Annotated in this window: 176 protein-coding genes, 4 tRNA genes and 3 pseudogenes (1 of these 183 running past the window's edge); 86 read left to right on the forward strand and 97 right to left on the reverse strand. The window is 49.5% G+C overall.

What is annotated here, in order from left to right; translation table 11 throughout:
* Positions 1-2,200 carry the end of a protein kinase domain-containing protein gene (locus ACGHM3_RS14280; protein WP_345415124.1) on the forward strand. The gene continues 3,062 nt to the left of window position 1, outside the view, so 2,200 of the gene's 5,262 nt are visible here — the last part of the coding sequence; its start codon lies beyond the left edge, outside the window; its stop codon occupies positions 2,198-2,200.
* Positions 2,201-2,405: 205 nt separating this feature from the next.
* Complete coding sequence (locus tag ACGHM3_RS14285; RefSeq protein WP_345415121.1) at positions 2,406-3,353, forward strand: 2-phospho-L-lactate transferase; 948 nt, start codon at positions 2,406-2,408, stop codon at positions 3,351-3,353.
* A 447-nt stretch (positions 3,354-3,800) separates the two neighbouring features.
* Here ACGHM3_RS14285 and ACGHM3_RS14290 read toward each other — a convergent pair.
* From ACGHM3_RS14290 to gltX, 11 genes and pseudogenes are all read right to left on the reverse strand, one after another.
* Positions 3,801-4,840, reverse strand: a pseudogene (locus tag ACGHM3_RS14290) (IS481 family transposase).
* A 183-nt stretch (positions 4,841-5,023) separates the two neighbouring features.
* Positions 5,024-5,986: a serine protease gene (locus tag ACGHM3_RS14295; protein WP_345415119.1), complete on the reverse strand. Its 963-nt coding sequence runs from the start codon at positions 5,984-5,986 to the stop codon at positions 5,024-5,026.
* 518 nt (positions 5,987-6,504) lie between these two features.
* Positions 6,505-7,557, reverse strand: a pseudogene (locus ACGHM3_RS14300) (IS3 family transposase).
* A 285-nt stretch (positions 7,558-7,842) separates the two neighbouring features.
* Positions 7,843-9,573, reverse strand: a complete 1,731-nt coding sequence (locus tag ACGHM3_RS14305; protein WP_345415117.1) for a hypothetical protein — start codon at positions 9,571-9,573, stop codon at positions 7,843-7,845.
* Positions 9,574-10,821: 1,248 nt separating this feature from the next.
* The gene (locus ACGHM3_RS14310; protein WP_345415115.1) at positions 10,822-11,670 is read right to left on the reverse strand and encodes a hypothetical protein; all 849 of its coding nucleotides are present in this window, start codon (positions 11,668-11,670) and stop codon (positions 10,822-10,824) included.
* Positions 11,671-12,707: 1,037 nt separating this feature from the next.
* On the reverse strand, positions 12,708-13,028 hold the full coding sequence (locus ACGHM3_RS14315; protein WP_345415113.1) for a hypothetical protein: 321 nt from the start codon (positions 13,026-13,028) through the stop codon (positions 12,708-12,710).
* Between the two features lie 30 nt (positions 13,029-13,058).
* Entirely contained in the window at positions 13,059-13,511 is a 453-nt protein-coding gene (locus ACGHM3_RS14320; RefSeq protein ID WP_345415110.1) for a hypothetical protein, read from the reverse strand.
* An 854-nt stretch (positions 13,512-14,365) separates the two neighbouring features.
* Positions 14,366-16,297: a hypothetical protein gene (locus ACGHM3_RS14325; protein WP_345415107.1), complete on the reverse strand. Its 1,932-nt coding sequence runs from the start codon at positions 16,295-16,297 to the stop codon at positions 14,366-14,368.
* Between the two features lie 1,248 nt (positions 16,298-17,545).
* Positions 17,546-17,621 (reverse strand) — tRNA-Ala (locus tag ACGHM3_RS14330).
* Positions 17,622-17,799: 178 nt separating this feature from the next.
* Positions 17,800-19,995 carry a hypothetical protein gene (locus tag ACGHM3_RS14335; RefSeq protein ID WP_345415104.1) on the reverse strand — a complete coding sequence of 732 codons (2,196 nt, stop codon included), beginning with the start codon at positions 19,993-19,995 and terminating at the stop codon, positions 17,800-17,802.
* 354 nt (positions 19,996-20,349) lie between these two features.
* A complete protein-coding gene (gene gltX / locus ACGHM3_RS14340; protein WP_345415101.1) occupies positions 20,350-21,840 on the reverse strand; it encodes a glutamate--tRNA ligase in 1,491 nt (496 codons plus the stop codon).
* A 285-nt stretch (positions 21,841-22,125) separates the two neighbouring features.
* Here gltX and ACGHM3_RS14345 point away from each other — a divergent pair, with 285 nt between their 5' ends.
* Complete coding sequence (locus ACGHM3_RS14345; protein ID WP_345415098.1) at positions 22,126-24,087, forward strand: VacB/RNase II family 3'-5' exoribonuclease; 1,962 nt, start codon at positions 22,126-22,128, stop codon at positions 24,085-24,087.
* A 90-nt stretch (positions 24,088-24,177) separates the two neighbouring features.
* Positions 24,178-24,606, forward strand: coding sequence for a hypothetical protein (locus tag ACGHM3_RS14350; RefSeq protein ID WP_345415095.1), 429 nt, complete (start codon positions 24,178-24,180; stop codon positions 24,604-24,606).
* Positions 24,607-25,847: 1,241 nt separating this feature from the next.
* Here ACGHM3_RS14350 and ACGHM3_RS14355 read toward each other — a convergent pair.
* Positions 25,848-25,924: transfer RNA gene (locus tag ACGHM3_RS14355), tRNA-Arg, on the reverse strand.
* Between the two features lie 80 nt (positions 25,925-26,004).
* Positions 26,005-26,838: an RNA methyltransferase gene (locus tag ACGHM3_RS14360; protein ID WP_345426484.1), complete on the reverse strand. Its 834-nt coding sequence runs from the start codon at positions 26,836-26,838 to the stop codon at positions 26,005-26,007.
* Between the two features lie 177 nt (positions 26,839-27,015).
* Between ACGHM3_RS14360 and ACGHM3_RS14365 the strand changes: the two genes are divergently transcribed.
* Both ACGHM3_RS14365 and ACGHM3_RS14370 read left to right on the forward strand, forming a co-directional pair.
* Entirely contained in the window at positions 27,016-27,816 is an 801-nt protein-coding gene (locus tag ACGHM3_RS14365; RefSeq protein ID WP_345426482.1) for an inositol monophosphatase family protein, read from the forward strand.
* Positions 27,817-27,985: 169 nt separating this feature from the next.
* Positions 27,986-29,041, forward strand: coding sequence for a PQQ-dependent sugar dehydrogenase (locus ACGHM3_RS14370; RefSeq protein WP_345426480.1), 1,056 nt, complete (start codon positions 27,986-27,988; stop codon positions 29,039-29,041).
* Positions 29,042-29,161: 120 nt separating this feature from the next.
* On the opposite strand, the gene ACGHM3_RS14375 is transcribed toward ACGHM3_RS14370, so the two are convergent.
* From ACGHM3_RS14375 to queA, 6 genes are all read right to left on the reverse strand, one after another.
* Positions 29,162-31,267 (reverse strand): PAS domain-containing protein, encoded by a 2,106-nt coding sequence (locus ACGHM3_RS14375; protein WP_345426478.1) that lies wholly within the window; start codon positions 31,265-31,267, stop codon positions 29,162-29,164.
* A gap of 28 nt (positions 31,268-31,295) precedes the next feature.
* Positions 31,296-33,308, reverse strand: coding sequence for an ATP-binding protein (locus ACGHM3_RS14380; protein WP_345426475.1), 2,013 nt, complete (start codon positions 33,306-33,308; stop codon positions 31,296-31,298).
* Between the two features lie 186 nt (positions 33,309-33,494).
* Positions 33,495-34,475, reverse strand: a complete 981-nt coding sequence (gene secF / locus ACGHM3_RS14385; RefSeq protein WP_345426473.1) for a protein translocase subunit SecF — start codon at positions 34,473-34,475, stop codon at positions 33,495-33,497.
* A 20-nt stretch (positions 34,476-34,495) separates the two neighbouring features.
* Entirely contained in the window at positions 34,496-36,373 is a 1,878-nt protein-coding gene (gene secD, locus ACGHM3_RS14390; protein ID WP_345426471.1) for a protein translocase subunit SecD, read from the reverse strand.
* A gap of 230 nt (positions 36,374-36,603) precedes the next feature.
* Positions 36,604-37,737, reverse strand: a complete 1,134-nt coding sequence (gene tgt / locus ACGHM3_RS14395) for a tRNA guanosine(34) transglycosylase Tgt (RefSeq protein WP_345426469.1) — start codon at positions 37,735-37,737, stop codon at positions 36,604-36,606.
* A 2-nt stretch (positions 37,738-37,739) separates the two neighbouring features.
* Entirely contained in the window at positions 37,740-38,816 is a 1,077-nt protein-coding gene (queA, locus tag ACGHM3_RS14400) for a tRNA preQ1(34) S-adenosylmethionine ribosyltransferase-isomerase QueA (protein ID WP_345426467.1), read from the reverse strand.
* 450 nt (positions 38,817-39,266) lie between these two features.
* Between queA and ACGHM3_RS14405 the strand changes: the two genes are divergently transcribed.
* Positions 39,267-39,353: transfer RNA gene (locus ACGHM3_RS14405), tRNA-Leu, on the forward strand.
* A 76-nt stretch (positions 39,354-39,429) separates the two neighbouring features.
* On the opposite strand, the gene ACGHM3_RS14410 is transcribed toward ACGHM3_RS14405, so the two are convergent.
* The 9 genes from ACGHM3_RS14410 to ACGHM3_RS14450 all read right to left on the reverse strand — a co-directional run bounded on the left by ACGHM3_RS14410 (position 39,430) and on the right by ACGHM3_RS14450 (position 51,651).
* On the reverse strand, positions 39,430-40,050 hold the full coding sequence (locus ACGHM3_RS14410) for a histidine phosphatase family protein (RefSeq protein WP_345426465.1): 621 nt from the start codon (positions 40,048-40,050) through the stop codon (positions 39,430-39,432).
* 68 nt (positions 40,051-40,118) lie between these two features.
* Positions 40,119-40,871: a hypothetical protein gene (locus tag ACGHM3_RS14415; protein WP_345426463.1), complete on the reverse strand. Its 753-nt coding sequence runs from the start codon at positions 40,869-40,871 to the stop codon at positions 40,119-40,121.
* Between the two features lie 291 nt (positions 40,872-41,162).
* Positions 41,163-42,605, reverse strand: a complete 1,443-nt coding sequence (locus tag ACGHM3_RS14420; RefSeq protein WP_345426461.1) for a DUF1996 domain-containing protein — start codon at positions 42,603-42,605, stop codon at positions 41,163-41,165.
* Between the two features lie 855 nt (positions 42,606-43,460).
* A complete protein-coding gene (gene lysS, locus ACGHM3_RS14425) occupies positions 43,461-44,978 on the reverse strand; it encodes a lysine--tRNA ligase (protein WP_345426458.1) in 1,518 nt (505 codons plus the stop codon).
* 61 nt (positions 44,979-45,039) lie between these two features.
* Positions 45,040-46,135, reverse strand: a protein-coding gene (prfB, locus tag ACGHM3_RS14430) for a peptide chain release factor 2 (RefSeq protein WP_345426456.1) whose coding sequence is annotated in 2 segments (ribosomal slippage) — positions 45,040-46,062 and positions 46,064-46,135 — 1,095 coding nt in all. Because the reading frame shifts where the segments join, the coding sequence is not laid out codon by codon here.
* A 113-nt stretch (positions 46,136-46,248) separates the two neighbouring features.
* Positions 46,249-47,154, reverse strand: coding sequence for an AEC family transporter (locus tag ACGHM3_RS14435; protein WP_345426454.1), 906 nt, complete (start codon positions 47,152-47,154; stop codon positions 46,249-46,251).
* Positions 47,155-47,375: 221 nt separating this feature from the next.
* Positions 47,376-47,978, reverse strand: a complete 603-nt coding sequence (locus tag ACGHM3_RS14440) for an isochorismatase family protein (RefSeq protein ID WP_345426452.1) — start codon at positions 47,976-47,978, stop codon at positions 47,376-47,378.
* A gap of 18 nt (positions 47,979-47,996) precedes the next feature.
* Positions 47,997-49,871 (reverse strand): hydantoinase B/oxoprolinase family protein, encoded by a 1,875-nt coding sequence (locus ACGHM3_RS14445; protein ID WP_345426450.1) that lies wholly within the window; start codon positions 49,869-49,871, stop codon positions 47,997-47,999.
* A 4-nt stretch (positions 49,872-49,875) separates the two neighbouring features.
* Complete coding sequence (locus tag ACGHM3_RS14450) at positions 49,876-51,651, reverse strand: hydantoinase/oxoprolinase family protein (protein WP_390517128.1); 1,776 nt, start codon at positions 51,649-51,651, stop codon at positions 49,876-49,878.
* Here ACGHM3_RS14450 and ACGHM3_RS14455 point away from each other — a divergent pair.
* Positions 51,632-52,657: an IS630 family transposase gene (locus tag ACGHM3_RS14455; protein ID WP_390517130.1), complete on the forward strand. Its 1,026-nt coding sequence runs from the start codon at positions 51,632-51,634 to the stop codon at positions 52,655-52,657. The genes ACGHM3_RS14450 and ACGHM3_RS14455 overlap by 20 nt on opposite strands.
* On the opposite strand, the gene ACGHM3_RS14460 is transcribed toward ACGHM3_RS14455, so the two are convergent.
* The 3 genes from ACGHM3_RS14460 to ACGHM3_RS14470 form a co-directional block, all read right to left on the reverse strand.
* Positions 52,641-53,033: a hydantoinase/oxoprolinase N-terminal domain-containing protein gene (locus ACGHM3_RS14460; RefSeq protein ID WP_345422504.1), complete on the reverse strand. Its 393-nt coding sequence runs from the start codon at positions 53,031-53,033 to the stop codon at positions 52,641-52,643. The two genes, ACGHM3_RS14455 and ACGHM3_RS14460, sit on opposite strands and share 17 nt — an antisense overlap.
* 194 nt (positions 53,034-53,227) lie before the next feature.
* The gene (locus tag ACGHM3_RS14465) at positions 53,228-54,118 is read right to left on the reverse strand and encodes a sugar phosphate isomerase/epimerase family protein (RefSeq protein ID WP_390518255.1); all 891 of its coding nucleotides are present in this window, start codon (positions 54,116-54,118) and stop codon (positions 53,228-53,230) included.
* Between the two features lie 176 nt (positions 54,119-54,294).
* On the reverse strand, positions 54,295-55,305 hold the full coding sequence (locus tag ACGHM3_RS14470; RefSeq protein WP_345422510.1) for a LacI family DNA-binding transcriptional regulator: 1,011 nt from the start codon (positions 55,303-55,305) through the stop codon (positions 54,295-54,297).
* A 459-nt stretch (positions 55,306-55,764) separates the two neighbouring features.
* Between ACGHM3_RS14470 and ACGHM3_RS14475 the strand changes: the two genes are divergently transcribed.
* Positions 55,765-56,301 carry a hypothetical protein gene (locus ACGHM3_RS14475; protein WP_345422513.1) on the forward strand — a complete coding sequence of 179 codons (537 nt, stop codon included), beginning with the start codon at positions 55,765-55,767 and terminating at the stop codon, positions 56,299-56,301.
* The gene (locus ACGHM3_RS14480) at positions 56,298-57,977 is read left to right on the forward strand and encodes a GMC family oxidoreductase (RefSeq protein WP_345422516.1); all 1,680 of its coding nucleotides are present in this window, start codon (positions 56,298-56,300) and stop codon (positions 57,975-57,977) included. Before ACGHM3_RS14475 ends, ACGHM3_RS14480 begins: the two co-directional genes overlap by 4 nt.
* A 228-nt stretch (positions 57,978-58,205) precedes the next feature.
* Here the strand turns inward: ACGHM3_RS14480 and ACGHM3_RS14485 are convergent, their stop codons facing one another.
* The 4 genes from ACGHM3_RS14485 to ACGHM3_RS14500 form a co-directional block, all read right to left on the reverse strand.
* The gene (locus ACGHM3_RS14485; protein ID WP_345422519.1) at positions 58,206-60,314 is read right to left on the reverse strand and encodes a TonB-dependent receptor domain-containing protein; all 2,109 of its coding nucleotides are present in this window, start codon (positions 60,312-60,314) and stop codon (positions 58,206-58,208) included.
* A gap of 363 nt (positions 60,315-60,677) precedes the next feature.
* Positions 60,678-63,197, reverse strand: coding sequence for an ATP-dependent helicase HrpB (gene hrpB, locus ACGHM3_RS14490; protein WP_345422523.1), 2,520 nt, complete (start codon positions 63,195-63,197; stop codon positions 60,678-60,680).
* Between the two features lie 70 nt (positions 63,198-63,267).
* Positions 63,268-64,038: a methyltransferase gene (locus ACGHM3_RS14495; RefSeq protein WP_345422526.1), complete on the reverse strand. Its 771-nt coding sequence runs from the start codon at positions 64,036-64,038 to the stop codon at positions 63,268-63,270.
* Between the two features lie 72 nt (positions 64,039-64,110).
* Complete coding sequence (locus ACGHM3_RS14500; protein WP_345422529.1) at positions 64,111-65,262, reverse strand: permease; 1,152 nt, start codon at positions 65,260-65,262, stop codon at positions 64,111-64,113.
* 960 nt (positions 65,263-66,222) lie between these two features.
* Here ACGHM3_RS14500 and ACGHM3_RS14505 point away from each other — a divergent pair.
* The gene (locus tag ACGHM3_RS14505) at positions 66,223-67,626 is read left to right on the forward strand and encodes a PhoH family protein (RefSeq protein ID WP_345422532.1); all 1,404 of its coding nucleotides are present in this window, start codon (positions 66,223-66,225) and stop codon (positions 67,624-67,626) included.
* A 54-nt stretch (positions 67,627-67,680) separates the two neighbouring features.
* Here the strand turns inward: ACGHM3_RS14505 and ACGHM3_RS14510 are convergent, their stop codons facing one another.
* The 3 genes from ACGHM3_RS14510 to ACGHM3_RS14520 form a co-directional block, all read right to left on the reverse strand.
* The gene (locus ACGHM3_RS14510; RefSeq protein WP_345422536.1) at positions 67,681-69,543 is read right to left on the reverse strand and encodes an ABC transporter ATP-binding protein; all 1,863 of its coding nucleotides are present in this window, start codon (positions 69,541-69,543) and stop codon (positions 67,681-67,683) included.
* A 318-nt stretch (positions 69,544-69,861) separates the two neighbouring features.
* Complete coding sequence (locus ACGHM3_RS14515; RefSeq protein ID WP_345422539.1) at positions 69,862-70,680, reverse strand: tRNA isopentenyl-2-thiomethyl-A-37 hydroxylase MiaE; 819 nt, start codon at positions 70,678-70,680, stop codon at positions 69,862-69,864.
* 12 nt (positions 70,681-70,692) lie between these two features.
* A complete protein-coding gene (locus ACGHM3_RS14520) occupies positions 70,693-71,163 on the reverse strand; it encodes a DUF1289 domain-containing protein (RefSeq protein WP_345422542.1) in 471 nt (156 codons plus the stop codon).
* 430 nt (positions 71,164-71,593) lie between these two features.
* Between ACGHM3_RS14520 and acnB the strand changes: the two genes are divergently transcribed.
* Positions 71,594-74,218, forward strand: a complete 2,625-nt coding sequence (gene acnB, locus ACGHM3_RS14525; RefSeq protein WP_345422545.1) for a bifunctional aconitate hydratase 2/2-methylisocitrate dehydratase — start codon at positions 71,594-71,596, stop codon at positions 74,216-74,218.
* Positions 74,219-74,620: 402 nt separating this feature from the next.
* Positions 74,621-75,493, forward strand: a complete 873-nt coding sequence (locus ACGHM3_RS14530; protein ID WP_345422548.1) for a LysR substrate-binding domain-containing protein — start codon at positions 74,621-74,623, stop codon at positions 75,491-75,493.
* Between the two features lie 67 nt (positions 75,494-75,560).
* On the opposite strand, the gene yfbR is transcribed toward ACGHM3_RS14530, so the two are convergent.
* Positions 75,561-76,229 carry a 5'-deoxynucleotidase gene (gene yfbR, locus ACGHM3_RS14535; protein WP_345422550.1) on the reverse strand — a complete coding sequence of 223 codons (669 nt, stop codon included), beginning with the start codon at positions 76,227-76,229 and terminating at the stop codon, positions 75,561-75,563.
* Positions 76,230-76,490: 261 nt separating this feature from the next.
* On the opposite strand from yfbR, the gene ACGHM3_RS14540 reads away from it, so the two are divergent.
* Together ACGHM3_RS14540 and ACGHM3_RS14545 are read left to right on the forward strand one after the other, a co-directional pair.
* Positions 76,491-77,381, forward strand: coding sequence for a WYL domain-containing protein (locus ACGHM3_RS14540; RefSeq protein WP_345422554.1), 891 nt, complete (start codon positions 76,491-76,493; stop codon positions 77,379-77,381).
* Between the two features lie 274 nt (positions 77,382-77,655).
* Positions 77,656-78,408 (forward strand): MauE/DoxX family redox-associated membrane protein, encoded by a 753-nt coding sequence (locus ACGHM3_RS14545; RefSeq protein WP_345422557.1) that lies wholly within the window; start codon positions 77,656-77,658, stop codon positions 78,406-78,408.
* On the opposite strand, the gene ACGHM3_RS14550 is transcribed toward ACGHM3_RS14545, so the two are convergent.
* Positions 78,405-78,842: an ion channel gene (locus ACGHM3_RS14550; RefSeq protein ID WP_345422559.1), complete on the reverse strand. Its 438-nt coding sequence runs from the start codon at positions 78,840-78,842 to the stop codon at positions 78,405-78,407. The two genes, ACGHM3_RS14545 and ACGHM3_RS14550, sit on opposite strands and share 4 nt — an antisense overlap.
* 277 nt (positions 78,843-79,119) lie before the next feature.
* Between ACGHM3_RS14550 and ACGHM3_RS14555 the strand changes: the two genes are divergently transcribed.
* The 5 genes from ACGHM3_RS14555 (at position 79,120) to ACGHM3_RS14575 (ending at position 86,731) form a co-directional block, all read left to right on the forward strand.
* Entirely contained in the window at positions 79,120-80,193 is a 1,074-nt protein-coding gene (locus ACGHM3_RS14555; protein ID WP_345422562.1) for an efflux RND transporter periplasmic adaptor subunit, read from the forward strand.
* A gap of 56 nt (positions 80,194-80,249) precedes the next feature.
* Positions 80,250-83,315, forward strand: coding sequence for an efflux RND transporter permease subunit (locus ACGHM3_RS14560; protein ID WP_345422564.1), 3,066 nt, complete (start codon positions 80,250-80,252; stop codon positions 83,313-83,315).
* 101 nt (positions 83,316-83,416) lie between these two features.
* Positions 83,417-84,733 (forward strand): efflux transporter outer membrane subunit, encoded by a 1,317-nt coding sequence (locus ACGHM3_RS14565; protein ID WP_345422566.1) that lies wholly within the window; start codon positions 83,417-83,419, stop codon positions 84,731-84,733.
* A 31-nt stretch (positions 84,734-84,764) separates the two neighbouring features.
* Entirely contained in the window at positions 84,765-85,400 is a 636-nt protein-coding gene (locus tag ACGHM3_RS14570; protein WP_345422569.1) for a DUF3313 family protein, read from the forward strand.
* 332 nt (positions 85,401-85,732) lie between these two features.
* On the forward strand, positions 85,733-86,731 hold the full coding sequence (locus ACGHM3_RS14575; protein ID WP_345422573.1) for a lipid A deacylase LpxR family protein: 999 nt from the start codon (positions 85,733-85,735) through the stop codon (positions 86,729-86,731).
* 478 nt (positions 86,732-87,209) lie between these two features.
* On the opposite strand, the gene ACGHM3_RS14580 is transcribed toward ACGHM3_RS14575, so the two are convergent.
* Genes ACGHM3_RS14580 through ACGHM3_RS14590 form a run of 3 tightly spaced genes read right to left on the reverse strand, consistent with a single transcriptional unit; the run spans position 87,210 to position 90,536 of the window.
* Entirely contained in the window at positions 87,210-87,779 is a 570-nt protein-coding gene (locus ACGHM3_RS14580; RefSeq protein ID WP_345422576.1) for an ABC-type transport auxiliary lipoprotein family protein, read from the reverse strand.
* Complete coding sequence (gene pqiB, locus ACGHM3_RS14585; protein ID WP_345422578.1) at positions 87,776-89,425, reverse strand: intermembrane transport protein PqiB; 1,650 nt, start codon at positions 89,423-89,425, stop codon at positions 87,776-87,778. Before pqiB ends, ACGHM3_RS14580 begins: the two co-directional genes overlap by 4 nt.
* Positions 89,409-90,536: a paraquat-inducible protein A gene (locus ACGHM3_RS14590; RefSeq protein WP_345422581.1), complete on the reverse strand. Its 1,128-nt coding sequence runs from the start codon at positions 90,534-90,536 to the stop codon at positions 89,409-89,411. The genes pqiB and ACGHM3_RS14590 overlap by 17 nt, the downstream gene beginning before the upstream one ends.
* 439 nt (positions 90,537-90,975) lie before the next feature.
* Here ACGHM3_RS14590 and gltS point away from each other — a divergent pair, with 439 nt between their 5' ends.
* Positions 90,976-92,172 (forward strand): sodium/glutamate symporter, encoded by a 1,197-nt coding sequence (gene gltS / locus ACGHM3_RS14595; protein WP_345422584.1) that lies wholly within the window; start codon positions 90,976-90,978, stop codon positions 92,170-92,172.
* 95 nt (positions 92,173-92,267) lie between these two features.
* Here gltS and ACGHM3_RS14600 read toward each other — a convergent pair whose 3' ends face one another.
* Positions 92,268-93,011, reverse strand: a complete 744-nt coding sequence (locus tag ACGHM3_RS14600) for an HAD family hydrolase (RefSeq protein ID WP_345422587.1) — start codon at positions 93,009-93,011, stop codon at positions 92,268-92,270.
* A 343-nt stretch (positions 93,012-93,354) separates the two neighbouring features.
* Between ACGHM3_RS14600 and ACGHM3_RS14605 the strand changes: the two genes are divergently transcribed.
* Genes ACGHM3_RS14605 through ACGHM3_RS14635 form a run of 7 tightly spaced genes read left to right on the forward strand, consistent with a single transcriptional unit; the run spans position 93,355 to position 101,228 of the window.
* A complete protein-coding gene (locus tag ACGHM3_RS14605) occupies positions 93,355-94,200 on the forward strand; it encodes a hypothetical protein (protein ID WP_345422590.1) in 846 nt (281 codons plus the stop codon).
* A gap of 24 nt (positions 94,201-94,224) precedes the next feature.
* Positions 94,225-94,905 (forward strand): RDD family protein, encoded by a 681-nt coding sequence (locus tag ACGHM3_RS14610; protein WP_345422593.1) that lies wholly within the window; start codon positions 94,225-94,227, stop codon positions 94,903-94,905.
* A complete protein-coding gene (locus ACGHM3_RS14615) occupies positions 94,902-95,858 on the forward strand; it encodes a stage II sporulation protein M (RefSeq protein ID WP_345422596.1) in 957 nt (318 codons plus the stop codon). Before ACGHM3_RS14610 ends, ACGHM3_RS14615 begins: the two co-directional genes overlap by 4 nt.
* A complete protein-coding gene (locus ACGHM3_RS14620) occupies positions 95,845-97,497 on the forward strand; it encodes a DUF4129 domain-containing protein (protein ID WP_345422599.1) in 1,653 nt (550 codons plus the stop codon). Before ACGHM3_RS14615 ends, ACGHM3_RS14620 begins: the two co-directional genes overlap by 14 nt.
* Positions 97,494-98,927 (forward strand): DUF4350 domain-containing protein, encoded by a 1,434-nt coding sequence (locus ACGHM3_RS14625; protein WP_345422602.1) that lies wholly within the window; start codon positions 97,494-97,496, stop codon positions 98,925-98,927. Before ACGHM3_RS14620 ends, ACGHM3_RS14625 begins: the two co-directional genes overlap by 4 nt.
* 19 nt (positions 98,928-98,946) lie before the next feature.
* Positions 98,947-99,906, forward strand: coding sequence for a MoxR family ATPase (locus tag ACGHM3_RS14630; RefSeq protein WP_345422605.1), 960 nt, complete (start codon positions 98,947-98,949; stop codon positions 99,904-99,906).
* Positions 99,903-101,228, forward strand: a complete 1,326-nt coding sequence (locus ACGHM3_RS14635) for a DUF58 domain-containing protein (RefSeq protein WP_345422607.1) — start codon at positions 99,903-99,905, stop codon at positions 101,226-101,228. Before ACGHM3_RS14630 ends, ACGHM3_RS14635 begins: the two co-directional genes overlap by 4 nt.
* A 108-nt stretch (positions 101,229-101,336) precedes the next feature.
* Here ACGHM3_RS14635 and ACGHM3_RS14640 read toward each other — a convergent pair whose 3' ends face one another.
* Complete coding sequence (locus ACGHM3_RS14640) at positions 101,337-101,867, reverse strand: hypothetical protein (RefSeq protein ID WP_345422610.1); 531 nt, start codon at positions 101,865-101,867, stop codon at positions 101,337-101,339.
* A gap of 588 nt (positions 101,868-102,455) precedes the next feature.
* Between ACGHM3_RS14640 and ACGHM3_RS14645 the strand changes: the two genes are divergently transcribed.
* Positions 102,456-103,343: a hypothetical protein gene (locus tag ACGHM3_RS14645; RefSeq protein ID WP_345422613.1), complete on the forward strand. Its 888-nt coding sequence runs from the start codon at positions 102,456-102,458 to the stop codon at positions 103,341-103,343.
* 103 nt (positions 103,344-103,446) lie between these two features.
* On the opposite strand, the gene ACGHM3_RS14650 is transcribed toward ACGHM3_RS14645, so the two are convergent.
* The 3 genes from ACGHM3_RS14650 to pdsR form a co-directional block, all read right to left on the reverse strand.
* Positions 103,447-105,948, reverse strand: a complete 2,502-nt coding sequence (locus ACGHM3_RS14650; RefSeq protein WP_345422616.1) for an ExeM/NucH family extracellular endonuclease — start codon at positions 105,946-105,948, stop codon at positions 103,447-103,449.
* A 252-nt stretch (positions 105,949-106,200) separates the two neighbouring features.
* Positions 106,201-108,291 (reverse strand): ATP-binding protein, encoded by a 2,091-nt coding sequence (locus ACGHM3_RS14655; RefSeq protein WP_345422620.1) that lies wholly within the window; start codon positions 108,289-108,291, stop codon positions 106,201-106,203.
* A gap of 9 nt (positions 108,292-108,300) precedes the next feature.
* Entirely contained in the window at positions 108,301-108,996 is a 696-nt protein-coding gene (gene pdsR / locus ACGHM3_RS14660; RefSeq protein WP_345422623.1) for a proteobacterial dedicated sortase system response regulator, read from the reverse strand.
* Positions 108,997-109,173: 177 nt separating this feature from the next.
* Between pdsR and ACGHM3_RS14665 the strand changes: the two genes are divergently transcribed.
* The 3 genes from ACGHM3_RS14665 (at position 109,174) to ACGHM3_RS14675 (ending at position 113,065) form a co-directional block, all read left to right on the forward strand.
* The gene (locus ACGHM3_RS14665) at positions 109,174-111,360 is read left to right on the forward strand and encodes a marine proteobacterial sortase target protein (protein WP_345422626.1); all 2,187 of its coding nucleotides are present in this window, start codon (positions 109,174-109,176) and stop codon (positions 111,358-111,360) included.
* 4 nt (positions 111,361-111,364) lie between these two features.
* Complete coding sequence (locus ACGHM3_RS14670; protein WP_345423079.1) at positions 111,365-112,027, forward strand: sortase domain-bontaining protein; 663 nt, start codon at positions 111,365-111,367, stop codon at positions 112,025-112,027.
* A 201-nt stretch (positions 112,028-112,228) separates the two neighbouring features.
* Positions 112,229-113,065, forward strand: coding sequence for a universal stress protein (locus ACGHM3_RS14675; RefSeq protein ID WP_345422629.1), 837 nt, complete (start codon positions 112,229-112,231; stop codon positions 113,063-113,065).
* A gap of 221 nt (positions 113,066-113,286) precedes the next feature.
* Here the strand turns inward: ACGHM3_RS14675 and ACGHM3_RS14680 are convergent, their stop codons facing one another.
* The 4 genes from ACGHM3_RS14680 to rnr all read right to left on the reverse strand — a co-directional run bounded on the left by ACGHM3_RS14680 (position 113,287) and on the right by rnr (position 121,506).
* On the reverse strand, positions 113,287-116,484 hold the full coding sequence (locus tag ACGHM3_RS14680; protein WP_345422632.1) for an efflux RND transporter permease subunit: 3,198 nt from the start codon (positions 116,482-116,484) through the stop codon (positions 113,287-113,289).
* 8 nt (positions 116,485-116,492) lie between these two features.
* Positions 116,493-117,668, reverse strand: a complete 1,176-nt coding sequence (locus ACGHM3_RS14685) for an efflux RND transporter periplasmic adaptor subunit (protein WP_345422635.1) — start codon at positions 117,666-117,668, stop codon at positions 116,493-116,495.
* 428 nt (positions 117,669-118,096) lie between these two features.
* Positions 118,097-118,834 carry a 23S rRNA (guanosine(2251)-2'-O)-methyltransferase RlmB gene (rlmB, locus tag ACGHM3_RS14690; protein WP_345422638.1) on the reverse strand — a complete coding sequence of 246 codons (738 nt, stop codon included), beginning with the start codon at positions 118,832-118,834 and terminating at the stop codon, positions 118,097-118,099.
* Between the two features lie 2 nt (positions 118,835-118,836).
* Positions 118,837-121,506, reverse strand: a complete 2,670-nt coding sequence (rnr, locus tag ACGHM3_RS14695) for a ribonuclease R (RefSeq protein WP_345422641.1) — start codon at positions 121,504-121,506, stop codon at positions 118,837-118,839.
* Between the two features lie 395 nt (positions 121,507-121,901).
* On the opposite strand from rnr, the gene ACGHM3_RS14700 reads away from it, so the two are divergent.
* Positions 121,902-123,023 carry an extracellular solute-binding protein gene (locus ACGHM3_RS14700; protein ID WP_345422645.1) on the forward strand — a complete coding sequence of 374 codons (1,122 nt, stop codon included), beginning with the start codon at positions 121,902-121,904 and terminating at the stop codon, positions 123,021-123,023.
* A 70-nt stretch (positions 123,024-123,093) separates the two neighbouring features.
* Here the strand turns inward: ACGHM3_RS14700 and ACGHM3_RS14705 are convergent, their stop codons facing one another.
* Positions 123,094-125,088: a glycoside hydrolase family 3 N-terminal domain-containing protein gene (locus ACGHM3_RS14705; RefSeq protein WP_345422648.1), complete on the reverse strand. Its 1,995-nt coding sequence runs from the start codon at positions 125,086-125,088 to the stop codon at positions 123,094-123,096.
* A 372-nt stretch (positions 125,089-125,460) separates the two neighbouring features.
* A complete protein-coding gene (locus ACGHM3_RS14710) occupies positions 125,461-127,788 on the reverse strand; it encodes a TonB-dependent receptor (RefSeq protein ID WP_345422651.1) in 2,328 nt (775 codons plus the stop codon).
* Between the two features lie 229 nt (positions 127,789-128,017).
* On the opposite strand from ACGHM3_RS14710, the gene ACGHM3_RS14715 reads away from it, so the two are divergent.
* The 8 genes from ACGHM3_RS14715 to ACGHM3_RS14750 all read left to right on the forward strand — a co-directional run bounded on the left by ACGHM3_RS14715 (position 128,018) and on the right by ACGHM3_RS14750 (position 133,244).
* On the forward strand, positions 128,018-129,151 hold the full coding sequence (locus ACGHM3_RS14715; RefSeq protein ID WP_345422654.1) for a helix-turn-helix domain-containing protein: 1,134 nt from the start codon (positions 128,018-128,020) through the stop codon (positions 129,149-129,151).
* Positions 129,152-129,370: 219 nt separating this feature from the next.
* Positions 129,371-129,457 (forward strand) — tRNA-Leu (locus tag ACGHM3_RS14720).
* A 527-nt stretch (positions 129,458-129,984) separates the two neighbouring features.
* Positions 129,985-131,022, forward strand: a complete 1,038-nt coding sequence (locus tag ACGHM3_RS14725) for a hypothetical protein (RefSeq protein ID WP_345422657.1) — start codon at positions 129,985-129,987, stop codon at positions 131,020-131,022.
* Positions 131,019-131,390, forward strand: coding sequence for a hypothetical protein (locus ACGHM3_RS14730; protein ID WP_345422660.1), 372 nt, complete (start codon positions 131,019-131,021; stop codon positions 131,388-131,390). Before ACGHM3_RS14725 ends, ACGHM3_RS14730 begins: the two co-directional genes overlap by 4 nt.
* Before the next feature lie 30 nt (positions 131,391-131,420).
* A complete protein-coding gene (locus ACGHM3_RS14735; protein WP_345422663.1) occupies positions 131,421-131,690 on the forward strand; it encodes a DUF1488 domain-containing protein in 270 nt (89 codons plus the stop codon).
* Positions 131,691-132,165: 475 nt separating this feature from the next.
* Positions 132,166-132,354 carry an IS3 family transposase gene (locus ACGHM3_RS14740; protein WP_390517147.1) on the forward strand — a complete coding sequence of 63 codons (189 nt, stop codon included), beginning with the start codon at positions 132,166-132,168 and terminating at the stop codon, positions 132,352-132,354.
* Between the two features lie 45 nt (positions 132,355-132,399).
* The gene (locus tag ACGHM3_RS14745) at positions 132,400-132,768 is read left to right on the forward strand and encodes a DUF2513 domain-containing protein (RefSeq protein WP_345422666.1); all 369 of its coding nucleotides are present in this window, start codon (positions 132,400-132,402) and stop codon (positions 132,766-132,768) included.
* Between the two features lie 128 nt (positions 132,769-132,896).
* Positions 132,897-133,244: a hypothetical protein gene (locus ACGHM3_RS14750; RefSeq protein ID WP_345422670.1), complete on the forward strand. Its 348-nt coding sequence runs from the start codon at positions 132,897-132,899 to the stop codon at positions 133,242-133,244.
* Between the two features lie 1,498 nt (positions 133,245-134,742).
* Here the strand turns inward: ACGHM3_RS14750 and ACGHM3_RS14755 are convergent.
* Positions 134,743-135,726 (reverse strand): transposase, encoded by a 984-nt coding sequence (locus tag ACGHM3_RS14755; protein WP_345422673.1) that lies wholly within the window; start codon positions 135,724-135,726, stop codon positions 134,743-134,745.
* 401 nt (positions 135,727-136,127) lie between these two features.
* Here ACGHM3_RS14755 and ACGHM3_RS14760 point away from each other — a divergent pair, with 401 nt between their 5' ends.
* From ACGHM3_RS14760 to ACGHM3_RS14785, 6 genes and pseudogenes are all read left to right on the forward strand, one after another.
* Entirely contained in the window at positions 136,128-137,657 is a 1,530-nt protein-coding gene (locus ACGHM3_RS14760; protein ID WP_345422676.1) for a hypothetical protein, read from the forward strand.
* Positions 137,658-138,308: 651 nt separating this feature from the next.
* Entirely contained in the window at positions 138,309-139,490 is a 1,182-nt protein-coding gene (locus ACGHM3_RS14765) for a lactonase family protein (protein WP_345422679.1), read from the forward strand.
* Between the two features lie 471 nt (positions 139,491-139,961).
* Positions 139,962-141,113: pseudogene (locus tag ACGHM3_RS14770) on the forward strand (IS4 family transposase).
* Positions 141,114-141,398: 285 nt separating this feature from the next.
* The gene (locus ACGHM3_RS14775; RefSeq protein WP_345422682.1) at positions 141,399-142,070 is read left to right on the forward strand and encodes a 2Fe-2S iron-sulfur cluster-binding protein; all 672 of its coding nucleotides are present in this window, start codon (positions 141,399-141,401) and stop codon (positions 142,068-142,070) included.
* Positions 142,057-143,007 carry a xanthine dehydrogenase family protein subunit M gene (locus ACGHM3_RS14780; protein ID WP_345422685.1) on the forward strand — a complete coding sequence of 317 codons (951 nt, stop codon included), beginning with the start codon at positions 142,057-142,059 and terminating at the stop codon, positions 143,005-143,007. The genes ACGHM3_RS14775 and ACGHM3_RS14780 overlap by 14 nt, the downstream gene beginning before the upstream one ends.
* Positions 143,008-143,009: 2 nt before the next feature.
* Complete coding sequence (locus ACGHM3_RS14785) at positions 143,010-145,211, forward strand: xanthine dehydrogenase family protein molybdopterin-binding subunit (protein WP_345422687.1); 2,202 nt, start codon at positions 143,010-143,012, stop codon at positions 145,209-145,211.
* A gap of 248 nt (positions 145,212-145,459) precedes the next feature.
* Here ACGHM3_RS14785 and ACGHM3_RS14790 read toward each other — a convergent pair whose 3' ends face one another.
* The 3 genes from ACGHM3_RS14790 to ACGHM3_RS14800 all read right to left on the reverse strand — a co-directional run bounded on the left by ACGHM3_RS14790 (position 145,460) and on the right by ACGHM3_RS14800 (position 149,779).
* Positions 145,460-146,995 (reverse strand): PepSY domain-containing protein, encoded by a 1,536-nt coding sequence (locus ACGHM3_RS14790; protein ID WP_345422690.1) that lies wholly within the window; start codon positions 146,993-146,995, stop codon positions 145,460-145,462.
* A 36-nt stretch (positions 146,996-147,031) separates the two neighbouring features.
* Entirely contained in the window at positions 147,032-149,161 is a 2,130-nt protein-coding gene (locus ACGHM3_RS14795) for a TonB-dependent receptor (protein ID WP_345422693.1), read from the reverse strand.
* 96 nt (positions 149,162-149,257) lie between these two features.
* The gene (locus ACGHM3_RS14800; protein ID WP_345422698.1) at positions 149,258-149,779 is read right to left on the reverse strand and encodes a hypothetical protein; all 522 of its coding nucleotides are present in this window, start codon (positions 149,777-149,779) and stop codon (positions 149,258-149,260) included.
* A gap of 787 nt (positions 149,780-150,566) precedes the next feature.
* On the opposite strand from ACGHM3_RS14800, the gene sdhC reads away from it, so the two are divergent.
* Entirely contained in the window at positions 150,567-150,947 is a 381-nt protein-coding gene (gene sdhC, locus ACGHM3_RS14805) for a succinate dehydrogenase, cytochrome b556 subunit (protein ID WP_345422701.1), read from the forward strand.
* Positions 150,947-151,267 (forward strand): succinate dehydrogenase, hydrophobic membrane anchor protein, encoded by a 321-nt coding sequence (gene sdhD, locus ACGHM3_RS14810; RefSeq protein WP_345422704.1) that lies wholly within the window; start codon positions 150,947-150,949, stop codon positions 151,265-151,267. The genes sdhC and sdhD overlap by 1 nt, the downstream gene beginning before the upstream one ends.
* Before the next feature lie 75 nt (positions 151,268-151,342).
* On the opposite strand, the gene ACGHM3_RS14815 is transcribed toward sdhD, so the two are convergent.
* Together ACGHM3_RS14815 and ACGHM3_RS14820 are read right to left on the reverse strand one after the other, a co-directional pair.
* Complete coding sequence (locus ACGHM3_RS14815; protein ID WP_345422706.1) at positions 151,343-151,555, reverse strand: hypothetical protein; 213 nt, start codon at positions 151,553-151,555, stop codon at positions 151,343-151,345.
* A 280-nt stretch (positions 151,556-151,835) separates the two neighbouring features.
* Entirely contained in the window at positions 151,836-152,708 is an 873-nt protein-coding gene (locus ACGHM3_RS14820) for a LysR substrate-binding domain-containing protein (RefSeq protein ID WP_345422709.1), read from the reverse strand.
* A gap of 155 nt (positions 152,709-152,863) precedes the next feature.
* Between ACGHM3_RS14820 and ACGHM3_RS14825 the strand changes: the two genes are divergently transcribed.
* Genes ACGHM3_RS14825 through ACGHM3_RS14840 form a run of 4 tightly spaced genes read left to right on the forward strand, consistent with a single transcriptional unit; the run spans position 152,864 to position 157,762 of the window.
* Entirely contained in the window at positions 152,864-154,060 is a 1,197-nt protein-coding gene (locus ACGHM3_RS14825) for a CoA transferase (protein WP_345422711.1), read from the forward strand.
* 30 nt (positions 154,061-154,090) lie between these two features.
* Positions 154,091-155,452 carry a serine hydrolase domain-containing protein gene (locus ACGHM3_RS14830; RefSeq protein WP_345422714.1) on the forward strand — a complete coding sequence of 454 codons (1,362 nt, stop codon included), beginning with the start codon at positions 154,091-154,093 and terminating at the stop codon, positions 155,450-155,452.
* Between the two features lie 44 nt (positions 155,453-155,496).
* Positions 155,497-156,831 carry a citrate:proton symporter gene (locus ACGHM3_RS14835; protein WP_345422717.1) on the forward strand — a complete coding sequence of 445 codons (1,335 nt, stop codon included), beginning with the start codon at positions 155,497-155,499 and terminating at the stop codon, positions 156,829-156,831.
* A 28-nt stretch (positions 156,832-156,859) separates the two neighbouring features.
* A complete protein-coding gene (locus ACGHM3_RS14840) occupies positions 156,860-157,762 on the forward strand; it encodes a hydroxymethylglutaryl-CoA lyase (RefSeq protein ID WP_345422720.1) in 903 nt (300 codons plus the stop codon).
* Positions 157,763-157,819: 57 nt separating this feature from the next.
* Here the strand turns inward: ACGHM3_RS14840 and ACGHM3_RS14845 are convergent, their stop codons facing one another.
* Positions 157,820-159,388, reverse strand: coding sequence for a carboxylesterase family protein (locus ACGHM3_RS14845; protein ID WP_345422723.1), 1,569 nt, complete (start codon positions 159,386-159,388; stop codon positions 157,820-157,822).
* A gap of 263 nt (positions 159,389-159,651) precedes the next feature.
* Here ACGHM3_RS14845 and ACGHM3_RS14850 point away from each other — a divergent pair, with 263 nt between their 5' ends.
* The 3 genes from ACGHM3_RS14850 (at position 159,652) to ACGHM3_RS14860 (ending at position 161,949) form a co-directional block, all read left to right on the forward strand.
* Entirely contained in the window at positions 159,652-160,581 is a 930-nt protein-coding gene (locus tag ACGHM3_RS14850; RefSeq protein ID WP_345422726.1) for an AraC family transcriptional regulator, read from the forward strand.
* Between the two features lie 143 nt (positions 160,582-160,724).
* Positions 160,725-161,246, forward strand: a complete 522-nt coding sequence (locus ACGHM3_RS14855) for a hypothetical protein (protein WP_345422728.1) — start codon at positions 160,725-160,727, stop codon at positions 161,244-161,246.
* Between the two features lie 181 nt (positions 161,247-161,427).
* On the forward strand, positions 161,428-161,949 hold the full coding sequence (locus tag ACGHM3_RS14860; protein ID WP_345422731.1) for a DUF1993 domain-containing protein: 522 nt from the start codon (positions 161,428-161,430) through the stop codon (positions 161,947-161,949).
* A 101-nt stretch (positions 161,950-162,050) separates the two neighbouring features.
* Here ACGHM3_RS14860 and ACGHM3_RS14865 read toward each other — a convergent pair whose 3' ends face one another.
* From ACGHM3_RS14865 to ACGHM3_RS14895, 7 genes are all read right to left on the reverse strand, one after another.
* Positions 162,051-163,382: an amidohydrolase family protein gene (locus ACGHM3_RS14865; RefSeq protein ID WP_345422734.1), complete on the reverse strand. Its 1,332-nt coding sequence runs from the start codon at positions 163,380-163,382 to the stop codon at positions 162,051-162,053.
* A 110-nt stretch (positions 163,383-163,492) separates the two neighbouring features.
* Positions 163,493-164,206, reverse strand: a complete 714-nt coding sequence (locus tag ACGHM3_RS14870; RefSeq protein ID WP_345422737.1) for a hypothetical protein — start codon at positions 164,204-164,206, stop codon at positions 163,493-163,495.
* Between the two features lie 2 nt (positions 164,207-164,208).
* Positions 164,209-165,390, reverse strand: a complete 1,182-nt coding sequence (locus tag ACGHM3_RS14875; RefSeq protein ID WP_345422740.1) for a thiolase family protein — start codon at positions 165,388-165,390, stop codon at positions 164,209-164,211.
* 1 nt (position 165,391) lies between these two features.
* Positions 165,392-165,793, reverse strand: a complete 402-nt coding sequence (locus tag ACGHM3_RS14880) for an OB-fold domain-containing protein (protein WP_345422743.1) — start codon at positions 165,791-165,793, stop codon at positions 165,392-165,394.
* Positions 165,794-165,796: 3 nt separating this feature from the next.
* Complete coding sequence (locus ACGHM3_RS14885) at positions 165,797-167,050, reverse strand: cytochrome P450 (protein WP_345422746.1); 1,254 nt, start codon at positions 167,048-167,050, stop codon at positions 165,797-165,799.
* Positions 167,051-167,153: 103 nt separating this feature from the next.
* Positions 167,154-167,969 carry a coniferyl-alcohol dehydrogenase gene (locus tag ACGHM3_RS14890; RefSeq protein WP_345422749.1) on the reverse strand — a complete coding sequence of 272 codons (816 nt, stop codon included), beginning with the start codon at positions 167,967-167,969 and terminating at the stop codon, positions 167,154-167,156.
* 137 nt (positions 167,970-168,106) lie between these two features.
* Positions 168,107-168,301, reverse strand: a complete 195-nt coding sequence (locus tag ACGHM3_RS14895; RefSeq protein ID WP_345422752.1) for a ferredoxin — start codon at positions 168,299-168,301, stop codon at positions 168,107-168,109.
* A gap of 296 nt (positions 168,302-168,597) precedes the next feature.
* On the opposite strand from ACGHM3_RS14895, the gene ACGHM3_RS14900 reads away from it, so the two are divergent.
* The 11 genes from ACGHM3_RS14900 (at position 168,598) to cofE (ending at position 181,620) form a co-directional block, all read left to right on the forward strand.
* On the forward strand, positions 168,598-169,362 hold the full coding sequence (locus ACGHM3_RS14900; protein ID WP_345422755.1) for a hypothetical protein: 765 nt from the start codon (positions 168,598-168,600) through the stop codon (positions 169,360-169,362).
* 15 nt (positions 169,363-169,377) lie between these two features.
* The gene (locus ACGHM3_RS14905) at positions 169,378-170,112 is read left to right on the forward strand and encodes an SDR family oxidoreductase (protein ID WP_345422758.1); all 735 of its coding nucleotides are present in this window, start codon (positions 169,378-169,380) and stop codon (positions 170,110-170,112) included.
* Between the two features lie 138 nt (positions 170,113-170,250).
* Positions 170,251-171,945 carry an FAD-dependent oxidoreductase gene (locus tag ACGHM3_RS14910; protein ID WP_345422761.1) on the forward strand — a complete coding sequence of 565 codons (1,695 nt, stop codon included), beginning with the start codon at positions 170,251-170,253 and terminating at the stop codon, positions 171,943-171,945.
* Positions 171,946-171,980: 35 nt separating this feature from the next.
* A complete protein-coding gene (locus tag ACGHM3_RS14915; RefSeq protein ID WP_345422764.1) occupies positions 171,981-173,447 on the forward strand; it encodes an aldehyde dehydrogenase family protein in 1,467 nt (488 codons plus the stop codon).
* 332 nt (positions 173,448-173,779) lie between these two features.
* Positions 173,780-174,913: a sulfotransferase gene (locus ACGHM3_RS14920; protein WP_345422767.1), complete on the forward strand. Its 1,134-nt coding sequence runs from the start codon at positions 173,780-173,782 to the stop codon at positions 174,911-174,913.
* 15 nt (positions 174,914-174,928) lie between these two features.
* On the forward strand, positions 174,929-175,810 hold the full coding sequence (locus tag ACGHM3_RS14925; RefSeq protein WP_345422770.1) for an SDR family oxidoreductase: 882 nt from the start codon (positions 174,929-174,931) through the stop codon (positions 175,808-175,810).
* A gap of 17 nt (positions 175,811-175,827) precedes the next feature.
* A complete protein-coding gene (locus tag ACGHM3_RS14930) occupies positions 175,828-176,754 on the forward strand; it encodes a TIGR03619 family F420-dependent LLM class oxidoreductase (RefSeq protein ID WP_345422773.1) in 927 nt (308 codons plus the stop codon).
* Positions 176,751-177,764, forward strand: a complete 1,014-nt coding sequence (gene fgd, locus ACGHM3_RS14935) for a glucose-6-phosphate dehydrogenase (coenzyme-F420) (protein ID WP_345422776.1) — start codon at positions 176,751-176,753, stop codon at positions 177,762-177,764. Before ACGHM3_RS14930 ends, fgd begins: the two co-directional genes overlap by 4 nt.
* 3 nt (positions 177,765-177,767) lie before the next feature.
* Positions 177,768-178,397, forward strand: coding sequence for a 2-phospho-L-lactate guanylyltransferase (gene cofC, locus ACGHM3_RS14940; protein ID WP_345422779.1), 630 nt, complete (start codon positions 177,768-177,770; stop codon positions 178,395-178,397).
* The gene (cofH, locus tag ACGHM3_RS14945) at positions 178,397-180,856 is read left to right on the forward strand and encodes a 5-amino-6-(D-ribitylamino)uracil--L-tyrosine 4-hydroxyphenyl transferase CofH (protein ID WP_345422783.1); all 2,460 of its coding nucleotides are present in this window, start codon (positions 178,397-178,399) and stop codon (positions 180,854-180,856) included. Before cofC ends, cofH begins: the two co-directional genes overlap by 1 nt.
* The gene (cofE, locus tag ACGHM3_RS14950) at positions 180,853-181,620 is read left to right on the forward strand and encodes a coenzyme F420-0:L-glutamate ligase (protein WP_345422786.1); all 768 of its coding nucleotides are present in this window, start codon (positions 180,853-180,855) and stop codon (positions 181,618-181,620) included. Before cofH ends, cofE begins: the two co-directional genes overlap by 4 nt.
* 97 nt (positions 181,621-181,717) lie before the next feature.
* Here cofE and ACGHM3_RS14955 read toward each other — a convergent pair whose 3' ends face one another.
* The 12 genes from ACGHM3_RS14955 to ACGHM3_RS15010 all read right to left on the reverse strand — a co-directional run bounded on the left by ACGHM3_RS14955 (position 181,718) and on the right by ACGHM3_RS15010 (position 194,653).
* Complete coding sequence (locus ACGHM3_RS14955; RefSeq protein ID WP_345422789.1) at positions 181,718-182,797, reverse strand: Gfo/Idh/MocA family oxidoreductase; 1,080 nt, start codon at positions 182,795-182,797, stop codon at positions 181,718-181,720.
* Between the two features lie 92 nt (positions 182,798-182,889).
* Positions 182,890-183,285 carry a hypothetical protein gene (locus ACGHM3_RS14960; protein WP_345422792.1) on the reverse strand — a complete coding sequence of 132 codons (396 nt, stop codon included), beginning with the start codon at positions 183,283-183,285 and terminating at the stop codon, positions 182,890-182,892.
* Positions 183,286-183,405: 120 nt separating this feature from the next.
* Complete coding sequence (locus ACGHM3_RS14965; protein ID WP_345422795.1) at positions 183,406-184,074, reverse strand: TetR/AcrR family transcriptional regulator; 669 nt, start codon at positions 184,072-184,074, stop codon at positions 183,406-183,408.
* A 360-nt stretch (positions 184,075-184,434) separates the two neighbouring features.
* Entirely contained in the window at positions 184,435-185,379 is a 945-nt protein-coding gene (locus ACGHM3_RS14970; protein WP_345422798.1) for an enoyl-CoA hydratase/isomerase family protein, read from the reverse strand.
* A 100-nt stretch (positions 185,380-185,479) separates the two neighbouring features.
* Entirely contained in the window at positions 185,480-186,919 is a 1,440-nt protein-coding gene (locus ACGHM3_RS14975) for an amidohydrolase family protein (protein WP_345422801.1), read from the reverse strand.
* Between the two features lie 8 nt (positions 186,920-186,927).
* Positions 186,928-188,280: a CoA transferase gene (locus tag ACGHM3_RS14980; RefSeq protein WP_345422804.1), complete on the reverse strand. Its 1,353-nt coding sequence runs from the start codon at positions 188,278-188,280 to the stop codon at positions 186,928-186,930.
* 112 nt (positions 188,281-188,392) lie between these two features.
* Positions 188,393-188,713, reverse strand: a complete 321-nt coding sequence (locus ACGHM3_RS14985) for a 2Fe-2S iron-sulfur cluster-binding protein (RefSeq protein ID WP_345422807.1) — start codon at positions 188,711-188,713, stop codon at positions 188,393-188,395.
* Positions 188,714-188,749: 36 nt separating this feature from the next.
* Positions 188,750-189,430: an SDR family oxidoreductase gene (locus ACGHM3_RS14990; protein WP_345422810.1), complete on the reverse strand. Its 681-nt coding sequence runs from the start codon at positions 189,428-189,430 to the stop codon at positions 188,750-188,752.
* Positions 189,431-189,711: 281 nt separating this feature from the next.
* Complete coding sequence (locus tag ACGHM3_RS14995) at positions 189,712-189,942, reverse strand: lipoyl domain-containing protein (RefSeq protein ID WP_345422812.1); 231 nt, start codon at positions 189,940-189,942, stop codon at positions 189,712-189,714.
* Between the two features lie 19 nt (positions 189,943-189,961).
* Positions 189,962-191,983: a thiamine pyrophosphate-dependent enzyme gene (locus tag ACGHM3_RS15000; RefSeq protein ID WP_345422815.1), complete on the reverse strand. Its 2,022-nt coding sequence runs from the start codon at positions 191,981-191,983 to the stop codon at positions 189,962-189,964.
* Between the two features lie 625 nt (positions 191,984-192,608).
* A complete protein-coding gene (locus ACGHM3_RS15005; RefSeq protein WP_345422817.1) occupies positions 192,609-193,580 on the reverse strand; it encodes an LLM class flavin-dependent oxidoreductase in 972 nt (323 codons plus the stop codon).
* A 56-nt stretch (positions 193,581-193,636) separates the two neighbouring features.
* Positions 193,637-194,653: an NAD(P)-dependent alcohol dehydrogenase gene (locus tag ACGHM3_RS15010; RefSeq protein ID WP_345422820.1), complete on the reverse strand. Its 1,017-nt coding sequence runs from the start codon at positions 194,651-194,653 to the stop codon at positions 193,637-193,639.
* A 563-nt stretch (positions 194,654-195,216) separates the two neighbouring features.
* Here ACGHM3_RS15010 and ACGHM3_RS15015 point away from each other — a divergent pair.
* From ACGHM3_RS15015 to ACGHM3_RS15025, 3 genes are all read left to right on the forward strand, one after another.
* Positions 195,217-195,981: a 3-oxoacyl-ACP reductase FabG gene (locus tag ACGHM3_RS15015; protein WP_345422823.1), complete on the forward strand. Its 765-nt coding sequence runs from the start codon at positions 195,217-195,219 to the stop codon at positions 195,979-195,981.
* Between the two features lie 128 nt (positions 195,982-196,109).
* A complete protein-coding gene (locus tag ACGHM3_RS15020; protein WP_345422826.1) occupies positions 196,110-197,117 on the forward strand; it encodes an NAD(P)-dependent alcohol dehydrogenase in 1,008 nt (335 codons plus the stop codon).
* A gap of 148 nt (positions 197,118-197,265) precedes the next feature.
* Entirely contained in the window at positions 197,266-197,538 is a 273-nt protein-coding gene (locus ACGHM3_RS15025) for a nuclear transport factor 2 family protein (RefSeq protein ID WP_345422829.1), read from the forward strand.
* A gap of 527 nt (positions 197,539-198,065) precedes the next feature.
* Here the strand turns inward: ACGHM3_RS15025 and ACGHM3_RS15030 are convergent.
* Positions 198,066-198,566, reverse strand: a complete 501-nt coding sequence (locus ACGHM3_RS15030) for a MarR family transcriptional regulator (protein WP_345422831.1) — start codon at positions 198,564-198,566, stop codon at positions 198,066-198,068.
* 138 nt (positions 198,567-198,704) lie between these two features.
* On the opposite strand from ACGHM3_RS15030, the gene ACGHM3_RS15035 reads away from it, so the two are divergent.
* Genes ACGHM3_RS15035 through ACGHM3_RS15045 form a run of 3 tightly spaced genes read left to right on the forward strand, consistent with a single transcriptional unit; the run spans position 198,705 to position 200,849 of the window.
* Positions 198,705-199,508, forward strand: coding sequence for an SDR family oxidoreductase (locus ACGHM3_RS15035; protein ID WP_345422834.1), 804 nt, complete (start codon positions 198,705-198,707; stop codon positions 199,506-199,508).
* Positions 199,509-199,537: 29 nt separating this feature from the next.
* Complete coding sequence (locus ACGHM3_RS15040; protein ID WP_345422837.1) at positions 199,538-200,299, forward strand: SDR family oxidoreductase; 762 nt, start codon at positions 199,538-199,540, stop codon at positions 200,297-200,299.
* A 31-nt stretch (positions 200,300-200,330) separates the two neighbouring features.
* The gene (locus ACGHM3_RS15045) at positions 200,331-200,849 is read left to right on the forward strand and encodes a nuclear transport factor 2 family protein (protein ID WP_345422840.1); all 519 of its coding nucleotides are present in this window, start codon (positions 200,331-200,333) and stop codon (positions 200,847-200,849) included.
* Here the strand turns inward: ACGHM3_RS15045 and ACGHM3_RS15050 are convergent.
* The 7 genes from ACGHM3_RS15050 to ACGHM3_RS15080 form a co-directional block, all read right to left on the reverse strand.
* Positions 200,846-201,745 carry an SDR family NAD(P)-dependent oxidoreductase gene (locus ACGHM3_RS15050; protein ID WP_345422843.1) on the reverse strand — a complete coding sequence of 300 codons (900 nt, stop codon included), beginning with the start codon at positions 201,743-201,745 and terminating at the stop codon, positions 200,846-200,848. The two genes, ACGHM3_RS15045 and ACGHM3_RS15050, sit on opposite strands and share 4 nt — an antisense overlap.
* A 9-nt stretch (positions 201,746-201,754) precedes the next feature.
* A complete protein-coding gene (locus tag ACGHM3_RS15055; RefSeq protein WP_345422846.1) occupies positions 201,755-202,549 on the reverse strand; it encodes an alpha/beta hydrolase in 795 nt (264 codons plus the stop codon).
* A 3-nt stretch (positions 202,550-202,552) separates the two neighbouring features.
* A complete protein-coding gene (locus ACGHM3_RS15060; protein WP_345422849.1) occupies positions 202,553-203,314 on the reverse strand; it encodes an SDR family oxidoreductase in 762 nt (253 codons plus the stop codon).
* Between the two features lie 55 nt (positions 203,315-203,369).
* Complete coding sequence (locus ACGHM3_RS15065) at positions 203,370-203,798, reverse strand: nuclear transport factor 2 family protein (RefSeq protein ID WP_345422852.1); 429 nt, start codon at positions 203,796-203,798, stop codon at positions 203,370-203,372.
* A 22-nt stretch (positions 203,799-203,820) separates the two neighbouring features.
* Entirely contained in the window at positions 203,821-204,651 is an 831-nt protein-coding gene (locus ACGHM3_RS15070; protein ID WP_345422856.1) for an SDR family oxidoreductase, read from the reverse strand.
* 87 nt (positions 204,652-204,738) lie between these two features.
* Positions 204,739-205,896 (reverse strand): sulfotransferase, encoded by a 1,158-nt coding sequence (locus ACGHM3_RS15075; RefSeq protein ID WP_345422859.1) that lies wholly within the window; start codon positions 205,894-205,896, stop codon positions 204,739-204,741.
* A 240-nt stretch (positions 205,897-206,136) separates the two neighbouring features.
* On the reverse strand, positions 206,137-207,006 hold the full coding sequence (locus ACGHM3_RS15080; RefSeq protein WP_345422862.1) for an AraC family transcriptional regulator: 870 nt from the start codon (positions 207,004-207,006) through the stop codon (positions 206,137-206,139).
* A 357-nt stretch (positions 207,007-207,363) separates the two neighbouring features.
* On the opposite strand from ACGHM3_RS15080, the gene ACGHM3_RS15085 reads away from it, so the two are divergent.
* The 3 genes from ACGHM3_RS15085 to ACGHM3_RS15095 all read left to right on the forward strand — a co-directional run bounded on the left by ACGHM3_RS15085 (position 207,364) and on the right by ACGHM3_RS15095 (position 210,499).
* Complete coding sequence (locus tag ACGHM3_RS15085) at positions 207,364-208,149, forward strand: SDR family oxidoreductase (protein WP_345422865.1); 786 nt, start codon at positions 207,364-207,366, stop codon at positions 208,147-208,149.
* A gap of 110 nt (positions 208,150-208,259) precedes the next feature.
* A complete protein-coding gene (locus ACGHM3_RS15090; protein WP_345422868.1) occupies positions 208,260-209,267 on the forward strand; it encodes an alcohol dehydrogenase catalytic domain-containing protein in 1,008 nt (335 codons plus the stop codon).
* Positions 209,268-209,269: 2 nt separating this feature from the next.
* Positions 209,270-210,499, forward strand: a complete 1,230-nt coding sequence (locus tag ACGHM3_RS15095) for an MBL fold metallo-hydrolase (RefSeq protein WP_345422871.1) — start codon at positions 209,270-209,272, stop codon at positions 210,497-210,499.
* Positions 210,500-210,618: 119 nt separating this feature from the next.
* Here ACGHM3_RS15095 and ACGHM3_RS15100 read toward each other — a convergent pair whose 3' ends face one another.
* Complete coding sequence (locus ACGHM3_RS15100) at positions 210,619-211,398, reverse strand: SDR family NAD(P)-dependent oxidoreductase (protein ID WP_345422874.1); 780 nt, start codon at positions 211,396-211,398, stop codon at positions 210,619-210,621.
* A 253-nt stretch (positions 211,399-211,651) separates the two neighbouring features.
* Here ACGHM3_RS15100 and ACGHM3_RS15105 point away from each other — a divergent pair, with 253 nt between their 5' ends.
* The 3 genes from ACGHM3_RS15105 (at position 211,652) to ACGHM3_RS15115 (ending at position 214,827) form a co-directional block, all read left to right on the forward strand.
* Positions 211,652-212,881: a CoA transferase gene (locus ACGHM3_RS15105; protein ID WP_345422877.1), complete on the forward strand. Its 1,230-nt coding sequence runs from the start codon at positions 211,652-211,654 to the stop codon at positions 212,879-212,881.
* Between the two features lie 45 nt (positions 212,882-212,926).
* The gene (locus ACGHM3_RS15110) at positions 212,927-213,217 is read left to right on the forward strand and encodes a hypothetical protein (RefSeq protein WP_345422880.1); all 291 of its coding nucleotides are present in this window, start codon (positions 212,927-212,929) and stop codon (positions 213,215-213,217) included.
* Positions 213,218-213,336: 119 nt separating this feature from the next.
* Positions 213,337-214,827 carry a class I adenylate-forming enzyme family protein gene (locus ACGHM3_RS15115; protein ID WP_345422883.1) on the forward strand — a complete coding sequence of 497 codons (1,491 nt, stop codon included), beginning with the start codon at positions 213,337-213,339 and terminating at the stop codon, positions 214,825-214,827.
* 167 nt (positions 214,828-214,994) lie between these two features.
* On the opposite strand, the gene ACGHM3_RS15120 is transcribed toward ACGHM3_RS15115, so the two are convergent.
* Positions 214,995-215,327: a hypothetical protein gene (locus ACGHM3_RS15120; protein ID WP_345422886.1), complete on the reverse strand. Its 333-nt coding sequence runs from the start codon at positions 215,325-215,327 to the stop codon at positions 214,995-214,997.
* A 355-nt stretch (positions 215,328-215,682) separates the two neighbouring features.
* Between ACGHM3_RS15120 and pqqA the strand changes: the two genes are divergently transcribed.
* The 5 genes from pqqA (at position 215,683) to pqqE (ending at position 218,972) form a co-directional block, all read left to right on the forward strand.
* Positions 215,683-215,754, forward strand: coding sequence for a pyrroloquinoline quinone precursor peptide PqqA (gene pqqA, locus ACGHM3_RS15125; RefSeq protein WP_003243383.1), 72 nt, complete (start codon positions 215,683-215,685; stop codon positions 215,752-215,754).
* Positions 215,755-215,830: 76 nt separating this feature from the next.
* Positions 215,831-216,742, forward strand: a complete 912-nt coding sequence (pqqB, locus tag ACGHM3_RS15130) for a pyrroloquinoline quinone biosynthesis protein PqqB (RefSeq protein ID WP_345422889.1) — start codon at positions 215,831-215,833, stop codon at positions 216,740-216,742.
* A gap of 28 nt (positions 216,743-216,770) precedes the next feature.
* Positions 216,771-217,526 (forward strand): pyrroloquinoline-quinone synthase PqqC, encoded by a 756-nt coding sequence (gene pqqC, locus ACGHM3_RS15135; RefSeq protein WP_345422892.1) that lies wholly within the window; start codon positions 216,771-216,773, stop codon positions 217,524-217,526.
* Positions 217,523-217,798 (forward strand): pyrroloquinoline quinone biosynthesis peptide chaperone PqqD, encoded by a 276-nt coding sequence (pqqD, locus tag ACGHM3_RS15140; RefSeq protein WP_345422895.1) that lies wholly within the window; start codon positions 217,523-217,525, stop codon positions 217,796-217,798. Before pqqC ends, pqqD begins: the two co-directional genes overlap by 4 nt.
* Entirely contained in the window at positions 217,791-218,972 is a 1,182-nt protein-coding gene (gene pqqE / locus ACGHM3_RS15145) for a pyrroloquinoline quinone biosynthesis protein PqqE (RefSeq protein ID WP_345422898.1), read from the forward strand. Before pqqD ends, pqqE begins: the two co-directional genes overlap by 8 nt.
* Before the next feature lie 159 nt (positions 218,973-219,131).
* Here pqqE and ACGHM3_RS15150 read toward each other — a convergent pair whose 3' ends face one another.
* The 3 genes from ACGHM3_RS15150 to ACGHM3_RS15160 all read right to left on the reverse strand — a co-directional run bounded on the left by ACGHM3_RS15150 (position 219,132) and on the right by ACGHM3_RS15160 (position 222,125).
* Complete coding sequence (locus ACGHM3_RS15150) at positions 219,132-219,875, reverse strand: 2-oxo acid dehydrogenase subunit E2 (protein ID WP_345422901.1); 744 nt, start codon at positions 219,873-219,875, stop codon at positions 219,132-219,134.
* Positions 219,875-220,546, reverse strand: a complete 672-nt coding sequence (locus ACGHM3_RS15155) for a TetR/AcrR family transcriptional regulator (protein ID WP_345422904.1) — start codon at positions 220,544-220,546, stop codon at positions 219,875-219,877. Before ACGHM3_RS15155 ends, ACGHM3_RS15150 begins: the two co-directional genes overlap by 1 nt.
* A 325-nt stretch (positions 220,547-220,871) precedes the next feature.
* Positions 220,872-222,125 (reverse strand): acetyl-CoA C-acetyltransferase, encoded by a 1,254-nt coding sequence (locus ACGHM3_RS15160; RefSeq protein WP_345422907.1) that lies wholly within the window; start codon positions 222,123-222,125, stop codon positions 220,872-220,874.
* Positions 222,126-222,274: 149 nt separating this feature from the next.
* Between ACGHM3_RS15160 and ACGHM3_RS15165 the strand changes: the two genes are divergently transcribed.
* The gene (locus tag ACGHM3_RS15165) at positions 222,275-222,499 is read left to right on the forward strand and encodes a hypothetical protein (RefSeq protein ID WP_345422910.1); all 225 of its coding nucleotides are present in this window, start codon (positions 222,275-222,277) and stop codon (positions 222,497-222,499) included.
* 576 nt (positions 222,500-223,075) lie between these two features.
* Positions 223,076-225,781 (forward strand): TonB-dependent receptor, encoded by a 2,706-nt coding sequence (locus tag ACGHM3_RS15170; protein ID WP_345422913.1) that lies wholly within the window; start codon positions 223,076-223,078, stop codon positions 225,779-225,781.
* A gap of 63 nt (positions 225,782-225,844) precedes the next feature.
* Here the strand turns inward: ACGHM3_RS15170 and ACGHM3_RS15175 are convergent, their stop codons facing one another.
* The 4 genes from ACGHM3_RS15175 to ACGHM3_RS15190 form a co-directional block, all read right to left on the reverse strand.
* Positions 225,845-226,840, reverse strand: a complete 996-nt coding sequence (locus tag ACGHM3_RS15175; RefSeq protein WP_345422916.1) for a pectinesterase family protein — start codon at positions 226,838-226,840, stop codon at positions 225,845-225,847.
* A 199-nt stretch (positions 226,841-227,039) separates the two neighbouring features.
* Complete coding sequence (locus ACGHM3_RS15180) at positions 227,040-228,026, reverse strand: MDR family oxidoreductase (RefSeq protein WP_345422919.1); 987 nt, start codon at positions 228,024-228,026, stop codon at positions 227,040-227,042.
* A gap of 98 nt (positions 228,027-228,124) precedes the next feature.
* Entirely contained in the window at positions 228,125-229,189 is a 1,065-nt protein-coding gene (locus ACGHM3_RS15185; protein ID WP_345422922.1) for an acyl-CoA dehydrogenase family protein, read from the reverse strand.
* Positions 229,189-230,388: an acyl-CoA dehydrogenase family protein gene (locus ACGHM3_RS15190; protein ID WP_345422925.1), complete on the reverse strand. Its 1,200-nt coding sequence runs from the start codon at positions 230,386-230,388 to the stop codon at positions 229,189-229,191. The genes ACGHM3_RS15185 and ACGHM3_RS15190 overlap by 1 nt, the downstream gene beginning before the upstream one ends.
* Between the last annotated feature and the right edge of the window lie 298 nt (positions 230,389-230,686).

A 230,686-nucleotide genomic window follows, 5' to 3' on the forward strand; every position in this document is an offset into this window, starting at 1 on the left:
CCTAACCCAAATTAGCTTATCCGCGCTGGTTAGCGGCATTAAATTGGATACGATTGCGCCTAAAATGATTCAGTCGGTACAGACGATGAAGCATTTTAAGATGGAAAACACCTATAATAGGGTCGCCATCTGCATACAATCCGTAACAAATATTATGGGTAAGGCAAGGGATCCCAAAAAGTTGATGGGCACCTTTTTTGACGAAAATCTAATTCGTATCCAGCATAAAGACAGCGATAGGATTCTGTGTTTTTACCGAAGTTTTTACACCGCCTACATCAACCACCTATTGGGCGATTATTCCGAAGCGGCAGCTTTGTTAGAGCAAGCCAATGAAAATCACCACTCGGTGGATACCATGTATTTAGGCAGTGCCTTTGCCTTTTACGAGAGCCTTATTCTTTTAGCAAACCACGGTCACAATAAAACACAGCTCAATTCAAGCGAAAGCGAGAAATTACACGCCAATCTAAGCCAGCTTCAACTTTGGTCTAATTTTTGCCCATCGAATTTTAAACACAAAGCACTTTTAGTCGAAGCCATGCTGGCTGATGTAGAGCAGCGCCCCGAGCAAGTACAATCGTTATTTGAAAAGGCAATCATAGCAGCGGGCAAGTCTTCAATACTCAGCGAAATCGCTATAGCCTACGAAGAAGCTGCCAAGTATTATAAACGCTGTGGATTAGAGAACTTCTATCAACTTTACTATAAAAAAGCCCATCAGTTTTACTCCCGCTGGGGTGCGGTAGTAAAAACCACGAACATGGAGCTATGTGCGCCGCTAGTCTTTAGACATAGAGAAGGCAGCGGCAGCAATACACTGCAAAGCGGCACGCAAACCCAAGCGGGCAATGGTGGTGCGCTGTTGGACATCAATAGCGTTATGAAGGCCTCGCAGGCTGTTTCTAGCGCTATCGTTCTGGACGATTTGCTTAAAAACCTAATGCAGATTGTGATCGAGAGCGCTGCCGCCGACCGAGGTATTCTCATACTATTAGAGGAAGGAAACTGGTTAATTCAGGCGGAGCGGAGCTTCGCCGACAACGACTCTAAAGTGTTACAAGGCCTCCCCATGGCCGAGCACAAGGAGATTCCATTAAGTGTTCTGCAATACGTCTCTCGTACGGGCAATAGAATAGTATTGGCCAATGCCGCCTGCCATGGCAACTATGTCAATGACGACTACATTGTGAGCACCAGCGCAAAATCCATACTCGCCATTCCACTTCGCTTAAAAAATGAACTTACCGGCATACTCTATCTTGAAAACCGATTGACCGAAGACGTTTTCACATCCGAACGCATACAACTACTGGAAGTACTTAGTAGCCAGATCGTTATTTCCATCGAAAACGCCAAGCTCTACCATAACCTAGAGAGAAAAGTAGAAGAGCGCACGTCCGAACTGAATCAATCGTTAGAAAAGCTACAACAAACCCAAGAGCATTTAGTGGAAAACGAAAAAATGGCATCCTTGGGGAGACTCGTCGCAGGTGTAGCCCACGAGCTAAATACTCCTATCGGAGTTTGCGTAACGGCAACCAGCCACCTAGGCGACGAATCGAAATTTACCCAAGAGAGTCTCAACGATACCTCAATCACCAAGGACGAACTGGAAGAATTCCTAGAATCCTGCGTGGAAGTCACAGGCGTTGTCAGTTCAAACCTGGCCAGAGCATCTGACTTAATCAGCAGCTTTAAGAAAATCAGCGTCGATATATCGACGGATTCTTTCCGAACGTTTAATCTGTACGAATACCTACAAGATGTACTGCAAAGCCTCTCGCCTGAGATTAAAAAAGCAGAAGCCAAAACAGAATTGGTTTGTGAAGAAACCATCGAGTTCACCAGCAACCCGAGCGCGTTAACGCAGATCATAACCAATTTAATTATGAATGCATTAATACACGCATTCTATCCTGGGGAAGAAGGCAACATCACAATCAGCGCTTCAGAAACCCAAGACGGCATCGAAATGATTTTCCAAGATAACGGCGCTGGTATGGATGACGAAACCCAGAGAAAGATTTTCGAGCCTTTCTTCACAACCAATCGCTCAAGCGGCGGTACCGGCCTAGGAATGTCGATTCTGTACAATCTGGTAACCCACCAAATGCGAGGCTCTATATCTTGTAATAGTTCGCCTGGTAAAGGCACCAGCTTCCATATGACCTTCCCCAACCAAGAAGCCAACAGCTAGCCTCAACATCGTGAAAAACCCACCGACGCTAAAGAGCCTGCCACAAGCCATCGCCTTGGTATTGGTAGGCTCAGTTGTCCGCACATAAAGCAGATGCACTTGATTTCTGACTCCCATGCCCTAACACTGTTTGCTTCTTAGCTGCAGTAAGCAGCACGGCTATTGAAGCTGCCAACGAAAACTAATAATAAAAAGGTGTTTGGAATTGGCTAACGATAAACACTACTTGGCCCTTTGTGGCGGCGTCGGAGGCGCCAAGCTCGCGCTTGGCCTAGCGCATTGTTTGCCTCCGCAGTCCCTGACCATTGCCGTCAATATCGGCGATAACTTTGAACACCTTGGGCTGCCCATTTGGCCGGATATCGACACTGTGAGCTACACCTTGGCAGGCTTGGCTAACCCAGAGCAGGGCTGGGGACGCCAAGCTGAAACCTGGCAAGTGATGGATGAATTGAAGCGGCTGGGCGCGCCGGATTGGTTCGCTTTGGGCGACAAGGATATTGCCCTGCACCTACACCGCAAGCACCTGCTGGAACAAGGTAACACCGCCGCAGAAGCTACTCAGCTAATCAACCAAGCGCTGGGCGTTACGCACACCGTGCTGCCCATCAGTAATCAAACTATCTCCACCAAAGTACATACCGATATAGGCACTTTAGAGTTTCAAGAGTACTTTGTTAAAGAAAGAGCCCAGCCTAAACTATTGGGCCTAGACTACGTAGGTGCAAAGTCTGCTCAACTTCTGCCTCAGGTAGAATCCTTACTGGGCGACCCCTCGTTGACCGGCATCATCATTTGCCCATCTAATCCTTACCTAAGCATAGGGCCAATGCTGGCTATATCTGGCCTAAAAGCCAAGCTGGCCCGCTCAAACGCCCCTGTGCTGGCCGTATCGCCGATTATCGGCGGCCAAGCCATAAAGGGCCCCACCGCTAAAATAATGACAGAACTCAAGGTCACCCCTTGCGCGACCTTAATAGCGGATCTCTACGCTGGTTTTGTCGATATCACCATTATCGACGAGACAGACCGCGCTCTGGTAAGCATAAAGCCGTTGATAAAAGCAACGCCTACGTTGATGATGAATTTATTTGAAAAGAAGCGCTTAGCTGTTGAGTGTATAAAGACGCTGGACGGTTTTAGAGATGAGTGAGCACGCAATCTTCGTTAGCGTTAACCACCCTGAGTAACTAGGTCTAAACTAGGTCTCATAGATAGTGCCTGCGTGGTTATGGGGTTGGAGTATTCACTGGCTCTTCATCATTGCCGGGGCACAAACAAAAAAAACCACTCGCGCACGAGGGTTTTGTATTTGGTGGAGCCTTGACGGTAGCGAACGGGGCGGCCCTCCGTCGCTGACCTCAACACTCCAGAATTGAGCCTAAAAAAACCTAGGCCATTGATTTAATTGAATGTTTAAAGTTTTCTGGCGATCACAAAATACCCCAAAACACTACAATCCATCACATTTCAAACGAGAAAACCATGGGTCTTAAAATTACTGCCTGTAGACAATGGTCTGGTCTATTTTAAGCTGTTAAGTCTGTAGTAGCTCAGACTTGATCTGACAGTTACCCGTTTTCAAAAGGTGCCTGTCAGTTTAGATCTGAGCTAAATTCTTCTCAGCCCAGATCGCTTTACCATCGATTAAAGTTTCCAACGGCGTTCTACCGCAACACATTTTTCCCTGATGCGTGCGTTCATTGTTATAGTAATCCATCCACTCGTCCAGATCTTTTTGTAGTTCCTCCAGTGAGGAATACAGTCTCTTGCGAAACGCGACCTGGTAAAATTCATTAAGAATTGTTTTATGGAAGCGTTCGCAGATACCGTTCGTTTGCGGTGACATAGCTTTAGTCTTAGTGTGATCGATATCGTTGATAGCTAGATAGAGTTGGTAGTCATGCTGATCAACTCGGCCGCAGTACTCTGTTCCGCGATCAGTCAGGATACGCAGCATGGGGAGTTCGTGAGACTCAAAGAATGGCAATACCTTGTCATTCAACGCATCAGCCGCGGTGATAGGTGTTTTGGTAGTGTAGAGCTTGCAAAATGCCACCTTGCTGTAGGTATCGACAAAAGTCTGTTGATAGATTCGCCCTACACCATTTAAGTTTCCAACGTAGAACGTGTCCTGAGAGCCTAGATATCCGGGGTGTGCAGTCTCGATCTCACCGCAAGCCTCATCGTCATTTTTCTTTTTCTCTAGCGCAGCCACCTGAGCCTCGCTTAGGATAATGCCGTCGTTGGCTACCTTATTTTCTAAGGCAGCTAGTCGCTTTTTGAAGTTCTCGAGATTGTGCCTCACCCAAATGGATCGAACACCGCTACCAGAGACGAAGACACCGGCTTTACGTAATTCATTGCTGGTCCGATGTTGGCCATGTGCAGGCTGCTCTAAGGCGTAGTCAATAACTGCTCGCTCAGTGCTTCATCAACCCGATTCTTTGTATTCGGGGCTCGCCGGCTTTTGTTAATCAGGTTGTCGACGCCACCTTCCTCTACAAGCTCTCGATATCGATAGAAGGTGTCACGTGATACACCCATCACTTTACAGGCCTTGGCCACATTACCCAGCTCTTCGGCTAAATTCAGCAAACCTGCCTTGTGTTTAATGATGGGGTTGTTAGTATGGATCATGAGAGTTACCTTTTTGTTTTGACTTAAGATTCGACACCTTTATCAAAACGGGTAACTCTCTCTTTTTCAAGAGGATGTGTCAGATTAGGTCTAAACTTCTACACCTCTCTTTATTACACTTAGGATCAACATTAAAGCAATGCCCACCTCACAAACTATAGACATACAATAGACAAGGGTCTTTTATGGATCTTGAGAAATTGCGTGGCTCACTAGATTCGTAAGCCATCGACCTCCAGAACACCAATTGTTGTCCTGATCTTGAGCAGAAACTACAGCTACAACAAAAGGTCCTTCATCCCAAAAGCCAAACATCGGACCTCCCGAATTACCCGGAGTTAAATCCGCTAACGTCTTCATAGAGCGCGCTGGACCCGAGTCGTACCAAGGTTCATCAAGAGCCTTATCACGTTGGAAAGTAGGACGAATACCTCCCCCTCTAGCACCAGGATAACCGATATTCCACCAATACGGTTCATCGTCCCAGCCGCTATCATACGTTCGGGTGCCCATCCATCCAAATAAGTCGCCTATCCTCTGATCTGTAACGAGCACTGCATAATCTTCGTCAAGTTCGCTCCAGTTTATCCTTCCTGATATTCGCGTGTAGTACCAAACATTAGTTATAGCTGCAGTCGCTCTGGTAAATCCACCAGCTCGATGAACTTCCACTGTACCCGCCCCGCCGGACGTCCAATCCACCACGTGACTCGCAGTTAAAACGTGTCTTGGCCCTACAATGACTCCTGATCCAGCTCCCGCCGAAGTCGCTACCCGGCATATACTTCCCCATGGGTAACTCGTGTCATTATATATTTGACGGTCGTCGGCACCAAACACGGTTAAAGGCTGCAAGTCCTTTCCGTTTAATAAAACTCGGGCTGGTTTAGGTAATTTTGATTTCAGAGGTGAATCTGTAACATCAAACCAATCTGGAAGCATCGGTTTGATTGGATTAGTTTCATTTGCTAATTTCTTATCCAGTTTGTTGGGATCAATCTCGGTAAGCTTATAAGGCTTAGGTTCTGGATTAAGTATGGAACGGAGCTCCCTCGGTATCTTCGCTTTCGCCTTTATATTAAACTTTTGTTTACTTTGGCAATGTGTTAATGGAGCGTTTTCATCTCTAATGCATTCATCTGCCATAGTATGTTCCTCAATTCAAGGTGAAAGTTATTAGGAAAATTCTTTAAGAAATTTATATTGGCTTGTGCTTCCTGTTTTGTAGTGCAATTTCGCCAACGAATATCCCATTACTTTACTTATTCTTCTGTAGCAATTTTCCAGAACCATAAAAATCTCGTAACTTAGAACGATTTTGGAATAAATCCAACATTGACCGTACAACACTAGGTAAGGATGAATCGAGAAAATATGCAACACTTTATTAAAATTCGAGTTGAAATCTTTATAATTCTTATATAGTCTTTTCCTTAGCAGGCATACCAGAACAAAAAGAAATACTTACTGACTATAAATTATATTGTCTCGTCACTATTTTATTTTCATCTATATAAAACTAAAGATCTTATTTTCTCGACACAAAGTGGGCAACGACGAGCATTCTTTTACCACAAATTTAAAGCCAGGCTAAAAAACTAACCAACTTACAACTGACCTTTCCCCTAAGTTAGTACCACTCATTCGATGAAATTTTTTATATATCATGCCGCCTGCCTCGCGTAGGCAACAGGCGTCATGTAATTTAATGAGCTGTGTGGTCGTTCATGGTTATGGTGTGCTCGCCATTGATCTATTTCGTAGCGGGCTTCCTCTATTGTTCGGAACCAGTGCAGATTCAGACAGGTGTCTCTAAACTTACCATTTAGGCTTTCGACGAAGTCGTTTTGTGTTGGTTTGCCAGGCTGAATAAAGTTGAGTTTGACTTGATTTTCTTTGCTCCAGAAGAACATGGCTTTGCTGGTATAATCAGTGCCGTTGTCACAAGTGGTACCCTCAGGCTTGCTACGGGTCTCGATTAGTTGATCTAAGAAACGAGCTACGCGGTTTCCACTAATAGAGAACTCTGCCAGCTATCCGACCAATTCACGACTGTAGTCATCAACTACGTTTAGTATTCGGAAGCGTCTGCCGTTACTCAATTGATCCGATACAAAGTCCACAGACCAGCGCTCGTTGATTTGCGTGGGTAATTCCATAACCGGCACAGGGCGCGTCAGCTTTTTGCGCTTTTTGGTACGAATCTGCAGTCCTTCCTCTGTGTAAACTCGGTAGTTTCACTTTTTATTGATCACTAAACCTTCGGCTTTAAGTAACCCGTGTAGCAAGAGATAGCCATACCGACTGTAATGCGCTGCTAGTTCTTTCAACCGCCTCCGAAGAGCCTCGTCGCCGTAGCACTTGGCCTGATAGCGATAGCCAGTAAGCACGGCGCTGGCTCAAGCCAAACGTATCGACCAAATAACTGGCGACGGGCTTTCGCTCAGCTGGCTTTACCACTTTTTTGACAAGACATCCTTCATGGCCTCCATTTCAAGAAACTTTTCCGCAAGAAGCTTCTTCAGCTTGGCATTCTCCGCCTCCATGTCCTTCATTCGCTTAGCTTCATTGACCTCCATGCCAGCATACTTTGAGCGCCAATTGTAGAAGGTGCCTTCAGATATCCCAAGCTCGCGACAAATATCAGGCACTTTGGTACCCGCTTCATGCTGCTTGATCGCTTTGATGATTTGCTCTTCGGTGTATCGCTTTTTCATGATAATGAGATCCCCTTGGGAGTAGATAAACTGGAAATCTCATCGAGATCATGGTTCTATTTTTTGGGGAAAGGTCAAGCTTAGCAAGTTATAGCGACTCCGTTAAAAAAGCTAAATAATCCATTCAGAAAAAAATCCGCCCTGTTTGTTTCAGGGCGGCTCAGGGAAATTAATATTGATGATCTTATGTTTCAGAGAATTCATTATCCAGAAGAGTAATGATGTTCTCGGGCAGGTAATCCTTAGGATTGTCTTGGACGATGACTTAACAACTACTCGTAGAAATTATTCATCGCGTCCTATTTGCTTACCCATATTTGGTAACCTGTTTCTCAATTCAACGCCCGTATCAATACTCTGGCCGGGCAACATGGGCGCACCGCACCCGGGGGCATCGACTTGGCACAAACCAGCGAGAACAGAGCCAAAGGGCAAAAGGGCATCATATTTGCCGGCCACGCCGGAACCTGGCGCCGGCGTGCATTGACTCTGAAGCTCGTTAGGTCGACACGTAGTCATACAATTGCCCTCGTTATCAGTTTTGCATCCCCAATCGCTTCCAGGTTTAGACCGGCACTCTATCATGTCGCCTCCTGCTTTCCCGGGCACGGTTCGACATTGCCCTGCCGTGGCAAGGCTTGCTGGATCAGAGCGCGCCAGACATATATCATCTGGCTCCATTGGAGAGCAACCTTGCGCCATTTTATCCTCGGCAGAAAGCCGCTGTTGACCCATACATCTGGAATCAGATGGTGGCGCCACACCACCACCATCAGGTAGAGGCTCGTTGTTATTGGGCCGACTATCGATCTGCGCCCGCTCACGCGCTTGTTCGTTAATCAATGTAGAGGCTGTCGGTAAAGTTCGCCCTTCCTCTCGCAAAAAACGTAGAACTGAAGCTGCTGTTGATTTTATCTCTACCGTAAAACGCCAATCTCCGATTGTACGCCCGAGCGAATTCATGGCCTCGCTCAAACCTTGGCCAAACCCTCCACCCCCCGTTGAATCGGGGTCAGTTCCGTCGCCGGCCGCAAAACGTAGATTCTCGCGGAGTTGGCTTTCCTCTTCCTCCACGACCTCTCGCACTGCTTGAGCAGTACTCCTATTCAACTCATCAATTGACAGAGTTGGGGCTTGATCCGACTCGTCATCTTGTGTCCCCGAACCCTGTTCCGATGGTAGTGGGGGTTTGTCCTCGTCCTCGCCATCATTCATCACTCGCCCCTCGGGATCATCAGAATTACATCTAGGCGGTCCAAGATATCCTTTCCCGGGGAGAGCACCAAAAAACGAAATGGACGAACCCGATCCACCACTACGTCTTGAAGCGTCTACGAGCCCACCGGGCCCACCGGGACACGCCGCAGAGTCGACTAGAGGTCCCGCAGCAATCATTGTCTTCAGGCGCTCAGTAGTTATATTTTCATTAGTGATGAAACATTGGAGAGCTTGATCACCCAACGCATTGCTGATTATCCAATCACGTGACCATCTCCAATCCGGAGCGTTAACCCCTCCAATCATTAAATCTATGGAACCATCGTTATTGACGTCTAGTGAAAAATAATCTTCTACTAAATCACCAGACCCACGAATACCAAATACCGCAGGCATCCTCACCTCACCTCCACGACTAATATCAATGGGTATGATGAATCCCCCACTGCCATCATCATAAACTTTTCTATCACCGATGTTTTCGCTTACAAGGGTATTCAGATCTCTGGCAAAAAGAGCTCCGCGAAGTCGCTTATTCTCAATGAGGCTGATCGATAAATCTGAACTGGATCGGCGTCTATCGAACACGCGAAACTGATAATTATTGGAGGCGGCTGAGATACCACGTTCGAGCTTCTTTATTTCGCTCTTTGAAAGAGCATTAATATTAGAACTCTGTAGACTTTTTTTTAATTCATATGATCTGCGTTCAACGGGTTCTGCAATGGACAAACTAAATGAAGTAATTAATAAAACAAATCCAGCCATCAAATGGCTACTATGATTACCTAGATTCATAATGCACCTTCCATTTTTTCATCACTGAGCGCCTTTCGTGGCTGACTCAATCTTGGATTTGATTTTCCACGAGCTCAGATTGCTATATCAGATATGAACAGTGTAAACAGACCTATCTAATTTACCTTAGTGGTGCGAGATAGATCCTTTAAACGATTAGCAATGTGGTCGCCGTTCTTTGATATCGTCGAATATTAACTTTGAGACAAAAGCGCAAATGTTGTCTTCCGAATTGATCTTAGTACTTTATCGTATAGTTTGTGTAATCGACGCAAAGCTCCAGGGATCTCGCCAAAAACTGAGCTGCGACTTTATAGTCGAACACACTATTTGTATGCTACTTGTAAAAATTAATATTAACGCTGTACCCAGGAAATTAAACGTATATGAATATAAACGTAGAGAGCTAAACCCAAACATAGGCAAATCCCTGTTTCATCAATTGATCTTTGAATTACTGTATGTAGTGAATTTATCTTAAGACTAATCCCATCGTTCGACTGGGTTATGCAGAAAAAAAACTGTTCGTAGATTTCCTCGCAATGGACAAAACGTTGCAATTAACTTCAACAATCATGAATAATATTTATGGCCTTTAAAATCAACAGCGAGTGCAAAGTGAGTGTTTGCCGGCGCTGAATACAACAGGAAAATTATAGGATCATGTCTACTATTGCAAACTAGAAAGAATATTCTACGCCAACAGATAAAGCATTCTGTTCTGTTCTTTTCAGAGCAACTGAGCTAAATGATCGAGCTCTTGAAGATATAGACGCGTTGCCCCAAGAAAATTAGATCACGACTAGCATGCACTTTGTTTGGCTCTACTTTTAGTCACGGACTCAGCAATATTTTCAAACCTCCTAAATAACAGGAGTGTACAAAATTTCAGCAAGCGTTAGAGCGGTTAAAAAATTATCTCTGCATATAATTAGCATTATTAGCGGTCAACAAAGGCCATACTCGGCAGTATCATCCAACGGTATGAGTCTACGTGTACAAGCTCAAACCAATACTCACCTTATAGGATATTATAAAAATTCAATGACATATAATTTATAACCTACAACCCCACCAAAATACCAAATTTCGTTAACCGCAGAATTTAGGAGTGTGATTACTCAAGAGAGGCTTAATCATTAGTATCAAATAAGGGTTCTCAATAATTAAACTAAGCTAAAAATAAATCAAACTCTCTCCCCAATTACACCACTTAGGAAATTCTCGGTCGTGTTTTTAACGGTAGTATTAATCCTGAGGCTCGAAAAAGAGAAGTAGCCTAACTTCTCTTAATCGAGTGTAACAGTCCTGTGTATAATCTTCCAAAGCGACATCCAACCTAGGAAAAAGCGTTAATCCCCAAAGAAAAGGTGCCTCAGGTGAAAAAGATTGGAGCGTTCGGTTTATACTATCCAGCATATTCTCATTTAATGTAAGTAAAAGCACATCTGAGGTACCTGAAGCATTAGTCACAAATACATCGTCACTATCGTTGAGAAGAATAAACTCTTCTGTTGAATAGTGAGTGTCGTCTATATCTATCCCACTCGATTGAAAAGTTCTTGGCGGTGGATGGTCAAGATTATCAATGGGTATTATGCCGTTAAGATTGTTTAAACTGCCTGTCGTGGCACCGAAGATGTAACGTCCCAATTCACTCTCTCGGCATCCAAGATTCGGGTCAACCATAGTTTGTGGTGCATCCTCTTGCTGCCCCATGATGATCGCTCCTACTACATGACCATTCCCGATATCATCTCTTGCGTGTCGCGCTGGCGCAAAGGGCCCAAGATCAAAAATCATATGACCGAATTGATTAATTGCGACCTTATCCCGGCAGATGGGACGATCATCACTAGCATAATGAGAAGTTCCAATAACAAGATCATCACCATTTAGTTCATCATCATAATATTTGGGAGAAGTTCGAACCCCGGTTGTTGACACTCCACAAATAAACCCTGGAGGATCGTTTTCCAATGAGGTCTGTACCACGGCTCGCGAAACAGGTGCTAGAGAGACTGAAGATCTCGGTGTAATTTCGCAGGCCACGAGAATTGGAATAATGAACAGCAGTAAAAAACCTCTAAAGAGCATACCATTTTTCCTCTATTTTAAATTTTTTATGAACATGTTTTATGAATTCAAAACGATCACTTCAAACAACATTACTAAACCGCTTACCCATTAGTTATCCCTAACGCAATCATCTATCATTGCGTGCTCCTCATTTTACGGTGCAGGCTAGTAAAAAAAATTTATAAGAATGTTATACTGGCTTTTGCTTCCTGTTATGTAGTGAAACCCCACCAAGAATATCCCATTACCTCACCTAAACTTCATTAGGAACTTTCCATTACCCTAAGACATCGCGTAGCTTAATTTAATCGTAATCAGACCAAGTAAAGCTTCGATTAAAAGCGGGGTTCCATTCGGCTCGAAAGCGAACTTGAGAATCTGAATCACGAAGCAGACAATTGAGTATGTGTTTTGGTATTGCAGCATTGCCGGCCAGTGATAGACGAACCTCAACACATCCGTAATTCAGTAAATGTTTGGCAACATTTGTCGTAATTGTGGGATCGTCTGCAATCCTTCTTGCTGCGCGGGGTTTGCAATTCCTGGCCATCAACAACTGTGCAGCAGCAGAATCTAGATTGAATACGCAACTTATGATCCGCACTGCTCCATCGTGGCATAAATTATTATCGGCGAACCAGTCGGCGACGAAACCAGCTGCTGCTCCACTATCGTCTGGAATAAATTCCCATGCGTTGTTACAGCTTGATCGTAGCCGGGCGTAACGCCCTCCCGCGGTCATTAGGCATAAGGTAAGACGAAGCCGACGTTGCCATGTGGCCTCCGTCTCGCTAACGGCTAGCAACTACTACACCATGGAATGAATCGCAGAAAGTCTCTACGCTGATGTCTATACAGCGCTGCTGCCCCCAGGAATATGTTGCAAACGTGATCTTGTCTTCGTAGAAAACTGGTTCACAGGTAAGAGGAAGCCAGTGATCATAGTGTTCTCGGTCATCACCTCTACCGAGTAAAGGTGACGCCTCGACTTGAAGGAAGGCGTGCCCTCCATTCTTAACGATCTCGCCAGCACTTTGCATTGCCTCTATTTCACCTCAAGTTTCTGTAGAAATATCCTCAACATAAGTCATACCAAGAACCTGAGTAGACCAATCCATCATGGCTCTCGAAAGTGTGTACCCTCGGGCACCGCCAATCTGATCAGATCTGACGCGAAGAATCGCATTGGCATCGTTTCGAATGGTAGCAGCAAGTATCCAGTCAGCCGCCTCCATTTCACCACCAGCGTGATCTTCTCGTAGGCCATCAGGCACATCAATCGTATTACCAATCAATGGTAAGTAACCGGTCTCAAAGATTTCCCGCGCTAGCTGTATGTAATGGGTAGGATTAGTTCTGGCTAGCTCATAAAACATCACTACAGGCCCACAAAGTGGTGCAGAAACTTAGTTTATCAGCTCAGGTGTTTGTAAGCGTGCCCCTATCTGAGCATGAAATTCTCTTACAACGAATTGGGGCCATTCACCTGCATGTGTCGAGCCATTCAACCCATCCCACGCTACTTCAACGCTGGTTCTATTATCATCCAGAACTGAATATTCCAATGAATAATCTGCGCCGTCGAGTGTAAATGCGAAACGACCAGTCCCGAGGCTGCTGCTAATCTCAGTTGTGCCTAGGTTATCATCGCTGCTTGCATTATCCTCATCCCACAGTCGAAGGGTTACTGATCGCTGAAAAGCGACTTGCCGATTAAGATTCCAGTCTTCTCCAGCACGCACGTTTCTGCGAAGCGAGTAGACTGGCTGATCATCAACATGGACATCCAATCGTGTGTCATCATAGCGACGATCCTCGGTATCACTACAATGAAGTGTCGCTGATGATAATACAGGCATTGGGCCTCCTAAGGGTATTTGAAAAAATACGTTATGAGAGCAAGCTGAAATACTAAATATTTCCTGTGAGCAGACTTCAACATACGCGTAAACAATTCTTGATTAGAAAATATGATGCCAATTAATTTTGTTCGTCTAATTGCATGACCGATATATACATAGCCAAACAAAATCTAAGTTTACTCAGTTATACTAAGCGTGAGAGCAAAAGCAAGAGAACGTATCAAATTTTGCTACTAGTGCTATGATAAACAACTGCTACCACAAAAAGAGACGACAGATCTTTTAGCGATTGTTGTCCACCATACTTATCAAAATTTAATTATCCCTCATCACCACATTTCGAGAATATAATATATTTTATTAGTTAGTGCGCATTAGGCACATAAATCTCACTCTGAACATATAAAACCTGTTCCAAATAACATAAATTATTTTTGAGCATATTTGTAGATTTTATTGTTTCAATTTAAACTTAGTCGACCATTGTTAGAATCGTTTTCGAAATATCAAACTAATATTTTTTTAGCAACCAAATTGATTAAAAAACCTAACCAACTTAATCTACGAGTAGTAAAAATTGATGATGGGTGGTCCCGATGTTTCCAATCTTCGGCACCCCGCACCTGCTAATGGGTTTGCTCATCGTTTAGATCATTCAGATACTCTATGTCGGCAACTAGCTCTAGCCGTTTCAGCAATGGCGACACAACCATAACCTCCGAACTGAGAAGAATATTAAACAAGCAAAACATCAGCACTACGGTCACTATAACCAGGGTTTACGAACCTGACGTAGTTAATTATTAGAATAGTTCTGTATACAAGCGCTTTGAGTCATATCCAAAATAGAGCTATCGTCCTAAATACCAAATTTTACCGTCCGATGTATCTCGATTCCCCTGCTTTCTACTGCCGCGCTCTGAATTTAGTAACATAACTGTGCCAGTCGCCGTCGTCAGCGCTGCTCCCGCCCACCGCATTGAGTACTGTTTGAGCGCCAGGCGGCCAACCTTGTGCTTACCCACCCAGACCGGCTCAAGGTCAACCCTAGCTCCCCCGGACTGCGACTGTCCGACTACTTTAAATAATTGAACATATTCATCATCAACTCCTCCTCCGTGAGTACCAATCGACGCCATAATGTAGATACCGCCAGTACTGCAGGCCAACAAGCTTAAGCCGCCGTCCGCTCCCACGAAACAATTTGTAGAGGCTTTTCCAGCATCAATATCGCATACCCCCCCCGGCAGTCGCTCTGGCGTCCAGTAATCGATAAAGCACCATTCTGTGTCGTTGCGGATTTCATTGTCCCAGCTACGATAAAACCATATCCCGTCTTTGCCATAGTCGGATCCGGAAACAGCGACCAAAAACCCATTCGTTAGCTTGAGGAAAGCCGCCGCAGCTGCTTTAGAGGTGTTGAGATGATTAGGTGCCCCGCCACTGCCTAATGGTAGCGCCCCGATCAAGCGAGCGTTAACACCCTCGACCTTAATAAAATAAACTGCCGCTGCACCACCTGACACTGATTCTTCCATCGCGATCGCAATGGTGTCACCGTGCGCCTGAATGCCTCCGGGATGCTCATGATTACCCACAGCGGCTTGATACCTAATATTAAGAAGTGTTTTTCGATCGAGAAAATTGACCACGTGGTTGCTGTCAAACGCTGTTATCCCCTCCGTGGCGCCGCTATTCAAAATTCCGCAGCTGATCATCAAACCTTCACCGTAATTATAGCTATACACCCCGCGACGGAATCGAACCGTCGTCCCTCCTTCGTCCAATAGCGTATCTCGCAGGAAGCTCACCCCCTGGAAATGAGGTCCCATGCCACCTGTATCCACTTCATGCATACTATATCGATACGGAGTTTCACTCAGATTGTGACGACCCGGTTGCGAGCCAAATTGGGATTCAATATCAATGGCTGCTGGAGAATAGTCAGCACCATGATGATCTGCGACCAAGGCAATGAGCGAGTCATCCCGCTCTTCCCCCCCACTTGATGTGGAGAGCGGCATAAAAAAATTGATTTGAAAGTCAGGAAGTATCTCTGCGAGATCTTGATTAAAGATCGTCCATCCGGACCCATTAAACCATACACCGGTGGAGTGCGCGTTATAGGTGCCACGCCAGCAATTTGTTGTAAATAATTCGCGCAGTGAGTCAGGAAGTAATGGCTGAATCAGTGAAATATGCGAACCACCAGAACGCTCGCGGTGCTGCCCTACGAACAGGTCGATCCCATTAAAAGTATTGTGCCCAGGGCGTAGTACTAGCACGTTGAATCGGCAACCTAACGGAAGAGGTGACCGATCTTCATTGAACAGTGTCCACCCCTCACCACTCCACCACACACCTATTGGACTAACATTGTACTGACCGTAGACTTGAGTGAGGAAGAGACAATCGTCGCGATTTATCTCACCTAAGGGCGAGCGAATGTCCATCATATGGCCATTGGTATTATGAGCCTCCGCAACAATAGAAAAAGCTTGCTGCGACTGAGCAGTGATCACGCAGACGAAAAATTCACTTCCGATCGGAATACCGACCCTTGTTTGATTGAATATATGCCAGCGACCTTGATCGAACCAGAGGCCCACTTCATTGGCGTTATAGACTCCGTAACACTGCGCAATCAACAAAACCGCACCGGAATTGGAATCTATATCCGGATGACTTAACGTAGTGATGTGAGCTCGGGTATTCTCTCTGGTTGCCGTGTGCTTAAACATCACGACATTACGAACCTGCGAATCATTGACTGATGCTGGCATAGCACTTTCTCCCTCATCTGATTAATCGTGATCTAAATATCAAAAAAAGCTTGGAACCCTGACACATATTTAGAACAAAGACCGGCACCTTAAGCTCTCGTATTCTTTAAACTAATGTCGGGCTTGAAGAACTATGTGTACTTGTCCGTGAAAAACCACTGACTTGATATCAATGTCTTTTAACAGCCCTTTCCGTCCCCACTGATTTCGAGTGACGGCTCGGTTTTGGAACTGAAATGACCTTGGTGTGCTGTATCTGACCTATCCATATTTATAGGACTCTTCTAAGAATTAGCGCGTCACCTAAAATACCTAAACGAAAAATATAACGAAAAGAGTGCCAAATTGGTTTATCGAACGATAATTATCAGCATCGAACTGCATCTACTGTAGAGCACGGACTCTTTCATTAGCATGTGCTTAAATTTACACGATAGTCTCATGATTTGAGTTTTGTTTTGCCAACCGCGTCCCAAAACTTTCTAGATGGTGAAGTACATTAAATAATGCCATTAGCTCGGTCGTAGACGCAGCAGCCCACACAATGAATATTGGACGGCAGCTTATTTAGGAATGTAATGAATAAACACTATGTTTAGCAGGAAAACCGCTATCCTCGCCTCATCCCAATAGACCTATTTGGATGGGAATGGCACAAACGAAGTTAAATAACAAAAAATCAGACCCTAGAAAAGCCAAGGCTGTATAGATTATTGGCGCTCTTTCTCTCTTTAGTCACACAAACTCAGTTCAGGCTCGCGCACTCCATTAAAACGGTATGACTTCGGCATTAACATAGTAATATCGTGTGGGTAGCCCATTGCAGGACATTCAAATTAGGCTTTTTGATTTTGAGAGGCTTTTGGCGAAAAGCTCTCTGATTCGCACAAACACAAAACCCCTATCACGCTCGAGCCACCGTTTTTTGTTTGGTGAAACCTCAGCGGGATTAATCAGATCTTAATGAACTTCGACCTTCGGGGATCACCTAGTCCGGCGTACCGAAACACTGCCGGCCCATCTTAGTGAATCGGGCGACACGCCTCTCTCGTATTTGTAGACCGTACAGTTAAACAAAGGGCCTAAAATTCCACTTAGTGGTGCCCAGGAATGCACGTCCTGGAAGAATCGAACGGGGCGGCCCTCCGTCGCGGACCTCAGCGCTGGCAGTGTTGCGATCACCCAGTTTCGATGTCCCCGAGCACATAACAAAAAAACCCCCGCACTTTCGTACGAGGGTTTTATGTTTGGTGGAGCCTAGCGGGATCGAACCGCTGACCTCAACACTGCCAGTGTTGCGCTCTCCCAGCTGAGCTAAGGCCCCAAATTCTGCAGCTTATGGCAATGTTGCTTATTGCTGCGCTTCACAGCGGATAACAATGTTTGCCTTGTTGCTGAGAAGTGGGGCGCATTCTACCACGGGTTTATTTGCTGTCAACAGCTTTATTAAGTTTATTAACTCTTTGTTTTTAAATGAAATCTTAACCCCCAAGCAGGGCCAGTTAGGCTTGCTTGGGGCGGCATCTTTCGATAAGGGATTGGATACGTGGGTCATTCTGGTCAATGGATACGTCGTCCAGCAGTTGGGCAAGTAAACGGGTTGCTTTTTCTTGCTTACCAAGCTGGAGGTACATTTCAATTTCAGAAATCAGGCCCTGATCAGAGTGCTCAACGCAGTCATCGATGACATCGTCGTTGTGGGAGTCTGTTTCTAGCAACGAACCAGAAAGGTCAATCTCAACATCAATATCGTCCGTCATCAGTGCTTCCACCGAGGTATCTGATTCGTTGGCGGCTTCTAGATCCAGCTCTTCTACGGTCATATCGTCGGCAAGATTTTCCAACAACTCTTCGTCCAGCTCGAACTGCGGCATCTCGTCTTCGTCGGCCCAGGGCATTAAGTTGAGCTTGTCTTCGCTGTATGGATCCAGCTCCCCGTCCATCTCAATGCTCGCGGCGGCGGACTCCTCAGACTCCTCGGCAGAACCAAATTTCCTGTCCATCCAGTCGTTTTCTGTGTTGGATCCTGCATCGTCGTCCTTCTCCGCCGTGCCGGTCTCTTCGATTTCCGCCACGGCCAAATCACCTTCTCCAGGAAGGCTTACTTCGATCTCTTCAGCAGGTGGCTCTTCGTCAAATTCCGGTTCTTGGTTGAACTCTGGCTCTTCGGCAAACTCAGTTTCGTTCAAGTCTGCTTCTAACTCCTGCAACTGCTCCGGCTCTATCTCAGTCTGCTCTACAGACACCGTTGGCAACAAAACACTGGTCGGTTGAGAGGCAGCGCCAGAGGGTTTGTTTTCCGAGTTTTGAGGCGTGTGCTCCAGCGATCGGGCGGTCTCGCCGTCATCATCGTGCCTGCGACGTCGGAATAAGAGTAAAGCCACAAGGCCTGAAACCGCGCCAATACCGGCTACGAAGCCCCAGTTCAGCCCCTCTAACTTGCTGAGCAGGCTCTGCAAAACACCATTGTTTTGATCTCCACCTTGCTCACTCTCAGCTTGTTTGATCAGACTAGACTGTTCTGGCGGCTCTACGGAAGCCTGCTCCGGCTCCTCGGCCACGGCATCTTCAGGGCGACGAGTTGTGGGTAAGGCGCGAGACTTGGCGTCCAGCTCTTGTTGCTGACGTAACCGCTCGATTTTTAGCTGCTGCAGTCGCTCTATCTCTTCCAGGGTACTGGTTAGTGTGCCACTTTCCAGCAGCAACAGGCGTCTGCGGTAGCTGGCGTTTTCGCGGCCCAGGCGAGTGATTTCCTCTTCCGCCACATCCACTTGCGCACGCAAGGTTTCAATATCAGAGTACGGTTCAGTCAGAGATACCGGTTGCGTGTGCAGAATGACTTGGCCCGTAGGCTGCGAGGCCTGCGGGGTGCCAACCGCTTGGAATACTTGGCCCGTGCCATTGGCTTCGCCATCCAGCGGCGATAGCTGCACATTTGGAGGCAGGGTCAACATCACCCCTACCTGCAAATCGTCCGGGTTACCATTGGGAAATGCGGCTGAGTTATTGTCAATCAACCACCGCGTGGCGTTAAGGGTAAGCTGTTTGCTGCTTTGGCCCGTTGTACGCCCCCAGTTGCGGGCAATCAATGACAGCAAATCACCGGGCTGAACGGTGTAGGTAATGTCGCCAGGATTGATCACTGGCCCATCATTGCTGCTAACGTATTGAGTGCTACGAGATGGTGCGCTGGCAGCCGGCGTTGGTGTGGGTGTTTTGATCGGTTGATTTTGCCAACGATATTCCGGTTTCGGGCTGGCAGTAGACGCTGGCGGCTCTTGCGGCAGCACCAAATATTGGCGAATCACATTACCTGTTGGCCAGTAGAGCTCTACTAAGAATTCTAAAAAAGGCTCGTTTAATGGCTGCTGGGATCGCACCTCAATAAAGGCGTCGCCTTTATTTTCTTGCACATTAAACGTGAGAGGAAAATAAGGCCCCACTAATTCATAGCCGTAACCTTGCGCCTCATCGTCTTTCACTCGGCGCACCTGCACCAGGTCGATATCAAAATTACTGCCTTCACCAATAATGTCTATCTGACCGGTGAGCACCTGCCCTAATTGCACATCGGTTTTCATATCGCCCAGGCCCAGTGCGCCTGCGGCGGCACAGACCAATACCAACGATGAAGCCATCCCTGCTTGAACAGCATTTTTTACGATGCTTTGTTTTGCTACTGTCAATGACCTGTTCAAAACCATCTCCCACGAAATACTTTTCTGCTTTAACGCAGTCTGTTTCCTGGTTGTCGGCCACAACTAATATTACTTGAGCCTAGTGCGTTGTCTGCACGCAAAAACATCCAGGTTAATAGATAAAACATAGCAAAAACCCAGCGGTCTGCCGGGCATTAGGAGAGAGTTAGGGAAATTACGGATAGAGAAGTAACTTTTGCTGACCAACAGCCAGAGTCGGAACCTAGCTCCAGTGCGATTACTGAAGGTCAGTGGCATGTTAGTAATATATGGAGTAATAAAATAGCAAATCAGTTAACCATGGCTGCCGATCGTTTTTAAAACAACCGGCTTCTGTACAAACGCAACAGCAATCTATAGCGCTAAATTAGCGTAGTCTTTTTCAAGCTTCTTAAGTTGTTTTTTGCCAATTTCACCGGCCACTACCTGCAGTGCGTGGCGCAGTCGTGCACGGCTCATATCTGGCCCCAACAATACCATGGAGTCAAACACAGAAAAAGAAGCCGTAGTACCCGCTATAGCAATAAACAACGGCGCGCTAAAATCGCGCATTTTTATTTCCATTGCGTCAGCTAGCGCTTTAATACAGGCAAAAATATCGTCTCGCTCCCAGGTTCTTAACGATTCTAGTCGCCACAGGGTAAACTGCAGCAGACGCTTCACATCATCGGCTTCTAATTTAGATTCGCCGAAGGACTCTGCTTTAAGCGGCAACATACCCGCAGCCAAGAAACTTGCTAGCGGTGCAAAATCGCTTAGCGTTTCCATTCTCGATTGGACCAACGGCAGTACAGCCATTAAGTTGCTGCGATTAAGTGCCCAAGCCTGAAGGCGATCGGCCAGCTGTTCGTGATTAAGGTCTTCCCGCAACCACAAGCCGTTGAGCCATCGCAATTTCTCCACATCAAAGATTGGCCCACCTAGGGAGACTCGATTAATATCGAAGGCCTCTATCATTTCAGCCAGCGAGAATTTCTCTCGCTCATCGGGCATAGACCACCCCATACGGCCGAGGTAATTCAAAAGCGCTTCCGGTAAGAAGCCCATGCGCTCGTAGTAACCAATACTGGTTGGATTTTTACGCTTGCTGAGTTTTGATTTGTCTGGGTTGCGCAATAACGGCAGGTGGCAAAGCACGGGCATATCCCAGCCAAAGTATTCGTACAACAGCTTGTGCTTCGGAGCTGAATTGATCCACTCTTCCCCGCGAATCACGTGGCTAATACCCATAAGATGATCATCGACAACATTGGCCAAGTGATAGGTAGGCAAGCCATCGGATTTCAACAACACCTGAGCATCAACCTGCCCCCAGTCCAGCTCTATGGTACCTCTGAGCATATCCTCAATGGGGCAAGGGCCGGTTCCCTCGGGCACATTCATGCGTACAACATAGGCGGCACCACTGGCCTCTCGGGCAGCCGCTTCTTCTTGCGGCAATTTAAGCTCAGAGGGTTTTAGTGCAGCAAAGCCCCCCTGCGCTCGCTTGGCTTCTCGTAGTGTGTCCAGTTCTTCTGTCGTGCGGTAGCATTTAAACGCATGGCCAGTGTTAATCAGCTGCTGGGCATATTGCTCGTAAATCGACTTACGTTCACTTTGGCGGTATGGCCCAGCGTCACCGCCAACGTCTGGCCCCTCATCCCAATCCAAACCCAGCCAGCGCAGGCTATCAAAAATGGATTGTTCCGATTCACGAGTGGATCGAGCTTGATCCGTGTCTTCTATTCTTAGCAGAAATTCGCCGCCGTGCTGTTTCGCAAAGCAGTAGTTAAACAGAGCTATGTAAGCAGTTCCAACATGGGGGTCACCGGTGGGAGACGGCGCAATTCGGGTTCTAACGGTCATGAAGCGTGGCGATCCTTTGAGCGAGGTGGGTGAAAATCACGGCAGATTATACTCTTTGGCAGGTCTAAAACGATACTAATCAGCCCAATTCACGCCCAGCAAAGGCAGCTACAGGTGGTAAAGCCGGCCAAAACAACCACTCACCTGACATTCCTATAACTGGAGCGTTTATTACGCGCTAATCTTTGCTATCATGCGGCGCAAATTTTCAACCTGTACGCCCATTAATTTGACGCTTATTTGAAAAGCGCCAGCTTACTTTCCACCAATAGCCCAGACCTCCCGATGTTAAATTCCAACGCGTTAGAACAACTCTCCCAACTTAAGCAAGAAATCCGCGCCAACAAAGACTTTGCCCAGGGGCTGGTTCGCGGTAGTAAGGGCCGATTTGGGTTCGTGGTGTTAGACGACGAACGAGAAGCATTTCTGAACCCAGAGCAGATGCAAAAGGTATTTCCCGGCGATCGGGTTGAAGTCAGCATTACCAAAAACGAGAAAGATCAATTAGAAGCCACCCTAGAAAAACTCATCAGCAGTGAACTGAGCGAGTTTGTGGGTTCCTACTTAGACCGCGGCAAGGCGCATTTCGTTGTACCAGACGTACACATGTTAAGCCGCTGGATATTCCTGGCGCCCAAAAATCGCGCTGGCGCCAAAGGCGGCGATTACATCCGATGCAAAATCACGCGCCACCCCTTCCAAGATGGTAAAGGCCAAGCCAAAGTAATCGAGATTATCGGCAAGCCCAACGATGACTTTGTAGAACGCAAATACATCGTGAGTAAATTTCAGCTACCCGACCAGTGGACCGATACCCAGCAACAGCAAGCTTCAGCCCTGCAGCAAGATGCTACCCCCAACGACGACGTTGCCCACCTGCGGCAAGATCTCACTCATTTGCCTTTTGTCACCATTGATGCGGCAACCACTAAAGATATGGATGACGCCATCTACGCAGAATCCAAAGAAAATGGCTGGCAGCTATACGTCGCCATTGCGGATCCTTCCGCCGGCATCGCCTTAGATAGCCCGCTAGGGCAAGAGGCCATTAAACGCGCACAAACCGTTTACCTGCCTGGCAAGAGTGCGCCCATGATTCCCCATGAGCTGGCCAATGGCAGCTATTCCCTAGTTGAGGGTGAACAACGGCCAGCGTTGGTATCAACGTTAAAAATTGGTACTGATGGTGGTGTAGAAACGTTTTCGCTAGCCACTGCCTGGGTGAAATCAGCCGCTAAATTAACCTACGAGCAAGTCAGCGAGTATGTCGATGGCGACATCAACACCGCCCCACTGGATGAAAACGTGCGTAACTCATTGGCGGCACTCAATGCTGTGTCAAAGGCGCGCTTCGCCTACCGCGAGCAAAACGCATTGGTTATGGAAGATCGACCAGACTACGATTACAAAGTCGATGAACTGGGTAAAATTGTCGATATCGTAAAAACCAACCGCAACAGTGCTCAGAGAATCGTTGAAGAGGCCATGCTGGTCACCAACAACAGTGCCGGCGCCTATTTAAATCAACATTCCATTGCGGGCTTGTACAGCAGCCATGCCGGCTTTAAACCAGATCGCCTCAGCCAAGTCAACAAATTACTGGAAGAAGACCTTGGGGAAATTCCAGAAGGCATTACAGAGCTCAAAGGCTATGTTGCCCTGATACAAAAGCTGCAGACTACACCGGAGCTATCAGGCTTACTGACTGTGCTTAAGCGCCAACTGCGCCCCAGTGAGCTAAGCGCAGAACCCGCCCCTCACCTAGGCCTGGGCTTTGAAACCTACGCCACAATTACCTCTCCAATACGGCGCATTAACGACCTTTACAACCATATTGCGCTTAAACACCACCTACAAAACAGCAGTGTTTCTAACCTTGCTGAAGAACAATTAGCTAACGTCAAAGAGCAGCTTTCCACTGGCCGCATGGCTTGTCGGCAACTAGAGCAATGGCTGGTTTGCCAGTACATGCAACAATTTGTTGGCCAATCGTTTGCCGGCATCGTGGCTATGATCAACAGCCAAGGTGTTGGCGTAAGATTAAGCGATAACGGTGTCGACACCTTTGTGCAACTGCGTGATCGCAAAAATAAAGAGCAAAAAATCGAATTCAGCCCTGAGCGATTAACGCTAGTGGTAGATGGAAAACAATTCAATTTCGACGATGAAGTCACCGTGACCATTACCGGGGTAGACCAAGAACGCAGACAAGTACTAGCAACCCTTGGGAATGATGGGGCCGCCTAACTCTGGCCCCAGTGACCGGCTCCGAAAAGATCCTTTAACCCCCTGTGGCTCGCGTTAAAACGGGCTACAGCACTGTAGATCTAGCGCGCCATGAAAGAACAAAAACAACGAGAACAATCCATTCAAACCACGCGTTTAAAGACAATTGACACCCTACTCCATGGCATGACTAAGGGCGCGGTAACGCCGGATATTTTCACCCCCTCGTTTACGTTTTGGAGCAATAGCTCGCATCAGCAAAACCCTCTGCCAGCTTTCCTAAAAGCCATGCAGCTGCTCAGCACACTTACGCAAAATGGTATGGCCTATCACAGGCGAGCAATTATTCAACAGCACGAGCGCTGTGTAATTGAGGTTGAATCACAAGCCACTTTAACGAATGGCGAGCCCTACGCTAATCACCACGTATTTTTGCTCAATTTCGTCGGCAACAAAATATCATCCATCAGAGAATATATGGATTGCACCATTGTGGCTAAATCCATCACCCCCCTATTGTTACCACTTCTGTGCAATTAATCGCCTTTGCTTTGGTGATTGGTTGCGAAGAGCTTAGTGGAATATCTGAGAGATTACTCGGCACATCGAGCGCCATGGATGGCGCGAATGCTATTTATGCAGGAGCAATAAATTGTCTGCCTCGCCCTTCGGGCTCGCTTCGCTCGTGCTCGATTGCTCCCGGCAATCGAGTCGAACCGTGGGGTAATTGACGGTGGCCCAGCCAACGAAAGCACTGCTTTCGTAGTCAATTACGCCGCCACATGGACGTGGCGGCCGGAACCCGGCACCAGGGATGGTTGCTTGCGAGGGCCTTGAAAAAATCTGAGGGATTACTCGGCACATCGAGCGCCATGGATGGCGTGAATGCAATTTATGCAGGAGCAATAAATTGTCTGCCTCGCCCTTCGGGCTCGCTTCGCTCGTGCTCGATTGCTCCCGGCAATCGAGTCGAACCTAGGGGGTAATTGACGGTGGCGCAGCCAACGAAAGCACTGCTTTCGTAGTCAATTACGCCGCCACACGGACGTGGCGGCCGGAACCTAGCACCAGGGATGGTTGCTTGCGAATTTGTTGAAAAGATACAAAAAACCCCCGCCTTACGGCGAGGGATTTTTAATTTGGCACACCCGGAGGGATTACTCGGCACATCGAGCGCCATGGATGGCGTGAATGCAATTTATGCAGGAGCAATAAATTGTCTGCCTCGCCCTTCGGGCTCGCTTCGCTCGTGCTCGATTGCTCCCGGCAATCGAGTCGAACCTAGGGGTTCTCATCCCACACGGGTGTGCCTTACAAACAAAAAACCCCCGCCTTACGGCGAGGGTTTTTAATTTGGCACACCCGGAGGGATTACTCGGCACATCCATGTGCCTCGCCCTTCGGGCTCGCTTCGCTCGTGCTCGATTGCTCCCGGCAATCGAGTCGAACCTAGGGGGTAATTGACGGTGGCGCAGCCAACGAAAGCACTGCTTTCGTAGTCAATTACGCCGCCACACGGACGTGGCGGCCGGAACCTAGCACCAGGGATGGTTGCTTGCGAATTTGTTGAAAAGATACAAAAAACCCCCGCCTTACGGCGAGGGTTTTTAATTTGGCACACCCGGAGGGATTACTCGGCACATCCATGTGCCTCGCCCTTCGGGCTCGCTTCGCTCGTGCTCGATTGCTCCCGGCAATCGAGTCGAACCTAGGGGTTCTCATCCCACGCGGGTGTGCCTTACAAACAAAAAACCCCCGCCTTACGGCGAGGGTTTTTAATTTGGCACACCCGGAGGGATTCGAACCCCCGACCAAGTGGTTCGAAGCCACCTACTCTATCCAGCTGAGCTACGGGTGCATGAAACTGGCGCTCTTTGAGAGAGGCGAAAAGATACCAGCGTTGGCGGGTAATGACAACCGCTTACTATGGCTGGTCGGCTAAGATTTCTGATCCGATTGCTGACGCAGGCTAGCAAGCTCTTTTTCTAACGCTTCGATTTTGTTATCGGTGTGGTAAATGTAATTATTTGTGGCGGTGAGTATGCCGCGCAGAATGCTTAACTCCATATCGTCCAGCCGGATACGGTTATACAAACGGCGCAAACGGGTCATTGTTTGGCGCGGGTTGCCCGGTTCTAGGAAGCTGAGCGCTTCCAATGTTTGTCGTAAATGCTCGTAGTATGCCTCCAATGCTTTGTTATCCGCCGGCGGCTGATCCCAGTCGTCAAAATGTACCGGTCCACCGCGCTCGTAAGCTAAAGCAGACATTCGGAATTCATAGCACAACACTTGCACGGCCGTGGCTAGGTTAAGGGCGCTATAGGCTGGATTTGCTGGGATATGTACGTGAGCATTGCACTTATGCAATTCTTCGTTGGTTAAACCCCGGTCCTCGCGGCCAAATACAAAAGCAACGTCGTGCACTTGGCTTTCTGCCACGGCTTGATCGGCACATTCTTTTGGTGTCAGCAGCGGCCAAGGAATTCGGCGTTCGCGAGCGCTGGTACCAATAACCAATTTACAGTCTGCGATTGCCTCATCCAAGGTGTCTACCACTACCACAGAATCGAGCAAATCTTCCCCACCTGCCGCACGCCAGTTGGCCTCAGGATCTGGAAATTTTTTCGGCGCCACCAGATACAAGCTTACCAGCCCCATGTTTTTCATCGCCCTGGCTGCGCCGCCGATGTTGCCGGGATGGCTGGTGTTGACTAGCACAATGCGCACGCGCTTAAAATGTTCTGCATCGTTGTTGGGTTTCACGGTGCTCATAGACTACCTATTACTCATATACTGGCTGCCGCACGGCGGCGTCGGGTTAAATAAGCCGCGTAGTCTACCAAGAGCGCTAGGCTAGTCCCAGTCTGGCTGTTAAAATCCACGTTTTCCCTCTAGCCATCCAAGGGCTAGGCACCCATCTACAACCCCCGGCTACCAAGAGAGAACCCCATGGAACCGATGTTAAACATGGCCCTGCGCGCAGCCCGCAAAGCTGCCGAGAAGATAGAACGCGCGCTGGAGCGCGTTGACCTCATTGATATTGAGGAGAAAAGCCGGAACGATTTTGTCACCGAAGTTGACAAAACCAGCGAAGCGGAGATTTTGTACCACCTGAAAAAAGCCTACCCAGATCACAGTTTTTTGGGCGAAGAAACTGGCTTAACCGAGGGTAGCAATAGCGATTACCAGTGGATTATCGACCCACTGGACGGCACCACTAATTTCATCCATGGTATTCCCCATTTCTCCATATCCATTGCCTGCACCTATAAGGGCCAGCTCCAGCACGCGCTGGTGCTCGACCCTGTGAAACGAGAAGAATTCACCGCCAGCCGCGGTAAAGGTGCAGTCCTTAACGGCCGTCGAATTCGTGTTTCCAACCGACGCAGTTTAGATGGGGCCCTTATTGGCACTGGAATACCGTTTAGTGGCTTTGCCCTGGAACATATCGAGCCCTATCTAGCAACTTTGCAGGAAATTGCCGGTCAAACCGCTGGTATTCGCCGCCAGGGCTCCGCAGCATTAGACTTGGCCTACGTTGCTGCTGGCCGTTTCGATGGCTTTTGGGAAATGAATCTAAAACCCTGGGACATAGCAGCAGGCTGTTTGCTAGTGCAAGAGGCCGGAGGTTTAGTCAGTGACTTTAAAGGTGGCCACGACTTCCTCAACAATGGCCATGTGGTCTGCGCCCCGCCAAAAGTGTTTAAGCCTCTGTTGCAAACCGTGGGCAAGCACCTGGGTAAGATCTAACCCCATAAAGCAAAGGTTGTGATCGTTGTGGCCCTTGCCGCCACAACGCCACCCACCCATCAGCGGCGCAGATAACTCTAACCAAGAAGGATTGCCCGCTATCATGCATCGCCTTAAGAGCACCCTCCAAAGCGCAACATTCGCAACCTCCCTAGCACTCGCTGGCCTTGTGAGCGCGCCGACCAATACCTACGCAGATTCCGAGTACGCCGTGACACAAATTGCCGCCGACCTAGGCATCCCCTGGGGTATGGCATGGCTGAGCCCAAAGTCCATCATCGTCACCGACCGCAGTGGCAAGGTTAACCGATTAGACACGGACAGCGGCAAGACCCAGGCCATAAGCGGTGCGCCGGAGGTATGGGCTCGCGGCCAAGGTGGCTTGCTAGACGTTGCCACTAATGGCCAATACCAGGCAGGTGACTGGCTCTACTTCAGTTACAGTAAGCCAACTAAAGAAGGCGCCGCCACTACATTGGCTCGAGCAAAGCTGTCAGGTAACGCCCTAACCGACTGGCAAGATTTACTCGTCACCGACTCTTCCAGCGATAAGCGCGTGCACTTTGGTGGCCGAATCGCCATCAAAGATGGCTTTATCTATATGGGTGTTGGCGACCGAGGCAATCGGCCTAACGGGCAAAACCTAAACACGCACGCCGGTAAGATATTGCGCGTTGCACTGGATGGAACGACACCGGAATCAAACCCTTTTACCAAACAGGGTAAAGCCAAAGCCGAGATTTGGAGCTATGGCCACCGCAACCCACAAGGGCTCTGTTTTGATAATCGAAACCGGCTGTGGGAAAGCGAACATGGCCCTCGCGGCGGCGACGAAATCAATCTAATTGAAGCCGGCGGAAACTATGGTTGGGCCACCGTATCCTATGGTAAGGAGTACCACTCTCCCGCAGCGGTTGGCGAAGCCACTGAAAAGCCGGGTATGGTGTCCCCGAAAGAAGTGTACATACCCTCGATTGCGCCGGGCAGCTTACTTTGCTACCACAACACCGAAACAGCATGGGCCAATCGCTTATTCTTGGGCGCCCTAAAACTTCAGCACCTCAGTTGGGTAGCCATATATGACGACCTTAGCGTTACCGATGCTCAGCAACTGTTGAGCGATCAGGGTTATCGAATTCGATCGTTACTGGAAGATCACAACGGAGACATCATTTTTGCCGTTGATGGTGGCCAAGTTTACCGCTACACACCGACCGATAAGTAGATGAAATCCTGCTAATTTGTATCTGGATGGATGCATTTATTCTAGCGGCAATCTATCGATTAATGTTGTGGGCCGAGCCAGCCCGCCAAAGCCTAATGACCGGTGTTCAATGATCAATAACTAGTGAACCAGGGAATTGACCACCATGGTCAACTGCTCCACGTCTACGGGCTTAGTAATATAATCCGTAAAGCCCGCATCCAGCGCTCGCTGTATGTCATCTCTGGCGGTATTGGCGGACAAAGCAATCACCGGGATTGATTCCGTTGAGAGGTCACTTCTGAGTATGGTGAGTACCTCATAGCCGTCGATACCCGGCATATTGATATCCAGTATGATGATATCCGGCGCGGTGTTGCGGGCTTTGAATAACCCCGTAATGCTCTCGTCGGCCACCTCAAATTGCAAACCATTGAATTGACTAAAATACTGCTCTAACACCGCGATGTTTGCCGAGTTATCTTCAATGTATAGAAAACACTTGCCAACAAAAAGGTCATTGTTTACGGAAAAATCTTCACCCAGCGCCACCGCCTTAGGAATGTAATCCGATTGCTCTGTGATGGTTAATTCATGCTTAATCAATGGTAATTGAATTTGAAAACACGTACCTACGCCCTCCTCGCTGTCAAACAACAAATTGCCCGACATAAGCTCCACCAAACTTTTTGATATTGCCAAACCAATCCCTGAGCCCTGGTCTACTTGTTCATCACCCACCCTATGGCCGAAGGGTTCAAACATCATATCTTGCTCTGACTTACTGATACCTCGGCCATTGTCTCGCACAGAAACCACCAAGTAATCATTGGTGGTGGTGGCCAAGCTAACGATAATGCGCCCGCCAATACGACAACTCAACACACAAAAGTCGATTAGATTAGTCACCGCTTGGCGCAACGCGTTTTGATCGGCCCGCACGTAAACTGAAGTTAGGTGATGGGGCTCAAAGCTCAAACTTACGTCTTTTAATTCAGCGACGTGTTGACTCTGAACAAAGACATCTTCAATAAGCGCGGCCACTGCCACAGGCTCCAACGAACACAACAACTTACCCGCTTCTATTTTGGACAGCTCTAAAACATCGTTAATAAGATCTAATAATTTATGACCAGCGCGGTTGATTTCACTGATATTTTCCCGCTGCTCCTCGGTGACGTTATCCGCGTAATCGAACAGCTGCGTAAAGCCGATAATAGCGTTCATCGGCGTGCGCAGCTCATGGCTCATGTTAGACAAAAATTCTGATTTTGCTTTATTCGCTTGTTCCGCCAAACTCTTCGCTGAAGTTAACCGTTCTTGGGCTCGTTTTAATTCAGTGATATCGATGTTGGCGCCGGAGAGATATTCAATCGCACCGTTTTCATCATAAATGACGTCACCGCGTGAACGAATCCACATCCATTCATCGTGTATATTTTTAATTCGATATTCAACGTCGATTTCACCACCGCTTTCCATTGGTAAGGTTAGCGCCAAGTCAAATTCAGAACGGTCTAAGGGGTGCACTCTTGCTCGCCACAGTCTATGCCGCCGTAAACCCATTTCAATATCTTCGACATTGAAGCCCAACAATCGCCAGCAGCCCTGGGAAAAGCTAAGCCGGCCATCGCGCAAGCTCCACTCCCAGATACCATCGTTGGAGGATTTGAGGATGCGTTGGAATAACGACTGATTTTCACGCAGGCTTTGCTCAGCGTATTTTTCGTTGGTGATATCGTAATTGACACCAGACATGTACACGATTTTGTTGTCTGAGTTGCGCAGGGTTTGCGCCCGTAAATGAGTCCAGCGATAGGTGCCATTTTTACAGCGCATCCGATAGGACTGCTGCAGGGGGACCGAGCTGTCTTTGCGGTGTTTTTCGAGTATTTTGGCCAACGGTGGATGATCGTTCTCATGCACAAAGCTCATGGCATGTTCAACGGTATCAATGGCTTCGATTTCTTCCGCCGAGTAACCTAGCGCACGCCACAACTGGCTATTGAATACGGTAAACCGCCAGGTTTTGATGTCCCATTCCCAAGTACCAAAACCCCAGACGTTCTGCAACCGAAAGTAAGTATCGTGTAACTTGCTCAACTCAGCGCCGCCGTTAACTTGCTCCTGGTGAAAGGCCTCCAGATTGCGCTGCATTTTGGCTTCAGTCGAGGCCGTGTTACCACCCAACCCAGACAACTCAACCAAGCTGGTTAGCAAGGGCTTTTTATTATCCTCATCAATCATTAATGGTGGCCTTTTCGGGTTGGTAACATTACTTCAGCACTCTTTGCAAAGCGTTCATCAACTGGCCGATATTAATGGGCTTAGACAACAGTGACACGATTCCCAGCTCTGCTAACTTTTGTTCCTGGGCGCGGCTGGCACCATTAACGAACGCTAGCTTGGGAATGGACTTGGTATCCGAATCGCTGTTTAGGATTTTTATCACCTCCAGCGTATCGGACTCGTTTTCGGCCAAGTCCAACAGCAGCACATCGGGTTTTTCGGTACGCGCCTTATAAACGCCCAGCAATGGCTCATCCGCCACCTCAAGCGCAAGGTTATTGATATGGTGAAACAACTTGCTCATTAAACGAGCGTTGGCGGCGCTGTCTTCGATAAATAAAATCTTTTTAGGGCTTTGCAAATCCAGCGAAAAGGTTTTGTTTTCGTCGATTATGGAGTCTATTGACAAGCTGACATCGTCGGCAAAAGACTCACACCTCGGCAAATGAATCTCAAAGCAGCTACCGATATCCTGCTGACTGTATACTGAAATAGTGCCGCCCATCATTTCCACCAAGCTTTTGGTAATAACCAAGCCAACGCCACTGCCTTCTATGGCGGTTTTCTCTGCGCCCAAACGGTTAAAAGGCTGGAATAATTCAGCCTGCTTAGCTTCGGATATTCCATATCCGTTGTCCTCAACACTAATACACACCTGGTCTTCGTCGAGGACAAAAATCTTGACGTTTACCCAGCCAGCCGTGCGGTTGTATTTGATGCCGTTGCTGAACAAATTTAACAGCACTTGCTTTAACCGCACTCGGTCACACAGAGCGATCAAGTCCTCTGACTCGTCGATTTCCGTGTTAAATGAAATACCCAATGCAGATGATTGAGGCTGACTAAGGGCGACACAATCACGGGCAATATCCGGAATATTAACCGGCTCGAGCGTCAAGTTAACATTGCCAGATTCAATTTTCGACAAATCCAATACGTCATCGATCAGCTGGATTAGATGTTCGCCGGCCTTGCGGATCTCACGCACATTGGTGCGTTGCTGGGAGGTTAAATTGGTATCAAATTCGAACAATTGCGCGTAGCCCAAAATCGCATTCATGGGCGTACGCAACTCCTGACTCATACCCGATAGAAATTTAGATTTTGATAAATTTGCGCTCTCGGCATCATCGCGAGCCCTTTCCATACGATCCTGGGCCAACTTGATTTCGGTAATATCAATGTTTGTACCAGAAATAACCATCAACTGGCCTAACTCGTCATAGCCACCAACTGCTCGAGTTCTCACCCATCGATAGATGCCGTCTCTATCAGCGACCCGATAAGCAACATCAAACGTTGATTGTTCCTCGTAGGTTTTGCGTACGGCCTTACGGAAGCCGGGGTAATCTTCGGCGTGAATTCTTCGGGTCCACCCCTGTAACGCATTTTTGGCACCCAGTGCTATCTCGTCGTAGCTGTTAAAACCCAGGTGCTGCATTACCCTATCGGAGCATTCCATGCGGTCGTTAATCACGTCCCACTCCCAAATTCCGTCGTTACAGGCATTCATAATGCGCTGTAAACGCAACTCTGCGGTTCGCAAAGCTTCTTGGGTGCGGTGCAATGCCGAGGCATCAAAGGCGACACCGACTATGTCAGTGATTATTCCGCTATCGTCGCGCAGAGAATTAGCCATTGTGGTAACCCACATATAGCCACCCGTTTTTCGCTGCAATCGGAAGCTGAGATGAATAGGCGTATTGTGATGAGCGTGATGCCGAATAATGGCGACGCTGCGTTCTAGATCGTCTGGGTGGAAAAGCCCACGGACTTGGTTTACTTGCGTGAGGCATTGCACCTCATCGAAGTCGTAGCCAGCGAGCTTGCACAGTTCGCCGTGGATACTGAAGTTTTGACTGGCCTGGTGCCACTGCCAGAACGCAAAACCATCAATACCCATTAGGCATCGATAGCGATTTATTGTTTGCAATTGTTGGTCAGAAAACTGGAGATTACTGAGCCATTCAAGGGAACACGGAAACTGCTTTACAGACACAAATTACCCTTCCTTTAAACTCACAGTACGCCTAGGCGCTTTGCAAATGCCAGAAACCCGTGGCGTGGCAAATACCCCATTCAGGCTAATAGCACAACAAAACAACAAAGCCTTAGACCAGCGAACCCGCTCATAGGAGCGGGCAATAGCATACAACGCTAAGCTAGCAGTGCGGCCGGCAGTGCGCTACGGCATTTCGTCGAACTCGGCCCCCTCTTTCGGTTGCTCGATAAGATCCTGGGTGTTGATATTCATGGCCAGTAGTATATTGGCAGCGACGTAAATTGAGGAATAGGTACCAATAACCACGCCCACAATCAACGCGATAGAGAAGCCGTGGATAAGCTCACCGCCGACAAAAAACAAGGCCAGTAGTACCAACAAAGTGGTCAAAGAGGTTACCAACGTACGGCCCAGAGTTTCGCTCAATGAAATATTGATAATCTCAATCGCATCGCTTTGGCGAACGCGGCGAAAGTTTTCCCGGATTCGGTCAGAAACCACAATAGTATCGTTCAAAGAATAACCGATCACCGCCAGAATCGCGGCCAGTACGGTGAGATCGAAATCCAAGTGTAGAATTGAGAACACCCCCAAAACCACGATGACGTCGTGGATCAGAGCCACCACCGCACCCACAGAGAATTTAAACTGGAAACGAAACGCCACGTAGCCCATAACAATTAACAGCGCCACGATCATACCCAAGCCACCTTGGTCGCGCAGTTCGGCGCCAACTTGAGGGCCAACAAACTCGCTGCGCTTAATCACAACGCCGTCACCATCCACAGCCAATGCCTGGGAAACACGGTCGGTTAAGGTTGGCCCTTGGGCTGTCCCTTCCTCACCTTGATTGCGGGTTGGCTCTTCCATTTGTTGCAAGCGAATCATTACTTCGGTTTCTACTCCGAAGTGGTTGACCACCGCGCCATCAAAACCCGCAGAGGTGAGCTGGCTTCGGATCGCGGCCAAGTCTGCCGGCTGTTTATATTCCAGCTCAATTTGCGTGCCGCCAGTAAAGTCCAAGCCAAATTGAAGCCCGTTGAATATCAATGAGCCAATGGACGCTAGCAAAATTACCGCGGAGAACACCGCAGCAACGAAGCGGTATTTCATGAAGTTGATCACTTTTAGGTGATCTGGAGTTGATACGTTAGATTCTGACATGTCTTTTGCTCAGGTGGCGGTTAAATCCAAAGTTTCTCTACACGACGTCCGCCGTAGATTAAATTGACAATGGCTCGAGTGACCATAATGGCACTGAACATTGAGGTCACAATACCAATAGCCAGGGTTACGGCAAACCCCTTCACCGGGCCTGAACCCACGCCGTAAAGGATCACGGCTACAATCAAAGTCGTTAAGTTGGCATCGAGAATCGTGGTAAAAGCACGCTCAAAGCCACTGTTAATAGCAGACTGTGACGGCAACCCGTTTTTAAGCTCCTCTCTAATACGCGAGAAAATCAACACGTTGGCGTCCACCGCCATCCCCACCGTTAGAACAATACCCGCAATGCCCGGCAGCGTGAGCGTTGCTCCAACGATGGACATAACCGCTACCAGCAACATCATGTTTACCGCAAGAGCAATATTCGCAGCCAAGCCAAAAACACGGTAAAACACCAACATAAATAACAGCACAAAGCCCAAACCGAGCTGCACAGAAATCACGCCCAGCTTGATGTTTTCAGCACCCAGTGACGGACCGATGGTGCTTTCTTGTACAAAATACATCGGCGCAGCCAGGGCCCCGGAACGCAGTAGCAAGGCAAGTTCGGATGCCTCTGCGGGGGAATCTAAGCCGGTAATTCGGAATTGTACGCCCAGTGCAGCCTGAATGGTGGCCAAGCTGATCATGCTGCGTTCGACATCTTGGCTATAGGTGAAATGTTCTTCGCCGTTTTCATCGATAGTGCGCTCGGTGCGGGTTTTGTAATCAATAAACAACACCCCCATACGGCGGCCAATATTGTTGCGCGTGGCGCGGTGCATTTTAGTACCGCCTTCGCTGTCCAGGGTGATGTTCACCTGGGGTTGGCCGGTTTGGGGGTCAAACCCTGTGCTGGCGTGGGAGACGTTAGAGCCTCCAATCATCACCTTGCGCTCCAACCAAGCCGGGCCAAATCGGCGCTGATCAACCTCGGATCGGTAATTGAACTGCTCGCGGCTGGAAGCCAAGGAGTCCGGGTCTGCTTCTAAACGGAACTCTAGGTTGGCGGTTTTACCAATAATTCGTTTAGCCTCGGCGGTATCCTGCACACCGGGCAATTCGACAACAATACGGTTGCGCCCCTGGCGCTGCACAATGGGCTCACTCACCCCGAGTTCATTGACTCGATTACGCAGGGTTGCCAAGTTTTGGGCAACCGCATAATCCTCGATTTCGGCGATGCCTGGCTCACCCATGGTCATGATGAGGTAATGCTTACCATCCCGGAGTTCATCTTCGCGCAGCATGTTTGGGTAGTCTTTACGTACTACCGCGGCGGCTTTATTGAGTTCTTCCTGGTCAGGGAAACGCGCTTGCACCACGTTATCGTCGCTGATGGCGACACGCCCTTCGTAGCGGATACTCTCCTCCCGCCACTTGGATTTCATTTCATCAGCCAGACTCTCCAAACGTTTGGCTATGGCGCTGGGGGTATCCACCTCCATTAAGAAGTGCACACCGCCGCTTAGGTCGAGACCTAACTTCATAGGCTGGGCGCCCATACTCTCTAACCACTTAGGTGTGTTGGAGGCTTGGTTCAAGGCCACCACAAATCGATCCCCTAGAGCCCGCTGCACCGCTGCTTTGGCCTGCCGCTGGGCCTCCAAAGAGGTTACTCGGATCAAAGCAGGCCCCTCGCCGGTGGCGGTGCCGCCAAAATATTCAATACCGGCATCGTCTAATGCTTGGGTAGCTTTGTTAAGCACGGCTTGGTCGATCACCATGGCGCTGGATTCACCCGAGATCTGAATAGCAGGGTCCGGCTTATAAAGGTTGGGCGCAGCGTAAAGGGCCCCCATCACAACGATAAAGAGGATGAGAAGATACTTCCAAAGGGGATAACGATTGAGCATTTTCGAGGTGTTCCAGTTGGTTTCGCCAACAAAACCAATCTTTATTAAGTGACTTTTCCATTCACAAGCGACGCGGCTTGGAGCAGCTGGCGATTATAACCACAATCGCCAAGCTTCCCAGCCAAGCACTATGAAAATACTTTATGACAGGCCTGTTACCGCCAGTGACTGACGCCAACCTACCTGAGACAAATCAAATATCAGCTAAGGTGAGGGGTAAATAACAAATATCAACCCCCGGCAGGCCGCTTTACCCCCTGCTGCTGATAAAAGGTTTCAACGAACTCGCCCAGGGCTTGTGACTCTATCGCCTGCCGAAGCCCTGCCATGACGGCTTGATAAAACCGTAAATTGTGAATTGTGTTTAATTGAGCGCCTAAAATCTCACCACATTTATCCAAATGATGGAGATAAGCGCGGCTAAAATTGGCACAGGTATAACAATCGCAGTTTTCGTCCAAAGGATTGGTATCGTGCCGATGTTTGGCGTTGCGGATTTTGATTACGCCACCGCTGGTAAAGAGGTGACCATTACGAGCATTACGAGTTGGCATAACGCAGTCAAACATATCTACACCACGCAACACCGCCTCTACAATGTCCTCAGGCTTACCCACCCCCATCAAGTACCGAGGCTTATCAACCGGCATCTTGGAGGGAAGGTAATCCAGAATTTTCAGCATTTCTTCTTTGGGCTCGCCAACACTCAACCCACCAATGGCATAGCCATCAAAGCCGATGTCGGTTAAGCCATTTAATGAAATATCGCGCAGTGGCTCGTACATGCCGCCTTGCACAATTCCGAACAGCGCCGAGGGGCTGTCCCCGTGGGCCGCCTTACTGCGTGCCGCCCAGCGTAAAGAAAGCTCCATGGATTGCCTAGCTTCAACCTCCGTGGCCGGATAAGGCGTGCATTCGTCAAAAATCATAACGATGTCGGAGCCCAGCTCTCTCTGCACCTGCATAGAGGTCTCTGGGTCTATAAAGACGGGACTACCGTCCACTGGCGACCGGAAAGAGACGCCCTTCTCAGTAATCTTGCGCATATCGCCAAGACTGAACACCTGAAAACCGCCCGAATCCGTGAGAATCGGTTTTTGCCACTGCATAAAATCGTGCAGATCACCGTGTGCTCGCACTACCTGGGTACCCGGCCGTAGCATCAAATGAAAGGTATTACCCAAAATAATCTCTGCACCAATGGCTTCGATATCCCTAGGCAACATGCCCTTTACCGTGCCGTAAGTGCCCACTGGCATAAAAGCAGGCGTTTCTATGGTACCCCGTGGAAAAGTCAGACGGCCACGTCGCGCAGCACCCTCCTCGCCCAGCAATTCAAAATTCATAAAACATTGTCGAGACAAAACTAATCCTCTGGCTGATTAGACGCAGTAACCAACTGGGGCGCATGCGTATTGCGCGTAATGTACATGGCATCGCCGTAGCTGAAAAAGCGGTACTCCTGCTCTACCGCGCTATGATAGGCGGCCATGGTGTGTTTAAAGCCAGCAAATGCAGATACCAACATAATGAGCGTGGATTCCGGCAAATGAAAATTGGTGATCAAGGCATCGACCACATTGAACTCATAGCCGGGGTAAATAAAGATATCGGTGTCGCCCTCGAAAGGCGCTAGGGTACCGGTTTTTGAGGCGGTTTCCAGGCACCTTACGCTGGTGGTACCAACGGCAACCACCTTGCCGCCACGCGCCTTGGTGGCTCGGACCTGTTGGCACAGCTGATCCGACACCTGTATCCATTCGCGGTGCATGTGGTGCTGGGTAATGTCATCCACTTTTACCGGCTGAAAAGTACCAGCTCCCACATGTAGCGTAACAAAGCCTAGCTCCACCGCCTTAGCTTTCACCTGATCCAACAGAGCATCATCAAAGTGCAACCCCGCCGTAGGCGCCGCAACGGCTCCGGCTTTGTCTTTGTCGCTGTATACCGTTTGGTAGCGTTCCCGGTCGGCTTGGTCGTCTTCGCGCTCTATATAAGGTGGCAAGGGCATATGGCCCAATTGATCCAGCCGTTCAATCACAGAAACATCGCTGTCGAAAGCCAATTCAAACAATGCGCCCTGCCGGCCGGTAACGCTCACTGAGGAGCCATCCTCCAACAGGATTACCGATCCCGGCTTTGGCGAACGGCTGGCCCGTACATGGGCCAATACAGCAAAGTTGGGCAGTAGCCGCTCAATCAGTATCTCAACTTTGCCGCCGGTTTGCTTTTGGCCAAACAAACGCGCAGGTATGACGCGAGTATCGTTAAGTACCAGAAGATCGCCGCTATTGAGCTGGTCTAGCACATCAGTAAACTGGCCATGGTCCATTCTGCCAGAAGTGCCATCCAACAATAGAAGCCGACTTCCTGAACGCTTGGCAGCGGGCTCAACAGCAATAAGATGTTTGGGTAGATCGTAGTAGAAATCGTGCTTTTGCATTACATTTCGAATGGTTTTGGGTATGGGCGCATGGCCCCAAAGCTAAAAGGCGCCAAGGGTACCCAAAAATCAACCCGCAGGCCAATAACATTACTGCGCACAAACTGTTGACGGCAACCAAACCATGGCTATAATACGCCCCACTTCGTTAACACCTGTAGGGCAAAAACCTTAGCCACAACAGGAACTTAGCAAAGGTGAACAAATTTCAGCCTTAGCGAAAAGTTGAATGAATTACTAAACGGCAAGAGACTGAGCCGTCAATCAGTCTAAGCAGTGAATTTAACTGCAAGAGTTTATGCCAGAGTGGTGAAATTGGTAGCAGATTGCGATTGAGCAATCTGGCGGGATTCAAAAGCCCATGCCCCCACCCGAGGCAATAAATTGCAAAACGGCAAGAGACTGAGCCGTCAATCAGTCTAAGCAGTGAATTTAACTGCAAGAGTTTATGCCAGAGTGGTGAAATTGGTAGACACACGGGATTCAAAATCCCGCGCCGTAAAAAGCGTGCCGGTTCGAGTCCGGCCTCTGGTACCATACAAACAAGCCTCGCGAATGCGGGGCTTTTTTGTTTGTATTTTCTATTCCTTAGGCTAGGCCCGCTGCAGAGCCCCTACCCCAATCGACACAAAACCACCCGCCGCCGCTCAGCAGAGGTATACACTTTAAACTGCAAGCGGCCGGCATATGGGATCTCAAACCCGCCCAGCTGTGATAACGGCAACCCAAGCAAGCTGACCACCAGGGCGCGTATAGTTACCCCGTGCTGAACAAACAATAGGCGTTGGTTTTGATGGCTGTCTAAGTAGCGCCAAAAGGCATTGGCAACGCGCCGCTGAACATCGACCACAGGCTCCCCATTCGGCGGCGTTACTTGGGAAGGGTCTTTGTAGAAAGATGCCACCTCAGCGGCATGCTCGCGATGCACCTCCTCAACCAATCGGCCCTCCCAATGGCCAAAGTTCATCTCGCGCAGGTCCGGCTCAACGGTTAGCGGTAGGTCATAGCGTTTAGAGAGATGAGCCGCAAAATCATGACACCGCACCAGTGGCGAGGTGATAACGCGCTGCCAGGGCGGCGCCGGCAGCGCGTGGGCCACAGCCTCTTCCATTTGCTGCCAGCCACGGTCGGTGAGCGCTACATCGGTGCTACCCCGATAAATCTCACCGCCCTGGCATTCACCGTGGCGCATAACATCCACCAAGGTCACCGACTCGTTGTTAAATTTTTTCAATCTATACTACCCCACTTGGCTCCTAACAGTGCCGGGGTATCCTAACACGGAAGCCGCTAAAGCCGACCCTAGCGGCCGGAAGTCACAGCCTCATTATTGAAGATAATGGACACTGGGGTAGCCCCCACCAAGGAGCGGGGATTTTTATAACCCTGCACAATGAATTCACAGGGACGGTTTTCCGACTCGGCAAACACTTTAAGCTGAAATGGCAGCTGAGTATCAAAACGGGACTGTTTACCACAGTATTCATTGCCAGGCACCAGCCGCACCCAATCGAGCCCCGCGGGCGTTGCTACCGACACACCAATCACCTCCGCATAGGGTATTGCCGCCACACCGTTTTCCACGGTCCCTAAGTAGGTGTTAGTGTCTAGATCATACAGCTCTAGCCGGGCAAAGTTTTCCGGCACCGCAGGTTGAGCCAAACCTGCCTCGCCGGAAAAACTGATGGCGACTGTGTGGCTACCCACCCAGTTCCAAGGTGCTTTCCAGCCGACGAATTGCAGAGCGCAATCACTGGCTTCAGATAATGGGTGAACCAAAAACTCAAACGGGCCTTTAGCTACCATTATACGCTCAGTACCGCAATCTGAATTTAACGGCTCCAACCGAATTTTATTGGCTGAAGCATCAGGAATAACTTTAATGAGCAGACTTTCTCTAAACGGAACAGTTTGGTGTTGAGATCCAACCCGAGCTAACAACGAGCCGTCATTGGCATCGTAAACTTCAATTTCTACAAACGCTTTCGCTAAACCAGCAACGAACAAGCACAAACATGCAAGTACAACACGCAACACACACAATTGATGACGCATAGGCTCCCCCATGACAATACAGCTTAAATATCAAATAGGCGCTAGTGGAAAATCGTAGAACTTTTTAGCAGAGAAAATGGCAGCCACAACAGCGAAAAAACCACTTAAGAGATACCGTACTTTCTATGTGGTGAGTATTTTTTTTCTGTTATCTCACCTGAATTCGATATTACATTTTGATCGGCTTTATAAAGGGTATTGACTAGAAAAGGAAACGGCCCTAACAATAAATGTGAAGCTTTTAACAATTTAGGCTTCTCAATCATTGCCAGGGCCAAGTAACCGACCGGTCTACATATTCATTGCTTTAAGGGATTTACCGAACGGTGTTTTATCAAACCCTGGAGCTAATTTGTTGAACTGGTAAACCTGTTCGCCGTCCTTGCTGTACCAACGATCACTCAGGTTACCGCCAGAGGTATCAAAGCGGCAATCGCGAGCTTCGATAGTACATTTCAGCATTTGCTTGCTAACAGTGTCGTCCATACCGAACACGTAGTCGGCGTGCAAAGTAGACATGTTAGGCGCGTTGCTCATCATGTCTGAAGCCAAGTAAGGATCGTTACCAACGGTGGCTTCATCGAACACAAGGATCGCGGCAGGCACTGGGAAGCCGTAGGGATGGCTTGCAGGGCAATCTACACTGTTCTTGTTTGGGCCGCCTGGGTAAGAAACGTGGGAGTTAACCACCTTAGACAACTGACCAGGCATATCCTTGTAAGACAAGATAGGACGACCGGTGCGTGTGCCATCGTGGGTAGCCACACAGGATGGGAAGCTTAGGTCGAGGCGAAGAACACGTCGGCCATCCTTAGTGATACGCTCCGCTTTCAACATCTTCTTAGTGAAGTTTTGAGTAGAGTTGGAAGCCAACATCTCTAGGCCCTGAGGAACCACTTGCAGGTGGTTAAAGTTAAGCGACTTAGAGCCAAACTTTTTGTAGTAGATGAAAGTTTCATCGGGTACGGTAACTTCGCCCTTGGTGCTGTATAGAGCTGGAATCCAAAGACCGGCGCGGTAGTTACTGCCACCTTCGCAACTACTGTTACCGGAGAAGGGTAGTGTCTCAGGCGTGGAGTAAGCGTCAGTGTTCGAGTTACCCCAGAACATGTGCAAATGCGCAGCACCGGACAGGCCAGGATAAATAATTGGATCGTCGTAGGAAAGGTGGCTCACAACACAGTAGATGCGGTTGCCGTGGGCGGAACGACCAACAACGTTACCCACTTTGTAGTCTCGGCTACCCGAGGTGCCCTGGGTAAAGTCGATACGGCCGCTCTTCATGGAGATAACTTTATTACCGCCACCGCCGTTATCGCTTGGATCTGGGTCTGGAGTTGGATCTGGATCAGGGGCTGGAGTGGTACCACCACCGCCACCGCCACTATTGCTAGTGCCGTCGAAGCTGACCAAAACCGCCATAGAGTCGACGACTCGGCCTGGGCGTTTCATGGCCTCAATTGTGAATTGGCATTGGCTATCTTCGGACCCTGGTGAGATAACCATTTCGACGGGCTCGCCGCGCTGATATTGACGATTGCGGCCACACTCGTAGTTATCTGGCGTGAGGCGAATCCAGTCAAAATCAATGGTAGACATAATGTTTAGCGATAGATCTTCTGCATACTCAATAGAAGCACTACCGTTTTCGACCACACCCAGGTAAGAACCTGAAGCGTCATCGTAAATAGATACATCAGCAAAATAGGAAGCGTGTAAAGCACCTGAGCTCAAGCTCGCACCTAACAGAAAAGATCGCAGCACTGTTTTGGCAGAAAAAGGCATTTATCCTCCGAAAACCATGAATCAGTTCACACTTCTATGCAGCACCTTTAAGAGCTGATAAAAGTGTATAAGTAAAAATTAAAATCGTTAGCGGACTACAGGACTTTTTTTTGTGGGTCGTTGTATCAAGTAGCAGCATCAATTCGCTTAACAAAAAACAGCTTGTTTGATGTTTTATTCAGAGTAGTAGACCGTTCGAGCTTTCGTCTAGCGAGTGCAGCTCGTTTTTAGCCAACTACGTCACAAATCCCCAACAAAACTTTACGTTACTTAACGGGAGTGTTTTGTCTGTCTCATTTGTTACAGCGGGCTAATGTTCCGGTGAATTTATGAGACCAGCACAACGTTAAATAAAAAAGTCAAAATTACTAGCGGCCGTTTCCTTACTTAACTTTAGAAATTGATAACGAAAAATTAACTGCCAAAATGTGTAGGCCCCTAATTACTCAAAACCTAACTTCCGTTGCTTTACCGCGATGTTTTAGTGATTTTTTTTGATCTGCGGTATTTTTGAGCTGCTCCCAAAGCGAAAGAGTCAAAAAACCAACAAACCAATCAGTCAAAACGTTTTATTAAACGACAGGAATAGTGTGCCTGAGCGAAACGAAAAAAACTGTGTTAAATGTCACGCGGTTTTTGAGGAACAGCCCGAAAACTGGCAATTTGATTGTCTACCAAGGCAAGTAAAGTGCAAATGATCAGAGAATGTGAAAAACACAACCTCAAAACATGAAGCAGGTCGCATTTTGAAGAAATTAAAATCCCTCGCCTCAGGTCGCTGCGACGAGGGATAAATTTAGCAAATTAAGCTTGTTGCGGGCGCATGGCAGGGAACAAAATCACATCGCGGATGGAGGGTGAGTCGGTAAACAACATCACCAAGCGATCAATACCAATGCCCTCACCGGCGGTGGGGGGCAAACCGTACTCCAACGCAGTTACATAATCACCGTCATAGTGCATGGCTTCGTCGTCGCCGGCGTCCTTCTCCGCTACCTGGGCCTGAAAGCGCTCGGCTTGATCCTCGGCATCGTTAAGCTCTGAGAAGCCGTTAGCGATTTCTCGCCCACCGACAAAAAACTCAAATCGATCGGTAACAAAAGGGTTGGCGTCGTTGCGCCGCGCCAACGGCGAAACCTCCGCTGGGTAGGCAGTGATAAACGTAGGCTCGTCCAGGCGGTGCTCTACGGTTTTTTCAAATATTTCTATTTGTAGCTTGCCCAATCCCCAGCTGGGTTTTACCGGAATGCGAAGTTGTTCACAAAGCGCAAGGGCTCCATCGACGTTATCAATATTGCTCGCGCCCAGCTCTGGATTAAACTGCAAAATAGAATCAAACACGCTTAGGCGATGGAAAGGCTTGGATAAATCGTAGACTTTCTCAGATTCAATATCGCCCTCTGCATTTTTAGTGGTACTGCGCAATTCCATAGTTCCCAACACAGTTTTTGCTAGCTGCCGCAACATATCTTCGGTGAGGTCCATCAAATCGTTGTAGTCGGCATAGGCCTGGTAGAATTCAAGCATAGTGAATTCCGGATTATGCCGAGTAGAAAGCCCCTCGTTACGGAAATTGCGGTTGATCTCAAAGACTCGGTCAAAGCCCCCCACCACAAGCCGCTTTAGGTACAATTCCGGCGCAATGCGCAGGTACATGTCCATGTCGAGGGCGTTATGGTGCGTTACAAACGGCCGAGCAGAAGCGCCACCGGGAATGGACTGCAGCATGGGCGTTTCCACTTCCAGAAACTCTTTGTCACTGAGATAACCGCGAATAAAATTGATAATTTGCGAACGCTTTTTAAACGCATCGCGCACTTCTGGGTTGGCAATAAGGTCAACGTAGCGCTGACGATAGCGCATTTCCTGGTCAGACAAACCGTGGAATTTGTCCGGCAGCGGGCGCAGTGATTTGGTCAGCAACTGATAGCTTTCCATATTTACGTACAAATCGCCTTTGCCCGATTTGTGCAGCGCGCCACTAACACCGATGATATCGCCCAAATCGATACTCTTGGCAAACGGACGAGCTTCTTTGGTAATGTATAGCTGAATTTGACCACTAACATCCTGCAGCACCATAAACGCACCACGCGAGCGAATCACCCGCCCAGCAACACTTACCTGGTTACCGGCCTCTTCCAAGGCTTCTTTGCTCTGCTCGCCGTATTGGCTCTGCAATTGCGCGGCTTTATTGGCAGGTCTAAAATCGTTAGGGAAAGCCACCTCACCGGAATCGCGGATCTGTTTTAACTTAGCGCGACGCTCAGCAACCAATTTATTGTCATCGGAAGGTGCGGGGGTGTTTGTGGAGTCGCTCATAAGGGTTCCAATAGCTAAACGTTTGGGTGAAAAATTACATTACAGATATGACAAAACCGGGCTAGAGCCCGGCTTTTAGACTGGCCTCGATAAACTGGTCGAGGTCACCATCCAGCACTGCCTGGCAGTTGCTGGTTTGAACGCTGGTACGCAGGTCTTTGATGCGGCTGTCATCCAGTACGTAGGAGCGGATTTGGCTGCCCCAGCCGATGTCTGACTTGCTGTCTTCCAGGGCTTGCTTCTCGGCACTGCGCTTTTGAATCTCTTGCTCGTAGATGCGAGCACGCAACATTTTCCAAGCTCGGTCCCGGTTTTGATGCTGGGAGCGCTCACTCTGACAGGACACCACAATACCACTGGGATTGTGCGTTAAACGCACAGCAGAATCGGTTTTGTTGACGTGCTGGCCACCGGCACCGGACGCACGGTAGGTATCCTCGCGCACATCGGCCTTGTTGATTTCAATCTCGATGTTGTCGTCGATTTCCGGCGACACAAATACCGAACTGAACGAGGTGTGCCGGCGATTACCGGAGTCGAACGGGCTTTTGCGTACCAAGCGGTGCACGCCGGTCTCTGTGCGCAGCCAACCAAAGGCGTATTCACCCTCGAATCGAATGGTGGCGCTCTTAACTCCGGCCACTTCACCCGCGGAGCATTCCTCTAGGGTGGTTTTAAAACCCTTGGCCTCCCCCCAGCGCAGATACATACGCAAGAGCATTTCCGCCCAATCCTGCGCTTCGGTGCCGCCGGAGCCCGACTGAATGTCCAAAAACGCGTTGTTTTCATCCATTTCGCCGGAGAACATGCGACGAAACTCCAGCTTGGCCAACTGCTGCTCCAAGCCGTCAATCTCGGACTGCACCTCGGGCAACAACTCTTCGTCGTTCTCTTCCACCGCCATGGCTAACAGCTCTTGGCCGTCAGCAACGCCCTGGTCGAGGTTATCGATGGTAGCAACCACCGCTTCTAGAGAAGAGCGCTCGCGGCCGAGCTCCTGGGCTCGATCTTGGTCGTTCCAAACACCCGGTTCGGCCAGTTCCGCTTCTACCTCAGTTAGCCGTTCTTGCTTCTCGGCATAGTCAAAGATACCCCCTAAGCACATCGGTACGGCTTTGCAGGTCTTTCAGGGCGTTTTGGTAAGGTGCAATTTCCATTTAGAGATTGTCTCAGGCATAGCGCGGGCACAACCCGCCATCAAAAAAGGAGCGGATTGTACCCTAGCTGCCCGGGGTTGGGGTACCCTTTAGCGCCCGTAAACCGGGCTAATCTAATGCAAACCGGCTTGTTGCAACGCTGTGGAGATCAAATAGGGCAAGGTAACCAGAGAAAGTAGGGTTGAAAGGACCACGGTGCCGGCCACCCTGCCCGGCTGTTCAGTGTATTTGAGTGCCAACAGATAGTTAGACACCGCCGCCGGCATAGCTGATTGAATAATCACCACCCCTCGCACAACACCTTCCAAATCCAACAATTCCGCCACGGCCAGCCCGGCCAACACACCACCGGCCACCCGCATCACAGACAACAAAATACTGTCGCGGATCTCACCCAGACCCAACTTGCCCAGGGAATAGCCCAAAGTGATCAGCATCAACGGGATGGTCAGCCCGGCCAGCAAATCGACGCTGTTTTGCAACCATTGAGGTAAGTGAATACCCTGCCACAACATCAACATGCCGATCAAAGCGCTGTAGACCAGGGGTTGCCGCAACACCTCAAACCGGGAGTGAGCACTTTCTTTGCCCCAAGTGACCAAACCAATACCAAAGGTGAAATTGATGATCACAAACACCAGAAAATAGCTTAGACCTAGGGCCAAGCCGGGTTCTCCAAAGGCAAACAAACACAGAGGCAAGCCCATATTGCCATTATTACCGAACAACAGCGGCGGCAAGGAATTAGCAAAGGTTTGTTTGGTAGCCCATAAAATAATGGCCATTACCGCTAATACCAGGGCAAAAACGCCCAGCGCGGCACTGCCCACGGCCAGTAACGATTTTGCATCAACGTCAGCTTTGCCTAACACGCTGATAATTAAACAGGGAGCGCCAATATTCATCACAATGCGGGTGATAAAATCGGAGGGATAAGGATGGTTCAGCCGAAACCAGCCAAAGCCTATTCCCACGCACACAAAGATCGGGGCTACCGCCGTTAAAATGGCTGTAAACATGTGAAATCCAAGCAGACAAAACAGAAACGGTTGGCCCATTTCAACGAACCAACCAATAAAACGAGTTTCCGCTAAAACAGCTTCCTTGCCCTTTTGCGGATGGGAAATAAAACAACGCGATTTTTTCACGCGAATTCGACCGCTTACGAGATCGAATTCGTTATGCGTTGATGTAGCACAACGCTGTACTACATAGTCGCCCGGCAAGTTCACGTCGCGGGCTAAACCTCGATGCCATTAAGCTCGTCGATAACTTCTGCCAAAGGTTTTACCGACGCAATTTTTAACTGCATATCTCGCAAATTAGAGGCGTGAGCCTCCGCGTCTCGATCACCCACGGCTTCACGCGGAACGATCACGGGGTATTCGTGCTGCATGCCGTCTAGCACCGTAGCACGCACACAACCACTGGTGCTGAGGCCAGTAACCACCAATGAATCCGCGCCCACCGCGCGCAGTTGCTGCGCTAACGCGGTGCCAAAAAAGGCACTGGGCCAAAGCTTTTCCACTACCACCTCCCCGGGCTGTGGCTCCAACCTGGGGTCGATGTCCACCCAAGGGGAATCCACCGCGAGATCACTCACGCAGGGGATTTTTTCACGGAAGACACGCGCCTCGCTGGCATCTCGGTAAACCACTGTGGTGTAGAAAATAGGAAAATTACGCTCACGGAATACTTTTAACAGCGCAATATTGGCCTCTACCACAGAGTCCGCATTGGAACCTAAAGAGCATTCGGGGTTGGTAAACCCAGGGGTGATATCCACCACAATAATGGCCGGTTTTTTCCCCAGTGATAAATCAGTTGAATCAAGCGTTGCCATACAGTTCTCCAGGTTGGGTTACATTTGCGCTTTTAAAAAGGTGGGGGTTTCTGGGGCAGCCAAGTGTGTCTGCTCTAGGCAGCACGCTTTCAATTCCTCGACGCTGCCACCAAAATTAAAGAGCGGAGTTTGCTCCGGACGCACAGCCGCCATTTCATCGCGCAGCGCATTAGTGGCAGCGGCATCCAGTTCACCGGCATCACTTAGCACCACGCCGTAACGGCGAGCCCCATCGATGGTCACCAAACCTCGTTCAACGTCCTGGCGTACTAGCTCGGCGTCTCTGGCCAACGGGTCTCCCCAACCAGCACCACCCCAGGTGTTGAAATACAACAAGTCTCCGGCTTTAACTTTAATGCCCTCTTTTTTGGCCGGCAGCCAATGTTCAGTGCCATCTGCAGTGACTAATTTTTTGGTAGAGCGCATACCCGGGTCACCACCCAATACACCCCAAGGATGGGTTAACCAGCGATCGTCATGTACAGCGATTTCGCCGTCGCTCAAAAAGCGGTAGGCCACACTCAAGCCGTTACCACCGCGATGCAAACCGGCGCCACCGGAATCTGGAATGGTTTCGTAGCGTTCAATACGCACCGGAAAATACGATTCAATAAACTCGTTAGGAACATTGGTGAAGCCAGGCCACAGCGAGTGGCCATCGGGGCCGTCCCCCACCGGGCGGCCAGGAATGCCACCAAAACCAATTTGGTACAGCTGGAACCATTCGCCTTTGTCGTCGTAGCCTGAATAAAACATGTGGGGCGAATCGGAGAAACCTGCCGCGTTGAGCAGCTGCTCCGGTGCCCCCATTCCTAATAACGCCCCCAGCACGTCAAAAATACGACCCAGCGCATGGGTACGACCGGAAAGAGCGGCGGGATAATTGGGTTTTAACAAAGTGCCTTGGGGGATACGAACGTCGACCAAATCGTAGAAGCCATCGTTAAATACGATTTGCGGGTCTACCACGTTGATGGTGAAGGAGCCGAAAAACATTTTAAACATGTCTTCATTGAGGTAAAAATTCACCGAGCTTTGTGCTTGAGGGTCGGTGCCGTCAAAATCGAAAATCACCCTATTACCTTCGCGCCACATTTTACAAGCAATTTTATAAGGCCCCATACCTACGCCGTCGTCGCAAAGGTAATCAACAAACTCACGCGGCTCTTCCGGAATGAAATTGCAAATAATATGTTCCATGGCCAAATAGTTGCGCTCGAGCATTACGGCCATGGTGGAAAACAACACATCGTCACCAAAGCGCTCGGCGATTTCCACACAGCGTTTAGACGCCGTATTACAGGCGGCCACCAGGGCGTTTAAATCGAATTTATTCCACTGTGGCGTACGCACGTTGTGCAAAATTAAATTTAGTAAGTCCTCTTGCAGCACGCCTTTTTTGTACAATTTCGTGGGCGGGATTCGCACCCCTTCCTGGAAGATCGAAGTCGCCTCAATGGGCATGGAGCCTGGCACCATACCGCCGTTGTCCGACATATGACCAAACATCGCCGTCCACGCGAGATGGCGACCATCCTTGAACACCGGCACTAACACCAACCAATCGGGCAAGTGAGAAACTGCGGCATTACACATGTAAGGGTCATTGGTGAGGATGACATCTCCCTCCTCGATTTCGGCATCGTAGGCCTGTAAAAATGGCCCAATAAACGAACCGAATTGACCAACCACCATTTTGCCATCGCGGGTAGCAATCATAGGAAAACAATCGCCCTGCTCCCGAATGCCCGGTGACATGGCCGTGCGAAACAGCACCGCGTCCATTTCTTCGCGGGCATTTTTCAGGGAGTTTTCAATTAAATCTACCGTGACACCCTGAACATCAATACGCTCAAAGGGTGTGCTATTGGTTTCGATAATATTCGCGCTCATGGATTTACTCCTGATTCATCGGGTTGATCAAGAGGTTGCCGATTGAATCGACCATAGCCTCGTGGTTGGGAAGTAGTAACGTGGTGGAATCCATTTCGATAACAATGGCTGGTCCTGGAACGGCGCAGCCTGCAGGCAATTTACTGCGGTCGTACAAAACGGCGTCGTGCCATTGCTTGGCGTAATAAAAGCGCGTATCCCCCAGCTTGCAATCATCCAGAGTAAGATCTTTATTATCACCTGTGGCGATGGCCACTTCGGTACTGGCAGTTTTAACCACGGCACGAATCATCAATATTTCGTGGCCTTCTTCTAACTTAAAGCTAAACAGCTGTTTGTGCTCGGCATCGAACTGGTCGGTGATCACGGACAGACCGGCATCAATAAATTCTTGCTCGGAAAAATCGACAGTAATTTGGAAAGCTTGCCCGGCGTAACGGACATCGGCTTGGAAGGTGACCTGGTGCTCAGACTCAGGAATATCATCATCGATTAGCACCGCCGCAGCGCGGCTTTGCAACTCAAGCAAATCCGCCAGCAATTGCTCTGAATCAATATCAGTGGCTGACGCCAAGTAGGTTCGTGAAGCCTCGTCCTGCACCTGAGTCGTGGCATCACCATAGGCGCACAATACGCCAGGCCCAGGCGGAACAATCACCGGCCAAGCTTGGGTTAATATACCCAAGGCATTAGCGTGTAATGGCCCAGCGCCGCCATACCCTACTAATGAAAAGTCCCTTGGGTCGTAACCTTGCTCAACAGACACCAATCGCAAAGCACCAAACATGGCCTCGTTTACGATTTCAATAATGCCTTCGGCGGCAGCCATCACATCGATACCAATGGCGTCAGCGACGTTTTGCACGGCTTTTACCGACGCCTCTCGATTGATCTCCATGGCGCCACCTAGCTGGATGTCGGATGGTAAATAACCCAACACCACATTGGCATCGCATACCGTGGGTGCTTCGCCACCTTTCATATAACAGGCCGGCCCAGGTACAGCACCGGCCGATTCAGGCCCCACCCGCAGTGCTTTGGTGAGTTCCGGTACAAACGCGATGGAACCGCCGCCGGCACCCACCGTACGGATATCCACCGATGGCGCACGCACTTTCACATCACCCACATAGGTTTCACGCCGCACTCGGGCACGGGCGTTTTGAATCAACGCCACATCGGTGGAAGTGCCGCCCATATCAAAGGTTAAAATATCTTTGTAACCGGCTTGCTCGCAAAAGTAGATCGCACCGGTAGCACCACCAGCCGGGCCAGACATTAAAAGATTAACCGGTGACTCTGACGCCGCCCTGGCAGAAGCCAACCCCCCATCCGATCGTAAAATAGACAGCTGCATGTCGGCGCCCATAGTCTCGGTGAGCGCGCCGTGCAAATTGCTAATGTAGCGGGACACTTCGGGCCGCACATAAGAATTTACAACGGTTGTTTCGGTGCGTTCGTATTCTTGCATCTCGGGCACCACTTCACTGGAAATGGAAATCGGAATATCACCAAATACGTTCTCCGCCACAGTGCGAGCTCGTTGCTCGTGTTCATTATTGACATAGGCATTAACCAAGCAGATGGTAAGAGCCTCAATGCCACCTTTATTTTTTAGAATGGTGAGATCTTTTAATAATTTTTCTTCGTCTAAGCTGGCAACCACAGTGCCGTCGGCACCAATTCGTTCGCTCGCGCCTATGGTCAATTCCAGCGGTGCTATTAACCCGGTGAGTGTATATATCTGATATAATGCTCGGATGAACAGTAAACCAGACACTCGCACTCTATCATTCGACGCAATAGAAGAAAAACGACGTACGGCGCAAAAGTTGCGCAAGACAGGAATGACTCGAGCAGAAATTTCTGAAATCGTTGGAGCTCACCCCGATACCGTTGGGAGGTGGCTGAAAATTCCTCCCAACAAATTAAAAATCAATAAGCGCGGACCTAAAAAAGGCGAAGGAACACTTCTGTCCAAGGAGCAGAGCGACAGAATTAAAAGCCTGATAACAAATAGGACGCCAGATCAACTGCGGTTGGACTATGCATTGTGGACTCGCCAATCAGTACAGCAGCTAATTCTTCAAGAGTATGGAGTTGAGCTAGCGGTAAGAACGGTTGGCGATTACTTGAAACGCTGGGGAATGACGCCACAAAAGCCTCAGAAGCGCGCTTATGAGCAACGAGCACCAGAAGTAAAGAAGTGGCTTAAAGAAGAATATCCAGACATCAAAGCGCGCGCGAAGTCTGAAAATGCCGAGATATATTGGGGTGACGAAACAGGCTTGCGTAACAATTGCCAGCACGAACGAGGTTACGCCCCGAAGGGAAAGACGCCGGTAATCAAGCTAAACGCAAATTCTGAGTCGATCAACATGATATCTGCAGTCACGAATCAGGGCAAAGTTCGGTTTCGGTTTTTCGAAGGAACCATGAACGGCGACATACTTATCGATTTTATGATGCGCTTAGTTAATTCAGCTGACCGCAAGGTATTTTTAATTTTGGATAACTTACGAGTGCATCATTGCAAGCCGGTCAAAGAATGGCTAGAGGATCACAAAGAGATGATTGAGGTGTTTTATCTACCTGCGTATTCTCCAGAGCTTAATCCTGACGAGTATTTAAACTGTGATCTAAAGAAAGGTGTTCACAGTGGTAAGCCGGCTAGAAATAAAAAGCAATTAAAGTCTAAGGCACAATCTCACATGGCGATGCTGCAAAGAAAGCCAAGTCGGGTCAGGAAATATTTTAACAATGAATATATCAGCTATGCCGCCTAGCAGACGTATATTTCCACCGGGTTAATAGTAGCGGTTTTTTAACGTAATGAACCCAACCTCCCAGTCCACCTGGGCAGTAGGATCGGGCCACCTGCAACACTTGTTGGTAGCCGTCGGTGGTGACCAGGGCAATTCTCGCCCCCTTGCCGGTTAACACCGCGTTGGTGGCCACAGTAGTGCCGTGCATAACGCGATGGATTTGCTTCGGATCTACACCCGATTCACTGCAAATTCTGGCCACGCCGTTTAACACACCTTTGGATGAATCCTCCGGAGTGGATGGCACTTTGGCGGTGTGTTTTTCACCCGTTAACTCATTGATCAGTAGGAGGTCGGTAAAGGTGCCGCCTACGTCTACACCTAAGCGATAAGCCATGATGTTCTCCGCGCATAGATTAAAAGTAATTCATGGCCTTGTATTGATGACTAGGCCGGCTCGTTCTCAGTCATGCACTGCTCAAGTTTTTTAGGCCAAACAACACCCTGGCTATTGCAACCATGTTTTAAAAAATTGTGTTGTTGGGCCGTTTATGACCAAGCGCGCCGCGTATTTAGCGCCGCGCTGGCTTTTTATGGTTTTTTGATACGGGTAAGATAATTGTAAGCTTCAGCGATTTCTTGCATCGGGGCGTTCGGCTGATCAAATTCAACAAAAGCGTATTGCACACCAACTTGCTCACTTACAGAGAGTAAATTTTGAAAATTTTCGGTGCCCTTACCGGGTATGGTAATTTTTCTGTCTTTAGTCAGATCTTTCAAATGCACCATTTTGTAACGGTCGGCGTACCGTTTTAAATAAACCACCGGGTCCGCCCCGGCAAAGGTTGCCCACATAAAGTCCATTTCTAACTGAACTAAATCCGGTGCCGTATTTTGCACTAAAAGATCGTAGTAAGTTGTGTCACCGACGCTGGTAAATTCGTGGTCATGATTATGAAACGCAAATTGAAGACCTGCTTCTTTGCACATTTTACCAGCGGTATTAAATGCTTTTACGTGTTGCTTGAGTTCTTTTTTGCCGTATTCAGGCAACCAATTAAGCTGCCAAACGATGTAGTCTTGCCCAAGGGTTTGAGCACGGCCTATGGCCTCTTCAATAAAATATTCCACCCGATTAAAATCAAATGCGTAGGTAAATCGTTTGACGATTTCATCCCAACCAATTTTCCCCTGATTGTAGGCGGAAAAATCTTGGTAAAGAGTACCAGGCATAAGGTGTTGGGAAGGCGTGTAAAGATTGTATTGCTGCAGCAGCTCTTTCACCTGGGAAGCCGGTTTGCCAAAGGCACCTACAGTTTCCACAGTGCGGTAGCCAATGCCTTGTACCGCGGATAAGGTACCTTCGAAGTCTTGATCTAGCAGCTTCATTACCGTAAATAACTGTAGGCCAGGCTTTTGAAAATAAGGGTTAGAACTCGACAGCACCGTTGGGCACGCTGACGTAACCGCAGCTAACCCCATCCATTTAACTACATCTCTGCGTTTCAAAAACCGCCTCCATCACATGCACATACTAAAAAAATATTGTCTTGAAACGGCCACAGACCGATTCTTACGGTTAATTCAAAACGCGCTTCCTCGCAGAGACCAGTTTCAGCGCTTCCACCTTTAATAAGAGCAATAGGCGCTATAAAAAGCTATTTGCCGCTGAGTAACTGCGCTGTGCTTTTCCGTTCGATCAATTGATGCGGTAGAATAATTTCTCTATTGGCCGCTTCGGCATCGAGGTAGTAGTCCAGCAGCAATCGCATAGCTTGTTCGCCTACCTGGGACGACTTCAATGCAATGGTTGTTAACGGCGGATTACCGTATTGCGCAAACCGAATGTTATCCATTCCCAGTACGCTAATATCCTCGGGCACCTGTAGCCCAGCCTCTGCCAGGGTATGAATCGCACCCAGAGCAATTTCATCACTTTCACACACAATGGCGGTGAACTTCTCGCCAGACTCTATCAACGCCTGGGTTGCTTCAACGCCGGTTTCTATTCGGTAGTCACCGCCGGCAATGATATTTTCGTTGACCGTGAGCCCCGCCCTGCGTAGCCCCAAGCGGAAACCGCTTTGCCTATCTCGGCTCATGCGCAAAGTCCGCGAGCCGGAAATATAAGCCACATTTTTATGGTCTAAAGAAACCAGATAACTCACCGCCTCTGCGGCAACTTCTATGTTGTCAAACCTCACCCTTGGGCACAGTAAGATAGCTTCGTATTCGCAAGTCAGCACTATGGGCAATGGCTTGCCGCTGGTATTGTTGATAATCGCCGACGGAGTATTCACATCTAACACGATCATCCCGTCCGCCTGTTTACCGGCCACCATTTCGTAATGGCGATCTAATAGCTCTTGCTTGCCTTCGGTAACACCCAGCATGACTTTTATGCCGTTTTCCCGTGCGACGTTCTCTACCCCTTGCACCAGGCCCGCAACAAAGGAGTTGTGTAAATCCGGTACAGCAACGATGACTGCATCCGCTTTTTGTTTACGTAAGCTACTAGCCACTAAGTTGGTTTTGTACGAGAGCTTTTCGATTGCCTCGTTTACCTTCTTAGAGGTGGCCGGCTTTACTTTGTGTGGTTCCCGCAGCGTGCGTGACACGGTAGCGATGGATACGCCGGCAAGTTCGGCTATGTCTTTAATGTTGGCCAAGCTAAATTCCTAGTTCTGTCGTTTAATGAGTCTGCTACGACAAAATACGATTATCCCGCGGGGCCCTCAAGCCTATTTCAGCCAGACCAGGGCGTATTTTTCTCTTACTGGCCTACCACACACAAATGTTAACGTTTACATTTTTAATTGCAAGTGGTTTAGCAAGTGTTTTGCCAAATTCTTATCCCCGGTACTTTGTGTGACCTAGATAGACTAAGCTTTAAAAAATAATATGCTTTAAAAACAGTATTTTATTAAAGATTTCGCGCACGGCGATAACGTCAATAACTGCGTTAAAGGTAATTTGGCCCGTTGTTTTAGGAATGAAAAAACGCACCAAAAGTAATCAACAACGATAGACTTGGTGCAAAAATGTAAACATTTACATTTTTATTGAAACCTCCTAAGTATTGATTAATACTGACTTTTTACCCCCAAAGCTGTGAGCGAGAATGCACCATGCCTGAGCCATCGCCCCCCACCCTACCCCGAAGAACACTGTTGACCTGGGCTGCCATGCTGCCATTAGCATCGTTGGCCTCACCAGAGCACAGCAGACCTGATGTACTGTTTCAACGCATCGATCTGATCGCCGAAGGCCTAATTCCCGGCGCAGCCAGCACCAGCCCAGGGCTGCAATTACAGCAACGGCTTAGCACAGGCTGGCTTGGCGTAGATCTCAATGCACTGGCAAGCATCACCGCCCACTTTGCCCACCTAACCCCCAGCACCCCATCAGACATCACACCAAACGCTCTGAACGAGGTTGTCGCGGAACTGGACCGCGCATGTTTCACCGAAGAACTGGGCACCGAAGCAAAGCAACAATGGGCCACAGTTAAAATGGCGGTGCTTTCCATTTATTTCGCCTCCCAACAAGGCGCCGCCCAACACCTACGCTACGCCGCAGTACCCGGCCGTTGGCTGCCGGACATCCCCCAGCAACAAGCAACCCCCTATCTATCTAACGACTGGCTAGCGATGTGGTTTTCATGAAAACAGATTTCGATGCAATAGTGATTGGCTCGGGCATTAGCGGTGGTTGGGCGGCCAAAGAATTAACCGAGCGTGGGTTACGAGTACTGCTGCTAGAGCGAGGGCGCAATATCGAACACGGCAGCGGCTACAGCAATGAGATGAAGGCACCCTGGGAAATGCCGTTTATGGGCTTTAACAATCCAGAGCTACTGCAGCAAGATTACGCAGTACAAAGCAAAGGCATGAACTTTGATGAATGGTCTATGCCGCACTTTGTGAAGGATTCCGAACATCCTTACCTGACACCGGAGCACAGTAATTTTCAGTGGCGCAGAGGCTACCAACTGGGTGGACGCTCTCTTACCTGGGGCAGGCAATGTTATCGCTGGAGCGATTTGGATTTCGCCGCCAATAAAAAAGACGGCTACGGCATCGACTGGCCCGTGCGCTACCAAGATTTAAAACCCTGGTACGATCACGTCGAATCGTTTATTGGCATCAATGGCACCAAGGAAAATCTGCCACAACTGCCCGATGGCATTTTCCAACCACACATGCCGCTTTCCGCCATAGAGCAACTGCTGGCCGACCGCATCGCTAAAAACTACCAGGATCGCAAGCTTATCCCTGGCCGCTCGGCCAATTTAACCCAAGCCAAAGATGGCCGAGCGCCGTGCCAATATCGCTACATTTGCCACCGAGGCTGCAGCTTTGGCGCCTATTTTTCAACGCAAAGCTCTACCCTACCGGCCGCCAAAGCCACCGGCCGACTGACACTCAAAACCGATGTCATCGTTGATACCATCGATCACGACTCCGCCACCGGTAAAGCCAGCCACGTCAATTGCATTAACAGCAAAACGGGCCAACGCACACGCTTCAGCGCAAAGCTGTTTTTTCTTAATGCCTCAGCCTTCAACAGCGTCGGCCTTTTATTGCGCTCGAGGTCAGAGCACTTCCCCAACGGCCTAGCCAATCGCAGTGGCACATTGGGCAAATACATCATGGACCACGCCCACTCCCTAAGCATGGTAGCAAGCGTGCACGAGCTGGAAGACCGCAGTTATTTTGGCAACCGCCCATCCAACTTTATTATTCCGCGCTTTACCAATTTAGAGAAACAACAGCACGACTTTGTAAGAGGCTACAGCTACCAGGGCGTTGGCTTTCGCACTAACTGGAAGCGAGGCGCCAGAAGCCAAGGCACAGGCCAAGCACTGAAAAATGCTCTTACCAAACAAGGCGAGTGGCGCATTTTGATGGTGGCCTTTGCAGAGTGCCTACCACAGGAATACAACCGAGTAACACTGGCCAATAAACTCGATAAATGGGGGCTACCATTACTCAATATTGATATGCGCCACGGCGAAAACGAAGAAAAACTGTTACGCCACGCGCAAACCCAGGCAAAGAAGATGCTAAAACTGGTAAACAGCAACGTACTGGCCTCACACAATGCCCCAGAACCCGGGGGCGCCGCTGTACACGAAATGGGCGGCGCCAGAATGGGAGCCAACCCAAACCAATCTGTGGTTAATGGCAACAACCAGTGCCACGATGTGAATAATATTTTTATCACCGATGGCGCCGCCATGAGCTCCTCCGCCAATCAAAACCCATCCCTCACCTACATGGCGTTTACCGCCAGAGCTGCGGCACTCGCCGCCGACATGGTAAAATCCGGGGCGCTTTAGCCCCTATTTCTCGCCCCTATTTCTCGCCCCCATTTCTCGCCCCCATTTCTCGCCCCCATTTCTCGCCCCGAGCTCTCGCCCCACCGGCTACAAAAGCCCCACAATTCTCACAGCGCCTAACCAATGCCTAGGCCTTTGCTAGCCCCTGCTTCCGAATTAAAACCATAAAAAAAAGGCCCCGCAGGGCCTTAAAGCAACGTACTAACCAGTAGCACACACAAGGAATTGTTAAAACTCGTAATCCATTCGCAGGCCGTACATTCTTGGCGCTGCGTATTGCACTAAATAGCCCCCCATATAACCGGCCTCTTCCGACATTGTCAGTATCGCTTCGTTTTCTAGGTTGCGAACATAACCAGTAACCGAAATTGGCAACTCGTCACTGCGGTAGGTGAGTAAAACGTCTGTTTTAGTGTAGGCGTCTTGCCACTCAGTTTTGCGGTTGTTGAACGTGAAATAGCTTTCGTCTTGGAAACGCGTTTGCAAACGGGCCGTAATCATCCCGCTCGCTAAAGGGAAGTCGTGGCTATAGCCTAAAATCGCGGAGATTTCTGGCGCCTGGGGTAATTTGTTGCCACTAAAATCGCTTTCTGCCGGGCAGGAACCTGCGGTAACGGTACAGAACTCATCGTACTCCGCACTCACATAGGCCAAGCTCACATCAATGCTGTCGTATTCTGTAGGCAGGAACAGCATCTCAAGCTCGGCACCGTAAATTGTAGCTGCGCCAGCATTGTATGTGCGGGCAACACCGCTGACCGGATCGGTTTGCAAAACTTGCAGATCGGTATAATCGTAATAGTACAAACTAGAATTCAACTGCAAGGTGTTATCCATAAACTGAGATTTGCTACCCACCTCATAGGCGGTAATCTCTTCCGGATTATACTCGGCGTCATTTTTAAAGCCGCCTGCCTTATAGCCACGGTCTATTTTTGCGTAGAGGAATAGATCATCGGAAACATCCCAATTAACCCCGGTATGCCAGGTTACCTTGCTACCGTCATAGGCGTAATCCAAGTCCGTTAAATACCCAGCCCCTTGGTCAAACATACCCGTTTGAGCCTTTTTATCTTTCGTGTAACGAGCACCTATCTCGTATTCCAAGTCATCTGTTAACTGAAAGCTCAGCTGGCCAAACACCGCAGAGGATTCATTTTCGGTTTGATACAAAAAGGTGTAGAAATCATAGGGTGCGTTATCTGGCAGCAGGCCGTACAAGCGAAAATAGGCGTTGGATTTATCACCATCGTTTTTAAAGTAAAACGCACCGGCCTGAAAGTTCACCATGCCGTCAAAATCTGAGATAAATCGAACTTCATGGTTTTGCGCGGTAGATTCGCCATCCTGCACCCAAGAGTAATCCAGCAAGGTGCCACCATCTTGGTCATTCGAACGCAGATAGTCTTGATTGCGCACGCCACCAGAATAAATAATCGAAAGCGCATCGAAGTCGTAATTCAAAGCCACTCGTAGGCTTTCTTGCTCAATGTCGCGCTCACCCTCGCGATTAAGCTGCCACTCCAAATCGTCGCCCAATTGTAAGGTGCCGTCACTATTCACTTGCTCGTAGAGCACCCCCTTGGGAGCGGCGCCGACGCCGCCGATATCGACTAGCTCATAGGTCAACAAAGCTGAAAAGCGATCGGTGGCATCCCAGGCCAAATGCGCACGAAAGCCCTTGGAATCGTCTTCATCACCGTGCCCGCCTGCACCGTTATCTCGGTAGCCGTCGGATTGCTTAATCATACCCGCCAAGCGAAGCGATAAATTCTGGGCCAGGGGCACATCCACAGCTCCCTCACCTTTGCGAGTACCGTAATCGCCAAACTCCACCGCCACTTTGCCGGCCAACTCTTGGCCCGGTTTATTGGTGGTAATGTTGAGCGCGCCGGCGGTTGCGTTACGGCCGTAGAGCGTACCCTGGGGGCCGCGCAACACCTCTATGCGCTGCACGTCGAATAACGCGGCGTTTAGGCCCAGCGAATCTTGGAAATAGAAATTATCAATATTCACGGCCACAGCGGGATCACCGGTTTCGGTGTAATCCCGGCTGGATACCCCTCGGATGGTGATCAAGGTGTTATCGTTATTTTGCGCAACATTGACGGTGGGCGCGATATTAGTAATGGAGGCCAGCTCCGTAACGCCGGCATTAGCCAACTCTTCATCGCCCACCACCTTCATAGAAATGGCCGTGGTCTGCGCGCTAGATTCACGCTTTTCAGCGGTTACCACCAACTCCTCAATGGTTTGCGCACACACAGGCCCCACTGATCCAGCCAACGCAACTGCTACGGCTAACTTACACACACTACGAGCACGATTTTCCTGCATTGAGGATCTCCTTATTGGCGACAACATGATTGGGCAAACAACGCAATGTTAACGTTTACATTTTTAACTTACCTCATAAAAAAATGACGTCAACCAATAATTTAATGAACTACGCAAAAAGTTCCCGATGGCAAGCAGAGCCAATGGACAGACTTAAATATTTATCAATAAATTCAATATGTTATAGTAAAACTAAATTGGAGAAATAATTCTGCACAGTAATTGTGCCAACGATAAATTTAAGCTTCATTATGGAACTGGTGATTTTAGGCACAGAAATATTGCACCAGATAGGCGCACTTAGACGCCATATGCCCAAAAATGTAAAGCTTTACATTTTTGGGCATGTGGCAGTTTAAGCTCTTATTTACGGGGTTTTGCTCGGTGGGTGGCCGGGGCCGTTGCCGGGTCTTCCGGCCAGGGGTGTTTGGGGTACCTACCCTTTAGTTCTTTGCGCACCTCATGGTAGGAACCCGCCCAAAAGCCGGCCAGATCCTGAGTAATTTGCAATGGCCGCCCAGCGGGTGATAACAAGTGAATGGCTAGCGGTAGCCGGCCATCGGCAAGCGAGGGAGTTTGCGTTAAACCAAACATGGCTTGCAGTTTAACCGCCAGTACTGGCGGGCTGGCCTTGTAATCAATATTAACCACCAGACCGGAAGGCACGGTGAGTTTCCTCGGTAAACGATCCTTTAACTGCTGAGGTTGGGGCCAAACCAACAGATTAGCCAGCAAGTCAGCTAAGTTAAGCTTGGCAATATCCGCCAAGTTAGCAACCGAACTTGCTGTAGGCATAAACCACTGCTCCAGGTTTGTTAAAATCCCGTTATCGCTTACGTCAGGCCATTGCTCCTCCGGATACAAGCGCGCCATGCAAGCCACACGCGCGCGCCACTGAGCCACGTCTTCACTAACAGTAAACAAGCCTAAGCCTTGCTCGCGGATCATCGCCAACAGCGCGGCCTCCTTCTCGGCTGGCGTTACCTCATCGATAGCGTGGCTGGAAAGAATTAAGTGGCCCAGCTTGATTTGACGCAGGGCCTGGAATCGACCATTTTCATTCCACTCAACCGAGCATTCTTCAACACAATGGTCTTTTAACGGGCCGTTAAGGAGTTCAGCATCAAAGCCTGAGGCTAAAAATACTCTGTCTCGGCTGCGCCCGCTTATGCCACCCAAGCTGGCCACCACTATCCATTCGTTCTTGGCCAGCGGGTCATGCTCTTCCAATGAAACACCTCGGCCATTGGCCAACGTGTAGTGGCACCCCTTACCGCGCTTGGCTATTCGGTCTGGGTAGGCGTGGGCCAGTAGATAACCGATTAAATTGTCCTCGGTTACGCCATTGGGCAGAGGCTGCCGGCGAGATTGGGTCTGCGACCAGGTAGCGCTGAATAACTGGCGAGATTCGCGTTGAATTTGCTGGTGCCCGCTCTTTTTATTCAACAGTGCCAAACGCAGTTCTATATCGGCGGAATGAGCATTGTACAGTGGATCTTTGTTGCCAATTAACGCCGCCAAATTGGCGGCCAGCTCCACGCTGTGCTGGTCACAGGCCGCCGCCAGCATACAGGCCAAACGCGGGCTGGCCGGTATTTGCATTAACGCCTGCCCCACCGAGGTAATTTGGCCCTGGGATACAGCTCCCAAATCACTTAGCAGGCCAACGGCTGCAGCCACCGCGCCAGCTGGAGGTTTATCCAACCAATGCAAAGAATCAACGTCATCTGCCCCCCAATCGATTACCTGCAGCATTACAGCCGATAAGTCGGCGGAGAGGATCTCTGGGGCATCTCTTAGCGCTAATTGCGACTGCATAGACTCCGGCCAGGCCCGATACGCTCTACCCGGCCCCAGGCGCCCGGCACGTCCCGCGCGCTGGGTTGCTGTGGCTTGTGAGATTCGCTCAGTCACTAGCCGCGTCAGGCCGGTGCGCGGGTCGTATTTCGGCACCCTAATCCAACCGGAGTCGACCACGGCGGTAATCCCTTCGATGGTTAAACTGGTTTGGGCAATGCTGGTGGCGAGTATTATTTTGCGCCGGCCGGGTGTGGGCGGCAGAATCACTGCCCTTTGCTGCGCTAACGGCAAATTGCCATGCAAGGGTAAAACTTCCATCGCCTGCCCCGCCTGAGACAAGGTATCGCCCAAGCCCGCCTGTAGGCGCTGTATTTCACCGACGCCCGGCAAAAATACCAGCACACTGCCTTCGGTTTCAGTTAATGCCCGCTGTATAGGCGCACACAATTGCTCCACCGGTGCCATAGTAGGTGCTGTGGCGTTCTGGCTGTATATGGCCTCAACCGGATAACGGCGGCCCTGGCTCTCTATCACCTCAACGGCTTGCCCGCAGGCAAGGCTCAGCATGGACTGCAAACCACTGCCGTCCAGCGTGGCGGACATCATCAATAATTTTAGCGGCTGCTCTCGCAGATCAGAGAGCAGCTCGCGGCTATTGAGCACCAACGCCAGGCTTAAATCCGTATCCAAGTGGCGCTCGTGGCATTCATCAAAAATAACGATGCCCACGCCGTCCAGGCTTGGGTCGGCATGCAGCATTCTTAAAAACAAGCCCTCGGTCATCACCTCGATTTGAGTACGAGCGCTAACTTTGGTCTCTAGCCGCACGCGGTAGCCAACACGCTCACCCACAGGCTCTTGCAGTAGCTCCGCCAAACGCGCCGCCACCGAGCGAACGGCAATGCGGCGTGGCTGCAATAGGATGATTTTTTGCTCGGCCAACCAGGGTTCGGCCAGCAGCGCCAAAGGGATTAAACTGGTTTTACCAGCGCCGGGCGGAGCCAAGACGATGGCCTGATCCTGAGTATTCAGACTTTGGCTTAAACGGGACAGGATTTCTGTGACGGGGAGTTCGGGCAACACGGCAGACTACTAAAATGGCAAAAGCCGTAGTCTACCGTGGAGTGGAAAAAAGCTTAAATACTTACCGGGTTTATTGTGGCTTGCGGAATTTCAGGGTGAATCGGTCGCTGGGGCCGGTCATACCCTCATCCCGAGTATCTGTTGTAAGGCCATCGGCGGCTTGGTAGTGTAAATCGCTAAATCCTTCAAACTCAAAACCGGCATCCAAGGCTTCTTTAATAACCAATACCGGGTCCAGTCGGCGCCATACCGGCCGACTATAGGGCTCGTTATGACGACGGGTGTGGTCGATAATGCCGTATACACCACCGGGCTTGAGCGCGGCAAACACCTTGGCATTTAAGTCCGCTCGGGCCTCTGGCGTTAGATTGTGGGCATTGCGGAAGGTTAACACCATATCCACGTCATCCACGTCAAACTCAAGGTTTTCGATGTCGAAAATACCTTTAACATCGGTGCCAACCATATTCGCATTGGCCGCAAGAACCTCTACGTCTTCTAGCTTCCATTCGGACAGGTTTTCCGCCACACGGCTGGCTCCCACTGCCACGTATAGCTTGCCCTTTTTCTTCAAAGTATTTCCCAACACTTTGGTATACCAACCGCCACCGGGCAGCAGTTCGATGACCGTCATATCCGGCTCTAGACCATAAAACTGTAAGGTTTCTAGCGGTTTACGCTCGTTATCTCGGGCTTTTTCTTCGCTGGTTCTGACCTTGTGTTTCAGCGCTTTACTGATTGCTTTGTCGGCCTGCTCGCCAGCAAAAGCAGGCGCCCCCGCCAAGGCAGATACCGCCACTGCAGCCGCCAGTGAATAGGCTAGTTTTTTGGTTGCTCTCATTGACCCCATCCTTTTATTACTTTGCGTTCGTTTAACTACGCTCACTGAGTCTACTTTGAGGCCAAAAAGTTCTTACAATTGGTTCAAAACCGCAGCCACAACAATCACCTGTGGCAGTGTCACCAGCGGCAAAAACAGCGCCACTTTCCAGGATTGCATGGTATCTTTTATCACCATCACCTCCGTGTAATCCGTGGCTACACCAGTCATTAAAAATGCAAAGCCATTACCGGGTGCGCTGGTGCGGTTCATGATGTCTGCGGCAATGGGGGCCGAACCTTCGGAACACACTTCTATCACCGTGGCCGCCACTAAGGTTACTGCTAGCCCAAGAGCGGAGGGGCCCAAATATTGTTGGAACACATCCGGATCGATCAGAGCTCGGATAAGACTAGCCAACACCACGCCAAACAGTAACCACCGCAACACAATCCGGGCACCGGACAACCCCTCTTTGAGAATGGTTAACGCCAGCTGCCGATCCCAATTGGCATTCTGCCAGTGGGTTTTAACCTGGGCTAGCAAAGGACGGGATGCTTCCTCTACGGATGCGGTACACGGGTTGCCTGGCAGGATTTTGGCTGCCACTAAGCGATCGAAAATCCAACCCGTGGAAAAGGCCAACAGCATAGATAAGACGATGAAAGCCAGCGTCCATTGCCAACCTATTAACGCGAACAGAATTAAGGTTAAAGAGAATGAGTTCCAAGGGCTGGCCACAAGAAACGCCATGGTTTGCCCAAGGCTGGCGCCCTTTTGATACAGTTTCATGGCAACCATCAAAATGCCATGACTGCAAAGATCCATCATCACCCCAGCCACAGTGGCTCGCGCTAAACCGTTCACACTGCCGCCGCGCCCCAGTACTGACATCACTAAGGATTGCGGCACTTGGCTTAACACACCAACAAACACGATCGCCAGTATCACACTAAACCACATGGTGTTGATCAGCTCGTATACGCTGTGCGCAGCCGTCGCCTGCCAAGAACTGCCATGCCCTCCAACCAAGCTGAAGGCATAACTCACATACCCCACAACAACCGCCACCACACTGCCCCACAACAGCCAGTCAATACGATTGTGGCTGGGAGCACAGCAGTCGTTTTCGTGAGGTTTGGCTGCTAGGTTAACCGGTCCGCAACAGGCGTGCTGATGGCTAGTCTCCTCACCCGCCTCTGTTGGCGCAGGGTGATGGGCACAACAACTTTTGGATCTTCGCACGATAAAAACACCTACACCAAGTTTTACGGCTATTAACGTGTTATGCGCCTACTAATTGAACACCCAGGTAGCTAAACACCCAGGCAATCAAACACGCAGGCGACAAAATGAACACCATGATAGATAACTGCAGCAAGAATCAACAGCACCAAACACAGATGAGCATCGTAAAACGTGCTCCTAGGGCCTGTTGACACTAATTCGGAGCCTCTGTTGAGTCAGGAAATAGTCCAATCTAGGCGCGAACCGCGAAGTTTGGTGGGCCCAAATAAGCGGTGAGCAACAACGAGTGGGCTATTTCCTGGCTCAACCCGTAGGGCTGGAGCCAGCTTCCCGCTCAACGTTGTTGCCAATCGCTCATGTAGGCCCACTACATTTCACGCTTGGCGCCTAGTTGAACGGGAAGATGCTCGGGGCGCGTAGCCCGGGGCGCGTAGCCTCCAGCAGTGGTGCCAAGTTAGTGTCAACAGGCCCTAGCGCAGCTTGCTGCGGTTTAAAGCTACCCCGCCCATCACTCTTTACAAGAGCAGAGCGAAAAAAGTGAGTCGGAATTATACTTCCAACTGCCCGCAAAGGGCATTTAGCTGTCAGCTACATTTGGTTTAACTAACCGAGCTAAATGCATGATTGGACGGCAGTTTATCTAGAATCAATTTTCACTCTAACGATTTGATTTAATAATATCTGGCCTATGTCAAAAAAGCCTGTCATAGTCTCGTTTCTGTGCCGCCCACTCCTACCTTCTCCCATCGTAAAAAATCTCTGGTATCGACATTTACTTGCTGCTATAAATTTACCTAGCCAGTAATCAACTGCCGTCTGACACAAAGGGCGGTGAGCATGTCATAGGGAGAATGTTCTGGCTGTTGCGAGCGCTTGCTCCACACGCCGGGGATCTTCTAGACAAGTTGCTTAGCTTGGCTATGCCGATACTCCGACGCTGAAAGGAAGTGAATGCTTATGGGTGAAACGCAACTTGCAATAACCAGCAATACAAACCTACCAATCCGCTACGTACTCGACACCAACGTCCTAGTCCACGACCCCACTGCACTATTGAACTTTGAAGAACACCACGTTGTAATCCCAATGACGGTGCTCGAAGAATTAGACAAACTCAAAAATGGCCGCAACACCACAGCCGCCGACTGCCGCCAAGCCATTCGCGAGTTAGATAAACTGTTAGGCGGTGCACTGCCAGATGACATTGAACAAGGCATCCCCATTCCGCGGGCCAGCCTAAACGACAAGCTGGGCCGACTGTCGGTATTAATGGCCAAGGCACCAGACAACCTCACTCTGCTACCCACTCACCTCAACGACAACAAAATCCTCAACGACATCAACTTACTCAAACACGATCACCCCGACCAGCGCGTGGTGCTAGTGACTAAAGATATTAATCTTCGCCTAAAAGCGCGGGGCTGTGGTATTGAATCCGAGGATTATCACAGCGACCAATCTGTTAAAGACATCGAGCAACTGAACAAGGGCTTTTTGGAATTTGAGGGCAGTTTTTGGGATTCCATTGACGAGGTAGAAACCCGGCAAAAGATGGGCCACACCTTACACACACTGGCCAAAATTGGGCCGTTGCAAGATGTGTATTTTAACCAATTTATTTTAGACGAAACCGGTTTCGTCGCTCGAGTTTTAGATATACAAGCCGACGAAATTACATTACTGCATTTGGACCATCACCAATTGATGGAAACCGAGGCCTGGGGCTTAAAACCGCAAGATATTTACCAAGCCTGCGCCCTTAACCTGCTGCTAGACCCGGACGTACACCTGGTGAATTTAACCGGCAGCGCCGGCTCCGGTAAAACCATTTTGGCACTGGCCGCCGCCATAGAAATGACCATGGCGACGAAAATGTTCCGACGCATTATCGCCACGAGAAGTACCCAGGGGCTGGATGAAGACATTGGCTTTTTACCGGGCACCGAGGCGGAAAAAATGGAACCCTGGCTGGGCGCCATAACGGACAACCTAGAAGCACTGCACTGTGACGACGAAGACTGCTCCGGCAGCGTGGACTACGTATTAAATAAGGTGCCTCTGCACTTTAAGTCATTAAACTACATACGAGGGCGCAGTTTTCAGCAGAGTTTAATTATCATTGACGAATGCCAAAATCTAACCCCCCACCAAATTAAAACCATTGTGACCCGGGCCGGCAGTGGCTCCAAAGTAATCTGCCTTGGCAACCTGGCTCAAATAGACACGCCCTATCTCAATGCCACAAGTTCCGGTTTGACTTACCTAACCGAGCGTTTTAAAAGTTTTGAGTATGGCGGCAACATACAACTGCAAGGGGTACCGCGCTCTGCGTTGGCGGAGTTTGCTGAAGCCAACTTGTAGCTTTCACTCAACGATTAAAACCACCCCATGCGGGTGGTTTTTTTATTTTCATTTTTATTGGTCGGTTTCGTCGGTTAAAAATCCACCCGATTGATGCTGCCACAATTGCGCGTACAATCCGCCCTGAGCCACCAGTTCATCGTGTCGGCCCTGCTCTACTATGGCTCCGCGATCAAATACCACTAAGCGATCCATAGCGGCGATGGTGGACAAGCGATGGGCAATGGCAATAACCGTTTTGCCTTCCATCAGGCGGTTTAGGCTATGTTGGATACTAACCTCCACTTCGGAATCCAACGCCGATGTGGCTTCATCCAACACCAGAATGGGAGCGTCTTTTAACATTACCCGAGCAATGGCGATGCGCTGCCGCTGGCCACCGGATAATTTTACGCCACGCTCACCCACCTGGGCATCGTAACCGGTACGACCGGCGGAATCGCGCAAGTTGAGGATAAAATCGTGGGCCTCGGCTTTAACCGCAGCGGCGATCATTTCTTCATCGGAGGCTCCAGGCCTACCAAATTTTATGTTCTCGCGTACCGAGCGATGCAATAGAGAGGTATCCTGGGTAACCATACCAATACAACCTCGCAGCGATTCCTGCTGCACATTGCTGATATTTTGCTCATCGATAAAAATCTGCCCTTGTTGAACATCAAAAAAGCGCAGCAATAAATTCACGAAGGTGGATTTACCTGCGCCCGAACGACCGACAATACCCACTTTTTCACCCGGCTTTATGGTGAGGTTGAGTTGATCAAATACTGGCTCGTTTAACAGTTCAGAACCAGCTTCTGCTCCAATGTATGAAAAGCCAACGTTTCTAAATTCAATCTTGCCTTTGGGCACCTGCACCGGGTGGGCACTGGCGACATCTTGCACGTCTCTGGGCTCGGCCAAAGTAGCGATGCCGTCTTCTACGGTACCGATGTTTTCAAACAAGGCACTGGTCTCCCACATAATCCAATGGGACATCCCGGTTAGCCGAATGGAAATACTCATCCCAATAGCAATGGCGCCGATACTGATGGCGTCCCCTAACCACAAATAAATGCCCAAGGCGCCAACCGAAAAAATAAGTGTCATGTTAATGGCCCATATCACCACATTAAGATAGGTCGCCAAACGCATTTGCGGATGCACGGTTTGTAAAAACCCGTCCATACCTTCACGCACGTAGGTTTCTTCACGAGCCGCGTGGGAAAACAATTTAACGGTTAGGATATTGGTATAACTGTCCACCACTCGGCCGGTCATCACCGAGCGGGCATCCGCCTGCATCGACGACACTTTACGCAGTTTGGGCACGAAGAATTTTAAAACGGTAACGTAGGCTAACAACCAAATTACCAAAGGCACACTCAAGCGCGGGTCTGAACTGGCCAGCAACACAATGGCTGTAACTAAATACACACAAGCAAACAGCAGCACATCCAGTAATTTCATTACCGATTCACGCACCGCCAAAGATGTTTGCATCACCTTGGTTGCAATGCGGCCGCTGAACTCATCTTGAAAAAAGCCAAAGCTTTGGCTAAGTAAATAACGGTGAGATCGCCAGCGCACTACCATGGGAAAGTTGCCCATTAACCCTTGGTGAACCACAGCTGATTGCAAAAACACAATAATCGGCATCACCAGTAAAATGTACACGCTCATCGTCAGCAGCTTAGGCCATTGCTCGGCTAGGAAGGTATCCCGCTGGCTTTGGGCTAACCAGTCCACCAACTGGCCCAATATTGCAAATAAAAAAGCCTCTCCGATGGCCAAACAGGCAGTCAAAATACCCAGTAGCAGTAATATCTTTTCAAAACCTTTGGTGTAATAACGGCAGAACGCCACAAGGGTCTTCGGTGGTTGCTGCGGCTCGTCCTCGGGGAACGGCTCTACTAATCCTTCAAAAAACTTTAACATAAAGAACGGTCTTTATCTCTGCGCGCGGTCGAGTGCCCCGCAGTATCGAAAGGGAGATTTCTGATTCAGTGGCTGAACTGTGTAAACGAATAGCCAACGTCTCCCTTCAACCAAACTGATGCTTGATATGTCTTAAATTCGCATCCAAACGCTTGCAAGCGTTCAAAATAAAAATGCGCAGCTTAATTTCTTACTAAACCATCAATGTGTGTCATTCTGATGGCCCCAGACCGACCGCCGCATCGAGGCGATAGCTTGCGGTCAGCACTATTGGCTTTGTTGCTTTTGAGCCCAAACGGCTTGGCGCATTCAGCAGCCTTAGTGCGCAGTGGCTGGCACGCCACTGTGAAAACGAAATTCCGTATCTTCTGACGCGATCAAACTGGCCTCCACCTCAGCCAACTCTTGCACCCGCTGATCAAACCCTGCGGCAAGTTTCACATCTTGCTCAGCTACCTGCTGGGCCAAGGACAAATAGTCTTGGTAATGTCTCGCCTCGGATTTCAGCAAGCGCAGATAAAACTGGCCAATGGCTGGGTCTAGCCGAGGCGCCAGCCGTGCAAAGCGCTCGCAGGAGCGAGCCTCTATCAATGCGCCTATGACAAGTTTATCCATCAGCGCAGCAGGTTCGTAGGTGCGCACTTTTTTGATCATACCACCGGCGTAGCGAGAGGCCGACAGGCGAACGTAATCCACCTTCTGGCGACGCATTACATCCAGCACCTGCTCAAAATGCATGAGCTCCTCTTTTACCAACGCCAACATTTTGCGAATAATATCGCGCGCCAAAGGTGTCTCGTCCTTTGCAGCAAGCTCAACCGAAAAGGCTGCTTTTTTATCCGGAAATTTACCGTCGCCTGCCAAGAAATACACGTAATCTTCGAAGGGCTTAGTCCAGTCTTTAATGAGCTCGATGGCATCCAATGACAAACCGTAGCGTCTCATCATAAGCAAACCGGTCTGCGCGGCCTTTAGTTCGCAATTACAATGATCGACCAATAACGTTTGTAAATTGCTAGGTTTCGCAGCCTCAGCCAACCACGCCTCTGGGGTGGGGCACTGTAAGAACGCATCGATGGGCTCGATTAACGCGGCAAAATGCGCCGGCAGCTGAGACAATTGACTGGTGGGGATCATGACAAAAACTGTTTAGGTGAAAACGCTGTTGGACCACTGCGCGGGAGAGATATAACGCTCGTAATGGGCCACGGATAATTGATAGAAATCCGCATCGATAGCAAGCTTTATCTCTGGCAAAGGCAAGCTTTTATAGCCCGGAGTCACCGCCAAACCATACAAACTTATATCGTCAATTTGGCTGGCACCGGCCTTTAACAGATCAAAAACCCAGCAGTGTGGAGGCTGATCTTTCTGAAAACGAATTTGCTGGTGTTCCATTTGAGCTATTAACAATCCCTGGTCAACAATTTCGAAATAATTGGCCACCACTTGGCTTAAAAAGCCCTCCAACCTGTTGGCGATGGTACGGCGCTGTTCTTGGCTGTAGCCATTCCAGTGGATGACTTCATGGCTAAATCGTTTACATCCGCGGCAGACATCATCGCCAATGCCGGTGGAACAAATACCAACACACGGAGTACGGACAGGTTTAAAAAGCATGTAGGTTGCCAGGCGATGTTTAACAAGGGGCTATTATCGACAAACCAGCGTTAATTGCCAAACACCTATTACGCCTTTTTTTGTCGCATTAAATTTGGTGCTGGCCAACAATGGACCATAAAAACCCGGCTTAATCTGACCGATTAGACAGCTTCTGAGCGTAGTAGGCCGGTTAATCGTCTAAATAATCCACTTGCGGCCAATAACTGCGCAAAAGCGCACATTTTTTGCCTATTAAACCTTTGCCGTACGACCAAAGGCTGTGTTTTAGCGCCCTGTACCAGCTTAACAATTTACGCTAATTCCTGTAGAATACGCCGCCCGAGTGACTTGGCTCTTTACGTTCACTCAATCCATGACACACATGGACACCCTCCGACAACCGCGTTGCTGTGGTCAGGAGTAACCCCAATTAGAAGAGGATATCACCGTGCTTGAAGCTTACCGTAAACACGTAGCAGAGCGTGCCGCTGAAGGTGTGCCGCCGAAACCGCTAAGCGCTGAACAGGTAGCTGGACTTGTCGAGCTGTTGAAAAACCCGCCTGCGGGAGAAGAAGACGCAATTCTTGATCTAATCTCTAATCGCGTTCCCCCAGGTGTAGACGAAGCCGCTTACGTTAAAGCCGGCTTCTTGTCTGCCATCGTTAAAGGTGAAGCCTCAAGCCCACTGATTTCCAAGGAAGAGGCCATCAAACTACTGGGCAACATGCACGGTGGTTATAACATCGAAACTCTAGTAGCTGCTCTAGATGACGCCGCCCTGGCAACGCTTGCAGCAGAAGAGCTAAAGCACACTCTGCTAATGTTCGATGCCTTCCACGACGTAGAAGAAAAAGCAAAAGCTGGCAATGCCAACGCCAAAGAAGTGATGGAATCCTGGGCCAACGCCGAGTGGTTCACCAGCAAGCCCAAAGTAGCAGAAAGCCAAAAGATGGTGGTTTTCAAAGTTACTGGCGAAACCAACACCGATGACCTATCCCCTGCCCCAGACGCCTGGAGCCGTCCAGATATCCCAGTACACGCACTAGCCATGTACAAAATGACTCGTGACGGCTTAGAGCCTGAAGAGCACGGCGTCACTGGCCCAATGAAGCAGATTGAAGAAGTCAAAAGCAAAGGCTTACCCGTTGCTTTCGTTGGTGACGTAGTCGGCACCGGCTCCTCACGTAAGTCTGCTACCAACTCCGTACTGTGGTACTTCGGCGACGATATGCCTGGCGTGCCTAACAAGCGCGGCGGCGGTGTTTGTATCGGCGGTAAGGTTGCCCCTATCTTCTTCAACACCATGGAAGACGCCGGCGCCCTCGTATTCGAAGCACCTGTTGACGATCTCAACATGGGCGACGTTATCGAAATCCGTCCTTACGACGGCAAGATCCTGGCCGAAGACGGCAAAGTACTCAGCGAATTTGAATTCAAATCCGACGTATTATTGGACGAGGTTCAAGCCGGTGGCCGTATCAACCTTATTATTGGTCGTGGCTTAACCTCCAAGGCCCGTGAATCTCTGGGCTTGCCAGTATCCGATGTGTTCCGCACGCCAGTAGCGCCACAGGACAGCGGCAAAGGTTTCTCCCTGGCTCAGAAAATGGTTGGCCGCGCCTGTGGTTTACCAGAAGGCCAAGGCATCCGCCCTGGAACCTACTGTGAGCCTAAGATGACCACCGTTGGTTCCCAGGACACCACAGGCCCAATGACCCGTGATGAACTGAAAGACCTAGCCTGTTTGGGTTTCTCTGCCGACCTGGTAATGCAGTCTTTCTGTCACACTGCTGCCTATCCTAAGCCGGTAGACATCAGCACCCAGCACACCCTGCCTGACTTCATCCGCAACCGCGGTGGTGTATCTTTACGCCCAGGCGACGGTATCATCCACAGCTGGTTGAACCGTATGTTGCTACCCGACACCGTAGGTACCGGTGGTGACTCCCACACTCGTTTCCCAATGGGCATTTCCTTCCCAGCCGGTTCTGGCTTGGTTGCCTTCGCTGCGGCCACAGGCGTTATGCCTTTGGATATGCCAGAGTCAGTACTGGTTCGCTTTAAAGGCGAAATGCAGCCTGGTATCACCCTGCGTGACCTAGTGCACGCCATTCCTTTCTACGCCATTAAGCAAGGTTTACTGACCGTAGAGAAAAAAGGTAAGAAGAACATCTTCTCTGGCCGCGTACTGGAAATTGAAGGCTTGAAAGGCCTAACCGTAGAACAAGCCTTTGAGTTGTCAGATGCTTCCGCCGAGCGCTCTGCTGCTGGCTGTACCATTGAGCTAGAAGAAGCGTCCATCAAAGAATACCTAACCTCCAACGTCACCCTGTTGCGTGCCATGGTTGCTGACGGTTACGGCGACGCCCGTACCCTAGAGCGCCGCGCCCAGAAGATGGAAGAGTGGCTGGCCAGCCCAAGCCAGCTGAAAGGGGATGCCGACGCCGAATACGCCGCGGTTATCGAAATCGACCTGGCCGAAGTGAACGAGCCAATCGTTTGCTGCCCGAACGACCCAGACGATGCCAAACTGTTGTCTGAAGTTGCGGGTGACAACGTAGACGAAGTGTTTATCGGCTCTTGTATGACCAACATTGGTCACTTCCGTGCCGCTGGTAAGCTGCTGGACGCTCACAAAGGCGGCATGTCTACCCGCATGTGGATCTCGCCTCCAACCCGTATGGATGAGCACATCCTAATGGAAGAAGGTTACTTCAACATCTTTGGCCGTGCCGGTGCGCGTACCGAAATGCCAGGATGCTCACTGTGCATGGGTAACCAAGCACGTGTAGCACCTAACAGCACGGTACTGTCTACCTCTACCCGTAACTTCCCTAACCGCTTGGGCGATGGTGCCAACGTGTACCTAACCTCCGCGGAACTCGCCTCTGTAGGTGCTATTTTGGGCAAACTGCCTACTCCTGCCGAGTACATGGAGTTCGCTAAGAACTTGGATTCTATGTCTGACGAAATTTACCGTTACATGAATTTCGATAAGATTTCTGAATTCCAAGCTGGCGCGGAAGAAGGCAAGCGTATCGCTGCGGTGCAAATCGAAGAAGTGAAAGCTTAATCGACTGACCCCTCAGTAGGATGCGAAAAAAGGCGGCTTCGGCCGCCTTTTTTTATGGGCGATAGTTCTAGTGCTAGCGCTAAAAACAACCGCCGTTACCGGTCAGCCACTCTTCCCCACCTTCTTGCCCGCCCAACCAATTTCTTAATTACCCTTTTATTCATTCGCCGGCAGGCTCTCAAGCAACCCAGAGGTGGCATAGCGGGCATAAAGAAAGGCAACTCCTCAGCCCCAACCGTCTTTTTGGCGTTTGGCTCTTCCTGTTCCGATTTTGAGTACTGCGTAGTAAAAAGCATGGGCATCCTCCGGTAGTAGATGCTCCAATGTAACTCGCAGCCATTGTTAAATTAATCTAATAATGCTAAATCTATGTTTAACCAAAAGTTAATCATAGGCCGGAATATGCTTAAACGGACCGCCAAGCTTCCCCTGCTGGACATCGATGTATTACGCACCTTTGTGGCTATCGCCGACACCGGTAACTTTACCCAGGCCGCCAAAAACCTCGCCAAAACGCCAGCGGCGGTCAGTTTGCAGATCAAAAAACTGGAACGTATTCTGGAAAGCAGGCTACTTAGGCGCTCGGCCAGGTACACGGAGCTTACGGCGGAGGGTGAGGTTCTGCTACAATACAGCCGCAAGTTATTGCACTTAAACAACGAAGCCGTGGGCCAATTTCTATCGCCGGCGCTGACAGGAACACTGACTCTGGGCGTACCCGACAACGTAGGCACCCATATTTTGCCACCTGTTTTGGCGCAATTAGCGCAAACGCACCCGGCGCTGCATGTGGATGTACTGATCAGTACCAGCCGAGATTTAGCGGCAAAGTTAGATATAGGGCAATTGGACCTCGCCCTGATTACCACAGGGTTTGATGCCAGCGACGCCAGCGGTGAGATCATCCACCACGAGCAATTGGTTTGGGCAGAGCGTGCCGGGGGATTGGCTCACACTAGGTCTCCACTACCCTTAGCCTTGGCCAACCAAGGCTGCGCCTGGCGAGGCAGCGCCATAAACGCGCTGGAAGCATCGCAAATCAATTACCGCATCGCCTATACCAGTGAGAACTGCGCTGGCATAGAAGCGGCGCTTACAGCGGATTTAGCGATTTCCCCCATGCCTGCCAGCAGTGTTAAACCACCACTGAGCCAACTGAGCGACCAAACATGCCTACCTGAGCTGCCGCAATTTGCTATAAGGCTGCTCGTCGGCGATAGCGCCAACCCCGCCGTCGATTTGCTGGCGGACTATATTCGTGGGCACTTTTCCTAAAAACAGCCTAACAATCCAGAGTTAAGAAGCCAGAGTTAACAAGCCGACCTAATAAGCCAGAGCGTGGCTAGTGAGCCAGCTTAAAAGCCCTGATTTTGGGGCTCTTAAGTATTTCGTCGGCTTCAAACTGCGGGCTAGTACAATTTGCTGCATTGCTGTTGGCAGCGGCGACCGTATTGCTCTCCTGCTCCACAAAATGCTCCAAAAAGTAGTTAACTTCCGCCAAATCGTAGGCGTAGAGCCTATCTTTAAGGTTGCGTACGGTAATCTCGTACTCACGATTACCGTTTGCGATTTCGGCCAAGGCCTTCACAAAGGCCGAAAGATTATCAGCCGCCTTCACCAAATTGGTTTCTAAGGGGCTAACCCCTTCGCCGCAAATCACTTCGTTAAACAGACCTCGCAACGGCGCAGGCAGCATGGTTACTAAGGATTTCTCAGCGTCTTGTTCTATGACTTTGTAAGCTTTTTGTATCTCTTCAGAGTAGTACTTTACCGGCGTGGGCAAATCCCCAGTAATCGACTCTGCGCTGTCGTGGTACAGCCCCAGAGTAGAAAGCCGATCAGGGTTAACGGAGCCATCGAATACCTTGTTATTGATCGCACCCAGCAAATGGGCAATAACCGCCACTTCCCAACTGTGCTCCATAACATTCTCGGTAAGCGTATTACGCTTTAAGCTCCAACGTTGGATCCAACGCAACCGACTGATGGCAGAGAAAAAACCGCTTTTCATAACTGCACCTCCAAACTGGCAAATAAGAACGGCTTACGAGATGTAACAGTACTGGTTTAAGTGCCAGTAGTGATCGCCGCGCCGCACAAGACTTGTATTCATAGTGCGCTATAAGCCCTAGAAATACAAATTACCAAGCTTTATGATATGTCGTATTTTCAGGCAGGTTATTGAGCGTCGGCCATCAAATTGCGCGCTAAAACAACAAAAACCACTAAATATGGGCCAGCACAAACTATATATGGTAGAAGAGGTTTGATTGTGACAAAGGAAATAAAGCTCAAGTTCGACCACGTGCTACGCTACAAAGTGATCGAAATACTTGCCTACTGGGAACAGCGTCTTACCACCAACCACCTGTGCGAACTGTTCGGCATTGGCCGCCAACAGGCGTCTAAAGACATTAATTTTTATATCAATGAATTAGCACCGGGCAATTTGGTCTACGACAAATACCTCAAAGGCTATCGCCCCAGCACCCGCTTTAAACCACAATTTACCCGTGGCACCACCAGCGAATATCTGCAACTGCTGAACGGCAGTAACAAGGTTTACGACACCTTTTTAGAAACCTCGCTTATCGACCAATGCTCTCAAACAAACTATATTGAAACCATTGCCCCCAGCGACAAAAATATCTCACCGACGATTTTAACAGGGCTAATCAAAGCCATAAAACACCGTCGCCAGGTTACCCTAACCTACGTTTCGCTGAATAATCCTCGCCCTCAAAAACGCACGTTAGAACCCCACACACTTGTCCACGCCGGGCCGCGTTGGCACGTAAGAGCGTATTGCACTAAAAACCGAGATTTCAGAGATTTTGTGTTAACTCGATTTCGACACAATGACGACCATGAACCCATCGAAGCCACCCACCCTGCTGTTTCCGAACCGCAACAGGACCACTATTGGCAGCACAAGGTTCGCATTAAAATTATTCCAGACACAAGGCTGGAGCCCGCCCAACGCAAAGTGATAGCGCAAGATTACGGCATGGTAAGAAACGCCTTGGTGATTGAAACTCGAGCCGCACTAGCGAGTTACGTTCTGCAACACTACAAACTGGACCCTAATAAAATTGAAGCCAAGCCAGAAGCTCAGCAACTGATGATTGGTAATTTAAAAGAGGTTGAAAAATGGCTGTTTTAACTAAGCTCTAGATAAGTTACACGTCACGAAGTGTAAATCCATTCCCCATATATTTTGGCGCAGTTTTCGCAACAGAGTTTCCGCAATTAGATTTCCGCAATTAGGTTTCCGCAACAGCGTTTTCGTAACTGTTAGCAATATAAGCTTCATCAACAGTTTAACGTAAGTAACGCAAACCGATGGTTTGCCGTTTACTGCCGAGAAACGTCAAAAGACTACTCGTCATCGTTGCGCGAAAAATTGTAAAAGCCAACCTAAAGATGTAACCATTACAATGGAAGACACAAAAAACACCGCAGTACTCTACCGCATGGTAATGCAAGACCATATATGCCCCTGGGGAATCAGAGCTAAAGATCTGCTCCAACAATCGGGTTACCACATAGAAGACCATCACCTTAAAAGCAAAGCTCAAACTGAAGCCTTTAAACATAAACATGGTGTAAAAACCACACCGCAAGCATTTATTGATGGCGAACGGATTGGCGGATACGACGACCTCGTGTTGCATTTTGGTAAGACGCCGCACAAGGATAAATCTGCCACCTCCTACCAACCCGTGATTGCTGTTTTCGCAACGTCCTTTTTAATGGCACTTGCCGTGGCCTGGGGCTTCGGCAAAACAATCGCTTTGAGTACGGTAATACCCACCTTCGTTGCCATTAGCATGTGTAACTTAGCGATTCTGAAATTACGAGATCTCTTCAGTTTCGCCAATCAATTTATTACCTACGATCTAGTGGGCATGCATTGGTTGCGTTACGCCTATATTTACCCCTTCGCGGAGGCTTTTGCCGGTATTGGCATGTTGTCTGGTATCGTCGGCCCGCTAGTCGCCTTAGTGGCCCTGGTGATTGGCTCCATCGGTACGGTTTCGGTGGTGAAGGCAGTGTATATCGACAAGCGAGAACTCAAATGTGCCTGCGTCGGCGGCGACAGCAACGTGCCGCTGGGGGCGATCTCATTAAGTGAGAACCTAATGATGACCGCCATGGGACTGTGGATGTTAAGGTCATCACTGACTTAACCATGGTCATCCTGGGCCGACCTTAGCCTGGCGATAAACTCCACCAAAAAAGCGCTGTTTAGCCCGAATATGATTAGGCCATCCACCGCCGCAAAGCTTGCCAGCAACCGCCAAGATGGATCTAACGTTATATCGCCATACCCTAGGGTGGTAAAGGTAACCACCGAAAAGTACAGTGCTGGCTCTAAGCCATCAAACACCCCAAGCATTACGAAGACGCCCGCCCATGCCCAGGCACTGCAACTCAGGCCAGCGATCAGCCATAGTACGATAAGTAAAATGGCCAAAATGCTCTTATAGAGATAAGGTGGATTCGATAAAGGTTCGCCGAAGCGCTTCAGAGCTGATATTGCGATACCAATAAACACCACCTGCAAAATCAGTGTCACTATAATTACAACAGTGCCTACAGCTATCTGTGTGAACAAATTCATAAATCTATAACATCCTTGATGTATCGCTACACACGCCCTTGATAGCAACCACTGCCATGAATAAAACTCTATGAAGAATAATAACGCGAAAAGCTTGGCAACATTCTTCTAAGGCGTTGATTAATACCTTAATTTCTATAAACTCTGACTTTTGATAACACATCGCCAAGGATTATTTTTGCCTGCAATGACAAATGCATCATCGCAAAGCAAAAAGTAGGTATTAAATGTGGCGATTAAACCCTTTCTAGTTTGTATACTGCCGGGACGCATACAAATGATAACCTCTAAGTACTCTCGCTACTGCCTCATCACTCTTACAACCCTGGCAATTACCGCCTGCGGTGGAGAAGCCAACCAAACCTCTGCTCCGGCAGAAATTGTTCGCCCAGTAAAGCTAGTTAATATCAGTGCCGCACAGGGTACTGAAATAACCCGCTTCCCGGCAGTGGTAAGCGCTAGCCAATCTTCCGAGCTGAGTTTTCAAGTTGGCGGGCTATTACAAGAATTCCCCATAAAAGAGGCGCAAACCATACAGCGCGGAGAACTGATTGCAAAGTTAGACCCGCGAGACTTTCAGTCAGTCTTAGATGCAGCCAAGGCGCAATTTAATAGCGCAAATACAGAATATCAACGAGCTGAGCGCCTGGCCAAAGAGGACGCCATAGCCAGCAGCGTGTTAGAACAGAGAAAAACGCAGTTAGACATCGCCAAATCACAGCTTGATCAAGCTGAAAAGGCCTTAGACGATTCTGTTCTTACGGCACCTTTCAACGGTGTAATTGCGCAAAAGCATGCCAGTAAAAGACAGACGATCTCTCCGGGTCAAGATATCGTTAAGTTAATCAATGTTGATCTACTAGAAGCACAAATTGACTTACCGGCCAGTTTTATTGCCAATATTCCAAAAGATGAGGCGAGTAACGACCAACGCCGGGCGTATATAATGCTGGATTCCGCGCCAGACCAAATGATTGAGGCGACCTTTAAAGAAGCATCTCTACTGGCAGATACCAGCTCACAAACCTACGAAATTACCTTTGAGTTCACACCACCTAGCAACCTCTTGGTATTACCAGGAATGAACGCTACCGTGGAGATCCAAACTAGCAGCACAGGCGATAACGCCAGAGTTGCAATACCGATGAGCGCCGTCACAGGAAACGACGAAGAGAAATTTGTTTGGGTTGTCGATAAATCAACGATGCTCGTTAGCAAAAGAGCGGTAGCGTTGGAAAATGGTGTTGGTGAGACACTCATAGTCACCGACGGCTTATCCCAAGACGACACCATCGTAGCCGCCGGTGCGGCATACCTTTCCGAAGGCCTAAAAGTAAGAGAATGGAAATAATCATCTAGACCACTCAATTCAACTCCTACTTGAATCAGCCCCAGGCGCACGCTCACATGAATATCGCAGAATTTACCATTAAAAATACGGTTCTCAGTGTCATCGTTATCCTGTTAACCGTAGTTGGCGGGTGGTCGGCCTACCAAAACATGGCCCGCTTTGAAGACCCAGAGTTTACCATCCGGCAGGCATTGGTTATTACCAGTTACCCCGGCGCCAGCCCGCAAGAAGTTGCTCTCGAGATCACAGAACCGCTAGAAAAAGCCATACAGCAAATGGCGGAGGTCGATACCATTGAGTCTGTTTCCACGGCGGGCAAGTCAGAAATTACGGTGGAGATAAAATACGAGGCATCTCCCAGCAAAGCTGACCTTAAACTCATTTGGACAAAACTAAGGAATAAAGTAAGCGATGCAGCGTTAGCACTGCCGCCTGGTGCTGGCACCCCTTATGTAGCAGATGACTTTGGCGATGTATTTGGCTTGCTTTATTACATCACAGGCGATGGCTATACACCCGCGGAACTAAAAAAATACGCTAAAACCCTACAAAGCTCACTGCTAAAAGTAGATGGAGTCGCGCGAGTATCGCTGGATGGTATTCGTAAAGAAGCTATATTTGTAGAAATATCGCGGGAGACTACCGCCGCTATTGGGCTATCAATTTCAAATATTTACAACATTTTATCTCAACAAAATGCCGTAGTTTCTTCCGGCGATGTCAACATTGGCGACCAGCGAGTCATGATTGATCCAACAGGCTCCATCGACTCTGTTGAAGCAATTCAAAACCTGCTTATCACAACAGATAACAGTGGCAAGCTGGTTTTCCTTAAAGACATTGCCCGTGTCTGGCGAGGCTATCAAGAACCGGACGAAAAGCTCTATCGATTTGACGGTAAGCCCGCTATAGCGGTAGGTGTCTCCGGCGTTTTAGGTAGTAATATTGTAAAAATTGGTGAGGCAGTGGACCAGAAGATTGCCGCCACTGAGAACCTTCGGCCGATCGGCATACAACTGCATGAATTCTATCACCAGGGGAAAATTGTCGATGCCTCGGTACAGAATTTCGTTGTCAATGTGATAGCCGCACTAGCGATTGTTATTGTAACGCTACTTATCTTTATGGGTTTAAAATCCGCCTTAGTGATCGGCGCAGTGTTATTGATGACCATCTTCGCGACATTGGCCACTATGCAAATTGCCGATATTCCGATGCACAGAATTTCACTAGGCGCTTTGATTATTGCCTTGGGCATGATGGTAGACAATGCAATTGTAGTAACCGAAGGAATTTTAGTAGGCGTACAAAACGGCACCAAAAAACTCGAAATTGCAAAACGTATTGTGAAGCGCTCGGTATGGCCCTTATTGGGGGGAACTCTAGTTGGCATTATCGCTTTCGCTCCCATTGGTTTCGCACCCGGTGCAACTGCGGAATACACTGGCCACTTGTTCTGGGTTATATTGATTTCGTTAATGTTTAGTTGGCTCTTCGCAATCACATTGACGCCGCTGTTTTGTTATTGGCTATTTAAGGAAGCAAGCAGCAGTTCGACGAAATCAGAATCGAACGACAGTGCTTTTTTACGGGGATACAAGCGCTTTCTGACCTTTACTCTGCATCAACGCTACCTAGTCGTCGCTTTAGTGGTGGGAATATTTGTTGCTTCAGTTTGGGGATTCCAGTTCGTAAAATCTGGATTCTTTCCCTCTTCTACGACTCCCATGTTCGTCGTTGATTACTGGCTACCCCAAGGCACTAGCATCACCAAAACAGGAAAAGATATTGCTGAGCTGGAGCAGTTTGTTGCCGACCTGGATGGCGTCAACGCTATTCAAACATCCATCGGAGCGGGCGCACCGCGCTTTATGTTGGTGTACTCGCCAGAGTCGAACAATTCATCCTACGCCCAACTTTTAATTCGTACCGACGACTATCAGGTCATCGACGGTATGATGCCTAAAATTCAAAACCACATTGAGAATGCTTTTCCACAAGCTCAGGGGAAAGTCTGGCGCTTTGTTCTAGGTCCTGGCGGCGGCTCTAAAGTTGAAGCTGAATTTACAGGCCCAGATCCGGCGGTTTTACACGATCTGGCGAACCAAGCAAAGGCTATTATGGTGGCTGACGGCGGAGCTCTATCTATCAAAGATAACTGGCGACAGGCGGTAGCCGTGGTGGAGCCGATTTACGCGGCCAGCGCTGCGCAACGCGCCGGCGTCAGCCGAGAGGACCTTGCCCTTGCCCTACAAACCAATTTCAATGGCCGTTCAGTAGGAGCTTATCGCGAGAACGACGAGCTAATTCCTATCATCTCTCAAGCGCCCGAACGGGAAAGGCTGGATATCGAAAATATCCGGTATATCCAAGTGCTGAGTTCCGTAACGGGCCGCTCGGTTCCTATTGGTCAAGTAACTGATGGCTTCAGGACAGAATGGAGAGATGGCTTACTTAGACGAGAAGATCGCACATGGAAAATCAAAGCCCAAAGCGACCCGTACCCAGATGAGCTGACAGCTGAGCTATTTGCCCGTATTCAACCCAAAATAGAGGCTATTGAGCTACCCGATGGATATAGCCTTGAATGGGGAGGAGAGCACGGTGACTCACAAGAATCTAATGAAAACCTAGCATCAACAATCCCGCTTGGCTTATTAGCAATGGTGATCATTGTGTTCGTACTGTTTGGTACTGTTCGCCAACCGGTAGTGATTTGGTTGGTAGTACCCTTGGCAATTATTGGCGTGGTTGTTGGGCTAGTTTCCACTCAAACCCCCATGGAATTTATGGCCATTCTCGGCTTGTTGTCTCTATCTGGCCTGCTGATTAAAAACGCTATTGTTTTGGTAGATCAAACAGACCTGGAAATCACTGAGGGTAAAGCCCGTTTCGATGCCGTTGTTGAGGCCGCTGCCAGTCGAGTCCGACCTGTGATGATGGGGGCACTGACCACCGTGCTCGGTGTAATTCCTCTGTACTTTGATGCGTTTTTTAAGTCCATGTCAGTTGTACTCATATTCGGCCTTACCTTCGCCACAATACTCACACTGGTCATCGTGCCGGTGCTCTACGCCATTTTCTTTAATGTTAAAGCCAGTGAAGTCAGAGGGGCTAAATGATGCCAAATAATCGTACTTCAGCCTTAATCCACTCACTGATAGCAGCTTGCGCCGTTACTACATTGGTAAGCTGTGGAGGTGCAGTAAAAGACTCGACGTCCGTGCAACAAAACATAGCCGACAGCACCGAGTTTACACCGCAGAAGTGGGCTAACTCAGCTGGCGAGCAACAACTTAAAAAAGCCCGACAAGTCGATTGGCTAGCGGAATTCAAAGACGAACGCCTCTCTAGTTTGGTGGTCACAGCGCTAAACAACAATCTCGACCTAGCGATAGCAGCGGCCAATGTTGAACAAGCCACTGCCGCTGCTACTCAGGCAGGTGCCCAGCTAAAACCCCAAGTGAATTTAGCGTTTGCCAACGCCCGTACTGGCAACGTCGAAAGCTCAGCTAGCCAGTCATCAAGCCAATCCGTCTCTTTACAGATTGGCTGGGAAGCTGACTTATGGGGCAGGATTAGATCTGGTCAACGGGCTGCTGTGGCAAGCGCGCAAGCGGCTGCAGCGGACTATCAATACGCACAGCAATCAATGGCAGCCGCTACGGCACGGGCATACTTTATAGCAGTGGAGGCTGGCCAACAGGTTGCCATTTTGACGGATATTCTTGATGCCCTAGAAAATACGGCCAGAATAGTAAACGTACAGTACAAAAATGGTTTGGCTTCTGCACAAGATGTGTCTTTAACCAATTCGGATTTGGCCTCAACCAGAGAACAACTGATCACTCTTAAAGCGTCGCGAAGAGAGGCATTGAGAGCACTGGAGGTTTTGCTTGGCCAATATCCCAGCGGAGATCTATCGGTTAGCGCCAAATTACCGAGTCTTCCTGCGATGCCACCAGCTGGTGTACCCGCAGAAGTATTAGAGCGTAGACCGGATCTAATCGCCAGCGAACGCCGTGTAGCGGCCGCATTTAATGCTTTACAACAGGCAAAAGCGGCGAAATTACCGCAATTAAGCCTAACGAGCAACATTGGCGGCTCTTCTACTGCACTGTCTGAAATAACCGACCCGTCCAATGTTGCATGGCAGCTGGCAAGCAATCTGCTGGCCCCTCTGTTCGATGGCGGAGCAAGACAGGCTGCGGTTGACTCGGCCAATGCCGCGCAAAAACAAGCCGTTGCCAGTTACGCACAATCCGCGTTGGCTGCATTTTCGGATGTGGAAACTAATTTAGACTTGGCAACCACCCTTACCGCTCGGGAGAGAGAACTTTCCTTCGCGTTGAAAGAAGCCACCAAAGCCTACCGAATAGCCTCATTGAATCATAAAGAAGGTGAAATCGGATTGCTGGATCTTTTAGCGGTTCAACAGCGGGTACTCTCAGCCAATAGCAGTCTAGTATCCGTCAAGCGCCTACAACTTGAACAGCGAGTTAACCTTTATCTCGCTCTAGGCGGAGATTGGGCAATATAGCTTTTTCGATAACTCACTGGACGAATCGACGATGAAAACTAAGCGTTACTCTAATCTAATCCCTATTATAGGTTTATCAATTTTGACTGCTGCGTGTGCACCGACGGGTCAAAAAGTTAAAAACCATTACTATAGTGCAGACTTATCTGGTCTAGAACTGGATAAAAGCTACAGCCCCACCCTGGTTTATGTGCGACCAGAAGCGCCTCTTTTCGATCAGTACAATAAATTTATTGTTGATAATGTCTCGATCAATTACAACGATCCTGAAATGAAAGAGTTGTCTCCCGAGGATGTTGCCAAAATTCAAAATTATTTCCGCGATAATTTAATCGCCTCATTGCGAGAAGGTGGCTACGAGGTAACCACTAAATCACAACCGGACACAATGCGCATTTCTTTTTATCTGTCGAACTTAAAGGCCCCAAGCGCTGCGGCAAACGTCACTGCGGCTTTAGCGCCTTTCGCAATCAGCGTGGGCGAAGTAACCGTAGAAGCGCATTTCTCAGAAGCACTTAACAACAGGCTAGATATCGTAGCTATCGCCCATTCTCAAGGCAGCCGATTGTTAAATGCTAAACCCTGGTCAACTTGGTCTGATATTGAAAACGCACTTGATCAGTGGGTAGCAGGGATACGCAAAGTTATCGATGACGCGCACAAGTAACTACCACTGCTAGCATCGTAAATACTCAGCGATTGCAGATGTTTAGCTTTGCTCATGAAACGGCGTTTTTGTCGTTTCATGAAAACATTAAGTCGGCATTTCCGTTGTCATCAAGTTAGACAACTGCCCTCTCCAAACTTAATGATAGTAACTAGTGCTAGGCATCTCACTTACTAAAAACTAGCCTGAAGAGGCGCACTTTTTTACTATTGAGTTAGACGCCAGTAACGATTTTACACTGATTCTATATACGCGAAGGTATGGTGCCACCCATATTGGTACTGCTACGCGAATTCCATTTTAAATAAACTTAATGCAAGAGCAACATTGCCATGCTAACTGATAATCGCCTTAAATTATTGATTTTAGCCCTAAGTTTGACATCCTACTCTGGCGCGGGCCATGCTGAAATCGACTGGGTGTCAGCCACTCTTGATAACGATCTTTTCGTCGGCAACGACAGTGGTTATAGCAATGGACTTTTCTTGTCATTTTATGATGTTGGCAGCACATCCGAAGAACTGCCTAGCAGTGACTTTTGGGTAAGCCCACTAATGTGGAGCATGACTGACAAGCAATCCTCCGGCGCAGTTAATGCCTATATGTTTGGCCAATCCATGAATACGCCAAGCGATATTTCCATCGTTAACCCAGACCAGAACGAGCTACCCTACTCCGCACTACTGGCGTTTACGAATAGTTACCTCAAGATCACACCAAATTTCGCTGACAGAGCCAGCACTACAATAGGCGTGGTTGGCCCCATCGCTCTTGGCGAAGATGCCCAAAAATTAGTTCACAAAATGACAGGATCGGACGAACCCAAGGGGTGGGATACTCAGTTAGAAAATGAACTGGTCTTTCAGTTTTCGAGGGGCAGAACCTGGCGAAATTGGGAGTCTGCGTCAGCCAATTTCGACTTACTAACCAACGTCGATGCCAGCATAGGAACAATTAGTAGTACTCTGGGTGCAGGATTAACCCTACGCTACGGCAGAAATTTGCTAAGCTCCTACGCGACCACTCTATTCAACAATAGTCGCACAACCAATCCTACAGCAGTAAATGGTGGTTGGTACTTTTATCTAGGCGCTCAAACAGGCTACTTTTTTAATCAGATTTTTACAGATGGCAACACATTTGAAGACAGCCGCTCTATCGACTACGACCACGAATACATTAGCCTATCAGCCGGATTCGCTTACTCCTGGCCTAATAGCTCAATTACTTTCGCAGTCAATGACTCAAATCTATTACAAACCGGAGATACAGAGGATGCACTGGAGGATTTAACGCAGTTTGGAACCATCACATTTGCCTGGCGGCTTTAGCGCCCTGGCTCAAACGTCCGTGCTTCGCGTACACATTGCCGGCATCTGACAATACAGATACGGCACTTTATAAACCTTGGCAAGTACCGCCCATTAAATGGCTTTCGCGTCCAAACTTCCTGCGTCATTTATGCTGATGCGTATTTGAGTCATTCCAGGCAGAGGTAGATTCTGTAGCGTTAGCAACTCTCTGTATTCTCGACCTCTCTGACTCCAAACAATCGTGGTTTTGTGGTTTTGCAGCGCAACCTCTGGAAACCCTAACCGACATATACCACCAGGCAATATCATACTGCAAGAAAGCAACGCGCTTGACTCCTCAACTGATATTTCAAAGTTAGTAACGGAGAATGGAGTTATATTGTGAATTGAGATTGAACGCAGCTTAACGCTTTGTTCAGATTTAAAAACCCCAACTGTTGAGGACGAACAAGCAATTAACAAAAAACACACCAGCCAACATAAGCTCTTTAGGCGATTAAGCATCGGCATTTAGACTTGCTACAATTTTATCTCCCAGCATTTTTACTAGCTCGCTCATTCTGCTTACTCCATAGGAATAACCAGAGCCCTTCAACGGCAACTGGAAAGAAAAATTAGTAAAACGGATGTCTTCTGAGTTGTGCCGCTCTATTATATAGTGACCAGAGAGCACCACAGCTTTGCCATCAACTATATGAAAATAATCAATATTCAACGTGACTTCAGGCAACTCAGGCACGGAGTTATGGGCCTGTATTCCACCATTTGCGTAGGCCACCAGAGCCCTCTCTATGCCCTCACCGAGAGGTTCCGCCCAGAGATTACTCGAAGAATAGTAAAGCTCGTTTTCCGACAATTGCAAAGCAATGCTAGCTCGCGACAAATAGTTTGCCACTGAAATCGACTTTAACAATAACAGGCCGCCCCCCCGCCCGTCACTACTTCCATTATCAGCAGAAGCTTCAATGACCGGAGCACTCAATGTGAAATATTTTGGTAAATTAGCGGCACCACTCGCACACGCCATTAACATCAGGCTAGCGCAGATAGTAAAAAAAACCTTCACTGCTCAATTCCTCTTGGCTCTATATCTGGCCCTACTTTACTTTTGAATATCAGGCTATTAGGGGAGTGGTTGAGCTTTTGTAACATTGGCGTCAGCTCTTTCATAGTCGACTGAATTTCCTTTAGAGTATCGTTTACATTGGCAAATCCGTCTGAATTCCCTGAATAATCGTCCAATAACTGACTAAGATTACCGAGGGTCTCGTTAAGTGTCGCAACATCAAAACTAGCCAACCTAGAGTTCAATGTAGCACCGGCAGATTCAAAGGTAAGCGCCGTTTTCGTTAAATCCTTAATCAACACTGACATATCCTGGGTCAAGGATTCCAGAGGTAACGCATTTATTTTACCTAAAGTATTGCTTACCTGCTGCGTTAACTCGCCGATACCTCCCTTCACCATAGGAATTACAGTGTAGCCTTGAACGATTTGCTCGTCATACTGGGCCACATCTCTATAGTGCTGCAGATCAACAAATACAGCCCCCGTAACTAAGTTCCCGGTCTTCAAAGATGCCCTCAAGCCTTGTTTTAGCCATAAATCCATTTGCTCTATAACATGATTTATTCCCAATTGATTATCTGCCAGGTTGGCTCTTGCCGGCTGAATGGAAATCAACACAGGTATGGAAAACGATGCATCAGTAGTTCTAAAGTCTGCTAAATCAAAGGTAGCGTTAACCTCCTTTACTTCGCCGACTCGTAAACCGCGATATTCAACTGGAGCCCCCGGCCGCAACCCCCTCACCGAGTCATTCACCAACAAAAGATAAGGCACTTCCGCGGTAAAGTGTGGGGTTGTCGCCGCCTCAAATGACGGGTACACGTTAAACTCCGCGTTCTCGCCTGCCTGAGTTCCTTTTTCCGATCCTTCGGGAATATCAAACTCTATGCCACCGGATAACAGCGATGCCAAGCTTCCAGTTTTGATATCAATCCCATCAGCACTTAAACTAAGCTCAATACCACTGGCATTCCAAAAGCGCGTATTTTCTGTAATCAGAGTATGAAATGGAGCTTCAATAAACGCACCGTAATAAGCTTTACGGGCTTCCAGGTCAAACTTTACAGTTTCCAACCGCCCTACTGGCATACCTTGGTAAATAAGAAGGTCGCCTTCTTTAAAAGTAAAAGCAGACTCGCTAACGAGGACTACTCTCAGGCCTGGCGTGCCTAGGGGAGTTATAGGAGGCCTATCTAACGCGATAAATTTCTTAGCGGACTTACTCTCCTGACCAGGCGCCATATTGATGTAGGCACCAGACAATAACGTTTGTAACCCGGAAACCCCACCAAAAGATATGCGTGGTGAAACAATCCAGAATTGAGTGTCGGTTTTTAACAGCTTGGATGAAGATTTCTCGATAGCGGCTTTGGCAATCACACCTGACGAATCGTCTTTTAAACTGATTTCTTCAATTAAACCAATAGTAACATCCCTGATTTTGATCTTGGTTTTACCTGCCTCCAAACCTTGTGCAGTATCAAATTCAATGGTGATTGTTGGCCCCTGATTGATGACATTGTGAACCAAAATCCAAGCACCAATCAAAAAAGCCACCACAGGCACCAGCCAAATTTTTGAAATCCCCTTGATGGGTGCAATAATTGCCTTTTCTTGGTCGGGGTTATTATCTAGATTTGTCATAGTTTTGAGGTAACATCCAAATTAACCTGCAATCAAACGTATTGGCTGCAATCATTGTAAGAATAACGACACCGCAGAAACTAATCACAGCGGGGCCCGGATAAATACTCATTGTGTTATCCAGCTGAACAAGGCTCACCAGTACTGCCACAACGAATACATCGACCATCGACCATCGACCTATAACCTCAGTCACTCGATACCAGAATGTACGCTGCGCTGGTTGAAGTACACTCCTGCGGTGCACGGTTGTATTTAACCAAACCATTATACCCATCTTAGCAACGGGCACGAAAATACTAGCGATAAAGATAACAGCGGCAATTGGGTAGGAGCCGTGATGCCAAAGCGTTACTACGCCCCCCATAACAGTAGCGGGAGTGTCACTGCCTAAAAACCGAGTTGTCATTATGGGTAGAAGATTGGCTGGAATGTATAGAATGATCGCTGTTACTAACAAGGCCCAAGTGAATTGGATACTTTTTCCTGCTTCAATATGATGCTGCTCTCTGCTTGAAACCAAATGGCGCTCAACTTGAAATCTATCGAAATACAACATAGCCGACAAAAAGCAGATCGCAAATCCACTGTAGGTAAAGAACGTAATACCAAAGATGATATCTGCCATGGAAATTATTTTAACTAAGCTCACCAACACCCCGACTGTAAAGATCTCAGCCATACACCAAGGTATAAGCGAAAAACATAAATTAATTTTGCTCTGAGGGTGTCTGACCCGCCAACCGAAGCGCACCGCGCCTGCCAAATATAGCATTAAGAGTAGGACGGCTGCTGGAGCTATTAAACAGGCGAGCGCCACTGAAACTGAAAGTAAGGCGTAACCTTGCTGAGATAGCGCATCCAGACTGGATAGCAAAGTGATGGATTCAGTCAATCCGTGAGTGCTGAAGGAGATATACGTGAAGGGCAAAGAAACTGCCATCAGTAGCAGCCCCGCTAAACTAAAGGCAATGGTTCGCTCAGCCCAGTTACGCCTCAGTGACGTAATCGTGTAGCCGCATCTTGGGCAACGGGCTGCTTGGTTGGGGGCCAATTTGGGCACAGGGAGTCGCAGATTGCATTCATGACAACTAACAGCCACGTCATCCATTGGTTAGTCCTTGCCTTGCCAAGATGGCCAAATTTCCCGAAAATCGAATTTTAAAATATATCTGTGCCAAAAGTAAGACAACGGACTCAATTTTCAGTTAACTTGTAGGCCTTTGATGCCAATGTGAATTGTTAAACGTTAATATTCATTAAATCTGTGTAAGTTAAACTGTTTTTCGTTTTGATACTTACAATTAGTCGTTATCACTTTTAGTAATGCCTGCCTGCCACCAGCCCCACGTTGGTGCGTTAAGTGGGATGCTCCGCTCTGATTGGTTTAATACTGGAATTGTGATGACCCAACATTTGTTTTTGCGTTACGAAAGACCATTGGAGTGACCTACGATCTACTTCAACGTTAACAACAGGGCTATCGGTGTAATCACCTCTTATCTTTCAGCTGTCTCACTGACTCTTAACCTTCACAAGAAGGATCCACCATGACTCAATTTGTAGCAGACAACTTTCTGACGTTCACGCTGGCAATTCTCGTCTTCTTCCTTGGAGTACACACTAATCGAAGGGTTGCCTTCCTTCGCAAGTACAGTATTCCTGAGCCAGTGACCGGCGGTCTTATTGCGGCCCTATTCTCACTAGCTGTTTATTTGTTAGTGGATATCGAAATTGTTTATCAGTTAGAAACTCGAGATATTCTTCTGGTGTACTTCTTTACCGGAATCGGTCTTAACGCCAAAATTTCGGATTTGATACAAGGTGGCCGCCCCCTAATTATTATGCTAGCACTGACTTTAGGCTATATAGTCGTTCAGAACATAGTCGGTATAGTTGGCGCATTGGTAGTCGGCCAACCTAAAGCGGTTGGCGTTTTAGCGGGATCAACCTCTCTCATAGGGGGTCATGGCACAACAATTGCGTGGGCCCCTGAGGTAATATCTTTAGGTATTTCAAATGCGTTAGAAATAGGCATAGCTTGCGCTACGATAGGCTTGATTCTCGCAAGTCTTATCGGGGGCCCTATCGCTCAAATTCTTATCAACCGTTTCAATTTAAGCAGTTCAGAGAAAGACGATGTAGTCGGAGTTTCTCACCATGAGGAAGAAACAGGCACTATAGACCATTTAAATTTAATGGCGGTGTTTCTGACGCTTCACATTACCATTGTACTCGGGTGGTTTTTAAATCACGCGGTATCGAGCTTAGGTTTAAAACTGCCGCTATTTGTAACTTGCTTGCTAGCCGGTATTTTCTTATCAAATACTATCCCTCCGCTATTTCCCAAAATTGGCTGGCCGGTACGAACGAAGGCTCTAGCCGTAGTATCTGATTTCTCTCTAGGCTTGTTCTTATCCATGTCATTAATGAGTATGCAGTTGTGGACTATTGCAGGTTTAGCAGGTCCATTGATGGTCATCTTGCTCATGCAAACACTGGCCGCCATCTTTTTTATTCTGTTCGTGTTATTTCCGCTCATGGGGAGGAATTATCAAGCAGCTGTACTTAGTGCTGGATTTGGCGGTTTTGCTCTAGGAGCCACGCCCACGGCTATCGCCAACATGACGGCCGTCACTAAAACTCACGGCCCTGCGCCGATGGCGTTTATTATTCTGCCGCTGATTGCCGCTTTTTTTGTGGATATAACGAATTCATTCGTAATCAAGTTCGCCCTAAGCCTTTAAGAAACCAACACCTATCGACTTGCACTGTAGGTGTTGGCTGCTTTAGTAATCGAAGCAAGATAGATTAGCTTCGCTTTGCGGGCTAATTTAGCGGGCTAATAGGGATGCAGCTGCTTTATTAATTCAGGAATTTCCGACGGATGCAGCACGGTATGATGGGGATCGATACCGAGCTCGGCATCCAATGGCTGCTGGTGTTGAATCCACACCGATGTAATACCACTGTTGTGGGCACCCTGAATATCCGCCGCCAAGTTATCGCCAACATGCACCACTTCGTGGGCTTCACAGCCGGCTAGGCCCAAGGCTTTGAAAAAGATTGACGCAGCTGGTTTTTGTTCGGGCTCCTGGCCGCCCACTAAGATGTGATCGACGTATTCTTCCATTTGTACCGCAGCTAATTTTGGCAATTGCGAATACTCTGGCCCGTTAGTGATAACCACCAAGGTAAAGTACTTTCTGGCCTCGATCAAAAACTCTTTAATGCCAGGGAAGAAACGAAAAGAATCCAAGCGATCTTGATCAAACTTGTTCTGTAATTGCAGTGCTTGGGCCGAATCAATGTCGCCTAGGCCGGCGTCTTTGACGATATCTTGAATGAGCACTATTCGGTAATGCTCCTCACTGCACTCTTTCAGTAATTCGGTGTATTTTTCTTCTTGGTCGGAAGTCCACTCTCGATAAATACCCTTCACATAGTCCTTGGCAAGCTGTTCGGCTGCCGCCGTTTTACCGTAGCGCTGTTGAAAAGCAGTCACTAACTTCTGTGTTGCCTCTCGGTTGGCCTGCTGGGTATCGCACAAGGTGTCGTCCATATCGAGAAAAAGAGCTTTAAGCATAGTTGCAACCTCTACGAGCTATTTGTTTCAATTGTCAGACTCAGAGCAGTCCTACTGTATTTAGTTCGCACTATACACCACATCGACATGCATGGTGGTAAGCCCAACCACTCAGCTGCCCCAGCTGCCCTTGAGTCACCTATCATTCTATCGGCGGTATTTAGAGCGAATTCACCACTATACTTACGCCTTAAATCGCAAGCCCTTGGCCTGCTTTTTGGGAACCACTGCCCGAATTACCGTGAGATTTGCCACTAGAGGGTGATTTCACCGGTAATTCTCAGTAACATTTCCATCAGATAACAACAAGACACAATCCCACAAACCACAAGGAGGTTACAGTATGGGAGATATCTACCAAGCGCCATCGGCTGAATTAGAGCAGGAATACACAGCACCAGAGGGCCAGTGGAGCACACTAGAAAAGGGTATCCGAGGCGAGTATCACCTCAAGGCCGGTGAAGTACTGAGTGAGGCCTGGGCCCTAACCAAAGGCGCTAAGCTAAAAATTCATCTCGGCCTTCTGATCTACTTCCTTGTTTATATTTTAATCTCCTTTGTGGCCCAATTTGCCACCGTGGCCGTCGGTTTGGCCGCCACTCCGGGCCTTGGCGCTGACGGCACACCTCCAGATATGGCCGCCTTGGGCGCAATAATGGCCGGCGCAATCGTAGTAACGTTAATTGTGGTAGTGCTTACCTCCCCCCTGGTGGCTGGCTTGCAGATGATGGGCGTGCGCCGTGCCGCTGGGGCCGAATTCCCGCCCACTACCGTACTCCAGTATTTTGGCCGCATTCTGCCCCTGGCCGTCGTATCCCTGGTGCTGGTCATTGTTATTTACATCGGTTTTATTTTATTAATTATCCCCGGGTTATTTTTGGCCATCGCCACCTCTATGACCATCCCCTTAATTGCAGAAAAGCAGTTAGGTGCCTGGCGCGCGGTACTGTCTTCTATTAAAGCCGTTACCAAAAAATGGTTCACAGTATTTGGTATTTTCTTCCTACTTGGCTTAATCAATATCGCCGTTGTTATTCCTATCTTCATTGGTACATTCTCAGGCTCCATGGCGTTACTCGGATTTGGCGTTCTGTTCTGCTTGGTTGCCTATTTTTGGACTATTCCATTTAGTATTATTGCCTTCGGCACCACCTACCGAAATATTTTTGGCTACGAAAATAAGCAATAAAGGTATTAGGCAACGCCCTATCCAATGATCGATACTCGCTACCAAATCGAAACCCCAGAGGGTATCGATCTTCAAGCTCAACTCGCCGGCCCCGCTCCAAGGGGCCTGGCGTTTTTAACCGACTTTTCTATTCGTGCCGTTATCTATATCGCCGGCTCCATCGTATTTGGTATTTTCGGATGGGGTTACGGGTTTATTTTAGTGCTGCTGTTCTTATTGGAATGGTTTTACCCGGTTCTGTTTGAGGTACTCAATAAGGGCCAAACCCCGGGTAAGCAGTTGATGGACCTAGCCGTCGTTAACGATGACCTCACCCCCATTACCTGGCATGCCTCGGTAATCAGAAACCTACTCAGAACGGCAGATATGCTGCCCTTTTTCTACCTCTTTGGTATCAGCGCTTTATTTATCACCGCGCGCTTTCAGCGGCTGGGTGACCTAGCGGCTGGCACACTGGTCATCCATAAAATACTGCCAACCGATAGCCACAGCTTGCCCGAGGTACCGGCCCAAGCGCCAGCACACGCTCTGGCCTTGGACGACCAAATAGCCATCATCAATTACACCCAAAGGCATCATCAACTGAGCGAAAGTCGCCAACAAGAGCTGGCCGAGATATTAACACCCCTACACAACCGGAAAGGTTTGGCGGCTGTACGCTACCTGCAAGGCATGGGGCGCTGGCTGCTGGGGGACAAGTCGTGAAGCAACACGAATTTGAACAACTGCATCAGGGGTTATGGCAAACCTTAGAAGAATGCCTTGCGAACCCAAAACAACCGTTGGACAAGCACTTCCCCCAGCAATATCGCCAGTTGTGCCAACACTTGGCGGTGGCTAAATCGCGCTTATACACCCGTAGCTTAATCAACCGGCTGAATAATCTGGTGGTAGAGTGCCACCATATTTTGTACCGCCACAACACCCTATCAGAACAAAAATGGCTTTGGTTTTTGGTGTACGGGTTTCCACAGGCCATTCGCTCCAATCTAAACTTTGTGGTGACCGCTGCGGTATTGTTTTTACTGCCTTTACTGATCCTTGGCATCGGCTGCTACACCCATTCTGAGCTGATCTACAGCGTTATTAACGCGGAAACCGTCGCTTCTTTTGAGGCCATGTACGACCCGCAAAACCGCTCTATTGGCCGTGAGCGCGACTCAGAAGAAGACATCGCCATGTTTGGCCATTACATTCAAAATAACATCGGCATTGGTTTTAGAACCTTTGCCAGTGGCATCGTGTTCGGCTTAGGCTCTGTCTTCGTTTTAGTGTTTAACGGCATCACCATTGGCAGCGTGGCGGGCTATCTTACCCAAGCGGGGTATGAGGCAACGTTTTATCAGTTTGTGGTTGGGCATGGTGCTTTTGAGCTCACCGCTATTGTTTTTTGTGGCGCAGCCGGGTTAAAAATTGGCTTTAGTTTATTGGCGCCAGGCAGGTTTACCCGATTACAAGCACTTAAAATCGCCAGCCGGCAAGCGGTGGTTATCGTCTATGGCTCGGCTTTAATGTTGTTAATAGCGGCGTTTATCGAGGCTTTCTGGTCGTCCAGTCAGTCGCTACCATTAAGTGTTAAATACAGTTTTGGCGCAGCCTGGGCGGTACTATTAACCTTGTATTTTAGTTTCAGCGGTAAGCGCTATGAACCTCGATAGCATTACCATAGAACCGAGGTTACGCGGCCATTGGGAAGCCGTGGATGTTGGCTTTAAGTTAGCCCAGCGTTGGTACTGGCCACTATTTTTGCTCTGGGCTATTCCACTGCTGGTGATCGCACTGCCCGCCACCCTTGTGCTGCAGCACGGTTTAATCTGGGCCTACCTGTTAATCTGGTGGTTTAAACCGCTTTACGACCGTGCCCCGCTATTTTTTGCCAGCCGGGCGTTATTCGGCGCCCCACCCTCGGTGCTTGAAGCACTAAAGCAAAGCCGTTCATTGTTTACGTTCGATGCCCTAGCAGCGCTGACCTGGCGTCGCTTTAGCTTCACCCGCAGTTACGATCTCCCCATTACCGTACTGGAACACCTAAAAAGTAACACGCGCGCTCATCGGCTAAAGGTATTGCACCATCGCGGCAGCGGCGTTGCCACGGCAACCAGTTTTATTTGTGTGGTACTGGAAAGCTGCTTGGCCCTGGGCGGCTTGGTATTGATTCAAATCCTGTTACCTCAGCAATCCGACGTCAATCTGTTAAATGGAATCATCTCCGATTCTGAAGCCATGCTCTGGCTTGAGCACACCTGTTATCTTATCGCCATTGCCGTGATCGGCCCCTTTTATGTGTGTGCTGGCTTTATGCTGTACATAAATCGCCGTGTGGAACTGGAAGCCTGGGATGTCGAAATACAGTTTCGTACTTTGGCCGGTCAACTGGAACAAAAAGCCACCACCACAGTTCAGCCCGCATCCAACAGCTCACAAGATGGCACACCAAGCGGCTCACCTGATAACTTATCTGGCAGCTCATCTAGTAAATCATCTGGTAGCCCAGGTAATACTGCCATGCTGGTGATGGCCTCATTGTTATCCGGTTTTCTGCTCAGCGCGCCGCAGCCCAGCCTTGCCAATACAGGAACCGTAGAACCTGTTACACCCCGTATTGTTAACACCCCAGAACAAGCACAACAGCAAATACAAGAGATCTTCAATTCCGAAACCTTTAACCAACAACAAACCGTCACCCGCTGGCGATTTAAAAACCAAGCGGATGAACGAGACAGCAATTGGTGGGATCGCTTCGTAGAGTGGCTGGAAGACCTATTCGATTTTAATGTTGATCAGCCGGAGTTTAATAAAGACGGTGCCAACATAGCTGCCCTGGTTGTGGAAATACTGTTGTGGTGCCTAGCCATTGGCGTCGTTAGCTGGGTTGTTTACCGCTACCGAAAACAAATTCAGCATTGGCTAAATCGCCGCCAACCCACGGATAAAAAGCCTGCTGCAGAGCTTCCTACCGTGATGTTTGGCTTAGATGTCGCCACCGATTCGCTACCCAACGATGTACAGGCAGAAGTATCAGAACAGATTGAACAACACAATTACCGTGCTGCGCTCAGCCTGTTGTACAGAGCAACCTTAACGCAATTAATGCAGCACAAAGGTTTAAAATTCAGCAACAGCACCACCGAAAACGAGTGCGTAGCGCTGGTTAAAAGCTCACAAAACGAAACCACGTGGCGCTATACTCAGCAACTGACCCTGGCCTGGCAAAGCCTTGCCTACGGCCATAAAACTCCACAACCGGATCACATTGCCCAACTGAACTCGCACTATAAAGAGGTGTTTGGGCCATGAGTAATCAAAAAATTCTACTGGTGGTAGCGTTTTTTGTTCTACTGCCCGCCACGCTTTTTTTAACGCTATTTGAGTCCTACGAAGATACTAAATCGTTGGGCTGGAGCCAGCAAGCCCATACCAACCCGTATTTGGCGGCTCAGATGTATTTGGAAAGCACCGGCCGCAGTGCCTCCTCCAGCTATAGCCTCCAAGACGTTCTGCCTTTTGCCGACCAAGACACAATCATCATTGGCGAAGAAGCGCGGGTTATTGCCAGCTCTCACCAGCAAGCGCTGCAACAATGGGTAGAAAATGGTGGGCATTTAATTATTGCCAGCCAGCTAAACGATGACCAAGACAGCCATATGGTACTGCCATGGCTGGACATAGAACTGTACGCCACCGAATGCGGCTGCTCGGTCTACGGTTATTACGAGGATGAGCTGGACTGGATAGACGATTCTTTGGACCAGGAAACCACTGGCGAAGAAACCAGCACGGCCTTAGATAACGAACCGGATCAAGATCCTGATCACAGACAAGATCAGGAGTTCGAACAGAAACAAGAACAAAAAGTACCAGAGGCTCCCTTAGAACAAAGCCAACGCGAGGATGATAAGCCGCCCGTTCCTGAAGCAAAGGATGAAGCAGAAGATGAAGCAGAGGATAGCGCCCAGGAGTACCTAGCAGAGCTTGACGAAACACTGGTCACCACCCTGCAGTTCGGCGATGAAGACATTGAATACACCATCTTATTTAACCCAGCCTTCGGTTTATATCACGCCTATATGGATGAAGCCGAAGACGATGGTTCCGTGCTGAATCCTTTTTACTGGCGCGGCTCAGACTGGGCAGCGCATTTTGTGCAATTTACCGTTGGCGATGGGTTAGTGACGGTGATGTCGGACAGTGAAATCTGGAAGAACACATCGGTGGAAGAACAAGACCACGCCTACCTATTAACCGCCCTAACCGACGAAGAAGGCCAGGTGCTGTTTGTCATTGGCAGTGATATGCCCTCCTTGTTAGAGCTGATATGGCGCTACGCCAAAGAGGTGGTGATATCCGGCATCGTATGTTTGGTGGCGTGGTTGGTGTATCGCGGTCGCCGGTTTGCCCCCGCCCTACCCGTGGCCAGCCTTGAACGCCGGTCTTTGGCAGAGCACCTGCAGGCGGTTGCCGCCTTCCATTGGCGCGCCCGAGATCCGCAAACGCTTATTGAGTCGTTGCAAAGTGAAATAGACCAATTGGCCAATCGCAATATCGCCGGCTACAGCCAGTTGCAGCTGCAACAGCAGCACCAAGCCCTGGCCAATTTCAGCCATTTACCGCTAGCACAATTAGCCAGTGCAATGGGTGCTGAACACGAACACTCCGAACACCGCTTTACCGAAACAGTGAAAACCCTACAGGTGCTGCGTCGTCATCTACTAACACCGGCCAGTTAAATCCACTTGAGAGAACACCATGAATATCGATACGGCTACGCAACTACTAGAACGCATTCAACAGCAATTGAACGCCAAATTGATTGGCCAAGCCAAAGTGGTTGAGCAAATACTGATTGCTCTGCTATCCAACGGCCACGTTTTGATTGAAGGCATTCCCGGCCTGGGTAAAACGCTCTTGGTAAGAGCATTGGCGGATTGCTTCGCCGGCGATTTTAAACGCATACAGTTCACCCCGGATCTTATGCCGGCAGACGTCACCGGCCACGTGATGTTTGATATGGAAAATAATCGCTTTCGTCTGCGCGCGGGGCCGGTGTTTACCAACCTTTTATTGGCCGATGAAATCAACCGTGCGCCGGCAAAAACCCAGGCCGCATTGCTGGAGGTGATGCAAGAACGCCAAGTCACCCTAGAAGGTAAAGCCCGGCCACTGCCGCAACCGTTTATGGTTTTGGCAACCCAGAACCCCATCGAGCAAGAGGGAACCTACCCTCTGCCAGAGGCCGAGCTGGACCGCTTTTTAATGAAGGTGTTCATTGATTACCCCAGTTTTGACGATGAAGTTACCATCGCCAGTTTGATCACCACCGGCCAAACCGACGACCAACACGCACTGGGCCAAGGCGAAGCCTTGCTGTCACCGCAAGACATCCAAGCCATGCAACACACTGCAGCCAACATTACGCTGGACGCCAAGGTAACCGAATACGCTGTTGCGCTGGTGCGCGCCACACGAGACAACCCAGCCCTCACCGTAGGTGCTGGCCCCCGAGCCAGCATTGCCTTGCTGCGCGCCAGCCGTGCTAAAGCACTGTTGCGCGGGGCGGATTTCGTAACACCCGATGACGTTAAAAGCATGGCAATACCGGTTATGCGGCACCGTGTTCAACTGTCTGCCGACATGGAAATAGATGGCCTAAGCAACGATCAAATTTTGACTCAAATTTTCAACAGCGTGGACGCCCCGCGCACATGAGGCCAAGTGCACTGCTCATTAGCCTGCTTGGCATCTGGCTAGGCTGGGCATTGTTGATTGCTGTGGTGGCGATATTTATCGGCCAAACACCGTTGTTGCAGGTTGTTTGGTACTGCTTTGGCGCGGTTATTATAGTTATCGCCATACTGGATGCATTGCGCCCCGGCCCTCTCAACCAGTTAACCGTATCGCGAGTCTTACCCCACTCCCTAGCGTTGGGTGTTAACACTGAAGTTGTTTTGACCTTAACCAATAACCTTAACCGGCCATTGGACATCGAACTAGTTGAGCCGCCATCGCCCCTATTAACAGCGGGTGGGTTTCCTGCGCGGCTATCCCTGCCCCCCGGCACCAGCCAAAAACTGCGCTATCAGCTAACCCCCATTGCGCGCGGCAACACCACACTGGCCGGCAGCGTGCTGCGAATTACCTCCGCTTGGAGAATGTGGCAGCACAAATGGGTTGCCACCAATACCAATGAAGTAAAGGTGTTCCCAAACTTTGCCCCCATCGCCCACATTGGGCAACTGGGGCTAGAGCAACACATACGCCAGCTTGGTGTACACCTGGCGCAAAAGCGCGGTGAAGGCATGGAGTTTAAACAGCTCAGGGATTTTGTGGAGGGGGATTCCATGCGGCAGGTCGACTGGAAAGCGACCGCTCGCCATGGCCGCCCTATTTCGCGAGAGTATCAAGACGAGCGTAATCAGGACGTTTTCTTTTTACTGGATTGCGGCCGCCGTTTACGCCACAAGCAAGATCACCTAAGCCATTTTGACCACGCCCTAAACGCCATATTACTCACCGCTTATATCGCCATTCGGCAAGGTGATGGCGCTGGCTTTCAGAGCTTTGCCGGGCCGCAACGCTGGCTGAGCCCGGTTAAGGGTGCCAACGGCATCAACAAACTGCTGGAAACCCTCTACGATTTAACCAATACCACCGCCAATAGCGATTACCTGCAAGCGGCGCAGCAATTTGTGCAGCGCCATCGCCGACGCTCCCTGGTGGTATTAGTCAGTAATGTTAGACCGGAGGACAACGACGATCTTATCAGCGCCGTGCAACTATTGGCCAAACACCATGTGGTAACGGTAGCCAGCTTGAGAGAAGAATTGTTAACCGAGACCTTGAATCAACCGGTAGGCAACTTTAGCGAAGCGCTACAATACTGCGCCACCCATGGACACACCCTGGAGCGCAAAGCCGTGGGTACCAACTTACGAGCCCGGGGCGTCAGTTTGATTGATACCGAGCCTCAGTTTTTGCACAAGCGCCTAGTGGATGAGTATTTTAGAATCAAACGCAGCGGGCGGCTTTAGCGCCTGACGATTGCTTTGGTAGCTCGCCACCAAAAGATCCGCAACTGAAAAGGCCACACCGCAAAACGGTGTGGCCTGATGATTTCGAGCTTATAGGTGTGTGCGTTATTAAACCAGTTTACGATTCAACTGGGCACACCAATCATTCCACAAAGAATCCAAGTTCGATAGAACCCGCGCCAGATAGGCACCGCTGGGATAGTGTTCTTTGGGGAAGTTCGCCAACGCACTAGAGCTACGATTAAAGCGCAGCGCAAAGTCGACGAGAATGTCTTTTTGCAAACCTATTTGCTCAATGCTCCAACGCAGCCAACGCATCTGCTCCGTGGCAGGCTTACTGGAAGTAGACAGACAACGCTCCACCATTTGGCTGCTGCGGTTGAGCATTTCTTCCACTGCGCGAACCAAGTTACGCGCAAAGACTTCACTGGCATTTTGATGAGCCAAATCGTCGTTTAAGCTGATTTGGTAATCGCGTTGCTGCTCCAGTGTGATATCTGTAATAGCTTCGCAAAATGTATTGGATTTAGCGATGAGTACGACGCCCTGTACATCTAGGCTCTGTACACCTAGGCCTAAAGAATTGGCGCTCAGGTCGCTAGCTGGAAGGCTTGCGTGTTGGTTACTGGTGATTCCCATTTTATTGCCTCGAAAACTTCAGTCCTTTTGAAGTACTTCTGTAGTTTGCTATTGTCTATGAATTACTGTGATTTGGTACCGCTTTTAATCCCATGCGATGTTTTAAACGACAAACGGTTCACATGCGTTGCCGGTAATACATTGCTGGGAGAAGCGAGTGTATCACCCCTGCCGTCGTTGGCCTGGGCTTCGTTTACCTGGGCTTTGTTTACCTGGACAGTGTCACCTGAACCAGGTTAGCCACCGGATTACTTTAAATACGGGTTACCATGAAAGATGGTTACCTTTAATAATAGACAACCCCGGTACGAACGCTAATGGGTTTTTGATCCGCTAAAAGCTTTTTCAAACGCATTCACATAATTGCGTTTGCTTTTCAGAACCCATCTAAGGATAAATGTCGACCAGATCACGCTTGCCTTTATTTTTAATGCAATCCTGGTTAGTGCTATCTTGGTTGATTCAATCGCTATTGTTACAACCCTGCGCTCGCCTCTTGTGAGCCTAAGTTCATAATGCCAATGTGGGGCTGAATCAGTGATGAATATCTGACCATTAATAGATAAAACAGACACTTCCATTGCAAAGATGAAGATCATTCTTAGCCGCAAAGGCTTCGACAGCGCCTCCGGTGGCGTGCCCAGCCCAATCCTTACCGACGGCTCACCTGTGTCGCTGCCAATACCAGATCAGCGACAGAAACTGCCTTATATTGAGATTGCCCATGGAAGCGGCAAGATTGGCCCTATGGTAGAACAATTGACCAAGGGCAAAATCAGTCAACATCAAGGTGCCCATCTAGACCCAGACCTAAACCCATACAGCCTGCCAAGAGCCCCGGGCTGGCGGCCAGCGTTTGGTCAGTACGGCGCGGCCCAAGCGCACTTGGCCAATCAGGGTGTTGGGGTTGGCGATCTTTTTTTGTTTTTTGGATTATTCCGCCAGGCTATGGCCACCGAACAAGGTTGGCAGTGGGTAAAGGATACCAAACCCCACCATCGTTTTTGGGGCTACTTGCAAGTGGGAGACGTGATTGCGGCACAACAGTGCGACGGCGTCACCTACCCTTGGCTGCGCTACCATCCACACTGCCAATTTGATGCGCCACACAACACGCTTTACCTCGCGGCCGACGATTTTACCTTGGCCAATACACAAGCGTCGCCCAATGCCAAAGTGTTGCCCGGGGCCGGGTACTTTGCGTCGGCAACGGACGACCTACGATTAACCGATATCGACGCCCAGCGAGTCTCACAATGGCGCCTGCCCCGGTGGTTCCACCCTGGTAAAACCAAACCGGCGCTCAGTTACCACAACGATGCCAAGCGCTGGCAACGCAAACGAGACCACACCCGTCTGGATGCCGTTGCCCGAGGCCAGGAGTTTGTCCTAGACTGCAAACATTATCGATCCGCCCAAGCTTGGGCCCTGGGTATAATCAATAAAGGCTTAAGCGAAGCAGGCGATCACCCCTAGGCGGCTAAAACAAACCTGCAAACAAGACTAAGAAAAAAAGAAACGATAAAAAAAGGGGGGCCAATTTAGCCCCCCCCTTTTGTGGTAACGCAATGATTAAGCGCTAGTGGCGTTTATGCCAATACCATGGCTTTTTCATATCCAAGCTGATGATAACCGGGTCGTGATCCGAACTGCGGAACGGCCCAACACCGGTGAAGTCGATCAGGTCGCCCAGCTCACCGTTGTAATAGGTCAGCGCTTGGTCGTATTGCGTTTGGTACAACTCCAGCGCATTGATGTTCCAATGGCCAAAATCCACCACCGAGCGCATGGCTGCCGGCGACGCTAGGATGTGATCCAAAGAGCCAACTTGGTCGGATCCATAAAAGAAATACGAAAACCCATTTGGCTCAAATTCCTCTTTTACCGCCTTGTAGCCAAAGCCACGTTTCACCGGAACCGACTCACCGTTATTCATTTCGGTGTTAACGGCGGTAGTGATAGTGTATCCCCGCTCCTGCGGTGAGTAGTCCGTTAGCACGGCAATTGGATCTTCTTGGCTGTAGGCATTGAGGTCGCCTAAAATCAGCACCTTTTTAGGCAGCCACATTTTGTTCAGAGCTTTACCCAGCGCCACCGACGCGGACACTCGTAAGGCATTACAACTGCCCTGAATGGAATCCAATTCAGAGGGGCTGTTTTGATCCTCAAAACACTGGGAGCCCTTGGACTTAAAGTGGTTAACCACAACCGCAAAGGTGTCACCCGTGCGCTTGTGCACAAAGCGCTGCACCAAGGCATTACGCATGGCCACCGTGTCACCATTGTTGTCCTGGGTGGGTAACTCGATACCTCGCATCTGGCCGAGCTTGGCGACCTGGCGATGCTTGTAAATAATGGCATTGCTGATGGCATCCGTACCGGTAACCGCAGGGTTATGGTTACGAGCGTAACTGTATACCCGCTTGCCAACGGCCTTATTCAGTTCGTTCACCAATTGATGAATAGCACTGCCACGCTTAAAACCATCGTTTTCAATTTCGATTAAACCCACAACATCGGCATCAATGGCTATTAATGCCTCCACAATGCGAGCCTGTTGCAGCTCAAATTCCTCTGCACTTTCGGCGCCGCGGTTGGCATCGTAGTCAAAGGTAACTGTGCCATCACTTAACGTTTCGCCGTTAAAGTAATTCAAGACATTAAAACTGGCGATGGTAACGTCCCCACCACTAACCTCTGGCAATGCTTCACGTTTACTGGTGATGGCAAAGGTTTCTTTGGTGGGTAAAATGCGATAATCACCAAACGAGTAAAACACTGGCCCGCTGGCAGTCACCGTGTCACCCACTCTCGGTGCGTTGCCGTAGTTCAGGCCATCAAACTCCGGCGTGCTGTAGTAGTTAATGGTAGACGGGTATTGGCTGCCGCTATCGTCTGCGATTAACAGTATATTGGCATCGGCGTTCGCTTCGGCTTCATAAAACTCAGGGCTGAGCGGTACAGCTACATCGGACGGCGTCCATTTCAGGCCATCGCTGACGTTGATTTCACCGTAGCGGGTGAAATTGTCCAGGGTGTAAATGGTGGCATCGGTGACTTCGGCTAACATGCCTTCTACGGATTCCAGATCCAACACGCCGCTGAATGGCATGGGAATGGTTACTGGGTATGGCACCTCAGCGGCGGGGCCACAATCCAGCATGGTTTCTGCGCTAATCTGGCTGTTGTCGTAGTACTCGCCGGTGGTACCCAACACGCGCACAACGCTGCCTGCAGCTATACCGGCACTCGGTGTACCGAAAATAAATATGCCTTCCGAGGTGGCATCATCGCCATCGCTGTCGCTGTATTCTTCCTGCACAAAAAAGCCGTCATCGTTAAAGCCGGTCACAATGCCCTCAACCACCACTTGGCCGCTAATGGCAACTTCATCACCACTGCCTTGCACCGCACTGATTAACGTTGCCGGCTCATAGCAGCTGCCTAGGCTTATGCTTGGCGGTGGTTCTGTAGGGCCTTCGCCATCGTCAATGGTGGTAAAGGTGGTGGTGAATGTAGCGATGGGCATAGGCGCTGCAGCGCTGGCGTTGGTGGTTTCGCCGTCCAGTGCGTTGGTACCACTGTAAGTCCAGCCAGAGGCATCAAACACGCCCAAGTTGGGCTCTGCATTGGTATTGCGGTAGGCCCAACCGTCTAGATGATCCCAAACCTCACCGGTGCCATCGACGTTGATGTCACCGTACACATCGATGACCGCGCCGTTTTTAAAGAGCTCAATGGCGTCGTCACCATTGATGGACATTGCGCCGCTTTCATGGAAATTGTCCATAGGTCCAAAGAACGCTTCAAACCCGGCCGTATCCGAGGCCACATAGATATAACTTCCCGCAGTTACCGACTCCGCAGGAAATGTGAATTCTTGACCGTCAGAACCACCACCGTTATTCGCGGAGCCAACACCGTACACGCTTAAATCGGTAATATCCGAGGTAACGTAAATTTCCACAGCTTTGGGTAAGCCGTTTGGTAAGGGGCCATCCACCACACCAGAAATCATCAAATCCGCTTGCACGGAAAACGATGCCGCCAAAACCGGGGCAACCAATAACCATTTGTTCATGAAATATCCTTTGTTAATTAATTCCGCAATCCAGTCAACTTTTAGCCCTACCAACGTGAGCGCTTTAATGGCTCATAAACAGGCAAGACGAACCAACACCTTCAGCACGCATCGGCATTTGCCATATGGATAAAACGGCGCGATGGTAACCTGGGGATTTTTCGGTTTTATGACGATCTGATTAACGTTGGATTGCTACAAAAATAATTAACCGCCGTTTGCTAACGAAGCACGCTTTTTAAACGGAAATTGCTATTGGCGAGAATCGGGCTCTTCGCCCAGAGGCAGGGTTATTTCAAATGCCACACCAGAGTATTCCGTGCAGTTGCGGGCACTGACGTGGCCTTGGTGAAAATCTACAATGAGTTTAACGATGTGCAAGCCTAAACCCAGGTGGGGTTGCGCTTGGTTGGCATCCCGTACGGACACCATAGAGGAAAAAAGTTGCCCGCTCATATTACTGGGCAAGTTAGGCCCGGTATTGGCTACCGTAAGTTTGGCCAATTTACCCTGTTGCCGAATGCTAAACTGAATTTCGCCTTGGTCATTACAAAAGTCCACGGCGTTTTCAAACAATTTATCCAGCATTTGTACAATCAAATCCGGCGCTGCCATCACCCAAACCGGCGTAGCCGGCACAGCGCTGTGGATAGAAAACGACTTATCGCTGTTAGCCGAGGGATAGGTTGCAGCGTAGGCCTGGCTCACGTCATGTAGCAGCGCCGCCAAATCAATGGCCTCGAAATCGGCGTGATTAATGGCATCCTCAATGCGTCGTGCGGAATTCATGGCGTTGAGAATGGAAGACAAGCGATCGGTACCCTGCTTGGCCCGGGCTAGGTATACTTCGGTGTTATCTGTCTCTGATTCTAAATTATCCAAGGAGCTTTTTACGATGGCCAGGGGCGTGCGCAGTTCGTGGGACAACTTACTGGCCAAGGTTTTTAAATACTCGTTGTACTCCCCTACCCGCTGTAGTAACTGGCCAAAACGACAGTTTAAATCGCCAATTTCATCGTGAATTTTGGCCTTAGGAAAATCCACGTTAATGCTGCCGTCTTCATCGATGGCGTTATCCGCAGCCCGGCTTAAGCGCTGAATTCGCACACTCAGCCAGGTGGCGTAGGCAAACAAAGCCAGGGTCAAAACGGCCATAACCAACAGGGAATACATCAACAAACGCTTAAATGCGCGGTCAGCCAGAGCAAGCCATTGGTGTGTGGTCTGCTCCGCTATCACCGCACCAATAAGCTGTTGGTTTTCGGGGTTTTTAATGGGCACGCTCACGCGCACCAGATTGCTGCTTTGATTCCACTGGTACCAATGGGAGGTTGGCTCGCCCTGGGCGATTGCACGCTCAACCTCCGGCGCGTGCAACTGGCCAACACGATATTCGCGCTCCACCGACTGCAGCGGCTCGTCGTTGATAATACGCTGCACCAACCAAGCCATGGGCGGTGCCTGGGAGGTCACGTCGTGTAACCGATTGGCATCAGCCAAAACACGTTGGCTGTTATTAACCACCCGCAAGCGCTGCCCGCTGTGGGTGAAGATGGAACTGGCGTTTTGCAAGGCTTCATTTTGCAGCACGGCTTTGCGTACCGGCCAACGCAGCAACTGGGTGAACAATTGCTCGGCATTGATCTCTGCATTGCCCATATTGCTGGCCCATTGCCGGTTTTGGCTGTCGTACACCCCAAGCGTTACGCCGCCACGAAAAAACCGCTCAGGCACCGAGAACTCAATCTGAAAGCCCGCTGGCAGCTCCCGCCAAACAGCCCGCGCTGTGTGTAATATTTCGGGTTCTTGGCCTGTGGCCAGGTAAACGGACTGCATCTCACCGGGAGCGCTGGTTCGGAACACCAACAAGCCCGAAGACGCGTCTTGCTGATCATACAAGGCTACAAAATCGCCACTGGCGGGAAACGCCACCCTAGGGTCGTGGAATTCAAAGGCACTATCGCTAACGGTTAGAAAGCCAACTACGGCAGCACCCTGGTGAATTAACGTAATCTGCCACGGGCTTGCCGCGTTGTTAAACTGCTGGGAGCGCAGCTTTAAAAATCGCCAGTCGTCATCGTAGCCATCTAGGGTAATGGCGGCAGAGTCGGCAAAGACATACAGCGGCTGGCCCGTACTCTGATCTGGATTGGCGCGTTCGATATCCGCCAGCAGGGCCTCGTCGGCGTGGATGCGGTCGGCCACCGCTTGGGCACTGGCCATCAGAGCCTGTTCTTGGCCCAGCCGCAGCAGTTGTTCAATTTCTCGCACAAACAGAAAGCCGGCTACAGGCATTAACAAAAATAGCAGCGCCAACAGTGATAATTGTTTACGTAAACGCATGGCCCGTTGTTAACTCATGTCCCAGCGGTAACCCATGCCGTAGGCGGTTTGTATGGCCTTAAAATTGGGATCCAAGCGCAAAAACTTTTTGCGGATACGTTTGATGTGTGAGGTTATGGTGTTGTCGTCCAGTACGACGTTGGCGGCGTCCATGAGCTGTTGTCGGTTTTTCACATGGCCGGGGTGTCGAGCCAAACTGTGCACCATCCACAGCTCGGTCACCGTTAGGTCCACCGGCTGCGCTTGCCAGCTCACTTGTAAGCGGTCCATGTCAATACTGAGCGGACCCCGCGTAATCTGTTCCGATGCAGGGTCTTGCGGCTCGGTAAGCGCCTCTATGCGGCGAAACAGCGCGACAATCCTGGCCAACATATGCTGCTGGGAAATATCTTTGGTCAAATAATCGTCAGCCCCTAGACGCAAGCCGGAGACAATATCAAAGTCGCTGTCGCGGGCGGTTAAAAATATAATTGGCAGCGTGGGTGCTTGCGCTCGCAGGTTGCGACACAGGTCAAACCCCCCTTCTATTTCATCGCCCAAACCCACATCGATAATGGCCAAATCCGGCAGTTTTATGTCAAACCCCTGCTGAGCGTCGGGGCGACTGGCAAAGATGGTCACCTCAAACCCATGGCGCGTTAAAAAATCCCGATAGTTATCGGCGATGGCAGGTTCATCTTCTACGATATAAATTCTACGGGCCATGAATGAGTTGCCATTAGCTGCATAAGGCCCGTCAGTTTACCCGTTGGTAGTGCCAAATCAATACAACCCGGCTGGGCCGCCATAATTGATCATAATTGGTCGCAAAGAGCCCTAAAGCACCCCCAAATCCGCCAAATTTAGGTGTTGTACTGGTTTAAACACTCAAGGGGCAAAGCCATGTTTATTACCAAGTACTTATTAAACCCGCCGCATCCGCATAGGACGCAAAACCAAGAACCCAAACCCAGCGCCAGGGCAGCAAACTCAGAGGGCTCTCCGCCACGGTATTTTTTAGCCTGGGTTTACGCACTCTTTTGTTTGTTGTGCTTGTTGCAAGCGGTGCCTAGTAGAGCTCAGGGTGATAACGGCCAATGGCAACTATCCGTCTCCTCTGCTACCGCTAACACTACTACCAATAATCACAACGCCAGCAATCTCGGCAATCAAAAAGGCTATAGCGGTTTAACAAACAGCGGGCAAATGCTCTGGCGAACGGACGATAGCTATCAGCAAGCCATTTTGCTGGATACTGCCTGGGATATTGATATCTCCGGCCCGCTGGCCACGGTGGTGTTAACGCAAACCTTTGAAAATACCGGTAGTGACTGGCGCGAGGGGATTTATGTGTTTCCTCTGTCGGAAAAGTCTACGGTCCATTACCTTGCCATCACTACAGCAGACCGCAAAATCGTCGCCCAGGTTAAAGAAAAAGCGCTGGCCAAAAAAATCTATACCCGGGCCAAATCCCAAGGTAAAAAAGCCGCGTTATTGGAACAGGTCAGCGGTAATTTATTTCGCCAAGCGGTTGCTAATATCGCACCCTACGAAAAAGTCACCGTAGAAATTCATTTGCAAATCGCACTGGATTACCAGCACCCTACTTTTTCATTATCACTTCCTACTACGTTTACGCCGCGCTTTTCTCCGGCTGAACTCATCGACCCAAATAATACCCCAGATACATTAGCAACCCATCAACCTGAGTTAAAAAGCGGCGATACCGATGGCAGTTATATGTCGGTGGATATCACCTTGGATGCTGCCCTGGCCAAGAACAATATTCGCAGCAGCCACGAAATAAACACGATTTATGACGGCGATTCTTATTCAGTAAACACGGTGCAAAATTCCGTGTTAATGGACCGAGACTTCATTCTGCAATGGGACTTACCCGTCGGTTCAGAACCCCAATCGGCGCTCTACCAGGAGCAAATTGGCACACAGCGCTTTGGGCTATTAATGGTGACTCCGCCAGCCGGCCCAAGCACAGCCCTGGCACAGGATATTATTTTTATCATCGATACTTCTGGCTCCATGGGCGGCGCATCCATTCAACAGGCAAAGCAAGCGCTGGCCAAGGCTGTGGAACAATTATCCCCTGACGACAGCTTTAATATTTTGCAATTTAACGACGATTTCGAAGCACTCTTTGCTAACAGTGTGCCGGCAAACAGTTCCAACGTTGCCCAAGGCTTAGATTTTATCCAGCAGCTAGAAGCCGAGGGCGGTACGCAGATGTTACCGGTATTGATGCAGGCATTGGCTACCCCCAAGGCAGACGAAAATACCCTGCGGCAAGTGGTATTTATCACCGATGGCGCCATTGGTTACGAGCAGGATTTATTGAATCTGATCTACCACCAATTGGACGATGCTCGCCTGTTCACGGTAGCCATTGGATCCGCTCCCAACGATTTCTTTATGCGCAAAGCCGCACAAGTCGGCCGAGGTAGCTTTACTAAAATTAGCGACGTTAACCAAGTGGCAGATCAAGTTGCGGGCTTGTTCAATAAACTTAACCACGCGGTGATGCAGAAACTGCACATCACCTGGCCGCAACCGGTGGAGGCTTGGCCCAAGGAGACACCAGACCTATACGCCGATGAACCCATCATCGTTGCGGTAAAATTTACCGAAGACACTCCCCTGGCAGGTGATATTCAACTGCAAGGTAACTACAGCGATGGCAGCCTGTGGCAAGGCGTAGTGCCTCGGGGCAACGACCAAGCTCAACGCACCGGCATTGCACGCCAGTGGGCACGCCATAAAATCGACCACCTGCTGGACCAAGTGTATTTAGGCGTAGACGAAGCGACGGTGAAAACCGCCGTGGTCCCCCTGGCAGAACAGCACCAGCTGCTTACCCCTTACACCAGCTTTGTGGCCGTGGAAGAAACCATTCACCGGCCAGCCAGCCTGGCGTTAACGCAAGAGAAAATCGCCGCCACCGCCCCAAATCAAGACATGGCAATCCCCGCACCGCAAACCGCCACCTACAGCACCCCCTTGGCGGCACTGGGCTGCCTGCTGCTATTGATTGCGGCAGCCTATCGGCGGGTCGCAGTAGCAAAGCGATGGAGCTAACGTGATGAAAACATCAGCCATGGCAATCACTTCCAATAGCAAACAACACCGGGCACGCCCTGCCCGGCCTACCAAACACAGCGCCACCCTGTTTACTCTGCTTGCCACCGCAGCACTGTGTTTTGCCCAATCTGGGTACATCCAAGTTAAGGCCATCACCGCCCAGTGGTTAATTGCCAATGCGTGGGCAAAAACCCTGGCCAGCCAAGAACTGGGCCAGCGCCCTTGGCCCTGGTTAGATACCTGGCCGGTGGCAAAATTATCGGTGCCTGGGTTGGATGAAGAGTGGCTTGTGCTTGAAGGGCTACAGGGTCAATCCTTGGCCTTTGGCCCAGGCAGATTGCAATGGCAACTGCCCACCGCTACGGCAGGGCAAACGGGGCTACAGTTAATCGCCGCGCACAACGACACCCATTTTAGAAGCCTGGCAAAATTGGCCACCGGTGACACAGTAAAACTGCAAAATCATTTTGGCGGCTGGCGCACCTATCAAGTGGTGCAAATAAGCACACTGGCGGCCGATGACGGCACCGTAACCGTGGATGCTGGCCAGGTGGACTCCGACGATTTGTTTTTAATGACCTGCGACGGTGCATTCCAGGCCCTGGCCGCCAATCAACGGCGCTTGCTGGCCCACCTTAAACCGGTACTTCGCAAGCTAAGCTGACCCAATCAGGCAGAGCAAGTTTTTACAATCGCCTTGGTTTTTATCAAAAACAGCGGCTTTGCCGTTTGCCCGGGCCTTGAGATATGTGATCGCGCGTTGTAACTTGTGGGCTACTACAAATCAACGCCGCTCCTAGAGCCAGCTCCTACACCGCTCTTGGCGTTGCACCAATAATACTGAGCAGGAGATTGGGTAAGATCTATGGAAGCAAACATACTGGCCGTCTGGGAATACGATAACCCCTCTGATTTAGCGCTGGAAAAGGCCCACTGGCTAGCACTCAACCAAGGAAGCACCCTGTCGGTGCTGGGCTACAGCTGTAGCCAAAGTAGCCCTATCGCAGACGACGCGCTGCACGTCCTGGCGAGCGATGTGGTTGGCAATAACATCAAACTGCTCGAATCCAGCTGTATCGCGCCGGATCAAATTAACCCATGGCTGCTTAGTGCCAATGCCAGTAAGCGTTATCAATTAGTGGTGAAAACCGCTGCCAAACACAACAGCGATGTAAAAGATGAAAACGACTGGCAGCTCATTCGACAACTGCCCCACCCGCTGCTGCTTACCATGAATCGCAAATGGAAAACCGAAAAATTCCGCGTGCTGGCCACCTTGGATATTTCAGACGACAGCGAAGAACAATTAGAGATGAACCGCGGCGTTTTATCCGTGGCCAAAGCCGCACAAGCAAAGCTCAACGCCGAGCTACACGCCGCCTATGTTATCGCTATCCCTAAAACCTTATCCGAGCTGGCCATCAAAGAAAGTGACGAGGTACTGCACAAGGACGGCGATAAAGCGCACCGTGCACTGGATTTGGTATTGGCCGATGCCGGTATTCAAGGCGCCCACAGCCACGTGCTGGCCGGCGCAGTACAAGATGAAATCACCAGTTTAGCCAACAAGAAAAAGTACGATTTGGTGATTATGGGCAGCGTGGGGCGCAAAGGTATCAAAGGCATGCTGCTAGGCAACACCGCCGAGAAAGCCATCGAGAATATCCGCGAGGATTTGCTGGTGATAAAACCCAGCTATTAAATCCCAGTTTCTAAGAACCCAGCGTCTGGAAACCCACCTTCCTATTGCGCGCGCTCAGCCAGCTAACGAGCCAATCAACCAACAAAAAAGGGGCCAATTGCGGCCCCTTCGCTTATAAACCCTAATTTGAGTTTATTGTGGCAGCGGTCAGTAATCCGACCGCTTACGTTTGTTACCACCAACATTCGATAGCCGCCAGCACATCGGCTTAAGATCGCCCATTAACCACCGGCCGAAACAGGCGTGCCCTCTGGGTTATCCGGCTGAACTTTCGCGTCTCTTTTGGTAAACAAGTTACCTAGGTCTTGCAGTATCAGATACATGCAAGGCACCAATATCAGCGTAATAACCGTAGCAAACAGTACCGCACAACCTAATGACACCGCCATGGGTATTACAAACCTGGCTTGCAAGCTGGTCTCAAACATAATTGGCATTACGCCACAAAAGGTCGTGATTGAAGTCAAGGTGATGGGCCTAAACCGCATGCAACCTGCTTCTACGACGGCCTGCCGAATTGAAAGCCCAGTGCGGCGCACTTGGTTGATGTAGTCAGTCATCACTAAGCTATCGTTAATCACAACACCTGCAGCAGCGATTAAACCAAAGGTGGACATCATGCTGAGATCCATTCCCAAAACAAAATGCCCCCAGATAGCGCCTGTTAGGCTAAACGGAATGATGGACATAATAATTAATGGCTGGGCGTAACTTTTCAGCGGCACAGCCAAAAGAATGTAGATCATCAACAGGCCCGCAATAAAGAACAGTACCTGTTCGTTGGACTGCTCATTTTGCTTAGCAAGTTCACCCCCCAGCTCTACGCTTAGGCCGGGGAATAGGCTTTTTAGCTCGGGGATAATCTGTTCATCGACGTTAATCTGAAACTGCGATGGCTCAAGTAGCACTTCATCCAGGGAGCCATAAACATAGACGCTTAAACGGCCGCCCTCCCGCCGTATATAACCAATACCCGGTTTCTCTACCAACTCAACCACATCGCCTAGCATCACCTCTCGCCCACTGGGCGTAGTAACGTAAGCGTATTTCAGCGATGTGAACGATTGACGGGTTAGCTCAGGGTATCGCACCATGACTTTAAGCTCTTCGCCGTCGCGGATGACCCTTTGCGCTTCTCCTCCATAAAAGCTCACGCCCACCTGCTGCGCTATATCGGTGGCTGTTAGCCCTAGGTTGTACGCCACCGGCAGAAGGTTTAACTGGATTTCCTTGCCCACGGGATCGATCGTAGAGCTAACGTCGAACACACCTCTCTGTCGGTTTAGCAGATCAACAAATTTTCGGCCCGCTGCATTGAGTTGATCAACAGGCAAACCGGTTAGCAGATAGCCAAACTCACCGCCAGCATCTGGATTGGTGTTTACGTCGTCGATTACTACAATCGATTTTAAGCCGACAATTTCGGGCATACGTTCACGCCAAATCCTAGCTAGCTCATAGGCGTCGTAGTCACGCTGATCTTCATCCACAAAGGAAACCAGCACAAAACCTTCTGTTCGATCCGTGTTGATGACGAGCCTATCCCTAATCATTCCACGGCCGAATTTTTCAATGGTTTCGGCCTCTACCGCCATTACCATCTCATCAACGCTGACCAGCGCATCAACAATTGCGCTGTCGGAAACATTGTCACTCAGTTCAATGTTAATAGAAGGAAAATCATGGGGAACAGGCGGCGTTGGGACAACTCTGACCAAATTAGCCGAGATCAAAGAAAAGCTGATTATCAAAACGCCGACAAATACCGCCAGCACTAGGTATCGAGCGCCAAGGCATTTTTCAACCAACGAACGATAATGATTGTTAATAATAGACGAGTAGGCAGCGTTAAACTTAAAGCGCCAACTGCCAGGTTTAACGGGACCAAATTTGGTGTGTGCCAGATGCGCAGGGAGAATCAGTTTTGATTCGATAAGACTGAACAACAAACACAACATTACCACCACCGCAATGCCAACAAAAAATGCGGATTCTGGCCCAGTGGACATGGTAAACGGCGCAAAAACGGCAATGGTTGTGAGTACCCCAAAGGTAGCCGGTGTGGCCACCCGCTTGGTGCCGATTACAACGCTGCGAACACCATTGCCGTTCTTTTCAATTTCCGAAAAGGCACTCTCTCCTATCACAATGGCGTCGTCCACGACGATACCTAGCACCATGATAAAACCGAATAACGACACAACGTTAATCGTTACGCCAAAGAACGGCATCAATAACATCGCGCCCAGAAAGCAGATTGGTAAACCAATCATTACCCAAATCGCTAACTTTAAACGCAGAAAAATAGTCAGCATTACGCCAACCAGCAAAGCCCCCATAAAGAGGTTTTTCTTCATCATGTCCAACCGACCATTGAGATAGTAGGTTGTATCGACTAGAACCTGTAGTTCAATACCACTGGGTAAGGTTGCACGCCTCTGATCTAGCCATTGCTTAACTTGCTTTGAAACATCCACCGTGTTTTGGTCTGCAGTGCCTTTTACCGAAAAGTAAATGGCGTTTTGCCCGGAGAACTTCAGATAGTGCTCTCCTTCAACAAAACTGTCTTTTATTTCTGCGATTTCACCCAACAGCACTTTTGCGCCGTCTTGACCAATCTTCACCGGTATTTTAGAGAATTCCTCACCGCTGTAGGATTGGCTTTCCAAGCGCACGGACACGATACCGCCCTGGGAACGCAATTGCCCGGCGGACATATTGCTTGAGTACGCGGAGATAGCGTTAGAGACATCGGCTAGCGACAAGCCATATTCGCGTAAGACTTGGGGGTCGACTTCAATGCTGATTTCGTCGTCTGGGTATTCAACTTCAACGATATTTACCTGATTTAAGTTCAGCAGTTCATCTTCTAATTGTTTTGCCAGTGGTTTTAAATCTTGGACCGGCACATCACCGGTCAGCGCCATGTCGATAATTTCCTGACGGAATTCAACTTGATAAACCGTCAACGGTTCCATTTCTGCCGGGAAGGTAGCAATACCATCAACCCTCAGCTTTACCTTATCCATGGTTTCGGCCAAATCGGCTTCAGTATCGATTTCCAGCGTTGCCATGCCGCTGTTTCTGAAAGAACGGGTTACGATACGGTCGATTTCAGTCACGTCTTTCAACGCTTCTTCGACCTTAATCATTATTCCTTCTTCAATTTCTTGCGGCGAAGCGCCTGGGTAATTAGCTTGAATTTGAATCATATCCAGTTCAATGTTTGGGAACATTTGCCGTGATATGGTCAGATAAGACACCAACCCGAGAATGATTATGAACCACATTAAAAGGTTCGCCGCCACTGGGTTATGTGCAAAATAACCAATAATGCCGGACTTAATATTGCGCTCGGCGTTCTCTTCCTCTAACGCTGCGGTGGGCGCCGAACTTGTTTCAGGACTGTCCTTGGTCATTTTATGCCTCAGCGTGTTACCGTTTTATCATTAGTGTTGGCAGAAATACCCTGATGCTGATCATTAATTACTTTAACTTTCATCCCAGCCTGGGGGTATTCTGGCAAAGTGGTGATGACATTATCACTGGGCGTGAGACCATCGTTAATTAGAAAGCTGCCACCTTCTTCCCGTAAAATTTGCACTGGTCGCGACTCCAACTCGGACTGATCATTTACAACCCAAACCGTTCTGTTGATAACAAGTTGTTGCGGCATCTTAACGATGTTGTGGAAAGTTTTACCGGCAAAGCTGACTTCGACATAGCTGCCAAAGCGCAACGGGCGCGCATCGGTTTGGAGTGCGTAGGGATCTTCTACCTCCACCAAAACGCGAGTCATTCTGGTTTCCTCATCGATGGTGCCCAGATCGTGCAAAATTTTGCCCTTGCGAACACCGCCCTGGAGTGAGTCGCCAGCAACAGTAACTTGTGTACCTGCGAGATCGTCCGGCAAGAATTGGCTATCAAACCCAGGAATGGGCACAACAATTTTCGCACGCTCAATGCTATACAGCGTGGCCACCGTAGAACCGATGCTCAAATACTGACCAACGCCAATATTGGATTCAACCACCAGAGCATCAAACGGCGCATAGACGTCGCAGTTTTCCAAATCTCGTTTAGCGATTCTCAAAGCGGCCTCGGCCGATTTGACACTGGCCTTAGCGCTCATTACCTGAGGCTTACGTAGAAACAGATCGGTATATTTCTTATTGGGATTACGGCGTGCCTCATCCGCTGATACATCTGCCTGAGCCTGCTCTTCTATCAAGCTCGCTTTTGCCTGGTTGAGGCTTGCCTCTGCCTGCAAATAGGCCGATTCGTAGGCGTCTTTCTCCACTGAGAATAACAGGTCACCTTTTTTAACACGCCCACCTTCAATAAAATTGGGGTGCCAATGGGTGACTTCACCCGAGACCTGAGCCGCAAGTGGCGTTATCTCGACCGGCTGCACGGACGCAAACTGTGAGATAATAACTTGATAATCTTGCTGTTTCGCAGGCTCAATTCGTACATTGGGTCTGCCGTCGTATTCAACAGTTTGTGATTCTTGCTTAGCAACTGCATTTACTGCAACGAATCCAGCGACACTGCCGGCAAGAATAAGCACCGGTAATGCAACTGAAACCAACATCGCCTTCATATTTTCGTATCCCTTGTATATACCCATCGCTCGTCAAAACCAGACAAGAATGGCAAAGCTCCCCACAATAGAGGCTTCTTAATTAGTGTATTCATCAAACTAGTCGGCTACTAACCTGCTTCCATAACAATCGCCGAGTACTAGACGCAGCTCTAGATCAAATGGTTGCATTGTTTTGTTATTTTGATGGGTATTGCGTCTGTGACTAATTAGCAAGCTCTCTGGCGTAAAACCAGGTTCAATTGACACCTAATTACTGTCGCTTCCCAAGGACAGTTCACTATGGACAGCAACATTCTCCGCCGCAGTTGATTCTAGCACCTAGGAAGCTTATTTACGTGCAAATTGACTATGACACCTAGGCTCAAGCTAACCACAAAGACCGGTAGGAATATTAAGTCCTATCTGGCAGGAGGGGTGTTCAGTACTTAAGACCGCTGGCGTACCGCTTCAAACAAAAATACACCGGCCGCCACCGACACGTTCAAGCTGGAAACGGAGCCAGCCATGGGCAGTTTGGCAAGGTAATCGCAGTTCTCTCGGGTTAGCCTGCGCAAGCCGGAACCCTCAGCCCCCATCACCAGGGCCACCGGGCCTTTTAGATCACATTCGTACAGGGCTTGCTCTGCTTCACCGGCGGCGCCGTACACCCAAACGCCCAGCTCTTGCAGCTGTTTTAAGGTGCGCGACAAATTAGTCACTGTGATGTAAGGCACCACATCGGCTGCACCGCTGGCGATTTTACGGGCGGTGGAATTAAGGCTGGCGGAATTGTCCTTGGGCGCCACCACGGCCAGGGCACCGGCGGCCTCGGCGCTACGAATGCAGGCGCCAAGGTTGTGGGGATCGGTGACGCCATCCAGCACCAATATTAACGCCGGTGCCGTGGAACTCTCCACCATGGCGTAAAGCGCATCCTCGGTAAAACTTTGGCCGGGCGTCGCTATCGCCACAACGCCTTGATGGTTGCCCTCAACCAACTTATCTAAGCTGGCACGGCTTTGCATCTGTATCCTAATTTGCTCGGCCTGGGCCAGCTTTAACACCTGTTGCAGGCGTTTATCCTGCCGATCTTTTAACACTCGCAGCTCTACAACTCGTTGCGGAGCAGATTTCAATAAGGCCAATACCGAATGCAGGCCGAAGATGGTTTCTTGTTTTGCCATGGTTACCGTTTTTTACTGGGTTTTGCTTTAGAACGTGCCGGCGCTTTTTTAGCCTTGGGCTTTGCGCTCGTCTTGGGCTTAGCACTCGCCTTGGCCTTTCTGCTCGCCGGTGTTTTTTTGGCTGCGGGCTTTTTCTTTGCCCCTCTACTGTCGCCGTTGTCAGCTTTGGCTAGGGCCGCTTCCCGGCTAATGGCTTTTCTCAGCTCTCTGCTATCTAACGGGTTATTATCCGTAGCGGCTTTTTTAACCGGTTTTTTACTGGTTTTTGCCGGTGTCGCCGCGCGTTTACGAGGCGTGGCTTTACCACCGCCATTTCTGGCTCGCTCCTGGTCGTGTAATTCCGCCATTAGTTTGGCTTTGGCACTTACCCGCACTTTTTTGGGTTTGGATTCACGCAATTCAAAGTCGATTTTACGCTCATCCAAATTCACGCTGGCCACAGCCACGGTCACCTGATCGCCCAAGCGAAAAACCTGGCGGGTGCGTTCGCCCACCAACCGATGTTGGGCTTGGTCGTAACGATAGTAGTCGCCGGGCAAGGCTGTGACGTGCACCAGCCCCTCAACGTAGAGATCCTTTAACTCAACAAATAAGCCAAAATTGGTGACTGCACTTACCACGCCTTCGAAGACTTCGCCCACACGGTCGCGCAGATATTCACACTTAAGCCAACTGACCACTTCGCGGGTAGCGTCATCGGCGCGTCGCTCAGTTAGAGAACACTGCTCACCCAACTGCAAAATGGCATTCATGTCGTAGGGGTAGATTTGCTCGCGCTTAAGCTTACGTGCCCCTTTGATAGGCTGCAGATTATTAGCGACTTTGGCCACCAACTCTTCACCATCGGTGCCGGCACGCAATAGATAGCGAATGGCACGGTGCACTAGTAAGTCCGGATAGCGACGGATGGGCGAGGTAAAGTGGGTGTACGCACTGTAGGACAAACCAAAATGCCCCTGGTTATCGGGCTGGTACTTGGCCTGGGACATACTGCGCAGCATCACGGTTTGGATGAGATTGGCATCCGGCCGGTCTTTTATCATTTGCAGCACCGCTTGGTAGGCAGCCGGGGTTGGCTTACCTTTACCACGCATAGACAAGCCCAACTCCCCCAAGAAAGTTTGCAGGTTTTCTAGCTTGTCGCCGCTGGGGCCTTCGTGCACTCGGTACAGGGCCTCCAGCGTGGCTTTATCCAGCAATCTGGCGGCGCATACGTTGGCGCACAGCATGCATTCTTCAATTAATTTGTGAGCATCATTACGGTGCACTGGCACGATGCGGTCAATTTTGCGGTTGGCGTCAAACAGGATACGGGTTTCCACCGTCTCAAAATCGATGGCGCCACGCTGGCTGCGTTCGCTGCGCAGTGCTTGATAGAGATCATGCAGCGTATCTATAGGGCCTAACACGTGATTGTATTGCTTGCGAATACCACTGTTTGGGTTGCTGCGCTCATCAATCATTTGGCCAACCTTGGTGTAGGTCAGGCGCTCGTGGGAATGGATCACTCCTTCATAAAACTTGTAACCACTTACCTTGCCAGCGGCGCTGACGGTCATCTCGCACACCATTACCAATCGATCAACATTGGGGTTAAGTGAGCACAAACCGTTGGATAAAGCCTCCGGCAGCATGGGCACGACAAAATCTGGGAAATACACAGAGTTGCCACGGGTGATGGCTTCTTCGTCCAGCGCCGAGCCCGGCGCCACGTAATGGGATACATCAGCAATGGCCACGTACAAGCGCCAACCGCCGTTTTTTTTAGTCTCGGCATAGACTGCGTCGTCGAAGTCCCTGGCATCTTCGCCATCAATGGTTACAAACGGCAGCTTGCGTAAATCCACCCGCTTGCGCTTGTCCAAATCATCCACCTGATCTGGCAGGGACTCGGCCTCTGCGGTGACCGCCGATGGCCATACATTGGGGATGTCGTGGCTGCGAATGGCCACATCAATTTCCATACCGGGCGCCAAATGCTCGCCCAGTACCTCGGAAATTTCGCCGGCGGGCAAATTGCGACGATCGGGCTGCTGGCCAATGCTAACCACCACATAATCGCCCCGTTTGGCGTCCATTAGCTTATCTTTGGTGACCATCACGTCGTGGGTCAAACGGGGGTTATCCGGGCGCACAAAATGGATGCCAGATTCACTGAACAAGCGGCCCACCAACTGCTGCGTATTGTGTTGCAATACTTCAACGATGGTGCCCTCTCGGCGGCCACGGTGATCGCGCCGATTGACTCGAACCACCACGTCGTCGCCATGAAATACTTGCCGCATTTGGCGGTTGGATAAATACACGTCATCGTCATCGCTGGCGGGATCAAGGACAAATCCAAAGCCATCCTTGTGGCCTTGCACACGGCCGCGAACCAGGTTCATTTTATCGATGGCACCAAACGCACCACGGCGATTGCTTAAAATTTGGCCATCACGACTCATGGCGATTAAACGCCGACGAACCCCTTCTATGCCGTCTTCATCGGTAACATCAAGAATCTCGCACATTTGCTCGTGGGTTACAGGGCCGGAGTGGTTCTGAATGATATCGAGCATGTACTCGCGGCTGGGAACGGGTTTTTTGTAATTGCGCGCCTCGCGGGCGGCGTGCGGGTCTGACTGTTGGGTGCTGTCTGCCGGAGCAGGTTTAGCCTTTTTTCTGGGCAAAGTAGCCTTCCTTTATTGAGTCTTACCGGAGGCTCCTCCCCGGAACCCCTGTATTTAGACGTTGTAATGACATAGTAAATCAGTTTGGCTTGGTTTACTGCCGTTTATATGCCTTATATGTGCCTTATATGCAGGCATTGCTGTTTTTATTCATGTTTGGCACAAATCTGCCTTTACAACCCCAAGCCCTGGCTAAATAGTGTCTCGTTAATGCCCATCGATAGACGCTGTTATGCCTTTGCGATTTAGCGAGCTATTTCACATTTTTAAAAAACATTACATGAATAATTGCTAATTTAGGCACCAAAGCGGGAAACTAGGTGCCAAATGTGCGTCAATCACGCTCCCAGTAAAACAAATGATAACTGCGCAATTAGATGGTAGGAGTCAACCAAGTGTACACCCCCGTAATACTCTCACTTTTGCTGTTGTTGGCACTGGTCAGCAGCGCGAGCAATGCCGCCGAGCAGCGGCAGCTGAAAGTGTACAACTGGGCGGATTACATGGATAAGCGAGTGCTGCGCAAGTTTGAGCAGGAAACTGGCATCGATGTGGTGTACGACACCTACGCCAGCAGCGCCGAGGTAGAAGCAGCCATTGTTGCCGGCGGCCAAGGCTACGACATAGTGGTGCCTTCCCTGGATTTTATGGCCAAGCAGATTCGCTATGGCTTTTTTAAACGGTTGGATCAAAGTTTGCTCACCAACTACGGCAACCTAGACCGCCTAATCCTTCGTAAAGCTGCCAAGATGGATATTCAAAATGCTCACGGTGTGCCCTATATGTGGGGCACCACTGGCATAGGCTACAACCTCGATTTAGTAGCCGAGGTTTTGGGCGATGATGCTCCCACCGACTCCTGGGATTTGTTGTTCAAGCCTAAAAACCTAGCCAAGCTAGCGCAATGTGGCGTGTCGGTGATTGATGAACCCACCGAGCTATACGCCATCGCCTTAAATTACTTGGGTAAAAACCCCAATTCCACCGCCACTAGCGACTATCGCCAGGCAACGGAACAGCTATTGGCTGGGTTAACCAAGCACATCAACTATTTTGATTCCACGGATTATGCCGAACGCCTAGCCAACGGCGAAATTTGCGTGGCCCTGGGCTGGAGTGAAGATATTTATCAGGCGATGGCCCATGCCAAAGCTGGCCGGCCTGGCGTAACCATCAGCTACAGCATTCCCAAAGAGGGTACCGTACAAAGGGTCGATATGCTGGCCATTCCGGAGCTGGCCGAGAATGTGAGCGAGGCGCACGAATTTATTAATTTTTTAATGCGGCCAGATGTGGCAGCGGCGAACACCAATTACCTTGCTAACCCCAACGCCATACCCTCGTCTCGCTATATGATCGACGAGGCCATCACGCAAAACCAAGCCATCTACCCAAGCCAGGCCGTGCAAGCCAAGCTGTTCACCAATAACCCGCGCAAAACCCGCCTGCGTCAGGCCATTGAAGACGAATGGACAGTGCTGATTGGCAACCATAAATCTGCCGTGGCAGATCGCTAATTGCCAATAGGTATTCACTCACAGCAAAAGCTCAAATTTAAATAGCAGCAATAGCCAGCTTCGCTCTGCACTAGTAAGGCAAACTAAAGCCCACCTCAAATAATGGCGATTCGGAATCACTGGGCGTGTCTGATGCCTGCTGCTCCACTGCTTGCATGGAGCGCGGCAGTTCAAAGGGCAACCGGCCTGCGGCCTTTTCTTGCCCCAACAATAGCGCAACCAAAGACTCATCCGACAAGCCAAAATTGGCGATCACACTGGTGCTGAGTGGCAGCAAAGGCGTGAGTATTGCCGGGCGGTCCAAATAAATACTGGTGATCACAGAGGTACTGGGAGGAAGCTCGCGCAGTACCGCCAAAGACTCCTCGTCAAAAGCCAAGCTGCCGTCGTGTTGCACAGAACCAAAGAAATAATTGGGGTATAAGGTTTCGTAGGGAGCATTGAGCTTAGCCAGAACAACATCCGCATCAGCTGCGTTACTTACCAATCTAAAGCCGGCTTTCTCAAACACCTCTGCTTGGATTTCTCCAATAACAAACAGCTTTACGCCATCGGCTGTATTTAAGGGTAAAAGCTCGGCATTATTTTGTAACAGCACGGAGGATTGAGCCTGCAACTGCTCGGCGAGCTTTTTACTGGCTTGCAAACCAACCGTTTGGACGGCTGCGGTTTCATCCACAAACGGGTTTTCAAACAAACCTAGGCTCATGGTTTGCTGAATAACTTTTGTGGCCGAGCGGTCCAAGCGGGCTTCATCCACTAAACCCTCGCTTACTGCGACCAATAAATCTCCGACATCGTTGACGCCGCCAAATTGGTCTATGCCCGCCTCTAGCGCCAATGCAAAGCGCTCCGGCGCCGATAAATCCTCAACGCCCCAAGCCGTTGAGATACCCTCAAAAGTAGGCCGCTGCCCCTCGGGGAAACCGTGCTTACAAATATCTTCACAATCGTTGGTAATTGCCCAATCTGACAGCACCACGCCTTCAAACTGGTGCTGGGGCAGTAGATCTAACAAGGGCTTGCTGTAACCTGCGGCCACAGCGGGTACGGCTTCACCAGCCACTTCCAGACCTTCAAATATCGAATAGGCTGGCATAACACCGGCTACGTTATTGGCAAACGCCGTTAAGAATGGCTTTATGTGATTATCCAATTGCGCTGTGGTTAGCGCGGCAAAGCGGCCATAGTAATTGTGTGCATCAAGCCCATCTTTGGCAGCACCGTAACCCACCCAATGTTTTACAACAGCGGCAACGCTATCCGCACCTAGACCAAAACGGCCATTTTGAACACCGTCCACGTAGGCGCCCACCATGGCTTGGGCGATATCGGCTTGGTCGCCAAAGGTACCGTTAATTCTTGGCCAACGGGGCTCCGTAGCCAAATCCGCTTGCGGCGCTAAAGACTGGGTTATCCCCACCGCGCGGTACTCCTGCCGCACAACATCCGCAAAAGCCAGGGTAGACTCGGTGGCGTTCAATGCAGCAAAGCCCAATGGCTCTGGGAATTGGGTAAAGCCGGCCGCTTTTACACTGGCACCTGCAGTTTCTTGGAAATGGTGGCGAGCGTCTGAACTGATCACCAAAGGTATGCCCAGCCGAGTTTTTTCAGCGATGGCTTGCAACTCGTTATTGGCCGCTGCCAACTCGGCCGGCGGCAACGCCAAACGACTGACAAAATAGCGCACATGCTGGATTTGAATAGCTCCGCCTACTTGCTGGGTGTTGTAGCCCGTGGCCGGCAGAGGAAACTCTGTATTGTTATAGGCATTGGCGTGCAACAGTAAACCGGCCTTTTCTTCAAGCGACATGCGCTGCACTAAATCCGCTGCACGGTTTTGCACAGGTAATCGCCAATCTTCGTAGGTGTCCAACGTACCGTTGCTGTTTAAATCGCGGAACCGGCACCCGCCCTGCTCTAAAATAGGAACAGTACGAGAACCAATACTAGGCTGGTTTTCACAACCGCTGGGCTGCGACGATAAAGCGGTATTTTTACTGCACCCCATTTGCGTTAACGCTGATGCCACTAATACCGAGCTAAAAATTGCAATTTTTTTCACTGTGATTGTTCTTTCTGTTTTAGGTTTTTTTTAGGAAACTGTGACTAACCTCGGATGATTTCTGGCCTTCAGAGCTTTTCGAGATCGAGACGGTGTTTTGCAGGCATACTGGCCGTACGTCAAAAAACACCAACGAAGATATCGGGAAGCTCTGGAGGCCCCTAGTACCCAAAGGGCATAAAGGCGCGGCCTCAAAGCCCGTCAGACTGTGTTGATTTTCTTGTTAAGGACGACTGACATTAACTGCGAAAATCGTCTTGCCAGCTGAGCTTTGAGGACTCGCGCAGAAACAACCGAGGTTAATCAGAGGTTCCTATTAAAAAGGCGCCAAAACTGACGCCTACACTAGAGCTACCGTAAAACTAACACGCCTTAAAACTCATAGCCAATATTGAGCCCCAGGGTTCTTACCGAGTTAAAGCCCCAGGCTTGAACATAAGTAGCAATCCCCTCCAGTGCATCGCCGGCATAGAAGTCAATAAACGTAGGCACTTTTTCATCGGTGCAGTTTTTACAGAATAGAGAGACAGACCAGCCATCTGTGCTGCGCAAGCCCAGGCTAAAACCAATAACATTGATGGCATCCAGCTCAGTACCCGGGGCTTCATTAACCTTAAAGTTAATGGCTGAGCGATAATACCAACTGGATTCTACATAGCCGCTAACGCTATCGTTTAAGTCAAAATCAACCATGATCTGCGTAGTGGAGGTCACCTCTGCGGCTAACGGCAGAGTTCGCCCCGCAGCGTTAAACGTACCCTCGGCGGAGCAATCCGCTTGGCCGGGGTAACATTGCGTGCCAGGGAAATCGTCAAAGGTGGAATCTAATAATGTGGTTGCATTGGTTAAGGTTACATTCTCAGCCAACAGTGCTTTAACGTTTAACTCCAAACCCTGTGTGGTCACTTCTGCTGCATTTTGGGTAATAAACGTTTGGGCACCGGTATCGAAGGACTGCACTTGGTAATCTTCGAACTCCTGCCTAAACACAGACGCATTCAAATTAACCCGACCACCCAACACGGTACTTTTAATGCCAGCCTCTAGGTTAGTGGATGTCTCTTCGGCCACCGCTAGGGGCGTTAATTCACTGGCAGCAGAATCGTTAAAGCCGGGCGCTTTATAGCCGGTACTCACAGAAGCATAGGCCATAACATCTTCGGCAATATAAAATTGAGTGCCCAATTTCCAACTCACATTGGTATTGCTTTGCGACTCAGAAAACTGCCCCGTAGCACCGCCGATATTGACAAAATAGCCATCCGCTCCTGTGCCGGAGGTTAAGTCGATATCCACATCGTCTTGGGTGACTCGTGCACCGGCAATCAAACTGAGGCTATCGCTTAGCTCGTAATTAAATTGGCCAAATAGCGCCATACTTTCAGTGGTTAAGGACGACTGATTATCGGAACCTAAAAAAGAACTATTGGCCGTGCCAGTGGCCGCACACAGGGCATCGGTGGCGTCTGGCGAACCGACACAAAAGGGAAAACCAGCCAATACAAACCCAGGGATAGCGGAGCTGCCGGCCAGTTCTCCGTAGGTATCTACCTCAGAGTAAAAATAAAACACACCCACCTGCCCGTTAAGGCGGTTATCGTTGGGCAACGCCAAGCGCAACTCTTGGGAGTATTGATCGTAGTGGGTGTCGCTGGCATTACGGCTTAGCCCATCAATGGATAGGTAATCGGTATCGATTTGCTGCTCTAAATCGAAGTACCGCCAAGAGGTAACGCTGAACAGATCAAAGCCGTTATCAAAACTGTAGCTTAAACTGGCCTGCAAACCGCCGGTGTCTAAATCGCGGTAATAATCGCCGTCGGCCGCAAACTCTAGGTTGTCATCGCCAGCCGTAATGCCGTCGGCAGCTAACACCTCATTGGCTGGGCTGCCCTCACCTACCTGGCGCAGTGTGCGGTCAAAAATGCCGGCAATACCGGCCTCTGAGCTCACATCGGCAATAACATACAACTCTAAGGAATCGCTAAGCTCGTGCAGGTACTTGGCTTTTAACGCGTATTGCTCGGCATTTTCATCAGCGCTGCCGCCACCGCCAATCATGGCCGCCACGGGCTCTTGGTCTGAATAGAGTGCGTTAAATCGTAGCGCTGCGTTATCACCTACCGGTGCGTTTAACGTGGCTTTGGTGAGTAGGCCAGTGGCATCCTTGGGGGTGGTATCTCTTAACGCCAGCTCGGCGCTCACCTCGCCGCTGAATTCGTCAAACTGTGGCCGGGTGGTAATCACATTTAATAAACCGGCGGAGGCATTTTTACCAAACAGTAAGCCCTGGGGGCCGTAGAGCACCTCTACCCGTTCTATATCATTAAACGCTGCCCCGCCTAGCGCTGGGCGGCCGTAGTTAACATCATCCACAGCCAAGGCCACACTGGAATCCACGGTATTACCAAACACCAAGGTGCCCACGCCACGCATGGCAAAGCTGTTATCTTGGCCCACTTGCAAGCCCGGCGCGGCTAAAGAAAGCTGCTGTAGGTCATTGAGGTTACGGGATTCTAAAGCCTCATCGGATACAGCCAACATACTAACCGGCACATCTTGCAGGCTTTCGGAGGTGCGTTGGGCGGTTACCACGATTTCTTCTAGCACCAGTGAGCTTTCTTGGGCGGCCAGCGGTGCAACGGCTGACATCAATACCGGCGCGCTCACAAAAGCGGCCATTACGTTTTTCTTATGCATGGTGATTCCTTACTGCTCTCACAACAGTGATTTATTGTTATCTAAGCCAACGGCCCCGGCCCAAACCCGAAAAGCGCTGTTGGATGACCAAATATTTTGGTTTATGATCAGTGGGCGTAATGTAATCGATCATAATCGATCACTGTATGGAGAATCCTGCTGCATTTTGCTAAACCGCCAACGCAAAGGGATGCGAGGAACCGTAAACCCAAGGTATTGAGCCAGCGATATGAGCGTAAATCAGCGAGATGTAAATAAACTGTGCCACGACTTTTATTATCGCTGGCTGTTATGGGAGGAGTTTTCCGATCAAGAGAAATCGGATTTTTGGCGTACCAACAAGCACTTAATGGAGTGCGGCTCGTTGGGTGAGGAGCGCTACATTCACCACACCAATGCGGTGCAAGGTAATGCCAATATTAATGCGGTAAAAGAGTCGCTATTAAAAAGCTGGAATGTGGATTTTGCTCGCTTAAATTCTGGGCACAGCGTTGCCTTTGAACAGTTAAAGGCGTTTAGGGCGCAATCCCAAGAGCAAATCAAAAACCGATTAAACTACCTGCCCTGCAACTGGATTTACAGCGGTACTACACGGGCGATTCAGGGCGAACTGAACGATGCCCCAGTAACCAAAGCCGCAGTGAGTATTCAGTGGGATTTACACTACATTGTGGAAGGCACGGGGGTATATTGCGGTAAAAATTACCAACTAGAAGCCCCTGCCGGCAGCCTGGTGCTGATTCCGCCCAGCGAATCGTTGAGTTATTTCAGATCGCCAAACACCCCTCGTTGGACACACCGCTGGGTTGCGTTTCAATTGAACAAATTACCTAGCGAATTAAACTCCGCCATCCCCAATACCGGTGCGTTAAAACACGTGCTGCTCGGCCAACAGGCTCGTAGCGCGGTAAATGCCATACTGGACGATATAAACCGCCTGGGCAAAAACGACAGCAGCAACGAAGACCAACAACGGCAGCTACTGGATGACCTATTCCGCCTGGCACTGATGGAGGCCCGCGACGAAACCAACCTAGACGGAAAACTGGTGCAGGCCTGCCAATACATTGGGGCCAACCTGGCGCAGAACCTATCCGTTAATGACATCGCCAGCGTTTGCAACCTATCCGCCACCCGCTTCTCTCACATTTTTAAAGACAAGCTGGGGGTATCCCCCATTATGTGGCGCAACGAATACCGGCTGGCCAAAGCCTGCTCGTTACTTAGCCAATCCCAGCTAACCATTGGCGAAGTGGCCCAAGCCATCGGCTACGACGATCAAATGTACTTCTCCAAGCTGTTCAAAAAGCGCCTGGGCTACAGCCCCTCCGGCTACCGAGCCATACAATGCAACCTTTTCTAAGCCATTGCCACACAAGCCGGGCGAAAGCGAACAAGCAACAAACCTACTATATTTCAATCACTTAGCTGAAATTCTAACCAGCCAATTGCCCTTAAAGCCCTCATAGGCCAGGCGCCCAAACGAACGTGTTGACAAACACCTATCAGACGCCTATTATCGCCGCCCTGTCGAGCTTACCGGCTCACAGATACAATTCGGATGATGTAAATCCACCGACATGCCCAGGTGGTGAAATTGGTAGACACGCTAGCTTCAGGTGCTAGTGGCCTTACGGCCGTGGAGGTTCAAGTCCTCTCCTGGGCACCATCTTACTCCCCTATCGAATAAACTCATTCTCAGCCTGCTGCTACGGACTACGTTGAGTCAAGAGGACTAATCCAGCTAACGCTCTTAATTTAGCGCTGCGCGCGGCTATGTTGTTATCGTTCGAGCATGCTCGAACCCTCTCCTGGGCACCATCTTACTCACCTATCAAAAAGTAAATTCTGCAATCAGAAAGTCCGTACTCAGTTGAGTCAAGAGGGCTCTACTCAGTTATCGGAAACATGACTCTGTTACCCTAAAGCAATAAGGCATTGAACTTTCAGTCAACAACCGCTACGTTGTTGATATTTGGTAAACGACGACAGCTGTCGTTGAAAAAGTCGCACCTAGGGATGTAGGTCAGAGACAGGAAGTAGGGATAGATAACATATTAACTAGCCTAGTAAAGCCTTGATTTTCCAGGTTAAGAAACATCAACCTAGCCAAGAATATATCAAAGCTGAAGCCGTCAACTGTCATATATTTAAATTGTTAGATTAAGGTGTGCGGCGATATTTAAGGAGATAAAAATGCGAATTGCTGTACTTGGTTCGATTGAAACCGGCAGTGAAAAAGTCGAGGAGTTTAAGTCTGCCTGCAAAGATATTGGGAATGAATTATCTAAACGTGGTTATAAAGTCATTGTTTGTTCGGAAAATCAGCATACGGCTGATCCCCATATTGTCGATGGTATTAATAATGACAATAACAATAGGACCAAAGTAGAGATTATTAGATCGGAAGAAGAGAATAACACCGCACCTTTTTACGAAAAAAGAGAAGAATTCGAGAATATAGAATTCACCTTTTCTAGGTGCGCAGGAGGGTGGAAGACAACGCATTTAAAAGCAATTATTAATAGTGATATTCTACTTACAATTGGAGGAAAAGACAGCGTTTGGGTTGCTGCCAATTCAGCACGCTTGCTTAATAAACCTGTCATTTCTATTCCTTGCTTCGATGGCACGTCGAGGAAAATCTGGGAAAAACTCAATGACGAATATAGAAGAACGGGTATTGACGAGGGGGTTTTAGGTCAAATTAGAGAGCCTTGGGGAAATGGCTCTGAAGATAGCCTTGAAAAACTGATTGCGTCAGTTTTTAAAAGCAATAAAGCAGAGCTCGCATCTTCGAAAATAATTACATATTTAACAACATTCTGCTTATCTTTGATATTTATAGTTGGATGGGTAATATTGTTTTCAATTGAAAATCTAGCGCCAGGTCGAATATCGGTAATGACAATGGTTGTCATTTGTTCGATGATGGGTGTTATGCTTAGGGGGATAACTTCAGATAGGTATTCTCATAATTGGAACGAATTTTGGGCACGATTAATACCAGATGCAATAAAAGGGGTTTTAATTGGATTTGTGCTAGCTTTGGTGCATCTGTTTTCCGAGCTAACTATAAATGGATCGATAAGCGATTTGTCAGATAAAAGTTCGTTTATACGTATTTCACTATCCATATCGCTTATTGCCATTCTGGCTGGTTTTGCGTTAGACAAATCACTTGATAAGATTGAAAAGCTCGCAGAAGAAAAAATTGGTGGCCTAGGGAAATGAAGGTGTTTTTAAGCTATACAATTCGAGATGGACTGATAAACAAAAATTTATTACAGCTTTTAGATGGCGAAATATCTAGAGAGTGCGATATCTACATAGACCTTTTACATAACCGATCAGCTACACCTCAGGATGAAGTAATAAAACAGCTGGTTTCATCTGACATGCTTATACAAATTACCACCCCATCAATTGATGATTCTGGTTGGGCCTCATTAGAGGCTAACCTCGCGGCGGAACAAAAAATAAAGACTTGCTTTGTTGAGTACTTTCACTCAAACCCCAATCAACTAATTATTGATTTGGTGCAAATAATAAAATCCAGCAATGCAACGCGGCAGAACGCACTGATATGCTCCTCTGCTTGAGGAGTGATGTGTAATCACTGGGAGAATGCTATGGGAAAGCATATTACGTTTACTGGCAAAAACGCTTGGGATGCAACTACAAACAGTATGGAGTTTCAAGTTAAAATCGACGGCGCGCGAACGCGCTGCCTCATATCCCGGGAGGCCTTGGAAGATCACTTCGGAGCAGATCGCGAAAAAACAGTCGATCAAGCCTTTAACGATAATCGATCCGAAATTGAGCGCGTAGCTACGAATATAATTAACAAAGGCTTAGTTAACGCAAGTGGCGAATATCTTATTAGGTCTAGCAACATCTAAACACATAAAAAGTGAACATACGGACCACTAGATCCGTTCTATCACACTGTTCAGTTTTAGGAGTGAGTATGGTAATAATTTTTTGTCTGAGCCTTATCGCTCCATATCTTATTTTGGTAACAGGGCGAGGAAGTAACTCTGATAAAGTTGGCAATGTATATATGTGGTTTATAGCGAATACTATCGTACTATTTATTGTTATGTGGTTAACCTCATTAATTTCAAAGGGAATATTACCAGCAATTGCAGCTTTGTTTGTTCAGTCCTTTGTCATTTATAAATGCTTGATAGCAACAGGTCGAGTAAAGGGCAACGAATCAAAAACTTAATAAACCGCAGCATATAGTGACATAGTTAATTTGGCCACCTGATTAGAGGAGATATGATCACTTCCTGGATAATGCAGGCGCTATTGCTCAATGAAGGCATACACCCTAGTATAAGTCGCAAAGGTAATTGCTGAGATAATGCTGCCGTGGAACCCTTCTTTGCACGATTCAAGATCGATGCGCTTTATGCTGAAGACGTCACCACGAAGCAGGAAGCGTATAGATGTGTCTTTGATTACATAGAGTGCTTTTACAACAGTCATCGCCGACACAGTGCACGGGGTTACAAAAGCCCTAATGTTTACAACCAAGAATACGCGCAGATGTGCGTCTAAAGCCGTGTCTATTTTTGGTTGGGAAGATCACTGTAAGGAATTGGCATGAAGCGTAATCCGGGTTTAGTCAGAAAAATCCTCATATACCTTGAGGAAAAACCAAATGACGAGATGGTTAAGTCGCTTGAATTTGACGGGTTTAATTCTCATGAAGTTATGTATCACTTTATTTTGATGGACCAAGCAGGACTTACTCGTTGCGAGCATGAAATATCATCAACAACACCGGATAGAGCAATTCGGGCGTATCCCTTTAGTCTCACATGGCAGGAGCACGAATTTTCAGAAGCATCAAGAAACGAAACAGTCTGGAATAAAGCTAAAGAAATAGTTATATCCAAATCCGGCGGACTAACAATTGGCGTTCTCAAAGCTTTGTTGGTCGCAATCACAAAAGAAAGTGTACGCTTGTGAACACAGCTAACATAGCGGTCAAGCGCCCCCCAGTTGCCACGCTCCGTTTTGGGCATGCCTTCGGCATTATCGACCAAAAGCTACGCTCCACAAAAGGGTTCGCTTACTCGCGGTGTTAGGTTTGAATCATGACTACGTACTCGAAAGATATTTTGGCTTTGCATCAACTAGAAAAGGCTATTTCTCTATTCTTCGATGAAGAAGACTATATATGTGCAATAACACTTGCCGGAGCCGCTGAAGATATTTGTAGGGGTATTTTGGAGAGAGAAAGTAAGGAAACTTCTGTTGATAAACTCAAGGCCTGGCTTGAAGAGAAGCATCCGGAAGCTCCAGAATTAAAAAGATTTTATGTCCATGCCAATGAAATACGCAATTCTTTGAAGCATTTTACTGATGCTACTGAATCGAGCGTTGAAATCGACAAGGAAGAGGCCGTTTATTGGCTTAATCGTGCAGTCATGAACTACGACTGATCACATGCAATACTTACTAAGCCTATCATTCAGTACATAGACTGGATGAAGAAGGAGCTTGAGAATCGAAATACTTAAAACACATACAAGCAAAGGCAGCATCATGTCGGCGCTACGCTCCGCCACCCGCTGAGGCGGGACGTTAGTGCCCCAGAGAGATAGGGAGCGTTAATTGTTATTTCTAATTTTTTCTGAGATTTTTGTGTCTCTTTTTGTTGGAGGGGTGCCCTTGGTTATATGGCATACAAATAATCCTGATTCGAGTATCGCTGCCGGACTTGTTTACTTAAATCCTGGTGATCCAATTGTGCTCTATTTAGCATCAATGACGATAGTTAATTTTATCGTTTGGCTAATCAACAGGTATTGGTTTATGCCGTCATACTCACTCCGAGAAAATCTTAATAAGACACACCTAATTACCCATCAAATAGGTTTTAGCATACTAAGTATCTATAGAGCGGTCGCAGGAGCAATCCCGGCAGCATATTTTATTGTGCTCTACAAGACAAAGGATACTAGTGGTGCCATACCAGTTGGCTTGGTGTCATTAGCTCTATTCGCTGGCGCTATATTTATGTGCTGTTTACTAACCAGCCTAGAATCTAGGACCCGCCCAAGATCATGAATGCCCTAATAAATGGTAACATCCGACAGTCAGTACTCCGCGCTTTTTGTGTTACTCATTCCGCGAAAAAAATAACACAAAAATCGCCCCTTACTAGCTGCGGGCACTAACTAGACACCCACGCTAAAAGGCACTAATTAGAAACCATCGATCAAGTACTGACGTGGGTGTCTTATTTAAGAACCCTAAAAATTACATTTATGAATCAAAATCCACAAACAAATTTGAAAACCGGCCCGGTCAAGACTGAAAAACGCCAATTGGAAGATTTATAGACAGACGTGTTTTTTCAACACTATGTTAGACATTTACAAACAGAGCTTTTTTTGATCTACGAGAAGTATTGCCGATTTTGACCTACTCTAGGCACTCTTTGATAACCGAGTAACTCAGCCGCTACTTTTGCCCTTTTGGGCGATCCCGTCAGGCCGCCGGTGTTTTTACCAAAATTGTTCGCAAGTTGCAGCCACAGATCACGGGAAATACCCAGCCGGCTTAATATCGGCGGTAGATCATTTTTTATTAAACTAAACAAATAAGACACCCACGGTAATCAACAAAGAATTTATCGAACAAGCCATCAAATAATAAGACATCAAATAATAAGACACCCACGTTAATCACCAAATAATAAGACACCCACGTTAATCACCAAATAATAAGACACCCACGTTAATCAACAGAGAATTTACCGAACAAGCTGAGCCAAAAGCTACCTTGCCACTCTAAGAATTACATTTATAAATCAAAATCCACAAACAAATTTGAAAACCGGCCCGGTCAAGACTGAAAAACGCCAATTGGAAGATTTATAGACAGACGTGTTTTTCCAACACTAGATTAGATATCTCCAAACAGAGATTTTTTGATTTACGAGAAGTATTGCCTATTCTGACCTACTCTAGGCACTCTTTGATAACCGAGTAACTCAGCCGCTACTTTTGCCTTTTCGGGTGATCCCGTCAGGCCACTGGTATTTTTACCAAAATTATTAGCAAGTTGCAGCCATAGATCATGTGAAATACCCAGCCGGCTTAAAATCGGCGGTAGATCATTTTTTATTAAGCCGCGTTTATCGGATAGAATCGCCCTACCGGTCCAATCCACTAGCGTCAGATAGTCTTTTAATTCAAATGGAACGCCCTCTTCGCCCGCGTTTGTTTGTGAAGAACTCCCTATAAAGGGAGCTAGCGAAGCAGGTTGGGATTGCTGTTTCTGAATAGCGTGAATGCGCCGTTGCAGTGAGGTGTGATCTGAAGTTTCTGGGCTGTCAGCGATCTTTGCTCTGATAGGGTTGAGATCTACGTAGGTCATACAGGCGATGAGCGCTTTTTCATCTAATAATGCTTGGGATGTGAACCTGCCTTCCCAGAAACGGCCCGTACATTTATCTTCGGCATTGGCTTGTCTAGCGATAGGTTCGTTGAGCGCTCGCATAAACCAACTGATATCATGTAACCGTTTACGCCACAGATCTAGCTTGTCTTCCACCACAGCTAACTGTGGTTTTGTTAAGGCTTCGTTATTTAAATATCGATGAGTTAACAATGTCCCCTTAAACAGCTGGTGCCATCTCTCACAAACTTCACGGTTAGACAGGTTTTTGGCTTTCTCAGAGTCTACATTCAGCACCACGTGTAGGTGATTACTCATCACCGCATAAGCATATATATCAATCGTGAAAATATCGGCCAATTGTAGCAACCGATCCTCAACCCACTGACGCCGATGCTCATAGGATTTGCCCGTGTAGTGGTCATCACCGCATAGAAAGGCCCTGCGAACACATCTGGATACGCAGTGGTAATAACGAGTAACATCCAAAGAGACCTGATGTTTACGAGCCTTGGCCATTGTATACATTCCCGATTAATTTTATCTGTATGGATATACAGTTTTATTTATACAGCTTATGGAACCATCGATCAAGCTCTGAAATGGGTGTCTTGTTTAAGAATCAAAATCCACATGCATAAGCTCGGAACTTACAAGGAATCTACAGTCCAGCGCTGAGGTTGATGTCCTACTTGAAGGGCTCTACTTAAAGAACTCAGCACTGAGGTGGGCACTGAGGTGGGTGTCCTACTTAAAGAAAGGGAATTCACTTAACTATCTAGCTTGGCTTTTATTGTCAATACATCGACCAATAAAGCCATTTACTTTGGGCTATTGCCAGATAACATAAGCCTTCCCTGTGATCTAGGCGCGTTAGAGCGTCATAAAAAATAAAAACCATAATAATTTTGGAGAATATCGTGGGCACTCTTAAACCGTTTCTGGCTGTTGCGTTGTTACCCCTAGCAATCTTAACGTTAGTTAACTGTGGCGGTGATGGAGGTGGCTCTAATACCTCCCCCACTCCCGAGCCCGAAGTAGTCACTCGTGAACACGACGATAGAACGTTTACGGTGGCAGAAGAGATCAGCTTTGCACCCCTATCTGAAGAACTCGCCTACCCCCCTTCGCCGCCCACCGATGTCTACTACGGTACCTACCAAGGCTTACAGGGCGAAGCCGTATATGCCTTCGAGGCGCCTCAAGATTGGGATGGCAACGGGTTAATTATGTATACCCACGGGTTTAGGGGCGAAGGTGAGGTGCTGGATGTATCGATACCACCTATCCCATGGCGATTGGCGGTGCTCAGCGCTGGCTATGCCTGGGCGGCGTCCTCGTACTCCGCTAATTTTTATGATGCCAGGGCAGGATTAGAAGATACTAATAAGCTGGCGTTAGAAATTACAGATTACCTGGAAACGGATTGGGGCGTGAGTTTCGATGCACCGAGCCAGTATTTAATCTCTGGGGTTTCAATGGGTGGCCATATTGCAGCGGCTGCGGTCGACAGTGAAAATATCGATACAACGATGTTTCCGGTTCCCTATGCGGGATCAGCACCGTTTTGCCAAGCGGAAGAAAATCAATTTCAATGGCTAGGCGATTACCCACGCGCCATGACGGAAATAGCGGGCTATGGCGATCGAGACTACTCCGAATTCCAAACGCTGCTGGGTGACTATGATGAAAGCGGTTCTGTCATTATCCAAGCCGGCGAAATGCTGGCCGCTTTATTTGAAATCAACGGAAACGGCACGCCTAACTGGGCGAACCCGATCAATGAAAATGGCGAAAACCTGGTAGAAATTGCTAAAAACCTATCCGGTGGCGAGCGCCCAATGTTTGATGAGGGCTTTAACTCCTATTGGAACGACGTATCTCTATCTACCGGTGGCGCAGACGGCACCGTAGCAGGTATTCTGGCTGGCTCAATTTACGACAACCAAGATACCGAATACCGCTGGACTACGGGCGATATCACACTGGCAGAACAAGAGTTTAACGACTCAATTAATCGAGTGTCAGCCAGCGATGGCGTGAATGCGCTGCGTGAAGACGGCGTACGCTGGATTCCCCTCGTAGCAGGTGATTTTGATGTGCCGGTACTCACTATGCACACCCTGGGTGATATGTTTGTGCCATTTGTGCACCAACAACTCTACCAACAAAAAGCCCGGGACAATGGAAACGAGGACTTATTGGTGCAGCGTGCTATTCGCGCTACAGGGCATTGCGCGTTTTCTTTCAGCGAAATTGTAACCGCCATGACCGACTTTTTGACCTGGGTTAACGCAGACATTAAGCCCGCTGGTGACGAAGTGTTAGACGCCGAAGTAGTGGCCAATGAAAACTACGGCTGCACCTTTACCAATACCAGCCCCGACGCCGCTGAAGCACGTGCTGGCTTGCCAGCCTGTAGTACGCAAGAGCAGAAACCAAAAAGGTAAGTACTTAGTACTTGGGTAAGGCCACTAAGCAGTGGCCTTATTTATAGAACTACCACAAAGCCCCCTCTTCCTGGCCACGCTCTTCCTGGCCAATTTCTCACTACGACTTCTGCAAACTAACAGCTACTCGGCATAGGCGTTACAGTTCCGTTAGTACAACCACCCGCAATACGCAACTGATCATTATTTGCACAGAGCAGCAATGCACAAACCCAACAAACAGTTACGACGCTTGAGATTCCAGCTGGCCACTTTCGTCGAGTAATCAATAAAGCATTGAACTTTCAGTCAACAGCCGCTACGTTTGTGATGTTTTGTGTATGACGACATCTGTCGTAGGAAAGACCGCGCCTCGGGAAATGTCAGAAGTACGGTATGGGAATAGATAAGACCTTAGCCAGCCAAAAAGCGTTGATCTGTGGTGGCTCATGAAATTTATCCATTCACTAAGGGGTACCATAAGCCTCGCAAAGTTGAACAGGTACCAGCATGAGTTATCAGCAGCAAGAATTATATTGGTAATTCATAGGGATTGATTAACACCATCGTTTCTGGCCAGGGTAACGCGAGAGACGAAGCCATTGGTGAAAAATCCAAGGCTCTCAAACACCTCAGTGAGAGTTACACCAAAACATAGAAAGAGCAGAAAATATGCCCTATAAAATTGCTAAAGCTATCTACGTAAATCTCTTATCTGGCGTCATAAGTTTACTGTTGATTGTATCATTTAAAGCGAATGCAGAGACAATTTCGGTTTACTTTGGTACTGCAGGTGATTCAGCCGATGGGATCTATTCCGCTAGTTTTGATACTGCTACCGGCTTACTAACGGACATAAATCAAGCACACGCAATAAAAGCTCCGCGATTCTTAACGATTCACCCCAAAAAAAACGTACTGTACGCTGTAGCGAAAATCTCCAACCAACCTGTTGTTGCCGCTTTTTACATGCACAACAATGGCAACATTGAACTCTTAAACTCAGTGCCGATTGGCGATACCGACGGCACCCATATCGCAGTACACCCAACCGGAGCCTTTCTATTAACGGCCCAGTACAATGGTGGAACTGTAGGCGTTTTCCCGCTGGATACTTCAGGCCGTCTGATGCAAAGAAGCCAGCTGATAAAACATGTAGGGGCTGCGATGGTAAATACAGATCGCCAATCGTCACCCCATCCCCACTGGGTAGGTTTCTCACCTGACGGCAAGTATGCGTTTGTGCCCGATTTAGGTTTAGATCAAATCTTAATCTACAAAATCAATATTTCAGAATCAACACTTATTGAGCACGCACGATTAAACACAGCGCCCGGTGCAGGGCCGCGCCACATGCGATTTTCTATTAACGGTAAGTACATCTATGTGTTAAACGAACTTAACTTAACCATTGCTACTTATGTTTACCATCCCGAAAAAGGCTCCGCTGATTTAATTGCGAATACGAACACACTTGATAACGAGGCAAAGGATAAAGAACCGTTTAACTCCGCCTCGGAAATACTTGTGCACCCCTCCGGCAACTATGTCTATTCCGGCAACCGGGGTAACGACTCAGTTTCTGTATTTCGTGCGAATGATCAAAACGGATCCCTAAAGGTCATTGAGGTAGAACCGATTAGAGGGGCGTGGCCGCGAAGCATCGGCATCGACCCTAACGGGCAATGGCTATTCGCCGCTGGCATGCATTCAAATACGGTAGCAATATTTAGCATCAATCAAAATACCGGCGAGCTCTCCTTCCCGAAGGGATCCATTTATTCGGTACCGGAACCTGTTAGTATTGTATTCCATCAAAATGACCTTGCAGAGCAAGAGGATCACCTAAAGTGAGCCGATCACTAAATATCTTTGTAACTGAAAAGGCCGAGCCCCTAGATACATTCCCAAGAAGCCGTTTCAAAGGTAAGCTAAATGTTAATTAGCCCAGCAGTGTTGCGCTTACATGATTAGGACTCACCAACTTGGCTAGGATGAAATGATTAAGCACACCGCCATCACCGTTCACCAGAAGAACAATGTACATAAATAGTCAATCAAGAGCGACAAATAGTACCTTCAGCCATTGGCGAGTCTATGCTACTACGCTGGCACGTCAGCCAGAAGATCTATCTCTCTACCAGCCCGAAAGTCACCTTTATCACGTATGGTCGAACGGGTCACTGGACTAATGGGCGTATAAATCGAGATATAACTAATTTCAGTGCTGTCCCGCTAACTCACAGATAGAAAGGCCTGTAACACGCTGTGATTTATAATTATTTCACCACAAAACACCATAAAAAAAACAGAGTGAAACAGGCCATGAGTCATCATAATACAGTTATCGCCCAAATGCTTAAATTGATTCCCAGACATGAATTTGAAAGTTTGGCAAACCAGCATCATACAGGCCGTTCCTTTCGTAAAGACTCTCGATGGTCTCAGTTTGTGACCATGATGATAGCTCAACTGTCGGGTCGAAATAGCCTGCGAGACATTGTTGATAATATGACCGCTCAAATACATCGTCTGTATCATTTAGGCTCAACCAAATTATCTCGATCAACACTTTTTCGAATCAATGAAGATAAGCCCTATGAGCTCTATGAAGCTCTATTCGGTCGCTTACTTTCACGCTGCCAAGGTGTGGCCCCGGGACACAATTTCCGATTTAAAAACCCGCTGTATTCATTGGATGCAACAACCATCGACTTATGCTTATCCGCATTTCCCTGGGCTGAGTTTCGTGCAGCCAAGGGAGCTATCAAGCTGCATGTTCGGTTGAATCATGAAGGTTATTTGCCCGAGTTTGCGACCATAACGGATGGTAAGGTTCATGACGTCACGGTGGGTAAAACGCTCGCGTTTCCTTCGGGCAGTATAGTCGCTGTCGATAAGGCCTATAATGATTACGCGTGGTATAACCAATCGACAAATAAAGGTATTTTCTTCGTAACTCGATTAAAGAGTAATGCTGCCTGCCGTGTAATTGAGCGCCAACACGTCATTAAATCTAAAGGGATTACTTCTGATCAGATCATTGAATTTACCGGTGCTGTGACGGCAAAGAAATGCCCGATTCAACTTCGTCGAATTGGCTATCGCGATAAAAGTACTGGGAAGCAGTACTTCTTCTTGACCAACCATATGAAAATGGCTGCAAAGACGATTGCAGACCTTTATTAGTCCAGATGGCAAGTAGAAATATTTTTTAAATGGATAAAGCAAAACCTGAAAATCAAATCGTTTGTTGGTACCAGTAAAAACGCGATACTGACTCAAATCTGGATCGCGATGTGTGTTTATTTACTGCTGGCGTTCTTAAAATTCCGGTCTAGATTGGCACAAAGCTTACAGCAAATTATGAGGGTTTTGCAGCTTAACTTGTTTGAAAAACGAGATTTAATGGCGCTGCTCAGGGGTGACCCCGTCAACCCTGAGCCACTGGATAAGTATCAGGCGCAGTTGTTTTGAAAGTTAATGGGACAGCAATGAACTAATTTCTTAAAGTCCTTACTTCACCAGCGTGTAGCCACCTCCAAGGAATAATACACAATCAACACCGTATCACGGTTCAGAGATTAGCCTTAATAAGAAAACAAGCTCTGCCAGCCTGCTACGACTTACCAACAGTACGGTACTTCCTATCTAAATTACGGATGCCTAGGTTTCGATATTGACCAATCGCATTTCCCCTGGTTAATTGAGAGTCTAATGACTCCAATTTAACTCCGATTCTAAATATTGCAGGAGAAACCGATGTCTTCAAAACCACCATCGAATCCTTCGAGACGGGAATTTATTAAATTAACATCAACCGCTGGCGCCGGTGTAGCGGCCACGGTAACTACCCAGCTTCCATCCGCTGCACTGGTAGAAATATCAGTCCCTACTATTCATGAGAAAGCGTTCCACCGAAAAGTAAATCTGACAATCAATGATATAGATTTATCAGTGGAGCTAGACACCCGAACATCCTTGCTGGACTTATTAAGAGAAAAGCTAAAGCTAACGGGTACAAAAAAAGGTTGCGATCACGGTCAGTGCGGTGCATGCACTGTGCTTGTAAACGGCACCCGGATAAATGCTTGCTTGTCTTTGGCGGTTATGCACGAAGGCGATAATATCACCACAGTCGAGGGACTAGGAACACCGGACAATCTTCATGCACTTCAGGATGGCTTCGTCGAACATGATAGTTATCAATGTGGTTACTGCACTTCAGGTCAACTTTGTTCGGCTTTGGGGATGCTTACTGAAGCAACTCAAGGAATGCCAAGCCACATTACGCCAGATCTTCTTATTCCGGTCACGCTGAGCCGTGATGAAATCAAAGAACGAATGAGCGGCAACCTTTGTCGTTGCGGCGCTTATCAGAATATCGTAAATGCAATCGAAGAATATGCGGAGCGCGACCGTGAGACCCTTTAACTTTATTACAGCCGAATCCCGGGAACACGCGTTAAAGCTCGTAGCAGACAACAAAAACGCGAAGTTTATTGGTGGCGGAACGAATTTACTTGATCTGATGAAGCTCGAAATAGAAGCACCAAGCTTACTGATTGATATCTCGAGAACAGACCTAGGCCAGATTGAAAAGGTCGATGACGGACGTATCGCCATCGGAGCATCTGTAACGAACAGCGCCTTAGCTGCCAATATGGATGTCAGGCGGGATTATCCTGTGTTGTCCAGGGCGCTACTGGCAGGAGCCTCCGGCCAGCTACGTAACAAAGCAACGACCGGCGGGAACCTTTTGCAGAGAACCCGATGCCAGTATTTTTACGATACGGCTCAGGCTTGCAACAAAAGATTGCCTGGTAGCGGATGTTCCGCAAAAGGCGGCTTCAGTCGTCAGCTAGCGGTGTTAGATATTGATGATTCGTGTATCGCTTCCTTCCCAAGTGATATGGCGGTAGCGCTTCGGGTGCTTGATGCTGAAATAGAATTAGTCAGCCTGAGCGGTACCAGAATGGTACCAATCGGTGATTTTTACAGTGGCACATCGATGCAACCACATATCGACACGGTTTTAAAACACGATGAACTAATCACGCGAATCATACTTCCCCGACCACTGGGTGGTTCCCATTTCTATGAAAAAGTCCGCGATCGGGCCTCCTATGCGTTTGCTATTGTGTCTGCCGCCATGGTGTTTCAGCCAGATGGGTCTGCGAGAGTCGCCTTTGGCGGTTTAGCTCCCAAGCCGTGGCGCGTGGAGTTCGCAGAGAAGCTGCTTACTACAGATATTGATGAGTATGTTCGTTTGGCATTTTCAGGCGCTAGAGCAACCCATGAGAATCAATTCAAAATTCCGCTTGCGAAGCAAATTTTAAAAACACTCATCAGTAAACACAGGGAGTTATAGCCATGATTTTCTATAAAGCTGGGAAGAATATCTTTGACCAGCAACGAGTTGTAGGAAAACCGCAACGCCGAGTTGATGGCCCCCTGAAAGTAACGGGAACCGCGACTTATGCTTATGAACAGCAACCAACCCAGAAGCTGGTCTACGGCTACATCGTTGGCGCCGAGATAGCCTCCGGCCAAATAACCGGAATAGATGAAAGAAAAGCGAAGCACTCAGAAGGTGTAATAGACATCATCACATACCAAAATGTGCCTGAAGTCGGGACGGGTGCCTTCCTGTCAGCGAAGGCCCTAGGCGGACCTCATATTCAGCATTATCACCAGGCTGTTGCTATAGTTGTGGCAAGCAGCTTTGAACAAGCAAGAGCCGCGGCCTCCAGTTTAGTCATTCATTATAAACGTGAAGCAGGCCAGTACAGCCTTCAATCTCGCGCAGCTAGTGCTCCCCTATCCAAAAGCGGCTCCTTTAGACCAGATCCTGTATCTTCAGTGGGCAACTTCGTAAGTGCATTTCAGCAAGCTGCGGTAAAAGTAGACGAAGTTTACACGACTCCTGATCAATCTCACGCCATGATGGAGCCACATGCTACGGTGGCATACTGGGAGAAGGATATGTTGCATTGCTGGACCGGTGTGCAGCAGTTAAATTGGGGCGTGCGTGATTTAGCCTTCGCACTGGGTGTACCTAAAGAAAAGATAAGAATGCGAGCCCCATTCATTGGTGGAAGTTTCGGTGTAAAAGGCACGGTTATGTCGGACACCGTTTTAGCCGCACTAGCAGCACGAAAAACAGGGTTAGCAGTTAAGGTCACTCTTCAACGTCCTCTTGTAGCCAATAATACCGCACACCGCCCCGCAACCATCCAGCACGTTCAGTTAGGCGCAAATCGAGACGGTAAATTAACAGCAATTGGTCACAGGAGCGTATCTGGAAATATTCCCGGAGGTCGCCCGGAAGCGGCGGTACTTTCGACCCGATACCTTTATCATGCTGATAACCGGGCAACTGAATTAAAGCTCGCTGAACTGAATCTTCCTGAAGGCAGTGCAATGCGCGCACCTGGGGAAGCACCCGGCCAGATGGCCTTAGAGATAGCTATGGATGAGCTTGCAGAAAAGCTTAAAATCGATCCGGTCGAACTCAGAATAATCAATGACACTCGGTTTTCACCAGAACATCCAAACAAGACTTTTTCCCAACGAAATCTGGCGCGATGTCTCGAGCGTGGCGCAGAAGCATTCGGCTGGCACCATCGCTCACCAACACCCGGACAGCAGAAAGCCGGACGATGGCTGAAAGGAATGGGTGTGTCTTCAGCTATTCGCGGAGCACCCGTCTTACCTTCAGCTGCGCGTCTAACACTGCAATCCGACGGGCGTTTGAATGTTAAAACCGATATGACTGACATAGGAACGGGTACCTATACCATTCTGGCACAAACTGCCGCAGATATGTTCGGCCTCACTCCGGCAGACATAGACGTACAACTGGGTGACTCTGCATTTCCTGAATCGCCAGGGAGTGGTGGTCAATGGGGAGCTGCTTCGTCAACCGCCGGTGTTTATGCTGCGTGTGTTGCATTGCAGGAAAAGCTCGCCGAGAAAGTGGGAGCTTCACTCCACGATCTTTCCTTTTCCGACGGGCTGCTAATCGTGAATGGTACGTCTGTCTCTTTGCAAAATTTAGCTAGTCAGGGAGAGATCAGCGCTGATGCAAAGATGGAGTACTCTGAGGGTAGAAAGGAGTTTGAGCATCAGACTTTCGGCGCTCACTTCGTCGAAGTAGAAGTAAACGAAATAACTTTTGAAGTGAGAGTCAAGCGCATGCTGGCCGTGTGTGATGCAGGCAGAATTATTAACCCGAAAGCCGCAGAAAATCAGGTTTTAGGAGGCATGGTAATGGGGTTAGGCGCGGCACTTATGGAAGAGCTAGTGGTTGATGAACGATTAGGGTTCTTTGTAAACCACGATCTCGCGGGATATGAGATCCCGGTTCATGCTGATATTCCGCAGCAGAGTGTTATTTTTATTGACGATGTGGATGAGTTCGCAGGCCCGCTGAAAGCAAAAGGCGTAGGAGAACTGGGTTTAACGGGGGTCGCTCCAGCTATTGCAAACGCAATTTACAACGCCACGGGAATTAGAGTCAGAGATTATCCGTTAACGTTGGATAAGCTTATGACCAAAGCACGAGCTATTTAAATTCTAAGCCAAGCAACTGCACAAGACGCCGCCAGCAATTTACAGATCGTTATTTTAACTCATAAATATTGCATTTGAAATCACTTTACTTCAGGCAACGCTTATTTGATCATTCCAGACGGAAGTCTAGGTTCGCTTTCGAGCATGTCAACGCTACCACATCGTCAAAATATATCATATTGGGCCTATTTAGTAGGCACTAAAGCCCTAGGGGCTGGGGACTGGGGGCTGCTCTAATAATGCTGCACTCACTCCACTCTCGAAGCATGCAACTGCCCTACCCCCCGGCGGCCCGCATTACTCCTTTTTTGGTACATAACAAACCCAAAACCAGAAATCGCAATTATGCCAAGCAATGTAATTACAATGATAACGTCGCGCGTTTCTGGCCCTACCAGCGGGCGCAGTAGGTTCCATTTGTGCAGGATGGAAAACGACAGTGATTCGGCGCGTTCGATTGAGCGGTTTTGGTCTACCAGTATGCCGCTTATTGGGTCTACAAACAGGCGACTGCCGGCGCCATCGTTTACATCTACTTGCCAAACGGGTAACCGTTTATTGCGAAAATCGTAGACCGGACCAAACTGGGTAACCAACTGCATGGAAGTTTGTGGACTGGATGTGAAGGATTGCACTAAGCTGGCGGCAAGTATTTGGTCGGTTACTTCGCTAGGTAGTCCGGTACGAGCATTAATGTACGCCGCACTCTTTTCCATTGCGCGGCCTGCGAAGCGTGCTTTGCGCTTTTCGTGGCCATTGGCTGGTTGGACTATGGGAGCTGAAACGCCTAACCGATACAATGGCTCACCGATGATGGATTGATTAAGTGTAATAGCGTTAAGGTGTGCATTGCTGGGCAAGCTGGAGTTTACGCTGTTTTGCCAAGCTGATTTTGCCTCTTCACTAACCGCAAAATCGGCCAATTGAATGGGCGCTAGCAACCGTATGCCGGAGACAGGCTGCACATATTGCGCCTGCAATAAATGGTAAAAACCACTGGCCGACCAACCCAGCAATGGCAACCACAGTACGTAAGCCAGCCGCCTGTGCCAGCGCCGGCTTGGATTTGGTATTGTTCGCTTGGGTAGTGCAAACACCAAATACAACCCAGTAGAGGCCATGGCTAAAAGCGTTAGCATAAATACGCTCACCAACAGCACCCGGCCTAGGCCTGTTTTATCCAGCCAACTCCAGGTGTGCAGCGCTTTAAAAAAACGCTGCATATTTGCCTTAGCACCATTATTGAGCGATGCCAGCGCGCCGGTTTCCGTGTAGATAAACGCGGTTTGGGTTTTGTTTTTCGTTTCGCCCTGAGCCTTAATTGTAACCTCGTACACCGGTAACAACCGATTCACCGGCGGATAGGATGCATCAAAACGATCGCGAAAGTTAATCGATGTTACCGCTTGTAATGGTACGCCCAAATAATGCGAGGCCAGCCATTTGGCTTGTTCTTGATCGTAACCAAGTAACTCCTCGCCGCTGACCAAATCAAAATAGCGCCTGGGCTGGTGATCGGACTGCGTTATTTGCAATAGGTTACCACCGGCGGAGGCAACAACCTTTACGATGGCTGCCTCTGCTATGGGCAATTGATCAATTACGCCTTCGAGCTGAATCAAGGTAGACGCTTTCGCCTCAAACTGAGGTGGCATCATTTTTTGGGCTTGTGGGCCAAACCAGGCCATCAGCGGATGTAAAATCCCGGATATGGCCCAACACAACACACCAATTAGCGCAAACCAGGTTAATACACGGTGACACTTTGAAATTAGTCGTTTCATTACACTGCCTGTTGTTGTTTGTTCTTATCAGGATTGTTAAAAATTTACGCTCATGCCAACGTATAACGCTCGGCCCTGGCCTGGTGTAAAAACGTTGCTACTAGATGCCGTAGACAGATCAGCCACGGTGGAAATATTCGCGATGTATTTTTCATTGGTGAGGTTTTCTGCAGAGGCAAACAGTGTTACTGAATCCGCCAGAGTAATGCCTGCAAACATACCCAACAGCTCATAGCCGGGTGCTTTAACGGTATTGGCGTAATCGGCGTAGGCACCGTCGGGTACGTAGCGCAGGTTAACGCCTGCGTGCCATGCTTTGTTGTGGTCGTAGCGCAGTTCCGTTAAGTAAATACTTGCAGGTATTCCTGGCAGTTCGTTGCCGCTGTAATCGCCATTGTCGTTGTGAGCAAAACTAAAATCGTTGTAGGTAAACGTGTTACGCCAGGCTAGGTTGCGGTGTAATCGTAGGTCCATGCCTAGTTCAAGGCCAAAGTGTACGGTATCTCCTGCTGCGTTGTCGGTATTGGTTGTTGAGCCGCCAAAGCCGGGAGCTGCCACATCAATAAATTCGTTTACTATTTTGCTGCGGTAAATTGCCACATCCCAAGAAGCTGCTTGCCAATGGCCTCGAGAACCAATCTCCACGGTAAGCGATTCTTGTGCTTTTAATTCAGTAAATGGCTCTGCGCCACCTGAGGTTAAATCCGACATTCCCGGCGGCTCGTAGCCTTCACTCACATTGGTGTAGATTTGAATGTTCTCATTGACTGCGTACAACACGCCCAAACGCGCGCTGAGTTTTTCAAAGTTGAGCTTTCCAGTGTCATCGTTAATACCGCCTAGGTTGTCATCGGGGTCTGCGTTGAAACGATTACGATTATCCCGCTCACTGTTTAGGTATTGCGTACTGAGTATTAAATTGAGCGAATTAGTAAGGTTAAAATCGAGCTCGGCATAGGCAGTTGTGTTTTGCGCCTGCTGATCATCATAGCTTGTGATTTCGCCTTTCGCCGGGCCAGCAGTGGGGCCAAACGCCACCGCGTAGCCATAAACATTCGCCTCGTTGTCGCTTTGCGCGGCCATGGCACCCAACGTCCAGTCTACTGGCACACCCAGCGTGGCGGAGCCATTCAACTGCAATGAAAGCCCAACTTCCGATTCTTCTTGATCGATAATACCCACAAACGGCGTTATAGCATGGTCTAGGGTTCTCTCGGCCAGCCATGCGCCGATTTCAAGCGTGTTCTCCATATATTCAAACACGGTTCTGTTTGAAACTCGATAGACTTCTAAATTTCGATCCTGGTCGAATGTATGATTGGCCTCAGGCGATTGCTCAGGATCAGAAAGCGCCTGCTCCAAGCTTCCGCTGCCTGCCAACTCGTAATTATCCTGCAGAGCCGTAAGGTAAAAACGAGTTTCTATATTGTCGCTTATTTTTATGCCTAGGTTGCCAAAGCTATAAATGCTATCTACCTCTGCATGAGAGCGAAAACCATCACTTTGCAACTGAGTGACCGCGCCGTAATAATCTACCGTGTCGGTTGCCCCTTTTGTGTTAATACTGACTCGTTGAGTATCAAAGGAGCCACCTTCTAACCGAAGGCTGGTACCGGGTTCGGAGGTAGCCCCTGTAGGCGTTACTACATTAATTGCACCACCCAATGAAGCCGCACCGTAACGTAGGCCGTTTGCGCCCTTGTATACCTCGATATAATCCACCGAGAGCGGATCAATTTCTTGGTATTCGGTAATGCCGCTGGCCCTAGAAATAGGTACACCATCACGCAGCACGGTAATACCTCGGCGCTCAAAGGTAGCATTTGCCCCCGAACCACGAATGGAAATTCGGTTTTCTCGCTGGGCTGAGGTATCGGCAAACACCCCCGGGATAAACTCCAAGGCATCGCCAATACTCTGGGTAAATTCAACCAAGTAATCCTCAGCTTTTACTAGGCCTATGCCGCCGGGAATTCGCTCTAAATCGATAATGGCATCATTGGCGCTGCGCGCTGAAAGCCTAGAGTTACTTTCGGCGGTAACGGTTACCTCCTCTAACGTATTAGATTGCTGCCCAAGGCCTGCGGCCAAGCTCGCTGTGCTGATAAGAAGAGACGTAGGTAAGGTTACATATAAAGCGAATTTTAAATAAAAAAAGGGTTTCACGTGCGTATTCTCCATAGAATAATCGTTGCCCACAGCAAAGCATGCCGAGGACAATCCAAAATTGTCGGCTGTTAAATCGAATCAGAATGGTGATTGTTAGGAGAAAATTGGCGGGGCGCGTGGTTGCTGCTTGCGACGAATCGTAGCAATAACGTCTTGGTAGCGCAGCCGTTGTTGCTCAAAAACGGCCTTTGAAACAAAAGGCGTAAACTGGAAAGCCGGCAAAGAATTGTCGGTTGAGGATTTTATAAACCCGTAATCACAATTGGGTTGCCAGGCTGTTTCGAGTGGCTCGTCTTTATGCGCATCTGAAAATACTTTTGCATGACTAACATCAGATGCCACGGCGTTATGATGGTTATGGAAAGGCCCATCGGAATGATGCGCTGTGTGATCCTTGTTTATTGTGTTGCCAATGTTGTGTTTAGTGTCAACGCTGTCGTCGACATGATTGGCATCAGAGTGCGTGGATTTTGCGTGGTTGTGATGGACGATTGCCATTACGGCATCGGATACACCTGCCGGGCAGAATTTAATGTACCCGCCGTCGGCGAACAGAGAGCCCGGCATATACCCCACAGGTACAATTGCCTGAACCGAAAAAGCCACCAGCATCACGGCGCAAACGATAAATCGTCGTTTGCGAGACGGTTGACCACGGTTGGATAAAAGCAAGCTAGCTACCTGATAACTTTATGGGATCAGGAATTATTACGGAAATCGAGTATGCCAACAAGGCTATACCACGACAGAAGCCAGAAACTGCGATCTCTTTCAAACACAGTGCCGCCCAGCCCATCGGCTTGTCTCCGCAAAAAAACTATCCCAATTAACTCCCTCTGTTACTTAGCAAGTTGAATTTAGCCTAAGGCTCGGAATCGGTGGACGGCCATGCGTTGATAACTTTGTCCTGGGATAACTTTGTCCTGGCAGCAAGATTTTCCATGCTTATTTCGGAGACAAAGGGCTATCCGGAGCTCAATCAGCCCTTCGCACTGCCGCTTTCACCTCTTCAGCCCACGATCTATAACAAACTAGGTTGACGAGCTAGCGCCTCTAACGTAAGCCCACCTGAACCCATAGCTGCCCATATAGACAGTTTATTGTTAAAGAAACTGGTCCGCCGGCGGTTAAACCAACTATTAGGGTTAACCCGCCACTGAAAGTTGGGGGCGATCAGCTGTTAAAACGCTAATAACTGTCTATATTTAGCCGTAAGCCAGTCTATTGTGAGTCTTGCTGAAAACGTTTGCACCCGCCCGGCGGGCTATATTTCGAGTTATTCTAAGCTGAGGCGGGAACCTAAGTTATAGCCATTAGACCTTGAAATCCTTATAATAGCTGCCCGATTAGCCTCGCCCACTGGAGTGAGCCCTATAAAATACCAATTGATGGATAACGGTTTATGAGTGATACACGCCCTGTTAACTTAGATATCGCGACGGTGCGCCTGCCTATCAGCGCCTATGCGTCGATTTTGCACCGCATTTGTGCGGTTATTATTTGGGTAGGCTTTACGGCTTTACTTGTCATCGCCAGCAGTGCTCTGAAATCCGAAGCGTCCTTTGACGATCTCGCAGTTACATTGCAAAGCAACTTCTTAGTTCAGTTCCTGGTTTGGGGCTTTCTGTCTGCACTTGGCTACTACTGCATGGGCACCATCAAGCACATCATCCAAGATTTCGGTCACTTCGAAGACAAAAAAGGCGGCCAAATGATCTCTACCGCTGCCATCGCAGGCGGTGTAGTACTTTGTTTGCTAGCGGGAGTTTTAGTATGGGCATAATGAATAAAGGTTGGGGCGTCAAACACTGGGTTTTTCAACGAGTATCAAACGCCTTAATTGTGCTGTTCGCCGTACTGCTGGCAGCCACTTTAATTTCTGGTGTTAGCTACGAAAGCCTACAGGCTTTAATGAGTAACCCTCTGGTTAAGATCTACCTCGCAATTACTTTATTGTTTGTATTTGCCAACTCTATTCTAGCCGCATGGCAAATAGCAGGCGACTACGCTAAAAAACTCAACATCAGCAGCAACGTACTGGTGGGAATTACTGTTATTGTTAGCGCTATCTATTTGATTGCTGGTTTAAAGATCATTTTCTGATCAACCAGATAGGTCAAGGCATTAAAAAAGGGAGCATCGCTCCCTTTTTTAATGCCTGTGTTAAAGCCAGACAGGTTAGATGACCATAGCCGCAAGTTCGAAAGACGACTCGTCCTGCTTAACTACGTCACTGGCAATGTAGGATTTCAGCTCGGCTTCTGAGCCAAAATGACGTGCCATGTCATACTGGCCTTTAAAGTTATTTCCGCTTTCGTCTTCAAGTTTCGCTAGTTGAAACTTTTGACCGTCGCCACCGCGGCCACGAATGATGTAATACGATAATTTCATTGGAATCAGTCTCTTATGCAGTTAACGGGCGCTATTATAGCTGGTCATTGCACGCGTTTAAACGTTCAACACTTTTTGCAAATGATTTTCAATTACAATAACCAGCGATGCCAGCTAGGTTATCGTCTCGATAATTAGCCACTATCTTTACAGCGACATTCTTTTAGTACGGAACACAGGTAGCTTCCGACTAGATTATTGGCTCCAGCAGGCCTATTGCAACGGGTTTTTTCTTTTTACGCGTGGCTCAATGAAGTACCCAATGGCTCAATGAAAATACCTACTGCAAGATCATTTTCCGTAAGGCATCCGCTGCCGGCGATAGGCCATAGCCTTTCAGCGTCAACACCGAAATATCCCTGGTGATCTGTGGCTCCCTAAGATCGATGCAGGCTACGCCAGGAATCGCTAGCGGCTCCATACCGGCGGTTGGCAGTACCGCAACACCCAAACCGGCACACACGTAACCCATTGCCGTGCTAATCAATTTTGGCTCTAGCACAATATTCAAACTAAGGTCGTTTGCGGCAGTTACACCTTCAATCAATGTTCTTACTGTGGTGCCGGGAGCCATGGCTATCAACGGCTGGTTCGCCAGCTGCCGCCAGGTTACCGATGTGTATGCAGCCAACGGCGAATCGCTTGGGCACAGCAATGCTAGCGAGTCTTTTAAGAAAAGCTCCGCATTGATCTCAGGGCTTTGATTGGCATAGCTACAAGCCAAATCCACCTCCCGGTTTAGCAAAGCCTCCATTATCTCTGCCCCGGGCAAGTCGAAAACTTCCAGTGTGATATCCGGGTAATCGTGACGAAAATTGGCTAAGGTTCTGGCCAGCACACTGGCGCACAACGATGGCAACGCCGCCATTCTCACTCGCCCCCGGCGAATGCTTTTAAACTGCTTTAGCTGCTCGCCGGCCTGGTCAAAGTCCTGCAGCATTTGCCGGACCGAAGCGTAGTATTCCCGGCCGGCTTGGGTCAGCTCTACCTGCCGTGTGTTGCGGTGAATTAACGGCACCTCGGCCCAGGTTTCCAGTTGTTTAATCAGTGCGCTTAGGGCCGGTTGCGAAATGCACATCAGCTCCGCGGCCTTGGTGAAGTGCAGCTCCTGCGCCACGGCGGCAAATGCCCGCAGATGTTTTAAATTAACCATTACGCCCTTCCCCGCCTGCTCAACGGCAAGAACCACTCATAGGCCACACCTATTAATACATAATATAAATCGATTTATATTATGAGTGTAACAGCGCTACATTGCTACCTAAAGGCCCGCTCCGGGCATAGACCCCGCAATATGAGTAATGCTTTATGTTTAATTTACTAGAGGGAATCAAGGTTCTCGACCTCACGACGGTGGTACTAGGCCCCTATGCCACCCAGTTTTTGGGGGATTTTGGCGCGGAAGTCGTCAAAGTAGAGAACTTAGACGGAGATGCCTTTCGGGCGGTTCGGCCCGGTCATAGCGTGGATATGGGAGCCGGCTTTTTGAACTGCAACCGCAACAAACGCTCCATTGCGGTGAATTTGAAAACCTCCGAGGGCAAGTCGATTTTGCGCAAACTGGTGGCAGACAGCGATTTAGTGATACACAACATGCGGGGTAAATCTGCCAAAGCCCTGGGTGTGGCCTTTGAGGACTTAACGCAAATAAAGCCCGATATTGTGCTCTGCCACGCCCCTGGGTTCAGCCAAGCCGGGCCAAATGCAGATCAGCCAGCCTACGATGATATTATTCAGGCCGCCTCCGGCATTGCGGCACTTAACGCCGATGCCAGCGGCCAGCCACGATTTTTACCCACTATTTTGTGCGATAAAGTGGGCGGCCTACACCTGGCCCTAGCAGCTCTAGGCGCCATGGCCTACAAATTACGTACCGGTAAAGGCTGCGAGATTGAAGCACCCATGTTTGAAAGCAGCGTGGCATTTTTAATGGCGGAGCAACTGGCCGGCCAAAGTTTTATCCCGCCCTTAGGTGGCACAGGCTATGACCGCTTGCTATCGCCCAACCGTAAACCCTTTGCCACAGCCGATGGTTACATCAGCCTACTCCCCTACAACACCCGCCACTGGCAAGCTTTTTTTAATTTGGTGGGCGAAGACGAGCTTGCCCAAGAGCCCTGGGTGACAGACCCAGTACAACGCAGCCAAAATATCGACCGCTTATACCAGGTAGTAGCCCAGGCAATGCCTGCGCGTACCTCAGCCCAGTGGCAACAGCTGTTAACGGAAAGAGACATCCCCTGCACGCCGGTAAATACCGTTGATGACCTACTAGAAAACCCACACCTAACCGCGACGGAGTTTTTCTATGAAACCAACCACCCTACCGAAGGGCGCCTGCGCGCAACTCGTTCGCCGTTTCAGGCCAAAGGGGTAACCCAAAGCCCGGATTTGCCAGCCCCTAAAACCGGCCAAAACAGCCGCGCTATTTTACAGGAACTGCAGGTATCGGATATCGAAATTGATGCCATGATCAGTGCCGGTATCGTAAAAGCAAGCGTCTAACCGCCCAAGTGGCTTATAAGGATTATTACCATGATTAAATTCGCATTTGGGCTAGATAAAAAGGCTCTCGCTACCTCAACGCTGGGGGTAGGTCATCTAAAGCCCCGCGCACAACCTCTGGCTTTATTACTGCTTTTGGTATTCGCGCTTTTAGCGAACAGTGTAGCCAGCAACCCAGCACCAAAGGTGCCGGAGTTGGAGACCCTGGCCAAGAAAATAGAAACCAAGATTGAAGAGCGTGTAATTCCCGGCGCGGTGATTATGGCGAGCATTAATGGCGAAACCGTATTCGAACAAGTAATGGGTGTTCAGGATATCAATACTGACAAGCCAATCACTAAAAAGACGCTGTTTCGGTTGTACTCAATGTCTAAGCCGATTACCAGTGTCGCCATAATGATACTGGCAGAACAAGGCAAACTTAAACTCACAGACCCAGTCGCGAAATACATTCCAGAATTCGCCACCACTGAAGTTTACGCCCAGGGCGAACTGGGCAATATTAAAACCGTGTCCGTTGAGCGCCACATGACAATCCGCGATCTACTCACGCACAGCTCAGGTATTACCTACCACTTTACCGGCAATACCCCCGTGCATCAGTACTACCGCAAACACGGGGTAAAACGTTATACACCAGTGGGTAGTTCACCTAACGACGGCGAGGCGGCGAAGGATTTAACCGAATTAGTTCAACGTATCGCCAAGGCCCCTTTGCTAGTGCAACCCGGTGACACCTTTGCTTACAGCTATTCCACCACGGTTTTAGGCTACGTGATTGAGCAAGTGACTAATAAACGATTGGATGCCTATTTGCAAGAGGCCATTTTTACGCCATTGGGCATGAAAGACACCGGCTTTTTTGTAGAAGGCAAAGACCTAAAACGGTTTATGACTAACTATCAAATGACTAGCAATGGTTTAAAGGCAATTGAAACGCAAAAAAATACCGACTACAAAGACCGTAACCGGTTATTAGACGGCGGCGGCGCATTGGCCGGAACCGCCCGCGATTATCTGCGCTTTGCCAGTATGCTGGCCAATGGTGGCAGCTTGGGCGGTGTTAGATTATTACAACCACGCAGTGTTTATCGCATGCTTTATCCCGAGGTAGAGCTGAGCGGTCAGGCAGATTCCGCCGGCACCTTTTTTGGTTTAGGCTTTGCCGTCGGCAACAACATAACGCAAAAATCCGGCATGTCGCCGACGGGAATGTACGGTTGGGGCGGCTCTGCCAATACCAATTTTTGGATAGACCCAGATACCCGCCTTGCCTATGTGGTAATGACGCAAGTTATTACACCACCCGGTTTTGAAAAAAGCCTGGGGGTAAGAGAACTGAGCACGCAGTACGTTGCTAAGCTACGCCAACGCTTACAGGCTAGTAATTGAACTCGGGCGTTTATTGACATTCAAACAAAAAGAGTAAATACGCCATGGCGTTAGCCGGTTTTGTCACCATTGTACTTGTGTTGGCGGCAATTTTAAGCAAAAAACTGTCACCCTTAATTGCCATGGTGGCCATTCCTGTGGGGGCCGCTTTGCTGCTCGGCTTTGGCGGCCAAACCAATGAGTTTATCGTCTCCGGGTTAGTTGCAATTGCCCCCATTGCGGTAATGTTTATCTTTGCGATTTTATTTTTTGGCATTATGAACGATGCCAAAGTGTTTGATCCCATCGTAAACAGTATTTTAAGAATCGTCGGTACCGATCCGCGTAAAATACTGCCGGGCACCGCCATTTTAACGGCCATAGTGCATTTAGATGGTTCTGGCGCGTCTACTTTTTTGATTGCTATACCCGCACTTAAGCCACTCTATGAAAAGCTCAATATTGATTTAAAATTACTGGCTTGCACGGCGGCGATGTCTGCTGGCGTGTGTAACCTCTTACCCTGGGGCGGCCCCACCATCCGCGCAGCATCGGCATTGAACATACCCGTACTGGAGCTTTACCGGCCATTAATAGCCGTACAAGCCAGCGGCTTTCTATTCGTATTAGTGACGGCCTATTACCTTGGCAAGCGCGCTTACCGTAAGCAAACATTGAATCTTTCAGCGCCAGCCAACAATAACGTGTGCGAAAGCAAAGAGGCCGAAAACAACGTGGTCAATGACAACATGACCAAAAACACCAATACAGAGTTTAACAAACCACAATATTTCGCCGCAAATATTACCCTAACCCTGTTGGTAATTGGCTTAATGATTACCGGTGTATTGCAACCGGTAGTTGCCTTTATGTGTGGCGTGGTAGCTGCCCTGCTCATTAACTACCGAGAGATAGATAGCCAAGCCATGTGCATTAATAACCACGCCAAAACAGCAATTAGCATGGCGGTGATTTTATTTGCCGCCGGCGTGTTTAGCGGCATTCTAAAACACTCTGGTATGCTCGCAGCCATGGCTCAAACCGGCGCCGAGGCCATGCCTTCCGCTCTATCTGCGCAACTACCGGCCTTGCTTGGCTTTATCGCCATGCCGTTGAGTTTGTTGTTTGACCCGGACTCCTTTTATTTTGGAATTTTACCGGTGTTGGCGGGTATTGCGGCAGAGAATAACCTCCCCCAGGCCGCTGTGGCGCAAGCAGCCTTAATGGGCCAGATGACCACCGGATTTGCGGTAAGCCCATTAACCCCGGCCACGTTTTTACTGGTGGGCCTAACCGGTATTAACTTGGCAGACCACCAGCGCTTTACCATCCCCCTTTTACTAATTACCTCTTGGGTAATGACACTCACCGCCATAGTTTTAGGCGTATTTAAGGCCTAACGTTGCAACCCCTGCCATAGGTAACCAAATGACAATTCCACAACGGGTTAAAATCGTTGAGGTTGGCCCACGAGATGGCCTACAAAATGAAACCGCCCTTGTTCCCAGCGACATCAAAATACAATTGGTGGAAAAATTAGCCGCTACGGGCCTAAGTGCCATCGAATGCGGCAGCTTCGTTAACCCGAAATGGGTACCGCAAATGGCCGATAGCGCTGCTGTGTTTTCGGGCATTCAACGGCAACCCGGGGTGACTTATTCTGCGCTGACGCCCAATTTAAAGGGCCTTGAATCTGCCATTGCTGCAGGTGTGGATGAAGTGGCGGTTTTTGGTTCCTGCACCGAGGCGTTTTCACTAAAAAATATCAACTGCTCGATAGAAGAAAGCCTAGCTCGGTTTAAGCCCCTAATGCGTGCCGCAGAGCAGGCCAATCTTAAGGTTAGGGCCTATCTTTCCTGTGCATTTGGCTGCCCCTACAGTGGCGAGGTTAGCCCACTACAAGTTGCCAAAGTGGCCCGTCAGCTGGAGGATTTAGGCTGCTACGAAATAGCCATATCAGATACCATAGGCACGGGCACGCCAGCGCTGGTAGAAAGTGTGGTTAATGCAGTTGCCGGGAGCCTACCATTGCAACAATTGGCAATGCACTTCCACGATACCCAAGGCCGTGCGCTTGCCAACGTAGAGCAATCCTTAAAGATGGGAATTACGGTGTTTGACAGCGCCATCGGCGGCCTGGGTGGCTGCCCTTACGCAGACGGTGCGTCTGGTAACCTTGCCACCGAGGCGTTAGTGGGACTGCTGCATAACAAGGGCGTAGAAACCGGTGTAGACCTCGCCCAATGCTGGGTTGTAGGGGAATTTATTAATGCTTACGTGGGCGCGCCTAAAAGTACCAAGCCTGCCTTAGCTTCTTCGAAAAACAATTAATCGGATCTGTTGTCAACGATGTGTTAGATTTAAAAAACTCCTATGAATGTTTGGGCGTTACTGACCATTGCCCTCAGTCGACTCTCTGTTTTCTAAGCGCGTTTTAATCGATTTAAATCGTGTCGCATATAAATTTACTTCTTCGGTTTCACTCGGAAGAACAAGCCATGTGGGGTGACCCTGAGTATTAGCGGACCAGGTTTTGTCAGTATTGAGCACTGGCGAGCCTGATTTCGCGAAGTTAACCCAGTAATTTCGCAACGTTTTTGCTAGGCGTTGAGTTTTAGCATCCTGGGATTTAAATGTATTAAAAATCAGTTGCTGGTCATAACCGTGTGGGCTTCCTGGCGATTCTTTGGTTGGTTTTTGGTCGATATAATACAACCAAGCGGGGCTAGGTTTGTGTTGCCACTGCTGGCCCAAAAAGTACGCTGAAAATAGATATCTTTCGTCACCAAACGCACGCTTCGCAGCTCGCTCATGGCTATGGTTCCAATCTTCTTTGTATAGCAGATCTACCTGCCCCGGAAAAGTCTTCCATGATTGCAGATATTGCGGCACGGTATAGCCTGAGTACGGCATCACCGAGCCTTCAAAACTGTTGCCCCCGGTAATTAGGCTTACCTCGTTGGAATGGGTTTTAACCAATTTATAGGGTTGATTTTCCAACGTTACGCCATCAACAATGGGCGAATAAAAGCCTTCAAATCGGCCGGTGATAACTTCGCCAGGCAGCGCTTTTAACTGCTTTAATGTGGCCTCACCCTCTAACCATTGGCTAGCTTTTTCCCGCCCCTGCTGCTCAGCGTGGAGCATAGTGTTACCGTAAACATCTCGCACGGCGAATTGATTTTGCTTTTCTTTGACTGGCAACGGCCAAGCTATATAGCCACTTTGCGAAATCGCTTTATGGAATGATCCGCTGGCCTGCTGATTAACCAACAAAAGATTTACCATCATTCCACCAGCAGAAACACCGAAGATGGTTACATTGTCTTTGTCCCCATTAAATGTCCCTATGTTTCGTTGCACCCAACGCAGGGCCTTTACAACGTCTGATAACCCAAAGTTGGCAACCGGGTTATCCAGTTGAGGATGAGCAAAGAAACCCAATGCCCCTAAGCGATAGTTCATGGATACAACGATAACGCCCTCTTGCGCTAGGACATCACCCGGGATTTGGCCGCTGCCACTAACAAACCCGCCGCCATGAATCCAAACCATGACAGGCAATGGCTTGTCTGCTGCTTTGGCAGAGGCTGGCCGCCAAATGTTAAGAGTGAGGCAATCCTCACTCATTTTGGCCACAAGGTTGACCGGGCTGCTGGGCTGTAGGCATGCCGGCCCATAGGCAGTAGCTTGAAATGGCCGGCCAGTCTTAGACAAAGGCCGAGCGGTTTGCCAACGGAGTTTGCCCACTGGTGGTTGTGCATAGGGAATGCCCAAAAAGGACTCAACTGGGTGATTACTGAGGCCGATATAGCGCCCAGCTTGCACGGCACTGGGAACTGTCGGGGCCGATGGTGACGTTGTGTCTGTTAAGCCTGTGGTGGCAGCAAATAGGCTGGCTACAGCAACGCAAACTTTTATAAACGACAAAGCACCGGTTCGAGAAAGTTGCGGCATGGTCGCCCTATATTATATTTATTGAAAGAAACCACACACTAGCATCAATAGACAAAGCTTTACACGTCTTTGGCCTAAAATTCTTGCCCGCCTTTACCTCTTTTGAATGTAACGGTTGGGGCTGTTCGGCCGGCAAATCGTCGAACTATCGGTATAGCTTTGAACGCCTTTTATTGCCTAATCCTACTTATTAAGGGAATTTTAGTAGATTTAACGGTCTATGTTGTTAACCTCTTATCCGCTGCGAATACAAAGAGTTAGCTATGCAGTTGTCCTCAGCTTACCCGGTTGATAAAGCCCACCTTTCCAAAATCATTATTGACGAGGCACCCCATGAGGGTAATTTCGCAACTGCTATTCCTGAACTCATGCTATTCCGCCGGGATTCGGTTTCCGAACCCTGCTCCTGCTTAATAGAACCCAGTATCGTGGTTGTGACCCAGGGGCAAAAGCGTCTTCTTATTGGTGACCACAACCTGCACTATGACACAGGGCGTTTTTTGGTCAACTCCTTGGATTTGCCCGCGGCATCTGAGGTGGTTAGCGCTAGCAGCGAGGAGCCCTGCCTAGGCTTTGTGGTAAGCCTCAACTTTCGCCTAATTGCCGACCTGGTCGCCCAGGGTTTGGTGCCTAACCAACCCGTGGGCAAAGCGAAAGAAGGCCGTGGTGTCAGTACTGGAGTGGGTACAATGACGAGCCAATTACTAGAGCCTTTGGCAAGGCTCGTTGAATTAATGCGCGAGCCGCAAGCCTTGCCGGCTCTGGCCCCTCTTTACCTACAGGAGATTCACTTTCGGCTGATGTGCAGTGACCAAGCATGGCGCTTACGCCAAGCTGCCGCAGCTGATAGCCAAAACCAGCGCATCGCCAGGGCCGTAAACTGGCTAAAACAGAACTACAACCAGCCCTTTAAGGTAGAGGACTTAGCCAACTCGGTGCAAATGAGCACCACCAGCTTTCATCAGCATTTTCGACAGCTTACGGCCAAAAGCCCCCTGCAATATCAAAAATGGTTGAGGCTGACCGAAGCTAAGCGGTTGATGTTAAACGAAGCCCTGGATGCGTCCAGCGCCTCCTACCAAGTGGGTTACGAAAGCCCCTCCCAATTTAACCGTGAATACAGCCGCCTGTTTGGAACATCGCCAAAGAAGGACATACAAGCTTTACGAGATAGCGTTCGTACCCGTATATAAACGGCAAAAATAGCTCCAGGCTTGCCAGCTTAGACAGCAAACAATCGTCTAGGTCCGTCAAAAGCATTAATAAAGTGTAAATAAGGTTCCAACGGCTGCTAAAAGCTGCCATATTACCTGCTCGGCTCATCAGGGAGGATGACATGAAGCCACTTATAAAATTTTTAACAGCCTGTGGTTTACAGCACTCAAGTCTTTACCGATTTACCGCTATCCAACGCACACCCACCGGCTATGCCAACTTTCTCCGCCGTTTTGTTAGCTTTTATCACTTTGGCCAACGCTGCCAAGTCGCCCTCGATACCAAAATAGATACTCCCGAGTCAGTTTTTGTCGGCGATGGCGTACACCTAGATGGCTGTAAACTGCACGCTGGCGATGGATTCCTAAACTACTCTGCCCCCTGCTACCCAGAGGACATCATAGTCATCGGCAGCTACGCCTATATCGGCCAGGGCGCTGAAATCTACCCAGGAGTAGCCATCGGCACACACGCAAAAGTGATGCCCGGCGTGGTCGTCACCAGTGATGTTGAGGATTACGCGGTGGTTTACCGCGATCAAGACGAAAACACCCCATCCATGGCCCAAAGTCCCAATACTGTGAGTGCAACGGCTAAGCCAAAAAACCAAAGTACGGAAGAACTTACCAAAATGCTCGCCTAGGCTTGGTCCCTCGGCAACCCAAAGCTTGTAGCCATTCTCTAACAGCCCAAATATACCTCGGGCATAGGGGTTGCCATCCTGGAAGGTCCAGTAACGTCTCGTCAGGTTTTAGCGGCAGTTTTACTGGTACACTGCCGGTATTGACAACCTCCCTAATAAACATCATCTAAAAGAGCCGAACATGACTATTTCCCTCTACGACGCCACCATTCCGACCTACCTCCAAATCACCAACGCTTGCCTCGCTCAGCTTGAGAAAGCACAGGCCTGGTGTACAGAGACCAACACGGCGGAGCAAGACATCGTGCAAAGTCGGATTATCGAGGATATGTACCCTCTAGCGTACCAAATCAAGTCAGTTCACACCCATAGCGTGGGCGCACTGGAGGGATTAAAACAAGGAGTATTTTCACCCAATATGGACGAAGCACCGGGGGATTTAGCCGGTCTCAAAAGCAAACTGCAAGCCGCTGTGGATTACTTGCAGAACGTCGACAAGGACGAGCTCAATGGCCGCGTTGGCGCCCCCATGAGGTTTGAATTTAAGGACTACAACCTACCGTTTACCGCTGAAACGTTTTTATTCTCTTTCTCTCAGCCCAATTTCTATTTTCACGCCACAACCGCCTATGATCTTCTCAGAGCCAAGGGCGTACCGGTAGGTAAATTAGACTTTTTGGGCGCACTGCAAATACAGCAATAGCAAAAAAGTAATATCTAAATCCCAAGACCAATACCAATTACGCCATTGCCTACAAAAAAGCCCGCCAAGGTTTCCCCTGGCGGGCTTTTGTTTAAGCCAAATTAACCGGCTTGTTTTTTCTCAGCAGCTTCGGCGTGGTGCTTAAACATCTTCACCAAATCACCGGAGACAATCCGACGAGGAGCCTCACCTTCGGCAAGCGGAGACGCACCGCCAGAAGACTTAGGCGTAACATCCACGCCCTGCTCTTGGGCTTTGGCTCGCAATGCGCCTACGGTAACTTCTTCGCGCTTAAAGTGCTTAAATAAATCGAAGTTATAGTAGTTCATGGCATTTTGATGGGTCACTTTCTCAATGATGCGCTTGTCTAGGTGCTTCACTGTTTTCCAAAGAAACTCGGGCACTTCTGGCCACAAGGTATCGGAATGCGGGTAGTCACACTCGTAGGCCACCAAATCTTCGTTCAGATACTTTAAGTTATCCAAACCGAAAGCATCGTCAATAAAGCAAGTCATAAAGTGCTTATTGAACACTTCACTGGGCTTGTTGCCGCCGAAGTCTGAGTATGTCCAGGCCTTGTGACGCGCGTGGCTGAAGTCAGCACGTTCAGTGAAGTAAGGCACCCAACCGATACCCGATTCAGACAAACAAATCTTCATATTGGGGTAGCGCTGGATCGCGGACAAGTTCAACCAATCTGCGGCACCAACAGCAACCGACATGGGCATGGTAGTGATCCACGCCTCGATAGGAGTCTCCATAGAGGCGTGTGGCGCTGGGTTACCCGCACCAATATGCAAACACATCACCATGTCGTGCTCAACAATCGCTTTCCACATTGGCTCCCAGTATTCATTGTGAATGCTGGGCAAGTTTTGCGTGGTTGGATTTTCGTTCAAGGAAACCGCAGTGCAACCTTTTGCCGAAATGCGTTTAATCTCTTCAACAGTGGCTTTCATATCCCAGGTTGGCAAGATACCACAAGGGATGAACCGACCAGGATGGGAACCGCACCACTCATCAATGTGCCAATCGTTGTAGGCGCGCAGGTGAATCAATGCCAAGTCTTTGTCTGCAGCTTTATGGAATCGGCCACCGTCAAAACCCACAACGGTACCAAAGTTCAGAGAAGCAACAATACCATTGGCATTCATGTCTTTAACGCGTTCGTCGACGTTGTAAACACCTGCGCGCATTTCTTCCAGAGAATTCGGCTCCATACCGTATTCTTCTGGCGGACGGCCAACTACGGCGTTCAAACCAACCGATGGCATAAACATGCCTTGGTAGGTCCAGAAATTTTTACCATTTTCGTCCACACCGAATTTAGGCGCCGTTGCAAGGTGCTCTTTAGACAAGTGCTTGTCGAACATATCGGGTGGTTCGGTAATGTGATCATCAACGCTTATGATCACCATATCATTCATTTCCATACTCGCCTCCTAAATGCGGCAGTGTCTATCGGCCGGTAATGACCTTAGATTTTTGGTTTTGTTGCAATCGTATTTTTAGATGGCCGTTCTATTGCCATACTGCCTAAAAATCAATTTGCGGTGTGTAACGGCATCAATGGTTCTATACCATTAACACTGAAATCCTTTATTTCTCCCACCCGCTCCGCCAATAAGGCGTTATCCGGCTGGAAGGTATAGCAATTCGGCGGCATCTTTGATGCATCGGACTGCTCATCCATTGGCCTAAGACGGCCGTGGGCGATCATAGCGCCCCACTGCAATATTCTTGCAGCTTCTATTTTTTCATCAGATTGCGATTCAACCCAGGAACGCATCTGATGCAATGGCATACCAGCCAGCTCTTTGGGTGCGACTACTTCAAAACCACGCAGTTGCCACTGGTATTCCATTAGTGCATTTTTCTCAATTTGCGCGTAACTAATCCCTAAGTGAGGATCGCTAACGGCGACATCGTATCGGGTAGCGGAGTTATCTTGGGCATGCGCCGCCGCCCACTGTGTTAAATCGAATAAATGCGTACAGTTTTTTTTCTTACCGCCAACCCGCTGGCAGTCATTAAGGGCCCTGCCAATAAAGGTTTTTTTAACTACGTTAAGAGCCCCATCACACGTGGTCCAAGGCGCCCGTGTTTGTACCGGTAAAACATCGGTTATTTGTTTACCATCGTGATGTATGGTCACCGCCATTCGATGAAAATCGTCTTCTAATTCAGCGGTGACACTCAGCTCTGCCGGCGTTATGTCTATCCGACGACGAAACCCGGGCAGCGCTTTCACATCCATAATTAATCCACGGCCAACAGCAGGGCCGTTGCCAATGGGCCACCACCGGAGGTAGCAACCGCGACCTTAGGATTATTTTTAATTTGCCTATCGCCACCCTGGCCGCGTAACTGCACCACGGACTCATGGGCAAAGCCAAAGCCGTGCAGCCGGCCAGCACCAATCTGGCCTCCAAAGGTGTTCAATGGAAGCTCGCCGTTTAAGGCTATGCGCTGTCCACCCTCAATAAATTGACCACCCTCGCCACGTTCGCAAAATCCTAGCGACTCTATCCAGGCCAAGGCTTGAAAACTAAAGCCGTCATATAATTGCACGGTATCTACGTCTTTGGGCTGATAATCGGTTTTCTTCCAGAGGTCGGCACCGGTCTGATAACACGCCATCCACTCAGCCTGATCCCAACTGAGTCGATCCACGGAGCCGGCCTGGGCGGCAATACGTACCGGCGTACAGGACACCTCATCGGTGGCCTCTCCAGCGGATACAATAATTACCGTAGAAGCGTCGGTGTAACGATCACAGTCGAACAAACACAGCGGCGAAGAAATCATCCGTGCCGATAAATATTCATCCATGGATAACGGTTTGCGCACTAACGCCTTAGGGTTGTGTACCGCATTGGCTCTACCGGTAATAGCAATCTGCGCCAACTGCTCGCGGGTTAAACCGTATTTTTTTACGTGCCGCATGGCGTACTGGGCCGTCCAACAGGCAGCAGAGGTGGCACCAAAGGGTTGGAACCATTGCGAATAACTGTCGATACGATCACGCCTTGGCATTGGGTATTCATCCGGCCGGGCCAAAGCTGCCGCTTCGTAAACGGTACGATAACAAATCACATGGCGAGCATGACCAAGCCGTACGGCATCCGCTGCCGCCGCCACTGCACCAAGTTGTGAAGTAATTTCACCGCCACCGGCGTACCATTTCGCTTTTATGCCTAGAGCATCGATTAATTCGTCGGCGCCTATGGGAGAAAACCCCAACATGCCAGCAGACCGGCCAGGATAGGTAGAAACGCCGTCGATTTGCTCAAGCGTTAGGCCTGCATCATTCAATGCTTCTTTAATCGCGTCTACGGTGAGCGACATAGGCAGGCGCTCGAGTTTCATACCGATTTCGGACTGGCCAATACCGGTTATAAAGGCATCGTTTACGGATTTTTGTTCTGCCTGAGAAACCATATCAATCTACCCTCTTAAACAGCGGTAGATACACCTCTTCTTGCTGCTCAAACACAACATTAACCGATTGACCGATGTCGACACTTTCCGGGTCGCAATCAATCACATTACTGGTGATGTACACACCGGGGGCATCGTCCAAGGCGATACGGGCAATAACATAGGGCACCTCAGACTGAGGGTGCCACTTTTGATAATTCACGGTAAAAGTGTCAACGGTACCCTTGCCCGAAACCGCTTTAGGCACCACATTCTGCGACATACAATGGCGGCATACCGGCTGGGGCGGATGAAAAAATTGCTGGCAGTCGTCACAGTGCTGAATGTTAAGATCGCCCTGCTCGCCGCCAGTCCAAAAGGCACGATTAATCGAATCTAAACGCGGTAATTTACGAAAAATCACTGGTTACACATCCCACTTTAAGTAAACTTCTTCTGGCCCCCAAACATGGCCACCGTGGTAAACCAGCGGCTTATCTGGGTCCAGGCGAAACTCGGGCAAACGCGCCATCATCTCTTCGTACAAAATATTCAATTCGATACGAGCCAAATGCGAACCCAAGCAGCGATGAATACCAGTACCAAAGGCAATATGAGCCTTGCCTTCGCGCTCTAGATTAAATTTTTCTGGTTCAGGGTATTCGGTTGCGTCTAAATCCGCTGCAGGCAAAAACATCAATGCCATATCGCCTTTTTTCAACGGTGCACCTAAGAAATCACAGTCCGCTGCCATAAATCTAGGTGGAATAGTAAAGGTATAGCGACGCAGTATTTCTTCTGTAGCCTGGGGAACTTTCTCGGGGTCAGCTCGTAATTCGGCCTGCAACTCTGGGTTTTCCGCCAAATGTATTGCACCTAGCGCCATTCCATTGACCACGGTATCTAAGCCCGCCGTAAACAGCATTACGGCATAGTTTTCGAGATCGTAAAGGGTCGCTTTTTCACCGTTAAACTCAGCTTGCCACAGCAGCGACAACAAATCGTCTTGTGGGTTATCACGGCGTTCGATGATCGTGTCCCGCATTACATCCGCCACTTTTCGCAAGCGCTTTGTAATTGCCTGTTGGTCACGGTCAGTGTTGGTAAAATGTTCTTTCACCAAATCTCTGTACAAGCGCTGCTTTTCAACTGGCAGGCCGAACATTTCTAAAAACACGGTTACCGGCAAGGGCTCGGAGATCGCATCAACAAAAGCACATTCGCCCTTTTCTTTCACTGCATCAATAAGGCTGACTGCCAGCTCTCGAATTTTTCCCTTAAGCTGATGCATCGCCTTAGGAGAAAAAGCCTTATTTAGTGGTGCACGAAAAACTGAATGATGGGGCGGATCAAAGGTAATCGGCGCGGGAATGAAGGGTTTTGGCGCACCCTCGGGTAGGCTTTCCAGAACCTGCTGAATGGCCTCGTAGGGCATTGGAGAATTACTGAAATGATCGTAATCGCGTGTAGCTTCGAACACTGCTTGGTGACTGGCCAGCACCCAATGTCCACCGTGGCGTGGCGTCCAAAATACCGGCGGTGCATTTTTAACGATATCGAGCACCCTAGCATGGGCATTCTTCGTCATTGCTTCGTCAGCAAAAAAGTCAAAATCGTAGACAAACTGATCAGGGATATGATCTGGCTTCGGCACCGCTGGGCTTAAGGCTGGAGTACTCATTGAGGATCCTTATCGATACGATTATTTAGCAAGGCTGCCGGGCGCATTTAGTTGCGCCCGCACCGCTTTCGTTATTGTTTTAATAAACCTACAGGACTCAGTTTTATTTTGCGTTGGCCATCATAGCTGAGAGATCAACCTGCCCTGTGGCAACACCCCCCATAAAGCCACCGTCAACAGGCAAGGCCACACCGTTAACGTAACTGGCCGCAGCGCTATTTAAATAAACCATGGCTGTGGCTTGCTCCTCAGGTGAAGAAGGTCGACCACTGGGCTGCATAGCCGCATCGATAACCGCATCACCAGAGGCCTCTTTGAAATGGGTCATCATCGGTGTAGAGGTCGGACCAGGCATAGTGCAGTTCATACGAATGCCTTTTTTGATTAAATGGCAGGCTGTCAGCATGGTCCAAACAATAATAACTTCTTTGGAAAAGGAATAACCTTCTTTGACCTCATCCATGTGCGCTTCACACCAAGCAACGGCGGCGTCAAAACCCTTTTGGCCAATTAATTCCATAATAACGGGGATACGACGGCTCCAGCCAAGACCACCATTGGATGAAATACTGGCGATTGCACTGCCTTCGGCCATTAACGGCAAAACAGCCTCGGTTAGGTGACGAGTACCGGCAAAGTTAACTTTCATTACATCCATTGCACCAGCGGTTTGCGGCAGGCCTGCACAATTAAATAGCGCATCCACCTTACCACCAATTTTATTCACTGCTTCGGTTACTGTCTCTGGGGCACGCAGGTCGACTTGGTTAAAACTGGCGAGCTCTAGTTGCGTTGGTTTAAAGTCCAAGCCGTGTACCTCGGCACCCTGCTCTACTAAAATTCTAGCGGTGGCCTCACCCATGCCGGAGAAACAGCCACTGACAATAACACGCTTGCCTTTGTAACCTAAAAAGTCCATCACATTGCCTCTTTATATTATGGGTAATTTATCTGTGTGTTGTGTGCCATTAACAAGAATGCTGAGATGCGGCAGCCTATTTCACACCCTTTCAGTTCGTATAGGTGCTAATGCTGACTGGCCGCTTCCCGCTCAGTTTAATCTTCAATTATTTGGATAATTTTCTCTGGGCACGCCCTAGCGCCACGCCTTGCCAACCCCTCTAATTCAGGCGGCACTTCGACCTCAGTTACAGCGATGTAACCTTCGTCGTTCAGCTCAAATAGCTCTTCAGAGATTGCGTAGCAACGCGCGTTGCCTACACAGGCGTCCTTATCGATTCGGATTTTCAAGGTTCCTCCCACTTTTATTGTGTTTTGTTTTGCCTAGTGTGGAGATGGCCTAGTGAGGTACTGGCCAAGGAGGCTAAGTTTGACTTATTATACATCAATGCTGTTCAATAGCAATATCACTCTAGCTCTAGAAACGTTCGCGGCAAGACTGTGGAATTGCAGAACTCACCATTAACTTGCCACATTATGAAAGCAAAAAAAGAGAATAAAAACAGCAGCTTAAATACTTTGTCAGACTGTCACCGGCCCTTCGGGCATTGCCAATAACGACCGACCCCATAAAAAGGCAGCAACGCATGGCGCTATATACAACCATCCACTTATACAACGTTCCCGCTGATCGGCAGCAAGAATACAGCCAGTGGTTTGAGATTCATCATCAACAACAGCTATCCAGCCTGCGAGGCTTTTGCAACGCAGAACGCTATGAGATAGCCGATATACAAATCATGCCGGACATTCTGCAGCCCTGGCAATTTATGACCGTTTACGAATTCGACACAAAAACCCCCGAAATCGATCTGCCGGCATTGGGCCCTCTGTTAGCCAATGCTCGCGACGCGAGCTTAATTAGTACGGACACAGCAGAACGTATTTACTCCTATGAAATGTTTGGCGATTGGAAGGTGAGCCCGAACTGGCAACAAGACAAACCACTGTCTGGCGTTAGCATTATTTTGGGCAACTACGTAGCCGGCCACTACGAGGCCTATCAAAAATGGTACGAAGAAATACACAGCGTTGAGGTTATCAACGTGCCCGGACATGTGGGCATGAAACGCGGTGAGTTGAGCACTACCCAAGTTGAACCCAAGCATTATTGCCCTGGCGACCAACTAGTGTTGTGCGCTCAACAAACTGATGATCTACTGTTCACAGTAAAAGATTTTAGCGCCCGTGCTCGTGGCGTCAGCCCAAGCGGTATTGTTATGGAACCTCGTTCCAATACGGGTTCCTTCGCCAGAACGGTACATTATTTTAATAAAATCAGTGGCGAAGAATTCTGGCCTGGCGGTATCGCCTACGCGGGCGACTTGAGCGTGTACGAACAAGAACAATAATTACGGAGTAAAACCATGTCAAAATTGATCGTAATTACCGGCGCAGGCGTCGGCTTAGGCCGCGCCCTTGCAAAGCGTTTTGCCAACGATGGTGATCGTGTGGTGTTGTTGGGTAGAACCCTTGCCAAAGTACAGGCGGTTGCTGATGAGATTGGTGAGGCGGCATATGCTGTGCACTGCGATGTCGCCGATCCAGCCTCGGTGAAAAAGGCTTTCGATACCATTAAAGAGCGGTACGACACTATTGATGTGTTAATCAATAACGCAGCGGTATTCGAACCTTTCCTGTTGCAAAATGCCAAAGACGAACAGATTATAAACGCCATAAATATCAATTTGGCCGGCCCAATGTTTAGCTGCCGAGCAGCCATACCTTTGATGAAAAAAGGCGGGCATTTAATCAACATAACCAGCGAATCTGTTGAGGTGGAACTGCCGCATTTATCGGTATACCAAGCCACAAAAGCAGGCACAGAGCGTTTGACTAAAAGCCTGCATTTGGAATTGCAAGATGCCGGCATTAGAGCTTCCTACGTACGAGCCGGCGCCATGTACGAGGAAGGCAAAACCTGGGACGCCAACCCCGAAGATCAAATGGCATTTGCCAAAGCCGCTATAGAGAGGGGCTTTAATATGCGAGAAAAGCCCATCAGCCAGTTTGATTCGGTGACGGATGTTTTTCGGGCATTGATTGATTTGCCAGCTGATCTACACGCTGTGTCGATCAGCCTGCACGGACGCAAGCCCTAGAATTATTTCAAAAGCGCTAAAAGAGAACGCAATCCATGCCAGTTAGCGTCGCCGATGATTACTGTATTTTCAAGGCTAAATACAAACGTTCGGTAAAGTACTTACAAGATTTCCAACAAAATAAAAATGGGAAACAACATGAACGAGTCGTGTGACTTTGTGATTATCGGCAGCGGCGCTGGCGCTTTGTGTGCCGCCATCGTTATGGCCGACGCCGGCAAAAAGGTTGTCGTTCTGGAAAAAGAGCCTTTACTCGGTGGCACCACTGCCACCTCCGGCGGCGTTATGTGGATACCCAACAACCGCTATATGTCAGACGCTGGCGTGCCCGATAGTAAAAATCAAGCCATAGAATATTTAAATCATGCCGTTGGTGATGCGCCGGATACTCCAGGGACCAGTCCGCTAAGGCGTGAAACCTACGTTGATCAATCCGTCGCTGCGCTAGAGTTCTTAGAGTCCCAGGGGCTAGAGTTTCGTCGGGTTCCATCTTGGCCAGATTACTATGCAGTTCCGGGGCAATCTGAAGCCGGCCGTACCGTGGTATCGGAATTATTCAATTTAAAATCATTGGACGATTGGCAAGATAAGTTACGACCAGGGTTCCTACCCTTAGCCGGCTACCTAGAAGAAGCCATGGAACTTGCCTATATGACCCGTACCTGGGCAGCCAAGGGTATGTTGCTAAAGCTTATTGGTCGCACACTGGGTAGCCGCTTAACCGGTAAAAACTACGCCACTGCCGGGCAAGCGCTGCAAGGCGCTCAACTGAAGGCCGCCCTTAATGCTGGTGCGGACATAAGAACAGAGTACGCCGTTAAAGAATTAATGTTCGATAACGGTAAGGTCACAGGAGTTATTGCTGAGCACAAGGGCCAACCAGTACACATTACTGCAAAACTCGGTGTTCTGGTTGCATCAGGCGGATTCAGTAAAAACCAAATTATGCTCGATCAGTACATTCCGGGCACAAAAACCGAGTGGTCGGGCGCGGCCAGCGGCGACACAGGGGAAATGATCCAAGAAGCCGTGAGAGTAGGCGCAACCGTCGCCCAAATGGAACAGCGACAAGGCTATCCTGTCACCACCCCGCCGGGCAAACCGCTGGCTTACATGCAAAGCGATTTAGCCAAACCCCATGCCATATTAGTGGATAAATCCGGCCAGCGATTTATGGGCGAGGCAGACTCCTATATGAAACTGGCTCGCGGTATTTTAGAACGTAATGAAACCAGCTCTGCCATTCCCAGCTGGATGATCATCGATAGCCAATACGCTAAAAAATATATGCTAGCCGGCGGCATGCTCAATAAAAAACGCATTAAACAATGGCTAGAAGCAGGCTTCCTTAAAACAGGCGCTACGTTAGCTGAGTTGGCAAGCCAGTGCGATATCGATGGCCAGCAACTACAAGCCAGCGTAGAACAATTTAATGGTTTTGTGACTGCCAACAAAGACGAAGCTTTTGGCCGCGGCGATGAGGTGTACCACAACTGGCTAGGCGATAAACTGAATAAACCTTCAGCAACCCTAGGTAGCATTACCCAAGCGCCTTTTTATGCAGTTCCTATATACCCAGGAGACGTCAGCACCTTTGGCGGTATCGTAACCAACGAACACGCTCAAGTATTGAGTAAAGAAAACCAGCCAATACCGGGCCTCTATGCAACTGGCGTGGCAACCGCTTCGGTTATGGCTAAATCCAGCCCGGGAGCCGGCGGCAGTATTGGCCCATCGCTTACCTGGGGTTACGTCGCCGCAAATCACGCATTAAAACCGCAAAATAGCACTAGCCGCAACGGGCAAGTAGCGGTGGAAAGCACCGTGCCTTGAGCGAAGCAAAACAACATCCTCTAAAGGAGAATCAGATGAGTAATCTGCAAGATGCAATGCTGTATATCAACGGAGAAATCCGACCCTCCAGCGATAATGCATACTATGACAACATCGGCCCATGGACTGGCGAGGTCGTCGGCCGTGCCGCCGACGCCACTGCGGCTGACGTGCAACAAGCTATCGATAGTGCCAGGCATGCCTTCGACCACACCGACTGGTCCAGCCAACACGAACAACGCCACGAATTGATGAAAAAGTACGTCAAGGCCTTGTGGGATAAGCGCGCACTGCTAGTAGACATTTCTCGCTTTGAGGCAGGCGCTGCCATGGGTGCCGCCGCGCGCGCACACATCGATGGCGCCTTAAATGGAGCCGATGACTTACTAAAGTGCTTTGAACAAGTTACCTGGCAAGAAGACCGTGGTGTTAAAAACGAGAACGGTTTCGATACCAAGCGTCTAGTCACCCACGAAGCAGTCGGAGTAGTTGGCGCAATCACGCCTTGGAATGTGCCTTTGTACGTTAACATCGGCAAGGTGGTGGCGGCACTGCTTGCTGGCTGTACCGTTATTTTAAAGCCCGCACCAGATACCCCTTTAATGGGCTCTGTAATGGGGGAAATAGCTCAACAAGTTGGCTTGCCACCGGGCGTGTTTAACGTGGTTACGTCTAGCGACCCAGCCATGGCCGGAGAAATGCTTACTAAAGATCCAGCCGTAGACTTAATTTCCTTCACTGGCTCCACCGCCGTAGGTAAATTAATTATGCAAAATGGCGCCCCCAGCTTAAAACGCGTGTTTTTGGAGCTTGGCGGAAAATCGGCCTTTGTTGTATTAGACGACGCTCCAAATTTTGCCCAAACGGTAATGGGCTCTATGGTTGTATTCCACGCCGGTCAAGGTTGCGCCTACCCTACCCGCTTGCTAGTACCAAAAAGTCGCTACGACGAAGCTGTGAAAGCATTGGAAATGGCCTACGCCGGCTTTGATTCTAAGTGGGGCTTACAAGACGAACCCAGCTGCATCATGGGACCATTAATTTCCAAAAAACAATTGGATCGCGTTGCCAGCTACACCGACATCGGCAAGCAAGACGGCGCCCGGCTGCTTGCTGGCGGTAAGGTACGCAGCGACAAAGGTAACGGGTTCTTCTTTGAACCTACCTGCTTTGTCGACTGCACCAACGATATGCGCATCGCTCAAGAGGAGATTTTCGGCCCTGTGCTGGTGGTGATCCCCTACGAAGATGATGAGGACGCCATTCGTGTTGCCAATGAAAGCGTCTATGGTTTAGGCGGCGCTATTTTTGGCAGCACTGAGCGGGCACTGGAAATGGCCAAAAAAATCCGTACAGGGTCTATGAGCGTTAACGGCGGCACGAGTATTACAGGAGACCTTCCCTTCGGTGGCTATAAACAAAGTGGAATAGGCCGCGAATGGGGCTTGGAAGGTATCGAAGAATTCCTAGAGACCAAAGCGATTGGTATCCGAGCGTCTTAGGCTCCCCATCGGTAACTGAAGTGCAACCCACCTCGGGCATTTGCTAGGTGGGTTGCTCAAATTTTCTCTCTACTTCCGTGTGTCTTCTCTTTTACCGCTCCAACTCTAACTCTACTCCTCTAACTCTACTAATCTAACTCTACTACTCTATTTGCCCGCCTCTATTCTTTAGACCCGCTTTAGTTCGGCCTTTCCTTCGCTTGTCCCAAGGACATAACAGTTAATCGCGCTATAACCCCCGTTAATCCTTACAATGAAGTTGCCAGCTTAGCCACTGGCAGTGTAGCCAAATGTGTGCAAAACAGTTGCTAAACGGCAAAGGGTTTAAAACCATGCAAACAGCCAACGAATTTATGGCGCAAGCAGCCCGCGAAACCAAACTCAGCGATTTTGGTGACGACTCATTTAAAGAGGGACTGGAGATATTGTTGGGTGCGCTGGAGTCAGAGGCCGCGCTTAACCGCGCGGGCGAAGGGATATTTGAGCAACGCATTTTGGGAGCATTAAAAAATCGACTGCATGTCGAAGATTGGTACCGGCGACATCCCGAAATTGACAGTGAAATTATCGTAGCACCTCTTATCGGAATCAGTTTACCAAGGACGGGATCTACTGCACTTTCGTTCTTGCTCGCGCAAGATCCTAATGCGCGTTCTTTGCGTAGCTATGAGTCGGCTCAGCCCTGTCCGCCCCCGGCGATGGTCACCGGGCCAGATCCAAGAATTCAGCACCTCAACAATGACGAGACAAGACCCAAAGGTGCCAAACGTCACGTTCCATCCGCCGCAACCGGCCCAGCGGAGTGCCAGGAGCTAATGGCTCTGGATTTTAAATCACAATTGTTTTTAGCGTTTGCACAAATTCCCACCTACGCCCAATGGTTATTAACGGCCGATTTAACCACGACCTACGCCTACGAACGACGAGTTTTGAAATTACTGCAGTGGCGCAGCCCGACGTCACCTTGGCGGTTGAAAGCACCAACTCACTTACTGTATTTAGATCACCTGGACAAGGTATTTCCCGATGCACGATTTGTGATGACCCATCGCGACCCCACCGATGTATTGCTTTCGGTGATTTACCTATTCGATGATTACACCTCAAAACTCAGTGACCATGCCGACCCGCACTACACTGCGGAATTGAATATCAACATGTGGAAAATAGGCATAGAAAGAGCCATGGCCTTCCGAGCCAACGGCAACGAGCACCGATTTTTTGATATCGATTTTACCGCTATGCAGCAGCAACCTATTGCAGAAGTCACGGCTCTTTACCAATGGTTAGATTGCCCTGTTAGCCACGAGTTTGAAACCGGCATGCAAAATTGGTGGCAACACAACGCCGCCAACCGCGAGCGTAACCCCAAACCCGATCCCAGTCATTATCAATTCGATGCCGATCAGGTGAGGCCGTTGTTCGCCGAATACATTCAAAAAACCCAACAGTGGCTGAGTCAATAATGGTAGAACCGAATCATGGATAACATCACCCATCACCAAGACCAACCCGCCATAGAGCGACTCAATTTAACTGGCCAGGTTGTGTTTATCACCGGCGCGGGCGCAGGTATTGGCCGAGCCATTGCGTTGGCATTTGCCGGCGCCGGCGCGCACATTGTTATCGCCGATAGAGAACCAGCGCGCTGTGAAGAAGTTGCACTACAAGTACGTGAACTAGGAGCAAAGGCATTACCCATCACCGTAGACGTCACACACACCGATCAAATAAGCGAAGCGGTGAATAAAGCTATTGAGTGTTTCCAACGTTTGGATATTTTGGTCAACAATGCCGGTGGCGTCAGTTTAAAACCCTTTTTGACTCAGTCTGAACGCTCATGGCGCAAGCACGTGGATTTAAATCTTATTAGCGCCTTCGCCGCCACGGCAGCGGTGGTACCCGAAATCATTAAAGGTAGTCGAGGCGGTAGTATTATTAATGTCACCAGTATTGAGGCCTCTCGGGCTGCTCCCAATGCAGCGGTTTATAGCGCTTGCAAGGCCGGCTTAGAGAATTTTACTCGCACCATGGCTTTAGAGTTGGCCGACCACAAAATTCGCGTTAATGCTCTCGCGCCAGATTACACCGTAACGCCTGGTGTGCGCGGTAATATTCGCGGGCCGGTTGATCAGTCACAGTGGATAGAGCCTTCGCCGGCTCGGGAGGAAGCTACGGCCAGACGTATCCCGGCAGCGCGTACCGGCTATGACTACGAATGCGCAGACGCTGCTTTGTTTTTAGCATCGCCACTGAGCAGCTACGTTAACGGCACTATTTTACGCGTGGATGGCGGCACCTGGGCATCCAGTGGCTGGGCTCGGAATAAAGCTGGCCAGTGGACACTTACGCCAGAAATTTAAGGCCCTGGGAGGTCATAATGAAAATAAACGTCGTTCTACCCTTTGACAATTTAAACGCCGGCGATGAATTTATGAGCCTAGAGGCCATAACATCCATCGCACCATTTATAGAGCGTTTAGGCTTCAACGGTGTCAATGTTACGGATCATCCTTGCCCCAGCGCTAAGTGGTTAGACAACGGCGGCCACTACGCGCAAGATCCCTTTGTGGTTTTGTCCATGGTTGCCGCTTGCACACAACAGCTCAAGCTTTGCACGGGTATTCTGGTGCTACCCTATCGCAACCCATTTATAACTGCGCGGGCCATCGCGTCATTAGATTACTTATCCAACGGCCGATTAATGATGGGATTCGGCGCCGGCTATATGAAAGGTGAATACTACGCCTTGGGGGCAGACTTTGAAGCCCGTAACGACACCATGGATGAATACCTACAAGCCCTAAAACTCGCACTCAGTGGAGAAGACTTCAGCTTCAAAGGTACCGGCTACGAGGCACGTAATTGCCGCATTTTACCCACCAGTAAGCAACGGCCGCATCCGCCTTTTTTAATGGGTGGCAACTCGCCCAGAGCAATGCGACGTGCAGCTGAGCTAGCCGACGCTTGGTATCCATTTTTTACGGCCCCTGTAATTTCTGCCACCGCCCGTACTGCGCAAATTAATTCGATTGCTGACCTCGCCAAGGCAAAGCAATACCTGCTAAACCACTGTGAGAAAATCAATCGTCAAGAGCCTCCTTTTTTAATGACTGGTAGCATTAAAGCGCCAGGCGAACAACTTAGCCATGCACAGTATTTGGATAAAATTGGCCAACTCGCTGACCTCGGCGTCAGCGTAACCTGCTATGCCCCCCAAGGCGACACTCGTCAGGCCTGGTGCGACGACCTACAACAATTTGCCGAAGAAGTACTGAACAAACTACCCAAAGAGAAAACACCATGAGTAATACCTTAAAATTGGGTTTCAAAGCCTCTAGCGAACAGTTCGCGCCCCAGGAATTACTGAACTACGGAATATTGGCTGAAAAAATTGGGCTGGATTCGGTGTGGATCAGTGATCATTTTCAACCCTGGCGGCACACAGGCGGCCATGCGCCTTTTTCACTGTCTTGGCTGGCCGCGTTGGGCGCTAAAACAGAGCGCGTGGTTATGGGCACCAGTGTTTTAACGCCATCGTTTCGTTACCACCCCAGTATCGTTGCACAGGCTTTTGGCACCATGGGCTGTTTATTTCCCAATCGCTTAATTTTAGGGGTGGGCACTGGTGAATCACTGAATGAGGTCCCTGCCAGTGGTTTGCTTTGGCCAGAGCAGCGTGAACGCACGCTGCGTTTAAAAGAATCCGTTCGTCTTATTAAAACGCTGTGGACGCAAGACCGAGTGGATTTTGAGGGCGAATTCTACCGCACAGAACGAGCCACTATTTACGATAAACCCGACACCCCGGTACCCATTTACATCGCTGGCGCAGGCCCTGTGATGGCAAAGTATGCAGGCACCACCGGTGAAGGGTTTATTTGCACCAGCGGTAAAGCACGGGAGCTATACCAAGATAAATTACTGCCTAAGGTTACCGAAGGTTTGGAGCAATCCCAGCGTTCCAATACTGAATTCGATAGGACCATTGAAATTAAACTGTCTTACAACACCGATAAACAACAGGCCCTACAAGATACCCGTTTCTGGGGTGCCCTGGCACTGAAGCCAGAAGAAAAAATGAACGTGGAAGATCCGCTGGCAATGGAGCAACTGGCGGATGAGCTACCCGCCGAGCGCGCCGCTTCGCGCTGGATTGTCACAGATGACGCCGATGAAGTGGTAGAAAAGGTTAAGCCCTACGTAGACATGGGTTTTAATCATTTGGTTTTCCACTACCCTGGCCCCAATCAAGCCGAGTTTTTAACCTTATTCGGTGAAACACTGAATACACGATTACGGCAGGCGTTCGGTTAAGCCATGGCGAAGACCACCTGGGCCCTGGTGCCGATAAACACCTTACAGCGGGCGAAAAGCCGGTTAGCGCCGTCACTGAATAGCAAACAGCGGCAACGTTTGCACCTACAGTTAGCAAGCCATGTACTGGCCACTTTGCAAGCCTGCCGTCATCTGCATCGGGTAATTGTGGTTAATAACAACGACGATGCCATCAGCCAGCTAGCCCGTAAATTTGACTGTGCTGAAATAATCACCAACGAAATCGGCACCCTAAACACCTATCAATGGGCACTAAAAAATCTACCGGGTAAGCCCGAACAGCTTTTGTTAATCGCCAGTGATTTACCACAGGTCAACGTCGACTGCCTAGATGAATTATTAATTGCTGCCGTCAGGCAAGACATCACCATCGTGCCAGACAAGCACTTCTCCGGAACTAACGCGTTGGTATCACCTTGGCCAGTAAAATTGCCTTTGGCCTTTGGCAACAACAGCTACCAACAACACATCTACAACGCCCAGCACTGCCAGCTCAGCTGGGGCTCATTTACCCACCCAAGGCTTGCCTGGGATCTAGACACCCCAGGCGACTATCATCACATTGCCCAGCACAACCCCAAGTGGCGGCAACCTATAAGTGAAGCAGCCTGATGCCCATCACCAGCCAACCTTCTTTTGAATGCGACCACACCGTGGATACTTTGTTAAACACCCCGTGGCAAACTTTGGCCATAGCCGCGCAACAAAAACGCGCTACGGTGTGGGGTACCAATATTACCTATTCCCGCAAAGTATTTATTCCGCTCACCAAACTGTGCCGCGATGTATGCCATTACTGCACATTTGCGCAAACGCCAAGAGCCCTAGCCCGCCAACAGCAAACTAAACACTCAGTGTATTTATCACCACAGCAGGTACTGGAAATCGCTCGGCAAGGCCAGCAGCAAGGTTGCAAAGAAGCGCTGTTTACCCTGGGGGATCAACCCGAGCTACGTTACAGCGCGGCGCGTGATGCTCTGCGTAACCTCGGCTTTGAAACCACCCTGGAGTACCTGGGCCATGTAGCGCAATTGGTGTTGGAAGAGACAGGCCTTTTACCGCACTTAAACCCCGGTTTAATGCAGTTGCAGGATTATCAGCGATTGCGCCAGGTGGCGCCATCCATGGGAATTATGTTGGAAACCAGTGCCCAACGGCTCGGCGACAAAGGCGGCCCACATTACGGCTCGCCGGACAAAGACCCGCAAAGAAGACTGGCCAGCCTAGCCTCCGCCGGCCTTGCCAAGGTAGCCATGACTAGCGGCGTGTTAATTGGTATTGGTGAAACACGGCTTGAACGTTTGCAGTCGATTGTAGAATTAAAAAAACTGGCACTGCAATACGGCCACATACAAGAAGTCATTGTGCAAAATTTTAAAGCCAAAGCTGATACCAAAATGGCAAGGTTTCCAGAACCGAGCATGGAGGAATTGTGCTGGACCATTGCCTGTGCACGAGTGATTTTACCGGCCGAAGTAAGCCTGCAAGCGCCACCCAATTTATTCGATGGTAACCTTGGCCAACTGATTGAGGCCGGTATCAACGATTGGGGTGGTGTATCCCCGGTTACTCCTGATCACGTAAACCCAGAGGCGCCCTGGCCACACCTCGACGCGCTAGCAAAAGCCACCCAAGCCACCGGCCACGAGCTGGTGGAAAGGCTCACAGTTTACCCTCGGTTTACACAACAGGCGGATACTTGGCTGGCGCCTGGCGTTCGGCCGAAGGTGTTAAAGCTAAGTGATAGCAGCGGCCTCGCCCGGGTTGGCCAATGGGCGCCAGGAGCCTGCACTGAAGCCAACCAAGATGACCTCAACGATATCGCCAGCGGGCCTTTCATCGCCAGGCGTAAATCCGCCATTAGCCAGCTGCTAGAAAAGCACACCACACAACAACTGACGCAAAAAGACATTGCACAATTGTTTTCCGCCCGCGGGCAGGACTTTGCCGATGTTTGCCGGGCTGCAAATAATCTACGCAAAGCGACCAACGGCGACACGGTAAGCTACGCCGTGGTGCGAAATATTAACTACACCAATATTTGCCAGTACCAGTGCAGCTTTTGTGCTTTCTCCAAAGGAAAGCGGCATGACCACCTACGCGGTAAGCCCTACTTGTTAGAACCATCAGAGATTATTCGCAGAGTTAACGAAGCCTGGGCACGGGGCGCCACTGAAGTGTGCATGCAGGGAGGCATTCATCCGCAGTTTACCGGTGAAACCTATTTAGATTTGTGTCATACCGTTAAGCAGGCCCAGCCCAATATACACATGCACGCCTTTAGCCCCTTGGAGGTCGCCCACGGTGCTAAAACGTTGGGAATGAGTGTGCAAGATTATCTGCAAGCGTTGAAAAGCGCCGGTTTAAATTCTATGCCTGGCACGGCGGCGGAGATTCTTAACGATGACATACGCCGCCAGCTGGCCCCAGATAAAATGCTCAGCAACCAATGGCTGGATATTATCCGCCAGGCCCACAACACAGGACTAGCCACCACGGCAACTATCATGTTTGGCCACATAGATAATTACCAGCACTGGGCTGAACACCTTTTGCGGATAGACCAACTTCAACAAGAAACCGGTGGCTTTACCGAATTTGTGCCTCTGCCCTTCGTCCATATGGAAGCGCCCATGTTTTTAAGAGGCCAAGCCCGTAAAGGCCCAACGCTTAGAGAAACCATTTTAATGCACGCGGTGGCTCGGCTGGTGTTAAGCCCGGGGATCAAAAACATCCAAGTCTCTTGGGTAAAAGTGGGTCAAACCTGGGCGTCTCACTGCCTTAACAGTGGCGCAAATGATTTGGGCGGCACCTTGATGAATGAATCCATCAGCCGGGCCGCCGGTGCCAGCCACGGCCAGGAGCTAGACGCCGCCGGAATGGAATGTTTAATTAAATCTCTGGGTCGCATGCCCTTACAGCGTACTACTTTGTATTCGCCAGCATGTAGTGTTCAACACAGCAAAGCACTGAGCGCGCCTGCGTTAATACCGGTAACCAATGCTATGCCCTCCGGTAACGCTTCGCTAACAGCCAATTTAGTGCACCCAAAGGCAGAAATAATTTCATGAACGCGGCGAGCTTAGAGTTTATCCCGGTGCAGGGAATGCCCGAATTTCTAGCGGGCGATGATCTGGTAGAGCATCTAATCAATGGGTTGTGTGCGAATACGACAACGCTTAGCAACGGCGACGTGTTGGTAATAGCGCAAAAGATTGTGTCCAAAATTGAAGGGCGATTTATTAATCTCAATGCCGTTAATATCAGCACCAAAGCACTGGAACTTGCTGCCCAGTGTCAAAAAGACCCACGCTTAGTAGAACTGATTTTGCAAGAATCCACCGATGTGGTGCGCTGCGTGCCCGGAGTATTGATTGTGCGCCACAAATTAGGCTTAGTTATGGCCAATGCCGGTATCGACCAATCCAATGTTCCGGGTGATGATATTGCTTTGCTACTACCGCAAAACCCCGATGCCAGCGCTCAGCACCTCGCCGAGGCCATGCAGCAACGCCTAGGCGTTTCGGTGGCCGTGCTAATTTCCGACAGTTTCGGCCGCCCCTTTCGCAACGGCGTGTGCGGTACCTGCATCGGCTGTTTTGGGCTGAGTTCGCTCTACGATTTACGCGGCCACGTAGACCGCGAAGAAAGACCTTTAGCAGTTACCCAGCTGGCCATTGGCGATCAACTGTGTGCTACTGCTAATTTGGTCTGTGGCGAGTCCAACGCCGGCATACCTGCGGTGGTAGTACGCGGTTTAGCGGACGACTATTTAAAGCAATCGTTACCGGCATCGCACTTAGTTCGGCCAGTGCAAGAAGATTTATTTCAATAGATAACACCCAGCCTGAAGATTTTTCTTTTTCTCTCTTTTTTCTTTTTTCTCGGGTGGGGGGGGTAATGGTTTCGATCCATTCCCCACAACTAAAAAACTATTCTACAGAGTTGGCATCAACCGGCACGGTAGCGCCATCATTAGCCGCAGATAATCGAATAGCCTCTAGCACCTGCATTGCCGCGAGGCCGTCGTTAAAATTGGCAAATTGCGTTGGGTTGGTTTGCGGTTGCTGCAAAATGCCGTTACGCCAATTTTCAAATAATCGTTGTGCGGGTGGCAACTCCAAATGCAAGAATTGCTCACGCGGATCATCACTGACTGGCATGGCCGGCAAGCTCACGTTGGCGGGCGGCTCTAGTTCCCGAGTACCGTTTATATCCGCCAGCCACGCCTTGCCGTTGTCTATCCATAAACTGCCATCAGTGCCTGATACCCGCGTCATGGCCGAAAACTCACCCCAGGCGGCGCCACACTGCTGCATAATGCCCTCAACCCCGTTGCGCAATCGAAAGCGTACCGCGAAGGAATCTTCGGTTACGTTCTCCCTGGCTGCCACCGTGGGTAAACTGGCGCTTAGGCTTTCGAATTCGCCCAGCCAACTGCGCACCTGATCAATCATATGCGAACCGGAAGCTCCCAACCAACCGCCACCCTGCTCAGCATCGAACCACCATTGCGGCCATGCCTGGCGGGTATCTGCCAATAGGCTGGCGTACTGAACCAAGGTGATAAATTTAGCTTGGCCGATGGCCCCTTGGGCAATCGCATTGGCCACCGCCACGCGCTCCGGGCGAGCGCGCATTTGGTTGCCCAATAAATGCTGTACGCCTTTTTCCTGTGCCAAAATCAACAACTCTTTAGCGTGTTCAGCCTTCAAGGTAAACGGCTTTTCCGACATAACATGGCAGCCTTTGCTAAGCGCAATTTTAGCCAGCGGATAATGAGTATGCGGCGTGCTGGCGATGGTTACCGCCTGGGCGTTGGTTTGATCTATGGCTTGGGCCAAATCCGTTGCTGCTAGCGCAATGGACAAGCGCTGCGCCCGACGCTGGGTACGCTGCTCATCGCTACCTACCAGCGCCACTACGTCAAAGCCCGCAGCTCTTAACGCCGGCACATGCACTCGGCAGCCATGGCCACTGCCCACTACAATCACAGGGATTGATTCAGTCAAGGGAGAATCCTTTTATTTATTATTTTAACTATTTCTCGCTAAGTGTTTCTGAGATTTTTAAAGGCCAGCTTAAAACCGAAAGTCCAGTTGCGTTAACGGCTCATGGCAGCTTGCATGGCTGGGCCAAGGACGTCGCTCGGTACGGTTGGGTTCATGTATTCCCGCACGTGGCTAATTCTTCCGTCACGAATTTGAAACAAAAATACGTGGTTATTTTGTGCTCGGTCACCATTATTTAACCGCCAGTCTGAGGTCACCTCCACCGCAGCGGCGCTATCATCGCAGGTTAGGCTAACTCGCTGATAAATAAGCTCGCCTTCAATGATAGCCGCCAATAATTTTACGCCGCCACAAAAGCGTTGCTGATCCATATCACCTGATGTCAGGGTCCAGGCGGAAAAATCTGGGCTGATAAGTTTGGGCGAGACTTCGCCCTGCTTTAAACCGGTAAAAAAAGCCTCGACGAGGTCTTGGGTTTGATTGGACATTGTACGCTCTTATTGTTGTCGTTACTCAAACAAGGTAGCTCCTGGTTGAGTAACAGGGTTGCTTATTCAAGCTGCTCAACAACCCTATTTCGCGCAAAGATGGAATGGGCTTAATAAAAGTTACTGATCTTTTGCTGCCTGATTGGCGTTAACACCGTGCATTACAAAATCTACCACAGCGCTACTAATTTCATCATCGCTGGCCAACTCTTCCGGGAACATCCACTCACGGAAAATAACGTTGGCCAACACCGCGGCAAAGGAGACTCGCACCATTACGCTGGGCGCAACCTTGGGTTGTTTTTCACCAAGGCGTTTGAGCATGGTTTCTGCACCTTGCTGAAAGTACGCATTTAAACTTTCAATGGCACCCAGGCTCTCTGTTTTGCCGCGGCCATAGGCCTCGGCCACGATGAGAGATTTAAATAACAGCGAGTGCTCACTAATAAACTTTTGCAGCGCAACAATATAATCGCGGGTAGCCTCGTCGGTACTGCGCGCTTCATCGACGTTAAGCATGTACTGCTCATTAAACTCGGCCAGGCGGCTGCTTAACGGTTTAAAAACCGCCTCTTTAAAAATATCTTGCTTGGAATCGAAGTAACGAAATAATTGTGCTTCGGTCACATCGGCGCGCTTGGCAATACTGGCCGTGGTAGCCCCTCTAAAACCGTTGAGCTTAAATTCTTCTTCTGCGGCAGACAGTAAGCGCTGCATGATCTCTTCCGGTGAGCGTCTGCGGCGGCGTTGTTTGGGTTTGGCAATATCCGTGGTTTGTTGGTCAGTCATCAATACATCCAATGTCGTGAGCTAAATCATTAGCCTGCGACTATACCATTAACTGCACAAAAAACTTCTTACTGATCAGTAACCTGCGTAAAAATATGCGTCGAATGTCTGCAAACGTAAGACTTTAGTCGTAGCAAATTTGGAAACACCAAACAAAGATAGCAAATACTATCTTAAAGGTAAACTAGGAAAGGCTGTCCGAGGCACGGCAATGAAACGACGATCAAACGGCGATCAAATTGCGATGAAAGAGCGATAGTGATTAGCCCTGGGCCAGCCTATTAGCTGCGCTTGGCGCATTGCGTTGTTTTGTAGCGATGAGTTTTATGCTCAGTGACCGAAAGGCCACAAATCAATGGGTTAATCCAATAGTTTATCGATTAACCCCCATTGCAACGCCGTTTGGGCGGTTATTTTTTTGCCACTGAGTATCCACCAACCGGCTTTTTGCCGGCCAATGCGCCGGCTAATACTTACCGTGCCACCCGCCCCGGGTATGAGCCCCATGGCTAATTCTGGCAGCTGAAAAAATGTTTTTTTATGGGCGTAAAGCTGGCTTGCAAAGGCGGGCAACTCGATACCCGAACCGATGCAAGCGCCATGTACCGTGCATGTAATTCGCCCGGAGTGCTCGGCCATTAATCTGGCCGGGCTATGAACGGTGCGTATCCAATGGGCATTACTGGGGTTGATTAAACTACCGAACTCGGCCAACTCGCCGCCCACACTAAAACACGCCCCCCGGGCACTGATTAGAAGGCGTTGCACCGAAGTATCCACTCGCATGATGGTAAGCAATTCCACCAAAGCATCGCGCATTTCAACGGTGATGCTGTTGCGTGTTTGCGGCCGATTAAGAACCGCCGTAAGTACATCGCCTTGGCGATCCATATCGATGGCCGGTTGATCGTTTCCATCCTTGGTATCGGTATTGGCATTGGCTGTGGTGTTACTGCCGCGGTAGCTTTCCAACCATGTTTTAAATTCATCGCCCGCTTGTAGGGTGGCAAAAGCCATGGATTCCATATCCAACGCGGCAGCAGTGGGAAGCAGAGTTTGCGCACGCAATACTTGCACTAACACCAACGCTGCCTGGGGATTCTTGCGAATACGGGCTGCCAAGCCTTCAGCGTCTTTCTCACAGCCCACGATTAGGTCTGCATTTTCATAGCCGCTATCGGATTGCGTAATTTGGTCTGCCGCTTCCGCCACCGCAATCACAGGTACGGTTTGTTGGTATAACCACTGGGGCTGGGTGGGCAGCGCATCACAGGGCATGATTTTGTAGGGCTGGTCACCGGCCATCAATATTTACTCGCTATGGAAATTCGTTTGGTTTTGCTATTTTCCGAGGTCGTTTTTTTCTAGATCGTTTTTTCCAGAAACGCTATTGTTTCAGTACCGATTAGGCCCATTGGCTGTCGGCGTAAATAATGTTGCCATCGCAGAAGGTCAATGCCACTTGGTCGCTAGCCAGATTTTTTTCTATCGATTGCCACGGAGCTTTCATCAGCACGAGGTCTGCAGGCTGCCCCGCCGCCAGGGCTCTTAGCTGCCCGCCTGGATGCATAAAATCCCCACCAAATAAATTTAAAGCCGCCAAGGGAGTGAGGGCTTCATTGCCTTGCAACTCCTCACCTGCGCGGGTGCGTCGATTAACCGCAGCGCGCATGGCCAACCAGGGGTCGATACTGCCGTAGGGCGCGTCACTGCCGGCAGCAAAAGCGACACCGGCCTGGGTAAAGCTGCGGCCCCGGTAGAGATTGAGTAAATCCTCGCTGGCCACTTCTTTGAGATAACGATCGCCACGCTCGTAAATAAACTGAGGTTGGCTCACGGCGGTAACACCAAGGGTGGCCATTTGTTGAAGAACGTAATCGTCTGCCACAGACGCGTGTTCTATGCGATCGTTTAAAATACACTGCGTCTGTGCCAATGCCGCCACAGCAAAATGAATTTCCACCAAGGTAACACAGTGAAATGCCACCGGGCGTTGCTGCCTATGGGCGGCATCAATGCGTGCAACCAGCTGCTCTAGCTCCGGGAGGTTTACTTCCCGCAGGTAGATTTTCTCAGGGCCTAGGCCAATTTTTGAAGATACCGGTAAGCTCGCCGTTGCCAGGCTTGGCTGCCCCATTATCAGCAACTTTTGCCGCAGCTCTCCCCGTGATTGCGCAAGGCTCAGGGCGGAAAAGGTTTCTGAGTTATTATTAACACCGGCATCGGTAAGGTGGGTAATGCCAAAACGTGCCAGCGCTTGGGATAACGCTGTTAAATCGGCAGGCCGTTTAGGGATTCTTTGCCCTAGCCAAGCATCCAGATTATAAAACCGGCCGGTGGGCTGGCCCGAGCCATCCAACTCTACCCCTTCGGGCAAAGGCTGGCTTAAATTAAGCGCCGCCATGGCCTGTGAATTAAACACCCACAGCATACCGCTACGATGTTGCAGCCGCACCGGGCGATTGAGTTGAAGCTGATCCAACCACCGAGCGTTTAAACCGGGGCATACGCTGTCATCCACGCCTACACCACGCAGCCAGTCGTTACCGGGTGCCTGAGCTAACGCAGAGCGCAACTCGGCTTGGTTGTTCACATTGGGGGGGCCGCAAGCAACAGAGTTTTGAGCTGCGGCAGTGGCAAATAAATGTAGATGGTGGTCGTACAAGCCCGGCAACAGCAAATTGCCTTGGGCAGATATTACAACTTCACCCTGCGCCTCAGCCAAGCCCTGCTCCAGTTGCTGTATTTCCCCGCCGGCAATACGCAGGTCGACAATCTCACCGGAGATCAGCTGTGCGTTGCGCAACAGAAAGCGATTACCGCTTTGATTAACAGCTTCTAACACTGCAACGTTTACCCTTTATCACTTGCCTGGGCGGATGTTACCTCGGCCATCACGGTTTGGGTATGTTCACCCAAGGCAGCAGCCTTGGACTTTGCCTGCCGCGCCTGTGGCTCTGCTACTGTAAAGCGGTTTTGTTCAGTAGGCTCCTGGGGTTGGTCGTCGGCCTTCGCAGCTGAAAAGCTGGCACAGTAACGGCTAACGCCAAACAGCGAGGTATCCAACACCACCCCGCCGCCAGCTTGCCAAAATGCCCAGGCCGCCAATGCCCCATGTATGCCGGTAAGCGGATCTGCCACAGCATCAGCGCAGAACACCGGCGGCCCCTGCTCTCCGGTGCAGGCCCAAGCCAAGCCGGCTGCAACACCAGCATCATCGCCATAAGCAATCCATTCTGCTTGGGGGCCCTGCCTACCGTACCCGGTTATGCTCAGCCAAACTTTGCCCGGCTGATTTGCCATCTCGGAACGGCTGCGCACCAGCGCCTCGGCGTCCATACCCAATTGTTGCAGCGCGCGGGGCCGAGACGCTTCGATGACGATGTCGGCCCAATCCAGTAATTGCCGCAATTGGTGCCGGCCTACCTCGGTTTTAAAATCTACGGCCACACTTTGCTTGTTGTGGTGCAACAGATCGTAAAACTGGCTAGGCCCAAAACGGGCGCCATCCGGGCGTTGACTACTTTCCACTTTCACTACCCGTGCGCCACAATCCGCCAGCAAAGCGCCGCACAAAGGGCCGGCCCATAGACTGCTGAGATCAACCACCCTGGGCGCTCGCGGCGGTACTTGGCTTACCGCTAAATGCTGGACAGAATACCAATTCACAGGCACTTTGGCTTGCTCAGGCGGTGACCACCGTGCAGCGGCCAAGCCCAACAGTTGGGCGCGCTGCAGTAAACCATCACAGCTTTTAGTTGCAATAAAAGGTTTAAGATCTGTTACGGTCGGTAGTTCCTGTTCCAACCAAGCAGGCAATAGATCGAGATCGTCCGGGCGGGCCAAGTTGAGTGCCAGTATGCCATCCTGGGCTCGATAGAATCGGCAGGCGCCGCCGGCGGACACGCCGCCTTGGCGCCCTAACCCAGCGATGGCAGCGCGCTCGCCAATTAATTGATGAGCAGCGCTATTGTGCCCCAAGGCGCTATCGCTAATGGCTTGTAGTGCGAGCCAGGCTCCTTGCACGGCACTGGCCACCGGTGCCCGGCACCGTAAACCGGGGCTGCTGGCATAGCCGGTAAGCCATTGGCCACCAGATTGCGCCCACAACTGAGTTGCACTGCGCTCGTCTTTAATGACAGGCAAATTGGGCAAGTTAAGGCTGGCGAGGAGTGCTTGGGCGTATTGAGACGGCGTTAAGGGCATGGCTTACACCTGTGGCACTTGGGCTGGGGCAAGCTTACAAAAAGAGGATTGCAAAACTAAACCCACTCGCGGTAACGAGTGGGCTGAGGTCGGAAACGCGATTTGGGAACCCCTAGAATTGCGACTCCGGTAAGCGAACCTTAACGCCATCGAGCTCGTCGCTCATAAAGATCTGACAGCACAGGCGGCTGGTGGGCTCTGGGTCGATCAGACCCTCGAGCATTTCTGCTTCGGTTTCGCTGGGTGGGCCGACTTTCTCAGCCCAGGCCGGATCGACGAAAACATGGCAGGTTGCGCAAGCACAAGCACCGCCGCAATCGCCCAGGATACTAGGCACGCCGTTGTCTAATGCGGCCTGCATTAGATTATCGCCATTGGGGACATCGACTACGTGTTCGGTTTCTTCATGGTCGATATAAACTACTGTCGGCATGGATCTTTACTCTCCGTTTATTGTTCTGTTTTTTTACTACACGCGCCCGGTGACCGGAATAAGGGCACCGGTAACGGCATCAGCGCTATCACTCAGCAGGAAGAGTATAACGTCTGCCAGCGCGCTTGGCGCTACCCAGGTGGAAAAATCGGCATCTGGCATATCCTGCCGGTTAACCGGCGTGTCGATAATGCTGGGCATAACCGCATTTACCGTGATGTTCTTGCTTTTAAGCTCCTCGGCCAACGCCTCAGTGAGCTTAGAAACACCGGACTTCGACGCCGCGTATGCGCCCATCCCCATATCGGCCTTCACGGAGCCCGCAGCACTGATACTAACAATGCGGCCACCGGATGCCGGAATATGCGGCAAGGCGCTCTTAGTGGCATTGACGGCCGTGCGCACATTCATTTGGTACATTTTATCCCAGGTGTCGATGCTGCCATCACCCACTGTTTCCCAAGCAAAGCCGCCAGCAATGTTTACCACACCGTCAATTTTGCCAAATTGCTCCGCAATTGCAGCAAAAGCGGCCTGCGCAGCCTCGGCATCGCCTAGGTCGACTGCAGGAGTAGAATGAATGCCGGGCGCCGGCGCTCCGTCAACAAAATCCACACACACAACCGTGGCACCGGCCTGGTGTGCAGCGCTGGTAACGGCTCGCCCCAAGGTGCCCAAGCCACCGGTCACTACCAGTACTCTTTCGCTTAAGCTCATAGTATTACCCCAATTTATTCAGGTTTAGTTCTATTGATGTCACGGTTTTTATAATGCGGGCAGCTACCAAGGTAAAAACGCTTACGCTTTAGTAACTCTAAGGCTGATAACCATGACACCCAGAGAACAACTCGAACCGAAGGCAAGCGACGTTCAGGGCATACCAAAATTGGAGTCAGGGTAGGCACAGGCCTTTGTTTTATCAACTAGTAGATGTGTTAGGTAATCGTGACATGAATACAGCCCGCACCATGAAGGCGCGGGCCAATTTAAAGCGGAAGTTAAACGATCTCGCCGATTTCGGTACCCACCGGGTAGGTCTCACCAGCCGCTTGTTTTTGCACCAACTTACCCGACGCTGGAGCTTCAATTTCCTGCACGGATTTGTCGGTCTCCAGGGAATAGATTGCCTGCCCCTCTTCTACAGTGCTGCCGTCGGCAACCAGCCACTCCGCCAGCGTGCCTTCGGTGCTGGACATTTGCAGTTTTGGTATGGTCAATGATGTTGACATTATTATCCCCTTTTACTTTTTACTTAAACATTTCACGAACACGGGCAACAATACTAGCCACATTGGGCACCTGCGCGGTTTCGATGGTCTTAGAATAGGCTATGGGCGCGTAGGCTGCTCCGAAGCGAGTCGCAGGCGCCTTTAATTTAGTAAACAACTCTTCGTTAATGGTGGTGGCGATCTCCGATCCCAAACCACAGAACTCTACCGCGGCATGCACCACCAGCGCACGGCCAGTTTTTTCCGCCGATGACAAAATACGGTCGTAGTCCAGAGGTAACAGCGTGCGTAAATCCAATACCTCGGCATTGATACCGTCTTTGGCCAATTCTTCAGCAGCTTGCAAACACTGCATTACCTGCCAACCGTAGGTCACTAATGTGATGTCGGTACCTTCGCGTTTTACTTTAGCCACACCCAGTGGAATACGATAATCCCCCAGGGGTACTTCTTCGCGCAGGGCGTAGGTAAGCATCATGGATTCGAATTGAATACAGGGATCTTCGTCAAAGATACAACTCATCAGTAGGCCCTTGGCTTCGGTGGGCGTACTGGGGTAAACAATTTTCAAACCTGGTTGATGTAATAATAATGCCTCTGTGGATTGAGAATGCTGGGCGCCAAAACCACCAATGCCACCACCGCAGATCATACGTACCGTCATGGGTACGTTAGTGGTGGCGCCGGACATATAACGCTGTTTAGCCGCGTGGTTGGTGATCTGATCCAAACAAACACCGACGAAATCTGCAAACATAATCTCCGCCACTGGGCGCATGCCCACTAGGGCTGAACCCGTAGCCGCACCTATAATGGCCTGTTCTGCAATGGGTGTTGGCCGAATTCGCTCGCCCCACTTACTTTGCATCCCTTTAAAGCACTTAAACACACCACCGGGATCGTCGCCGATGTCTTCACCCAAGCAATACACCTGGTCATCCAGCTGCATGGAGGTGTCCAACGCACTTTGCACAGCCTCAAACATGGCCATTTCTTTGGTTTCGCCGGTGTATTCGGGCTCGGCTGCTCGTTTTGCTCGCTGGCCGCGGTATGGCACTACGCTGGGGTCGCCATACACGTCCAACAGCATTTCATCTTCGCCGGTGACTTTGCTGTCCATGGCCCAGGCCACCGCTTCTGCGGTTTCCTGCGCGGCCTCGCTGTCTATTTTCGCCAACTGATCTTCGCTGCAGATGCCAGCTTCCAGCAGCCGCTTTCGCAACGCAGGTACCGGCCAGTTTTCCTTGGCATCGGTTAATTCGTCACCTTTGAGTAAGTGGCTCCAACCCACACCAGCATGGGGCCCCAATCGCAAGGTGTGCGCCTCAACAAATACCGGGCCATTGCCGGCACGCACACTGGCAATGATTTCCTTCATGCCATTGTGAAAAGCCACAGGATCATTTCCGTTCAACTGAACGCCTCTAAAGCCTAATGCCTCGGCGCGGTCGGTGAAGTTCTCACTGGCGGTGTAATCGGGAATGGCGGTGTATTCGCCAATCTGGTTATTTTGACACATGAAAATAACCGGTAATTTCCACACGCCCGCGAGGTTCATGGCCTCGTGCACCGCACCGATACTGGTTGCACCATCGCCAAAGTTAACAATGGTAACTCGATCGGTACCCCGCATTTTTTCCGCCAAAGCCAAACCGTTGGCGATGGGTGCACCGGCGCCAACAATGGCCGTGGTCAACATGGAACCAGAGGCCGGATCGGAAATATGGGGAGAACCACCTTTACCTTTGTTCACACCGCCTTCACGGCCCAGCGCTTCTGCGAACAAACCTTTTAAAGGTACGCCTTTAGCAACCTGATCGTGAATACCACGGTAGATTGTCACCATGTGGTCTTTTTCATTGATTAGTGGCGCAATAGACGCTGGAATGGCCTCTTGCCCAGTCATGGGCCAGTAGGTGAACATGAATTTACCGCTGGATAAACCACCCTGAATGGCTTTATCGACTTCTCTTATACGAGACATCTGGCGATAAATTTCGGTGAGCGTGCCAGGATCAACGGACTGGATGTCAGAAGACATTACTTCTCTCCTATCGTTTTAATTTTTCTAAAATATACGAGGCGTTACTAATTCAACAAAATTCAAAGCAGTGTTGATATAAACCGTATTAAATCGTGTTGGCGTTATTTGTTTTATTTTTTTAAGTCGCGCATACGAGTTCTGTAACGACTCTGCAGTGCAACAATTGCGAGTTATATTAACTCCCAATTAGGCGCCAATTCCAGCCAGAAACATCTGCAAAAAAAAATATTTGATGTTTTGTTTCAGGTGCGAACGAGCATCGTAGATGCGAACCTCTAAAAGTTCGCATATGTAAATATGATTCGCAACAGTAATCTTTACAAATACACTTTAAAAAAGCTGCAGATAAACACTAAACGGGATGTTGTGTATATAAACGGACAATTACACGCACCTACCAAAAACAGATAAACCTTTTCAAATTTCGCTATTAAACACAAACCGATATTGTGTTAGTTAATATTTTTGCCAGCCACAGGCGAATGTTTACCACTGCGATTTTTCATCAAGCCTACGGTTAGTTTTAATACGCGTTGAACACGGCGCTAATAAAAGATCAACACTCCACCCACCAAAACTGGATCCGACTTAAACCAAAACAAAGAGCAAATGTCATCATCCGCTAGAGCAGTGGCAACAAGTATTGTTCAATATTGGTGAGATATGACCAGGCGATTTTAGGGGGGCATCCACCGCACAGGGGATGAAGCGATAACGACCCCCACAGGTTAATTTGCCCAACAGCCTCCGCTGGGGTAAGGATTTGATGCGCGGCACGTTCCTCACGCAAGGATTCTACCGTTTGCGCCTGGGATAAGCTTACTGTTTGGTGCTTGGTGTTTCGGTTCCATTCTGCATAGGACCGAGCGTCTTGTAATAAGTATTGCCCCAGCTCTTGCCAAGCTGAATCTGGGTCTGGATCGACAAAGACGATACTGGGCCGATCAGCCGACGGCAATACTAGTGGGCCGGGCTGGTGGCCCGCCGCCAAGGAAGATTCTCTGTAGATCTTACCAAGTTCAGGGTTGTCCGTTTGTGCAAAGAAACCAAGGCCTAATCGCCCAGCCCTGCGGGCTGCTGGCTTAGATGCCCCGCCCCACATAATGGGAGGCCTTGGGCTTGTGAACGGCGCTGGGGTAACGCGCAGGGGCTCACTAGCCCGCTGGGCCTTGTCCAACTCACACAGTAATTGCTCAACCTTTTGATCAGCTATACGGCCTCGCTCGTTAAAGTCCAGGCCATACAGAGCGTATTCCTCAGGGCGGTAGCCTATCCCCAAAACATAAGTAACCCTACCTCGGCTAATGTAATCCAAGGCAATGATTTCTTCTGCTAATCGCACCGGATCGTACATGGGCAGTAATGCACAGCCGATAAGAAATTTAACATTACTGGTTCGCGCAGCCATGGCGGTAGCCACCACTAGTGGGGACGACATATAGCCATCCTCAGCGGCATGGTGCTCGGTTAAACCGATGGTAAAACCCGGTTTACCGTCAGCCCATTGCGCCATGTCCAAAGCAGCGTGATATTGATCCGCTATTTGCGCGGCGTTCATGTTGGGCAAGCGTAAATCAAAACGCATAGAAAGCATGGTGACCGTCCTAGTAGTAACTAATCGTTATTATCTTGTTTAAGGTTAACTCGGGACTAGAATTCGATCGCTATTTTACCAAACTGCCGCCCAGTCTTTAGATACTCTAGGGCTTTTGGCAATTCATCGAACGCAAATGTGGAATCGATAACCGGTACAACTCGGTGAAATTCTAGCGCGCGGTTTAAGGCTTCAAAATCGTCTCGGCTGCCCACCCTAATTGGAGTAATATCGACACTGGAGGAAAACAAAGACTCAGTCTGGTTCGGCCAGCCGGTAATCAGCCCCACCAATGCCAGCCGCCCACCTAACCGGGTACTGGCAAGAGCTTTATCCAAAGTCTTTGCACCGCCCAATTCCACTGTTAAATCCACGCCAACGCCGCCGGTTAATCTTTTAACTTCTTCCTGCCAGTTGGTGTGTAGGCTATAGTTGATAACCCCATCTGCACCGAGTTTTTTTAGCCGCCGACAGCGCTCATCGGTGGAAGACATAGCAATCACTCGGGCACCAAAAAGCTTGGCCAATTGCACCACGAATGTGGCCACCCCCCCGCCGCCTTGAACCAACACTGTTGTACCAGGTAATAAGGCCGCACTACCACACAACGCATGCCACGCGGTGACTGCCGCCACCGGTAAACAAGCGCCTTCGACAAAACTTAAGTGGCTTGGCAGCTTCACCAACTCGCTATGATGTACCACCATTTCACGTTGCATGGTCCCAGGTAAAGGGCCACCCCGCGCTTTGGCGCCAAGTTCTGGCCGCCAAGGCCCGCCGATCCAATGCGGGTTATAGGTAAGCGCTACCTTGTCACCCAGCTTTACCCTAGCATCTAGACTACCCACGTCTGGCGCCATTTCTATTATTTCACCAGCGCCATCCGAGCATGGGATTAACCCCTCGGGGAATTTCCCCAGCTGTCCTGTCACCGCCAATAGATCACGATAGTTAACTGAAGCAGCCCGCATAGCCACGCGAACCTGCCCACGGGCCAATGGCCCAGGATTGCTTACCTCGTCAACAAACAACGATTCAACGCCCGTGAATTCAAAGGTGCGAAAAATTTTCATAGCTAGCGCCTATCGCAATTGGGAACCACTATACTATGACGGATTTTTAGCTAAAACCAATACGGATTAATTCAGTCAATCAAGAAACCTTATCAAAGACCTCACAAAAGAATTACAACGATTATGCCGTTAAGCTTGGCCTCTGCCAAAAACAACCGCCAATGTATTGGCTATATTTCGCCAACACCTTATCAAACTAAAGCCGAAAGAAATCGGAAGCCTACACAACAGCATGCCGCACAATCCAACAAAACTCTTAGTAACGTTCCTAATTAAAGAACATTGTGCGATAAACCCCAACCTATGAGTGCTAAACACTGTACTGTGAGCAGTTTGTATGAAAATATTTAGAGGATATCTTTTAGAGTGAATATTTTTTGAACTCGGATTTTTTGAGATACAAAGAACGCACAAATAAACCTGGTTACTAACTGGCCGTTGTAGAGAAAAGAGTATGCGATAGCTCAATCTTATAAAGAATAACCACAAACTATTTGTAAGCCCTGTGTAAAATATAAACCTTTATTAAACTTTAATACCAAAACGACTACCTGGAGAAACGTATGAAAATGATTCCTGCACCACTTAATGATAAGGTCGCAGTCGTTACAGGGGGAGGTTCAGGCATGGGAAGATCGATCGCAGAAAGATTCGCGCGCGATGGTGCCAAGGTAGCTGTCTGGGATATCAACGCTTCTGGTGCCGAGGAAACCGTAAGGGCTATTACAAACGCAGGACACTCAGCAATAGCCATCGAGGCCGACTGCTCGGAAGAACAAGCAATTAAGTCCGCCGCCGACCAGACGCGAGCAGCGTTGGGTCGCATTAACATTTTAGTAAATAATGCTGCGATAGGGCCTCATGTTTCTTACTTTGATATATCAAAGCAACTGTGGGACGACATTATTCGTATAAACCTAACCGGGCCACAACTCTGTATTCGTGAAATGTTGCCTGCCATGCTTGAGGCGAAATGGGGCCGCGTTATCAACATAACCTCATCGTCCACTCAAAGTGGTTCACCTAGCCAAGCGCACTACGTTGCTAGTAAAGGCGGTTTACTTGGATTAACAAAGGCGCTTGCAAACGAGTTTGGCAAAAGCGGTGTAACCTTTAATATGGTACCGCCAGGGTCAATTGATACGCCGATGTTACGTAAGGTAAGTAATATCGACATGGATGGCTTTGCTAAGATGATACCTGTTGGTCGGCTAGGCACCGGTGACGACATCGCTGCTGCTTGCGCATACTTGGCGTCACCTGATGCAGGATATATTACCGGCCAAACCATCAGCGTAAACGGGGGTCGATACATGGGGTCGGCCTGAATCTACTGCCAAATTAGAATTACCGGCCGCGCAGTCAATAAAACGGGCAACTTAGAGATCAGAAACCGCCATAAAAGCGTCGTAGCAACGCCCAACGGGAATTACCTCACATTCTAAAGGCCACCAATATGAGAGCAATGCGACTACGACAGCCTGCTTCGCTGAAAAACCTATACCTAGATTCAATCGAGATCTCTACTCCCGGGCCTGATGAAATTCAGGTACGCATTAAAGGGGCTTCCGTCAATTTTAGAGATGGTTTGGTGGTCAATGGTTTCTTTCCAGTTGATAATGGGTTAATCCCATTATCTGACGGAGCTGGCGAAATCATAGCTGCCGGCAAAAACGTAAAAGAATTTGTTATTGGTGATCGTGTTGTCAGTACTTTTCATCCGAATTGGTTGACTGGCCATATTGAACGAACACAACTGAATAACAGCCCTGGCGGCCCTGCGGATGGTTTTGCCTGTGACATCGTAACAAGACCGGCACATCACTTTACACATGCGCCTCAGCACCTTTCATTTACCGAGAGTGCAACACTGACATGCGCAGGCGTTACTGCATGGCGTGCTGTCGCCGTAGACGCCGACGTTAAACCAGGAAACACAGTACTGATTTTAGGCACAGGTGGCGTTTCTCTGTTCGCGCTGCAGTTTGCTAAAGCTGCAGGCGCTAAAGTGATTGCTACTACTTCTAATGAAAAGAAAATGGAAAAGCTTGAGCACATGGGCGCAGATCATGTGGTTAACTACACCAAAACTGGTAATTGGGCCGATGCAGTATTGTCCCTAACCAACGGCATTGGTGTCGATGTAGTGGTAGAAGTGGGAGGCCCAAACACGATGGCACAATCACTGAAAGCCTGCCGTACTGGAGCCCATGTAGCGATTATTGGTGCAGCTGCAGGCTTCGACATTGATACTATCCCTTTTGCGGTTATACAGTCCAAACGATTACGATTACAGGGGGTTACCGTTGGTAGCCGAGCCGATCAAATTACAATGGTAAAAGCAATGGAACTAGACCGGATCAAACCCTATATCGGCGCCACTTTTCCGCTAGAGTCATTGCCAGATGCCTTCATCACTCTGAATAACAATGGTCATTTCGGTAAAATTGCTATCGAAGTTTGATGGGTACGAGATATGTACGAAGAAAATAAAACGTTAGCACGAGCTTATTTCGATGCGCCGAGGCGGTCTACCAGATGAAATGATCACTGATGATTTTACAGGCTGGACCACCCTAAGCGGCCACAGCGACGGAACAAGCTATCAATAAATGACGCGTAAATTGGGGAAAATATTCCCAGAGCGTTTGGAATTCAACATTCAATCTCTGACCGCCGAAGAAGATAGGGTGATAGCCGAAGCAGAGTCTACATCTAATGCCACTCTAATCGATCGCTCATCCTATACAAATTCAGACGTATTTATTTTCCGCATACGTGCTGGTCTCATTGCCTCGGTAGCTGAGCACTTTAATGCAAAGATTGTCATTGAAAAATTAGTACCTTTAGTGGATCAGTTATCTTGCTCAAAGTCGCCCTTATAATTCGTTCGATTATCGAGACTTATCAATAAATCCACTTACAATTAATAAAAGCCCCAAAGCTTGACTGCATTGATAGAAACTCGCTCAGGCACCTGAAAGCTATCCTCACACCTTTAAAACTGAATATTTAGTGTCCGGTTTTTGCTGACCAGCACATGATTTTCTTAGGAATCCCTTTTGAATATATTGAATTAGCTACACAAGCCCGGCTAGAAGATCCTTACCTTAGCCAGCAGCTAAGAAAAGCGTGAACCACTCTTGGCGCAGTACCGATGAAAATTAAAGAAAACGAGGTAGGAGATTGCGTTAGCGGCTGACATCAATCACCCACTTACTTATGTACAGAATCCGGTTATCGACATCCGCCCTGGCGCACCATAGTGTGCATGTCCTGGATGTCCTGGATGCCCTGCATGCGATTGAATAGCCGAATCCAAAAGAATCACACCTGGCTTAGTTTTTATTTTCTACTTATGCTGAGCAGACATCAGTGCCAAGTGAATCCAATAACCTTGAGACTTGGTCCGCTAACGATCGGCTTTGTTACCTTTTGGGCCGTCTTCGTTCCAGTCCGTGCTAATGTCTTGGGTAACCTGAATTAAAGACGATTTCAAATTCTGACAGAACTGAGCCATGGCAAGCATACGTGCTTCTGCGATAGGATTACCAGCAACCTCAGTGTTGGAGCGTAACATTGCGGCCATTTGGCCAAGCATTTTGGCTTTATCTAACATTAACACCGTATGGCCCTGGCCAATACTGTACAGTACTTTTTTACTACCACGCACGCTATGGCGCTTCACCATACCGGCCCGCTCTAATTCGCGAGCAGAGACACTGGCGGTACTTTTACTTATAGATAATTTATCACAGATGTCGTCTAAACCTACGGTCGTTTCCTGCAACAGAAGAAAGCTAAAAATTCTGGCGGCTGTAACGGGCATTCCCCAAGGTAACATGACTCGAGACATCTCTTCGATGAACTCAAGTTGTTGCGCATTGATTTTATTCTTTGCTATATTCGACATATACCGAATATACAAAACATAATAATTCCGGTCAATCGATAACGTTTTCACACCCAATAAATATGTGCGCACAACTTCACACGCCACAGAAGTCAATAAGCGCATTCAATTTAATAACAAAAATGCATAGGAAATTTTATGATTGGCGATGACCCTCTCGACCTAGCAGGACAAATAGCGTTTGTCACCGGTGCAGGTCAAGGCGCCGGTAGAGAAATAGCGCTTACTTTAGCAAAACACAATGCCGGCGGCATTGCAGTGAACGACTTTGTAAAACAACGCGCCCAGGCCGTGGCAGAAGAAATTAAAGCCCTAGGCGTGCCTGCCGTTGCTGCCGCTGCCGACGTGAGTGATACCGACGCATTAGACACAGCGATCACCCACGCGGAGCAACAGCTTGGAACCTTTTCCATTCTAGTTAACAACGCGGGCAACGCAGGGCCAACAGACGCCATGAATAGTTCACCGCTATTTTGGGATTCCCCTCGCGACGATTGGGAAAAATACTTCAAAACCAATTTATTTGGCGTGATGAATTGTTGCCATAGAATTTTACCCGGAATGACCAAAGCCGGTGGCGGCCGAGTGGTCACCATCGTATCCGACGCGGGCAGGATTGGAGAATCTCGACTAACAACCTATGGTGCAGCCAAAGCTGGCGCCGCAGGCTTTATGCGAGGCTTAGCCAAAGAAGCAGGCCGTTTTGGCGTTACTTGTAATTCGATTTCCTTATCTACCTTAGAGCCACCCTTACCCGAAGCTCAACTGCAAGAATATCTGGCCAGTGAGCGCGCCCAAAAGCATGTATCCCGCTATGTTGTACGGCGTTTTGGCAAGCCGTCTGATGTGGCCATGATGACGCTGTTTTTATGTTCCGATGCTGCCTCATGGATTACCGGGCAAACTTACCCCGTTAATGGCGGTTATACCTTTGCAGTGTAATTCTGCCACTTAACACTTTTGGAAATAATATGATGCAACCTTCTTCCATGCGAGATAAATCGGTGATCGTAACTGGCGCTGGAGGCGGCTTAGGGCGTGCAACCGCAGAGGCACTGACACGGCTGGATGCGAACCTATTGCTTGTAGACATTGATGCCGATGCATTGGCCGAAACAAAGTCCTTATTGGCATCTTCCCAACTAAGCACATTTACGCTGGTTCAAGATCTTAGCTCACAGTCAGATTGTTACGCTGTAATCGATTATGCACTTAAGCAGTTTGGCGGCATCCACGCCTTGTGTAATATCGCGGCTGTTTTATTCCCCGCCAATGTATCAGACTTCACATCACAGCAATGGGAAAGCACCTTGGCGGTCAATCTCAGCGCTCCCTTTTACCTAATCCAACGCGCCCTACCCGCTTTGGAAGAAAGCCAGGGTTCTGTGGTTAACGTTACCTCCTGCGCGGCCCATTTAGGCCAACCATATATTGGCGCCTACAGCGCTACAAAGGCGGGCTTAACACAGCTAACCAAATCCCTGGCGATGGAGTATATGAACCGCAAGGTACGCTTTAATGTCGTCGCGCCAGGAGGTATGGCCACGTCTATTACACACGCAATGAGAAATATTAAATCCCCCGATCCGCAACTACTAGGCCGAATGGCACCCCTGCGCGGTATGGTGGAAATTGAAGAGGTTGCACATACCGTTGCCTATTTGGCCACGCCTGCGGCATCCAGCTTTCATGGCGCAGTTATCAACATCGACCAGGGCATTACCTTGGGTTAATCGTCACAAAATTATAAAATCGGATATAGCTATGTCAGCACAAGATTTAAATAATTACTTCGCCAAAGAAGCCATTCGGGAATTAGCACTGCTGTACTGCCGAGGCGTAGATCGCCAGGATGTAGGCTTGCTCAGAGATCTGTATACAGAGGACGCCACCGATACCCACGGAGATACCTTTGACGGTAAGGCGAGTGACTACGTCGCCTTCTTAGAAAAGTCATTTCCGTATATGAAATACAGTGGTCATCATGTATGTAACCACTTAATTTCAGTGGACGGTGACACCGCCGAGGGTGAAGTCTACGCACTTGCTTATCATATAATCCCTGACGGCAAAGGCGGTGAACTAGAAGACTTTATGTGCGTACGTTATTTGGATCGCTATCGTTTGTGCGACGATGGTAAATGGCGCTTTGCCCAACGAGTGGTTACCTACGATCTGCGTAAACAAACCCCCAGTAACGGCAACATTCTCAATAATGAAGAGCCGAGTTGGGCATACTTTCAATCTGCGATGTTTACCAAAGGCGCCAGAGGTAGAAACTAGGATAAATAACTCACGCCCGCCAAACGCTCCGACTCGGCCCAGAGCTTGCCAGTGACAGCCTCTTCATGAGCTTTTTTATTGATCCGAGCTTTGTCTGGTTTACCACCGATTTCCAAAAAACCACCTGGGCCGTAATAGTCTCCACCTAACACCGGATTCGATTCAGCTGCCATGATGATTGGTCTTACAGCGTCTTGGGCATCGGGAACGATCTTTTCACCCTGTTTACGCAACCATTTACGCAGGGCACCGGTTTGCTCAAAAGAAACATTGCCTTTATGGATATTGGTATTGGCAAATCCAGGGTGAGCAGACAACGCAATAACATTACGCCCTAGGCTTTGGAGTCGCCGATTTAATTCCAATGTATGGTTCATAAGCGCCAATTTACCATTGGCATAGGCCTTCCACTCGTTGTACTCCTCCGCCCGCCAATTTAGGTTTTCCACTGATAATTCACCAAACCGGTGCGCCAAACTGTTTACATTGACAATTCTGGCCGGAGATTCCTCATCCATATTCGCATGCGGCAATAACAGCCCACTAAGCGCAAACGCCCCAAGGTAATTTGTGGCCATTTGCATCTCGTGGCCATGACCATTGCGCGTTAACGGTAGCGCAACGATTCCGGCGTTATTTATCAACACGTCCCATTGGCCCACCTGCGAACCAAACAGTTGTGAAAATGCCCTTATGGAATCGAGATTGGAAACATCCAGCGCCATCACAATCACATCGGCCTTAGGTGTTTGCGCTAAAACCTCCGATCGCGCGGCTTCTGCTTTGCTGGCACTGCGACACGCCATGACCACCCGCACACCACCGCTGGCGAAGTGACGAGTCGCAGCAAGGCCAATACCTGAATTTGCGCCAGTAATAACGATAGTTTTTTTCATACTGTATTTTTAGTCGGTTAGAAAATCTAAGATATGTTCTGCCACCACCGCAGGAGACTCTATGTTTATAAGGTGGCCTAGCCCTTGGTGATCAACACGCGTAACGCGCTGAGCGGCGTTTTCGATCAAACTGGCAATTAAACGGAAGTCATCTAGGTCTCGTTCACCGGTAAGTAATAAGGTTTCCACTTGTAAAGTAATGAGCCGATCTATATCGGGAAGCGCTTCTTGTTGGTAATCCTTCAGCCACTCTTCTCCGGAATATCGCGCGATAGAATCATACAACAGGTTGGCATCGGCTGTTCGCCGAGTGGTATCGAACAATGGATGCTGCCACCAACTCTGCTTAGCTGTGGCCATGTTACCGCTTCGCGCGGCGGCGGTTATGGACCGCCACTTTTCCACCCACGGCTCCGACCATTGCCAACCGACCAAACCAGGACTCAACAGGACTAGTTTGTTCAGTCTTTGCGGGTATCCCAGAGCAAAATTTAACGCGATGGCGCCACCCATCGACAGGCCTACAACATTAAAACGAGATAAATTTAATGAGTTCACCAAAGACAGAAGGTCTGAGGTATGACTAAAAGGCTCTGGCACCGTGATTTTACTAAGACCAAAGCCTCGTAGGTCGTAACGAATTCGGGGAAAGTTTTCCGGTAATTGATCCCAAACTAACGACCAAGACGCCATGTCACCAGCGAAACCATGCAAGAAAATGGTAGCCGGCTCTCCAGGCACTTGTTCAATATAAAAAGAAATTCCCTCGGCCGTAATGAAATGAGACGGCTCAGATACGCTCAATGGCTAACCTCGCCATCCCCGCAGTTTGTTTCCTGCATCACAGTTAACAATTTCGCAATTAATAAAACGGCCTTCATTCGATGCTAAAAACAATGCCAGATTGGCGATGTCGCTCGCGGTGCCGTGTAAATCCACAAGCTGCATCGCTTGAATTCTTGCGTGGGTTTCAGCGGTCAGTGCCGCTTTGTTCGCCGGGGTCTCCATCAAACCAGGAGCAATACCTACCGCTCTAATACCCTCAGCGCCATATACATTAGCCATACCATAAATCAGGGAATTGAGCATCGCCTTGCTAACACCATAGCCGTTGGCAGGCACATAAGAAGCCATGGAAGTTTGTTTAATAATAACCCCTTTGGCGCGCGCTAAAGAGGGGCGTAACGCTTCGGCCAACATCAGTGGCGCCAGGCTGTTAACAGACAAATAATGCAGCCATTTTTCTTTGGATATCTGATTAATCGGTAAATTCACTTCACCGTAGGCAATACCTGCATTGTTGTACAACACATGTACCAACTCGTGCTTGCCGCAAATGGCTTCGCCCACTTCTTTGACGGATTGTTCATCTGACACGTCTAGAGTGAAGCTCTCAGCTGTGCCACCTTCAGCTTCTATATTAGCTTGAGTTTGCGCCAAGCCTTCAGAGTTGAGGTCAATTAAAACAAGGTGTGCACCTTGCTTTGCAAACAATTGGGCGCTGGTTTGACCTAGGCCGCTACCAGCCCCGGTAATGACCACCACGCGGTTGTCGAATTGGTTACTCATATACTTCTCGGTCAGTTTTAATTATTTAATCGGCCACCCGTTTAACTAATCGAAGCTATTCTAGTGGCGCTGTTACATCCAAATGCAGACGGGTTAGCTTTAGCTTTTGTAGCTTCCAAACGCCATCGATTTTCAACCACAGCTCATGATAATGCCCAAAGCCAGTGAGCGACGGCTTACCATCCCCCCAGACTACCCGGTCTTGCATGGCCCATATCACACTTGCCTCATTGCCTTGTATATCGATCTCTGGGTTGTGAACATGGTGGCAGGTTTTCGCGTATTCTATGGAGGATCTCACCTGCGCCAAAGCCGCTTGTTTACCTTTTACCAACGGAATATTGCCCGCACCATCGGTATCTAGCACAAAATCGTCGGTCCATAAATCAGACCACGCTTGCCATTTTTTGGTATCCAACAGTCGGCAATACTGCGCCTTAGCATTGCACAGAGCTATCCAATCTTGTACATGTTGAGTATCCATAGACGTTTCCTTACTAGCTGCCTCAACTCACTGAAAACCCGCCATCAACGGCGAGCACTTGATTGGTCACTCGACGCGCCATCGGTGACACAAAATAGAGTACTGCTGATGCGATATCTTTAGGCTCACACCGGCCCAATGGTACGTTACGCGAACCAGGCCCACAGGCAGGCGGCCCTTTGGCTGCATTCGCTCCCGGAGTGGCCACGCCACCGGGTAAAACGGTGTTAACCGTAATTCCGTGTTCGGCTAATTCATAGGCTGTAGTTTGACTTAAACCCAACAAGGCTCCTTTGGATGCTCCGTAGGCTACCAACCCCTGGACGATCCCACCCTGCAAAACCATGGACGCTAAATTGACCACTCGGCCACCTTGAGCGTTCGTGATCATCATCCTGGCAAACTCCCGGGTTAGCAAAAAAGGACCACGGGCATTTACGCCATGTAGCCTATCCCACTCTTGCGCGCTGGTATCGAGAAAATGTTGTCGGTCTTGCAAACCGGCGTTATTGATTAAAGCCCAGGGCGAGCCAAATTGTTCCAATAAATTCTGAGAAAACCGCAGTATGCTGTCTTCATTGGATACATCCATCTCCAGAGCATTAACCAGAGCGCCCTTTGCATTCAAGTCAGCCGCTGCTTGCTGAGCGCCAGTGGAATCCACATCGGCGATAATCACATGAGCAGACGCTTGTGCCAAAAGAGAAGCAATGGCCAAGCCGATACCCTTACTGCCACCAGTGACAACGCAAATTTTGTTGCTCAAATCGATCAAGGAATCCACCGTAATTGAATAAATGACAGGATCAGCATTAAACGTAACATTGAGAATGCGATAAAGCGGTTCAGCCATAACTTATGGCTAAACCGAGGCGCTTTGTCGCGAATGAATAATTACTAGAGGTGGAGGGTGAGGCATTATGAACCTTATTTCGTCGCTCTATACACCCTCACTCTCAATGTCGTAACGCTCGATATATCGCTTAAATGCCGTATTAACCATCTGCTCGGACAACCCATACTGCTCCAGTTTATATTCATGACGACCGAATTTGTTTTGCGGGTTATCGTCTAACCACGCCTGCATCCCCTGCTCGGCAGCCGGCGTAAACTCATCGCCCAACGCTGCATATAAAGATTTCATGGTTCCAACGGGGTTATTCATTAAATCGGCGTAATGCACATCCACAACTCGATCTTCGCCGTGTTTATCTCTAAAATCCATGATTCTGTTGGCGTGCAACGGAGCCTGATAAAGCGCATTTTTACCTAGATAAGCGTCGTCTTTCTCCCCCGCAAAAGCGCCAAAACCCAGTGACAACAAGCTAGCAAACGAACCGGTAGCTGCCAACGGATCACGATGGGTCCACACTAGTTTTGCGTCGGGATAAACCGTAATTAGTGTTTCCAAAAAGAGTGCGTGGGATGGCATTTTTAAATTCCAAACCCCGGGTGCCTTAGATTGCAATACCTGTAGAAACTTCTTATGGTATTGATACGCTGAGGTCATATCAGTCGAAAACAACCAATCACGATAATTAGGACAACGGCCTCGGGACTCCCACATCAGAGTTTTGAAATCGTGCGCCATAAAAAAGACGCACTCATTAGGATAGATAGCCGAGTTACGATAATATTTACCCATAGTAGGATTAGCAGCCAGCATTTTCTTTTCCATCTCTAGGCGTGCTACTGCTCTCGGGTCTGAATAGAGTGTTTCGCTTGAGGCAGGTGGAATTGGGTCGTCTATTTCCCAGGTAAGCGGAGACCTACGAGCTGGATCCGCCGCCATTAGATTACTCAACAAAGTGGTGCCGGTACGAGGCACTCCGAATACAAAAACCGGTTTTTCAATCTTTTGTTGTTGTAATTCTGGATGGTTCCTATGGTAATCCGATATTTTCAGTCGAGTTGATAACGCCCCCACCAATGCTTGTCTTAATCTTTCAATGGATTGTTCGGGTGGGTTATTGTTATTCAGATCGCCGATCAATACATCTAAGCCTTCGCGAAAGCTATCGTTGTCAAAGTCTTGCAGCCCTGTGGCCGCCTGCGCTTGTTCAATTAATTGATCTGCTGCCCAAAGTGGCTTCGCCATGGTTATTCCCTCAATGCTGAGCTCAGCGGCTAGTTATCGTTCATTTATATGCACGAACATAGTGGCCTGGGTCACCTCTCACTAGCAACCGAAAATGGTTTAGAGCAACGACCAACCGTTTATAAGGTCGGCCAAGCACCGGTAAACTTAGAGCTCAGCAATAACGCGGTAATGGAGCCGGGCACAAGCCTGTGCCCGGTGTACGGGGATGGGTACTGTGTTTTATCGCGAAGACTGCGTTTATATGCCGGTTCTTTTTAAACGCTGTCGGTGTTCACCGGGAGTTTCATCAGTTGCGCGACGAAAGGCATAACAGAAACTGGATGGCGAGGCAAAACCGAGAGTATAGGCAATGGCTTTAATGCTTAAGTCTGTGGCCAGTAGTTTACGCGCCTGCTCAATTCGATTATTAGCTACGTAATCCCCGATGGAACAATCCCGACTTGCTCTGAATCCGCGCGTCATTTGCCTTATTGATAATCCACAGATGTCCGCTAGCTCTGACAAGCTCGGCGCTTCGCGGACTTCTTGCAAGCGCTCATCGATGGCCCGTAGCCGCCAGCCTGTAAGCCCTCCCGGGCGTGGCGCTTCGCGCACACTGACGCAAAAGCGTCTTAGCTCGATACACAGTTGCGCGATAATCAGCTCTACCAACGTTTCGCTAGCAAATCCCGGATGACGGAGCTCCTCGGCCAACCTAAGCAACAAGCTGCGTACATTAGCTTCGCTGATATCCAAACTCGCTTCTAGCCGCTGATCAGTCCAATTGATATCACCATCAAACCATTCAACAATTTCCTCGCGCTTTAACTGACACAAGAGAGAACTTTGTTGAATACAGCCATCACTACGAGTGTGCAATCGTTCGCCAGGAGGTAACAAAAAAAGGTTGCCCAAGTTTTTGTAGCGCTCTGGTGCCCAGTGATCGGAGTAGCGCGCGCGGACGTTTCCTGGCCTAGGAGTTAGGCACATGTCCAACCAATAAACATCATCACGTTGTAACGTGTTATCGATGGGCTGAGCCATATTAAACTGGACAATTTGAGCTGTGGCGACGGGTAAGTTCATACCGGCGCTCACTACCATTGTGTTATTAGCCTGATGCTGCATGACCATCCCTCTTATTGTTTGATATTGATATTGGGACTTTGTGGTGATTATACGCTCACATTCACGAAAGGAGAATGGGGTTACCCCCCCTAATTTGTCCGGCCTTGAGCATTGCGTCTCAACATCGATAGTGTTGTCTGTTGAGTGTACCAAGGTTGGTATCAGACACTTAATGACGCTTTAAATTTTGCGCTAATTAATACTAACAAATCATACAGCGACGCGCAGTTTAATCAGCAAATTAGTACGCACTAAATTCGGTATAAGAGATGTAACTAAGACACCTTTGCTGTTAGCGCGTGGAATCAAAATCTATAATTTTTAGGGCTCTGCTAAAGCGCCCAACAGGAGAATTTCATGTCCAAATCACTTTTCGACCTAAACGGTAAAGTTGCCCTAGTTACTGGCGGAAACGGGGGTATAGGCCTTGGTTTTGCCAGAGGCATCGCCAAGCAAGGCGGCAGCATTGCCATTTGGGCTCGCAACGCTGAAAAAAATGCAGCCGCAAAAGCTGACCTTGAAGCCGCGGGCGCAGCGAAAGTGATTACCTACCAAGTGGATGTATCTTCAGAAGAGCAAATCATCGCCGGCTACCAACAGTTGATGACCGACTTCGGTCGTTTGGATTGCGTTTTTGCTAACTCTGGCGGTGCCCCGGGCTACAATTCTGTATTCGATATGCCCACCGAAGCTTGGCACAAGTTTCTCGATGTGGCGCTACACGGCGCATTTATCACACTACGCGAAGGCGCTCGCCTGATGGTAGAGCGTGCCGAGGCCGGCGAACCCGGCGGTAGCTTAGTCGCTTGCGGCAGCTTGTCATTATTTAAAGGCCTGCCCGGCAAACAGAACTATGCTGCCTCCAAAGCTGGAGTTGCTGCGGTCATCCGATGTATGGCGTCCGAGTTTGGCCAATACGGCATTCGGGCCAACGTGGTTGCACCGGGCCTCATTATGACACCCATGATGGGTGGCGACGAGAACATCAAAAAAATGGCCGAGATGTTAGGGCCGCAAACACCTTTAAACCGGGTTGGCTATCCAGAAGACTTCGAAGGTATCGGTGCTTATCTATGCAGTGACGCATCTTCTTTTGTTACCGGCGAGACCATCACAATCGATGGTGGTTCAATGGTTAAGTAATAACTATTGACAGGTTTTACCCCTGAAACGGCGTCACAGCCGTTTCACCTAATAGAATAATAGGTAAGCGAAAACATCGCTGACAGATTAAAAAAAGCCGAGGCCTATCCATGCGATTACTGACCATCCACAATGCCAATGACGTTCGATTGGACGACTATCAACGACCAGACGCCGGGCCGGACGATGTGGTTGTTAAAATGAAAAACTGCGGAATTTGCGGCAGCGATTTAAGCTACATAAAACACGGTGGCATCCCCACGCCAGGAACCAAAACCGCCTTGGGCCACGAAGGCGCAGGTGAGATTATGGAAGTGGGCGCTAATGTCAATAATATTAAAATCGGTGATCGCGTGATCGTCAACCCGATGCAGACACCAAGCAATATCGGCAGCGGTGGCCCGGAAGGTGCTTTTACTGAGGAATTATTAGTACGCCAGGCAAAACTAGGCGCCTCGATCTTACCTATTCCGGAAGATATTCCCTACGATGTTGCCGCAATGTGCGAACCGCTGGCCGTTGCTATGCATGGTGTGAATCGGGCGGAGGTTTCCGCCGGTGATAACGTGGTGGTATTTGGTTGCGGGCCCATTGGCCTTGGCATGGTGCTGTGGCTGGTGGATCGAGGAGTTAATACTGTTGCCTTGGATTTGGCCCCGGAAAGACGCGAGCGAGCGCTGGCACTGGGCGCCCAAGCAGCGCTGGATCCAACCCAAATAAATCTGCGTGATGAGCTGGCTAAACTGCACGGCGAAGTGCCCTCCTATGGCCGAGTGGGCGTGGGTACCGATGCCTTTATCGATGCCGCCGGCGCACCCAATATTTTGTCTGAGGTAGTGGCTATAGCTAAATTCCACTCCCGCATGGTGATTACCGCAGCCCATCTGAAGCCTATTGAATTTCCTGTGGGACGAATGTTAACCAGCGAAATGACCATCACCACAGCCATGGGCTACCCAACAGAAATGCCGGATGTGATTGCCGCCATGCCGCGATTGAAAGATAAAATTGCCACTATGATCAGCCATCACCTGCCGCTATCTGAGGTGCTGAATGGTTTAGAAATAGCTGCCAAGCCCGAATCTTGTAAAGTTATGATCGACATCGACGGAGAATAATTATGGCAGACTCTAAGGACGCAAAGCAGCCGCACCTAGCATCGTTGGTGCGGGCCGGAGATGCGCAAACCGAAGCCGAAAAAATTAACGATTTTATTTTTATGGCCAAGGATATTTCTAACGCTTATCTGGTAACGACCGATGCCGGCGACGTACTAATCAACGCGGGCTTTATGGGTAGCGCAGAGCGCAACACCAAGGTACTGGGCCCGGTGCGAAGCGGCGATTTGAAGTACATCATTTTAACTCAAGCGCACGCCGACCATTTTGGCGGCGTGCCGGCATTTAAAGAGCCGGGCACTAAAATCATCACTCAACAAAGGTTTACCGAAACCGCAGATTTCTTCGATCGCCTTGGCCCTTATTTGCACCGTCGGTCTGGCAAGTTATGGTCTGGCACGATTAAAGGCCGAACGCTAACCGTGCCAAAAATCGAGCCCGACATTACTTTTGATGAGCACTACCAGTTTGAATTAGGCGGCCGCCGTTTTGAGGTTATTGCCACTCCTGGCGGAGAAGCATTGGACGCTTGCGCGGTTTGGATGCCAGAAGAACGCGTAGTTTTTACCGGGAATCTATTCGGCCCAGTATTTATGGCGGTACCCAATTTATGCACCATGCGTGGTGACAAACCCCGCTCCGCCCAGCGCTGGCTAGACTCATTGGATAAAATTCGCAACCTTGAGGCAGACCTACTCATTACTGGCCACGGTGAACCTATTGCTTGCACCGATAAAATACGCAGCAATCTAGACCAAATGCATGCCGCCATGAGTTACGTACTCAATGCCACCTTAGATGGCATGAACGAAGGCAAAGATGTGCATACATTAATGCGTGAAGTGCAACTGCCGGAAGAGCTTGCACTGGGTGAATTTCACGGCAAAGTAAGCTGGGCTGTACGTACCATTTGGGAAGAGCATTCTGGCTGGTTTCACCACGATTACACCACATCTCTGTATGGCGTTGCGCGTAGCAGCGTGGATATTGACATTGCCGAGCTGGCCGGAGGTGCTGATAAGCTGGCGGACCGTGCGCAAATTAAATTGGCCAACAATACCCCTTTGCAAGCGATGCATTTACTGGAAATCGCTCTGGGCGCAGAACCCAAAAACCCACGTTGCTTGGCGCTTAAAAAGCAAACCTTAGAAACACTTCTTGAGCAATCCGGCGGTAACAATCTCAGCGAAACCATGTGGCTGAAGAGCGAAATTGCAGCCACAGGACTTTGATCGGGTTATTCATTTTTTTTGCTATTACGTCACACCCTAAAAAGGCCGCAATTGCGGCCTTTAATCGTTTGGTACTAAGTAATGGCTTTGCCACCGAGTCTTACCATACGCTTGCAACACTAGCGCGGTTGCATACGGATTCCGCCATCCAATCGTATGGTGGTGCCATTGATATAACCATTGCGCACCACCTCCAACGCCATAGACGCGTACTCTTCAGAGACGCCTAAACGAGGTGGGTGCGGTACCATCGCACCTAGCGCCTCTTTCATTTGCGGCGTGGCCCTTGCCATAGCCGGAGTATCAAAAATACCTGGCTGAATGGTGTTAACGCGGATAGCTTCCCGGGACAGGTCTCGTGCAATGGTTAAGGTCATACCATTGATTGCTGCCTTGGCTGCCGAATAGGCTGCCTGCCCCATCTGCCCCTCTGTGGCGGCTGCTGAAGCGGTATTGATAATCACACCACGGTCACCTTCTAACGGTTCCAAAGACATCATGCCGGCGGCAGCACGGGTGATGCATCGAAAGGTACCCACGGTATTCAATTTCAACACAAACTCGAATTTATCCGATGGGAAAAAATTGATTTCGCCGGTTTTTTTGTCCCGTCGCGCTGTGGGGATTGCGTTGCCGCCACCGGCACAGGTTACCAGCACACGTTCTTGGCCATTTACCTCGCGGGCTTTAGCGAAGGCCGCATCAACGCTCTCGTCACTTAGCACATCTACTTGGCAAAATACCGAACCGGTCTCTTCAGCGGCTTTGAGACCGGCTTCTTCGTTTAAATCAAAAATGGCTACTTTGGCCCCGGCGGTACGCAATGCCTGCACGGTTGCTAAGCCTAGACCGGAGGCACCACCGGTTACGATGGCTGACAGGGAAGAATCTATTTTCATGCGCTTTTTTGCTCCATTTATTGTTCATTTTTATGAATTTTCTCTGCCAACATTCGGACTACTCCGGCCAAATACGGCGAACCAAACCAGCTGCCCAGGACTGAAAGAGCAATAAAACACCAAAATTAGTCCAGACATATGAAGGCGAAAAACCTTTTAGCAGTAATAAAAATTTATACCGCAAAATCAAGGCATATACAACAACGATGTTGAACAGTATAATCTTCTGCAAATCGTCGAGAGGAACCTAATAATGACAACAAAAGTAATGAAGGGTGTTCGAGTTCTGGAAGTGGCACAGTTCACCTTTGTTCCCTCAGCCGGCGCCATATTGGCGGACTGGGGCGCGGATGTAATCAAAATTGAGCACCCTACCCGTGGCGACACCCAGCGCGGCTTCGTCAAAATGGGCGGCGTTGATACCAACCCCAACCGCAGCCCCTTCGTTGAGCACCCCAATCGCGGCAAGCGCAGTGTAGGCGTGGATATATCCAAGCCAGAAGGCATGGAAGTTATCTATGAATTAGCCAAAACCGCCGATGTATTCCTCACCAATTACTTGCCTCGCCAACGGCAAAAAATGAAGTTTGATCTTGAACACATCCGAGCCATCAACCCCAATATCATTTACGCCCGCGGCAGCGCCTTTGGCGATAAAGGCCCGGAGCGCGACGTTGGCGGTTTTGACGGCACAGCCTTTTGGAATCGCAGCGGTATCGCCGATGCCATGTCACCCAAAGAATTGGGCGGCCCCCTTTCACAGGGTATCCCCGCGTTTGGCGATTCTATCGGCGGTATGAACATAGCCGGCGGTATCTCTGCTGCACTATTCCACCGCGAGCGCACCGGCGAAGCCGTTGAGCTGGACGTCTCCCTGCTCAGCACTGCTTGGTGGGCCGCAGGTACGTCTATTGATATGGGCATTGAATCTGGCCAAATCATGGGTAATCGTATGCCCCAATCAGGCGCTAACCCAGGTAACCCTCTGATGGGAAATTATTATGCTTCTGACGGTGGGGTAATTAATATGTGTACCCTTACACCAGGGGCACACATCAAAAATTTCTTTGATCATATTGGCCATCCTGAATGCGCTAAAGACGATCGATTTTCCTCACCGGAAGCACTCATGCAAAATTGGGAAGCTGCCAGCGATATTATTGTTGAAGCTTTTGCCGCCAAAGATTTCCAATATTGGCGCGAGCATTTAAAAAGCTACTCAGGCCAATGGGCACCCGTGCAAAACCTGCTCGACATAGCATCTGACGAACAAGCACTCGCCAACGACATGCTATTTGAAGTTGAAGCCTGTGACGGCGGTGACCCACTTAAATTAGTACGCGGACCAGTGCAATTTAATCACGAAGCCACCCAAGCCGAACGCGCTCCCCAAGCCTCGGAACACACTGAATTAGTACTGATGGAAATCGGCATGGAGTGGGATAAAATCGAAGCACTGAAAAGCAAAGGTGCAATTGCGTAACGTAAATTAACAACCCAATAATCATAACAAGGCAGATTAGAAGCGATGAAACCAGGTTCAAAATTAAAAAGCAGTGTCTGTACCACCGAAGTCATGGTCATTCGTGGTAGTGGTTTGGTTGTGGAGTGCGGTGGCGCACCCATGGCTGAAGTTGCGCCAGCGGAAAAAGGCACAGCCAGTGCTGATTTTTCCGAAGGTACACAAATGGGTAAACGTTACGTTGACGAGGTGGGTAGCTTAGAACTGCTGTGCGTTAAGGCCGGCACCGGCTCCCTGGCTATCGACGGTAAAGCCCTGCAATTGAAGGACGCTAAGCCGTTACCCTCGTCCGATTAACGCGCTTATCCAGGCAATTAAATTTGCCCGAAATAAGAATATTTATTTTTATTTCCAAACCGGGAATCGGCGCAACAGCCGTTTCAGGATAAAAACCATTTAACGACTTTGCCGAAACTATGAACGTCATTCTGCTGTTACAGATGGCCGCCGACGCCGCCCCAGATCGAATCGGTTTGGTATGCGATGGCCGACGCTGGACTTACTCCGCTTTATACAACGCCGCCAAAGGTGCCGCGGAGGTATTTATCGCCAGCGGCTGTTCCCACGTCGCATTACTCGACGAAAGCAGCGAAGCTGCGCCCATCGCTCTGTTTGGAGCAGCGCTTGCTGGAATACCCTATGTGCCACTGAATTATCGATTGGCCGACGCCGATCTGGGCGCATTGTTAGATAGGATAAAACCCGCCTATTTAATCGGCGATGTGGACCGGAGCAATCGTTTAAGCAGCGGGCACACCTGTGCCACTCGCCAGGAATTTGTTGCCGCCGCTGAAGACAGCGCCGAGAACGCCAGTGGCGAGGAAAGAGACGGCGAAGGTATCGCCGCGCAGATATTTACCAGCGGCACCACCGCCGCACCCAAGGCTGCGCTACTTCGGCATGCCAACCTGTTAGGTTACATTTTAGGTACTGTAGAATTTATGTCCGCCGCCGAGGAGGACGCTCAGTTAGTGTGTGTACCTCCCTATCATATTGCCGGCATATCCGCATTACTCAGCTCCATTTATGCCCTGCGCCGTATCGTTATGTTGCCCGCATTCGATCCAGACCAGTGGCTGCATTTGGCAGAACAAGAACAGGTATCCAACGCATTTTTGGTGCCCACCATGTTCGCTCGCATTATCAACAGGATGGACGAAACCGGTAAACAGGATCTGCCATCAGTTAAAGCCATAGCCTACGGTGGCGGCCGTATGCCACTTGAGCTCATCGACAGGGCACTAGATCTCTTCCCCAACACTCATTTCACTAACGCCTACGGCCTGACCGAAACCAGCTCTACCGTCGCCTTGTTAACACCTGAGGATCACCGCACGGCTCATAAAGCCAGCGACCCAGATATAAAAGCGCGCTTGGCATCGGTGGGAAAACCGTTACCCACGGTTGAATTGGAAATTCGAGACGACGAAGGCAAGGTGCTTGGTGCTGGCGAGCGCGGTGAGATCTATGTGCGGGGCGAGCAAGTCTCTGGTGAATATCGTGAAAAAAGCGCACTGGATGCCCAAGGTTGGTTCCCCACCCGTGACGCAGGCTACCTCGATGCAGACGGCTATTTATTTTTGGCCGGCCGCGCCGACGATGTCATTGTACGCGGTGGCGAGAACATCTCCCCTGGCGAAATCGAAGACGTATTGGCCACCCACCCGGCCATTGCCGATAGCGTCGCCATTGGCGCCCCCTCCGCAGAATGGGGCGAAGCCGTGGCCGTTGCCATTGTACTGAAGACAGATCAAATGCCACCCAGTGAAGACGACATCAAAAAACTCATTAAAGATCGTTTGCGCTCTTCCCGTGTGCCAGAGCAAATTCGCTTTGTAGACGAATTGCCCTACAACGAGATGGGTAAGTTATTGCGCCGTGTGGTTAGGCTTTGGTTTGAAGGCTAATATTACAGCCACTTAAGCTTTGCAAAGAAAGCTTGCAACGAAAAAAGCCATACCATCAAAACCGATCAGTAAAATAAAGCGATATCTATAGTTTGCGCTCACATCAGAACGCAAAGACCAATTTGCAGGTATGTAGGATTGTGGGGCGCTATTTAGTGGCCCCTTTTTTATATTGCCTCTTCCGCCGACTCTCCTAACCCATCGTCGCCTGCGCCTTTACCGCAAACTATGGTTTCTTTACCCAATCGATAGGTATTGTGCACAGCCACATAGGCGCCAGACACTATGCCAGAGATGGGCACTAATATTAGCCCCGTGGTGATGTTGTAGTAGCTATTGGTTTCTTTGAACAAATCAACGATTCTTAACGTTTTACGGTCCGTTGAGATCTCGCATTTGGCCACATACTCGGTATCCGTGGTCGGCACAACCACACAGCTGGCCACAGCCACCACCGTAGCCAACAGTCCCAGTCGGCCGATCAGTTGCATGCTCTTCATATCTTAACCTCCTTTTATTCCTTGCGCTCTGAACTAAGGCGTCACCTAGCCATTAGCGCCACATAGTAACATCCATTCCAGAATAATAAGGGGCCAAGGTGTAAAAGCTTGCACTGCAGCCATTCCTACTTTTGTAGGATGCTAACAGCCCGTATAGGGTCTTTTTACTGGGCTCTTCCCTTTGGCCCGGAATCTAGCACCCTAGAGCGGGAACTTTACCGGGATTTTTCATCCTAACGTTGGAGAGTAACGTTAGGCTGAATCCCCTATTATCTCTTGACGCGGCATATGTGCCGTTAGCCGGTACAACTAGATGTACTGTTTATTCACTTGAACACAATAAAAGGTAATAAATATGTGGACTAAACCTGCCTACACCGACCTGCGTATTGGCTTCGAAGTAACCATGTACTTCGCAAACCGCTAAGATTTTACGCTTATTTCTCGAAAACGCCTCGCTTAGTCGGGGCGTTTTTGTCTGCACAATTTGAGACCTCTTCGCCATGCACATTCATGTACTTGGATCGGCAGCGGGTGGCGGCTTTCCCCAATGGAACTGTAACTGCACCAACTGCAAAGGCCTGCGCGATGGCACTATGAATGCCAAAGCCCGCACCCAATCCTCCATCGCACTATCCGATGACGGCGTCAATTGGATACTGTGTAACGCCTCACCGGACATCCGCGCTCAGCTACAATCTTTTGGCCCCATGCAACCCGGCCGAGCCCTGCGCGACACCGGCATATCTGCCATTGTGCTGCTAGACAGCCAAATCGACCACACCACCGGCATCCTAAGCCTGCGTGAGGGCTGCCCCCACGATGTCTGGTGTACCGACATGGTGTACCAGGATCTCACCGAAGGTTTCCCTCTGTTCCCCATGCTAACGCACTGGAACGGCGGCCTTAATTGGCAAAAAATTCAGTTAGAGCAAAGCTTCGTGGTGCCCGCCTGCCCGGCACTAAAATTTACGCCGCTGGCCATGTTAAGCGCAGCACCACCCTATTCTCCCCACCGTTTTGACCCGCACCCAGGAGACAATCTTGGCCTGTTGGTGGAAGACACCCGCACGGGCAAAAAACTGTTTTATTCGCCAGGCCTAGGCCAAGCCAACGACGCGGCCTTTAAAGCTATGGACGAAGCCGACTGCTTACTCGTGGACGGCACCCTGTGGCACGATGACGAAATGCAGCGCTGCGGTGTTGGCACCCGCACCGGCCGCGAGATGGGACACCTGCACATTGGCGGCGAAGGCGGTAGCCTGGAGTTGCTGGCCAAAAGCCAAGCCGAACGCAAAATCCTAATCCACATCAACAACACCAATCCGATTCTAAATGAAGACTCGGCGGAGCGCGCAGAAGTTGAGCGCCAGGGGGTTGAGGTGGCCTACGACGGCTTGCATATAGAACTGTAATCGGAACCAGCAAAAGGCAAATCATCCCATGAGCGAGCAAATACCGTTAACACGGGAACAATTTGAGGCCGCCCTGCGTGCCAAAGGTGATTACTACCATATCTATCACCCGTACCAGGTGGCGATGTATGAAGGCCGTGCCAGTAAAGAGCAGATTCGGGGCTGGGTAGCGAACCGCTATTATTACCAAGTTAATATCCCCATGAAGGATGCGGCCATTATGGCCAACTGTCCTGACAGCAAAATACGCCAGGAATGGGTGCAGCGCATCTTGGACCATGACGGTTTGCCCGGAGAGACCGGCGGCATTGAAGCATGGCTGGCTCTGGGCGAGGCTGTGGGCCTAGACCGAGCCCAGTTGGAATCCCAGGAGTTGGTTCTGCCCGGTGTGCGATTTGCCGTAGACGCCTACGTCAACTTTGCCCGCCGCGCCACCTGGAAAGAAGCCGCCAGTAGCTCACTGACGGAGTTATTTGCGCCCCAGATTCACCAATCGAGATTGGACACCTGGCCCAAGCACTACCCCTGGATAGACACCCGCGGCTACGATTACTTCCGCAGCCGGTTAAGCCAGGCTCGGCGAGATGTAGAACACGGCTTGGCCATCACCCTGGACCACTACACCACCTACGAATCACAGCAGCGCATGCTGGAGATTCTACAATTTAAATTGGATGTACTGTGGACCATGCTGGACGCCATGACCATGGCCTATGAGCTGGACCGTGCACCCTACCACAGTGTGACCGACCAACGCGTTTGGCACAAAGGAATAGAATTATGAGTTTTGATCGCAGCCTGGTTCCCCAATGGCGCCCAGGATATCGGTTTCAGTACGAGCCGGCCCAGGAGGGCTACGTTTTACTGTACCCAGAGGGCATGATCAAACTCAACGACAGCGCCGCGGAAATCAGCCAATGCATTGATGGCCAAATGGCTGTGAACCAGATTATTGAGAAATTAGCGGTAAAATTTCCACAAGCCCAGGGCATAGACGACGACATTGAGCAATTTATGTTAGTGGCCCAAGAACAGCATTGGATTACCCTTGGCTAGCGCACCCTACACCCCCAGCAACCCCAATAACGCCGGCCTACCTTTGTGGTTGCTGGCTGAGCTCACCTACCGCTGCCCGCTGCAGTGCCCCTATTGCTCTAACCCCTTGGATTTTGCCACCCAGGGCAAGGAGTTGAGTACCGAGCAATGGGTAGATGTATTACAGCAAGCTCGTAAAATGGGCGCGGCTCAGCTGGGGTTTTCCGGTGGCGAGCCACTGGCCCGGCCCGATTTATCCGAGCTGATTGGCGAAGCTCGGCAGCTGGGCTACTACACCAATTTAATTACCTCGGGTATTGGCTTAACCGAAAGCAAAGTTGAGCGATTTAAGCAGGCCGGCCTGGACCACATCCAAATTTCATTTCAAGCCAGCGATGAAACGGTCAATAACGCATTGGCCGGTTCGCGCAAAGCCTTTGCCAATAAGCTGGCCATGGCCAAGGCTGTAAAAGCGGCGGGCTATCCCATGGTGCTGAACTTCGTTACCCACCGCCATAACATCGATAACATCGACAAAATCATTGAGTTGTGTATTGAGCTGGAGGCCGATTTTGTTGAACTGGCCACCTGCCAATTTTATGGCTTTGCCCACCTCAATCGGCTTGGCTTGCTGCCCACCAAAGCCCAGTTAGAAAAAGCCGAAGCGGTGACCAACGTCTACCGAGAAAAGCTCCAAGCAGCCGGCAACCCCTGTAAATTGATTTTTGTGACACCGGATTACTACGAAGAGCGCCCCAAGCCCTGCATGAATGGCTGGGGCAATGTGTTTTTAACGGTAACACCAGACGGCACCGCCCTGCCCTGCCATTCGGCGCGGCAATTGCCCATTGAATTCCCCAACGTTAAAGATCATTCGCTGCAAGAGATTTGGTATGATTCCTTCGGCTTTAACCACTACCGTGGCGACAGCTGGATGCAGGAACCCTGCCGCTCCTGCGATGAAAAGGACAAAGATTTCGGCGGCTGCCGGTGCCAGGCCTACATGCTAACCGGCGACGCTACCGCCGCAGACCCAGTATGCGCCAAATCCGATCAGCACGGTAAAATTCTGGCAGCCCGGGCCGAAGCCGAAAACGCCGACGTTACGATAGATGCTCTTACATACCGTAACGAAAAAACATCCAAACAGTGCAGCGACGGGCAAATTATTGCCAGCGATGCCGCCACGCGTTAACAGCGTAAAATATTCACCCCATACTAAAATGCCACATCCATGGATGTGGCATTCTTTTTTCTGCCAGTTTTATTCTAGCGGTTTATTGCGGCAGCTGATTACGGCCGCTTTTTTGCGATCGACGTTCGCAAAATAGTGCCTTGTTATTAAGCCGGCGAATTAGCTGAATTCATAGCTGGCCAAAAAATCGCCCATGGCACGGCAGAACCGAGCCGCATCGGCGCCATTGATAACCCGGTGATCATAGCTTAGCGATAAGGGCAGCAAAGTTTTCGCCACAGGATTGCCATCGGCATCCGGAACAAATAAGGAGCGGGCACGGGTGATCCCTAAAATACCTACCTCCGGCGCATTGATGATGGGCGAAAAGCTGGTGCCACCAATGTGGCCCAAAGACGATAAAGTAAAACAGCCGCCCATCATCTCAGTCATGGCCAAGCCTTTGGTTTTGGCTTTATCAGAAATAGCAAGGATTTCATTGCTGATTTCATCAACCGATTTCTTATCGCAATCTTTAAGTACCGGCACCAACAAACCACCAGGCACATCTACCGCGAAACCAATATTGTAGTAACTTTTTTGATAAATCTTACTGCCATCGGCATTAAGTGACACGTTAAACTGTGGAAACTCTTTTAACAATGCCACCGTGGCCTGCATAAGCGCTGGCAGCAAGGTGCGTTTTTTATCGGGATTAGCGCCATTCCAAGCCTTGCGCCGCTGCTCAAACCCGGTGATGTCTACTTCATCGTTGTGGGTTACATGGGGAATACTATTCCAATTGCGGTGCATAACCCGGCCAACGTAATGTTGCGTTTTGCCGAGTTTTATTTCTTCTACCTGGCCGTAAGTTGAAAAATCATCTTCCGGCCATGGCAGCATGGCTTGGTTGCTATCGCTCATTATTTTCCCTCAAGGAAGTCTTTTAAATCCGAGTCTTTGTTGAGCGGGAATTTGTCTTTAACCAATGAGCCAAACAAACTGAGGCGAATAATTTCTTTTATAAATCGACGACTCATACTTTGCAGCTCTTGCGCGTCTTCGGTTTTAGATCGCGCCCACACTGGCCACATAACCGTGCCAACTAGCATCAAAACGGCGTAGGCCTCGCGGTCTAGCTCAGGCTGAGCAAGCCCAGCATCAACAAAATCTTCTAAATTTTTCAGATAACGTCGCCAGAAAGGATCCTTATATGGATCTTTTGAGGTCATGATTTCAAATAACCACACACGGGCGAACTCGGGGTATTCCATGGCAAAGTTAGCGAGCTTTTGCGTCGCCGACTGGTGATTGATCTTTTCTTCCCCGGCGTTTTCTTTGCCGTAAATGGCCTCCACCAATTGCTGGCTCACCCAGGACATGGTTTCCTGTACTAATTGTTCGCGGGTTTTAAAGTGGTGGTAGGCGGTGCCTCGGTTAACTTTGGCCAGCTGCGCAACCTTAGATACACTTAGGCCCTCTGGGCCGTCTTTGGCCATCAGCTGGCCGGCAACTCTTAAAATCGACTCCCGTGTTAACTCTGGGTTTCGTCTGCGTTTTGTTTCGGTATTGCTGGCAGCAACGTTGTCTGACATTTTAACTCCAAAACCCATCTGGGCCGGCACAAGTTATTACGGTTAATGACTCTGGGTTACCTTGGCTTCGATGGTTAGCAATCCGGCCCTCTAGGGCACAACTGTTTACGCGTAGTGGCAAACGATCTGGTAAAGATTGTGGCCGCCATCTACTAGCTTCTACCTTCTTCTAGTAGTCAGCTCCGGTTGCCATCGAACCAAGATAATACGCCGTTATACTGGGATTCACCTCGAGTCACAACCCAGACCGGCCCCGCAAAAGCAACTTTGTGCCCAAATCTCGGATAAACAACACGAGAAGATATGTTTAACAGTTAACCCTTGATTAAACCCGCTCAATAATGATCGCAGGCGCCATTCCACCAGCGGCACACATGGTGATAAGGCCACGCTTCAGGTTACGGCGCTCCAGTTCGTCCAACACCGTACCTATCAGTACTGCGCCAGTGGCACCGATCGGGTGCCCAAGAGCGATAGCGCCACCGTTAACGTTAATAACGTCGGGGCTAATACCCATGTCGCGGATAAACTTGGTCACCACCACGGCGAAAGCTTCGTTCACTTCCCACAGGTCAATATCAGCCACGGTGAGACCGGCACGGGCCAGTATCTTTTTGGCTGCCGGCACAGGGGCGTTGAGCATCAATGTGGGGTCGTCCCCCATGTTAGCGGTGGTTACAACCCGTGCACGGGGCTTTAAACCGGATTTCTTAACATAGGCATCCGACGCCATAAGCATTGCCGCAGCGCCATCCACCACACCGGAAGAGCTGCCCGCATGGTGCATGCATTGGATATCGACATCTGGATAAACCCGGTTGATCAAACCGCGGGGCGTTTCTCCCTCACGATTCATGGGCATATCAGCGATCTTGAGAAAGCTGGGCGTGAGTTTGGCCAAGTCATCCATGGTGGTCTCTGGGCGGGGATGCTGGTCTTTATCGAGCACGACGTTACCGTCGTCGTCCAGCACCGGCACCATTGAATGGTCAAAATAGCCGTTGGCGATGGCGTGGGCCGCTCGGCGCTGGCTCTCCAGAGAGAAGGCATCTAACTGCTCGCGGGTAAACCCTTCCATTGAGGCTATCGCATCGGCACACATGCCTTGATGCGACTGAGGATACTTGGCGTGCAAACGCGGATTACCAGTGCCCAAGCCACCGGACAGTATACCCAGCTCGCGTTCTTTCATGCTCTGCTCGGTAATGTGGGACATCATTTCCGTACCACCGGCAATGATTAATTCCTCGTGCCCGGCTTTTAACTGACCGGCAGCAAGATTGATAGCAGTGAGGCCACTGCCACAGAAGCGATCCATAGTAACGCCGCTGACGGAGGTGTCGTAGCCTGCGTCCAAGGCCGCCATGCGCGCCAAATCGCCTGCTTGCTGACCTTTTTGGGAACTGGTGCCCCAGATAACATCGTCTATATCGCTAGTATTGAGATTGTTGCGCTCGCGCAGAGCTTTGAGGACGGTGGCAGCCAAGTGCTGTGGGTGCATTCCGTAGTAGGCACCCTTACCAGGTTTGCCTGTGGCACGAGGTGTGCGCACGGAATCGATGATGTATGCCTCTGCCATAAGCGTCTCCCAGTGTGGCTGTAACAGCCTTATTGTTAGATTATCGGGGTAATTGGACACTATTGTACGACACTGCTGTACATATGTATAGATAAATACGATAATCTATTCAACATCAGTGCACAATAATGACCAAAGAGGATCCGACCATGATGGGAACAGGAGAAGGCGACTGCCCGTTTCAATTTAATTTTGAACCAGAGACGTTCAAGGTTGGCGATACCATTAGCTACCGCGCGCCGGCCCTGGGAGAACTCCCCTTTGTGGCCGAGATTAAAGCCGTGCACAGTGACTACATAGAAATAGCCAATAGAAATAGCCAGCCCAGAAGACCCGGGAAGATGGCTGCGCGCCACCCGGGAAAGCCGGCCTGAGGTAGCTGACGGAGATGCCCTTTCATAGCCGCGCTACGTACTAGCTAGCAGGCTTCGACGTCGGTCCGCTGTCGATCTACATCGCTGCTCACAAATGGATAGGCTTTTACGCGCTTAAACCCATCTCTACTACTGCGTGCGGTAAGTCCATTCTTTAATCCCAATCTCGGGGATCTAGGCGCCGCCCTTTTCGCCTCTGGCCCATCACACCCTTAACTCATTGCACTTTTAACTCATTGCACTTTTAGCCCATAACAATAGGGCCCCACAATTGACTTTAACCGAGCTCGGTCACTGAGCCTGGCCTTAGATTTGCTCCCCCGGCAACAGACTGTTTTTTGATAGGCACAGCCTGCTGGCACACGCCATTGCCACCGGTAGCATCTTATGACATTATGCCACCCGTGGCAGAAAACGATAACGAAGTCACACCGATACCCTGAGCTGCTTAGTTCCGCCCAACCGGTAACCCCGGTCTACGCGCAACCATCGGATTCGTTGATCGCTTCTCTGGCCACTGATTTTTGCGAAGCAAAGAAACCCAAAACAATAACCAATAAATTTTAGGGGAACGGTATGCGACTAACCCAGCACACCTTAAGCCGCTGTATCAGCGCAATTTCCATTGGCGTGTGCGCCCTGCCCGGCTACAGCCTGGCCCAGGAAGACACGCCAGAATCGCAAGCTGCGGTATTGGAAGAAGTCACCGTAACCGGTTTCCGGGGCTCGCTATCCAAGGCATTGGATCAAAAACGCGACGCGGTAAACGTGCGCGAATCCATTATGGCGGAGGACATCGGTAAATTTCCGGACTTAAACATTGCCGAGGCCATTCAACGTGTGCCCGGTGTTGCTATTTCACGCGAAGGCGGCGAAGGCCGACAAATTACTCTGCGCGGCTTTGGCCCTCAGTTTACCCGCGCCACGCTTAACGGCATGGAAGTGCCGGCCAGTACCGACGGTTTAGATTCTGGCGGCGGCATTAACAGCGGCCGCTCCTTCGACTTTAACGTGTTTGCCTCGGAATTATTCAACCGGGTGGATATTCAAAAAACTACTACGGCCTCCATGGAGGAAGGCGGCATCGCCGGCACCGTGGATTTGTACTCCGCCAAACCGTTTGATTACAGCGGTTTTAAATCCTCTTTGTCTGTGCAGGATGGTTACAACTCATTGACCTCCGAGCACGACCCCAGAGCTGCGTTTTTGGTTAGCAATACCTTTGCCGACGACAAGCTTGGTGCATTGTTGTCGGTGGCTTATTCCGAGCGCACCGTACGGCAGGAAGGCTTTGGTACGGTACGCTGGACAACACCGGTAATTACCGGAAACACCTACCCAGATACCGCCACCCCCGTCATTAACGGCGATATTGCCGAGAGCAATTGCGCGCTGGATGGCGCAGCGGTAGCGCCCATTAACTGCCTATGGGCACCACGCTTACCGCGCGCGGATTTTTTTGGTAACGAGCAGCAGCGGCTTGGCGTAACGGCGTCGTTTCAATTTAGACCCAACGACAACGCCGAAATCACGCTGGATGTACTTCATTCCAAACTGGAGAACCAGCGCGAAAACTACAATTCCATGGAGTGGTTTTTAACCCACAACGAAGTCACACCGCTAGAAATAACCGTACACCCCAACGGCAAACAAATCCTAGCGGCGACCTTTGACGATGTAGAATCCTGGATCGAAAGCCGAGTTCAAAACTCGGAAACCGATTTTCAGCAGTATGTGTTATCCGGTGAGTTTCTGTTAACCGACCAACTTACCCTGAACGCCATGATTGGCTCCGCCAGTTCCGAAGCCTACCGCGAAGAATTCCGGTTTTATTACGTATCGGACTCGCATATTTATAGCTACGATTTCAGTGGCAACGGAGATGTACCCCGAGTCAGTTTCGGACCTGATAACTACGATTACTACGACGCGGCCAATTACGAAGCGCGTCCCGCCGCCATCCGCTCCCACGACGTAGAACGCGATAACCTGACCTCTAAAATCGATTTAACCTACGAACAAGATCAGTTTACGTTTAAAGCCGGCTTCGCCTACAACGACCGAGAAGTAGAATTCCGGCAGGGCAATGGTGAATATCCAGATGCCATTTCCGCCGTTGGCTATACCACGGATTTCCCCTATTCCGACTTTGGCACCGGGCTGGATGGCGGCAGTTTAGTCTCGTTTCCGGTGGCCGATTTTAATGCTTTGTTCAGCGATGTATTATCGCGCAACTTCACCAACGACCTCGGCTCCAACTGGATTGTGGACGAAGAAACCCTGGCCGCCTATTTGGAGTTCACCAGCAGTTTTGATATTGGCAGCATGATGTTGCGTACCAACTTTGGTGTGCGTTACGTTGCTAGTGACTCTACCTCCACTGGCTATTTAAATGGCCAAGCGGTTTCGGTGGACCACAGTTACAACAACTTCTTGCCGTCCATGAATTTTGCTTTAGAAGTCACCGAGGACGTCACCACTCGCTTGGCGTTTGGCCGCAGCATGACGCGCCCAAGCCTCAACTCACTTAACATCGCCAACCCTAACTTTACCTACGAAACCCGTACGGCAAGCCTGGGCAACCCGGAATTGGATCCCTATGTCTCTAACGATATGGATTTTTCAGCAGAGTGGTATTTTGCTGAGGAATCGCTATTGGCGGCGACTTACTTCTATAAAGATGTAGAAACCTCGCTCACCACCAACATCGTCGACAAACTGGTGGACCAAGCCTATTGGGAAGCCATCTATTCAGACCCGCGATACGATGCTTCCTACGGTTCCGACCCGGCCCAGGTGCCCTACACCCATTACATTCCGGAGAACGACACCGAAGGTTTCACCGTGAAGGGCTACGAGCTGGTTTACCAGCAGCCGTTCACGTTTTTGCCGGGCTGGATGCAAAACTTTGGTTTAGTGGTGAACTATACTCACGTATCCGCTGGCGATATGACCGGGTTATCAGAAAGTTCCTACAACACGACCCTGTATTACGAAACCGATACCTTCGGTGGCCGTTTATCGGTCAACAGCCGCGATGATTACGTATTGGCAGCGCCCGGTGGCAATGGCCACGAGGAAGAAATTAAATACGGCCCAACACACGTCGACTTTTCTTCGTTTTGGAACCTAAACGAGCAGCTGACCTTCACCTTTGAAATCATCAACCTCACCGATGAAGAAGAACGTATCTATGGTACCGGTGACGGCACACTGGCTCTCACACGAGAGTACAACCACACCGGGCGCCAGTACTTCTTGGGCGCGCGCTATACCTTTTAGAACAATGTTTTAAACCGTTAGCCGGGTACATTTAAAAATGTGCCCGGCTTTTTTTATTGGGTTTTAGTGGGGTTGCCAATCCCCTAGAACCGCCTCTTTTCGGTAGCGTTTAGCTTGGCGCTTACTGAGCTGCGAGGACCACTCTACCCTTTGTGCTGCCTCTGAACCCGGCCCACTGTTATTAAATTCGGCGTAGGTGACTTTGCGTTCGTTTTCTTCTCGATCCCAATTGTGCCAACCGGCGGGTAAAATATGCGCGCCCAACTGTGAATTTAAAAATACCGTTTTAGCGTATTCTCGCCAGGGGCGGCCTAAATACACTTTATCAACACCCGCTGCCGCCGTAAGAGTACAGCGATCAAACACGAAACCGTAGGGCTGATGCCGAGGAGTAGACGCCGCGGTTATGTAGGAATTAAGCAAGGATTTGATTTCACACTGCTCAAAAAACGCAGTACCACCACCAAAAATAAAATCCACCGAGCCCTCAATGGTGCAGTGCCTAAAATAACTGCGGTGGCCCTCGCCCGCTACATACAGCGTATCCTGCCATCCTTTTAATGCCACATTTTCGAACACGGCTCGGTCAGCCTCAACATGTAAGGCCACCGCTTGGCCCACGGGCCCAGCGGAGTTAACCACGGTGAGGTTTTTAGCGGTAAAGTCGTTGCCGGCAACTTTTAGGGTGTAGGTGTGGAAGGTGCTGTTACGGCCTTTGTTTATCCCATCAAAATGGTCACCCTGGGTGATAATGGTGGTGTCTTTGTCTTCGCCAATGAGGGACACCTGGGTGTTCCAGGAATACACTTCCACCTTTTCGTGGTAGGTGCCAGCTTTAACAAAGATGGTGATGGGCTCGTAGGGAAAGGTTTTGGTGGCATCAATGGCGGATTGAATCGAGGTATATTCAGCTGAGCCATCTTTGGCTACGGTGAGGAAGGTGTCGTATTGCGCGGCGTTGGCGCTTGGGCTCAGCCCCATACCTAGCCCCATAAAAGCCATGATCGCTCCGGCTGCATTCAAACACCGCTTGGGTTGGGTTAAAAGTGTTTTTATCATTATCGACTCGTGTATTTATTGCTATAAACAGGTCGATTTTGCCACCGGTAGCACACCAATCACAAGGGCCGGCTTTTATACAGAACACTATGGGTCTATAGCTGCTCCTCTTACCACGGTAATGAACAGGCGATAAAAAACCCCGCGCACAGGCGAGTAGCCAATGCGCGGGGTTTTATTTACGGCAATCAGATGGTGATTATTTGTTTACATCCACCACAATACGACCGCGAACCTTGCCCGCCAACAAGTCGGAAGCGGCCTCAACGGACTCGGATAAACCGATTTCGGTGCCGCCAATCACGTCGAGAATGGCTGGGTCTAAATCTGCGGCCAGTCGTTTCCAAGCGGCCAAACGAGGCTCTTTAGGCGCCATTACGCTATCCACGCCCAGCAGTGCTACACCGCGCAAAATAAACGGCATTACAGTGGCGGCAAAGTCTGCACCCTGGGCCAAACCGCAAGCTGCCACGGCACCGCGATATTTGGTTTGAGCGCAGGCATTTACCAAGGTAAAGCTGCCTACGGAATCTACCACGCCTGCCCAACGCTCTCTTTGCAACGGCTTGCCTTTTTCAGACAACTCGGCGCGATCGATAATGTCGCTGGCGCCCAGTTTTTTTAGGTAATCGGCTTCGCTAGCTTTGCCTGTTGCGGCAACCACTGTAAAACCTGCTTTGGCCAACAAGGCCACGGCAACACTGCCCACACCGCCGGTGGCACCGGTTACCAGAATTTCGCCCTGGTCTGGTGTAACACCGTGGTTTACTAACGCATCCACGCACAGAGCCGCAGTGTAACCCGCTGTACCAATGGCCATGGCCTGGCGCGGAGTAAAGGCATCCACTAACGGCACCAAATAATCGCCGGGCAAGCGCGCTTTTTGCGCTAAACCGCCCCAATGGGTTTCGCCCACACCCCAACCGTTCAACACAACGGTGTCGCCGGCTTTCCAATCGCTGTGGCTGCTCTCAGTAACGGTGCCAACCAAATCAATACCGGGCACCATCGGGAACTTACGTACCACCGGAGAGCTACCGGTAATGGCCAAACCATCTTTGTAGTTTAACGTTGAATAAGCCACGTCAATGGTCACGTCGCCATCCATCATTTGGCTTTCGTCGACTTGGGTTAGCTCAACCGATTGGCCGGATTCATCTTTATTAATTAAGACTGCTGAGAACATAAGCACCTTCTTTATCCATGGGTTTAATTATTTACGACTGCGCGCCTGTCTCCCCGGGCGTTTGATCGCGGTTTCTGCACGTAGTGTTTGGCCTTGCGTCAGACTTCATCGCTTGCCAGAAATTGCTCGGCAATGGTGAGTAGATAATCACCACTACCGGTGCCCAGATGGCGACTGAGCATACTGCGTTTTAAAAACAGATGGCACGGGTATTCAGAGGCCATACCAATGCCGCCGTGCAACTGCAACGACTCCTCCGCCACCCAGTCGTAGGTGGCGCAGGCCAAACTTTTTGCTTTTTGCCCGGCAAAAATGGCATCCGCTGAGCCTAAATCGCCACACGCCTGGGAAAGCGTTGAGTTAAACAAGGCCTCAGCGGCAGCGATATCGGTTTTAAGGTCGGCACAACGGTGTTTCAACGATTGGAATAAAGCCAGTGGCCGTCCGAATTGTTGCCGGGTTTGCAAATGCTCTACCGTAAGCTCCAGTAGCGCAGCCGCACCGCCCAATGCATCCGCTGCCAAAGCCATATCCCGCAGGTTAAGCAAACGTGCAATTAAATCCTGGGCCGCCTCGCCCTGTGCCAGCAATGCGCCGCCTTCTACAGTGGCCTGCTGCAGATTAATTCGAGAAATACCTTGAGTTGCATCCCAACTGGTTTGGGCTTGGGTTTCAATGCCACCTTGGTCCAAAGCCAATAAAGCAACGGCGGTTTGTTGCTCATCCCACACCAATACATGGCTGGCGTGTTCGGCTCCTGGCACACCGTCCAACTGGCCGCTAAACGTGGTTTGCTCACCGCTACCAACAACAGAAATGGGCTGCCTGCCGGGTTGGGTGTCCACCAACGCTGCGGTTGCTATATCACCGCAGGTGAAGCGAGCTATCCAGTCTGCGTTGTCAGCGCCGCCCTGGCACAGAGCATCCAGTGCTAGGCTGGCAGAAATAAAAGGGACTTCGGCCAGGTTACGGCCCAGCTCTTGTTGTAGCACACACACGGCTTCTGGCCCTAAACCTAACCCTTCGAGGCTTTCTGGTACCGGGGCCAATAGCCAACCAAGCTCTACCATCAATGGCCAAGTTGCGCCGTGCTTTGCCGGTGTGCCGGCATCTTGCATTACTTGCCGAGCAGAGCTTTGCAGCTCCTGTAAAAATTCGTTCATTATTTATCTCCCCAGCGCCAGGTTTTCGGTTCGCGGGGCATCATCAACATGCGCTCTGCAATAATGTTACGTTGAATTTCGTTACTGCCTCCGGCGATGGACCAATTGTAAGAATTCATAAAGTCCAGCGCCCAGTTACCGGTTTCCTGGGTGGCACCGCGCATGGGAGCCGTATCGAATAAACCGCTATAGCCACTGATCCGCCGACCTAACCGGGTGTATTCCCGCAGCGCCTTGGCGTAATAGAGCTTAACCAAAGAAGCATCGCCCACGGCTTCGGTGCCGTCGATGCGTTTTTGTAAATAGCTGTCTGCCAGCGCACATGCGGCGTCAACCTGGGTAATTACTGCCCCCAAATCCCGCTTAAATGTGGCGTCATCGCTAACCCCTTGCTGCTGCATGGCCTTGGTTAAAAAACTGAGCGAATGCTGCATACGCAGACTCAATTCCACCAAGGTTAAACCGCGTTCTGATGCCAAGGTGGCCTGGGCTACCGCCCAGCCCTGACCTTCTTCTCCTACCAAGTCGCAGGCGGGCACTTCGACGTCATCGAAGAAGATTTCAGCAAACTCGTCATCGCCAGTTATTTGATCAATGGGGCGTACGGAGATACCGGGGCTTTTCATATCCACCAGCAGATAGGTCAAACCAGCCTGAGGTGGGCCGCTGCTATCGCTGCGCGCCAACAATAAACAACGGTCGGCGTACTGTGCCATGGTGGACCAAATCTTTTGGCCGTTAATGATGTATTTATCACCCTGGCGAATGGCTTTGGTTTTTAACGACGCCAAATCAGAGCCAGCATTGGGCTCGGAAAACCCCTGACACCAAATCTCTCCACGTAGAATTCCGGGTAGATACTTATCACGTTGTTCTTGGTTGCCGCATTCAATCACTGTGCAGGCCGCGTGATACAAGGACACAAAATACAAAATTAAACGCGGCGCGTCGGCCCGGGCGATTTCTTCATAAATGACTTTTTGCTCGGCCAAGGATCGGCCTCCACCGGGCCAACCCTCGGGCCAATGAGGTGTGGCGAAACCCGCTTCTACCAATTTGCCAAACCATTCTTTTTGGGCGGCAACAAAAAGTTCTTGGTCCACCCCGGTCATGGCTTGGCGCCAGTCACCAGGGACGTTTTCGGTAAGCCAAGCTCTTACGCTTTGGCGTAGCTCTTCTGTATTGTCGATCGCTGTCATTATTAACCTTTTCGCGTCGATTAAACCCTAGTGGGCGAACGTTGGTGATGGCCAGCCCCGCTGCCAGGCTGTGGTTTGCGCGGCGTTGATGCAGCCCGCTCAGTTCCACAGTGCGGCAACTCTGCCAGCCATTATATACACCAACAGTGTTGATTACTAACTCAATCGGTATCAAGATACGGTCTGTTGGCAAACTCGGTTTTAGTGAAGACGTGTTTGCCTAATAAAAAGCCGCCACCAAGGAAACAAAACAATCAAATATGTTGAAACACAGTGTTTCCAACAAAGGCTGGCCATC

This window comes from Halioxenophilus aromaticivorans (assembly GCF_042850945.1).
GTDB lineage: Bacteria > Pseudomonadota > Gammaproteobacteria > Pseudomonadales > Cellvibrionaceae > Halioxenophilus > Halioxenophilus aromaticivorans.

Excerpts from the sequence above, each read along its gene's own strand:
- gltX (WP_345415101.1), bottom strand. The coding sequence starts at position 21,840 with ATGACCGTTAGAACCCGAATTGCGCCGTCTCCCACCGGTGACCCCCAT.
- ACGHM3_RS15050 (WP_345422843.1), bottom strand. The coding sequence starts at position 201,745 with ATGAAAAAAACTATCGTTATTACTGGCGCAAATTCAGGTATTGGCCTT.
- ACGHM3_RS14325 (WP_345415107.1), bottom strand. The coding sequence starts at position 16,297 with ATGCCAGCATCAGTCAATGATTCGCAGGTTCGTAATGTCGTGATGTTT.
- ACGHM3_RS14885 (WP_345422746.1), bottom strand. The coding sequence starts at position 167,050 with ATGAGTACTCCAGCCTTAAGCCCAGCGGTGCCGAAGCCAGATCATATC.
- ACGHM3_RS14440 (WP_345426452.1), bottom strand. The coding sequence starts at position 47,978 with ATGGCAACGCTTGATTCAACTGATTTATCACTGGGGAAAAAACCGGCC.
- pqiB (WP_345422578.1), bottom strand. The coding sequence starts at position 89,425 with ATGACAAATCTAGATAATAACCCCGACCAAGAAAAGGCAATTATTGCA.
- ACGHM3_RS14865 (WP_345422734.1), bottom strand. The coding sequence starts at position 163,382 with ATGGAAATGAATGATATGGTGATCATAAGCGTTGATGATCACATTACC.
- ACGHM3_RS15070 (WP_345422856.1), bottom strand. The coding sequence starts at position 204,651 with ATGGCTGAACCGCTTTATCGCATTCTCAATGTTACGTTTAATGCTGAT.
- ACGHM3_RS14925 (WP_345422770.1), top strand. The coding sequence starts at position 174,929 with ATGGATAACATCACCCATCACCAAGACCAACCCGCCATAGAGCGACTC.
- pqqB (WP_345422889.1), top strand. The coding sequence starts at position 215,831 with ATGCACATTCATGTACTTGGATCGGCAGCGGGTGGCGGCTTTCCCCAA.
- ACGHM3_RS14960 (WP_345422792.1), bottom strand. The coding sequence starts at position 183,285 with ATGTCCAATCAAACCCAAGACCTCGTCGAGGCTTTTTTTACCGGTTTA.
- pqqC (WP_345422892.1), top strand. The coding sequence starts at position 216,771 with ATGAGCGAGCAAATACCGTTAACACGGGAACAATTTGAGGCCGCCCTG.
- ACGHM3_RS14480 (WP_345422516.1), top strand. The coding sequence starts at position 56,298 with ATGAAAACAGATTTCGATGCAATAGTGATTGGCTCGGGCATTAGCGGT.
- ACGHM3_RS14870 (WP_345422737.1), bottom strand. The coding sequence starts at position 164,206 with ATGGATGTGAAAGCGCTGCCCGGGTTTCGTCGTCGGATAGACATAACG.
- ACGHM3_RS14605 (WP_345422590.1), top strand. The coding sequence starts at position 93,355 with ATGGGAGATATCTACCAAGCGCCATCGGCTGAATTAGAGCAGGAATAC.
- cofH (WP_345422783.1), top strand. The coding sequence starts at position 178,397 with ATGCCCATCACCAGCCAACCTTCTTTTGAATGCGACCACACCGTGGAT.
- ACGHM3_RS14735 (WP_345422663.1), top strand. The coding sequence starts at position 131,421 with ATGGGAAAGCATATTACGTTTACTGGCAAAAACGCTTGGGATGCAACT.
- ACGHM3_RS14670 (WP_345423079.1), top strand. The coding sequence starts at position 111,365 with ATGAAAACATCAGCCATGGCAATCACTTCCAATAGCAAACAACACCGG.
- ACGHM3_RS14310 (WP_345415115.1), bottom strand. The coding sequence starts at position 11,670 with ATGCTCTTTAGAGGTTTTTTACTGCTGTTCATTATTCCAATTCTCGTG.
- ACGHM3_RS14495 (WP_345422526.1), bottom strand. The coding sequence starts at position 64,038 with ATGAGAGCAACCAAAAAACTAGCCTATTCACTGGCGGCTGCAGTGGCG.
- ACGHM3_RS15030 (WP_345422831.1), bottom strand. The coding sequence starts at position 198,566 with ATGTCGAATATAGCAAAGAATAAAATCAATGCGCAACAACTTGAGTTC.
- ACGHM3_RS14790 (WP_345422690.1), bottom strand. The coding sequence starts at position 146,995 with ATGAAACGACTAATTTCAAAGTGTCACCGTGTATTAACCTGGTTTGCG.
- ACGHM3_RS14315 (WP_345415113.1), bottom strand. The coding sequence starts at position 13,028 with ATGTTTTATGAGCTAGCCAGAACTAATCCTACCCATTACATACAGCTA.
- ACGHM3_RS15045 (WP_345422840.1), top strand. The coding sequence starts at position 200,331 with ATGTCAGCACAAGATTTAAATAATTACTTCGCCAAAGAAGCCATTCGG.
- ACGHM3_RS14850 (WP_345422726.1), top strand. The coding sequence starts at position 159,652 with ATGCAGTTGTCCTCAGCTTACCCGGTTGATAAAGCCCACCTTTCCAAA.
- secF (WP_345426473.1), bottom strand. The coding sequence starts at position 34,475 with ATGTCAGAATCTAACGTATCAACTCCAGATCACCTAAAAGTGATCAAC.
- ACGHM3_RS15085 (WP_345422865.1), top strand. The coding sequence starts at position 207,364 with ATGTCCAAATCACTTTTCGACCTAAACGGTAAAGTTGCCCTAGTTACT.
- ACGHM3_RS14920 (WP_345422767.1), top strand. The coding sequence starts at position 173,780 with ATGCAAACAGCCAACGAATTTATGGCGCAAGCAGCCCGCGAAACCAAA.
- ACGHM3_RS14730 (WP_345422660.1), top strand. The coding sequence starts at position 131,019 with ATGAAGGTGTTTTTAAGCTATACAATTCGAGATGGACTGATAAACAAA.
- ACGHM3_RS14675 (WP_345422629.1), top strand. The coding sequence starts at position 112,229 with ATGGAAGCAAACATACTGGCCGTCTGGGAATACGATAACCCCTCTGAT.
- ACGHM3_RS14685 (WP_345422635.1), bottom strand. The coding sequence starts at position 117,668 with ATGAAGGCGATGTTGGTTTCAGTTGCATTACCGGTGCTTATTCTTGCC.
- ACGHM3_RS14745 (WP_345422666.1), top strand. The coding sequence starts at position 132,400 with ATGAAGCGTAATCCGGGTTTAGTCAGAAAAATCCTCATATACCTTGAG.
- ACGHM3_RS15165 (WP_345422910.1), top strand. The coding sequence starts at position 222,275 with ATGATGGGAACAGGAGAAGGCGACTGCCCGTTTCAATTTAATTTTGAA.
- ACGHM3_RS15040 (WP_345422837.1), top strand. The coding sequence starts at position 199,538 with ATGATGCAACCTTCTTCCATGCGAGATAAATCGGTGATCGTAACTGGC.
- fgd (WP_345422776.1), top strand. The coding sequence starts at position 176,751 with ATGAGTAATACCTTAAAATTGGGTTTCAAAGCCTCTAGCGAACAGTTC.
- ACGHM3_RS14965 (WP_345422795.1), bottom strand. The coding sequence starts at position 184,074 with ATGACTGACCAACAAACCACGGATATTGCCAAACCCAAACAACGCCGC.
- ACGHM3_RS14360 (WP_345426484.1), bottom strand. The coding sequence starts at position 26,838 with ATGAGCACCGTGAAACCCAACAACGATGCAGAACATTTTAAGCGCGTG.
- ACGHM3_RS14635 (WP_345422607.1), top strand. The coding sequence starts at position 99,903 with ATGAGGCCAAGTGCACTGCTCATTAGCCTGCTTGGCATCTGGCTAGGC.
- secD (WP_345426471.1), bottom strand. The coding sequence starts at position 36,373 with ATGCTCAATCGTTATCCCCTTTGGAAGTATCTTCTCATCCTCTTTATC.
- ACGHM3_RS15090 (WP_345422868.1), top strand. The coding sequence starts at position 208,260 with ATGCGATTACTGACCATCCACAATGCCAATGACGTTCGATTGGACGAC.
- ACGHM3_RS14985 (WP_345422807.1), bottom strand. The coding sequence starts at position 188,713 with ATGCCGACAGTAGTTTATATCGACCATGAAGAAACCGAACACGTAGTC.
- ACGHM3_RS14665 (WP_345422626.1), top strand. The coding sequence starts at position 109,174 with ATGTTTATTACCAAGTACTTATTAAACCCGCCGCATCCGCATAGGACG.
- ACGHM3_RS14455 (WP_390517130.1), top strand. The coding sequence starts at position 51,632 with ATGAACAGTAAACCAGACACTCGCACTCTATCATTCGACGCAATAGAA.
- ACGHM3_RS14515 (WP_345422539.1), bottom strand. The coding sequence starts at position 70,680 with ATGATCCCCACCAGTCAATTGTCTCAGCTGCCGGCGCATTTTGCCGCG.
- ACGHM3_RS14765 (WP_345422679.1), top strand. The coding sequence starts at position 138,309 with ATGCCCTATAAAATTGCTAAAGCTATCTACGTAAATCTCTTATCTGGC.
- ACGHM3_RS14875 (WP_345422740.1), bottom strand. The coding sequence starts at position 165,390 with ATGGTTTCTCAGGCAGAACAAAAATCCGTAAACGATGCCTTTATAACC.
- sdhD (WP_345422704.1), top strand. The coding sequence starts at position 150,947 with ATGAATAAAGGTTGGGGCGTCAAACACTGGGTTTTTCAACGAGTATCA.
- ACGHM3_RS14510 (WP_345422536.1), bottom strand. The coding sequence starts at position 69,543 with ATGTTAAAGTTTTTTGAAGGATTAGTAGAGCCGTTCCCCGAGGACGAG.
- ACGHM3_RS14350 (WP_345415095.1), top strand. The coding sequence starts at position 24,178 with ATGAAAGAACAAAAACAACGAGAACAATCCATTCAAACCACGCGTTTA.
- ACGHM3_RS15065 (WP_345422852.1), bottom strand. The coding sequence starts at position 203,798 with ATGGATACTCAACATGTACAAGATTGGATAGCTCTGTGCAATGCTAAG.
- ACGHM3_RS15010 (WP_345422820.1), bottom strand. The coding sequence starts at position 194,653 with ATGAAAATTTTTCGCACCTTTGAATTCACGGGCGTTGAATCGTTGTTT.
- ACGHM3_RS14445 (WP_345426450.1), bottom strand. The coding sequence starts at position 49,871 with ATGAGCGCGAATATTATCGAAACCAATAGCACACCCTTTGAGCGTATT.
- ACGHM3_RS14840 (WP_345422720.1), top strand. The coding sequence starts at position 156,860 with ATGACAATTCCACAACGGGTTAAAATCGTTGAGGTTGGCCCACGAGAT.
- ACGHM3_RS14835 (WP_345422717.1), top strand. The coding sequence starts at position 155,497 with ATGGCGTTAGCCGGTTTTGTCACCATTGTACTTGTGTTGGCGGCAATT.
- ACGHM3_RS14475 (WP_345422513.1), top strand. The coding sequence starts at position 55,765 with ATGCCTGAGCCATCGCCCCCCACCCTACCCCGAAGAACACTGTTGACC.
- ACGHM3_RS14505 (WP_345422532.1), top strand. The coding sequence starts at position 66,223 with ATGGGTGAAACGCAACTTGCAATAACCAGCAATACAAACCTACCAATC.
- ACGHM3_RS14970 (WP_345422798.1), bottom strand. The coding sequence starts at position 185,379 with ATGGCCGGTGACCAGCCCTACAAAATCATGCCCTGTGATGCGCTGCCC.
- ACGHM3_RS14570 (WP_345422569.1), top strand. The coding sequence starts at position 84,765 with ATGAAAACTAAGCGTTACTCTAATCTAATCCCTATTATAGGTTTATCA.
- ACGHM3_RS15170 (WP_345422913.1), top strand. The coding sequence starts at position 223,076 with ATGCGACTAACCCAGCACACCTTAAGCCGCTGTATCAGCGCAATTTCC.
- ACGHM3_RS14930 (WP_345422773.1), top strand. The coding sequence starts at position 175,828 with ATGAAAATAAACGTCGTTCTACCCTTTGACAATTTAAACGCCGGCGAT.
- ACGHM3_RS15035 (WP_345422834.1), top strand. The coding sequence starts at position 198,705 with ATGATTGGCGATGACCCTCTCGACCTAGCAGGACAAATAGCGTTTGTC.
- ACGHM3_RS14890 (WP_345422749.1), bottom strand. The coding sequence starts at position 167,969 with ATGGACTTTTTAGGTTACAAAGGCAAGCGTGTTATTGTCAGTGGCTGT.
- cofE (WP_345422786.1), top strand. The coding sequence starts at position 180,853 with ATGAACGCGGCGAGCTTAGAGTTTATCCCGGTGCAGGGAATGCCCGAA.
- ACGHM3_RS15100 (WP_345422874.1), bottom strand. The coding sequence starts at position 211,398 with ATGAAAATAGATTCTTCCCTGTCAGCCATCGTAACCGGTGGTGCCTCC.
- ACGHM3_RS14750 (WP_345422670.1), top strand. The coding sequence starts at position 132,897 with ATGACTACGTACTCGAAAGATATTTTGGCTTTGCATCAACTAGAAAAG.
- ACGHM3_RS14910 (WP_345422761.1), top strand. The coding sequence starts at position 170,251 with ATGAACGAGTCGTGTGACTTTGTGATTATCGGCAGCGGCGCTGGCGCT.
- ACGHM3_RS14655 (WP_345422620.1), bottom strand. The coding sequence starts at position 108,291 with ATGCGTTTACGTAAACAATTATCACTGTTGGCGCTGCTATTTTTGTTA.
- ACGHM3_RS15060 (WP_345422849.1), bottom strand. The coding sequence starts at position 203,314 with ATGAGTAACCAATTCGACAACCGCGTGGTGGTCATTACCGGGGCTGGT.
- ACGHM3_RS15025 (WP_345422829.1), top strand. The coding sequence starts at position 197,266 with ATGACGCGTAAATTGGGGAAAATATTCCCAGAGCGTTTGGAATTCAAC.
- ACGHM3_RS14550 (WP_345422559.1), bottom strand. The coding sequence starts at position 78,842 with ATGAATTTGTTCACACAGATAGCTGTAGGCACTGTTGTAATTATAGTG.
- ACGHM3_RS14645 (WP_345422613.1), top strand. The coding sequence starts at position 102,456 with ATGAAGATCATTCTTAGCCGCAAAGGCTTCGACAGCGCCTCCGGTGGC.
- ACGHM3_RS15160 (WP_345422907.1), bottom strand. The coding sequence starts at position 222,125 with ATGGCAGAGGCATACATCATCGATTCCGTGCGCACACCTCGTGCCACA.
- ACGHM3_RS14435 (WP_345426454.1), bottom strand. The coding sequence starts at position 47,154 with ATGTTTACAGCCATTTTAACGGCGGTAGCCCCGATCTTTGTGTGCGTG.
- ACGHM3_RS14905 (WP_345422758.1), top strand. The coding sequence starts at position 169,378 with ATGTCAAAATTGATCGTAATTACCGGCGCAGGCGTCGGCTTAGGCCGC.
- ACGHM3_RS14640 (WP_345422610.1), bottom strand. The coding sequence starts at position 101,867 with ATGGGAATCACCAGTAACCAACACGCAAGCCTTCCAGCTAGCGACCTG.
- cofC (WP_345422779.1), top strand. The coding sequence starts at position 177,768 with ATGGCGAAGACCACCTGGGCCCTGGTGCCGATAAACACCTTACAGCGG.
- ACGHM3_RS15000 (WP_345422815.1), bottom strand. The coding sequence starts at position 191,983 with ATGTCTTCTGACATCCAGTCCGTTGATCCTGGCACGCTCACCGAAATT.
- ACGHM3_RS14845 (WP_345422723.1), bottom strand. The coding sequence starts at position 159,388 with ATGCCGCAACTTTCTCGAACCGGTGCTTTGTCGTTTATAAAAGTTTGC.
- ACGHM3_RS14860 (WP_345422731.1), top strand. The coding sequence starts at position 161,428 with ATGACTATTTCCCTCTACGACGCCACCATTCCGACCTACCTCCAAATC.
- ACGHM3_RS14575 (WP_345422573.1), top strand. The coding sequence starts at position 85,733 with ATGCTAACTGATAATCGCCTTAAATTATTGATTTTAGCCCTAAGTTTG.
- ACGHM3_RS14725 (WP_345422657.1), top strand. The coding sequence starts at position 129,985 with ATGCGAATTGCTGTACTTGGTTCGATTGAAACCGGCAGTGAAAAAGTC.
- ACGHM3_RS14990 (WP_345422810.1), bottom strand. The coding sequence starts at position 189,430 with ATGAGCTTAAGCGAAAGAGTACTGGTAGTGACCGGTGGCTTGGGCACC.
- ACGHM3_RS14305 (WP_345415117.1), bottom strand. The coding sequence starts at position 9,573 with ATGAATCTAGGTAATCATAGTAGCCATTTGATGGCTGGATTTGTTTTA.
- ACGHM3_RS14465 (WP_390518255.1), bottom strand. The coding sequence starts at position 54,118 with ATGGGGTTAGCTGCGGTTACGTCAGCGTGCCCAACGGTGCTGTCGAGT.
- ACGHM3_RS15075 (WP_345422859.1), bottom strand. The coding sequence starts at position 205,896 with ATGGCGAAGCCACTTTGGGCAGCAGATCAATTAATTGAACAAGCGCAG.
- ACGHM3_RS15110 (WP_345422880.1), top strand. The coding sequence starts at position 212,927 with ATGAAACCAGGTTCAAAATTAAAAAGCAGTGTCTGTACCACCGAAGTC.
- ACGHM3_RS14600 (WP_345422587.1), bottom strand. The coding sequence starts at position 93,011 with ATGCTTAAAGCTCTTTTTCTCGATATGGACGACACCTTGTGCGATACC.
- ACGHM3_RS14650 (WP_345422616.1), bottom strand. The coding sequence starts at position 105,948 with ATGAACAAATGGTTATTGGTTGCCCCGGTTTTGGCGGCATCGTTTTCC.
- ACGHM3_RS14620 (WP_345422599.1), top strand. The coding sequence starts at position 95,845 with ATGAACCTCGATAGCATTACCATAGAACCGAGGTTACGCGGCCATTGG.
- ACGHM3_RS14365 (WP_345426482.1), top strand. The coding sequence starts at position 27,016 with ATGGAACCGATGTTAAACATGGCCCTGCGCGCAGCCCGCAAAGCTGCC.
- ACGHM3_RS14625 (WP_345422602.1), top strand. The coding sequence starts at position 97,494 with ATGAGTAATCAAAAAATTCTACTGGTGGTAGCGTTTTTTGTTCTACTG.
- ACGHM3_RS14630 (WP_345422605.1), top strand. The coding sequence starts at position 98,947 with ATGAATATCGATACGGCTACGCAACTACTAGAACGCATTCAACAGCAA.
- ACGHM3_RS14320 (WP_345415110.1), bottom strand. The coding sequence starts at position 13,511 with ATGCCTGTATTATCATCAGCGACACTTCATTGTAGTGATACCGAGGAT.
- ACGHM3_RS14485 (WP_345422519.1), bottom strand. The coding sequence starts at position 60,314 with ATGCAGGAAAATCGTGCTCGTAGTGTGTGTAAGTTAGCCGTAGCAGTT.
- ACGHM3_RS14900 (WP_345422755.1), top strand. The coding sequence starts at position 168,598 with ATGGCGCTATATACAACCATCCACTTATACAACGTTCCCGCTGATCGG.
- ACGHM3_RS15115 (WP_345422883.1), top strand. The coding sequence starts at position 213,337 with ATGAACGTCATTCTGCTGTTACAGATGGCCGCCGACGCCGCCCCAGAT.
- ACGHM3_RS14785 (WP_345422687.1), top strand. The coding sequence starts at position 143,010 with ATGATTTTCTATAAAGCTGGGAAGAATATCTTTGACCAGCAACGAGTT.
- ACGHM3_RS14715 (WP_345422654.1), top strand. The coding sequence starts at position 128,018 with ATGAGCGTAAATCAGCGAGATGTAAATAAACTGTGCCACGACTTTTAT.
- ACGHM3_RS14855 (WP_345422728.1), top strand. The coding sequence starts at position 160,725 with ATGAAGCCACTTATAAAATTTTTAACAGCCTGTGGTTTACAGCACTCA.
- ACGHM3_RS15080 (WP_345422862.1), bottom strand. The coding sequence starts at position 207,006 with ATGCAGCATCAGGCTAATAACACAATGGTAGTGAGCGCCGGTATGAAC.
- ACGHM3_RS15005 (WP_345422817.1), bottom strand. The coding sequence starts at position 193,580 with ATGCTTTCTATGCGTTTTGATTTACGCTTGCCCAACATGAACGCCGCG.
- ACGHM3_RS15095 (WP_345422871.1), top strand. The coding sequence starts at position 209,270 with ATGGCAGACTCTAAGGACGCAAAGCAGCCGCACCTAGCATCGTTGGTG.
- ACGHM3_RS15190 (WP_345422925.1), bottom strand. The coding sequence starts at position 230,388 with ATGACAGCGATCGACAATACAGAAGAGCTACGCCAAAGCGTAAGAGCT.
- ACGHM3_RS14590 (WP_345422581.1), bottom strand. The coding sequence starts at position 90,536 with ATGGATGACGTGGCTGTTAGTTGTCATGAATGCAATCTGCGACTCCCT.
- ACGHM3_RS14710 (WP_345422651.1), bottom strand. The coding sequence starts at position 127,788 with ATGCATAAGAAAAACGTAATGGCCGCTTTTGTGAGCGCGCCGGTATTG.
- ACGHM3_RS15150 (WP_345422901.1), bottom strand. The coding sequence starts at position 219,875 with ATGAGCGATAGCAACCAAGCCATGCTGCCATGGCCGGAAGATGATTTT.
- ACGHM3_RS14825 (WP_345422711.1), top strand. The coding sequence starts at position 152,864 with ATGTTTAATTTACTAGAGGGAATCAAGGTTCTCGACCTCACGACGGTG.
- ACGHM3_RS15105 (WP_345422877.1), top strand. The coding sequence starts at position 211,652 with ATGACAACAAAAGTAATGAAGGGTGTTCGAGTTCTGGAAGTGGCACAG.
- ACGHM3_RS14995 (WP_345422812.1), bottom strand. The coding sequence starts at position 189,942 with ATGTCAACATCATTGACCATACCAAAACTGCAAATGTCCAGCACCGAA.
- ACGHM3_RS14980 (WP_345422804.1), bottom strand. The coding sequence starts at position 188,280 with ATGCCCTTAACGCCGTCTCAATACGCCCAAGCACTCCTCGCCAGCCTT.
- ACGHM3_RS14815 (WP_345422706.1), bottom strand. The coding sequence starts at position 151,555 with ATGAAATTATCGTATTACATCATTCGTGGCCGCGGTGGCGACGGTCAA.
- ACGHM3_RS14530 (WP_345422548.1), top strand. The coding sequence starts at position 74,621 with ATGCTTAAACGGACCGCCAAGCTTCCCCTGCTGGACATCGATGTATTA.
- ACGHM3_RS14555 (WP_345422562.1), top strand. The coding sequence starts at position 79,120 with ATGATAACCTCTAAGTACTCTCGCTACTGCCTCATCACTCTTACAACC.
- queA (WP_345426467.1), bottom strand. The coding sequence starts at position 38,816 with ATGCAAAAGCACGATTTCTACTACGATCTACCCAAACATCTTATTGCT.
- ACGHM3_RS14560 (WP_345422564.1), top strand. The coding sequence starts at position 80,250 with ATGAATATCGCAGAATTTACCATTAAAAATACGGTTCTCAGTGTCATC.
- ACGHM3_RS14520 (WP_345422542.1), bottom strand. The coding sequence starts at position 71,163 with ATGCTTTTTAAACCTGTCCGTACTCCGTGTGTTGGTATTTGTTCCACC.
- ACGHM3_RS15155 (WP_345422904.1), bottom strand. The coding sequence starts at position 220,546 with ATGTCAGACAACGTTGCTGCCAGCAATACCGAAACAAAACGCAGACGA.
- ACGHM3_RS15015 (WP_345422823.1), top strand. The coding sequence starts at position 195,217 with ATGAAAATGATTCCTGCACCACTTAATGATAAGGTCGCAGTCGTTACA.
- gltS (WP_345422584.1), top strand. The coding sequence starts at position 90,976 with ATGACTCAATTTGTAGCAGACAACTTTCTGACGTTCACGCTGGCAATT.
- ACGHM3_RS14375 (WP_345426478.1), bottom strand. The coding sequence starts at position 31,267 with ATGATTGATGAGGATAATAAAAAGCCCTTGCTAACCAGCTTGGTTGAG.
- ACGHM3_RS14775 (WP_345422682.1), top strand. The coding sequence starts at position 141,399 with ATGTCTTCAAAACCACCATCGAATCCTTCGAGACGGGAATTTATTAAA.
- ACGHM3_RS14295 (WP_345415119.1), bottom strand. The coding sequence starts at position 5,986 with ATGGCAGATGAATGCATTAGAGATGAAAACGCTCCATTAACACATTGC.
- rlmB (WP_345422638.1), bottom strand. The coding sequence starts at position 118,834 with ATGGCAAAACAAGAAACCATCTTCGGCCTGCATTCGGTATTGGCCTTA.
- ACGHM3_RS14545 (WP_345422557.1), top strand. The coding sequence starts at position 77,656 with ATGGAAGACACAAAAAACACCGCAGTACTCTACCGCATGGTAATGCAA.
- ACGHM3_RS15180 (WP_345422919.1), bottom strand. The coding sequence starts at position 228,026 with ATGTTCTCAGCAGTCTTAATTAATAAAGATGAATCCGGCCAATCGGTT.
- ACGHM3_RS15175 (WP_345422916.1), bottom strand. The coding sequence starts at position 226,840 with ATGATAAAAACACTTTTAACCCAACCCAAGCGGTGTTTGAATGCAGCC.
- ACGHM3_RS15120 (WP_345422886.1), bottom strand. The coding sequence starts at position 215,327 with ATGAAGAGCATGCAACTGATCGGCCGACTGGGACTGTTGGCTACGGTG.
- ACGHM3_RS14610 (WP_345422593.1), top strand. The coding sequence starts at position 94,225 with ATGATCGATACTCGCTACCAAATCGAAACCCCAGAGGGTATCGATCTT.
- sdhC (WP_345422701.1), top strand. The coding sequence starts at position 150,567 with ATGAGTGATACACGCCCTGTTAACTTAGATATCGCGACGGTGCGCCTG.
- ACGHM3_RS14915 (WP_345422764.1), top strand. The coding sequence starts at position 171,981 with ATGAGTAATCTGCAAGATGCAATGCTGTATATCAACGGAGAAATCCGA.
- pqqD (WP_345422895.1), top strand. The coding sequence starts at position 217,523 with ATGAGTTTTGATCGCAGCCTGGTTCCCCAATGGCGCCCAGGATATCGG.
- yfbR (WP_345422550.1), bottom strand. The coding sequence starts at position 76,229 with ATGAAAAGCGGTTTTTTCTCTGCCATCAGTCGGTTGCGTTGGATCCAA.
- ACGHM3_RS14680 (WP_345422632.1), bottom strand. The coding sequence starts at position 116,484 with ATGACCAAGGACAGTCCTGAAACAAGTTCGGCGCCCACCGCAGCGTTA.
- ACGHM3_RS14830 (WP_345422714.1), top strand. The coding sequence starts at position 154,091 with ATGATTAAATTCGCATTTGGGCTAGATAAAAAGGCTCTCGCTACCTCA.
- ACGHM3_RS14460 (WP_345422504.1), bottom strand. The coding sequence starts at position 53,033 with ATGGCTTATCGCTTAGGTGTAGACGTAGGCGGCACCTTTACCGACCTC.
- ACGHM3_RS14415 (WP_345426463.1), bottom strand. The coding sequence starts at position 40,871 with ATGCGTCATCAATTGTGTGTGTTGCGTGTTGTACTTGCATGTTTGTGC.
- ACGHM3_RS15185 (WP_345422922.1), bottom strand. The coding sequence starts at position 229,189 with ATGAACGAATTTTTACAGGAGCTGCAAAGCTCTGCTCGGCAAGTAATG.
- ACGHM3_RS14755 (WP_345422673.1), bottom strand. The coding sequence starts at position 135,726 with ATGGCCAAGGCTCGTAAACATCAGGTCTCTTTGGATGTTACTCGTTAT.
- pdsR (WP_345422623.1), bottom strand. The coding sequence starts at position 108,996 with ATGGCCCGTAGAATTTATATCGTAGAAGATGAACCTGCCATCGCCGAT.
- ACGHM3_RS14820 (WP_345422709.1), bottom strand. The coding sequence starts at position 152,708 with ATGGTTAATTTAAAACATCTGCGGGCATTTGCCGCCGTGGCGCAGGAG.
- ACGHM3_RS15020 (WP_345422826.1), top strand. The coding sequence starts at position 196,110 with ATGAGAGCAATGCGACTACGACAGCCTGCTTCGCTGAAAAACCTATAC.
- ACGHM3_RS14345 (WP_345415098.1), top strand. The coding sequence starts at position 22,126 with ATGTTAAATTCCAACGCGTTAGAACAACTCTCCCAACTTAAGCAAGAA.
- lysS (WP_345426458.1), bottom strand. The coding sequence starts at position 44,978 with ATGAGCGACTCCACAAACACCCCCGCACCTTCCGATGACAATAAATTG.